Raw genomic sequence first — 227,226 nt, 5'->3', positions numbered from 1 at the left:
GCAGCTCGAGCGAGACGCGCATTTCGATGACTTCGCGTATTTCCGAAGGGTCCAATGCTGTCACCCGCATGCCACGCCGTGGAATCGACTGGGCAAGTCCGTGCGCCTCCAGTCGCAACAGGGCCTCGCGCACCGGAACGTGGCTGGCGTTGAACTCGCGTGCAATATGGTCCTGACGCAGCTTTTCGCCGGCAGGCAGCGCGCCGGTCACGATCCGTTCGCTCAGCGCGTGGTAAATACGGTCGGAGATCGTAGCGCTCATGCAGCGTCGCTCCGACGTCGGGGCTCGATCACAGATCCCGGCCCAGCGCTATGCAGGATCATGAGGTGCCTCCAACTGGATCATTGGCGATATTGCCACCGCAGAGCAGCACCGCAACCCGCTCACCTGCTGCCGGCTGGTAGATGCCGCTGGTCAGAGCCGCCAATGCGGTTGCCCCTGCCGGCTCCACCAGCAGGCGGCGTTCCTGCCAAAGCGCCGTCTGGGCCGCGGTGATTGCATCGTCCGGCACCGTCACCGAGGTCACCGCATGTGATTGAGCCTCAGCCAGCTCGTAGCAGATATTGCCGATCCGCCGCGCGCCGAGAGCATTTGCAGCCACGCCTGAAACCTCAACATCGACGGGCTTGCCGGCGGCAAGCGCGCTATTTAAGGCCGAACTGGTTTCCGGCTCAACCGCCACGATCTTCTTCGATCCGCCGTACCAGGCCATGGCGCCCGCTATCAGCCCGCCTCCCCCCACCGCAATCAATAGTGTGTCAGCCACGAGCCCCTGTGCGTCCCATTCCGCAAAGCAGGTGCCCTGCCCGATAACCGTTGCCGGTGCGTCATAGGCATGGACCTGCATTGCACCAGTCCGCTGCTCGTAGGCCTGCGCTTTCTCAAGGGCATTGGCATAGGCGCCCGGAACAACCTCGAGATCCGCGCCGCAGGCTCTGATCAATGCGATCTTTGCCGGGCCAGCCATTTCCGGAACATATACACGCGCGCGAAAGCCGAGCCTCTTGGCAGCGTAGGCGACCGCCGCGCCATGATTGCCGCCGGATGCAGCCACCAGCCCAGCCTCCGGCACCGATCCGCCCAAAAGCGTGTTGAAGGCACCACGCGCCTTGAAGCTGCCGGTGTGCTGCATATGCTCCAGCTTCATCATGATCGGATGGTCGAAGCCGAAGCCGACGGTTTCCAATATCGGTGTGCGCTGAATATAAGGGCGGATCCGCGTTTCAGCGGCGCCAATATCTTGTGTCCAATGCATGAGCAGTCCTCTTGTCCCGTCGGCGTGCTGACCGTAAGCCCTGTGCCAGCTTGTGCAAGCCCTCCTTGCATCTTCGATGGGGTTCACCCCGGATCACCTTCATACCAAGGCGATGGATCCGGGCTAGCGTCACGCCCGCCAAAGCGGTAGAAATAGAACTCCGTATTTTTTGAAATAACATAGCAGGTTTGCAATGAATGACGATCGCCATAGCCGATTCCGGGATGCACATTCTGACAGGGATCGCGCCGAGCATATGCCATCGACACCGCAGACCGAATCTCCGGCATACCGGCTGGCCTTTGCAGACGAAGATTTTCTCTGTCGCGAGGAGCTGCGCCCGGTTCGGTTGCAGCTTGAGCTGCTGAAACCGCAGTTGATGCTGGATGAGCATGGTATCGAAAGCACCATCGTCATGTTCGGTGGTGCACGTATCCCGGCGCCAAAAGACAAGGCGCAAGCGCGCACGCAGACGCTTCGGGACCTGTCCCATTTCTATGATGAAGCTCGCAAGTTCGCTAAACTCATGACCGAGAAATCAATGACCACAGGCGGCAGGAAAGATGTCATCGTGACCGGCGGCGGACCTGGGGTGATGGAAGCAGGCAATCGCGGCGCAGTTGATGCCGGCGGCGCCTCTGTCGGGCTGAATATCGTGCTGCCCCATGAGCAGGCACCAAATGAATTTGTCACGCCGGAACTCTGCTTTAACTTCCACTATTTTGCGATCCGGAAGATGCATTTCCTGATGCGCGCCCGGGCCATTACCGTGTTTCCCGGCGGCTTTGGCACGCTGGACGAGATGTTCGAAAGCCTGACGCTGATCCAGACCGGCCGCATGGAACGCGTACCGTTCCTGCTGTTTGGCCGTGAGTTCTGGGAAAAAATCATCAACTGGGACGCTCTGGCGGATGCCGGAACCATCTCGGAGGAAGATCTTGACCTGTTCCGGTTCGTGGAAACCGCCGAGGAGGCGATTCACATCATCGACAACTGGGAGCCGGCACCGCCCCGTGACAGCTTGCCCGGTCGTAACGGCTGATTACCCAGGAATCCCCGTCGCGCGGCCAAGCGCGCGTGGCGGGGCCTGCCGAAGGGAACCGACCCTAGAAAGGGATGACTCAGGCGAATTCAGGCGGCAGAACACCCAGTGGCTTGCCGTGGGGCAGACGTGTCAGAACTTGCGCGCCTTCGATATCCTTGATCGCATAACCATAGCCACGCAGGCGAAACTTCCATTCACGCGGACTCAACGCCTTGCCACGTTCCTCGCGAACCAGATCCAATACGGTGGGTTCAATCGGCGCAGCGGCCGCTGTATGACTTGCCATGATCTCTTTCCCTTCCATCGACTGTCTACAATTTGGAAACTGTTCCGTCGGAATGGCGGAAATGTACCCGGATTGTGGAAATTTCTGGGCAGCACCGCGATTCTTGGTATGCGCAGCAGTAAATACGCGCCGACAACGCAAGATCAGACCAACTGGTGACGACTCAATCGGTGACCGCTCCTGTTCCCCGGTCACGACAGTTCTCAATCATCAGAATCGGTCAAATTTAATGCTATTGTTCACAATGTGAGGCTTTGGCGCCGAAACGCCATTTTTCGCAACCCCGAGGAGCGACATCCGAGAGGGAGCCAGGGCGATCAGGTTAAGCCTCTGAATAAACAGAAATATCAAGCGCATCACAGAACTGAAACTTGGGATACCGACCGGCCCAGTTCGTGCCCTTTCTATCTGTAGCGGCGTCGAGCGCCCCAAAAATTCCCCAAGAATCGGCCCATCAGCGCCACATTCATTGACCAGATTGACGACAACCCAAGTGGAGTTGTCGCATGCCCCGAGTTTCGGATTATTCAGCCCTTCTATACTACCTCGACGGCGACCACTTCCGTTGGAATGCCCCGGCGGATCTGGGAACGCAGGCCATCATCACCTACAGCTTTACCGAAACAGGTAGCCTCGCGGATCCGGCTGAGAGCGACCCCTATGGCGCGACCGAATATTGGGCCTTTGATGACGATCAACGCGATCTGTTTCGCGAAAGCCTGTCTCAATACGAAGATATTTCGGGGGTGCGTTTCATCGAAGTCGAAGGCCGAGGCATGATCAATGCCTTTGGCTCAACCGGTAGCACGGCGGGCGGCTGGGCCAATATTGCGATGTCCGGGGATGGCTTCACCGGTCGCGGTGACCTGACCATCGACACAGCCATCATGACCAAGGGTACCTATGGTTATGTTACGCTTTTGCATGAGGTCGGCCATGCCCTTGGCCTGCAGCATTCGCATGATGGCGGGCTGACGCTGGACCACCACGCCGACACGCCTGAAAACACGGTAATGACATACAATCACAGCCCTACATATGTAACGGAGCTGGGTACGTTCGACATTCAGGCGATGCAGCACGTTTATGGAAGCAGCGACAGCTTCGCAGACTGGCAGATCCTCGGCGGTGGCAGTGATCCCATTATCATCCGAAGCACAAATGCGGCGGAAACGGTGATCGGCACCGACCAGAACACCACGATCAACGCCAGAGGTGGTAATGACCATGTTCAGGGGCGCGAGGCAGATGATACCCTGCGCGGTGCCGGTGGTAGCGATACTATAATCGGGGGCTTGGGCGAAGACCGGCTGTTCGGCGGCAGTGGTGCAGATCTCTTGATAGGCGGCACCACTGATGATGCCTATTCCGGCGGTAGCGATAGCGACATCCTCCACGGCAAGCGTGGGCACGACCTGCTCCATGGCGGATCCGGCGACGATCAACTGCTGGGCGGGGTCGGGCGTGACACGCTGGTCGGCGGCGATGGCAGCGATACGCTGACCGGCGGCTCCGGTGCGGATACTTTTGTCTTTGATCAGGCAGATGCCTATGACGTCAACCGGATCACCGACTTTGGCCGTGGCGCAGATGTGATTGACGTGTCTGGCCTCTGGATCGGCAGTCTCGACCAGCTCGACATCGTCGAAGACAACGGCAGCACCACCATCTCCTATTCCAATTGGTTCGAAGTGGAATTGACCAACTACACCGACACCCTCACGGGAGCGGATTTCATATTCAGTTGAGGCAGCCGGGGACCTGCCTGGAGGTCGAGGTCAGGGGTTTAGCCCCGCCTCGGCCTCAATCTGTTTACGGCTCTTGCGCGCACGCTCGGTAGCCGATTTCAACTGACCACAGGCCGCCAGAATGTCCTCGCCCCGTGGTGTACGGATCGGAGAGGCATAGCCGGCCTGATAAATAATGTTGGCAAAGGCGTGAATCCGGTTGTTTGACGAACGCGTATAGGGCGAACCTGGCCATTCATTGAATGGGATCAGATTGACCTTCGCCGGGATCCCATCAATCAGCTCAACCAGACGATGGGCGTCTTCGTCGCTGTCATTCACGCCGTTCAACATCACATATTCAAAAGTGATCCGCTCCGAATTGGTCAGGCGCGGATAGGCGCGGAGCGCGTCCAGTAGTGCTTCGATATTCCAGCGTTTGTTGATCGGTACCAGTTTGTCGCGCACCTCATCGGTGGTCGCATGAAAGGACACAGCCAGCAGGCAGCCGATTTCCTCGGCCGTGCGCGCGATTTCCGGCACCACACCGGAAGTTGACAGGGTAATGCGACGCCGCGACAGGCTGATCCCCTCGGGGTCCATCGCGATCTTCATCGCGTCGCGCACGTTGTCAAAGTTGTAGAGCGGCTCTCCCATCCCCATCAGCACGATATTCGACAGCAAGCGTGTCTCATCCTTGGGCGCACCGGGAACTGGCCATTCGTCCAGATCGTCACGCGCCATCATGATTTGGCCAACGATCTCGGCCGCCGTCAGGTTACGGACCAGTTTCTGCGTGCCGGTATGGCAAAACGAACAGGTCAGGGTGCAGCCCACCTGCGAGGAAATACACAGTGTACCGCGCCCTTCCTCAGGGATGTAGACCACCTCGACCTCATGGCCGCCAGCGATACGCACCAGATACTTGCGCGTGCCATCGGTAGAGACCTGTTTGCTCACCACCTCAGGAATCGCGATTTCAAAATGCTCGTCCAGCTGCGCGCGATAAGCCTTTGCGAGATTCGTCATCTCCACAAAGTCGCGCTTGCCCCATTGATAGATCCACTGCCAGATCTGCCCGACCCGCATTTTGGCCTGCTTTTCCGGCGTACCATGTGCGATCAGTGTTTCCCGCAACTGGTCGCGGGTCAGACCTACTAGATTGATCTTGCCGCCCTCAGGCATCTTGCGAGGCAGGGTCAGGACGTCCTGGGTGATCGGCGCATTGGCGGTCATAGCAAAAAGACTCGGTCTGTTTGGGTGGATGCGGCTCTATATAGGATTCTTGCCAAAGATCAAAAGGAATCCTCCCGATTTTGCTTCGGCACTCTCTTACCGGGCGTAATCCATCAGCGCGTCGACCCGATCCCGTGTCAGGCCAATACGACAGGATAGAACCGCGATACCGGTTCCCGAACCGCCGGCAAAGGTCTCCCCGACAAACGCGCAATGATCGCCACGGAATGTCTCCCAGGATGCCTGCCCCGCCTCCAGTGCAGGGATTGCGGCAGGTCGTCCGGTGGTATCATCAAGTTCGGCCATCGTATTGCGGGCATAATCAAACGCCTGTGAAAGAGCCATATTGGCGCGGTTTTCATCCGCCTCAAGGCAGCTGCGCAGGTCAACCTGAGAAACAGCACCGCTGCATTCCATTGCAGGATCCGCCAGAACCGGCAACGGCAATGCCAGGGCGAGTGTGACGATGTGGCGCCGCATGATGTGGAACTCCTAGGGTGTCATGACAGATGTTATCGGGCCGGGCAAAACACCTCCGACCCGTTCGACAGCTCAAAACCCGGATGCAGGCCAGGTCTCCTCGCACGTGCGCGACGCTCTGGGAGCGACCGCCGAGCGCAATCAGTTACAGCGTTTTTCGGCGTCCTCGACCGCGGCGGTAAAGCCCAGGAGCGAGAACGTGTCCTTGGTCTGTGTCCCACGTGCTGACCGGGCTGTCAGAACAGCCTGCGCGCCACGTTTCATCGCGGTGATGATCTTGGCGTCATCCGCAGCCGTTGCAGGCCAGGCCCACTCACCCTCTGTGAACAGCTCAAATTCGGTATCGCCCACTGCGAGATTCACGGTTGAGCCCGGCGCAAAGGGATAGCCGCCGGTGAAAGTCACCTGCCCCTTGTCGCCGGTTTCTGGCCGATAGAAAACGAACAGTTGGATCTTGCCACGACGCACGGCTTTCACGCGGCCGTCACGGGTGTTTACGGTCTCTTTCGGAGCGGAGACACCCCAGCATTCCTTGGGACTTTCGCCTTGAAACACGCTCCAGTCGACATTGCTCGCGACGCGATTGTCAGATTCTGCCTGCTGTGCGGATGCGCTGGTGGCCATTGCGGCCAGACACAGGCCCGCGACGCAGCGGACGAGTTTTGATGCCATTTGTCCCAACTCCAAAGACTGTCGTTACCTCAAATAAGCCAGGGTACATGCGGCGTTACCTTCGCCGTCTGGTCCCGATCCCCTCGCTTGTGTACTCATACACACTATCGTAACTATCGCCACGTGTGAAAGCCCGTTTTGGCGGGAAATTGCCAACAGGAAAGGCGTTTTGTGATGACCAAACCCGTACCGATGACTGAAGTGTGGCGCGGTCCGCTCTTGGAAAGCCTGCATCTGGGCCATGCCGTTGTCTGTAACGCCAAGGGAGAGATCGTGCGCAGCTGGGGCGATCCCGACGCGATTATTTACCCGCGCAGTTCCGCCAAGATGATCCAGGCGCTGCCTCTGATCACATCGGGCGCAGCGGCAAAATACGGGCTGACCTCTGAGCAGCTCGCCCTCGCCTGTGCTTCGCACAATGGTGCCGAGATTCACACCAGCCGCGTCAACGCCTGGCTGGATCAGCTGTCCATGACCGATCATGATTTCCGCTGCGGCCCGCAGCTGCCAGACGATATTCCGGCGCGAAACGCGCTGATCAAAACCGATACAAGCCCGTGTCAGGTTCACAATAACTGCTCCGGCAAGCATGCAGGCTTTCTGACGCTGTCCCAGCACCTGGGGGCCGGACCCGAATATGTAGAGATCGACCATCCGGTACAACAGGCCTGCCGCAGCGCCTTTGAGCAGGTGACCGACGAATCCAGCCCTGGCTATGGCATTGACGGGTGTTCAGCGCCGAATTTCGCAACCTCCGTGAAGGGTCTGGCACGGGCGATGGCCTGGTTTGCCTCCGCCTCTGACCGTTCGGACCGCGATGCCAATGCCGCGCAGCAGCTGGTGGCCGCGATGACAGCGCATCCCGAACTGGTCGCTGGCGAAACCCGCGCCTGCACCAACCTTATGCGTGCGATGGGTGGCAAGGTCGCGATCAAAACCGGCGCTGAAGCCGTCTTCATCGCCATCCTGCCCGAACAGAAACTGGGTGTGGCGCTGAAGATCACCGACGGTGCCACCCGCGCCAGCGAATGCGCAATTGCAAGTATTCTGGTGGGGCTGGGCGTTCTGGATGCCGACCATCCGGCAACACTGAAATATCGCAACGCCCCCCTGATCAATCGCCGAGGCATCGACTGTGGTTCGATCCGGCCCTCAGCTGAAATGCAGTTCTGACCAAAGATTGCCCCGGCACGCAGAACGCGGACCGGGGCAATCAAAGGCGTGTTCCAAGACAGCTATATGTGGTCACATTTCAATGATTTCGGCGACCTCAACAGAACCATCACCGCTGGTCACCATCGGGCAGCCATTGGCCATTTTACAGGCGGCATCTATGTCGACCGCTTCGACCACGGAATAGCCGGAGAGCGGATTGGCACCACCGTTGTCCGCGACGCCCGACTTCTGAACCGTCTTTGACATGCCGACAGGATTCCCCGGCACGACAAGCGCGTCGCCCATCCCGCCCATCCAGGTTTTCCAGGCATCCATGACCTTGGCGCCCTCTTCCGGTGTCTCCGGTGTCTTGCCGCCGTGATATGCAAAAATGAACTGTGGCATTGGGTACTCCTCCCCTGTTTAGGTCTTCGTTAAAACAGCTTCTCATTGTCGCAAGCCCGCAATCACGGGAGCTTGGACACCAGTTTTCGCAGAGACGATTCCCATCCGACCCGGTGGTTTTCGGCCATCTCCGAGCTGTCCAGATCCCGATGATCAACAATCAGCCGAGCACCCGTCTCAATAGCTTCAACGGTGAGGGTAACATGGCTTTCGTGCCCGCGCGCGCCTACTTCGTCGTGCCACGCCCAGGTAAATCCGATCGACTGCGGCGGACGCACATGGGTGACCACACCTGAGACATGATAGCGGTCTCCATCGGCATTCATCATGACCGTGGACCACGGCCCCTCCTGATGGAAATTCAGCGTATATTCAGGCACGGTCAGCCCCTCTGGTCCCCACCATTGCAGGAGCTTCTCGGTATCGCTGATCCAGGCAAACAGCCGGTCCGGCGACACCTGGAATTCGCGTTCCAAGCGCAAATCTGTCATTCCATTTCCTCCCTTAGTGCTGCTTCCAGCCGATCGAGGCTGCTTTGCCAGAACGATTGCCGCGACAGGGTCCAGTCTGCGATCAGCTTCAGTCCCTCTGGCCGCGCTGAATACAATCGGCGTGTCCCATCGGCGCGCTGCGCCACCAATCCAGCCTCACGCAATACCTTGAGATGGCGCGAGATCGCCGGCGCAGTGATGCCCGATCCCCGCACCAGATCGCCGGCTGGCAGTTCTCCGTGTTCCATCAGCTGTTCGATGATGGCCATACGCGTGCCGTCAGAGAGGGCGGAGAATGATTTGAGTAATGGAGTCATACCCAATATTAACACATGAGTTAATTAATGGATAGGTTAAATTTTATCTCAGCAGTTTCGTGGTCCCGTCTTACCTCGTTGACGCCGACGTTCAGAAGATCACAGCATGTCCCACAGCAGCCGCAGCGCCAGAACAACTGAGGTCAGAACCAGCAATGGCTTGATCATGCGAGCGCCCTGCTTCTGCGCCAACCCGGCACCGACCCGGGCACCGGCGATCTGCGCGATACCCATCGCCAAGCCAACGCCCCACCATGGCGTCGCAACAAAAGCAAAGGCCAGCAGTGCTCCGGCATTGGACGCGAAATTCAATAGTTTCGTATGTGCCGTCGCACGCAGGATGCCAAGCCCGGCCAGAGACACAAAACCAAGCATGTAGAAGCTGCCAGCACCCGGCCCCAGCAACCCGTCGTAGAAACCGCAGAGCGGCACGATGGTGGCAGCAAATATCGCTGGTGACAGGCGCCGCGCCCGATCGCTGTCATCAAGCCCCTTCTTGGTGGCAAAGAACACGGCAATTCCGATCAGCAACAGCGGTAGGATCCATCGGATCCACGTCGTCGGCAGCACCGAAATCAACAGCGCGCCGCAGATTGACGCAATACCTGCAATCAGCGCAGATCCAGCCTGCCCGCGCAAATCGACGTGACCGCCGCGCGCATAGCTGAGGGCAGCGGTGGCCGCCCCGAACAATCCCTGAATCTTGTTGGTGGCAAGGGCGGTGATTGGGTTGGCCCCAGCCAAGAGCAAAACTGGCACCGTGATCAACCCGCCGCCACCGGCAATGGCATCAATGAACCCAGCCGCGAACCCTGCTGCCAGCAACAGCAGCAGGACTTCAAACCCTACCTCGAACATAATGTCAGCCTTTGAAATCGCTCAGGGCATAGCCCTGAATATAAAGAAGCGCCGTCAGGTCACCGTGGTTGATACGAATGTCGCATTCTGCGGCAACCGATGGTTTGGCATGGAGTGCTACACCCGCCCCGGCACGCCCCAACATGCCAAGATCATTCGCACCATCGCCAACCGCCATGACATCCGCCTCGGTCAATCCCAGACGCGCAGTGATCTGCTCTAGCGCGTCGACCTTGGCGGCCCGCCCTAGGATCGGCATACCGACCTCACCGCTGAGGACGCCATCCGCCACAAGCAGCGTGTTTGCCCGGTTCTCATCAAACCCCAACCGATCCGAAACGCATTCGGTAAAGGCGGTAAAACCACCAGACACCAGGGCGGCATAGGCTCCATCGGCTTTCATCGTTGCCAGCAGCGTGGGGCCGCCCGGCATCAGCGTGATACGGCGATCCAGAACCTGATCAATCACCGCGACGGGCAAACCTTTCAGCAGCGCGACACGCTCCCGCAGGGCACCGTCGAAATCCAGCTCACCGTTCATGGCCCGCGCCGTGATCTCCTTCACCTGCGCACCCACGCCGGCCTCTTCGGCCAGTTCGTCAATGCACTCCTGCTGGATCATGGTGGAGTCCATATCCGCCAGCAGCATCTTCTTCCGGCGCCCCGCTGTCGGCTGGATCACCAGATCCACGCCGAGATCCTGCAGATCCGCCCAAACGTCCCAGTGATTATCCGGCCGCACCTGCAGAGAGAATTCAGCCGCAATATCCGGTGCCAGCCACTGCACATCACCTCCCCCCCAGGCATTGCGCAGCGATTCGGTTAGCGCGGGTGCAAGGCAGGGGGTTTGCGGATTGCAAAGCAGGGTGGCGACAAACATGGCAAGCTCCATCGGGCAAGGATGCGCCCGTCATACGCCCGCAAGCCATCCATCGCCAAGCCCCCGATTCCACCCTGCCCTCACAACTGTGCCGCAGGTGTCTCACATTGCCATCGCCCGCCGCCCAGCGTGCCATCTGTTTCCGAAAGGCGTCAGAATGCGTCGCTATTGATTCCGATATAGCCGCTATTTGTCATTTTCCCTGTTGCCCAGCCGGATTTCAGCCAGTAGCCCTATCAGCGGGACACCTCTCCCCAACGAGAGGCGCTTATCTGGAAGGATAGCATTATGGCTATTGAAGAACCGGCGTTGCACGCAACCGTGCACGAACCTACCGCGCGACCTGCCAATCCGCGTTTCTCCTCCGGCCCCTGTGCCAAACCCCCCGCATTTGATCTGACCAAGCTTGCTGGCGCTCCTCTGGGACGCAGCCACCGTGCCGCTGTCGGCAAGGACAAGCTGCTGGCCGCGATCGAAGGCACGCGCGAAATTCTCGGCGTACCGGCGGACTATAAGATCGGGATCGTTCCTGCCTCTGACACCGGTGCGGTCGAGATGGCAATGTGGAACCTGCTGGGTGCCCGCGGAACCGAAATGCTGGCCTGGGAGAGCTTTGGCGCAGGATGGGTGACCGATGTGGTGAAACAGCTGAAGCTCGACGCCACCGTCAAGACCGCTGACTATGGTGAGCTGGTTGATCTGGCCACAGTCGATTTCACCAAGGACGTCGTTTTCACCTGGAATGGCACCACCTCCGGTGTGCGCGTCCCAAACGGCGACTGGATCCCCGCTGATCGCGAGGGCCTCACAATCTGTGACGCCACCTCCGCCGCCTTCGCGCAGGATCTGCCTTGGGACAAACTGGATGTGACAACCTTCTCCTGGCAGAAGGTGCTGGGCGGCGAAGCGGCGCACGGCATGATCATCCTCAGCCCCCGCGCGGTTGAACGACTGGAAAGCTACACTCCCGCCTGGCCTCTGCCGAAGATTTTCCGCCTGACCAAGGGCGGCAAGCTGATTGACGGTATTTTCAAAGGCGCGACCATCAATACTCCCTCGATGCTCGCCGTTGAGGATTATCTTCTCGCGCTGGACTGGGCGCGGTCCGTCGGCGGCCTTGACGGGCTAAAGGCCCGCGCCAACGCCAATGCACAGGCAATCTTCAATTTCTGCGCCGCCAAGCCATGGCTTGCGAATCTGGCAGCCGACCCTGCCACCCGCTCCAATACATCGGTTTGCCTGAAGTTCACCGATGCGCGCATTGCAGATGGTGCTGCCTTCGCCAAGGCTGTTGCCAAACGTCTCGAAGCCGAAGATGTCGCCTTGGACATAGGCGCCTATCGGGATGCCCCTGCTGGTCTGCGCATCTGGTGCGGCGGCACCGTCGAAACCTCTGATATCGAGGCCATGCTGCCCTGGCTTGAATGGGCGTTTGAGGCTGAAATCGCAGCTCAATCCGCCGCAGCCTGACCCCCAAGCGCCTGCCCTGCACCAGCTGGGCAGGCATCAGACGACTTGCCGCCGACACAGGCGTTTCACCCAGACATTCGGCCCGACCGGCCCCCGCATGAAGGACCCCACACATGGCTCCCAAAGTTCTCATCTCCGACAAACTCTCAGAAGCTGCTGTTCAGATCTTTCGTGATCGCGGCATCGATGTTGATTTTCAGCCGGACCTTGGCAAAGACAAGGACAAGCTGGCCGCGATCATCGGCGATTACGACGGTCTCGCGATCCGCTCCGCGACGAAAGTTACCCAGAAAATCCTCGACAATGCCACCAATCTCAAGGTGATCGCACGCGCTGGCATCGGGACGGACAATATTGACAAGGATGCCGCCTCTCAGAAGGGCGTGATCGTGATGAACACGCCCTTTGGCAACATGATCACCACCGCGGAGCACGCCATCGCCATGATGTTCGCCGTCGCCCGACAGATCCCCGAGGCCTCGGCCTCCACCCATGCCGGCAAATGGGAAAAATCCAAATTCATGGGCGTTGAGCTGACCAACAAAACGCTCGGCGTGATCGGGGCCGGCAACATTGGCGGTATCGTCTGCGACCGCGCCCGCGGCCTGAAGATGAAAGTGGTCGCCTATGATCCGTTTCTCAGCCAGGAGAAAGCTGACAAGATGGGTGTTGAGAAGGTTGACCTGGACGAGCTGCTCGCCCGCGCCGATTTCATCACCCTGCACGTGCCGCTGACCGACCAGACCCGGAATATCCTGTCCAAGGAGAACCTGGCCAAAACCAAGAAAGGCGTGCGTATCATCAACTGCGCCCGTGGCGGTTTGGTGGATGAAGCGGCGCTGGCGGAGCTGCTGACCTCAGGCCATGTCGCCGGTGCTGCTTTTGATGTCTTCTCCGAAGAACCGGCCATGACCAACCCGTTGTTTGGCCTGCCAAATGTGGTCTGCACCCCCCATCTCGGTGCAGCCACCAGCGAAGCCCAGGAAAACGTTGCCCTTCAGGTTGCCGAGCAGATGTCGAATTACCTGCTCGACGGCGCGGTTGAGAACGCATTGAACATGCCTTCGATGACCGCCAAGGAGGCGCGCGTGATGGGCCCATGGGTCGCGCTTTCCGGGCATCTCGGTGGCTTCATCGGTCAGATGACGGATGAACCCATTCAGGCCATCAACATCCTCTATGATGGCGTGGCCGCCGAGATGAACCTAGCGGCACTGAACTGCTCGGTGGTCGCGGGCATCATGAAGAAGCTCAATCCCGATGTGAACATGGTCTCCGCGCCCGTGGTGGCGCGCGAACGTGGCATTCAGATTTCCACCACCAATCAGGACAAATCCGGCGCCTTCGACGGCTATATCAAGGTCACAGTTGTGACCAGCAAGCGTGAGCGTTCGGTGGCCGGGACGGTGTTCTCGGATGGCAAACCTCGTTTCATCCAGATCAAGGGCATCAATATCGACGCAGAGGTGGGCGCGCACATGCTCTATACCACCAACGAGGATGTGCCGGGGATCATCGGTACCCTCGGTCGCATTCTGGGCGATATGGGCGTGAATATCGCCAACTTCACGCTTGGCCGTTCGCAGGCCGGCGGTGAGGCGATCGCACTGCTCTACGTTGATGAACCGGTACCGGCTGCGGCTCGCGCGGCCTTGGCGGAAACCGAGTTTTTCAATCAGATCAAGCCGCTGCAGTTTGATGTCAGCTGATCCCTAGCCTATCAGAGATTTCAATGAATGCGCCGCCGAGCTATGAAGGCGGCGCATTTCTCGTTTGGCACCATGAATATCCCGCAGGAGAGTCCCATGACCGCCCCAATATATGCAATCGGCGATATCCACGGCCAGCTTGGGATGCTGGAAGAGGCTCTGGGCCTGATCGAGGCAGATGGCGGGCGCGATGCGTCGGTGGTCTTCCTGGGCGACTTCATTGATCGCGGCCCCGACAGCCGGGGGGTGATCGATCACCTGATCACCGGGCAAAAGGACGGTCGCAACTGGATAACCCTATTGGGCAATCACGACCGCATGTTCGCCTGGTTCATGGAGGATACGCCGCGCCACGACCCGCATATGCTGGTGGGCTATCACTGGTTGCACGACCGTATCGGTGGTCTCGAAACGCTCGAAAGCTACGGAGTGACCTTCCCAGAGCGAACCCGTCTTGCCGACGTCCATGCCGAGGCGAGAGCCGCGGTCCCCGACAGCCATGTCGCCTTTCTGAAACGTTTGACGACCATGCATCAAACCAGCGATCTCGCTTTCGTCCACGCAGGAATCCGGCCTGGCGTTGCGCTGGAAAACCAGATCGAAAATGATCTGGTCTGGATACGCCAGTCCTTTCATCAGGAACGCGCCCCCCACCCCAAGCTTATCGTTCACGGTCACACTCCGGTGGAGCGCGCTACGCATTATGGCAATCGTGTGAACCTCGACAGCGGCGCCGGTTTCGGCAAACCGCTCAGCACAGCCGTTTTCGAATCCGGCCTGGTCTGGTTGCTCACCAGCAAAGGCCGACAGGCCCTCACCCCATAAGCCCATCTTCTGGCTTCAAATATCCTGGGGGTGAGCGCCAGGGGCGCGAGGGGGCAAAGCCCCCTCTTCCCGACATCACGTCCAGTCCAGCACCACCTTGCCGCTGGAGCCGGATTTCATCGCCGCAAAGCCTTCGGCGAAATCATTGACGCTGAACCGGTGGGTGATGACCCGGCTCACATCCAGCCCGTTCTGTAGCATTGCGATCATCTTGTACCAGGTCTCGAACATCTCGCGCCCGTAGACGCCTTTGATGGTGATCGCCTTGAACACGATCCGTGACCAGTCGACCGGCGATTTGCCCGGCGGAATGCCCAGGAGTGCAATCTTGCCGCCCATTACCAGCGCCTCCACCATTTGGTCGAGTGCCGCCTGGCTGCCGGACATCTCCAGCCCAACGTCGAACCCCTGTTTCAGCCCCAGCTCCCGCACCACGTCCTGCAGGTCTTCCTGTGCCACGTTCACCGCACGCACCGCCGGCACCACATGTTCAGCCAGCGCAAGCCGGTCCGGGTTGATATCGGTGATCACCACATGCCGCGCGCCGGCATGTTTCGCCACCGCCGCCGCCATGATGCCGATGGGGCCCGCGCCGGTGATCAGCACATCCTCCCCCAAGAGGTCAAAGCTCAGCGCGGTATGCACCGCATTCCCAAGCGGGTCGAGGATGGCGCCGATCTCATCCGGGATGTCCTCCGGCAGCGGCACCACGTTAAAGGCCGGCAGTTTCAGATACTGCGCAAAGGCCCCCTGCTCGTTCACCCCGATGCCGCGGGTGCCCGGGTCCAGGTGGAACTTGCCGGCCCGGCTCTGGCGCGAGTCGGTCTTGATCAGATGCCCCTCGCCGGAGCAGCGCTGCCCCACCGTCAGATCGGTGACATTGCGGCCGATCTCGACAATCTCGCCCGCGAACTCATGGCCGGTGATCATTGGCACCGGCACGGTGTGCGCGGCCCATTCGTCCCAGTTCCAGATGTGGATGTCGGTGCCGCAGATGCCGGTCTTCTTCACCTTGATCAGCACCTCGTCGGGGCCGATCTCCGGCACCGGCGCCTGCACCATCCACAGGCCCTCCTGCGGATGGCTCTTTTCCAGCGCCTTCATCGTGTTCGGACGGCTCATGACAGGATCCCCAATTCCTTGCCCACCTTGCCAAAGGCGGCCAATGCACGGTCCAGCTCATCCCGTGTCAGCGCCGCATTCATCTGAGTGCGGATCCGCGCCTGGCCGCGCGGCACCACAGGGAAGAAGAAGCCGGAGACATAGACGCCCTCGTCGAACAGACGCGCCGCCATGTCCTGCGCCAGCTGCGCCTCGCCCAGCATCACCGGGATGATCGGATGCTCACCCGGCAGCAGATCAAAGCCCAGTTTCTCCAGCCCCGCGCGCCAGTATTTCGCATTCTCGAACAGCTGCGCCCGCAGCCCGTCACCTTCCTCCACCAGCCGGATCGCTTCCAGCCCGGCAGCAACAATTGATGGCGGCAGCGAATTGGAGAACAGATAGGGCCGCGCCCGCTGCCGCAGCAGGTCGATCACTGGCTGCGGCCCAGCGATGTAACCGCCGATGGCCCCCCCAAGTGCTTTGCCCAATGTCCCGGTGACGATATCCACGTCCACTCCGAAATGCTCCGGCGTGCCGGCGCCTGTTGCGCCCATGAAGCCGGTCGCATGGCAGTCATCGACCATCACGATGGCATCGTATTTGTCCGCCAGCGCCCGGATCTCCGGCAGCTTCGCCAGATAACCGTCCATTGAGAACACGCCGTCGGTGGCGATCATGATATGCCGCGCGCCGTCCTCCCGGGCCTGTTTCAGCCAGGCCTCCAGATCGTTCATATCGCTGTTCAGGTAGCGGTAGCGCTTGGCCTTGCACAGCCGGATACCGTCGATGATCGAGGCATGGTTCAGGCTGTCGGAAATGATCGCATCCTCCGGCCCCAAGAGCGGCTCGAACAGCCCGCCATTGGCGTCGAAACAGGCAGCAAACAGGATTGCATCATCTTTCCCGAGGAACTTCGCCAGCCGCTGCTCCAGCTCCCGGTGAATGTCCTGAGTGCCGCAGATGAAGCGGACAGAAGCCATCCCGAACCCTTTGTCATCCATTACGCCGCGCGCAGCAGCGATGAGGTCGGGGTGATCTGCAAGGCCAAGGTAATTGTTGGCACACAGGTTGATGACCGCCGCATCCCCAACCCTGATCTCGCCCCCCTGAGGGGAGGTGATCATTCGTTCCCGCTTGTAAAGACCATCAGCTTTGATCTCTTCCAGGGTCTTGGAGATGTCGGTCAGAAAATCAGTAGACATGCGGAAACTCCTTCTCGTTCGAGTCGGAGTTCTAGCATAGCGGAAAAATTTCCGGAATAGGGGATTTCAAGATAGTGGACAAAAATCCGTCAAAATGGAAGGCACGCCTATTCTGGCCAATCACGCATTCTTCACGATCAGAAACAGACGTGCCGGACCGTCCTGTGCAGCGATGGAATGCGTCACATCTGCAGCATAGCGGGCGGTATCCCCTGCGTGCAGCCGTTCGGTCGCACTGCCCGAACAGAGCGCAACAGTCCCGGCGAGAACCGTCAGGTGTTCGACCGTTCCGCGCCCATGAGGCTGGCTGTTCAATGCGCCCCCTTCTTTGAGCCGGATATCGTAGACCTCGTGGCCGCCGGCGTCTTCAGGTGGAGAAAGAATGCGGATCAGACAGCCCTCCCCCATGTTTTCAATTGAGGGGACATCGCCATCGCGCAGGACTTCGATCCGGTCCTGTGCCTCTTGACTGTCCAGCAGCCCCGCAAAATCCACCTGTAACGCACGCGTCAGGTTCCACAGGGTCGCAATCGTTGGTGAGCTCTCGCCGCGTTCAATCTGGCTCACCATGGAGCGGCTGACACCGGAGAGATTGGCCACAGCCTCCAGGCTGAGGCCCTGGGCACGACGCGCCTCTTTCAGGCGGGCGGGCAGAAGCGTCAGGATATCGTCTACATTTTCCGTCATGGCGGAATCTCTGCGCCTTTGAAATCCATTTGTCAAACAGGAGCGGCATCATGGCTAAACTGTTATGACGGCACGTTTCGCAGGACAGGCCATGCTGCATCTGCATAATCAGCGCGAAACTCATGAGGAGAGAGACCATGACCGATATCGTGATCCTGGATGGCGCCCGTACCGCCATCGGCACCTTTGGTGGATCGCTGGCGGGCACCACCCCAATTGATCTGGCAACCGTGGCATCCAAAGCCGCTATGGAACGTTCCGGCGTTGAGCCGGGGCAGATCGGCAATGTGGTCTTTGGCCATGTGATCAATACCGAACCGCGCGACATGTACCTGAGTCGTGTCGCTGCGATGCAGGCCGGCATTCCGAACGGTACGCCTGCGATGAACGTGAACCGCCTCTGCGGCTCAGGTGCACAGGCGATTGTCTCCGGCATCCAGTCGCTGATGCTGGGCGACGCGGAATTTGCCCTCACCGGTGGCGCCGAAAACATGTCGCGCAGCCCCTTCATCGTACCTAGCGCCCGCTGGGGGCAGAAAATGGGCGATGCCCGCGCGCTCGACATGATGCTGGGCGCCTTGAACTGCCCCTTTGGGACCGGTCACATGGGGGTGACCGCAGAAAACGTCGCGGATGAGCATGACATCACGCGCGCCCAGATGGATGAATTTGCGCTGACCAGCCAGACCCGCGCCGCTGCGGCAATCGAGGCCGGGCATTTTGCCAGCCAGATCACGCCGGTCGAGGTCAAGGTGAAGCGTGACATGGTGGCCTTTGAGGTGGATGAACACCCCAAGGCCAGCACAATGGAAACACTTGGCGGCCTGAAACCGGTGTTCAAGAAGGACGGCCGTGTCACTGCTGGCAACGCAAGCGGCATCAACGATGGTGCCGCCGCAATCGTCATGGCCACAGCTGAGGCTGCCCAGAAAGCTGGCCTGAAGCCCAAGGCCCGTATTCTGGGCTACGCCCATGCAGGTGTCCGCCCTGAAGTGATGGGAATCGGTCCGGTGCCTGCTGTGCAGAACCTGCTGAAGAAAACCGGGCTCTCCGCCAGCGACTTTGACGTGATCGAGTCGAACGAAGCCTTTGCCGCGCAGGCGCTGGCCGTGAACAAGGAATTGGGACTGGATCCGGCCAAGGTAAACCCGAATGGCGGCGCGATTGCGCTTGGCCATCCGGTGGGCGCAACTGGCGCGATCATCACGCTGAAGACACTTTACGAGCTGGAGCGGATCGGCGGCTCCAAGGGGCTCATCACCATGTGCATTGGTGGCGGCCAAGGTATCGCCCTCGCAATCGAACGCCTCTGATCCCCGCATCCGCTGAAACGCAAAAAGGCCCCGGTTCTCACCGGGGCCTTTTTGTTGGATGACGCGGATATTAGCTCGGGCTCATACCGCGCAGACGCTCCGACCGGCGACGCAGCATCTCGACCACCGTCAGCAGGCAGATCGACACCACGACCAGAATGGTCGCAACCGCCAGAATGGTCGGCGAAATCTGTTCGCGCAGGCCGGTGAACATCTGCCAGGGCAGGGTTTTCTGCCCGGCAGACCCGACAAAGAGCACAACGACAACTTCATCAAAGGAGGTGATGAAGGCAAACAAACCACCAGAAATCACGCCGGGCAGGATCAGCGGCATCTGCACGCGGAAGAAGGTGGTGACCGGACCGGCCCCCATATTTGCAGCCGCACGCGTCAGAGACCGGTCGAAACCAACCAGAGTGGCGGTCACGGTAATGATCACAAACGGAATGCCAAGGGCTGCATGCGCCAGGACCACACCGAAGTATGTCCCCTGCAGACCAATCCGGCTGTAGAAAAAATACATCCCGGCAGCCGAGATGATCAGCGGCACGATCATCGGCGAAATCAGGATCGCCATAATGGCCCGACGGAAGGGCACATGCGGCTGGCTGAGGCCAATGGCGGCCAGCGTACCGAAACCCACCGACAGAATGGTCGCCATCGGCGCGATCTTGATGGAGTTCCACATCGCCTGCTGCCAGTCGGCATTGGTGAAGAAGTCACGATAGTGCTTCAGCGAATAGCCTTCGGGATCGAATTGCAGCATCTCCGGCGTGAAGGTGAAGAAATCCTGAGCGTTGAACGACAGTGGCATCACCACAAGGATCGGCGTGATCAGAAAAACGAAGACCGCCCCGCAGATCACCCGAAACGTATAATGCCAAAGCACCTGGCCAGGTGTGAGATATGGCGCCAGATGCACACGGTAGCGTGACGTCGAGAGCCAGAAGATGAACCAGCCGACAAAGGCACCGAACAGTATACCAATGACGGCCGAGGGCAGCCCGCCCATCACAAAGCCTGCGATGGCAAAGGCTGCGATCAGGATCCATCGGATCAGCCGCTCCTGATCGCGAAGCCCCGCCAAGACAAAGCCCAGCCCGCCAACAAGAGCAGCGCCGATCAGTACCCCCAGAAGGCCAGAGCCCTGCGCAGTGCCGACAAACAGGCCGAAGAAGGCGCCGGCCGCCGCAGCGACCATCGCCACGAAACCAGGAGTTTGGTTTTCAACAGGTGTCAAAGCCATGTGTCTTATCCCAGTTTCACGTTGTCGATACCGACAATCTTGTCATAGGCCCAGTAGAGCGCGAGCACGACGACCAGCAGAATAGTGCCAAGCGCGGCCGCAAGGCCCCAGTTGAGCGACTGCGAGATGTGGAAGGCGATCCGGTTCGAGATGAAGACACCTTTGGTGCCGCCGACCAGCTCCGGCGTGATGTAGTAGCCAATCGCCAGAATGAAGACGAGGATCGAACCCGCACCGATACCCGGCACAGACTGCGGGAAGTAGACCCGCCAGAACGCCGTCCAGTTGGTGGCGCCGAGAGACTTGGCAGCGCGCAGATAGGACGGATTGATAGTCTGCATCACCGAATACATCGGCAGGATCATGAACGGCAACAGAATGTGGGTCATCGCCACGATCGTGCCGAACTGGTTATTGATCATCACAAGGCGCGCATCATCTGCGACCAGTCCCAGCCAGACCAGCGTGTCATTGATGACGCCCTGCTGCTGCAGCATGACCTTCCAGGCCGATGTTCGTACCAGAAGCGACGTCCAGAACGGCAGCAACACCAGGATCATCAGCAGGTTTGCGGATCTGGACGGCAAATTCGCCAGGATCCAGGCCACCGGATATCCAAGTATGATGCAGCTCACCGTAATCGCCAACGACATGATCAGTGTCCGCAGGAACAATGTCCCATAGATCCGCTCGTTCTCGGGTCGCAGCTCTGCCCCTTCTGCGCCTTTCTGGAAATCGGCCGCATTCAGAAAATAACCGTTGGTGTAGGCCCCAGAGTAAGTCTGGATAGTGCGCCAGACCTCCGGGTCGGTCCAGTCCTTGTCAATCTTGAAGAACTGCTCCTTGAACGGACCATCCTGAGCCAGATCCCAACGCTTGACCTTGCGCCCGGCCTTGCGGAACAGCGAAGAAATGCCGGGGTTTTCGTAGTTCAGGCGCGAGCCGACGCGCGTATGGGTCTTCTCTTCGGCGGCGACCTGAAGGTCGGCAGCCAATGCGGCAAACACGGCCTCATCCGGGGCCTGCCCGGAGTTTGCATCCCAATCCTGAAGCGCGACAACGGTCTTGGGCAGGGTGTCAGAGACGATCCTATTCTCAACCGAGCGGAACAGCATGTCGGCAATCGGGAGAATGAAGGTCAGAAGAACAAACAGCAGAAGCGGCGCGATCAGCATCAGGGCGCGAATTTTCTGCATCCGGAGAGCTCGGGCCAGGCTACGCTTCAGCGGCGTGCCATCGGCGGCCAAGACCGGTCCGGTGTGGGTGGTATCGCTCATGGGTAGGAGCCCCCGTCGGAATTTTTTGTTGGTGGAGAAAGGGCTGCGCGCCAGGCACACAGCCCCTTCCCGATAATGTCAGTATCTGTTCGCGGACAGATTACTTGGCGAGCCACGCCTGGAATTTAGCGTCCAGATCGTCGCGGTTGTCTGCCCACCATTCGTAGTCATAGACATGAACGTTGCCGGAGTTCGCCGGATCGGTCGGCATATGCGGTGCCATGTCGATACCCAGAATGGCGTGTTTGCCAACCAGCGGCGCAGAGGAAGCGCGCGCCGGACCGTAGGAGATGAACTTGGCCTGATCTGCCAGACGCTGAGTGTCGGTTGCGAACTTCAGGAAGTCCATCACGCGAGCCTTGCGGTCTTCGGGCAGATCAGCCGGAACGATCCAGCCATCCAGGTCGAAAGACTGCATATCCCAGAGCATTTCGATCGGCTGGTTCTGCTCAGCAATTGCCGAGAACAGACGACCGTTAAAGGTCGAGCCCATCACCACTTCGCCATCTGCCAGCAGCTGCGGCGTTTCCGCACCAGCAGTCCACCAGACGACCTGATCCTTGATTGTGTCGAGCTTGGCCAGGGCACGCTCCACACCTTCGTCGGTGCTCAGCACGTCGTAGATCTCATCCTTGGCAACGCCGTCGCAGTAGAGGGCCCACTCGACGTTGTCGATCGGACGCTTCTGAAGGGCGCGCTTGCCCGGATATTTCGCAGTGTCGAAGACATCGCAGATGGAGCTCGGCGGCGTGTCACCAACCTTGTCCATGCGGTACCCGAAGGTGGTCGAATACACGATCTGCGGCACGAAGCAGTCGCTGACGATCAGATCGCCGAAGTCTTCGGTTGCGGGTGTGCCATCGGGCGCCGCAGCCAAATCTTCGTCGTGGTTCAGCTCGGCGGCGAGACCTTCGTCACACATACGCATCGCATCAGAAGCAACAACGTCGACCAGATCCCAGGTGACATTGCCCGCTTCGGTCATGGCGCGCATTTTTGCGGTCGCCTCGGCCGAGCTTTCATCCCAGATCACTTTCAGATCGGGGTGCATTTCCTGATAAGGAACCACATAGGCCTTCAGCTGGCTTTCCTGATAGGCGCCGCCCCAGGACACGATGGTCATCTCGTTGGCCATATCAGCAGCCATCGCCATCGGCGCACACAGTGCCGTGGTGGCTGCCAGGGCAGTCAGTTTGGTGAGTTTCATAGACACTCTACTCCTTGTTGAAATCGTTATTTATCTGGATTGTCCGCCGGTCGTTCGCTGCCGGAGGTTCGGGCGCGCGCGGACGTCAGGCGTCCAGCGCGCGGCAATCTTCAGGCAACCAGCCGATTTCGATCTGCTGGCCGGGCTTCAACCGTACCTGATCGGGTGCGTTGCGGGTCTTGATGATGAACTCATCATTTCCGGCGACGCGCAGACGGGTGCGGAAGATGTCGCCCATGTAGATAAACTCAAGCACTTCAGCCTTGAGCGTATGGGCGCCTTCCTGCATCCGGTCCTTGTTGTACTCAACACGTTCGGGCCGGATCGACACGCGGGTCCGCTCACCGGGTTTGGAGACGTTGATCGGCTTGCAGTCAATCAATTCGCCATCGTCCAATTGTACCAGCGCGATGCCATTGTTGACCTCTTTGACCGTGCCTTCCAGCGTGTTGTTCTCACCAATGAACTGGGCAACGAAACTGTTGGACGGCTCTTCGTACAGTTCATCCGGCGGCGCCAGCTGCTGAATACGACCATCGTTGAACACTGCCACGCGATCCGACATGGTCAGCGCTTCGGTCTGGTCGTGGGTCACGTAAACAGTGGTGATGCCCAGCTGATGTGCAAGATGGGTGATCTCGAACTGCATCTTCTCGCGCAGCTGCTTGTCCAGCGCGCCCAGAGGTTCGTCCATCAGCACCAGTTCGGGTTCAAACACCAGCGCACGCGCCAAGGCAACACGCTGCTGCTGACCACCAGACAACTGGGCCGGACGGCGACCGCCAAAGGCGCCCATCTCGACCATGTCAAGCGCGCGCTTCACCTTCTGCTCACGCTCGGACTTGCCCATGTTGCGGACTTCCAGCGGGAAGCTCAGATTTTCGGCAATGGTCATGTGAGGGAAAAGCGCGTAGTTCTGGAACACCATTCCGATGCCGCGTTTATGAGGCGGAATATTGTTGATCGAGACGCCGCCAAGCCGAATATCACCATGGGTCGCTGTCTCAAAACCCGCCAACATCATCAAGCAGGTCGTTTTGCCCGAACCGGACGGGCCCAACATGGTCAGAAATTCGCCTTTCGGCATGGTGAGGTTCAGATCTTTGACAACGAGGTTCTCGCCGTCATAACTCTTCTGCACGCGTTCGAATTCAACGAACGCGCTCGTGTTTGACGCATCAGCCAAGTGAGGCTCCCTGGTTTGGTTCGGCAGATTAGCTCTGCACTTCTGTCGTGATGTAAGCACACACGAGTGTTGGTGTGCAACCGGATCGTCCGGATCATCTCTGTAGTTTACCTTAGGGCCGATAACGCCGGAAACGGTACGTATTGCGACGAACAAGGATCGAAAAGCGACAGGATTTAGATTGCCAATCAGATAAAAACTCTATGTGTACACGCCTTGATTGATCGCAAACGTCCGTTACCGGAAACACTCAAATAACCGAATTTGACCGAGCAGCTTTGACCGAGCCACAAAGATTCGCGGAAATAGCAAAGGCGCCGGCTCCCGACCGGAACCGACGCCTTGGTCAAACAGCTTCAGCCCGCGTCACGCGCTGTGCAGCAAGTCTCGCTCTTTCAGCGCTGCATAACATTCATCGAGCGACTGGCGCGCCCGCGCGATGAGCGTATCAATCTCTTCGGGTGTGATGATCAGCGGCGGCGAGATGATCATCCGATCACCAACGTGGCGCATCACCAGATTATTGGCAAAGCACCGCTCCCGGCAGATGTAGCCGACAGTTCCGGTTTCAGCGGCAAAGGCCGCGCGCGTCGCCTTGTTCGGGGTCAGTGCAATCGATCCCATCATGCCGACAATCTTGGCTTCGCCCACCAGCGGATGATCGACGAGCGCCTCCCATTGCTCCTTGAGATAAGGCGCCACAACATCACGCACATTGTCGATGATGTTCTCCTCCTCGAGAATGCGCAGGTTCTCCAGCGCCACCGCGGCGGCAACCGGATGGCCCGAATAGGTGTAGCCGTGATTAAATTCACCGGATCCAATCACCGCTGCAATCTCGTCGCTGACAATAGATCCGCCAATCGGCGCATAGCCGGACGATAGCCCCTTGGCGATGGTCATGATATCGGGGCGAATGCCCATGGTCTGGCTTCCGAACCAATTGCCGGTACGCCCGAAGCCGCAGATCACCTCATCAGCGATCAGCAGGATTTCATATTTGTCGCAGATCCGCTGGATCTCGGGCCAGTAGGTTGCAGGCGGAACAATGACACCGCCGGCGCCCTGAACCGGTTCGGCGATAAAGGCCGCGACCCGGTCTTCGCCCAACTCAAGAATCGCCTGTTCCAGCTCCTGAGCGCGCGCGAGACCAAACTCCTCTACCGCCATATCGCCGCCTTCGGCCCACCAGTTGGGCTGATTGATATGATGGATATCCGGGATCGGCAGGCCGCCCTGTTCGTGCATCGCAGTCATACCGCCCAGGCTGCCGCTGCCAACGGAGGAGCCATGATATCCGTTCTTGCGGCTGATGATCACTGATTTTGTCGGCTTGCCCTTCATCGCCCAATAATGGCGGACCATGCGAATATTGGTGTCATTGGCTTCTGAACCAGACCCGGCGAAGAACACATGGTTCAGCCCCTCGGGCGCCAGTTCGGCGATTTTCGCCGCCAGCGCGATCGCGGGCGTGTGTGTGGTCTGAAAGAATGTGTTGTAGTACGGCAGCTCGCGCATCTGGCGGGCGGCGACATCTGCCAACTCGTCCCGCCCATAGCCAATATTGACACACCACAGGCCGGCCATGGCATCCAGTATCTGGTTGCCCTCGCTGTCTGTCAGCGTGACGCCAGTGGCGCGCGTGATAATCCGCGCGCCTTTTTCCGCCAGCTCACCGTTTGCGGTGAAGGGGTGCATGTGATGGGCCGCATCCAGAGCCTGAAGCTCGGCCGTGGGCAGGTGATTTGTAATCGCAGTCATGGGGCAGACTCCTGAAGGAAGAGATTGCGCCCAGAATATGATCAAATTCTAGCGTGTCAATCGAATCAGCTCGACTGATTCAGCCCCTGACTTACCTGATCCATCCCCTGAGCGACGTCCCGCTCCATGGCCAGCGCCGCCAGATCTGCGTCCTGGCGATGCAGGGCCTCGAGGATATCCTTGTGCCGGTCGGGAAAGCTCTGCGTGCCGAGCCGTCCACAGACCACGCGCAACGATGGACCGAAGCGCAGCCAAAGCCGATCCGCCAGATCTGTCAGGATAGGCGCATCGGCATACGCATAAAGCCGCGTGTGGAACCGGTAGTTCTGCACCAGATAGCCAGTGACGTCTCCTGCCGAAATAGCCTGATCCAGAGCTGTGTCGATGGCCTCCAGCGCGGTGATATCATCCGCCGATACACGCGTGGTTGCCAACCGAGCAAGTTGACACTCTATTGTTTTTCTTGCATAAATCAGCTCGTTCAGGTCACTTTCACGTAACATCGGCACAGACACACGGCGATTTCCCTGAAACACGAGCGCGCCATCAGAGATCAGTCGGCGGATTGCTTCGCGTACCGGGGTCATCCCGGCCCCCAACGACTCGACCAGACCCTGGATGGTGACCGCCTGCCCCGGCGCCAGATCGCCAAACAGAATTTGCCCGCGCAAGGTCTGGTAGACGGTTTCATGGGCGGGCAGTTTGGCAGTGGGCTGACTGCCGGATGATGCGGCTGGTTGGCTCAGGTTCACCTTCTGAATTCCTCCTAAATTTTGGGCAGCTTGCACCAAGTTTCCCCAAGTGAAAACATAAACAGTATTGCCGAATGAGGCAAAACTTGATCAAATCCTTATCAGCCGGGCACGGAAACCGGCACGCACAGGGAGATACTCATGACACTCAAGACGATGACATTGACAGCCATCGTGGCGCTGAGCAGTGCGGCCGCCGTCGCCGAAGAAGTTCGCGTTTACAACTGGTCCGACTATATTGACGAAGCCTTGCTGGAGAAATTCGAAGCCGAGACCGGCATCGAACTTATCTACGACGTCTTCGACAGCAACGAGTTGCTGGAAACCAAGATGCTGGCCGGCGGCTCCGGTTACGATGTAGTCGTTCCGACCGGCTCGTTCCTGGCGCGTCAGATTCAGGCTGGCGCGTTCCAGAAACTGGATACCGACAAGCTGTCGAACGCAGGCAACATGTGGGACGTGATCAAGGAGCGTACAGCACGCTATGATCCGGACAACCTCTATTCCATCAACTACATGTGGGGCACGACTGGGATCGGTGCAAACACCGCAAAGGTCGAAGAGGCTCTGGGCGCGGATGCACCGATCGACTCGCTCGATCTGGTGTTCAACCCTGCCAACATGGAAAAGCTGGCCGAATGTGGCGTCTACATTCTGGATGCCCCGGACGAGATGATCCCGGCCGCCCTGCAATATATCGGTGAAGATCCCAATAGTATGGACCCCGATGTGGTTGCCAAGGCCGAACCCGTGCTGATGGCGATCCGCCCCTATGTGAAGAAATTTCACAGCTCAGAGTACATCAACGCACTGGCAAATGGTGACATCTGCGTGGCCTTTGGCTGGTCCGGCGATATCCTGCAGGCGCGCGATCGTGCCGACGAGGCCGAAAACGGTGTCGAAATCGTCTTCAACGCGCCCAAGGAAGGCGCACTGATGTGGTTCGACCAGATGGCGATCCCGGTGGACGCCCCTAACCCCGACGGGGCTCACAAGTTCCTGAACTTCATTATGGAAGCCGAGAACATGGCTGCGGCATCCAACTACGTCTATTATGCCAATGGCAACAAGGCGAGCCAGGAGTTCCTCGAAGAGGATGTGATCAACGACCCCGCGATCTATCCGAACGATGACACCCTGAAAAACCTCTACATCAAAGAAGCCTATCCGCCCAAATTGCAGCGTACGGCGACGCGTATGTGGACCAAGATCAAATCTGGGACCTGACCCGAGATTGATTGACGCGCGGGGCATCGGATATGCCCCGCGCTTTTTCCTGCGGGAACGTCGGCAGCTGTTCCATGCCCGTTCCGCCACTTGTGTCATACATTGGGGGCCAGCGTGACTATTCCTGTTTTTGAACCCTGGAACGATCCAGAGGCTAAGCCCCTGATCCAATTCCAAAATGTTACCAAGCGCTTTGGTGAGTTCACCGCGATCGACGATCTGACGCTTGGGATCTACGAGAAAGAGTTCTTTGCCTTGCTTGGCCCCTCGGGCTGCGGCAAGACCACGATGATGCGGATGCTGGCGGGGTTTGAAACGCCAACCGAAGGCAAAATTTTCCTGTCGGGTCAGGATATTGCACCGGTCCCGCCGAACAAGCGTCTGGTCAACATGATGTTCCAGTCCTATGCGCTATTCCCGCATCTGAGCGTCTGGGACAATATCGCCTTTGGACTGAAGCGCGAGAACAAGCCCAAACATGATATCGCCGAGCGGGTACAGGAAATGCTGCGCCTGACCCGGCTGGAGAAATTCGCGCGGCGCAAGCCGCACCAGATCTCCGGCGGTCAACGGCAGCGGGTGGCCTTGGCAAGATCGCTGGCCAAAGCACCCAAACTTCTGTTGCTGGATGAACCTCTCGGCGCGCTCGACAAGAAGCTGCGCCAGGACACCCAGTTCGAACTGATGGACATTCAGGAAAAGACTGGCACCACCTTTGTTATTGTCACCCACGATCAGGAAGAGGCGATGACGGTCGCCTCCCGCGTGGCGGTGATGGACAATGGCCAGATCGTCCAGGTTGCCACTCCTGATCGTATCTACGAAACGCCAAATTCGCTTTACGTGGCTGATTTCATTGGCGATGTGAACATCATCGACGGCACCGCTTCGCCCACGGGCCCCGATGAATATGCGGTCAGCTGGAAAGATGGCGCCGCCCCGCTGACGGTGAAAAGCCAGGCGACATTCTCTGATGGCCAAGCCTGCCATCTGGCGATCCGCCCGGAGAAGGTCACGATCAGTGCGGATCGTCCCGCCGAGGCCGACAATAGCGTGCAGGGCCGTATTCTCGATATAGCATATCTCGGCAATATCTCGACCTACCATGTCGAACTGCCATCTGGTGCGGTGATCAAAGCTCAGACCGCAAATACCCGCCGTATCGCCCGGCGCGCCTTTACCTGGGAAGACCCGGTCTGGCTGTCCTGGACAGCCACTGCCGGTGTCCTACTGGCAAACTGATGCGCCGCTTTATCCTGATTGCCATCCCTTACGCCTGGCTTCTGGCGCTGTTCCTTGTGCCCTTTGCCATCGTGTTCAAGATCGCCCTGTCGGACGCCGCCGTCGCGCGCCCGCCTTATATGCCGCAGTTCGACTGGGTCACTGGTATCGGCGCCTTTATTGCGGATCTGGATTTTGAGAATTTCGTCTGGCTGACAGAAGACGACCTCTATTGGAAAGCCTATCTCAGCTCGCTTCGGATCGCTGTAATCTCAACTGTGCTGACCCTGCTGGTCGGCTACCCCATGGCCTATGGCATGGCCCGCGCCCCGTCTGAATGGCGTCCCACGCTGATGATGTTGGTGATCCTGCCCTTCTGGACCAGCTTCCTGATCCGCGTTTATGCTTGGATGGGCATCCTGTCGAATGAGGGGCTGTTGAACCAGTTTCTGATCTGGCTTGGGATCATCGACACGCCGCTCACCATTTTGAATACCAATACCGCGGTCTATATCGGCATCGTCTACACCTACCTGCCGTTCATGATTTTGCCGATATACTCGGCACTGGAGCGGCTGGACGGATCGCTCATCGAGGCTGCCGAGGATCTGGGCTGCTCACGTACGCAGGCCTTCTGGTTGGTCACCATCCCGCTGTCGCGCGCCGGCATCATTGCGGGCTGCTTCCTCGTCTTTATTCCGACGCTGGGCGAATTCGTGATCCCGTCACTGCTGGGGGGGTCGGACACGCTGATGATCGGCAAAGTTCTGTGGGAAGAGTTCTTCTCCAACCGTGACTGGCCAGTGGCCTCTGCGGTGGCAGTTGTGCTGCTATTGATCCTGATCGTGCCGATCGTGCTGTTCCAGCGCAACCAGCAGAAACAACAGGAGGCGGAACAATGACCCGACTGAGCTGGTTCAACACCGTTTCGCTGACGCTGGGATTTGCGTTTCTGTATATCCCGATGGTCATCCTGATCGCCTATAGCTTCAACGAAAGCAAGCTGGTTACCGTCTGGGCCGGGTTCTCCGTCAAATGGTATGGTGAACTGCTGCACAACGAGGCATTCCTCAGTGCGGCATTGGTCACGCTGAAGGTAGCCGTTATCTCCTCCAGCATCGCGACGGTCCTTGGCACCATGGCCGCCTACGTGCTGGTGCGCGGCGGGCGGTTCCTGGGGCGTACGCTGTTTTCCGGCATGATCTACGCGCCATTGGTGATGCCAGAGGTAATCACAGGCCTTTCGCTGCTGCTCCTGTTCATCGGGATCGGGCTGGATCGCGGGATTATGACCATCGTGCTCGCGCATACGACCTTTGCCATGTGCTATGTCTCGGTCGTGGTCTCTTCGCGGTTGGTAACCTTTGATCGATCGCTGGAGGAAGCCGCGCTGGATCTGGGCTGTTCGCAGGCAGAGGCGTTCCGCCTAGTGACGCTACCGATCATCGCGCCCGCAGTGATTTCAGGCTGGCTTCTGGCCTTTACCCTGTCGCTGGACGACCTGGTGATTGCCTCCTTCACCGCAGGCCCTGCGGCGACAACCTTGCCCATCAAGATCTTCTCTGCGGTGCGGCTCGGTGTCAGCCCGGAGATCAACGCGCTCTCGACGATCATGATCGGCATTGTCACCGTCGGCGTTGTCACAGCCTCGCTGGTCACCAAACATCAGTTGGTCCGCCAGCGTCGTGACGAGCAGAACGCCGAACGCAGCTAAGCAGCGGCTCAGTCCGCGTCCCAATCAGGGGCGCGGGCCAGCCCCAATGCCTCCAACTGATCCGGTCCCTGATATCGGATCGCATCGCTGTGCCAGAGATCCGGTGCCGCAGCCAATTGGTTGTAATAGCCGTCGAACAATTCCGGCGCGCTGAAATGCTGGCCACGCCGCTTTTCGATCTCTGCCTTCTTGGTGATTTCGGGCAAGAATTTGCTGTGCAGCAGAACCCCGGACGGACCTGCCCCACCTGGCCCATCGTATAGTGCATTCAACCGCCTGGGCAGCATTGCATGGGTAGAATTCGTATAGGCGAAGCTGCGGTGCCATTTGACCAGCGGCACCTTGTTCAGCGTAGGTCCCCGTTGCGGCTCATCAGGAAAAAACATCCGCTCCCTGAGGCCGCCCTGTACCCACAGGTTGCCGCGCGGCGCCTGTCGAACCCGGCGATATGGCCCGGTATCAAACCACGGCAATACTCGGCGGGGATCATCACCTGGGACGTAACTCACCTCTCCCACTGACCCCTTGGGAAAAAGATCCAGCATCAAGGCACCGAAGCCAGCCCTGCCATGACGGTCCAGCCAATCTGTCAATCCGCGCAAACCGTGCCGGGCATCACCGCCAAACACCAGCAATTCATCTGCATCAACACTGAGACACCAGCGCCGGTGACCATAACGGATCTGAAGCCATGTCGCCCAGTCGAGACCAAACCGAGCATCGCGATAGCTGGCGCCTGTATGCCAGAGCGAGACATCAGGCTGACCGGCAAGATAGGCGGCGCTGCCATCATCGCTGCCATTGTCGACGATCAGAAAATGGTCGACACCCAGATCGCGATAAAAGGCCAGGAAAAACGGAAGCCGGGTCGCTTCATTGCGCAGCACTGTGATGGCAAGAATTGCATCCCGTTGCAAAATGCGAGTGCGGTCCGTCAGCGTCGTCAGCTGATGCCGGGACCGGAAAGAGCGCCAAAGCAGCCGACGTCGCTGCCACCTCAGCCGATAGGCCGCCGCCAGGGAGATTTCCGGCAGCGGTACAGTACCTGGAGCCCGCTCTGGCCCCGTCACCCTAGCGCTCGTAAGCGCCGGCTTTGTGCCAGCCCCAGGCATCCGCGATCATAGTTTCAAGATCCGATCGCTTCGGCTCCCACCCAAGCAGGGTAGCCGCCCGCACCGAACCCGACACCAGCTTGGTGCAATCGCCGGCACGACGAGGACCAATTGAGTGAGGCACCGATTGACCGGTTGTCGCCTCCGCCTTGTCCATGACTTCCCGTACGGAGAACCCGGTGCCGGTCCCCAGGTTGAAGACCTGGCTCCCTTTGCCGTCTTTCAGCCATTGCAGGCCCAGCACATGGGCGTCGACCAGATCGCAGACGTGAACATAGTCACGCACGCAGGTGCCATCCGGGGTGTCATAGTCGGTTCCAAAAATGGTCAGCGCGTCACGTTTGCCCTCAATCGCATCCAGCACCAGCGGCACCAGATGAGTCTCGGGGCGGTGGAACTCGCCCACCTCGGCCTCGGGGTCGGCACCCGCCACGTTGAAGTAACGGAATATCACCGACCGCAGCCCATGCGAGGCGCCAAAATCGCGCAGGATGTCTTCTACCGCGCGTTTGGACGCGCCATAGGCATTAAGGGGAAGCTGCGGCGTGCTTTCGTCCAGCACCACATTGTCATGCTCCCCATAGGTGGCGCAGGTTGATGAGAAAACGAAATCGAGGCAGCCGGCTGCCACCGCGGCTTCAATCAGCGTGAGAGACCCGCCGACATTGTTGGCCCAGTAGCGCCCGGGTTCGCTCATGGCTTCACCAACCTGGCTCAACGCCGCGAAGTGCATCACGGCGGCTGGTTGATATTTGGCAAAAACCTCGTCCAGTCGCAGACGATCAGCCAGATCCCCCTTTTCAAAGGGTCCGAACTTCACGGCGTCCTGCCAGCCAGTCACCAGATTATCGTAGGTTACGGGGGTAAAACCGGCAGCCTTTAGTGCCTTGCAGGCATGAGAGCCAATATAACCCGCTCCACCAGTCACCAGAATATATGTCAAAGCAGCGTCTTCCTGATCAAAAGGCCGGACAGTGCTGTCCGGCCACCCAATTTCCAGATGTTCACAATCTCCGCCACTCTCGGCGAAGTGATCGGCTTACTGCGCCGCCTTGTCGACCTGCGCAATCTCATTGATGTAGCACATCAGATCATCGCGCAGCTCGTCACGTGCCAGCGCAAAGGCGACGGTTGCCTGCAGGAAACCAGCCTTGGATCCGCAATCAAAGCGCTGACCACGGAAACGATAGCCGTAGACCGGTACATCGTCGGCGATATCTTCGGCAATGGCATCGGTCAGCTGGATCTCACCACCGGCGCCCTGTTTCTTCTTATTGAGATTGCGCAAGACCGATGGCGCCAGGATATAGCGACCAATAACCGCCAGATTAGACGGGGCATCTTCGGCTTTGGGCTTTTCAACCATGCCATTTACCGACACCACCGAGCCCATGTCGTCGCGCACATCCAGCACACCGTAGGACGATGTCTGTTCTGGCGGAACCTCCATGGCCGCGACCATATTGCCGCCGGTTTCCTCGTAGGCTTCCACCATCTGCTTCAGGCAGGGAGTTTCCGCCGCGATGACATCATCAGGCAGGATCACCGCAAAGGGTTCATTGGCGATCAGGCGACGCGCGCACCAGACCGCGTGACCAAGGCCCAGCGCCTGATGCTGGCGAATATAGGCAATCGCACCCGATTCCATATTGGTCGCTTTCAGGATTTCCAGCAGATCATCCTTACCCTTCTTGCGCAGCTCCTGCTCAAGCATGGGCGAATGGTCGAAATAATCCTCTAGCGCTCCTTTGCCGCGCGAGGTGACAAAGATGAACTCCTTGATGCCGGCCTCTCGGGCCTCATCAATGGCATATTGGACCAGCGGGCGGTCAACCAGCGTCATGATTTCTTTGGGAACCGATTTGGTTGCCGGCAGGAATCTGGTTCCAAGCCCGGCCACCGGAAAAATTGCCTTCGTTACTTTTCTACGCATCTCGCACTCTCGTTTCTATTTCTCAAACCGTTCTGATGCGGTTCGTCAGTGGGGCCGTTTAGGTGGCAAAACCTGCCTCGAAAGGCCGGTCAGAGTATTCCGTAGGCAATTCAGAAAATATACCCCCAGTCACATTTCGCTCACGGCATCCCGTATCATGTTTCATATTATCGACAATTCAGGCCTATTTGTGACCCATTTTTTTCATCATCGCCTCAATCCGGGGAACATCCTCGGGGTTGTTCAGCTCCCAGAACTCGCGTCCACGTGCTTCAACCTCCACGCAGAGAATCTTGCGCCCGTTCTCAAGAAAGCGCAGCTGCTCCAGCCCTTCGAGGGTTTCCAATGGCCCGACAGGCCAGCCAGGATAGGCGCTCAGCGCGTCCGGGCGATAGGCATAGACACCGACGTGGTGAAACATCGGCGTCTCCTGATCTGAACCATAGGTTTCGGACGTAAAGGGCACCACCTCCTTGGAGAAGTAGAGCGCATTATGGTCGCTACCGAACACTGCCGTGGTGCCGCCAACACGACCGGCCTTACGGTCTGCCAGCAGACTGTTCAGCGTCGCGCCGTCGCAGCGCAGCACCGGCGTTGCCAACCCTTTGTCAGGCGCGCCGCGCAGGCCGACAATCAGATCCTCGATAAACCAATGCGGCGTCAGCGGCGCGTCCCCTTGCAGGTTCACCACGATATCATAACCGCCGCCAAGTTTATCCAGCGCTTCGGCGCAACGCTCCGTCCCGTTGGCGCAGCTTTCGGAGGTCATAACAACCTCGGCACCAAACCCGGTGGCAGCATCGCGAATTCGGTCGTCGTCGGTTGCGACAACCACACGATCTACGCCATTGACGGCCATGGCCGCACGCCAGGAGCGTTCGATCAGCGTTTGGCTCTCGCCGCTGGACCCGGTCAAAGCAACAAGCGGCTTACCAGGATAGCGAGTCGAAGCATAGCGGGCGGGAATGACGATAAGGACGGACATCAGGCTTTCTTAAGCTCCACACCCGGCGCATAGGCTATAAAGAAAGGATTCGCATAGCCTTCCTTGCCGTAGGTCAGTGGCGAATGATCATCAAAACGTACCACTTGACCACCGGCACCGCAAAGGACCGCATGACCAGCGGCGGTATCCCATTCCATGGTCCGCCCCACCCGCGGATATAGATCGGCTTCGCCTGTTGCGACCAGACAGAACTTCAGCGAAGACCCCGCGCTCTTGCTGTCCTTCACGGCGTATTTGTTGATGTAATCATCGGTGGCCTGATCTCGGTGCGATTTCGACGCAACCACCATCAGCGCATCATTATCACTGTCTGCAACACGAATGGGTTTGATCTCTCCCATGGCTGACGGATCAAAAGCGCCGGTTTCCTCAACCGCTGATCCGTCCGCCAAGGTGAAGAACATCCGAGACCGCGCCGGCGCATAGACAACGCCGCGCGTCGGCACACCGTTTTCGACAAATGCGATATTGACGGTAAAATCACCGCGGCGGTGGATGAACTCCTTGGTTCCGTCCAGCGGATCCACAATCAGAAAGGTGTGCCCGCTCTTGCTGTGCGATTCCGCCTGTTCCTCGGTCACCAGCATCACGTCGGGAAAGGCTGCGCGCAACCCGGCAGAAATCAACGCATCGGCGGCCTCGTCAGCGGCGGTTACCGGGCTTTCATCCGATTTTACCTTCACCTCGAATTCATCCGAATTATAGATCTCCATGATCTTCTCTCCGGCTTCGATCGCCAATCGGCGGATTACCGGAATAAGCTCATCATATGTCACAAACACTCTCCCTGACCGGGTTTGGTTGATTACAGCAGTTGTCCCCCTTATGGTCGGGGTGAAACGGAACAGCAAGATTTCCGTGGTAACGATAAGCAGAGTTTCACCTAAAGCAGGTCCGGCTAAGCGACATCATGTTCGAGCAACGCCACAAACGGTCACGTCTCAGCAGCCTCATCGCCATGGGTGAGGTTGTCTTTCATTCCGTGGCCCGCAGCGTTCGCTCCAAACATAATAATGCGTTCATGGCTCTGGCGACCAATCTCACGCAGGCGGTGATGTTTGTCATCGTGTTCTACGTGATGTTTTCCCTGCTCGGCCTGCGCGGTTCGGCCATTCGCGGCGATTTCCTGCTCTATGTGATGTCGGGTGTGTTTTTGTTCCTGACCCACACCAAGGCCGTTTCCGCTGTCGCCGGAGCAGAGGGGCCAAGCAGCCCTATGATGCAGCACGCCCCGATGAACACGATCGTCGCCATTCTGTCGGCGGCACTGGGATCACTGTATATTCAGGTGCTGTCGATGCTGATCATCCTGTTCGTCTATCACGTGGCGTTCACCCCGATTGAAATAGAGGAACCGATTGCGGCCTTTGGCATGGTGCTGCTCTCCTGGATAACCGGTGCTGCGGTAGGTTTGATCCTGCTGGTCATGAAACCTTGGTCGCCCGGGACTGTTGGCATCATCTCCACGATCTACCAAAGGGCCAATATGATCGCCTCGGGCAAGATGTTCCTGGCGAACACTCTGCCCAGCTTCATGCTGTCGATGTTCGACTGGAACCCGCTGTTTCATTGCATAGATCAGGCGCGTGGGTTTGTGTTCATCAACTACAACCCCCATTTCAGCAACTGGCAATACGCAGGTTGGGTGGCGCTCGTCCTGATCATGATCGGACTAATGGGGGAGTTTTACACCCGTCGCCGTGCCTCGATCAGTTGGGGTGCCAAACGCTGATCGACGGATTGACGCAATGGCTCAGGTCACCACGCGAAGTGTCAGGTTTATGCGACCACCCTTTGGCAGCAAACGCGAGGATTTGAAGCGGATGCGGTCAACCCCATGATAGGTCAGCCGCGCCTCGCCCCCCATCACGACGACATCGCCTGAGTTCAGCCAGACGGTCTCCGTCTTACCGCCACGGAATTGATTGCCGATCCGCAGAAGGCCGTCATCGCCCAGAGAGACGGACACCACCGGGTAAGAGAAATCCGCCTCATCCTTGTCCTGATGCAGACCCATGCGGGCGCCCTCGCCATAGTAGTTGATCAAACAACAGTCCGGTTGTCGCTCCAGCCCTGTGCTGGCCCGCCAGATATCCAGGATTTCTGCCGGGATTTTCGGCCAGCCCTGGCCGGAGGGATGCCGATCCTGATAACGATACCCGCCCCTGTCACTCACCCAGCCGCATACCCCGGCCGAGGTCATTCGCACCGACATCTTGCCGCCACCGGGCACCTCGGGCGAGAACAGAGGAGCGGCGCGCAGAACGGGACGCAGACAGTCAATCAGCTGTCGCTGCCGTTCCGTATCCAACAGGGGTTTTGTCAGCTCAAATCCCCGCAACCGCAACTTCATCATCACCGTTAGCCTGTTCTTAACCGCTCCCCTGTCAAAAACCGCAGTAATTCGCGAAACAGGACACGATCTGGCGGTTGCAGGGGGCATTTGCGCTCCCTATATACGCCGGGAAGCGGGGAGGTGCAGACCAAACCGCAACTGAATCGGGGCCGGAATGCCAAAATGGGTTCAGACCTCGGGTAATCGCCTTAGAAAGTGAAAAGGGATCGAAAATGAGCAAAGTTATCGGAATCGACCTCGGGACCACCAACTCCTGTGTGGCCATCATGGACGGATCGCAGCCTCGCGTTATCGAAAACGCTGAGGGCGCCCGTACCACGCCGTCGATCGTAGCCTTCACCGACGATGAGCGTCTGGTGGGCCAGCCTGCCAAACGTCAGGCCGTCACCAACCCGGACAACACCGTATTCGGCGTAAAGCGCCTGATTGGTCGCCGGTTCGATGACAGCGATCTGGCCAAAGACAAGAAAAACCTGCCTTTCGCCGTAATCAACGGCGGCAATGGTGACGCATGGGTCGAAGCCAAGGGTGAGAAATACTCCCCGTCGCAGATCTCTGCTTTCATCCTGGGCAAGATGAAAGAAACCGCCGAGTCCTACCTCGGTGAAGAAGTGACCCAGGCCGTCATCACCGTGCCTGCGTATTTCAACGACGCCCAGCGTCAGGCCACCAAAGACGCCGGCAAGATTGCCGGTCTCGAAGTGCTGCGCATCATCAACGAACCAACAGCAGCGGCCCTGGCCTATGGTCTGGACAAGGAAGAAACCCAAACCATCGCGGTCTATGACCTTGGTGGCGGTACCTTCGACGTGACCATTCTTGAAATCGACGACGGCCTGTTTGAGGTGAAATCCACCAATGGCGACACGTTCCTTGGTGGTGAAGACTTTGACATGCGCATCGTCAACTACCTGGCAGACCAATTCAAGAAAGAGCACGGCGTCGACCTGACCAAGGACAAAATGGCTCTGCAGCGTCTGAAAGAAGCCGCTGAAAAAGCCAAGATTGAGCTGTCCTCCTCCAGCCAGACCGAAATCAACCAGCCGTTCATCTCGATGGATCCGTCCTCGGGCCAGCCGCTGCACCTGGTCATGAAACTGACCCGTGCCAAGCTGGAGAGCCTGGTTGGCGATCTGATCAAGGCGTCGATGAAGCCCTGCGCCGCTGCGCTGAAAGATGCCGGTCTCTCGGCATCTGACGTCGACGAAGTTGTTCTGGTCGGCGGTATGACCCGCATGCCCAAGGTGATCGAGGAAGTCAGCAAATTCTTCGGCAAAGACCCCCACAAGGGTGTGAACCCGGATGAGGTTGTTGCGATGGGCGCCGCCATTCAGGCCGGTGTTCTGCAAGGCGACGTGAAAGACGTTGTTCTGCTCGACGTGACACCGCTGTCCCTGGGTATCGAAACCCTCGGTGGCGTCTTCACCCGACTGATCGACCGCAACACCACCATCCCGACCAAGAAGAGCCAGGTGTTCTCTACCGCCGAAGACAACCAGAACGCCGTGACCATTCGTGTGTTCCAGGGTGAGCGCGAGATGGCGGCCGACAACAAGATGCTCGGCCAGTTCAACCTTGAGGACATCCCGCCCGCACCGCGCGGCATGCCGCAGATCGAAGTGACCTTCGACATCGACGCAAACGGCATCGTGTCCGTTGGCGCCAAGGATAAGGCGACTGGTAAAGAGCAGAATATCACCATCCAGGCCTCCGGTGGTCTGTCCGATGAGGATATCGAAAAAATGGTCAAGGATGCCGAGGACAATGCCGAGGCAGACAAGGAACGTCGCGAGCTGATCGAAGCGAAGAACCAGGCCGAAAGCCTGATTCACTCCACCGAGAAATCGATGGAAGAGCATGCGGACAAGGTGGACCCGACCACCATCGAAGCGATCGAACTGGCCATTGCCGCGCTGAAGGATGACCTCGAAAACGAGAAATCCACCGCCGACAAGATCAAGTCTGGCGTTCAGAACGTCACCGAAGCGGCCATGAAGCTGGGCGAAGCGATCTACAAGTCGAGCCAGGAAGAGGCAGCGGATGAACCCGCCGCCGCGGATGAGGCTTCAGGCCCCGGTGATGATGACATTGTCGATGCCGAATTCGAAGATCTGGACGACAACAAGCGTTAAGGTCTGATTTTGGCCAAAGCGGGCCGGTCCGAACCCCGGGCCGGCCCGCTTTCGTTGCGGCAAGAAGGGTATTCCGATGTCCAAACGAGATTACTATGACGTTCTCGGGGTGTCCAAAGGGGCCACCGCCGATGAAATCAAGAAAGGCTTTCGCAAGAAGGCCAAAGAGCTGCACCCCGACCGGAACAAGGACAATCCCGAAGCCGAGGGGAAGTTCAAGGAGGCCAATGAGGCCTACGATGTCCTGAAGGACCCTGAGAAGAAGGCCGCTTATGATCGTTACGGTCACGCCGCCTTTGAAAACGGCATGGGCGGCGGCCAACGCGGCGGTCAAGGCGGCCAGGGCTTTGGCGGCGGCGACTTTTCGTCTGCCTTCTCAGATGTCTTCGACGATCTGTTCGGCGACTTCATGGGTGGACGCGGCGGCCAGGGTGGCGGGCGGCAACGAGCCGCGCGCGGCTCGGATCTGCGCTACAACCTGCGCATCTCGCTTGAGGATGCTTTTGCGGGGATGCACAAAACGATCAACGTACCGACCGCTGTCGCCTGTGGATCCTGCGAAGGCACTGGCGCTGAGGGCGGAGTGGAACCAACGACATGCCCGACCTGTTCCGGTATGGGCAAGGTTCGCGCGCAGCAGGGTTTCTTCACGGTGGAGCGCACCTGCCCCACCTGCTCCGGCCTTGGCCAGATCATCAAGAACCCCTGCAAATCCTGCCAGGGCCATGGTCGTGTAGAGAAAGATCGCTCCCTGTCGGTGAACATCCCGGCAGGCGTGGAAACCGGCACCCGCATTCGCCTTGCCGGCGAGGGTGAGGCCGGTATGCGCGGTGGTCCTCCCGGTGATCTCTATATTTTTGTTGAAGTCTCCGCACATGACCTGTTTGAGCGGGATGGAAACAACCTATACTGCCGGGTACCGGTATCCATGGCAAAGGCCGCATTGGGCGGCGCCATAGAAGTTCCGACCATTGATGGTGGCCGTGGCCGTGTGCAGATCCCGGAAGGTAGCCAGTCCGGCCGCCAGATGCGCCTGCGTGGCAAGGGCATGCCTGCCCTGCGCGGCGGTGCAACCGGTGACATGTTCATAGAACTGGCGGTGGAAACCCCGGTGAACCTCACCGCCCGGCAGAAGGAACTGCTGCGTGAATTCGAGGATCTCTCCGAGGACAACACCAACCCGGAAAGCCGGAGTTTCTTCTCCTCCGTGAAAAGCTTCTGGGACGGGATGAAGGGCTGATCCCCTCCCCATTCTAAACCAATATTAAGCGCTCCAATGGGGCGCTTTTTTCGTTGGTTTTGCGGCTGGCCGCATGGTGATCCATTTGCATTAACCCTTCCTCAACCACGATGGCCACAGCATAGCCTATGGCCAAGGATCCCGCGTTTCAGGATGTCTCTCTCCCGCTGTTCCCCAACAGCGCAGAGATGGGGCCTGCCTCCCCGCCAGAGCGGCGCCTGCCCTCCTATATCAGGGATCACCGCGCGCGGTTGCGCGAGCGTTTTATGGACGGGGGCGCGGCTGCGATGCCGGACTATGAGTTGCTGGAACTTCTGCTCTTTCGATCCATTCCGCGCCGCGATGTCAAACCTCTGGCCCGGCTCCTGCTTGAGACCTTCGGAGATTTCAACCGGGTTATCACCGCGCCCCCTGAACGTCTCTCGAAGGTGAATGGCATCGGCGAGGCTGTCGTCGCGGATCTTAAGATCCTGGAGGCTGCCGCCCATCGAATGGCCCGCGCCAAAATCATGCAGCGACCGGTCTTGTCCTCTTGGGACGCGCTTCTGGACTATTGCCATACCGTCATGGCCCATCGTGAGACCGAACAGTTCCGTGTCCTCTACCTAGATCGCAAGAACGCTCTGGTCGCGGATGAGGAACAGGCCAGGGGCACCGTCGATCATGTGCCGGTCTACCCGCGAGAGATCGCCAAGCGGGCCCTTGAAATAAGCGCCAGCGCCCTGATCCTGGTACATAATCACCCGTCGGGCGACCCGACCCCATCGCAGAGCGACATCGAGATGACCGACCGGGTTGCGCGGGCACTCGCCACTCTGGATATCGTTCTGCATGATCATCTGATCATCGGAAAATCTCGCGAACTGAGCTTTCGCTCCGAAGGATATCTCTAGCGGTCTGAAGCTATTTTAGCGAACCCAGACTTCGACCCGTCGATTGACCTGTCGGCCCCATCGCTGGTCTTCACAGGCCATCGGCAGCGCCTCACCAAAGGCCGCCACCGCTATTTCGGTTCGCTCGAGATTCGCGGTTTCAGCTGCCGCGATGACCGCATCTCGCACCGCCTCCGCTCGTTTCAACGCAATGGATTTATTACCGCTCGCCGGGCCATCGCCATCTGAGAAGCCGACAAAAACCAGCTCCCGCGCATCATAGGCCCCAGCCTCCAGGGACCGGGCGAGCTGACTGATATTGCTTCGCGATTGCGCATCGGGGCGGGTCGATCCCGGTTCAAAGCGAAACGACGTGGTCAACCGCTGCAGACCGTCCAGGCGACTGACCAATCTCTGCAACTCCGCAAGGGAGACCTCCGGCCCGGCTGCGCTGATGGCATTGGCCAGACGGTCGCCCTGAACATTCATCGAAATTCTCTCTGGTGCCTGATCAACGAACCCGGCTCTGCGGATCACAATCTGCGCTGCGGGACCGCGAACATAACTCAGAAAATCCCGCGCAAGCTTGGGCAACCGTCGTGACGGGAGATATAGAAACATCGGCGCGGTCAGCGGATAGTCTTCTGTCTTGATTGACCGGCGATTGGCCCGCAGCGAGAAGCCACACGCGCCGCGCAGGGTCAGGACGCGTGCGGTCGATGTTTCGGCAAAGCTCGCCAGCCCAAGGGCAAAGGGATCTGTCGCAACGACTCGCACCAAGGTGCTGCCACGGTCGTGGCGCCGCAGACGACTGCCGAGCGCCGCAATATTTGGCGGCTCAAGCCGGTCAGAAATCGCCTGAGCCAAGCCAGAGCCCGCGACGGGCAGATGAAGAGAGATCGGCGCGTCAGCCCCACCCAGCTCAGACCAGTTTTTCAGATCCCCGGATAGAACGCGCGCGAGATTCGACACCGAAATCGAGCGCACAGGGTTCCCCGGTGCCACCACCGGAACCATGGCGTCCAGCGCCAGAACGCGACTGCGTTGTGACCCTGTCATATCCCCCATTCCGGCCTCACGCGCGCGCTCACGCTCCGCGCTGCGGATTTCGCGCAGGGCCATCACGATATCGGCTTCATTGGCCAGAAGATCGGCAAACCCTTCGTCGGTATTGCTGACAAAAAAGCTGAACCTGGCGGCGACTCGACCTGTGTCCCGCAGTAACACATAGTCAAAATTATTGTCGGGCATCGGATCTCGCCGGGTCTGGAAACCGTTTCTGAGTGCGAACCCTTCGATCAGCGCCGGTAACAGAACCTCTGCCATGGTGGAAGAACCCGACAGGGTAATCTCCGCAACATAATCAGACAGGCTCGGGCAACCGGGCCCCTCACAGCTGACGCCGGACCCATCAACCGTCAGCTCACCGAACTTCGTATCAACGCGATAGAATTCACCATCAAAACCCAGAATATTCCCGGTGATCTCAACGGCGCCGTCAGGTGAGGAAAGGGTCACATCCTGCGCATTGAGCGGCAGGATTCCAGCGACAAGAAAGAGTGCGGCGCCTACCGCCGCACGAAGCAAAGCCATGAGAAATCCTGAATAAACCGCTAGTTAATTTGCGGCGATTTTCAGTGTTTCTAGCAAATTATTCAACACAAGAAAATCACCCGTAGCGGCACAATCAGGCATCGCCAGTGTCAGATCACGGGTGCGCAGCTTTCCATCGCGCAGTTCAAGCGTCTGCGCCGAAACGTCACGACCGCAATTGATCGCGGTCACCTCGGCCTCGACGGTCAGGTCGATCACACCACTACGGTCGCCGCCAAGCCGTGGAACGCTGTAGATCTCTGCCAAACGCGGCGCCAGCTGCGAGGCATCGCCAAGCTGCACGACCGACCCCCGGCCAGCTGTAAGATCAGCACCGCGCCAGACATGACCAGCGCTGCCATACCCCGCGCCAAACTCGCGCGCGTGCAGTTCAAAGCCGCTATTGCCAGCCCATTGCAGGACCACCCGGCTGACCAGATTTAGATCAGGCACCGAAGTTGTCGCCACTGCACCACGGCCTGTTTTCGGCTCGACGATAAAAACTGCGGTAGAAGAAAGTGCCGGCACCTGAACGGTCAGCGCGCCGGTATCGTCCAGGCGGCTGGAGAACATCATTCCATTGTGATGAATGGTCAACCGCTCTCCGGGACGGCAAAGGGACAAGATCGTCAAACGCACCTCTGCCATCGGGCTGGCGACGGCTTCTGCTGTCATATCGCAGGTGGTCTCTGGGTAATGACGCCCGGCCTGACGGGCTTCGCCCTCGCCGCCGGAAGCAGGTGTGGCCGCAGTGAGGCTGATCGCCTCAATCTGAAGTGCACCACCGGTCGAGAGGTCTGGCAGGTTGTCTACGGCCGCAACCGCAAGCCCCTTCGCAGGAACCGCGGCTTCTGCAGTCGCCTGCGGACCGCCATCGGCATGTTGCATAACAAGACCGATCGCGAGTGCGCTACAGAGGGTGGCCGCGCTCATCAAGGCTGTACGTTTGCTGATCATTACCGACTCCTTACCCAAAAAGGTTAAGGAACCGTGACGCAGAAAGGCGACCAATTGATGGCCGCCCCTTGCTGAGAATCTGGCGAAAGCATGCAATTTTCACTGTTTTCGCCAGACTATGTCACCTGTCCGGCGCCTCAGCTGAGGCTGCCATGGCAGTGTTTGAACTTCTTGCCAGACCCACAAGGGCATTTGTCATTGCGAGATGGATTGCCCCATGTCGAGGGATCGTCTTCAACAAACCCATCGGCTGGTGCCTCTGGCGACGCAGCGCCAGCAGCGGCCCTTTGCAGTTCCGCCTGCTGGGCGGCCAGCTGCATCATCATCTGGCGCTGCTCTTCTTCGCTGATGGGGCGCACATGTGCGAGCTGCTGAGTGACGGTTTCACGCAGCGTATCGAGCATGGTTTCAAACAGCTGGAAACTCTCATTCTTATATTCATTGAGCGGATCACGCTGCGCATAGCCCCGGAAGCCCACCACAGAACGCAGATGTTCCAGCGTCAGAAGATGTTCGCGCCATTTTGCGTCGATGGTCTGAAGCAGAACCTGCTTTTCGATATTGCGCATGGTTTCAGCACCAAACGCTTCGGTCTTTTCTGCCATCTTGGCATCGCTGGCGGCGACCAGACGTTCGCGGATCTGCTCGTCATCGACGCCTTCTTCGGCAGCCCAGTCGACCACGGGGACATCAAGCCCGAGTTTCTCGCGGACCTGCGCCTGCAGGCCCTCGCTGTCCCATTGGTCGGCATAGGTCTTGGCCGGCATATGCACATCGAGAAGATCGTCGATCACCTCATGACGCATATCACCGACAATTTCGGACAGATCTTCAGCAGCCATGATTTCGCGACGCTGGTTAAAGATTACCTTGCGCTGATCATTCATCACGTCGTCGAATTTCAGAACGTTCTTACGCATGTCAAAGTTGCGGCCTTCGACCTTTGCCTGGGCGCGTTCCAGCGACTTGTTCACCCAAGGGTGAATGATCGCCTCGCCCTCTTTCATGCCAAGGGTCGACAACAGCTTGTCCAGCCGCTCTGACCCGAAGATGCGCATCAGATCATCTTCAAGGCTGAGGTAGAACACGGTGCGACCCGGATCGCCCTGGCGACCGGAGCGACCGCGCAGCTGGTTGTCGATCCGGCGGCTCTCGTGGCGTTCGGAAGCCATCACGAACAGGCCACCTGCGTCCAGAACACTCTGCTTTTCCGCGGCATGTTTGGCCTCTTCCTCGGTGCGCAGGGCAACCGGGTCGGCATCGGGCTGGGCGTCCAGCGCATCCAGCACCTTCAGCTCCACATTACCGCCCAACTGAATGTCAGTCCCGCGGCCGGCCATGTTGGTAGCGATGGTCACAGCGCCCAGACGACCGGCCTCCGCCACGATCTTGGCTTCCTGTTCGTGGTGACGGGCGTTCAGCACGTTGTGCTTGATGCCCTCTTTCTCCAGCATCTGGCTGAGCAGCTCGGATTTTTCGATCGAGGTCGTGCCCAAAAGAACAGGCTGGCCCTTTTCATGGGCCTTCTTGGTCTCTTCAATCATCGCACGGTATTTCTCGACAGCCGTGCGGTAGACCTGATCGTCCTCATCCTTACGAGCGATTGGTCGGTTGGTTGGAACCTCGACCACACCCAGACCGTAGATCTCGGCAAATTCCTCGGCCTCGGTCATCGCTGTGCCGGTCATCCCGGACAGCTTGCTGTAGAGGCGGAAGTAGTTCTGAAAGGTCACGGAGGCCAGCGTTGTGTTCTCGGGCTGAATCTTAACCTCTTCCTTGGCTTCGATGGCCTGATGCAGACCCTCGGAAAGGCGGCGACCGGCCATCATCCGACCGGTGAATTCATCGATCAGCACCACCTCGCCATCGCGCACGATGTAGTCCTTGTCGCGCTGGAACAGCTTATGCGCCCGCAGCGCCTGGTTGACGTGATGTACTACCGTAGTGCTCTCAGGATCATACAGTGACGCTCCCTCTTCCAGCAGGCCATGGGCGATCAACTGCTGCTCGAGGTATTCGTTGCCATCCTCGGTGAAGGTCACGCCGCGGGTTTTTTCGTCCAGCTCATAGTGATCATCACTCAGGAGCGGGATCATCTTGTCGATGGTCGAGTAGAGTTCCGAGCGATCTTCCGCCGGACCTGAGATGATCAGCGGCGTACGCGCCTCGTCGATCAGGATCGAGTCGACCTCATCCACAATCGCGAAATTATGGTGTTTCTGGAAAACCTGATCGAGGCTCGGCTTCATGTTGTCGCGCAGGTAGTCAAAGCCCAGCTCGTTGTTGGTCGCATAAGTGACATCGCTCTGATAGGCAGCCATCTTCTCTGCATCAGGCTGGCCGGACCAGATCACGCCGGTGGTCATGCCGAGTTGCGCAAAGACCTTGCCCATCCACTCGCTGTCGCGCTTGGCGAGGTATTCGTTCACCGTCACCACATGCACGCCCTTGCCGGTCAGCGCATTGAGATAGGCCGGGAAGGTCGCAACGAGGGTTTTACCCTCACCGGTCTTCATCTCGGAAATATTGCCCTGGTGCAGAAAGATGCCACCCATGAGCTGCGTATCAAAGGCCCGCAGCCCCAGCGCACGCCGCGCCGCCTCGCGTACATTGGCAAAAGCCTCGGGCAGAAGGTCATCCAGGCTCTCGCCGTCACCGGCGCGCTTGCGCAGCTCGGCGGTTTTGTCCTGCAACTCCTGATCGCTGAGTTTCTCGAACTCGGGCTCCAGCGCGTTGATCTTGGCAATCAGCGGCCGTGTCGCCTTGATTTTGCGGTCATTCGGCGTGCCGAAAACCTTTTTGGCGAGTGTTCCGATACCCAGCATGTGTTCTCCAACCGTCCTGTCATTGGCCCCTGGCGTTGGCAGGCTTGCCCGCCCCGCTTGCAACTCATAAACAATGATGGAACAGCGGTCCTGTCAAAGGCCTCATGGCGATGTAAGGTCCCGCAAATACGGTGTCAACGCTACGCCCAGCCGTGGCCAGAGAATAGGAAGAATTCAATGCGCAAAGGTCTCACTTATTTGTCGGGGCTGGCCCTGACGGCCGCCTTGACACTGCCCATACCCGCTGTGGCCGAACCACATGCCAATACAGTGGTTGCAAAGGTGAATGGCGAAGAGATCACGATTGGTCACATGATCATCGCCCGCGCGACGCTGCCGCAGCAGTATCAGCAGCTGCCGGATGATGTTCTCTATGACGCAATTCTGGACCAGCTGATTCAGCAAACCAGCCTGAAACAGGAACTGAATGGCGAGGTTCCGAAATACGTCGAACTCTCCCTCGAGAACGAAGCCCGTTCGCTGCTGGCCGCTGATGTCATCGAAAAGGTGATGGAGGGTGCCGCCTCCGAACAGGACCTTCGCGCCGCCTACGACGAGAAATACACCGACGGAACCGGCGGTGATGAATTCAACGCCTCGCATATTCTGGTCGAGACCAAGGAGGATGCAGCCGAAATTCGCGCCGAGCTGGAGGCTGGTGCTGATTTTGCCACTCTAGCGCGCGAACGGTCGACCGGTCCCTCCGGCCCGAACGGTGGGGAGCTCGGCTGGTTTGGCAAGGGGCGCATGGTCCCGGAATTTGAAGAAGCCGTCCTCGCGATGCGTACCGGTGACGTCTCCGAACCGGTTCAAACCCAGTTCGGCTGGCATGTGATCAAGCTCAACGAACGGCGCACCTCTGCTGCGCCTACCTTTGACGAGGTCCGCGAAGAGCTTGCAGCGCAGATGCGCCAGGACGCGGTAGAAGAGCGCGTACTCTCCCTGACCACCTCGGCAACGATTGAACGCCCTGAAATCGAAGATCTAGACCCCGCAATCCTGAAAAACCTTGACCTGGTTAGGAACTGAAAATGGCACTGCCCCGCTCTCCGCTTGCACCAGACCATTTCCCCGAGCTGCCGGAAATCACCGGTGTTAGATTCGCATCGGCAGCCGCCGGCGTGAGATACAAGGATCGTACGGACGTTATGCTCGCGGTGATGACACCCGGAACGGCCGTCGCCGGCGTCTTTACCCGCTCCGCGACCCGCTCCGCCCCCGTTCTGGACTGTCAGGCAAAACTCGCTTCGGCAGAAAACGACACCGCGCATGGCGCGGCGATCCTCGTGAACTCCGGCAATTCTAACGCCTTTACCGGGCACTATGGTCAAACCTCGGTTGCCGAGATCACCCGCAGTGTAGCAGAATGCACGGGAGTTCCGGCCGCACGGGTGTTCACCGCATCAACCGGAGTCATCGGCGAACCACTACCGCACGACCGCATCGTCGCCCAGATCGCGGCGCTGAAGGATGGGTTGGACGCCACCGCCATCGAAGCTGCTGCCGGCGCGATCATGACAACGGACACCTTTGCCAAAGGGGCCAGTGCGAAAATCGAGATCGACGGAAAAACCGTCTCTATCGCGGGGATTGCCAAGGGGTCAGGTATGATCGCCCCCGACATGGCGACCATGCTTGTCTATATCTTCACAGATGCGAAGATGCCGCAGACGGCGTTGCAGGAGCTTCTGTCGCAAACCTGTGACCGGACCTTCAACTGCATCACGGTGGACAGCGACACATCGACCTCGGACAGTCTGATGCTCTGTGCCACTGGCGCCTCTGGCGTTGATGTAACCGGACATGCTGAATTCGCCGAGGCGCTGGAATCAGTCATGCTGGACCTGTCGCATCAAGTGGTGCGCGATGGTGAGGGCGCGACCAAATTCGTCGAGATCCAGGTGACCGGCGCGATGAATGACCACGACGCCAAGGTTCATGGCCTGTCGATTGCCAATTCGCCGCTGGTCAAAACGGCCATTGCCGGGGAGGATCCGAACTGGGGCCGCGTCGTGATGGCAATCGGCAAATCCGGGGCAGCCGCCGACCGGGACAAGCTGTCCATCTCCTTTGGCGATGTACTGGTCGCCGAAAAAGGCTGGGTGTCGCCAAACTATCGCGAAGCAGCCGGCGCCGCCGAAATGAAGAAGTCGGAGATCGTCATCAAGGTTGATCTGGGATTGGCAGAGGGGCAGAGCACTGTTTGGACCTGTGACCTTACGCACCAATATATCACCATCAACGCGGACTACCGGTCATGAAGACCGTACTGGTATCTGCGGTTGCACTGATTGATATCGAGGGGCGCGTGCTGCTTGCTCAGCGCCCCGAGGGCAAGTCGATGGCGGGTCTGTGGGAATTTCCCGGCGGCAAGGTCGAGCCCGGTGAAACGCCCGAGGCGGCGCTGATCCGCGAACTGGAAGAGGAGCTCGGCATCAACACCTGGGCGTCCTGTCTGGCACCGCTGACCTTTGCAAGCCACAACTATGAAGATTTTCACCTGCTGATGCCGCTATTTGCCTGTCGTAAATGGGAGGGTATCCCGCAGGCGAAAGAAGGGCAGACACTGAAATGGGTCCGCGCGCAGAACCTGCGTGATTACCCCATGCCGGCGGCCGATGTGCCGCTGATCCCGATCCTGCGGGACTGGCTCTAGTTCCGGCCTGCCCGGTTTCCCACACAGAACGGCTTAGCCGCCGCCGCGTCCTGCGGCGGTATCCTTCACGTGCATCAATCAATCATTAACTTTTTTCGTTAACCCTGAGAGCCAACAGGCAGCGTAATGTCGGTATTTCTGACGGCAAGAGGCGGTAGCGATCATGATCAGAACGATTAAGCAGGGTGCATTTATCTTCATCCAAGGCACATTTGTGCGCAGCTTGCCCGATGGCAAGATTTCGGTGCGCGTCGGTAGCAAAACCTACGAAGGTGAACCGGTCGGCCGCGCCGCCTGATCCCCCACACTCTCCTTAGCAGACTGGTTTCTCCTCCCTGAACCAGCCACGAAAAAACCCCGACCTGGTTTGGCCGGGGTTTTTTTATTCATGCTATGATCGTGGATCAGTCGAGTGTGCGGGTCACTTCTTCACGTTCGAAGATCTCGATCACATCACCCTTGCGGACATCATCGTAATTCTCAAACGCCATGCCGCATTCCTGACCGGACTGAACCTCTGCCACTTCATCCTTGAAGCGTTTGAGAGTTTTCAGCGTACCTTCGTGGATCACAACGTTGTCACGCAGCAGGCGGACGCCAGCGGAGCGGCGCGCCACACCTTCGGTCACGAGACAGCCCGCAACCTTGCCAACGTTGGATACCTTGAAGACATCCTTGATCTCTGCATAGCCGATGAAGTTCTCGCGGATCTCAGCTGACAGCAGGCCGGACGCCGCCGCCTTCACATCGTCGACGAGGTCATAGATGACCGAGTAGTAGCGGATCTCGACGCCCTTCTGGTTGGCCGAGTTCCGTGCCGATGTGTTGGCACGCACGTTGAAGCCCATGACAGGAGCACCAGAGGCCTCTGCCAGACCGATATCGCTCTCGGTGATGGCGCCAACGCCGGAGTGCAGCACGCGAACACGCACTTCGTCGTTGCCGATCTTCTCCATCGCCTGAACGATGGCTTCGGCAGAGCCTTGCACGTCAGCTTTAACCAGGATCGGCAGCTCGGAGACATTTTCATCCTCCTTGGCCTTCTGCATCAGCTGTTCCAGCGTGGTCGCGGCACCGGCCGCTGCGCGCTTGTCCTTGGCGGCCTGGGCGCGGTACTCGGCGATCTCGCGGGCCTGCGCTTCGGTTTCGGTGACGTTCAGAACGTCGCCTGCTTCAGGTGTACCATTGAGACCCAGCACTTCGACCGGAACCGAGGGGCCAGCTTCCTGAACCCGCTCACCCTTGTCATTGATCAGCGCACGGACCTTACCGTACTGCTCACCGACAACAAAGATATCACCCTGACGCAGGGTGCCATTCTGAACCAGCACCGTGGCCACAGGTCCGCGACCCACGTCCAGCTGTGCCTCGATCACGGCACCTTGAGCCGCGCGATCCGGATTGGCCTTCAGTTCGAGGATTTCCGCCTGCAGCGCAATGGCTTCCAGCAGCTCGTCCAGACCCTGACCAGTTACGGCAGAGACTTCCACATCCTGTACTTCACCAGACATCGCTTCCACGACAACTTCATGCTGCAGCAGATCGGTGCGGACTTTCATCGGGTCTGCGGCCGGCTTGTCGATCTTGTTGATCGCCACGATCATGGGAACACCCGCCGCCTTGGCGTGGTTGATTGCTTCGACGGTCTGCGGCATCACAGCGTCATCTGCAGCCACAACAAGGACCACGATATCCGTGACCTGCGCACCGCGCGAACGCATAGAGGTAAAGGCCGCGTGGCCCGGCGTGTCGAGGAAGCTCAACACAGCCCCGCCTTCGGTTTTCACCTGATAGGCACCGATGTGCTGGGTAATGCCACCCGCCTCGCCTGCAACAACCCGCGCGTCGCGGATCGCATCCAGCAGAGACGTCTTACCGTGGTCAACGTGACCCATGATGGTGATCACAGGAGGACGCGGCTGAAGGTCATCTTCCTTGTCCTTGACCTCTTTGATGACGTCTTCAACATCCGAATCAGAAACACGCACCACGTTGTGGCCGAATTCTTCGATGATCAGCTCGGCGGTATCCGCGTCGATGGTCTGGTTCTGAGTGACCATCATGCCCATGTTCATCAGCGATTTGACAACCTCGCCGACGCGCTCGGCCATCCGGTTTGCCAGCTCCGAGACGACAATCGCCTCGGGCAGCTGGACGTCACGAATAACCTTTTCACGCTCGACCGAGCCCATGGCCTTCTGGCGTGCGCGCTCTTGCTTACGCTTCATCGACGCCATGGAGCGCTGACGACCACCTTCACCACCGGTCGCCTGACCAAGTGTCAGCTTACCGGAGCGACGGCCACCGCCTTCGTTGCGGCCTTTGGCATTGCGGTTCTGCCGGTCATCACGTTCGCGATCCCCCTTACGAGGCTGCGAAGATGGGCCCGGCTCGGGACGGGCCGCAGCCGGTTCCGACTTTTTCTTTTCGGCATCAGTAGCCGCACGCTGCGCAGCAGCCTCAGCTTCGACACGCTTGCGCTCTTCTTCTTCAGCCTTCTGGCGGGCACGCTCTTCAGCTTCGCGCTGTTCACGTTCCTTGGCTTCCTGTTCAGCCCGGCGGCGCTCACGCTCTTCGGCACGGGCCTTTTCCTCGGCTTCGCGCTGCTGCGCTTCTTCTACTTCGCGGGCCTTGGCGGCCTGCAACGCCTTCAGGCGGCGCGCCATCTCTGCATCGCTGATGCCAGCCGGACGCCGCGATGCGTCACCGGACGGCGTCGCACCTGAGCCCCCCTTGGCCGCGGTCGGCTTGGGGACCACAACGCGTTTGCGCTTGGTTTCCACCACGACATTCTTGGTCCGACCGTGGCTGAAGCTCTGTTTCACATTCCCGGGCCGGGACCCACCACGAAGACCCAACGTCTTTTTGCCGTCACTATCGCTCATAAAGCTCTTTATCCTTCCGTGCGGCCCTTGCCGCCCACCGTTTCGCGCAAACCTTGTAGTCGTTGCGCTTCCTCTACAACACGTTTGCCGAGTCCACCAGAGGCCAGCGCCGCATGTATCACAGTTTGGCGCCCAAAGGCCATGCCCAGCTCATCCGCAGTGAGGCATCCGATGAATTTCCCACGGTGCGGCGTGCTCAATTTTGATTTGCCCCGTCCTGATCCATCCGAAGCCTGGATCAATACGCGGGCGTGTTCCTTGGCCAGCCAGTCTTTGACCTTCTCATAGCCAGAGACCGCATCACCCGACTTGCGCGCCAGGCTGATCAGCTCGATCAGGCGCCGCAGCACCTGACCTTTGATTTCATCCACCAGCCCGTCAGGCACCGTCACCGGCGCCTTGAAACCGCGGGCAAAGAGTTTCTTCTTTACCGCAGTTTGGAGCGCTGCCTCGGTCGAGGTCACATAGACCCCGCGCCCCGGCAGCTTTCCCATCACATCAGGAACAACCTGACCTTCGGGGCCAACAACAAAGCGGATCAGCCCTTCTTTGGGCTGGATCTCGCCTGTTGCCAGACATTTTCGCTCCGGTCCGTCGGACCGGTCTTTGTCACTGCCACCGCGTGTCATTGCTATCCTCGCTGCGAGGCCTGAGTTCAGGCCTCGCCCTCTTCTGCTTCGCCGTCTTCGATGTCGGCATCGTCTTCAGCATCCGCTTCCAGTTCGGTGGGATCCACCCAACCCAGCAGAACGCGGGCGGTCATGACAAGAGTCTGAGCATCTTCCAGCGACACATCAAATGGTTCCAGAATGCCGTCATCCTTGACGCGCTCACCCTTGTTGGTGGTCCAACCGCCGGCCAGCTCCCAGTCAGCGCAGGTAGCAAAATCTTCAAGCGTCTTGATGCCATCCTTGGCCAGTGCCTCAATCATTTGGGGCGTCAGACCATCAAAGTCAATCAGGCTGTCCTCGGCACCCAATGCGCGGGCTGCATCAATCGCCGCTTTCGCCTGCGCTTCCAGGTAGTCAGCCGCACGCGCCTGAAGCTCCTGAGCGGTGCCCTCGTCGACACCGTCAATAACCAGCAGCTCATCCAGCTCGACATAGGCAACTTCTTCGAGGTTGGTAAAGCCTTCGGAGACCAGCAGCTGAGCAAAGAATTCGTCCAGATCCAGGGTTTCCATGAACAGCTTGGTACGCGCCTCGAATTCCTTCTGGCGGCGGGCCGATTCCTCTTCCTCGGTCATGATGTCGATATCAAGCGCGGTCAGCTGCGATGCCAGACGCACGTTCTGACCACGACGGCCGATTGCCAGCGACAGCTGCTCTTCGGGGACCACAACCTCGATCTTGCCCGCTTCTTCGTCCAGAACAACCTTAGACACTTCCGCAGGCTGCAGCGCGTTCACGAGGAAGGTCGGCTGATCTTCGTTCCACGGGATGATGTCGATCTTTTCACCCTGCAGTTCGTTGACCACGGCCTGAACGCGCGAACCGCGCATACCGACACAGGCGCCAACCGGATCGATGGAGCCATCATAGCTGATCACAGCAATCTTTGCGCGCGAACCCGGATCACGGGCAACCGCCTTGATCTCAATAACGCCATCATAGATTTCAGGCACTTCCATCTTGAACAGCTCAGCCATGAACTCCGGCGCGGTCCGCGACAGGAAGATTTGAGGGCCACGCGGCTCGCGGCGCACATCCTTGATATAGCAGCGAATCCGGTCATTCGGGCGGTAGCTCTCGCGGCCGATTTTCTCGTTCCGGCGCAGGATCGCCTCACCCGCACCCACGTCAACGATGACGTTGCCGTATTCTTCACGTTTGACCAGGCCGTTGATGATGGTGCCGGCACGATCCTTGAACTCTTCGTACTGACGATCTCGCTCAGCTTCGCGCACCTTCTGCAGGATCACCTGCTTGGCGGACTGGGCAGCGATCCGGCCCATCTCGACAGGGGGCACTTCCTCGACGAAGACATCGCCAACCGAAGGATCGGCCATATACTGCTTGGCCTGTTCAACAGTCATTTCCGCCTGGTAGTTTTCCAGCGCGTCATCTTCGACCACGGTCCGCACGCGGGTAAAGGTCGCACGGCCAGTCTTGCGGTCAATGGACACACGAATGTCCATCTCACTGCCGTAGCGGCTCTTGGCGGCCCGCGCCAGGCTCTCTTCCATCGCATCGACAACCAAACCGGGGTCGATCATCTTTTCGCGCGCCACGGCTTCTGCGGTCTGCAGAAGCTCCAACTGGTTTGCTGATGTGATAGCCATTACTTTTTCTCCTCTTCGGACCCATCGGCCTCGATTTCGTCGAATGCGTCTTCTTTCAGGGTGCCGGCAGCCTTGCGCTGACGCAGCATTTCTTTGATCAGATCATCGGTAAGAACCAGTTTGGCATCGCTCAACCAGTCGAATTTCAAGCCGATGGTAACAGTCTCGCCATGTTCTTCGATATTGATCAGAACCTCGTCATCCTCAACACCGGCCAGCTCGCCCTTGAAACGGCGGCGGCCGTCGATCAGCTCGCTGGTCTCGATCTTGGCCTCATAGCCCTCGAACATATCGAAGTCTTTGAGACGGGTCAGCGGCCGGTCGATACCGGGGCTGGAGACCTCAAGCGCGTAGCTGTCAAGGATCGGATCCTCCACGTCCAGCGTCGCACTGACCGCGTTGGAGATCTCAGCGCAGCCATCCACCTCGATGCCGCCTTCAGGCTTGTCGGCCATGATCTGCAGGGTGGTCGTCTTGCCAGACATCAGCCGAATACGCACCAGCTCAAAACCGAGATCTTCAATCACCGGGGTGATGATCTCGGCAAGCCGACGGTCGATGGCTGCCTTGGCTATCAGGTCATTGGTCATACGAATTCCAGATCTGTGATTCGGGCACAAAAAAACGGGCGCGCGGCCCGTTGAACTTTCCGGTGGAGCTGAGGGTCAAACCCGACGCGCCGCTGTTACGAAAGGCATATACGCCGGATCAGGCCAAACTGCAAGAGGCAGTTCCCCTGACCCATGTTCTGTGCGGACCCAGGCTTGCAAATCGTGCAGATCAGAGGCGCCACCAGCGTTCCGCAATTCGACCATCGTCCAAAGCCGACCGAGTGCCTATCGTCCGAGGCATACCAACATCCCGCCGGGCTGCCAGCGCCATGTCATCAACGGATGGATGGTAGTGAAAACTGCCGCGCGAGACGAGACCTTCGGGTGCTGGCAGGGCTGCGACATCGACATATCCATCCCGCAGCGCCTCAGCCCGCACGGCGGCATCGGGAATCACGATCAACTCAACCGTATCGACCCAACCGGCCTGACCGGATTTGTAGTGCCCCCGCACCCGCGCCGCGCGGAAGTCGCGCCCAGAGCGCGCGCGCTCCACCCTGTAGCACCCGGTCCCGTTTGCCGCTGAGAGGTCGCCTGAGGTTTCCCCGCCGGCGGCAATCGCAAACCGGCCATCGGCCAATAAATAAGGGAGATGCGGATTGGATGCGCCCAGCACAATCTGGATGCTACCGGGCGAGAGTATGTCGATTTGAGCAGCGCCATCGCCGATATCGCTGCCCAGCAGGCTTGCCGCCACATCCGCCGCCCGCACCGGTGTTCCATCGTGAAACGTCACATCAGCGCGAATATCGAACTGCCAGACCCGCGCATCGGGGCTGCTGCTCCAGCGACTGGCCAGCTCAGGCCGCAAGGAGCCGTCAGGGCCAATTTCCATCAAGGTGTCAAACACGGCCCCACGAGCAACCTGATCCATCAGCCCACCGTCTCGCGGTACCGCGAGACGAAGGATCCCGCCCTGCCGCGGCGTATCAGCCAGCGCGGCCCCGGTTGCAGCCAGCAGGGCAGCCGCGGCGCCAGATGTGAACAGCGCACGCCTGTCGATCCGTGTCATGGCTCCTGCTCCTCTGCAATCTGGTCCATTGCGCGCACCAGCTCGGCGCTGATTCCCGGTTCGGACAGAGCATGGCCCGCATTGCGCACCATCTTCAACTCGGCATTTGGCCACAGCTCTTTCAATCTCCAGGCGGAGGTCGGCGGACAAATCATATCATACCGCCCCTGCACGATGATGCCGGGAATATGCGATATGCGCCCCATATTGGCAAAGATCTGACCATCGTAGTCGAGAAACCCGCCATTGATGAAATAGTGATTCTCCAGTCGTGCAAAGGCGCGCGCGTAGTCGCCCGGGCTTTCGCCCGATGTGCCGTTGGAATGGATCGAGGCCAACGCGTTCTCCCATGCCGACCAAGCCCGGCCGAACAGGATCTCCTCAGCCATATCGCCGGAAAACAGCCGTCTGTTATAGGCGGCGATCAGATCGCCCCGCTCACCATCGGGGATCATCGAGACAAAACGCGACCAGGTCTCCGGCCAGAAACGGCCAGCACCACCACCGTAGAACCAGTCCAGCTCTGACTTGGTCATCAGGAAGACGCCGCGCAGGATCAGATGGCGCACCCGCTCGGGATGGGTCTGGGCATAGATCAGCGACAAAGTTGCCCCCCAGCTCCCGCCGAACACCATCCACCGCGACAGCCCCAGAAGTCGGCGGATGATTTCCATATCCGCGACCAGATGCCAGGTAGTATTGTCAGCGCAGGAGGCGTGCGGCCGCGACCGTCCGCAACCGCGCTGATCGAATAATACAATCCGGTAGTGGTCAGGGTCGAAATACCGCCGCATGGCCGGGCTGCTCCCGCCACCCGGGCCTCCGTGACAGACCACCACAGGGATACCGTCCGGATTACCGCTCTGCTCCATATAGATATGGTGGCCCTGCCCCACATCGACCATCCGCTGATCAAAGGGTTCAATGGGCGGGTACAAATACTGCACTGCGCGCTTTTGATACGGGTATTTGTCCATTACTGACCTAACTTAGTCCTGAATGATAAAAGAACACACGGAGACAGGAATGCAAGCGCCTCAATCCACGGTAGACCCGTCCGAGATCGCAAAATTTGAGGCCATGGCCGCCGAATGGTGGGATCCCACTGGAAAATTCAAACCATTGCACATGCTGAACCCCTGTCGGCTGGACTACATCACCCGGCAAATCGCTGGTGAATTTAATCGCAACCTATCCGATCAGGCGCCCTTTTCCGGACTGCGTATTCTGGACATCGGCTGCGGTGGCGGGCTTCTCAGCGAACCAATGGCCCGTCTGGGTGCCGATGTCGTCGGCGCCGACGCCGCAGCGGGCAATATTCCAGTTGCTCAGGTTCACGCCCAGCAATCCGGTCTGGACATCGACTATCGCCACACCACGGCCGAGGCGCTGGCAGAGGCGGGCGAGCAGTTCGACGTGGTTCTCAACATGGAGGTGGTCGAACATGTTGCCGATCCGCTCAGCTATCTGACTGCCACGCAGCAGCTGCTCAGGCCCGGTGGTCTGCAAATCTGTTCAACCATCAACCGCAATCCCAAAAGCTACGCGATGGCCATTTTAGGCGCCGAGGTTGTCATGCGATGGCTGCCGCGCGGGACACATGAATGGTCGAAGTTCATTACACCAGACGAGCTGTTCGAGCTGCTCTCAAAGGCGGGGCTGACGCCTGTCGATCGGAAGGGTTTTGTTTTCAATCCGATCTTCTGGAGCTGGTCGCTGTCGGACCGTGATTTAAGCGTAAACTACGTGACAGCCAGCACAAAGCCTCGCTAAGCGCGGAGGCAAAAGCCCTGCCCCTATACTTTAGGATAGGCAATCATCCTTCTGCGTCGTTGGGCCGCTACCTTCTACGTGGTAGACCATAGATAGGGTCAGATGTTGCTGACCTGTCACCGAGTGAATGCACAGAGGCCCTTGTTCCGGGCCGCCCTGTCGTTAAGCCTACCACTCACGGACCAGCCTGACGGGGGGCACCAAGGACGTCTGTTCGCAGACGTCCTTTTCCGTTTTACAGGATTGGGGCCCTGCGCCCGTAGTCGCCAATCAGTCGCGACTTCCCAGCTTAATGCGGAACTCTCGCAGGATCGGCAGCGCGGATTTGACCCGGTCACCCCCCAGTTCCTCAACCACTTCGCGGATCATCGGAACAATGCTGGCCAATGCGGCGTCGCGCGCCTGTCGTCCCGCCGGGCTGATGGCGACCATTTTGCGTCGCGCATCATCCCAGTCTGGGCGGATATGAACGTAGCCCGCCGCTTCCAGCTTGCTCAATGTATTGGTCATCGCCCCACGGGTCACGTGAAACGCCTTGGCCAGCTGAGCGGGCGACCGCTCAACTCCGGTACGTGCGAGATGGTTCAATACCGAGAAATGCGACAGTTCCATTCCCTTAGGCAGCACTTGTCCCAGCCGGGTCCGCGCCAGCTGATCTGCCATCAGAATTTCGCTGAACAGCGAAACCGCAAGGGAATTGGTATCGTCCATCAGGGGCCGTCGAATTCTCGGTCATGAAACAGGGAAGGAACCTGTCGACGCGCTTGTGCCACTTTTTCAAGGTCAAGATCAATGTAGGTGACCCCTGGCTCAACGCCGCCATCGGCCAGAATTTCCCCCCAGGGTGACACCACCAGAGAATGGCCATAGGTGCGTCGCGACTTTCCCTTGGTTGCCGGATGGGTGCCCGTCTGAGCAGCCGCAAGCACATAGCAGCCCGTCTCGATTGCACGCGCCTGAAGCAATGCGTGCCAATGGGCCGAACCGGTAACAGGCGAAAAGGCTGCGGGCGCCAGCAGCACCTGAGCCCCTGCTTTGGCCAGACGCCGATGCAGATAGGGGAAGCGTACGTCGTAACAGATGGTCATTCCCAGGGCTGCAAATGGAGTCTGTGCAACCACAGCCTGACGGCCCGGGCGGTATCCATCCGACTCGCGGTAAGTTTCTTCAGGCGTGACATCCACATCGAACATGTGGATCTTGTCATAGCGCGCAACAATCTCACCGGCTGGATCGATCAGAAACTGGCGATTGGCAAACCGTCCATCGGCATCCGTCGTCTTCAACGCGAGGGATCCGAGAGACAGCCAGAGACCGCGCTCCTCGGCAGTTCTGCGCAGGGCCGCCAACGTCGGATCATCCCCTTCATGATGGAGGACCGACGTCTGGTGGCTGCGACTTCCAGAAAGGCAGTTTGTCACTTCTGGTGTCAGTACAAAACCGGCGCCAGCGGCAGCGGCCTCGGCAATCATCTCCTGCGCCATCACCAGATTCTCAGCTGGCTGGTCGCTTGACGTCAGTTGAAGCAAGGCCGCACGCATCTGTTATATCCTCCGATGGTCACCGATCTTAATCACCGCGCCTCAGGTTGCCAGCAGCGGATCCAGCTTGCCGGACCGATCCAGTGCATAAAGATCATCGCATCCACCGACATGGGTCTCGCCGACAAAAATCTGCGGAACGGTACGCCCACCATTGGCACGCTCGATCATTTCGGCCTTGCGATCAGGATTAGCCAAGACGTCGATTTCGTCGAAGCTTACGCCTTTCTGGGTCAGCAGGCGTTTTGCGGCATGGCAAAACCCGCAGAGCGGGGAAGTGTAGATTTCGACCGGTTTCATTCGGGTCTCCGTTTGAAAATATTCAGTGGCTTGGCCCTGAACTTGGGCAGTCCATGATAGAATTGCCAGCCCCAGCGCGTTCAGATCACGACTGCGTGACCCTTGCAAGCACGGCGATACGGACCGCGCTTGCGCCTGCATCAAGGCAAGCCTCGCTACAGGCCGCAAGCGTGGCACCACTGGTCATCACATCATCGACCAGCAGGACGATACGCCCGTCAATCTGTGCGGCATGTTTCGGATGCGCCGAAATCGACCGCGCCAACGTTGCGTAGCGCTCGCAGCGGCCCTGCCCTTCAAGCGAAGGCGTACGGCGAACGCGCCGCAACAGGTCCGGGCAGTAGTCCAAGCCAGCGTCTCGGGACATTTGTCGGGCTAGCAGATCAGATTGATTATAGCGGCGGCGCAGAAACCGCGACCAGTGTAGCGGCACTGGCGCCACCAAGGGATCATCCACAAGCAAACTGGCAGCCGCCCGCCCCAACCAGCGCCCTGCAGGCCGGGCGATTTCAGTTCGATCCCCGTGTTTCAGGGCCAGTACCAGCCGCCGGGCCGTGCCCTCATAGGTCAGCGCGGCGCGTCCTTCCTGCCAGGGCCGTGGGTGATCCATACACTCATCACATTCGAGGCGAAATCCGTCCTCCTCCCCAATCAAAGGGACTCCACATCCATGGCAACAGGTTCCATGTATGAACGGTGTCTCGCGCCAGCAGGGGCCACAAAGTCCGAAATCGCTGTCGACCCACTCACCGCAGGCCAGACAGCGCGGCGGGTAGATCAGCGAAACAGCCGTTTGTATCCGCGCCTTCAACATCCTAAATAGCCCTCATGACCAAAGCCACGACGCCCCGCCCGCAGCTCTTTGACCGCAGCGCACTCGCCGCCCATCGCAGCCGCCTGACCCCAGAAGCCCTGTTCCTGCACGACATCGCACGCGATGAGATTGAGGATCGGCTCTCCATGGTTAACAGGAGCTTTACGCGCCCAGCGCTGGTGGCGCCTTTTGCGCAAGGCTGGGACAGCTGTCTGCCCGATGCCAAACATGTCGCGGATGACGAGACATTGGATCTGGCGGTTGGCGCCCATGATCTTGTGGTCCATGCCATGTCACTGCACTGGGCCAATGATCCGGTCGGACAATTGATCCAATGTCACCGGGCCCTGACCGAAGACGGCTTGCTGCTGGTCGTGATGCTGGGCGGCCAGACCCTGCATGAATTGCGCAGCGCCCTGGCCACCGCCGAAACCCGCCTTTCCGGCGGGCTGTCGCCCCGCGTGGCCCCGATGGGCGAAGTGCGCGATCTGGGTGCGCTGTTGCAACGGGCCGGATTTGCGCTTCCGGTGGCGGATGTTGTGCCGCTGACTGCAAAGTACCGCGACCTGTGGCACCTGATGCACGAACTGCGCGGCATGGGCGAAACCAATGCCATGACACAGAGGCAAAAGACCGCAACCACGCGCAAATTGTTCGCTGACACTGCGGATATCTACCGGTCCACCTACGCAACGGAGGACGGTCTTTTGCCTGCAACCTTTGAACTGATTTGCCTGACCGGCTGGTCCCCGTCCGACACCCAGCAAAAACCGCTGCGCCCCGGATCGGCAAAGGCGCGACTGGCGGATGCGCTGAAGGTGCCGGAAACACCGCTGCCAAAGTAGACAGAACCAGCCATAGGTCTATCCTATGGCTCTGGTGGAATGATCCAATTGGTCATTTCCGCCGTATCTTCATATAGCTAGGGCGGACCAACGATCCGCTGACCGTTTACCGCACAGGACCCTGATAGATGCTGGACGCCACTGCCCCCGCCACCTGCCCCGCTCATGCGCCGGCAGACCACCCCAAGATCGCCCCGGCGAAGGTCGGCGTACTGTTGGCCAATCTGGGCACCCCCGATGACTATAGCTACTGGCCGATGCGCCGGTATCTGAGCGAGTTTCTCTCGGACAAGCGTGTGATCGACTATCCTGCCTGGAAATGGCAGCCGCTGTTGCAACTGATCATTTTGGCCAAACGGCCGTTTTCATCGGGAGCGGCGTATAAGTCCATCTGGAACCATGACAAGGGCGAAAGCCCCCTGATGACCATCACCAAGGAGCAGACCGCCGCTATGTCGGAAGCGCTGCAGGAGCGGTATGGCAAAGAGGTCATGGTGGATTTCTGTATGCGCTACGGCAATCCCTCAACCAAATCCAAAGTGCGGGCAATGGTTGAGGCCGGCTGTCAGAAAATCCTCTTCGTCCCGCTTTATCCGCAATATGCCGGGGCCACCTCGGCCACCGCCAACGACCAATTTTTCCGCGCCCTGATGGAAGAAACCTGGCAGCCCGCCGCACGCACCGTCGCACCCTATTTTGACGATCCGGCATATATCGACGCCCTCGCGCGTTCGGTGGAGAAAGCTTATGCCACCGCCGAGAAAAAACCCGAAATTCTGGTTGTATCCTATCACGGGATGCCCAAGCGCTATCTGATGCAGGGCGATCCCTACCATTGTCAGTGCCAGAAAACGACGCGCCTCCTGAAAGAACGTCTGGGGTGGACCGATACCGAAATCACCACCACGTTTCAGTCGGTGTTTGGCCCCGAAGAATGGCTGAAGCCCTATACCGTGGATCACGTCGCCACTCTCGCCAAAGAAGGCAAGAAAAACATCGCGGTGATCGCCCCCGCCTTCTCGGCAGACTGCATTGAGACGCTTGAGGAAATCAACGAGGAAATTCGCGAAAGCTTTGAGCACGCGGGCGGAGAAGATTTTCTCTATATCCCTTGCCTGAACGATGACGCCGAGCACATTGACGCGCTGTCCGGCGTTATCCAACGCAATCTGAAAGGGTGGCTGGACTAATCGCCACTCCCCGGTCCAAATAGCCAAAACGCCCCGGCCAACGGGGCTGAGGATATTTGAACAGGGACCTCTCATGACCGCATTGAACCTGGCCGAATTGCATTGGGCCGATGCCCTGAATAATCACTGGGGCATCACCGCTGACCTGGCACGGTTGGACGGGGAATATGACCTGAACTTTCGTGCAATCGCCGAGGATGGGCAGGGCTATATTTTAAAGGTCATGCGCCCCGGTTGCGCCCCTGATCTCGTCGAGATGCAAATCGCTGCGCTGGCGCATCTCCATCAAACTGACCCGGATCTGCCATGTCCACGCGCCGTGGCAACCGCCGATGGTGCGCTCTGCCTCGATCTTGCAGACGAAACCGGGGTTGAGCGCCTGGTCTGGCTGCAAACTCAGCTGCCGGGCCGCTGCTATGCCAAAAGCGCGCCGAAATCATCCGTTCTCATCAGGGAAATCGGTGCCGCGCTTGGAAGCATCACCCGCGCGCTCAAAACCTTTGACCATCCCGCGCTGCTACGCAATTTCAAATGGGATCTGATGTCTGCCGACTGGGTGGCAAGCGATCTCGACTGCATCGCAGACAGCAAACGCCGGAGCCTGATTGCTGCGATCTGCGCCGATTTTATAGAGCTGAAGCCGGTGCTTGGCTCCCTGCCAAAACAGGCGATTCATAATGACGCCAATGACTACAACATTCTCATTACTGGCACGCTATGCCAACCACGCCATGTCGGCGGTCTGATCGACCTTGGCGACATGTGTGCTGCGCCGCGAATCTGTGATCTGGCCATTGCAGCTGCGTATATCGTGCTGGATAATCCCCGACCGCAGGCTGCCCTGTCCGCGCTGATAGAAGGCTACCACGCCGTCAATCCGTTGACCGAGACCGAACTAGATCTTCTCTGGCCTCTGCTGCGGATGCGTCTGGCCGTCAGCGTCGTCAATTCCACACTGGTGGCCAAAGACAATCCCGATGACCCCTATGTGACCATATCGCAGGGTCCTGCATGGCGTTTTCTGGAGAAACCAAGTGAGCATCCGGCCCTGATTTCGTCCCGGCTGAGAGCGACCTGCGGCCTTTCGGTGGTCGATGGTGCCGACCGGGTTATTGCCTATCTAGAGAAATATTCCGGTGAGTTCGCTCCTCTGATGGGACGCGATTTGACGGGTCTGCCGATGGGGTCTCTCTCGGTCGAGACATCAACCTGGCCGCAGAACCCTTTTGATATGCCGCTGGCCGAGGCTGCCGAAGTCGGGCGAGAGTTTTCCGGCGAAAACGGTGCCGACTGGTGGCTTGGATATTACAACGAACCACGGCTGATCTATACTGCCCCAGCCTTCCGCAAAGGCGCGTATAAAGCCAGCGACCGGCGTACCGTCCATCTCGCAGTGGATGTTTTTGCCCCCGCCGGTCAGACGCTCTACGCCCCCCTGGAGGGTGAGGTCGTGGCGGTGGAGAACCGCGATGCTCATCTGGACTACGGCGGTGTTGTCATCCTGAAACACCATACCGACACCGGAGAAGAATTTTATACGCTCTACGGTCATCTTGACCCTGACTGCTGTACTCAGCTTTCGGTTGGCGACCCGGTCGCCAAGGGCGCGCCGTTCTGCCAGCTCGGCGATGCAACTGAGAACGGCGGCTGGGCTCCACATGTGCATTTCCAACTGGCGCTATCGACCAAGGGAATTGAGGCAGACTGGCCCGGAGTGGCGGATCCTGACGACCTCTTGCTGTGGAACGCACTTTGCCCAAACCCTGCACCGTTACTGAACCTGCCTGCGGAGAAAACCGGATATGAACCGACTGACAAGCGCCGGGTTTTGGCGGATCGAAAAGCACATTTCGGCAGCAATCTCAGCCTGACCTACAGCGATCCGGTCATGCTGCTGCGTGGGTGGAAACATCATCTGTTTGACGAAATGGGCCGCCCCTATCTCGATGCCTATAACAACGTGCCGCATGTAGGCCACGCGCATCCCCGCGTTCAGGCGGTTGCTGCCGATCAGTTGAAACGCATGAACTCCAACACCCGGTATCTGCACCCGGCACAAACCACCTTTGCGGAAAAGGTGCTGTCAAAGATGCCCAACCATCTGGAGGTCTGCTTCTTCGTCAATTCCGGCACCGAAGCGAATGAGCTGGCCCTGCGCCTCGCACGGGCGCACACAGGTGCCAAGGGGATGGTAACGCCCGATCATGGCTATCACGGCAACACCACTGGCGTGATTGACGTTTCCGCCTATAAGTTCAATGCAAAGGGTGGCGTGGGCCCGTCTGACTGGGTGCAGTTGGTCGAAGTTGCCGATGAATATCGCGGATCTTATCGGCGTGATGACGCAGACCGCGCGCAGAAATACGCGGACCTAGTGGATCCGGCCATCGAAAAACTGCGTGCAACCGGTCATGGGGTGGCTGGCTTCATTGCCGAGACCTTCCCGTCTGTCGGCGGTCAGATCATTCCGCCAAAGGGCTATCTGCCCGCCGTCTATGACAAGATCCGCGCCGCAGGTGGTATCTGTATCGCCGATGAGGTTCAAACCGGTCTAGGACGCCTTGGTGACTACTACTTTGGCTTTGAACACCAAGGGGCCAGCCCCGATATCGTGGTACTCGGTAAACCAATCGGCAACGGCCATCCCCTGGGTGTGCTGGTAACAACCCGCGCCATCGCGGACAGCTTTGCACAGGGGCCTGAGTTCTTCTCGACCTTTGGCGGTTCCACCCTGTCGTGCCGCATCGGTACCGAAGTGCTGAATATCGTCGATGAGGAAGGGTTACAGGAGAATGCGCGGGTGCGTGGGGCCGAACTGATCGAAGGCCTGCGCGAACTGCAATCCCGTTATCAGTCGATCGGGGATGTGCGCGGCATGGGATTATTTATCGGTGTCGAACTGATCCGCAACGACGGATCAGAAGCGACGGATATCTGCGCCTATGTGAAGAACCGCATGCGCGATCATCGCATCCTGATCGGTAGCGAAGGGCCAAAGGACAACATTCTGAAAATTCGCCCCCCGCTGACGATTGATGCAGAGGGAATCGAGGTGATTCTCGCATCGATGAACAGCATTCTGTCCGAAGTTCACGACGGTTGAGCCACCCTGAACCAAAATTGCATTCCCCGGCCCATGTCAGGTCGGGAGACATGAAAAAAGGCGGTGGAAAATCCACCGCCTTTCTTACCGTTCTGAGACAAGCAATTAGTTGCTTGCAACAGCTGCGCCAACCAGAACCAGCAGCAGCAGCGGCAGAAGGATGCCGCTGGAGGAGCTTTCGGTCTGCTCAACAATAACCGTCGGCTCAACAATCGGCTCAGCCAGGTTGCCCGCGGAAGCGGTCGAAGCAGCAGCAGTCAGAGCAGCAGCGATAACGAGTTTTTTCATGTTAACCTCCAAAAATATGCGCAGTTCAGTCCACCCGAACCACGCGCCCAAGACTTACCTCGTGATATTTTTCTAATCAGCAAAATCGCGACATTGCAATTGCTTGTTGCATGATTCGGCCTCTGGAATGGGCCGATGTCGTCAAATTAGCAACACTTGAGTGCCCACTTTCGTTAGCGCAAACAGCTGCGAAATATGCTCGTTATAAAGGCCGATACAGCCGTTTGAAGACCTGCGCCCGATCTTGCGCGTGTCATGCGTGCCGTGGATTCGGTAATACTTCCAGCTGAGATACAAAGCATGGGTTCCAAGCGGATTGTCCGGCCCCGGCGGGATATAGGCAGGCCACTCCGGGTTGCGCTTGCGCATGTTCGGAGTCGGCGCCCAGCCAGGCCCATCGACCTTGCGGATAATCTGGGTCCGGCCGCGGCGCGTCAGATCATCAGAGAGCGGCACGGACGAGGGATATAGCTTGTAGGTGCTCTGGTCTTCCGACCAGAAATGCAGGGCGCGGCTGTCGATATCCACCAGCACGGCTCCATTGCGCAGATTGTCGAAATAGGGCCGCCAGTCCTTGGACCGGAACGCCGAGATGTTACGCTGAACCGGCGCCTCGGGCTCCGGCGGCGGGCGCAGCGGGTCAAAACCCTCCGCGGTCGTGTCCGTGGCATCCTGTGCCCAGACGTCGCTGGCAAGACCGCCGCCAACCAGCGATGCGCCGACAGAAACGGAACCGGCGAGAAATTGCCGTCTAGAGAAGGATTCGAAGGGGCTGCGGGTCATGACTTTTCCAAACTGCGGAGATATGCATTCGTTATGCCGTATCTTATGGCGCGAATGCCTCAGTCGCAAATCAAACAATCCCGCGACGGTCAATTCACCGCTGACATGTTTGCGCCTATGTCACAGCCGGGCTATTGCAGCCCCAGTCAACGAAGCAAGGTGTAGTATGACACGTGTATTTCTGATCCTTATCGCCGGGCTGATGACCCTTGTCGCAGCCTGTGCCCCTGCACCTGATGGCAGCACAGGCGGCAGCGTTTACCGGATCCGTAACGCCGACAAAGTACAGCTGCGGATGCTCGACTCGGTCAACGCCCTTCGCGAAGCGGCAGGCAAGCCGATTGTCCAGCTGAACCCCCAGCTGACCGCTGCGGCCGCAACCCATTCGCGCGACATGTCGGTCCAGAACCGTCCGTGGCATTTTGGCTCCGACGGCTCTTCCCCGCTCGACCGCGTTGCCCGCACTGGTTTCACCGGCACAATGATCGGCGAGACGATTTCGGAAACATATGAGACCGAGTTGCAGACGCTTACAGCCTGGATGGAACAACCGGCCACCCGTGCGGTCATCATGGACGCCAAAGCGCGCACCATGGGCTTCTCCTGGTTCCAGGAATCCAATGGCAAGATCTGGTGGACCCTGGTCATGGGTAGCTAAGCGCGCCGATCTAATCTTTACCTGAACGAAGAAGGCCCGATCGCTGCATGGCAATCGGGCCTTTTCTATCACGAGACGATCAGCGCTGGCACGGTTACAGTGCAGACGATCAGGGACGCAGGGTAATCAACGTACCGTCGCGCACCATCGCATAGATCTCTTCGATCTCATCGTTGCTGACCGCAATGCAGCCCGCAGTCCAGTCATCCACCCGCGCAGCGCGTTTGCGTTCCTTGGGGTTGTTTGGCTCACCGTGAATGAAAATCTCGCCACCCGGTTTCTTGCCCATTGCCGCCGCCTTTGCCCGGTCCTGTGCGTTGGGGTAAGAGATCCCGATGGAGAGGTGATAACGACTGTTGGGATTGCGCCGGTCGATCAGATAGGTGCCTTCGGGAGTTTTGCCATCGCCCTCGATCTGCTTGTGGCCCTGCGGTGCGAAACCCAGCTCCATTTCATATTCGCGCAGAATATCCTCATTGTGCAGAAGATAGACCTTGCGGGCGCCCTTATTGACAACAACCGAGGTTACCTCGGGGCCATAATAACTGCGGAATTTGCTGGGGCCGGAGCTACAGCCCGCCAGCCCAAGGGTCGCCGCGGCGCCCAATCCGAATGTACGTCTATCCATTATTCTAGGTCTCTGCCTGATTTGCCTCATTTTCCAACTACTATCTTCGGTGGAAAATTCAAAATCACTTCTTCTCGTGCGGCGGTTGCAGCGTCGCGATTTGCTGCTCGATTGCCTCCAGCCGAGCCAGAACCAGATCCCGATAAGCGTCCGTGCGTTCGCCCTCTTCCTCGTGATGGGCATCCTGCATCGAATTCACGATCAGGCCGACCAAGAGGTTCACAACCGCAAAGGTGGTGACCATGATAAACGGCACGAAGAACGCCCAGGCATAGGGGTAGATCTCCATGACAGGGCGTACGATGCCCATGGACCAGCTTTCCAAAGTCATGATCTGGAACAGGGAATATGCGCTCAGCGCGAGATTACCGAACCATTCCGGGAAACTGTCCGCGAAGAGTTTCGTCGCGATGACGGAGCCGATGTAGAAGATGATAGCCATCAGCAGGAAGACTGAGCCCATGCCCGGTAGCGCAGTAATGAAACCCTCAACCACCCGGCGCAGCCGCGGCGCAACGGAGATGACGCGCAACACCCGCAATATGCGCAGCGCCCGCAGGACGGACATCCCCTGCGCCCCAGGAAGAAAGGCGATGCTGACGATCACAAAGTCAAAGATGTTCCAGCCGCGCAGGAAAAACCGCAGCCGCTGTACCCAGAGTTTTGCCAGCAGTTCAACGACAAAAATCCCCAGGCACAGCTGATCGACAAACAGAACGATCGTCCCGAACCGGGACATGATCGTATCAGATGTCTCCATTCCCAGCGTCACGGCATTGATCAGAATCACCACAGTGATGAAGTTGCCAAAACGATCACTGGCGATAAGATCGCCAAGCCGCTTGTTCAGGGTTTGTTTTGCACTGATGCTCACCGGTTCTACCCCACGTACGAAAAGCTGGCCGCGAGTTCCGTATGCGAGGACCAGCGGAATTGATCGACCACCTGTACCCAATCCAGCCGATAGCCGCCATCGGTCAAAATCTTCGCATCACGGGCAAAGGTGACAGGATTGCAGGAAACATAGGCAACCCGTTTCGTACGTGCTGCAACCAGCTGAGTGGCCTGGGCCTCAGCACCAGCGCGCGGCGGGTCAATCACTGCAGCGTCAAACTCCGTTCCAAACGGATTCAGATCCTCCGGCAGCAACGGGTTGCGAAACAGATCGCGGGTCTCGGTGGTGACTTTCTTCAAGCCTTTGGCCTGCCGCCAACCGGCATCCAATGCGCGCAACATGGCGCTTTCACCCTCGACAGCGTGGACCTCAGCGTTTTTCGCCAGTGGCAGCGAAAAAGTCCCGCAGCCGGCAAATAGGTCGACGAGACGTTTTGCCCCCGCGACAACCTCCTCGACCGCCGCGAGCAAGGCCGCCTCGCCATCACGGGTAGCCTGTAGAAAGGCACCCGGCGGCGGGCAGACATGTGCCGGACCAAAGGGTTGAGTTGGCGGCTGTTCCATACCGATCAGCTCATCCTCCCAGGTCAGCCTTGCAATACGATGCGCGTCGACCACCTGCGCCAACGCGATCCGAAGCGCGCCATCCAGCGGCTTGCCGTTGGTCACCAGTACATCAACGCCAACCTCCGAGAGGGTCACCGTCACCGAAAGCGGTGCCTTGCGGCTAGCGCCAGCCATGGCCAGTGCCTCCGCCATCGGCACAGCAGCCAGAAGCTGTGGTGCCAGCAACTGGCAATCGGGTATCTCGGTAATCACCCCGGACGCGCGGCCATGGAATCCAGCCATCGCCCCTTTCTTGGTTCGGCGCACTGACAGCGTGGCGCGACGGCGCGATTGTGGCGGTGAGGTGTGGATCGGGCGAAACGCCGTCTCAATCCCCTGGGCAGCCAGCGCATTGCGCACAATATCGACCTTCCAGCCCGCGACAAAATCATCTGTCGCATGTTGCAGCTGACAGCCACCACAGGATTTATAATGCCGACAAGGCGCCTGGACGCGTGCCTCTGACGGGTTCTCGATGCGGATATCCGTGAGCTGGTGCCCGTCGCGAATACCGCTGACGGTCTCTCCCGGCAGGGTGCGCGGCGCAAAAAGCGGGCCCTCGGCGACTCCGTCCCCCTGATGGCCAAGACGAATGATTGTGGCTGTGGTTCTAGCTGCATGTGTCATGGCCGCTGCATACCCTGCGACTGGCCCGCGCAAAAGAAAAATGCGCAGTCTGCGTGTGAACGACCTTTGTACGGGCGCTCAGCACTTCCTATTCCGCCGCATCCCACGATCGTCGAGTGATCGGATCGACCTCATCATCATCGCCTTCGGTCCGAATGAAGCCGCCGGATTGCCGCGACCAGAACTTCGCGTAAAGACCGCCTTGCTTCAGCAGTGCATCATGGGTGCCCACCTCCGCAATCCGACCTTGATCCATGACGATGATCCGATCCATTTCACTCAGCGTCGACAGGCGGTGTGCGATGGCCAGAACCGTCTTGCCCTGCATGACCCGCTCCAGCGCCGACTGAATCGCCGCCTCCACCTCGGAGTCGAGCGCCGAGGTCGCCTCATCCAGAACCAGAATGGGTGCATCCTTCAGAATGGCTCGGGCCAGCGCGATCCGCTGACGCTGGCCGCCGGACAGTTTCACACCCCGTTCGCCGAGATGGGCATCAAAGCCGCTGCGGCCCTGTGCATCCTCCAGGTCAAGAATGAATTCATGAGCCTCCGCCTTTTTAGCGGCGGCAATAAGCTCCAGTTCGCTGGCGTCCGGCCGACCGTAAAGGATATTGTCGCGCGCCGAGCGATTGAACATTGCGGTTTCCTGCGTGACCATGCCGATCTGGCTGCGCAGCGAGTTCTGCGTCACCTCTGAAACGTTTGTCCCATCGATCAGGATTTGGCCGTTTTCCCCGTCGTAGAGGCGCAACAGAAGCGACACGAGCGTGGATTTCCCCGCGCCGGAAGCCCCGACAATCCCCAGTTTTTCACCCGGTTCAATTGTCAGGGAAACATCCTGAATACCGCCGACATCGCGCCCATAGGCAAAGCCGACATTTCGGAATTCAATGCGTCCACCTTTGGTCCGCAGCGTCTTGGCGGTGTCTTGATCCTCAACCCGGTCAGGACGCGTTAGCGTCTTCATGCCGTTTTCGATTTCGCCAATGTTGGAGTAGATCGCCATCAGAGTAAAGCTGACCCAACCCGTCATCTGCGCGATCCTCACCGACACCGCGCCCGCCGCAACGATATCACCTTCGGTCGCCATCCCGTCCCGCCACAACACAAGCGTAGCACCAATCAGCAGGACAGGCAGCACTCCTGCCAGAGTCATCAGACAGAACCGGAAGGTCGCCGACAGATAGCCGAAATGAAGCGCCTTGTTACGGAAATCGGCCATCGAATCCTGTGCCGTCCGTTCTTCAAAATCGGCATGGGCGAACAGCTTCACCGTCTTGATGTTGGTGATCGTATCGACCACCTGCCCGGTAACCATAGCCCGCGCGCCAGCCCGGGCCGCAGACCGCTTTCTGATGCGCGGCAGAAACCAACGGATTGTGGCAAAATACCCGACCAGCCAAACCACGAACAATCCAGTGATCCGCCAGTCAATCGCCCCTAGCAATGCCAGCGCGCCAAGCAGTGATGCCAGCGCGAAGGCGACGACATTGATCACCTCAACCGCGACCGACGTCACCGCATTGGCAGTCTGCATCTGCTTCTGTGCGATGCGACCTGCAAAATCATCATCGAAGAAACGCACCGATTGCCCCATTGTCCAACGATTGAGACGGGACAGCACCAGCGGATTGACGTTCGGCTGCACAATAATTGCGTTGGACGCCGCAGAGAGGCCAAAAAGGATCGGCCGCAACAACAGGAAGAAACCCAACGCACCGGCAAGTATCACCAGATTACCTGCCGAGAAGAACCGGTCCGGCCCGCTGGCTATCGCCGTATCTATCACCAGACCCAGAATATAAGCCGTGACCGCCTCCATTCCCCCGGCGAGCGCCGAAAAGACCGCAGCCACCGTGAGCATTGGCCAGGCGCCGGACAGACACCATCGCAAAAAGCGCCCCAACTGATCTGGTGGGGCGCCGTCGGCCGGTTGAAATGCGTCGATCAGATTGCCCAGTTTCATTCTGCTGCCTCAATGTTCAGGAAGCCGCCGGATTGCCGCGCCCAGAACTGGGCATATAGGCCCTCTGACCGCAAAAGCACGTCATGGGCGCCCTCCTCGACAATACGACCGTCATCCAGAACCAGAATACGGTCCATCTGGGCGATGGTGGACAGACGGTGGGCAATCGCTATCACCGTCTTGCCTTGCATCATCCCGTATAGCGTTTGCTGGATTTCGGCCTCAACCTCTGAGTCCAGCGCCGATGTCGCCTCATCCAGAATCAAGATAGGTGCATCCTTCAGGATTACCCGAGCCAGTGTCACTCGCTGACGTTGCCCGCCTGAGAGCTTCACGCCCCGTTCACCGACATGCGCATCGTAGCCCCTGCGGCCTTCGGGATCCTCTAGGTCAAGGATGAACTCATGCGCCCGCGCTTGCTTTGCGGCCTCGATCATCTCGGCCTCGCTGGCGTCAGGCCGACCATAGAGCAGGTTGTCTCGCACCGATCGGTGCAATAGGGCACTGTCCTGCTGCACCATCCCAATCTGGGCGCGCAGACTGTCCTGTGTGACGGTACGGATATCTTGCCCGTCGATCAGGATCTGCCCGCCCTCGGGATCGTAGAACCGCAACAGCAGTTTCACCAAGGTCGATTTCCCGGCACCAGACCGCCCGATCAGGCCGATTTTCTCTCCCGGACGAATGGTCAGACTGACCTGATCCAGACCGCCAGAGCCGCGCCCGTAATGATGGGACAGCTGCCGGAGCTCCATCTCCCCATCGCGTAAATCAAGCGGCTTGGCATCAGCTGCATCCACCAGATCAATCGGCTGGGCAATGGTTTCCATCCCCTCGGCCACGACACCAAGCTGCCGGAAAAACGTGGTCAGCGCCCACATGATCCACCCGGTCATAGCATTGAGACGCAGGGTCAGCGCCGTAGCAGAGGCAACAACCCCGACCGAAGCCTGCCCCTGCATCCACAGCAGGATCGCCCAACCGACCACCCCAACGATCAGCAGGCCATTCAGCGTCACCAATGCGGCATCCATGATTGTATAGAGCCGCATCTCCGCCTGGAACGTCTTGCGCGTACGCTCAATCGCCTCTTTGGCATAGGTCAGTTCGGTATCGTGATGGGCGAACATCTTGACCGAATGAATGTTGGAATAGCTGTCAACAACCCGACCGGTCACCGTGGATCGGGCGTCGGAGGCGGCCTGGCTGGCTGGCCCGACGCGGCGCACTGTCCAGCGGATCAGCATCGCATAAAGCGCAAACCATACCAGCAGGGGCATCATCAGCCGCATGTCCGCCAACCACAGCAACAGAGCCGCGCCAGCCAGATAGGCCAATGCGAATGTGATCGCATCAAAGACCTGAAACACCACCTCACCAGCGGCAGGCGGTGTCTGCATTATCCGGTTTGCGATCCGCCCGGCAAAATCATTCTCAAACCAGCCAACCGATTGCCGCAATACATGCTTATGTGAACGCCAGCGGATCAAAGTCCCGAAGTTTGGAAGGATAGCGTTATTCAGCAACAGCACATCCAGTAGCTGCAGCAGCGGCCGAATGGTCAGGATAAATACAGCCAGCAGGATCAACTCTGTCCCGTGAGCCTGCCAGACATCGGCCGGTTCACCGGACAACAGGTCCACAACCCGTCCCATGTAATGGATCAGACCGATTTCAACGGCTGCGACGATGACCGACATAAACGCGGTGGCCGCAAAGACCTTTTTGAAGGGCTGCGAATAATCTTTCAGGAACGGCCACAGTCGCCGTGGCGGAGTGTCGGTTTCCGGGTAATCACAATAGGGGTCGATAAGGTTTTCGAAGAAACGAAACATGCGGGTGCTCCAATAATTGAGCATATGGAATAGTCATGCGAACAAAGGCCATCGCCGTGGCCCCTCCGACAGACGTCGGACAGGTCAGGCGTTAATTGCGCCAGATCCCGTGATACATGCGTATTCCTCCCGTCATAAGATGGTCCCATATGGGTAGGAAAAAAATTCCACTCTGTCACCCCTTTTGACGCGGTGGGCGACGCACGACAATCAGCACGTGCGCTTCAGGCCAGTCCCAGCAGCTCTTTCCGCGTCAGGGCAAACCCGGATCTGATCCATTTATCACGCAAGGAGTTGAGCTCCGCGCCAAGAGCAGGCCCCTGGAGTTCAGGCATCAGATCCTGCGCCGACACGGGGAATACGGCGGACGCGCCAAGATTGATTTCAGTCTCTAAATCAGGCGAAATCGGCATCTCAAGCAGGGCAGATCGCAACAGGATCACGCTGCGGGCGATGGCCGCCCCATGATAATAGGCAAGGGCAGCCGGACTTTGGGTTCCTTCAACTTCTTTGCGAAGCAAGCGTATCTCGGCGGCCTGAGATTTGCTCAACCTCAGAACCTCGCCCGGAGCGCTACCGCCGAGCGCTGCAAGACGGCGAATGGGATCGGGGGCGGACCCCTCTTCCAGATGGATCAACGGTGCCAGGGCGCGATCATCGCTGCCCGGCAGAATCAATGCGAGCAATCCGATTTGCCGCATAATCGCAATCGCCGGCGCCGGATCGGGGGCTGCAAGAAGCTTCAGGATCTCACTTCCGACACGCTCACGCGATAGGGTTGCGATGCCATTCAGGTTGCTCGCGATCGCCGACAGGGCGTCCGGATCAAACCCAGCATCCAAATCTCCGTACCAGGCGTGGAATCTGAAATACCGAAGCGAGCGCAGATAGTCCTCGCGAATGCGGTGTTCGGCAATGCCGATGAACCGAACAATCCCCGCGCGCAGATCCGGAAGACCGTTCAGGGGATCAACCAGTTCCCCATCCGGGCGAGCGTAAAGCGCATTCATGGTAAAGTCGCGTCGCGCCGCATCCTCCTCGATACGATCCGCAAATGCGACGACAGCGCGACGACCGTCGGTAGCAACGTCACGACGAAAGGTGGTGATCTCATAGGGCGTACCGCGATGCACCAGTGTTACAGTGCCGTGATCGATACCTGTTGGTATGGCTTTGATGCCGGCCTTGTCGGCCAGTTCGATAACCTGTTGCGGCAGCGCGTTAGTGGACAGGTCGAGATCTGAAACCGGCGCGCCCAATAGCGCATTTCGCACACATCCGCCGACGAAATAGACCTCCGCACCGCCCTCGGTCAGCACCTCGCAGACGCGCTGGACAGCCGGATCATCAAGCCAGGGCGCGGTCAGATATCTCATGACTGCATCCGGTCGGCGAGGCCGCGCAGCATTCGCGCGGTTGCGCCCCAAATGTAATAGGGACCGTATGGAACAGCGAAGTAGTTCCGCCGCACCCCACGCCAGCGACGCGACTGGATCTGATAGCGAGACGGATCGCAGAGATGTGAGAGTGGGACACTGAAAACCTCGGCAACCTCGCCAGCTTCGGCCTTGATATCAAAGGTCTGATCAATCAGGGCCACCACCGGCGTCACCATGAACCCGGTGACAGTTTCATGCGCAGGTAGCTGACCGACAATCTGCGGAAGATCACTCGGCAGCCCGATCTCTTCCCATGCTTCACGCAGGGCGGCATCGGTCACGCTTGCATCACTTGCGTCCTGCTTCCCACCGGCAAAAGCGATCTGGCCGGGATGATGTTTCAACGCCGATGAGCGTTTTGTCAGGATGACCTGCGGCACGCCCTCAGCGATGCTGATCGCCACCAGAACGCCTGCCGGTCGCAATTTACGATCAACAGGCAGAACGACGTCCGGGTTCAGATCAAAATCGGATGACCCTCCCCCCTCAGCGCCCAGCGCAGCGGTCAGCTTTTCTCGCAGATCAGGCACTATCGCCCTCTGCCTCATCCGTTTTATCGGCCTCAAACCCCAGCGTCGCCGGATCAAGATCATAATGGGCGCCACAGAACTGGCAATCGGCTGTCACGCGGCCTTGGTCAGTGGTCATCGTTGCGATGTCCTTGGCGGAGTAGATCGACAGGCTTGCGCGTACCCGCTCGGTGGAACATGTACATCCGAATTTGACTTGTTGGGCATCGAAAACCCGCGGTTGTTCCTCGTGAAACAATCGCAGGAGCAGATCTGTCGGCGTTACCGATGGGCCGATCAGCTCCATGTCTTCGACGGTCGCAAGCAGGTGCATCACACGGTTCCAGTTCTCGCCCTCTTCGCCGTTCACCAGATCTTCAGCCACCAGCGTATCGCCAGAGCCGGTACCATCGGCAACAAACGGAGACGCCTTTGGCATCTGCTGCAGCATAATCCCCCCGGCCCGCCAGTGCTCCGGCACACCCGGCTCGGCGGAACGGCCAAAGCTGAGCGAGAACCGCGTTGGCAGCTGCTCGGACTGGGCGAAATAGGCTTCGGCACAGGCGGCCAGCGACCCGCCCGCCAGAGGGGTGATCCCCTGATAGGGTTTCATCCCTTCACCCTGATCGACAAGAATCGCAAAATACCCTTCACCCACCTGATCAAAGGGGGCGCCATCCGTCAGCCGTGTTTCATCATAGCTGGCATAGGCGCGGATCCGGGCCGGCTCGCCTTCTGCCTGGGGGGCATAGTAGTCGGTCGCGATCATCCTCACCGCACCTTTGGACTGCACCTGCAAGGACAGTTTCCATTGCAATTTGACTGTCTGACCAATCAAAGCCGTCAGCAATGCCATCTCGGCCACCAGCGCCTCGACGACAGGTGGGTAATTATGCTGCTTCAGAATACCATCCAACACACCGTCCAGCCGCGCAACGCGGCCGCGCATGTCCGATACGTCAAGCTGGAAGGGCAGGACGGTATCGTCCCACGCGATTTTCGATACAAGTGTCATGGGGTTTCCTTACGCGCCGTGGATTGGCATATCGGGCCTATATAGGGTTTACACCATCAGAGTGAAGAGGTCAGCGCCGTGATCAGACGTTTTGGCGATACGCCGGATAAATCGAAAAGATACCGGCGCAGGCCCGGCGTCTACGCTCTCTTGCCGCGAAATGGCAAGCTTCTGGTGACCTGTCAGCCGGATCCAAGCCCGGATATTCAGCTGCCCGGAGGCGGCATAGATCCGGGCGAATCACCTATTCCTGCATTGCACCGCGAGGTGATGGAGGAGACCGGCTGGACCATTTCCTCCCCCCGCAAGCTGGGGGCATTCCGCCGGTTTGCCTATATGCCGGAGTATGATCTATGGGCTGAGAAACTCTGCCATATCTATATTGCGCGCCCGGCCCGGCAGATCTCAGACCCGAGCGAACCACTGCATGAAGCGCTCTGGATGCGAGCGGATGTCGCGCAGGAGATGCTCGGCAATGCCGGTGATCGCCACTTTGCCGGATATATCGCGCGATGGATGGGACAAAGCTAGAAATCGGCCGAAGATTGGCGAGCGACCCGGTGAAGGCTCAGCTTACGGGCCTTCATATTCGAATAGGGTGGCGGATACATCATCCTCCAAACCGTATTGCGACGACATCACCTGTGTCAGGTTCCAGTAGAGATCGTCGAGGAATTCCTGGCCGGTCTGATCCGAGTTGCACTTGCCGATCAGATCCACCAATCCCTCGGCCTCGAGCATCTCGCCATTCTCCAAACGCGCCTCAGTAAAACCGTCCGAATACAGCAGCAGCCTGTCGCCCTTCTCCATCACCACATCTTCTTGGGAATAGGTGATATCTGGCACCAGCCCCACAGGAACGCCGCCCTTCCCGATGAACTCTGTGCTGCCATCCTTGCGGATCAGCAATGGGTGCGGATGGCCGGCCTGCACCATCTTCAACACGCCGCTGCGCAGATCGACGATGCAATAGGCCATAGTAAAATACTCTTCGATCCCGGTGTCGGCGATCAGCCGGGCATTCAGCAGGCTTGCAACTTCTTCAGGTTGGCGAAGAGCGTAGAAGCGGTTGAATCGCTTCTCCATGCCGACGTTCTGATCGAAATAGGTCGACGACAAATAGCCGCCAAGTCGCGCCGTCATCATTGCGGACGTAATGCCATGACCGGAGACATCGACCGAGTAAAAGCCAATCCGGTTCACCCCGGGTGAAAACATGCCAACCAGATCACCACCGATATGACCGCAGGGTTTCAAGAGCAGGCTGACAGTGGATGACCCGAATTTTCGCGACAGTTCTGGAACCAGCGATTCCTGAATTTTGCGCGCCTGAATCAGATCCTTGTCGATAGCATCATAGACCCGCTGCAATTCATCCAGCGTATCCGAGACGATCCGGTTCTTCTCTGAGAGTTCTCGCTGCATCCGCAGGATACGCTCACCCGCAGAGATTCTGGCGCGCAGCTCGTCCGAACTGACAGGTTTGGTCAGAAAATCATCCGCGCCGGCATCCAGCCCCTGCGCCACCTCGTTCTTTTCACTCTTGGAGGTCAGCAGGATGAAATAGCTGTAGTTATCCTGCGATTTGGCCCGGAACGCCCGGCAGAACTCCAGCCCATTCATTCCCGGCATCATCCAGTCGCTGAGGATCAGATCTGGCGGATCGCTCTCGCAGATCTCCATCGCGACCTCGCCGCTTTCAGCTTCGACGACGTCGAATCCCCATTTCTTCAGTGATGCCACCAGGATTCGTCGCTGCAGACGGCTGTCATCGACCACCAGGACACGGCGGATCGAATTGGTCGTAACCTCTTGGTTTATTTCGATCGAACTGTCTGGCAACACCGAGTGAACCCCACAAAAAACGGCGCAAGATACCTTAAACGCAAGTCACTATCGCGCTCTTCGCTTAACAGGAAGTGAAGTTTGCGAAATATGGATCTAGCCTCGCGTTAAACGGTGATTTACGAGTTTATAAGTAAAGCAATCGTAAAATGCGATATCAAAACAAGGATTGCAAAGATGATTGATTGGTCACGCGCGAAGGAGCTGCACGAGGAAGTCGGCGCTGAGGACTTCTCTGAAGTTGTCGAGATCTTCCTCGAAGAGGTCGAAGGCGTCATCGAAAAGCTGAGATCCCCGGATCTGACCACCTTGGAACAGGACCTGCACTTCCTGAAAGGCAGCGCCCTTAATTTGGGCTTCTCTCAATTCTCCCGCCTCTGTCAGGAAGGCGAGCGCCGTTCGGCACAGGGCGAGGCAAAGGATGTGGACACAGCCACGATCATCGCCAGCTATGAGGCATCAAAAGAAGAGTTCCTGCGCGACATGAGCAGCAAGCTCTGAGCCAGCACCTCCTCAGATCACGAATTGCGCCAGGGTTTCATCGCTGGTGATGTCGGTATAGGCAAAGCCGGCAGCATCCAACCGGACGTAGAGATCAGCGAAATTCTCAGGTCGCTTGGTTTCTATACCAATCAAAACCGAACCGAAGTTGCGCGCTGATTTCTTCATATATTCGAACCGGGCGATATCATCCTCTGGCCCCAGAATACCCAGGAACTCCTTCAGTGCCCCGGGTCGCTGCGGCAAGCGCAGAAGGAAATACTTTTTCAACCCCATATAGCGCTGTGCTCGTTCCTTCACTTCTGGCAACCGCTCGAAGTCAAAGTTGCCGCCCGACGTGAGACAGACCACCGTCTTGCCACGGATCCAGGAGCGTACATCGCGCAAGGCCTCGATCGCCAGCGCCCCAGCCGGTTCCAGAACCACACCTTCGACGTTCAACATCTCAAGGATGGTCGTGCAGATCCGATCTTCGGCAATCGACAGGACGTCCGGCAGGGGCACATGTTTCAGCACCTCGAACGGCCGCTCACCGATGCGGCCAACTGCGGCGCCATCGACGAATGTGTCGACATGGTCCAGTGCTACGGGGTGTCCAGCAGTTAGCGCCGCCCTCAGACATGCGCCGCCAGAGGGTTCTGCAAAAAGACAATGCACCTTGTCGCCGAACCAGCGGGCCACGCCCGACGACATGCCACCACCGCCCACCGGCAGGATCACATGATCGGGAACGGCGCCCAGCTGAGCCTCGATTTCGACCGCGATGGAGCTCTGGCCTTCGATGACATCATCATCATCAAATGGTGACAGAAAATGCCCGCCTTCCGTTGCACACCAAGTCTGAGCTGCCGACAGTGTGTCGTCAAAATAGTCGCCAACCAGATGGATTTCGACGTTGTCGCCGCCAAACATGCGGGTCTTCTGGATCTTCTGCTGAGGGGTGGTCACCGGCATAAAGATCACCCCGCGCTTGTCCAGCTCGCGGCACATAAAGGCAACGCCCTGCGCATGATTTCCAGCTGACGCACAGACAAACAGCGACTGGTCCAGCTGCTTACGCATTGCATTAAACGCACCGCGGATCTTGTAGGACCGCACCGGGCTCAGATCTTCTCGTTTCAGGTAGATATCCGCATCGAACCGTTCCGACAGCAGCGTGCTGCGCTGCAGCGGCGTGGCAGGGAAAATCGCGCGCATGGCCTGTTCGGCGGCCCGGGCCTGGGTCTGAAAATCACTCATGCCACTTGAGTGACCCAACCCCGCCCCCAAGACAAGGGGGCAGGATCAAAGCATACTGAAGAATACCGCAGATCAGATCGCACGTTTCTCGACGTAGTAGCCGTAAAGCGTCGTGAGAGCACTGATATTCAAGATCGCAAGCACGACAGAGAACGCTATCTCAAGAACCATCGCGATCAGTACAGCATCGGCCACAAGGAACAGGATCAGTTCAGCCACGAGCTGCAGACCAAAAAGACAGAGGCCAAGAACAAACAACGTACCAAATGCACCGGTGGTCAGTGCCAATGACTCGCTCACACCAATAGGCTTACCAAGCGCCGCCGCCGGCAGGACCAATGCAAACCTGAACATGAATATCGCAATCAGCGCGCCAGCGGCCAATAACAGGTATAGGCCAAGCATCCCGAGACTCTGGATCAAGGCCGGCCCAATTAATGCCAGGACAGAGAAGAACAGCATTCCGATAAAAAACAGCTTGATCAGACCCAAGATATAGTTGCCCATCTCCGCCTTATGCAAAGCTGGAAGCCAGCCGCGAGGATGCTCTTCCAGCAGAATGTAGCGATGCCAGGCCACCACGGTCCACGTGCCAATCAAGCCAATCACAAGCCATAGTCCAACGATGCGCCAGAGAACTGAAAGGAACATGTTGCGGTCAAACCCGCGCGCCTGAAGCCCAATATCGCCTAGCAAGCCACCGATGGCCAAATAGGCAATCCCCATGGCAATCAGCGAGGGAACAAGGAAGATCCGCATCAGCTGCGGGACGTTCCGCTGCACCATGCTTACCGAGTGTAGAAATAGCGTCCAGCCAATCATTTATTCAAACTCCAATACTGCTCAATCGTTGCACGCGACTACTATGCGGACACTCCGGTTCCGATATGGGGAAAACCTTGCTCTTCTGTCAAAAACCGGATAGGCCGCTGGCGTTCTGATCAAGAGGAAATCCCATGTCCGCGCCCAAGAAAGTTGTCCTCGCCTACTCCGGCGGCCTTGATACGTCAATCATTCTGAAATGGCTGCAGACCGAATACGGTTGTGAGGTTGTGACCTTCACCGCCGATCTCGGCCAGGGTGAGGAACTGGAACCTGCCCGCCAGAAGGCAGAGCTGCTGGGCATCAAACCAGAGAACATCTACATCGAAGACGTACGGGAAGAATTCGTGCGGGACTTCGTCTTCCCGATGTTCCGCGCCAATGCCGTCTATGAAGGCCTCTACCTGCTGGGCACCTCCATCGCGCGTCCGCTGATCTCCAAGCGTCTGGTCGAGATTGCCGAGGCAACCGGCGCCGATGCGGTTGCTCATGGCGCCACCGGCAAGGGCAACGATCAGGTCCGGTTCGAACTGGCGGCCTATGCGCTGAACCCCGATATCAAGGTGATCGCCCCCTGGCGCGAATGGGATCTGACCTCGCGCACCCGTCTGCTAGAATTCGCAGAGGCGCACCAGATCCCTGTGGCCAAGGACAAACGTGGCGAAGCCCCCTTCTCCGTGGATGCGAACCTTCTGCACACCTCCTCCGAAGGCAAGGTGCTGGAAGACCCCGCCGTTGCAGCGCCTGACTATGTCTATCAGCGCACCGTCCACCCGGAGGATGCTCCGAATGAAGCTGAATTCATCGAGATCGGCTTTGAAAAAGGTGACGCCGTCAGCATCAACGGCGAGGCAATGTCACCCGCGACCATTCTCACCAAACTGAACGAATACGGCGGCAAGCACGGCATCGGTCGTCTCGATCTGGTCGAAGGCCGGTTTGTTGGCATGAAATCCCGCGGCATCTATGAGACACCGGGTGGCACCATCCTCCTCGAAGCCCACCGCGGCATTGAATCCATCACGATGGACCGGGGCGCAATGCACCTGAAAGACCAGCTGATGCCGCAATATGCCGAGCTGATCTATAATGGTTTCTGGTACTCGCCCGAGCGCGAAATGCTGCAAGCCGCCATCGACCGCAGCCAGGAACATGTCACCGGCACCGTACGTGTTAAACTGTACAAAGGTTCCGTATCCACCGTAGGCCGCTGGTCAGATCACTCGCTCTACTCCGAAGCACATGTCACCTTCGAGGAAGACGCAGGTGCCTATGATCAGAAGGACGCAGCGGGCTTCATCCAGCTCAACGCGCTGCGGCTGAAACTTCTCGCCTCTCGCGAGCGCCGGTTGAAGAAATGAGCGACCGCGTCGATATCGAAGATGATATAGACGACGATCTGACCGAAGAGATGGAGATGTTCGTCGAGGCGCAGGACACCGTTTGGAACGATGTCCGCGCCGAACTCTCCGCCGGTAAAAAGACGAGCCACTGGATGTGGTTCGTCTTTCCCCAGCTTGCTGACCTTGGCCAGTCCCATATGGCGCAACTCTACGGGATCGAGGATCTGACGGAGGCCACCGCGTATCTGGCCCATCCGGTCCTGAACGCACGGTTGACCGAGGCGAGCGAGCTGCTGCTCACCCACAAAGACCGCAGCGCCGCGTCCATCCTCGGCGAAACTGACGCCAGGAAACTCTGCTCATCAATGACGCTCTTTGCTGCCGTTCCTGGCGCACCAGATGTGTTTTCACAAGTATTAGAGACGTTTTTCGACGGAACCCCCTGCCCGGTCACCCGTAGCAGCCTGTCTTGAAAGCTGACGTAACCTCCCCTTTGGTCACCCTTGCCTGCTGACAGACGGATGCCTAACCCTTGGCGCAAAGATACCGAGGGGGAGACGATGGCACTTCAACCGCTGGCGGATGGTATCCGCGCCGGGCTGACCGGGAAAAACTTTGACGGTTCGTTGAAATTCGATTGCGGCGACGATGGCGTCATCGTTCTCGCAGATGGCGATGCCACGACAGAAAACCGTGACACCGACTGCACCATCCGCATCAGTACCGAAAACCTGAAGAAGCTGCTCACCGGAAAACTGAACCCGATGACCGGCGTGATGATGGGCAAACTGAAAATTTCAGGTGATATGGGGGTGGCAATGAAACTGGGCAAGCTGATCGGCTGATCACGACGCAGCCCTGCGGCCTGTCATCTTTCCAAAAAATACTCCGGGGGTGAAGCGCCGCAGGCGCGAGGGGGCAGCGCCCCCCTGGTTCCCTTCCGTCAGATCTTTGTCGTTTGCAGCTGCTCGTAATAGGGCAATGCCGCTTGCAGAACCGGTTGCAGTTCATCCGGAACCTCGGGCAACGGTCCTTCTGGTCCTGCGAATTTCGTCGACTGCCAGACAGATCCATACCAATGTGCTGCCCAGATGCCGTCATCCTTGTGTCCGCCCATGGGCCATGACAGCATCTTCGGGGAAAACGGCATCTCGATCCTGTCACAGAGCCGTTCCAGCATCTGCGCGGGATCTCTGCGAATATCGTTGCTGTCCAGAACCACCGGACTCTGACCCCAACTCTGGACCAGATCGAGCAATTCCGCCTGCTGGCGAAACCCTATGTCATCCAACGTCGGATTTTCCCGTTTCTCCGCGTAGGAGGCAATGACCCGCGCCGGATGGCGGATCAGAAACACATTTGTGACCTCACGCATCCAGTCACGGGGTATGCCCTCGATCATATGCTGCGTCATGTGCTTCTGATAGAAAAACGGTTTTGCAGCCGGGACCGGCCCCAGCAACAAATCCACGACCGCCGCCGGCTCCTGTGGCTGGCTCTCCAGGATCTCGGCGCGCATTGGGTGCTCCAGTCCCGTTTTCGCCAGATACGCCGCATAAAAAGGTTCATCCACCACAGCGCAATCGCCGCGATTGCCAAAGGCATACATCATTGCCGTCGACAGATTGCGCGGCCCTGACCACATCGCGATCCGCATCAGGCGCACTCCCGCGCGATGAGATCCTTGTAGAGCGAGCGGATCCGCTCGGTCACAGGCCCCATGGCACCCTCACCGATCTGGCGACCATCGATCTCGCCCACGGGCGTCTGCGCACCAAAGGTTCCGGTCAGGAAAGCCTCATCCGCGCCGTAGGTATCCACCAGTGAATAGTTGCGCTCAAAGACAGGGATGTCGTTGGCGCGGCACAGGTCGATCACTTTCTGTCGGGTGATCCCGTTCATGCAGTAGTCACCGGTCGAGGTCCAAACTTCACCTTTGCGAACGATAAAGAAATTGCAGGCGTTCGTCGTGTTCACAAAGCCGTTCGCGTCCAGCATCAGCCCTTCGTCGGCGCCCGCCTTCTCGGCTGCGATACAGGCCAAGATGCAGTTGAGCTTGGAATGCGAATTCAGCTTCGGATCCTGCGTCATCGGCAGTCCGCGCAGATGTGGCACGGTTGCCAGCCGGATCGGGCGCGGCAGGTGAGGGCGCGAATGCTCCATGATGATGGTGAAGGTCGGTCCCTGCTGCGACAGCGAGGGATGTTGAAAAGGCCGAGTTTTCACGCCGCGTGTCACCATCAGCCGCGCATGGGCATCTGTGGTCATACCATTGGCTTTCTGCGTGTCCAGCACGACCTGTTTGACCTGATCAGGGGACATGCCGATATCCAGATCAATCGCCTTTGCGGCCTCGAACAGGCGGTCCAGATGCTCATCTATGAAGGCCCAGGTCCCATCATAGAGGCGCAGCCCCTCCCAAACGCCGTCACCCAGCATGAAACCGCTGTCATAGACGCTGACCTTAGCGTCAGCTTTCGGAACAATCTCGCCGTTCAGATAGATCAGGATCTCTTCGTTGCGCTGATCTTCTTCCGCTTGGTGCGTACTCATTTTCTTGGTCATCTGCTCCTCCTGCGAGGCGCACGCTAGAAGCATTGGATCCCATTTCCAAGCGGTAACTTCCCGTCACCAAGCTGTGACAAACCATGTCATGTGATTGAGCCCGAAAGAGCCCTGAGCCACAGTAGAGCAACGATGGAGGCCATGATGCGTTCGACCAAATCCCTTAGACCAATCGTACTGACCTTGTTCATGGTGCTGGCCGTGGCCTTGAAAGGTCATCAGGCCCATGCCCAGAACGTCGAAACCCTGACCGTGGCGGGTGGCTGCTTCTGGTGCGTGGAAAGCGATTTTGAAAGCGTTCCAGGGGTTCTCTCGGCAGTATCCGGCTTCACGGGCGGCAGCGTGCCATCACCTACGTACAAACAGGTCACCGCCGGCGGCACCGGTCACTACGAAGCGGTTCAAATCCGGTTTGACCCCAAAAATGTAACGCGCCAGCAGCTGCTGTCCATGTTCCTGAGGTCAGTTGATCCGACAGATGCCGGTGGTCAGTTCTGCGACCGCGGCGACAGCTACAGAACGGCCATATTCGTCTCTGGATCGGATCAGAAATCTGCCGCAGAGGCTGCCAAGGCCAAGGCGCAAGCAGAACTCGGTCACGCCATCGTCACACCGATCCTTCCCACAACGGCATTCTATCCCGCCGATGCCTACCATCAGGATTATTACAAAGGGAACCGGCTGGTGCTCACGCGATTTGGTCCCAAACGTCAATCGGAGGCGTATAAGCGATATCGGCAGGCCTGTGGTCGCGATGCAAGGGTATTGCAGCTATGGGGGGCCGCAGCGCCTTTTGCCAAGCAGCACTAGGTGCGGCACCATGGATAACTGCACGAAAAAGGCGCGGTGGAACCCGCGCCTTTTTCATATTGACTGATTACTGTGGTCAGAAACTTGCGTCTTGCACCTCTTTCAGGTCGGGGATCACATCGGCGGTGCCTTTGCGGGTGACCATCAATGCAGCTGCGCGACTGGCCTGCGCCAAGGCCTGCGCCATCGGCATGCCACGGTCCAATCCCGAGAGCACATACCCCGTGAAAGTATCTCCGGCACCCGTTGTGTCGACCGGAACAACCGAATGCGCTGCAACATCGTGGGTTTCACCACTCTCGCACGCATAATGGCGCGCGCCCTTGGACCCCAGAGTCACGATAACATCTGACACGCCCAGCGCTTCGGGCGTCTTGCCGGTCGCTTCACGCAGCTGTTCAGCTTCGACCTCGTTCAGGAACAGATAGTCGAGATACGGCAGGACCGCCTGGACTGCCTCTGCATCAAAAGGCGCGGCGGCATAGGCAACCTTCAGGCCAAGATCGCGACCCATTCGTGCAGCCTCGGCCTGCATGTTGGTCTCGTTCTGCATCACCAAAATGTCGCCCGCACTCGCCTCTGACAACGCAGAGCCGACCTGATCTTCGCCGATCTGACGGTTGGCCCCGGGAAACAGGATAATCTGGTTCTCGCCCGACGGATCAACCGCGATGATTGCATGACCGGTCGGCACCTCCAGCTGCGCAATATGGCGCGTGTCGACGCCATATTCCAACAACCGCGTGGCGGCCCAGGCCCCGTCCGGTCCGACCGCGCCAAGATGGCAGACATGACTGCCTGCGCGCGCGGCGGCCACAGACATATTTGCTCCCTTTCCGCCCAGGAACTGCTCCAGCCCCTCCGCCGCAAGAGTTTCCCCCGCAGCTGGCATGTGAGGCAGCGCATAGATCATGTCGGCGTTGATTGAGCCCAAATTCCAGATAGCCATGAAATCACCCGATGTTGCAGGCAGCCAGAACCGCCATGTTCAGAATGTCGTTTGCAGTCGACGTGGTGGAGCAGATCTGGATCGGTTTATCAACACCGGACAGGATTGGACCAACAACCGTCGCGCCCCCCATTTCCTGCATCAACTTGACCGAGATCGACGCAGAGTGCCGCGCAGGCACGATCAAGATATTGGCCGGACCAGTGAGACGCTGGAACGGATATGCCTCCTGTGCCTTGGCGTTCAGCGCCACGTCGACCGTCATTTCGCCTTCGTACTCAAAATCAACGCCGCGCTTGTCCAGAACTGCCGGCGCGATGTGCATTTTCTCGGCCCGTTCGGAGACCGGATAGCCAAAGGTCGAGAAGCTCACAAACGCAACCCGTGGCTCCAGGCCCATATGACGGGCCACCCCGGCCGCATGTTCGGCGATATTGGCGAGATCATTCTCATCCGGCCATTCATGCACCAATGTATCACCGATCAGAACGATACGACCCTTGTGCAGCAGTGCGGTCACACCAGCCGATCCATTTGTCGCATCCGCATCAAACACATGGTTGATCTGGTCCAGCACATGCGCCGACTTCCGCGTCGCACCGGTGACCAAGCCGTCACCATGCCCGTGCGCAAGCATCAGGGCCGAGAACACATGGCGATCACGGCCAACCAGCCGGTGAACATCCTTACGGTCAAACCCCTTGCGATTCAGCCGCTCATAAAGAAAGTCCTTATAGGTTTCGAAATGCTGAGTATTGGCCGCGTTCACGATTTCCAACTCACGAACCGCATCCCCCAGCCCGGCTGTTTCCAGCTTGCTACGCACATCATCGGGGCGTCCAACAACCAGCGCCTTACCAAAGCCGGAGCGTTGATACATCACCGCCGCACGCAAGACGCGGGGATCGTCACCTTCGGCAAAGATCATCCGCGATTGCGCTGCGCGTGCACGCGCGTTCAATCCGCGAAGGATCGACTGAGTCGGATCCATCCGACCACGCAGGCCGTGCTCATAGGCATCCATATCTATGATCGGCCGACGCGCGACACCAGTGTCCATACCAGCCTTGGCAACTGCTGGCGGAATGCGATGGATCAAACGCGGATCAAAGGGAGTCGGGATGATGTAGTCACGGCCAAAGGACAGCGATTTCCCATAGGCCAGCGCCACCTCATCCGGCACATCCTCACGCGCAAGACCTGCCAGAGCATGGGCGCAGGCAATTTTCATCTCGTCGTTGATGGCGCGCGCATGAATATCCAGTGCGCCGCGGAACAGATATGGGAACCCCAGCACGTTGTTCACCTGATTGGGGTAGTCTGATCGGCCTGTGGCGACGATAGCATCAACGCGCACTTCATGGGCTTCTTCCGGTGTAATCTCCGGATCCGGGTTTGCCATCGCAAAAATCACCGGATTGTCGGCCATGGATTTTACCATGTCCTGTGTGACCGCCCCTTTGACAGAAACGCCAAGGAACACATCCGCGTCCTTCATGGCCTCTTCCAGGGAGCGCAGTTCCGTCTTGACGGCGTGGGCTGACTTCCACTGGTTCATACCCTCGGTACGCCCCTGATAAATCACGCCCTTGGTATCACAGACGATACAGTTCTCATGCCGCGCGCCCATAGCTTTCAGGAGCTCGATACAGGCAATGCCGGCAGCTCCGGCACCATTGAGGACGATCTTCACATCCTCGATTTTCTTGCCAGAGATATGCAGTGCATTGATCAGGCCGGCCGCGCAGATCACAGCGGTACCGTGCTGATCATCATGGAAGACCGGGATATCCATCTCTTCCTTGAGCTTCTGCTCGATAATGAAACACTCCGGCGCCTTGATATCCTCAAGATTGATCCCGCCAAACGTCGGCCCCATCAGGCGCACCGCCTTGATGAACTCATCCGGATCCTCGGTGTCCAACTCGATGTCGATGGAATTCACATCCGCAAATCGTTTGAACAGGACCGACTTGCCCTCCATTACCGGTTTGGATCCAAGCGCACCCAGATTTCCCAAACCCAGCACCGCGGTCCCGTTGGAGATCACGGCCACAAGGTTGCCCTTGTTCGTATAATCATAAGCCGTCTCCGGGTTCGCGGCGATCGCCTCGCAGGGCACAGCTACACCGGGCGAGTAAGCCAGCGACAAATCGCGCTGCGTGGTCATCGGGACCGTTGCGTTGATCTCCCATTTTCCGGGTGTCGGTTCCAGATGGAAGGCAAGCGCCTCTTCGTTGGTAATCTTGGCTTTGGGCATTGGCTTTGGGTGTCCTCTCACTGTCCCAAGCGTCATAGCTCAGCACGCGCATCATCTCAACGAAGTTGCGTTTTCACCTTTCGTCGCAGTCGCCTGATTTGTAAGGTCGCGCCAACCAAATCCCCCATTTTACGGAGCCGAACTTTGTCCACAGTCACGCCGATGATGGCCCAATACCTCGACATCAAGGCGCAGTACCCGGATGCCCTCCTGTTCTACCGCATGGGTGATTTCTACGAGATGTTCTTCGACGATGCCGTAAACGCTGCCGAAGCGCTCGACATTGCGCTGACCAAACGCGGTAAACACGAAGGCGAGGATATCCCGATGTGCGGCGTGCCCGTCCATGCGGCGGAGGGATACCTGTTGACGCTGATCCGCAAAGGCTTTCGTGTGGCGGTCGGTGAACAGCTCGAAAGCCCCGCAGAGGCCAAGAAACGCGGGTCCAAATCCGTAGTGAAACGCGATGTGGTGCGACTGGTCACACCCGGCACCATCACCGAGGATTCCCTGCTGGAGGCGCGTCGTCATAACTTTCTGACCGCCTATTGCGAATTGCGCGACCAGGCGGCGCTTGCCTGGGCCGATATCTCGACGGGTGCATTTCACGTGATGCCCGTCGCGGCCGTGCGACTATCGCCCGAACTGGCGCGTCTGGCCCCTTCCGAACTGATTGTGGCTGATGGCCCAGCGCTGGATCATCTGCGTCCCATAGCTGACGACCACCAGATCCCCGTGACCCCATTGGCCAAGTCCAGCTTCGACAGCAGCGCCGCTGAGAAACGTATCTGTGATCTGTTCAAGGTCTCTACGCTTGAGTCATACGGCACCTTCAACCGCGCCGAGATTTCGGCGATGGGCGCGGTGATCGACTATCTTGATATCACCCAGAAGGGCAAATTGCCCCTCCTCCAGCCACCGGTACAGGAAGCCGAAGACCGCGTCGTGCAGATTGACGCCGCAACCCGCCGCAGCCTGGAACTCACCCGCTCGATGACCGGGGGGCGAAGAGGCTCATTGCTTTCAGTGGTTGATCGCACGGTGACGCCCGCCGGTGGGCGTCTGCTCGAACAACGGCTGTCCAGCCCCTCCCGCAATCTCGACGTGATCAGAGCGCGGTTGGCGTCTCTGGACTTCATCGTCGAGCAAACGCAGCTGGGCCAATCTCTGCGGGCCACCCTGCGCAAGACACCTGATCTTGACCGGGCACTCTCCCGCCTTGCGCTTGAGCGAGGCGGCCCCCGAGACCTCGCCGCCGTACGCAATACGCTGATCCAGGCGGAGGCGATTTCCAATCTCTGCGCGACGATGGAGATGCCTGAGCTGTTGCAGCAGGCACTCGCTGGCCTGACCGGGTTTGATGATCTCCTCCCCCTCCTTGACGCAGCGCTGATCGCAGAACCGCCACTTTTGGCGCGCGACGGCGGTTTCATTGCCGAAGGCTACGACAGCGATCTGGACGAAGCCCGCACCCTGCGCGACGAAGGGCGGTCCGTCATTGCGGCCCTGCAAAAGAAATACTCGGACCACACCGGTATCACCTCGTTGAAGATCAAGCACAATAATGTGCTGGGCTACTTCATTGAAACCACGGCAACCCATGCCGAGAAAATGCTCTCTGCCCCATTGTCAGAGACATATATTCATCGCCAGACCACCGCCAATCAGGTGCGTTTCACCACTGTCGAACTCAGTGAGATCGAAACACGCATCCTGAACGCGGGCAACCTCGCCTTGGAAATAGAGAAACGGCTCTATACAAGGCTTTCCTGCGCTATTCTCGACCATGCCGCGAGATTGAATGCTGCCGCGCGCGGGTTGGCGGAACTGGATCTTGTTACAGCGCTTGCCGATCTGGCCCTAGGTGAGAACTGGCAACGACCATCGGTTGATAACTCCCGAGCCTTTGACATCACCGGTGGACGGCACCCAGTTGTGGAGCAGGCCCTGCGCCAGCAGGGTGGAACTTCATTTGTGGCAAATGACTGTGCACTCACGGCCAACGGTGGTGCCGCGATCTGGTTGCTGACCGGCCCGAATATGGCCGGCAAATCAACCTTTCTGCGCCAGAATGCCTTGATCGCCATACTCGCGCAAATCGGCAGCTATGTACCCGCCGACAGCGCTCATATCGGGCTGATCAGCCAATTGTTCAGCCGTGTCGGTGCCTCTGACGATCTCGCACGGGGCCGGTCAACCTTTATGGTGGAAATGGTCGAAACCGCAGCAATCCTCAATCAGGCGGATGACCGGGCGCTGGTGATCCTCGATGAAATCGGACGCGGCACCGCAACCTATGACGGCCTCTCGATTGCCTGGGCAACACTGGAACACCTGCATGAGGTCAACCGAGCCCGGGCGCTGTTTGCCACCCATTATCACGAGCTGACCCAGCTCGCCGGCAAATTGCCTGGCGTCGAGAATGCCACGGTTTCAGTCAAGGAATGGGAAGGCGATGTGATCTTCCTTCACGAAGTGAAGAAAGGCGCAGCAGATCGCTCCTACGGGGTACAGGTGGCCCAGCTCGCAGGGCTCCCGGCAAGCGTTGTCACCCGGGCCCGCGATGTGCTCGACATGCTGGAGGAAGGCAGCCGCAGTGGCGCCGGCAAAATTCAGATCGACGATTTGCCGCTGTTTGCAGCCGCCCCGCCTCCGCAACCGAAAGCTCCGGCAGGCCCGTCACAATTGGAACAGCTCCTGGGCGACATCCACCCTGACGATCTCTCACCAAGAGAGGCGCTGGAGGCACTCTACCGCCTGAAGGAGGCCGCGAGCTGACATAGAAAAGCGGCCAGCTTGGATCACCAAGGGCCGCTTGTCATCTTTCCAAAAATACTCGCGCCGCAGGCACGGGCCATAGGCCCGCCTACGACCGCCGGTATCAACCTGCCGGTGTCGAAGACACGCCAACCTGCGCGGGGCGCAGAAGACGGTCGTGCAGCATGAACCCCTCGGCAGATACCTGAATGATATCGCCGGCTTTGGTTCCCGGAACCGGAGCTTCGAACATGGCTTCATGCACCTGCGGGTCGAATCTATCGCCCACTTCCGGCGCGATCACCTGCATACCATGTTTTTCAAACACGCCGAGCAGCGCCCGCATGGTGAGCTCGACGCCTTCGATCAGCGCTGCAGAAACTTCACGCTGCTCATCGGTCGCCGCTTCAATCGCGCGTTTCATGTTATCGTATACCGGCAGCATGTCACGTGCCAGTTTGGACCCACCGTATTGCTCAGCTTCGCGACGCGCCTTGTCGCCGCGCTTGCGGGCGTTTTCCGCATCCGCCAGCGCGCGCATGAAACGGTCTTTCAGTTCATCCCGTTCGGCACGCAGACTGTCCAATTCCAGTGCAGCATCATCATATTCTTCAGTCTGCGCAGAGAGCTCTTCCGCTTCGGCTTCTGTGATGTCGTCCAAAAAATCGTCGTTCTTGGGCTCTGCCATATTTCACCTCTAAGTCCGGTCGGAAAGAAGCTTCCCGACCAGTTGCGCCGTATAGTCCACAATCGGCACGATCCGGCCGTAATTCAGGCGGGTCGGGCCAATGACACCCACCGCACCAATGATCTTTCGATCCGCGTTCATATAGGGAGACACCACCAAAGAGGAACCCGAAAGTGAAAAAAGTTTGTTCTCCGAACCGATAAAAATGCGCACACCTTCGCCATCCTCGGTCAGCTGGAGAAACTCCTCGATATCGCGCTTCCGTTCGAGGTCATCAAACAGGTTTCGGATCCGGTCCAGCTCCTCAGCCGCCCCCCCTTCCGACAGCAGATTCGCCCGGCCGCGCACAATCAGTCGCGCCGTATCGCTGCCCTCATCCTCCCAGGCCGCCAGACCGCTTTCGATCATTTCACGGGCCAGAACGTCGATCTGCTGCTGACGGGCCTTGATCTCTTCCTGTATCGCACCGCGCACATCGCCCAATGTGCGCCCTTCGATCAAAGCGTTCAGAAAATTTGCCGCCTCCCGCATCGAACTTGGCGTTTGCCCCGGCGGTGGCGTGAACAGACGATTTTCCACGTGGCCGTCTGAGAACACCAGCACGACCAGAGCGCGATCATGGGCCAGGGTGACGAATTCGATGTGCCGGATCTCTGCCTCGTGCTTGGGCGTCAGCACCAGAGATGCTCCCCGTGTCACGCCTGATAGCGCGGAGCCGACACGATCCAACATACCTGCAAGACCTGCGGACCCGGTCCCGGAATTCGTGCCCATGGTTTCATCAATTTTTTGACGATCCTGATTATTGAGATCACCGACCTCCAACAGACCATCAACAAACATCCGCAAACCGACCTGTGTTGGCACCCGCCCGGCACTGGTGTGCGGACTGTTCAGCAACCCCAGATGCTCCAGATCCTGCATCACGTTACGCACCGTGGCGGCGCTTACCTTCTCGTTCAGGGAGCGCGTCAGGGTACGGCTGCCAACCGGATCTCCCGTCTCAAGATAGGATTCCACAACAGCGCGGAACACGTCCCGCGACCGGTCGTTCATATCCTTCAGAATGTCACTACTGCTGTTCATCGCACTCTATGTGTGGTCGCTGCCGTTTCTGCGCAAGGCTTCGCCCGCCCCTACCCTTGTCATTAAAGAGCGCAGCATCAAAAGGTCAATCATGCTTGCATCGTCAACCCTGCGGGCGCTATCCCGATTGGTAAGCAAACAAAGGATGACCCATGCGACCCTCTGGACGAGACTTGAACCAAATGCGCGCCGTTTCCATCGAAACAGGCTTCACCAAACACGCCGAAGGGTCCTGCCTTATCAAAATGGGCGACACCCATGTGCTGTGTACCGCAACCATCGAGGACCGCGTTCCGCCCTTTATCAAAGGCACCGGGTTGGGCTGGGTCACCGCAGAATATGGGATGCTGCCCCGCGCCACGAACACCCGTATGCGCCGTGAAGCCGCAATGGGCAAACAGGGTGGCCGCACTGTCGAAATCCAGCGCCTCATCGGTCGTGCCCTGCGCGCAGGTGTTGACCGCGTCGCGCTTGGCGAACGGCAGATCAGCATCGACTGCGATGTCCTCCAGGCAGACGGCGGCACGCGCTGTGCGTCGATCACCGGTGGTTGGGTGGCATTGCGGCTTGCAGTGAACAAACTGATGAAGACAGGTGAGGTCAAGATAGACCCGCTTGTTGATCCCGTCGCGGCCGTTTCCTGCGGTATCTATGCAGGCCAGCCTGTCCTGGATCTCGACTACCCGGAGGATTCCGAAGCCGGCGTCGATGGCAATTTCATCATGACTGGATCGGGCCAGTTGATCGAAGTCCAGATGTCCGCCGAAGGATCCATGTTCAGCCGTGAGCAATTGAACACCCTGATGGATTTGGCGACCAAAGGCACCGCTGAACTGGCCGAGATGCAAAAGGCAGCCTGCGCATGACACGTAAGTTTGCCGGCGACCGCCTGCTTGTCGCCACACACAACAAAGGCAAGCTGGAGGAGATGAAGCATCTCCTCCAGCCGTTTGGCGTCACGGTAATTGGAGCCGGCGAAATGGACCTGCCCGAGCCGGCCGAGACAGAAGATACCTTTGTCGGAAATGCGCGGATCAAGGCCCATGCCGCCGCAAAGGCGACCGGCCTACCCGCCCTGTCCGATGACTCGGGTATCACCATTGATGCGCTCGACGGCGCCCCCGGAGTGTATACTGCCGACTGGGCAGAAACCGGTGACGGACGCGATTTCATGATGGCAATGACGCGTGCCCATAACGAACTGGAAGCGAAACAAGCCCCCCACCCGCGGCTCGCCCAATTCCGCTGCACTTTGGTTCTGGCCTGGCCAGATGGTCATGATGAGGTCTTTGAAGGTGTGATGCCCGGACAACTCGTCTGGCCCATTCGGGGCAAGGACGGCTTTGGCTACGACCCAATGTTCCAACCTGATGGTCATGATCAGACCTGCGCCGAAATGGATCGCTGGGCAAAGAACAAGATCAGCCACCGCGGCCAGGCCGTTGCTAAATTCGTCGAGGCTTGTTTCGGTGGATGATTGGCGCAACGGGGGTTTTGGGCTTTATATCCACTGGCCGTTCTGCCAGGCCAAATGCCCCTACTGCGATTTCAACAGCCATGTCACGGCGCAGATTGATCAAACCAGATGGGCCGCCGCCTATCGCGCAGAGATGCTGCGCGCTGCTCCAGAGCTTTCTGGTCGTGTATTGAACACTATCTTCTTCGGAGGCGGTACGCCGTCGCTGATGCATCCGGATACTGTCGCCTCCATGATCGAAACGGCGCGTGAAATATGGCCTTTTTCCAATGACATAGAGATATCGCTTGAAGCAAATCCGACCTCGGTCGAAGCCGGTCGCTTTGCTGGCTACCGAGATGCCGGCGTCAATCGGATTTCTATGGGTATTCAGTCACTTAACGACGATGACCTACGCCGCTTGGGGCGTTTGCACAACGTCGCCGAGGCGCAGAAGGCGTTTGATGTGGCTCGAAACTGCTTTGACCGAGTCAGTTTCGATCTGATCTATGCCCGACAGGGCCAAACACTCATCGACTGGCGACAGGAGCTTGATCAGGCACTGTCGATGGCCATTGATCATCTTTCCCTGTACCAGCTGACAATTGAGGAAGGTACCGCCTTTGGGGATCGCTATGCCAAGGGCAAGCTGCGGGACCTTCCCAGTGATGACAACGCAGCAGACATGTATCTAGCGACACAAGATATCTGCGACAGTCATGGCTTGCCCGCTTATGAAATCTCCAATCATGCACGCCCCGGTGCGGAGTCCCGACACAATCTGATCTATTGGCGGTATGGTGATTACCTTGGTATTGGTCCGGGCGCCCATGGACGCCTCACCATTGGAGGTCAGCGATATGCTACTGAAACCTATCTTCAACCCGGTGCCTGGCTCAATGCCGCCGAACGCACAACTGGTGAGACCAGCCGCACGCAATTGACATCAGAAGAGTCTAGCGCCGAATACATGATGATGGGCATGCGGCTTGTCGAGGGGCTAGATAGTGATCGTTTTCAGGAAATCTCCGGCCGATCACTTCCTGCTGAACGTATCTCAGACTTGGCAGATATCGGTATGATCGAGATTTCGGGCAACCGTCTGCGGGCAACCGATTCCGGTCGTGCAGTCTTGAATGCGGTCCTCCGCGAACTGTTGGTGGAGTGATCGAATGAGGGTTCTATACGCCACGCTCGGAATGCTCTGTGTTGGCCTGGCGCTACTGGGTGTTGCCCTCCCACTTCTGCCCACAGTCCCCTTCCTTCTTCTTGCAAGCTTCTTCTTTGCCAACTCTTCCGAGCGCCTGCATGACTGGATCATCAGTCACCGCTTATTCGGCCCCATGATTCAGGACTGGCACGAAAGAGGAGCGATTCGCCCGGCCGCAAAAAAAGCGGCAACCCTATCGGTTGCCGCCGTTTTCAGCCTATCCATTCTGCTGTCTGCCCCTTCACATGTCCTGATCATCCAGGCCATTGTCCTAAGCGCAGTGATGGTCTATATTTGGACGCGCCCTAACGGCTGAGACGTCCGCAAAGATCATCCAACTCATCCAGAGACGCGTAGCTGATAGACACAACCCCGCTCTCGCCACCAGTACGATGGTCAATCGACACCTTCATACGCAAGGCAGCTGATAGATCAGCTTCCAACGCACGGGTATCGGCATCCTTCTCTGCAGACTTCTTCGCCGAGCGAGAGGTCGCAGCCTGAAGACCCGCTGCATCCTTCTTCACCAGAGCCTCAGTTGCGCGAACCGACAGACCGCCCTTGACGATTTTCTTGGCGAGCTCTGACGCGTTGTCTGAGGTGATCAGAGCACGAGCATGACCGGCCGACAGGCGGCGCTCCTGAACCAAGGTCTGAACATCATCCGGCAAATGCAACAGCCGGACGAGATTTGCAATGTGACTACGGCTCTTCCCTAATGCCTCGGCCATTTTCTCCTGGGTATGGCCAAATTTATCCATAAGCTGTTTATAGCTCTGCGCCTCTTCCATCGCATTCAGGTCGGACCGCTGAATGTTTTCGATAATGGCGACTTCCATCATCTCGACATCCGAGTAATCCCGAATAATAACTGGGACCTCGTGCAGCTGAGCGCCTTGCGCGGCGCGCCAACGACGTTCGCCGGCAACAATCTCGTATTGACCGCCTGGGCGCGGGCGCACGATCAGCGGCTGCAATACGCCCTTTTCCCTGATTGACGCCGTCAGATCGTCCAAATCCTCCTGTAGGAACTGGCGACGCGGCTGATCCGGGTTCGCGATTACTTTTTCAATCGGCACCATGACTTCGGTGCTTCTGACTGCCTGTTTTTCTGTGCTAACAGGTTCCGGGTTCACATCCGCCATTAGAGCTGACAAGCCTCTTCCCAATCCTCTGGGTTTGTTTTTCTTTTCTGACATTACTGCGCCTCCAGCTGTGGTCAGGCTGCGAGTTTCTGATGTCTCGCAATCAGTTCTTCTGCAAGGGCGCGATACGCATTCGCCCCAAGCGAGTTTGTGTCGTAGTTCAGCACCGGCAGCGCATAAGACGGCGCCTCACTGACACGTACGTTACGAGGGATCTTCGTTTCGAATACCAACTCCCCCAAATGACCGCGAGCGTCCTGCTCAACCTGCTGAGACAGATTATTCCGGCGATCAAACATGGTAAGGACAATCCCCTCAATACGAAGATTGGGATTGGCGGTTTGACGCACCTCACGGATGGTCAACATCAGCTGAGACACCCCTTCCAGAGCAAAGAACTCACTCTGCAAAGGAACGAGAACCGAATCCGAAGCCACCATAGCATTAACCGTCAATAGGTTCAGCGATGGTGGGCAGTCGATCAGGATATAATCCCAGTCGTATTCATCCATTGCCGGCTGACGAAGTGCATCGTGCAGAAGGAAGCTGCGCTTTTCATTGGTGAAAAGCTCGATATCAGCCGAACTCAGATCGACGGTAGCAGGAATAATGCAAAGATCTTCGATCTCAGTCTCTCGAATGACATCGCTCAATGCGACATCATCAACGAGAAGATCATATGTCGTATGGGTTCGGTCAGCTGCTTCGATACCTAAACCTGTAGACGCGTTTCCTTGCGGATCAAGATCGACCACCAAAACCCTGTAGCCGGTTTCTACCAAGGCCGCCGCCAAATTGATTGCTGTCGTGGTTTTGCCAACTCCGCCCTTTTGGTTGGCGACTGCAATAATACGAGGCCCAGCCGGCCGGGACAAATCAGACACGCGTCACTCCCCTGATTTCTAGTATAACCGCCTCGGGTTCAGTCCAACTACTAGTAGATTTCAGGTCGAATTGCCATTGGCTCCTCGCGTTATCCACTTCTTTTTTCCATTGCACTCCTTTGGAAAGCAAAGCAATTCCACCGGGATGAAGATGATGTTCGGCAAAACCAAGAAGAGTCGTCAGATCAGCCAGAGCGCGGGCAGACATGACATCGGCGCCGATTGATGGAACCTTTTCAATTCTCTCAGAAACCACTTTTGCCGTCGCTCCGCATTCCCTAATAGCCGTGCGCAGAAAGGCGCATTTCCTTTGATCGCTTTCAATCAGCGTGATCGAACAATCAGGCGCCCGCTCAGCGGCAATGATCGCTACAACCACCCCAGGAAAGCCGCCGCCGCTGCCGATATCGACCCAAGTCTTCGGAAATTCAGTCAGCTCACAAATCTGGATAGAGTCGACGATATGCCGGTCCCAAACACTGTCCAGAGTGGATTTTGCTACGAGATTAATCTTGGGAGACCACTTCTTTACCAAACTTTCATAATGCTTAAGGCGATCATATGTTTCACGTGAAACATATGACTTTCCAATTTGCATTTCAGTCATCTCAGGCGGTCCTACCCTGGGTCACAGTACTGCCACGCCGGAGCCTGGCAAGGATCAAAGCAAGCGCAGCTGGTGTCATGCCATCCACACGACCAGCCTGCGCGAGGGTTTCAGGCCTTGATCGCTCCAACTTTCCGCGCAACTCGTTCGAAAGCCCTTCGAAATCATAGGTAAAATCAGCGGGAATAAGATATCCTTCGTCGCGCTTCATCGCCTCGATCTCGCGCTTCTGACGGAGGATATAATTCGCATAGAGAGCGTCCCGCTCGATCTGTCGGCGAATAGGCTCCTCGCACTGCTCCAACTCGGGAAGCAAGCGCAGGATATCTTCAAAAACGACATTCGGGAACGCCAGCACATCCGTGGCAGTTCGCCGGTTCCCGTCCTGGTTCACAGTTACGCCGGCCTCGTTGATCTCCTTTGGCGTGAATTGACGGCTATCCATCACGTCCCGCGCAGCTTCAAGCTTCTCCATTTTTTTGGAGAAGGCAGCGTGGCGGCGTTCTCCCACGCAACCCAACTTGATGCCAATACCTGTCAGCCGTTGATCAGCATTATCGGCGCGAAGTGAAAGACGAAACTCAGCCCGCGATGTGAACATGCGATAGGGCTCAGTTACGCCATTGGTTGTCAGATCATCGACCATCACGCCTATATAGCTTTCAGAGCGACTGAATGTGACCGGATCGTTTCCTTTTGCATAGCGCGCCGCGTTCAGACCAGCCACTAGCCCTTGAGCTGCAGCTTCCTCATAACCCGTCGTGCCATTGATCTGGCCGGCTAGATACAAGCCTTGATGCGATTTCAGCGCCAGATCCAACCCAAGCGCGCGAGGATCGACATAGTCATACTCAATTGCATATCCTGGCTGCAGTATTTCGGTTTCTTCCAATCCGACTATCGAGCGCACGTAGCGCTCTTGGACATCCACCGGCAGGCTCGTTGAGATGCCGTTTGGATAAACGGTATGATCATCCGCACCTTCCGGCTCAAGAAAGATCTGATGGCTTGTCTTATCGGCAAAGCGCACAATTTTATCTTCGATGGATGGGCAATATCTGGGCCCTACCCCTTCAATATGGCCACCATACATCGCAGATCTGGCAAGATTATCCCGGATGATATCATGTGTGCTTTCATTGGTGTGCGTGATCCCACACACCACTTGAGGCGCTGAAATTGACTTACTCAGGAAGCTGAACAGAGTGGGATCTTCATCTCCAGGCTGGCCTTCAAGTCTATCCCAAGCGATTGTCCGACCATCCAGTCGCGGCGGAGTGCCGGTTTTCAATCTTCCCAGGCGAAGATCAAAACTGTCCAGCCGCTCTGCAAGCCGCACTGAGGGCTTATCACCCATTCGGCCGCCGGGCCTGGAGACGTCCCCGATATGAATGACGCCTCTTAAAAACGTGCCTGAAGTCAGGATCACGGCCTGGCTGAAGATTTCACTATCATCGGCGAGACGCACACCCTGAATGCGGTCACCGGTCATAAGAAAGTCGATAACTTCACCGATGACGATATCCAGATTGGACTGATCCTGAGTTTCGGCGAGCATTTGCAGGCGGTAGATTTTACGATCGGATTGCGCTCTCGGCCCCTGAACCGCAGGGCCTTTACGTCTATTCAGCAGTCGAAACTGGATACCGGCCTTATCTGCAACACGCCCCATGACGCCATCAAGGGCGTCTATCTCTCGGACAAGATGCCCCTTCCCCAATCCGCCAATGGCGGGATTACAGGACATCACACCGATGCCCTCCTTCGTCAGGGTCACGAGTGCGGTCCTCACACCCATGCGGGCTGCTGCATGTGCAGCCTCCGTGCCGGCATGACCACCGCCAACAACAATCACATCATAATCTGGATGTTTCACGTGAAACACTCCTCATTTCCCCAAGCAGAAACTTGAGAATATTTCGTCCAGTAGATTCTCAACACCGACCCGTCCCACAAGCATCTCCAAAGCACGGATAGCAGACCGGATATCCTCCGCTGCGACATCATAGTATTCAGGTCCATCGGCTAAGATCATCTGTGCCGAGTTTAGACGATCAGATGCGGTTCGCATCGCTTCCTTGTGACGCGCACGCGTTGCAATACCAGCTTTTCCGGCCCTGTTCTGTAGGATATCGGTGATAGCCACTATCAAAGCCTCGACGCCCTGCCCGGTTTTTCCAGATATCGCCAGCACATCCTGATGTTCTTCGGCCAGGTCGACTTTTGGAACCACCACAATATCGTCAGGCTCGATGTCGATATCAATAGCAGCAGGATCGTCGGTCAGAAACACGCGAAGGTCTGCTTCTTGAGCGCGCTTCTTTGCAAGTTTGATGCCGATCCCTTCAACATGGTCGTCAGTCTCCCGCAAGCCGGCGGTGTCGAGTAGCGTCACAGGGAGACCCGCCAGATCCATCCGGACCTCGATCACATCACGCGTCGTACCCGCATATTCAGAAGTAATGGCCGCCTCACGGCCGGCGAGCGCATTGAGCAAAGTCGATTTTCCGACATTTGGCGCGCCGACAATAGCAACTTCGAATCCATTCCGAATACGTTCAGCAATTTGAACACCTGAAATCTGCGGCTGCAAATCAGCAGCTACGCCGGCGAGCAGCCCCGCAACCTCGGCGGTTACATCGACAGGGACATCTTCATCAGCGAAATCAATGGTCACTTCAATAAGTGAGGCTGCGCGAATGAGATCCTTGCGCCACCGCTCGGCCAGGTCTGCCAAGCCGCCGGCGAGAACGGCTTGCGCCTGGACACGCTGAGCATCCGTCTCAGCCTCGATAAGATCCGCCAGCGCTTCAACTTGAGAAAGGTCGAGCTTACCGTTTTCGAGCGCACGCCGAGTGAATTCGCCCGGATCCGCAAGGCGCACATCATCGAACCTACCCAGAAGCTCAAGCATCGCGGTTACAACAGCTGTACTTCCATGAACCTGGAATTCAACCGTATCCTCACCGGTAAAGCTGTTGGGGCCGGCAAATGTCAGGATCAATGCCTCATCAATCCGAGCGCCAGCCTGATCGGAAATCACCCGCAGACTACGCCCAGGACACGGCAAAGCACCGCCACTGATAACAGAAGCGGTGTTGATCGCCTGAGGACCTGACAATCGAATAACCGAAACGCCGGCCTTCCCCTGAGCGGAGGCCAGCGCAAAGATCGTGTCCATCGGAACCTTCCTTTCGTGCCGGCCCGGGTATTAGGTGTTCATTGAGTCGAAGAATTCAGAATTTGTCTTTGTTTGCTTCAACTTAGACAACAGAAACTCGATTGCGTCAGTGGTCCCCATCGGGTTGAGGATACGGCGAAGGACAAATGTCTTGGCCAGGTCACCCTTATCAACGAGGAGGTCTTCTTTCCGAGTACCCGACTTGAGAATATCAATTGCCGGGAAGACGCGTTTGTCCGCAATCTTACGATCAAGGACGATTTCCGAGTTACCGGTACCTTTGAATTCTTCAAAGATCACCTCGTCCATACGGCTGCCGGTGTCAATCAATGCGGTGGCGATGATGGTAAGCGAACCGCCTTCTTCGATATTCCGCGCCGCACCAAAGAATCGTTTCGGGCGCTGCAGGGCGTTTGCATCGACACCACCGGTCAGAACCTTACCAGACGATGGTACCACAGTGTTAAAGGCCCTACCAAGTCTTGTGATGGAGTCCAGAAGAATAACTACATCTCGTTTATGCTCCACAAGACGCTTCGCTTTTTCAATCACCATCTCGGATACGGCAACATGCCGGGTCGCTGGTTCGTCGAAGGTTGAGGAGACAACCTCACCTTTCACCGACCGCTGCATATCTGTGACTTCTTCCGGACGTTCGTCGATCAGCAGAACGATCAGGTAACACTCAGGATGATTTTTCGCGATGGAATGCGCGATGTTCTGCAGGATCACCGTTTTACCGGTCCGCGGCGGTGCCACGATAAGAGAACGCTGACCTTTACCGATCGGCGAAACCAGATCGATCACACGGGCAGACCGGTCCTTGATGGTTGGGTCTTCGATCTCCATCTTCAGCCGTTCATCAGGATAGAGCGGCGTCAGGTTGTCAAAGGCGATCTTGTGGCGCGCTTTTTCGGGATCTTCAAAGTTGATCTTGGTAACATTTGTCAGCGCAAAATAGCGCTCGTTTTCCAGCGGCGACTTAATCTGACCCTCAACGGTATCGCCCGTCCGCAACGCATACTGACGGATCATGTCAGGCGAGACATAAATGTCATCAGGACCCGGCAGGTAATTCGCTTCAGGAGAGCGCAGGAAACCAAAGCCGTCTTGCAGTACCTCAAGCACGCCATCGCCGGCGATTTCCCAGCCTTCATCTGCGCGTTCACGCAGGATCTGGAACATCATCTCGCCCTTGCGCATCGTGGAGGCGTTTTCGATCTCAAGCTCTTCAGCCATCGACAGAAGATCCTTGGGGCTTTTTGCCTTCAGATCGGAAAGGTTCAGGGATTGAACGGTCATATATATACGGCCTTTATTCTCCCCCTGTAAACTGGGGAGCGGTGTCATAGGTATAAGGAAGACACGAGTGCCCGGACGGGCCCGTTAGGGCGCATACATAAGGGGTGTTCCCGTTTGAGTCAAACCCCCGCTCAGAACTTGAAAATGACTGATATGACGATGACCACCATCAGCAGCGTCGGGACCTCATTCATCATTCTATAGCTGCGACCGGTTCGGGTGTTCTGCCCGTTTGCGAAGTCCCGGTGACGGAACAACAGCCAGTGATGGAACCAGGTCATCCCCAGAACGCTCAGGCCCTTGCTCCAGGGCCAGATAACGCTCCAGTCCACCAACCCCGGCGTAAACACCATTACGAGGCCTGCTGCCCAGCTGACGTACATGGCGGGCCGCATGATGATACGAAGCAGCTTCTCCTCCATCATGACAAAGATCGGAAGGCTCTCTGGCACCTTCTCTGCCTGTTCCACGTGATAGACAAAAAGACGCGGTAGATAGAAGAGACCAGCCATCCAGCTGATCACGGCCATGATGTGCAGCGATTTGGCGTAGGGATAAATTTCAAACAGTAGATCGCTCAGATCCATGGTCGGCCTCTCGGTTCCCTCTCTTCCCTTAAAATATAAGTATTTTAAAAGGATGATGTTTTAGTAGTGCACCTGAAATACGGTGGATAACTGACTCATCCACTGGCTTATCCCTGCTCTGGATAACTTACCAGCTTTACCCCCAGCGACATGATGACTCTTGCCGGCAGGCCATAAAAACAACAGGAATACTGTGCCGGTAAGCTAAGTTTGATTTGGGGATAAGCTTGGGGTGAAACCGGAGCAACTGAGATATCCACGATTTGGAAGTTATCCCTATCCTCTCAGGGCGAATCTGCCGGCAAGCAAATGGGGATTTTGAGGTTCTCCACGGCTTGCGAAATGGCCGAAATTTCATACAAACCGTCCAAGGCCCATCACACTCTTGCCCACGGGGTTTTCCACATGTCTACCCACATCGTTCTGGCCTCTGGGTCACAAATTCGCGCCCAGCTCCTGCGACAGGCCGGCGTTCCTTTCGAGGTTGCCGCCGCCCGCATCGACGAGGAGGCCATCAAATCCGCGCTCCTGGCCGAGGAGGCCAAGCCGCGGGACATCGCCGATACGCTGGCAGAAGCGAAGGCGCGCAAAGTCAGTGCCAAGTATCCCGGGGCCCTTGTATTGGGCTGTGATCAGGTGCTCGAGTTTGATGGAAAATTGTTATCAAAACCAAAAGATTCGGATGAAGCTTTTGCGCAGCTGAAAATAATGCGGGGTCAGCGACATATGTTATTGTCCGCTGCGGTCATCTACCGCGATGGTCAACCGATGTGGCGGCATGTTGGGCAGGTGCGATTGCGGATGCGGTCCAGCTCGGATGCCTATCTTCGCGGTTATGTGGCGCGTAACTGGGACAGTATCCGCCATGCTGTTGGCGGATATAAACTTGAGGAAGAAGGGGTGCGGTTGTTCAGCACGATCGAAGGGGACTACTTCAATGTTCTTGGGTTACCCCTCCTCGAGCTGCTCAACTATTTGGCCCTGCAGGGAGTGATAGAACAATGAGCGACGCACGCATCCCTCTGGCTGGTGTGATTGGCAATCCAGTGGCGCATTCGCGGTCGCCACTGGTCCATGGCCATTGGCTTAGAACGCATGGCATTGCCGGTCACTATGTTCCGCTGCATGTTGAAGCCGATCAGCTGGAAACTGTTGTGCGCAGCCTGCCAATGATGGGATTTGTTGGGGCCAACGTCACAATTCCTCATAAAGAGAAGATCATGGATATCGCCGATCAGGTGACGGATCGTGCGACATTGATCGGCGCGGCCAATACGTTGATCTTCCGACCTGATGGGTCAATCCTGGCAGATAATACAGACGGATATGGCTTCATTACCAATCTGCATCAATCCGCTCCTGACTGGGATCCAGCATCAGGTCCGGCGGTCGTCTTTGGCGCTGGCGGCGCCAGCCGTGCCGTGATTGCCTCCCTGTTGGAAGCTGGCGTCCCCGAGATCCTGCTCAGCAATCGAACGCGGGAGCGGGCAGACCAGTTTCGCAGTGAGTTCGGATCGCGGATCCAGGTGGTGGATTGGGTGCAGGTTGGCAACGTCGTCGAACAGGCCGCGCTGCTCGTGAATACGACCTCACTGGGAATGATTGGAAAGCCGCGCCTGCGGGTGCCGCTGGATGGCCTGCGCCCCGGCACGGTTGTGACCGATCTGGTCTATACTCCGCTGAAGACGGAAATGCTGAAATGGGCTGAGGATATCGGCTGTACCACGGTAGATGGTTTGGGGATGCTGTTGCATCAGGCTGTACCAGGGTTCGAACGGTGGTTTGGCAAACGACCGGAGGTCGATGAAGCCACACGTGAGGCCGCGTTGGCATGAGCTTTGCACTGGGGCTAACCGGATCCATCGGAATGGGAAAGAGCGCAACCGCGCAGATCTTTGCCGATGAAGGATGTGCGGTCTGGGATGCCGACGCAGCCGTTCATCGCCTATACGATGCAGATGGAGCTGCGGTTGCGCCGATAGGCGCGCTGTTCCCGATGGCCATCGCCGGCGGGCGGGTGGACCGGGCACGTCTGCGTGAGATCATCGCCGGCGATGCAAGCGCCCTGCCCCGCATCGAAGCAATCGTGCATCCGCTTGTCGCCGCTGACCGCGAGGCTTTCAGAGCATCGTCGTCGCATGATGTTCTGGTCTTCGATATTCCCCTGCTGTTTGAAACCGGGGGTGACGCAGGCATGGATGCGGTGGCCTGCGTGTGGATCGACGCTGAGACGCAGCGCAGCCGGGTCATGGAGCGCGGCACAATGTCGGTTGAGCAATTTGAACAGATCCTTCAGAAACAAATGCCGATAGAGGAAAAGAAAGCGCGGTCGGATTTTCTGATCCAGACCGATACGCCCGACCATGCGCGCGATCAGGTGCGCGCCATCCTTGCCCAGATCAGAAAGCAGGTTGCAGATGCGTGAAATCGTCCTTGATACCGAGACAACAGGATTTGATCCGTTTTCTGGCGACCGCATCGTCGAGATCGGTGCGGTTGAGTTGCTCAATCACATGCCAACGGGCGAAACCTTTCATGTCTATATCAACCCCGAACGTTCCATGCCGCAGGACGCGTTCAAGGTGCACGGCATCGGGCCGGATCTTCTTGAACCGCCACAACAACCCGGCCCCGGTGCGGTGACATTGCGCGACAAACCGGTATTTTCGAAAGTCGGGCAGAAATTTCTGGATTTCGTGCGGGATTCCAAAATGGTCATCCACAACGCCGCATTCGACATGAAATTCCTGAATGCCGAGCTGGACTGGATGGGCCTGCCAAAACTGCCGATGGATCAGGCAATTGACACGCTTGCCATAGCGCGCAAGCGTTTTCCTGGGTCGCCGGCGACACTGGATGCGCTCTGCCGTCGGTTCAATATCGACAACAGCAATCGTATGTTGCATGGCGCGCTGCTCGACTCCGAGATTCTGGCAGATGTCTATCTTGAACTGATTGGTGGTCGGCAGCCCGATTTCGGCCTTTCAGCGTCAAGCGATAAGGCGCGCAGCGGGACTGTGATAACAGAGGACTGGCGCCCTACGGCAAGGCCGACACCCCTGCCCGCACGACTTACCGCAGAAGAACAGGAGGCGCATGACGCGTTTGTTGCGAAGATGGGTGACGGAGCACTGTGGATCAGCTCCGGCAGCTGACCCCCCGCGCCCGCGCGACTGCCAGCCAAAAAACGCCGCGGTTTCCCAGCGGCGTTTTTTGTCAGCGGGCCAAGGGCGCCGCTGTATGATGCTTACTGCGGTTTGTCGGCGGCAGCTGCGTCGGCCTGACGACGTGCCAACTCGTTGCGATAGATCGCGACGAAGTCGATATTGTCGAGGTTCAGCGGCGGGAAACCACCGTCGCGGGTCACGTCAGAGACGATGCGGCGCAGAAACGGGAACAACATGCGGGGGCATTCGATCAGCAGGAACGGATGCAGCTGGTCTTCCGGCACGCCGACAATGTTGAAGATGCCGACATATTCCAGTTCCAGAACGAACAGGACAGCATTGCCCTCCTTGTCCTTGGATTCGATGTTCAGCTTGGTCATGACTTCATACTGATTTTCGGCCTGACGCTTCTTTGCATCAAGCGCAACCTGTACGCTCACATCGGGCTTAGCGTCGGCGCCGACGCCTTTTTGCGCCATGACGTTTTCAAACGACATATCGCGGATGAATTGACCCAGGATATTCATCTGGACTTGCGGCTGCTGCACGCCTTCTGTTGCGCCGTTTTCGGCCATGAAGCTACTCCTAAACTATGTTTCGCCTGTGCTTAGCAGCTTGGCGCACGTATCTCAACGGGGTGTCACGCGAGCCGCTTACCTCTTGTCATCGACCCAACCGGATGGGCCATTGCGCGGTCTATCCCGAGTGACGTCCTCGTAGTCGCCGTCAATGATATCGCCGGGCCTACCGGAGGAGTGACCGCCGGGGTAATTGCGCCCCTGCATGCTCCCAGGACCCATTTGGAACCGTGCAACCGTCACTTTTGAACGCAGGTACCGGTAGACGGCCATACGGATCTGCGGGACAAGCAATGCAAAGCCGACTGCATCAGTGAAAAATCCAGGTGTCAGCAACAGCGCGCCGGCAACGAGGATCATCGCACCATGCGCGAGAGGTTCCGTGGGGTCATTCAACCGTTCAAAAGACGTGCGCAATTGGCCCAATGCCAGCCTACCCTGCGTTCGCACCAGCCAGGTTCCCAAAACCGCTGTCAGGACCACAATGGCCAGCGTGGGCCACAGGCCAATCGCGCCACCGACCTGAATAAAAAGTGCGATTTCGATGATCGGAACCATCAGGAAGGCCAGAAAAAGATACATGCGGGGTTTCCTCAGAACTTGCGCGGGACGGTGGACTTGCGCCGACCCGTCACCTACATAAGGTTGGAACGCTTTAGTTTCAAACGAAGCATGAACATCTACCGTAGAGGTTGTTATGGAGTCGCCCGTGATTCAGCTGTTGGTTTTGGCCGGTATTGCCGTGTTTTTGATCCTGCGCCTGAAGAGCGTTCTTGGCACCCGTGAAGGGTTCGAAAAGCCGGCCCTGCCTCAATCAGATCGCCAGAGCCGCCGTCCTGAGCTCGAGGTAATCGAAGGTGGGCCGGACCATGACATCATTGACTATGTCCCTGAGGATAGTTCGCAGGCCAAAGACCTTGCCGCAATGAAGAAAGCCGAACCCTCCTTTGAGGTACGGGATTTTGTGCAGGGCGCTCGCGGTGCCTACGAGATGATCCTGATGGCGTTTGAACGAGGGGATCTGGACGAAATCGAACCGTTCCTCGCGCCCGATGTCTTTGAGAGCTTTGTCACCGCTGTTTCGCACCGCGAAGATCAGGGGCTGACCATCGAGGCGGAATTTGTCGGCGTGCGTGAAACGACCTTGACCGATACCAGCTTTGATCCGGCTACAGGCAATGCAGAAATCACCATGAGGTTTGTCGCGGAACTGACCTCCGTCGTGCGGGACCGTGGCGGTGATATCGTCGAGGGCGATCCCAAGGCCCTGAAACGCCAGAAGGACACCTGGGTCTTTGGCCGCACCATGGGCAGTGCGGATCCGAACTGGCATCTGGTCGCCACGGACGCATGATGCACGGGCTCCGGCGGGCACTCTGTGCGCTGGCCCTTGGGGCTGGCGCATATTTGTTCCCGCAGGGCGGGCAGGCAGAAACGACCTATACAATGTTGTCCTTTGCTCAGCTTGAAGGCTGGGCGGAGGACGATCATGAGGAGGCGCTCGGCGCCTTCCTGCAGACCTGCCGGGATCTGGACGATCCGGATTGGCGCGCGCTTTGTGCGCTTGCGCGTGAACAGGATCCGCAATCTGCGCGCGGGTTCTTTCAGCTGCTTTTTCGCCCTGTCCTGATCGAGGATGGCACGCCGGCGTTGTTTACCGGTTACTTCGAACCTGAGCTGTCAGGCGCGCGCAGGCCCAGCTCCCGGTATCGGTATCCGGTCTACCGGCAGCCGCCGGAGGCGCGCAACTCCAGCCAATGGCTGACACGGCGCGAACTTCTGACAAGCGGCATCATGGAAGGGCGCGGGCTGGAGATCGCCTGGGTCGATGATCCGGTCGAGCTGTTTTTTCTTCAAATCCAAGGATCCGGCCGAATTCGCCTGTCGGATGGCTCCTCGATCCGGGTTGGCTATGGCGGCGCCAATGGTCATGAATATCGATCCATTGGCACCGAATTGGTTCGCCGTGGGATTTATAATATCCATCAGGTCAGCGCTGCGGTGATCAAACGCTGGGTGCGGCGCAATCCGCTCGCCGGCGAGGATTTGCTGATGCACAACCCCTCCTATGTGTTCTTCCGTGAGGTGAGCCGTATTCCAGCCTCTGCCGGCCCGCTGGGCGCGATGAACCGGTCGGTGACCACATTGCGCAGCCTGGCTGTTGATCCGAAATATACGCCACTGGGGGCACCGGTCTGGCTGGAAAAGGATGGTGCTAAACCTATGCGGCGCTTGATGATTGCGCAGGACACCGGCTCCGCCATAAAGGGCGCGCAGCGGGCCGATGTGTTCTTTGGCAGCGGGGATGAGGCGGGGATCGAAGCTGGCAAGCTACGCGATCCCGGTCGCATGGTGGTGCTGCTTCCGATCCAGCGAGCCTATGCGCTATTGCCGGGGGATTTCTGATGAGCCGCCGCAAACTGACCTCCGAAGAAATAGACCTCTGGCACCGGGTGGCGCGTCAGGCCGAGCGGCTGCACCCTAAAACACGTACTGCGCCAGCCACCGCTCCCCTGCCCAAGCCCAGGCCGAGCAAATCGCCTCTGCCACCGCAGGAGAGGTTCACGCCAGAGCCGTTCGAACTGGGTTCCAAAGCCATATCCCAGCCGACCAGACATGATCTTAAGCCCAGTGTGACAAGGGGGCTGATTTCTGCGCCGATGCAGATGGATGGCAAAGCCTACCGCAAGATGAAACGTGGCAAGCTGAAACCGGAGGGGAAGCTGGACTTGCATGGAATGCGGGTCGATGCAGCCCACCCTGCGCTGGTTCGGTTTGTCCTGTCAGCCCATTCTGCGGGCAAGCGGCTGGTTCTGGTGATCACCGGAAAAGGCAAAGATCGAGATGAACCCGGACCGATGCCTGTTCCGCGTGGCGTCCTGCGTCATCAGGTACCGCAGTGGCTGTCACTGCCGCCACTGTCGCAGGTCGTACTTCAGGTGACCCCGGCCCATGTCAGCCATGGTGGCGGCGGTGCCTATTACATCTATCTTCGGCGACATCGCTGATTGGTGGACTAACTCAGCGATCTTCACCGCGATACACATTGGCCTGATAGTTTTCCGAAAGCGTGATTTCGACCGCGTTGTCTTCCTTTTCGACAACCAAACGACCGGGGAACAGCCGCTGAATCGACACGGCGTCACGGTCAAAGGCTGCTGCGGTCTGGCGGGCTGAATTCAAGATCGACAGCACTGCCGGCGAGGTCGCGGCTACGAAATGCCCGGATTCCGCCGTATCGGCATAGGCGGTGGTGTCGACCACTTCGATCGGCAACTCAGAGACATCGTCCAGTGATTTCAGATTGCCAAGCCGACCGCGGTTATGTGTTCCGCGCAGTCGCTGCGACAGGTTCAATACGTTATCCTTGCGCGAAACCATGACGACGAAGGGCTGTGGAACCGGGTCAATGCGGCGCATCTGACTGCGGAAAACCTCAACGTCGAGATCCGGGGACATCAGGATCACCGCGCCGAGGTTCTTGCTGCTCCAGCCTGGTGTTTTGATTTCCATCTGGCGCATGGTTTCCATCACCAGCTGCGATCCCATGGAATGGGCGACCAGAACGACGCGGTTTGACGCACCGGGCTTCAGATTGCGCAGGAGCTGCTCCAACCCGTCACGTGCAAACAATACGCTATCGCCATCATAGGCGTAGCCCAGCGGGTTTCCTTGGCTGGGCCAGGAATAGATGATCGTGGCGCCGGGGATATTGATATCGTTGCTCAGCTGAGCAGCCCGGAACGCCGTTTCAGCCTGGGTGGAGTTGAACCCATGCACAAATACGGTGATATCACGCTCCCCAACCGGGTAGTTATCCAGCTCCCGCGCGACGCGATTGTTCAGTTCCGCCATATCGGCAACCTCTTCCCGGCCCGCCATGGTGAATTGCGTTTCGGGATCGGGTTCAGCATAGGCAAAATCCAGCTGTCCCGGTGAATGGTTCGGCGGGATTGAGACCGTCAGTTCCAGTAGGCGCAGCGTATCGGATCGCTCCGCGCCATAGGTTCCATTTGGAAGGGGCCGGCGTGTCGTTGCGCCAAAAATGGTCTTGGCTTTGCCGATTTCCAAGGCTTCCGGCACAGTTGGGGTAAAGGATCTGTCGGTGCAGCCTGCTGCCACGATCAGAACCATGCTGATGCTGAACAGGACTCGTGAAAAATTCATGCGAGGGGCCATCTATTAACAATAGCGGCAGGCTACTGGCGGCCTGCCGCTATGTCCACAGATCGGGCAGATGCCCTGACGACCGTTAAAGCACATAGCGGCTGACATCAGCCGATTTGGTCAATTCACCGAGGTTCTTGCGGACAAAAGCAGCATCTACAACGACCGTTTCACCCGACCGATCCGGCGCGCTGAAAGACAGCTCCTCGAAGACACGTTCGATCACGGTATAGAGTCGCCGCGCCCCGATGTTCTCGACCGTCTGATTCACCTCGGCCGCGATCTTGGCGAGTGATGCGATGCCATCGTCGGTGAAGCTCACGTTGACATCCTCTGTCCCCAGAAGCGCCGTATATTGCAGAGTGAGCGCATTGTCGGTTTCGGTCAGAATGCGGACGAAGTCTTTCTCGCTCAGGGCACGCAGGTTCACGCGGATTGGCAGTCGCCCCTGCAATTCTGGCAGCAGGTCGGAGGGTTTCGCGATGTGAAACGCACCGGAGGCAATGAACAGGATATGGTCGGTCTTCACCGGGCCATGTTTGGTCGAAACGGTCGTTCCTTCGATCAGCGGCAGCAGGTCACGTTGCACACCTTCTCGGCTGACATCGCCGCCCCTCGCATCCTGACGTGCGCAGACCTTGTCGATCTCATCCAGGAAGACGATCCCGTTCTGTTCAACGGACTCCAGCGCCGCCTTGGTGAGGGTTTCGTCGTCAAGCAGCTTGTCCGCTTCCTCACCAATCAGGATGTCGTAGCTGTCTGCGACGGTCATTTTCTTGCGGGCCGTCCGACCACCCATAGCTTTGCCGAACAGATCGCCAAGGTTCATCATCCCCATGTTGCCACCGGGCTGACCGGGGATTTCGAACATGGAACCCATCGGGTTCGAGCTGTCGGCGACATCCAGTTCGATGACAGTATCATCCAGCTCGCCTGCTTTAAGTTTTTTACGGAACATCTCGCGGGTGGCGTCGCGGGCATCCTCGCCGGCGATGGCCTGGATGACTCGCTCCTCCGCCGCTTGGCGGGCCTTGGCCTTGACGTCCTCACGCATGTGTTCGCGGGTCTGAACAATGGCGATATCCACCAGATCACGGATGATCTGCTCTACGTCGCGGCCGACGTAACCGACCTCGGTGAACTTTGTCGCCTCGACCTTGATAAACGGCGCGCGGGCCAGTTTGGCCAGACGACGGGAAATCTCCGTTTTGCCGACGCCGGTGGGCCCGATCATCAGGATGTTCTTGGGATAGACTTCATCCCGAAGATCATCGCCCAGCTGCTTGCGACGCCAGCGATTGCGCAGCGCGACGGCTACGGCACGCTTTGCATCGGTCTGGCCGATGATAAAGCGATCAAGTTCGGAAACGATTTCGCGAGGGGTGAGATCAGTCATGAGGGGTCCGTTTCAGTGGGCGGGCGGCAGCCGGTCAAGCGGCAGCACCCGTGAGAGGGGGGAAATCAGCAGGGCCCGGATCCGCGCCCAGAACGCGCCGAGGATCACCAGGAACAGGCCCAGCACGAGAATGGTGGTCGCAGCGCCATCGCCGTCAAACACTGTCGCCGCGAGGGTGACGCTATAGCCGATGGCCGCAATCAGAAATGAGCGCCGGTCAATGATGATCGCGACCACGGCAAATGCAAACAGCACTGCCATCAGCGCCAGATTGGCCTCGGAGGTGCCGCTGTTAAGCAGGCTGAGCGCGATCGTATTAACCAGCGCCGGCGCCGCAACAACATGCAGCCAGAAGCCCTGCGCAGAGCGTCGTGTGACCCGATGCGGGTCGCTCAGGTCAAACATCATTGCGACGGCAAACACAGCGAGACCAACCAGCAATGTCACCCAGGCAAACGGGCCCGACGCAGAAAGCAGGAAGAGATCGCCAATGCCCGTCAGGCTGCCCGACTGATTTGCGGCCAGCATTAGGGCCAGCGCAAAGACACCAAGAGCGATCAGAGCCATGGCAAAAGGGACCCGAAAGCGCAGCCAGTAGACCGCGATGGCAACCGTTGTCAGCCCGAGGGGCAAGGGCAGGCTGCCATAGTCACCTTGCATGACCATGAACACCTGCGAAAATTCAGCCGTAAGTCCGACGCCTGCATTCAGCGTCCAGAGGATCGACAGTGCAATCGCCGGCGCCACCATGCGACGACGACGGATGAAATATTCGCTCAGCAGCCAAAGCACGACCGCGCCGATGATGGAGGACATGGTGGCTTTCTCAACCAGCCCGCCCAACCCTTCGGCCATGGAGATACCGGTAACAGCGGCCCAGCCCGTCGACAGAATGATCAAACCGATCACGATGAAGATCTCATTGAACCCTTTGAACAGCTCAAACGGCTCATCGCCCGGTGCCAGATTTTCACGCGCACCGCGTCTGCTGTGGGCCAGCGCCATAAGCGAGGCGGCCTGCGCCTCGCTGAGAAGGCCGGCACCAACCGCAGCCCGAATGTCGTTTTGATCGATATGGCTCATATCAGTCCTTCTGGCTGATCCGTTCGACTGTCAGACGTCCATTGGTGTAAACGCAGATATCAGCCGCGATGGCCATTGCGTCACGGGCCACGGCTTCGGCGTTGCGGTCACTGTCCATCATGCCGCGGGCAGCGGCCAGCGCGAAATTTCCACCCGATCCGATGGCGGCAACATCATGTTCTGGCTCCAGCACATCCCCGGCGCCGGTGATCACAAACATATCTGCCCCGTCGGTCACGATCAGCATCGCTTCCAATTTCTGGAGATATTTGTCGGTGCGCCAGTCCTTGGCCAATTCCACGCTGGCACGTGCGAGTTGACCGGGGGTGGCCTCAAGCTTGGCTTCAAGCCGCTCAAGCAAGGTGAAGGCATCGGCAGTGGAGCCGGCAAAACCCGCGACGACATCGAAACCTCCGGGCGACAGGCGGCGGACCTTGCGCGCCGTTCCCTTGATCACGGTCTGCCCAAGGGAAACTTGCCCGTCGCCGGCAATGACGACCTCGCCATCCTTCTTCACGCCGATGATTGTCGTACCGTGCCAGCCCGGGAATTGATCGTCTGCCATCGTGTTCTCCTTGTTTCCAGGCCTATATGGGCACTGGTCTTTTGTACCTCAACCGGGTGCTATCCGCTGCGGGTGCCGGGGATCAAGCGAATAGGCGCCCTGGCCGCGCCCTGGCTATGATCTTCTTGCAACGACCGACCGGACGGTTTTCACAAGTGGTCATCTGATGATCATCGCAGAGCCGACAATTTGTGCCCTGATGCGGGTATTTTGTTCAGGTGAAATGGAACAGGTGTTCGTCACGACTGGAACGCGCTGGGAGAGTTGCCTTTATCTGGGCAAAGCGCTCGAAATTCATGCTATGCAAAAACTGCAATTCGGAGCTGTCGAACCGGCAATTGTGGGACTCGGCAGGCCACCCTACATGAGGCTCACAACCGACATGGTGTCGGCTGGTTCTCATAAGGAATGCGCAAATGGCTACCACCGCAAACATCCATGCGCCGCTCGGAGCAGTCACCGTACTCCGCCTGGTGGACGCAGTCTACAACGCCAAGTCTTCGATCGTGGCTTGGAAAGAAGCACGTGACACCCGCAAGGCTCTGTCCGCGCTGACCGATACGCAGCTGGAAGACATCGGTCTGACCCGCGCGGATATCGCAAAGATCTGAGGACGCCCATCCTCAGTCACAAAGATGATTTGGCCGCTCCTTCCAGGGCGGCTTTTTCTTTTGCGTAGGATCACTAGGCCATCAGGAGCGTAGCCGGTAGCGCCCTGCCTGATCCGGGAGCCAAGCCTCAATAGCGGCGGTTGCAATAACATGTTTGCCGCCATCGGCATCATCAACCACATCCAGCCCTCCGTGTACGGCGCGCACTGTCGCACGCCCGCGGGGCAGATCGCCTGCCACCAGATCGCAATCTACCTTATCCGGTTCCTGAACGCCGATGGTAACCTCGACACGCATTTCGGCATGATCAATGCCCAATTTGGCAAATAGCGTGATTGATGAGTGGTGCAGCGCGTCCTGCACGGCGCGCCGGGCGGCTTTGGTGTAGTCCTGCCCGTAGAGATCGTTGCCGGTTCCCATCTCCAGAATAATGCGTTTCTCAGTCATGCAATCGGCTCCATATCAAATGAAACGATGATGGCGGCGTTGGCGATGACGGTCTGGCCGCCGCCCGGCTTGTCAATATCAAGCCCTCCCTCGCTCACGTGGATGTCTGGTGTACCATAAGGAAAGATCTCACAAAGCGCCGCCCGATCTACGGCCTCAGGGTTCTGCACGCCGATTTCAGCGCGGATTCGCATTGCTTCCTTGGGGAAATCGAACAGCTCCGCAACATTGACGGAGTTATGCCAGAGCGCGTCTCTGATTGCTCGTTTGGCGGCCTCGGTATAGTCATTTCGCCGCAGCGACGTGCCCATGCCAAATTCGACCAGTACCCGTGTTTCAGCCATGATGCGGCTCCTGTCCATTGGGTTGAAACCTAACCATAAAAAAGGCGCCCCGATGGGACGCCTCTGATCTCTTCGGCCTACCGGCGGTCTTAGATCGACTCGTCGATCCAGCTCTGCAAAGCAGCCTTGGGGGCCGCACCTGAGCGGTTGGACACGACCTGACCGTCCTTGAAGATGAACAGCGCAGGAATACCGCGCACGCCCATGGCCGCTGCGGAGTTCGGGTTGCTGTCTACATCGACCTTGGCGATCTTCACCTTGTCGCCATACTCAGCGGCCAGCTCTTCCAGAGCGGGGCCGATTTGTTTGCAGGGACCGCACCATTCGGCCCAGAAATCCACCACAACGGGGACTTCGGAATTTTTCACTTCGGCGTCAAAAGTGGCATCGGTTACGGCGACGGTGGACATGGGCATGTCTCCCTAAGAGTGTGGCAGTTCGGCTGTGAACCTATGAACGGCTTAACGGATCGTCAAGGTATCTCGCGGCGCTTAAGAGCGGATGACACAATATCGTGTGGCAAGGCCATCAGCGACGCAGTGCGGGTCCAGAGCAAAGCCGTCTCGATCTGCCGATCCGGATAGAGCGTGGCCAGAGCATGGGCGTAGGCCCCCATCTGCCGCAACAGCCCCTCCGGGCAGGTCTCAGGACGGCTCGGCACAGTGGCATTCGATTTGAAATCAATTGCCAGCACACGTTTTGGGGTGACAATCAGCCGATCAATCACACCGTGGATCCGGCGACCATCCAGATCCGCTGATACGGCGACCTCTGCCAGGGTATCCGGGGCAAAGATCTCCTGCAATTCCGGTGTGGTCAGGACCCGCGTCGCCTCAGCCAATAGTTCAGCGGTGTCTTCGTGACCTGCCAGCAGCGTCTCAGCCAGTTGCGGCCAGATCTCCTTGCTGGTGCCGGGCAGATGTTCCAGCAATCTGTGGAGTCGGCTGCCGCGCGCCTTGGCGGCTTCTTCATCCTGACCCAGATCGCCCGGTAAGGCCTTCGCTCCGCCGAGATCCGATGGGCTTAGCGTTGGCACGGGCGGCGTGTAGGGGGGGGGTGCATGTCGGAACACATCCGGCAGCTGCGGCTGGAGAGGGACGACCGGCGCTGCAGAATGAAACGGCAGCCCGTCCCAATCGCCGTGTTGCAGGCGCAGCCCCTCACCATAGCTGGTCTGATAAGGGCTGGCACCTGCCTCTCTCAACGCGCGCTCAACCATCTGGTACCAGCTGTCACCGTCTTTGGACAGCTCGCCGGCAGCGGCGACGATCAGCCATTTTTCCGCCCGTGTCAGCGCCACATAGAGCAGTCGCAGCCGTTCGTTTCTGGCCTTGTCCTGCGCCGTTTCACGGGCGCGGTGCATCACTTGCGGCATCAGGGCGCTGGGCAGTTTCCACATCGGCCCGGCCTCAGCGCGCATGATTTCATCGTCGCGTGGCGGCTTGCGTTTGGCTGTGTCGGGCAGGATCACGATCGGCGCTTCCAGCCCCTTGGATCCATGCACTGACATCACCCGGATCATATTGCCCGCCGCCCCCATCTGGCGTTTGATTTCCAGATCATCGGCCTGCATCCAAACCAGAAACCCGGTGAGGCTCGGGATATCGGTGCGCTCGTAGGCGAGCGCCTGGCTGAGCAGGGCGTTGATGCCATCCTCCGCCTCGGGCCCCAAGCGGCCGAGCAGGCGCTGGCGACCACCGTGGCGCGTCAGGATACGTTCGATCAGGTCATAAGGGCGCAGAAAATCGGTCTGGCCGCGCAGGTCGTCCAAAATTGCCATCGTGTCTGGATATTCCGCCGCCCGGTCGCGCAGAGCGGTCCAGAGGTAGCTGCCGCCCTCACGACGGTGAGCCAGATCGAACAGGGCCTGTTCGTTCCAACCAAACAAAGGTGATTTGAGGGCGGCGGCCAGTGACAGCGAATCCTCTGGCGTGGCGAGAAATGACAGCAAAGCGGCCAGATCCTTTACCGCCAGCTCGGCCCCGATTTTCAGTCGGTCCGCACCGGCAATAGGCAGTTCAGCCTTTTTGCAGGCACGGATGATCTCCGAAAATAATTCGGACCGGCGCTGCACCAGAATGAGAAAGTCACCTGCTTGTACAGGGCGGCGCTGAAAGCTGCCGCGCTCAGGGCCATCCTCGGGTAGCGTGACCTTGTTGTCGATCATCTCCTTGATGGTATTGGCGATCTGCTCGGCCAGAATGACCGTGTGGTGGCGGGCGCCGGGGCGATCTACCGGATCGGTCCAGTCACGCTCTTCCTCTGTGTCGATCTTGTCGACGACGGGCCAGAGGTCGACCCGTCCTGGCAGTTCTGATTTGAACGCGCGGTGCAGCGCGTCACGGTGAAAACCTGCGCCAGGGCTGTCCTTGAACACCAGATCGACCAGCCCCAGGATCGCTGCGGAGGAGCGAAAGGAGAACTCCAGCGCTGCATTCTGCAATGCACTGCCGGTTTCCGCTAGCCGGTCGGCAAACTCAGCCTGCATTCGGTCAAAGGCGTCAGGATCGGCCCCCTGGAATGAGTAGATTGATTGTTTCTTGTCACCGACAACAAAAATGGTTCGCTCGACGTCGGATCGTGCGCCCTCGCCGGCGGTGAACTCTTGGGCCAGTTTTTCGATGACATCCCATTGCACCGGGCTGGTGTCCTGAGCCTCATCGACGAGGATGTGGTCAATCCCGCCGTCCAATCGGTAAAGAACCCACGCCGCAACAGCCGGATCATTCAACAGCTGCCGGGCCTTCAGGATCAGATCGTCGAAATCCAGCCAGCCGCGCAGCTGTTTGCGGCGATCATATTCAGGCAGGAATACCGCAGCAAAATCGTGCAAAACCAGCGATTTCTCGACCGCAGCCAAGGCAAGACGCTGGGCGCGTGCCGCCTCGACACGTCGCATCAGCGGTTCCAGCTGATCCATCAGCGCAACGTTGTTTTCGCGCAGCTTCTTGGTGGGAAAGGCGTCGATCTTGGCACTGAAGGGCGCTTTGGCTGCCGCCCCCGTCAGGAAAACTGACTCAAGGATCGGCAGGTCTGCACAGGTTGGCTCCGTTATCTTGCGCAGCTTGGCTGCTGCCTTGATATCCGTGCTGCTGCCTTGCTCCAGCATGGTGCAGGTTCGCGCCAGAAGATCCCCTTCACCCCCGAGAAACACGCCGTCTTCCAACGCACCAGTGTCAAATCCTTCAGGCAGATCAAACAGCGTCAAAAGCCCTGCTCGATCGAGCGGCGCATCAAAATCAGACCGGCGTTGGCATATGGCAGCGGTCAGAGTCTCGAAATCGCTGTCTGTCACTTGCCGGGCCAGCTTACCAATCAGATCAGCCTCAAACCGATCGGCGCTTTCTGCGATCGCCTCCACAACCTCGGCCCGCAGCAGCACTGCCGCGCGGTCGTCCATCTCTGAAAACTGCGGACTGACGCCTGCCTCCAGCGGAAAACGCCGCAGCAATGAGGCGCAGAAGGAGTGGATTGTCTGGATCTTCAGTCCACCGGGTGTCTCGATTGCGCGCGCGAACAGGGTGCGGGCCTGCGCCATTCCCTCCGCAGAGATTACATCCTGCGCACCCAGCTCCGTAAGCGCCGTGGTCAACGCCTCATCGCCGAGCATGGCCCATTCACCAAGCCGCTTGAACAGCCGGTTCTGCATCTCGCTGGCGGCGGCTTTGGTATAGGTCAGACAGAGGATATGCTGGGGTTGCACGCCGCGCAGCAACAGGCGCGCCACCCGGTCGGTCAGCACCTTGGTCTTGCCTGATCCGGCGTTTGCAGCCAGCCAGGTTGAGGCGTCCGGGCGGGCGGCCCGGAACTGCGCTTCGGAGGCGGCATCGCGGGCGGTCATGTCAGAATCTCCGGTTCCGGCGTTGCGCTTCGGTCCCATTCGCCGTAGCGCGCCAGATGGTCATAATCGCCGGTCTGAGTGTCCTGAAACACCATGCGACGGCTGCTATATCCTTGATCAGGCTTAAAATATGCACCGATCAACTTGCTCAGTTCCTCCCAAACCTTGCCGGGAGGTTCGTCCAGAAGCGGGGCTGCGACCTCTTTCAGAGGGCTTTTGAGACCAAGGAATATGGCGCGCTCCACCCTGCCCTCACCATAGCGATCAAAGGCGCCGCGTTCCGCCATCGCAGCTTCAATCAGCAGCTGTTTCTCGAACGCTTTCTGTTGGTTCTCGGATGGTGGATCGCCGGTCTTATAGTCAAAAAGATGCAGGCCTCCACGTTCATCCACATCAATCCGATCTGCTGTGCCAGCAATTTCAAAATCAAACGGTGCCACCCGTACCGCACCAGAGACCTCGAACCCGGAGGGGCGTGCGTTGGCCTGCCGCTGGCGCTCACCATTAATGAAATCGTCAGCGATACGTTCCAGCCGGGCCAGCCAGAGGCTGCGCGCGATGGCCCAGGGCACCTTGGCTTCCAGATGAGAGGCGGCGATTGCGAGAAAATTTGGCACCGTCAGCTGGCTTGGGTCGGCAACAGTGGCCTTGATGAAATCTTCCAGGATCTTGTGCAGAACGATGCCGCGCAGCAGGGCGTCGGGTTCCTGTACCAATGGATCGAGTGGGCGCAGCTTCAGCACATGCTTGGCATATATCGCGTATGGATCGCGGATCAGCCGAGGGATTTCAGTGATGGTCAGGCGCCGCGGGCGGGCAGCAACGGGTGGGCGCGGTGCTGGACGTTTTGCGGGATCTGTCGGTACCGGTGCCTCAAGCGCGTCGGCCCAGCCGAGCCATTCCTGCCCGCGTGCCCGCATCTCCGCCAGTGCCGCCGGGCCGCCCTGCCCCGGCAGCCCGGACAGCAGATTGGTCATTCGGTTGAGCCAGCGCGACGGCACCGTATCCGCCTCATCCGACCGTTCGGAGCGGGTCATCCAGACCTGAGGGGCGGCGACCGCCTGTTGAAAATCATGGGCTGACAGTCCGATACGCCGCTCAGGAAGCAGCAGGCCCGCCTGATGGCGAAGCTGGCGGTTGAGCCAAGGATCGGGGGTGGCTGCCTCTGGCCAGCTGCCTTCATTGAGGCCACCGAGGATCACCAGATCGGCGCCCTGCACCCGTGCCTCCAGCGTGCCCCAGATCAGGATGGAGCCATAGGGTGCATCCCGGTCGCGGACCTCACCTTGCGACAGCAGCGCCCGCAGGAGATCGGCAAAGTCCCGAGCTGTCATTTCGCCGCCATATCCAGCCTCGGCGCGCAGGTTGTCCATGATTTCCAGCGCCTTGCGGCCGGCTTTCTTGTCCCACAGGCCACCGCTTGCAGCGTCCTGACTGCCCAGACTTACCGCCTCTGCCAGCTGCCGCAGGGTATCGACCCACCGGGACAGTGGCTGCGTTCCGCTGATGGGTTTGTCGGCAAAGCACTGGGACAGCCAACCGGTCCATCCCGGCATCAGGTCGCGCCCGACTTCAAATGCGGCAAAGCTGTCGGCATCCGGGAAGGGAGGTCCGTAGCGGCGCAAGCGCAGTTCCAACTCGCGGGTGTGGCGCAGGTGATCGCCGCGCCCTGCCCCATCGTGGCAGAGAGGATGCTTCAGCAGGGTCAGCAGCGCATCGCAGGTAAGCGGTTTACAGAACAGCTCGGCAATATGGCGCAGAAAACGGCCCGGCGGCGACAGTTGCAAGGGCTGACCGGCGGAATCATCCGGCAGAATATCCCAGCGATCCAGCGCTGCGGCCACCTGTCTGGTCAACATACGATCCGGTGTGATGAGGGCGGCGGTCTGACCATCCTCGGCGGCTTGGCGCAGGCGCAGCGCGATTGCCAGTGCCTCCGCACGCGGGTTGGGCGCTTCGACCAGGGTCATCTCGGCGGTGGCCCGGTCGATGTCGCGCAGTTCCGGTCCTTCGCGCATCCAGGCATCGGTGACCGGCGCTGGGCGCAACGCCAAGGATACCAATCTGTTACGGGCAACGGAGGCTGGTGATGTTGCGACCCATGGGAGAACATCATCCGCAGTCATGTCCAGATCGCGCATGATCTTGAAGAACCGATATTGCGGATGATCCTCGGACATCAGCGGGTCATCAAGATGCTCCCAGACATGCCGGGGCTGCTGGTCATCAAATCCTGGCAGGATCACGGCGCCCTGCGGCAGCCGCGCAATGGCCTCCATCAGCATCAGTGTGGTGCCGCGCGATCCGGTGGAACCTGCGAGGATGACAGGGTGTTCGGGCGGCTGCTGCTGCCAGTCTTCGATCAGATCCAGCACAACCTGCCGCTGGCGGGCCTGCGCGTCCATCGCGTTTGCATGGGTTTCTGCGAATTCATCTGCGATGGCGATGAACTGCTGCGCACGCGCCCAATGGCCCGACATATCGGAGACATCGAGTGATCGAATGGTGTCAGGGCTGACCCCTTCGCCCTGCATTTCGTCGAACAGTGCTGCCAGACTGTCGGAGAGATCGTAAAGCGAGGATCGCGCAGCCAGATCCGGCTGGGCATCCAGCAATTTGGCGATGAGCTGCGACAGCTCAAGTCGCCGCCGCAGCGGCGGCAATGCTGGCGGCAGACCACGCAGCGTCGCGCGCATATCAAGATCCGTGAGCAGAGAAATCTTGGGCAGCAACAGCGCTGGCCCTTGGTCAAACAGATCCCGCACCCGGCGCGCCATACGGGAGGTGTTGACGATCAGCTCCACCTTCGCCAGCGCTTCCGGTGGTGCGGCTCGGCTGCGTGTGATTAGCCCCTCAACAAGGGCGCGCGGGAAATCGACGCCGCAGGGAACGGCAAAGAGGCGTGGCGTGTCTTGCGGCTCAAATCTCATCTTGGGCTATCAGTTCCTCGGCCAGGGGGATCCCCTCGGGGGTGCCGACATCGCACCAATGACCGGGATATTCCAGCGCAAACAGGCGGTCCTCCTGTGCCATCAGATCCCAAAGTGTGTTCAGTGAGAAGACGGTTTCTTCGATCTCTGCCAATCGGTTGGTGCGCAGAAGTTGTACGCCGCCATAGACCAGATCGCCGCCCCGCTGCAGGCGCCCGTCACCATCGGTATGAAAGTCGCCACCACCGCTGCGCCCTATGGTACGAGCAATGGGAATACAGGCCAGCAGCGCGTCCATGCGTTCCGGATCCCAGGCAGCTCTTAGCAGGCGCAACGGGTTTGGCCCGCGCCAGACCACATCGGGATTCACGGTATAGACCGGCCCGTCTGGTGCGCCGAGCAGCGGCAAGGCCTGTCGCAGTCCACCCCCGGTATCAAGGATTTGTGGCTGTTCGGGGCTGATCACCACTTCACTGTCGGCAAGGTGGCGGGCCAGAATGTCGCCCTTATAGTGGCTGTTGGCCACTATCACAGTCGGTGCAACCTCTCGTGCCATGTCCAGAGCGCGATCGATCAAAGGACGGCCAGCGACCGGGATCATCGGTTTTGGCTGATCTGCGGTCAGATGGCGCATCCGGGTGCCAAAGCCCGCGGCGAAGATCATGACGGGATATCTGGGGTCTGCCATCAGCCGCGCAACCGGTCGAGGACCTCAGGGGTGGGCACCGGCATTTCACGATGCAGGAACTCCGCAAGCGGTGCCATTGCCGGGTGGTCGAGGCCCCGATGAAAATGATCCCACACACGCGGGATCAGATCGACGTATTGCGGTTTGCCATAATCCCTGCCCAAACGCGCAAAAACACCCAGAATGCGCATATTTCGCTGCACACCCAGCACGGTATATGCCGCGCGAAAGCTGCCTTCGTCGACACCGGTCGCGGTGACGTAGCGATCCATCATCTGCATCTCGATGGCGGCAGGCACATCCCTGCGGGCGTCCTGTAACAGAGACACGAGATCATAGGCCCGATGACCCGCACGGGCGGCCTGGAAATCCAGCAATCCGACTTTTGCGACGCCGGTGCGCTCGGGCAGCCAGATCAGGTTTTCCGCGTGATAGTCCCGCTGAACCAAAACAACGTCACCTTTGATCGTGCGGCGCAGGATATCCTCGAACTGGTCGGTGAAGCGGGCAAGATGCTCAGCCGACGTCTCCTCACGGATCACATCCCGGTATTTTTCAAACGCGAGGCCGGATAGTTCTGCCATCAGTCTGGGTCCCAGCGGCTCCAGCTCTGGCATCGGGGCGTCATGCAGGGCGATCAGAACATTGGTAGCGGCCTCATATAGCGCGCGTTCCTGTGCCGGATCATCGCGCATCACACGCGCAAAGAGAGCATCGCCCAGATCTTCGATGATCAGGAACCCGTTTGTGCGGTCTTCGGCCAGAATCTCCGGTGCGCTCAGTCCCTGGTCGCGCAGGTAGGTCGCAATCTCCACAAATGGAGCAACATCCTCGCCCTGATCAGGCGGGGCATCCATCAGCACAACAGAGGTGCCATCGTGATGGCGCAGCCGTTCATAGCGCCGGTTGGACGCGTCGCCGGCCAGCGGCTCGCGCGTCCAGTCCTGCCAGGGGGTATCACTCAGAAAGGTTGAGATGAGATGGTTTCGGTCGGTCATGTGGAAATCTGCTTCATCAGGGTGTCCCAGCGCGGATCGCTCCATCGCAGGGTGGCGGTGCGGGCATCGTCATGGTCTGGGTCCAGCGCCAACGAAACATGCAGCGCGTCGCTTGGCGTGAGTTCCTCTAGGCGGTCCGGCCATTCAATAAGGCAAATAGCTGTTTCAAAAGCCGCAATCAGACCCAGCTCTTCGATTTCATCGAGGGCTGACAGACGGTAAAGATCGGCATGCCACAGCTCTCCGCCGGGCAGCTCATAGGTCTGAACCAGAGTGAATGTGGGCGAGGGGACATCCTCGGGCACGATCATCTGAGATTGGATCAGGCTGCGGGCAAAATGGGTTTTACCGGCGCCGATGACGCCTTCCAGCAGCAGGCAATCGCCACCATGCAGCTGGGCACCAATACGGGCGGCAAGCACGGCGGTGTGGTCGGGTGAGGGGAGAGGGATTACGAGCGTCTGGGTTGTCATGGGGCGACAATGCCGCCACGCGCGCAAGGCTGCAAGCTGGATCGAAAAAGCCCGGTATCGAACCGGGCTTTCCTGCTGATCGAAGGGCCGCCTACAGCGCTATTTTTCCTGCTTGGTAATCGCAAACCGCTGTTGGTCCACCGGCGCCGGCGCCGGGTCGGGGGAGCGGAAGCTGACCATGGTTGCCCCGTTCTGGATGGCGGTCACCTTGCAGATCAGCGGGGTGCCGTTGCGCAGCTGCACGTTTGCCCACCAGGGGGTGCGGCTGTCGCTACCTGCAACGAAATCGCGAACTTCTCCCCAGGCCGGTGTTGCGGCGCACATGTCCTGCCATACCCGACTGGAGTCCATGATGGTGATTTTGGCAAAGCTGCCGTCGGGATCCATCTGCCACAGATCGTGATAGGCGGCGTTGGAGAAGGTCATGGTACCGTCATTTGCAAAAACGGCGATGGCTTCGTCCATCTGGTCCATGATCGACTGACCCATTTCAAGCTCGGAACGGAACTGGCGGGTCAGGGTGATCTCGGCGGTGATATCCTCAAACAGGAAGGCAATCGCCCCATCCGGATGCGGGCGGCCAGAGACGGAGTAGACTGACCCCGATGGCAGCGACCATGTTTCCTGATAGCGGCCCTCGGCCGCAGCTTCCAGAAGGTCGGCCATCTGATGGCGCCAGCTGGAGTAATTCTTGGGTTCCGGCATCATGCGTTGATCGCGCAGCCGGTCAAAGAAGGTCAGCAGGTTCGGCCGCGAGCTGAGGAAATTGGCGGGCAGGGCGGTCAGGTCGATCAGCACCGGATTGAACAGTACCAGCTGACGATTCCGGTCAAAAATCGCAAGACCGATAGAAAGCTGGGCAAATGTCTTTGCCAATGTCTGGACGAAGTTGCGCTGAGCGATTTCGGCGTCAACAACCGCATTCACATCCACCGCGTGGCACAACCAGCCGGCTTCGGTTTCGGTGGTCGAGATATTGTACCAGAGCTTCTTCTTGCTCTCGGGCATGGGGATCGAAATCCGTTCAGGTTTGCCGCTGGCCATCGGGTCATCAAGATTGGTGAACAGCGGTTCCGAGAAATCGACGTTGCGGCCACGGAGCTTCTGGCTGAGATCGTCATAGGCAAGATTGGACCAGGTAACCGCACCGTCATCGGATTGCAGCCAGACAGGGTAGGGCGCCTGATGCACCGCTGAACGCAGGGTCGTAAGCTCCTGGTCGATGCTGTGATTATGCTCCTCGGATGTCGTGCTGCGAAGCTGTACCCGGGTGACACCATCAATCCATTCGCAGAGCGCCTCGCGGCTTTCGGCATTTGCCGTACCCGAGAGCACCAGCGGTCCGACATCCTTCAGAAAGCCGGGAGACTGCGGCAGGCCCGGATAGCTGCGGGCCAATTGTTCTCGCAGGTTGGCCCAGCTGAAGCTCTCCGCCTGTTCGCCCACGAACCGGCGCGCGCCGGAGGACCAGCCGATCAGCGTCGTGTCATCAAAGAGAAACACCGCATCAGAGCGCCCATCGCCCTGCAGCAGATCCTGCTCAAAGCCCTTGGGTTTGGGGTTCGGAGACAGCCACCAGACAGCTGCTGCGGCCGTAGCCGCACAAAGCGTTGCCAATACAAGCCAGTCGGTCGATAGGATCTGCTGCATGATGTCCGTTACCCACAAGTGTTTTACTCTCCCGACCGATGTTTCCCGATAATGGTTAAATGAAGTTTAATTGGTTGCCTAAAAGTGAATAGTTAAATTTCTATACGTTTATTTTCCCCGATGGGAACGGCATTTTCGCCCGTCAGAGCGTCAATCTTGCTTCGGGGCCAGCTGACCTGCACCAATGCGCCACAACGTTCCGGATCACGGGGCAAGGTCTGATTGGGATCGGATCCATTTGCGAAAATCAGCTGAGCGCCGCTGCGTTCCAGCAATGTCTTGGCGATGAACAGTCCCAGACCCATGCCCTCATACTCGGGACGCTGGCGCCGGTCGCTGTCGCTACGACGCCGCCGCACGAAGGGGTCGCCGATCCGGCCCAGCAGATGTGACGGGTAGCCCCGACCATCGTCGCTGATGCGCAGGGTAATCGTCTCATCGTTCCAGCTGGCATCGATCCAGACTGTTGTTCGGGCAAAATCCACCGCGTTCTGCACGAGATTGCGCAGGCCGTGAATGATTTCCGGCTGGCGCAGGATGGTCGGATGCTGGGGATCGCCATCGCTTTCCGGGGCTTCCTCGAAGATCACGGTTTTGCCCCGGTACATATGCGGTTCTGCCGCCTCGTTTATCACGGTGGAAAGCGGGGCCTGGCGCAGATGCAGATCATCCTTGCCGGCGCGCCCCATGCCTCTGAGAATATCGCGACACCGGTCCGCCTGTTCACGGATCAGGGCGGCATCTTCGCGCAGGTCGGGCCGGTCATCCAATTCGTCGATCAACTCTGCGCTGGCCAGTTTGATCGTGGCCAGCGGTGTGCCCAACTCATGGGCCGCAGCGGCCACAACGCCGCCCAGATCGGTAAGCTTCTGTTCGCGCGACAGAGCCATCTGGGTCGCGGCCAGCGCATCCGACATCGAGCGGATCTCGGCGCTAATCCGGTAGGAATAGGCGCCAATGAACAAGACCGCGATCACGATGGCAGTCCAGTTGCCAAAGACAAAGATATCCGGCACCCGCAGCACAAACCCCTGCGGCGTGCGCAGCGGCAGATGAAATTCCGCAAGCAGTGTTACCAGGATGATCGCGGTGGCACCGATAATCAGGGTCGAGCGCAGCCGCATCATCGAGGCGGAAATCGTCACCGGCCCCAGCACCAGCAGCGCGAAGGGGTTGTTCAATCCACCGGTCAGATAGAGCAGGAAGTTCAGCTGCAGGAGGTCAAAGAGAACCATCAGGAAGTTCTCGAATTCCGAGAGGCGTTTGTTCTGCGGGAACAGAATGATCGCAATGAGGTTGCCCAGAACCGAAACACCAATCGCGATATAGCAAAGCACGAGCTCCAGCTGCAGATTATAGAGCTGCTGTGCCACGGTGATGGCAGAGACCTGACCAGCTATCGCCACCCAGCGCAGCAGGATCAACGTGCGCAGGCGAATCCAGTGGCTCCGTTCCTGCCCGCTCAGCAGGTCAATATTTGTCGCGCTCATACCGCACTCCGTGCCGAGGGGATGGAGCCATTTTGTTTGGCCCCGGTCGGGATCTGGCTGACATATGGCCTGCTCTGGAACAAGACGAAACCAGACTGTCGCAGTATCCTCGCATTCCTGGCGCAGACAGACAATTGATCTGCTTTGGCGATGGCCTCCTTATACGGTGACTGTCGCCGGGATCGCCCGAGGCTGCGCTGATTTGTCCGTCTGGTCATTGGGGTAAGGCCTGCGATAGGTCGACTCCCGTGCAGGATCGCTGGACCACTTCTGGCCGATGCGCGGCGGCTGCTTCGCTCCGCCCGTTGCATCGCCTGAGATTCTTGGTAGGTCTGGCGCAGCCTGATGACCCATCTAATTCTTGCGCAAAGTGTGATCTCATGACCCGTCTCTATGCCATCCTTGCTGCCGTTGTTGTCGCTGCCCTGGTAGGGGGAGCCTGGTTTGCCACACGCGGAGGAGGCGCGGGTGATGACTTCGCCGAATGCCGCGCCAGTCAGATCGCAGGAGGGTCCGATACAATCGGCGGACCGTTTGAGCTACTGAACGCCAAGGGTGAGACGGTGACGGATAAGGATGTGATCACCAAGCCTTCGCTGGTCTATTTCGGCTATACGTTCTGCCCTGATGTCTGCCCTCTGGATGTTGCCCGCAATGCCGAGGTCATCGATCTGCTGGATGAGCGTGGACAGGATGTGACACCGGTGTTCATCTCCATCGACCCGGATCGCGACACACCTGAGGTGGTGGGTGATTTTGCCGCCAATCTGCATGAACGGATGATTGGTCTGACGGGATCACACGAACAGGTTAAGGCCGCCAGCCGCGCCTACAAGACCTACTACAAGAAACATGACGGCGACGAAGACTACTATCTTGTTGATCACTCGACCTTTTCCTATCTGGTTTTGCCCGAGCAGGGATTTGTGGAGTTCTTTCGCCGTGACGAGACACCGGAACAGGTTGCTGACAAGGTCGGCTGCTTTCTGGAAAACCTGTAATCCTGATGAAGGTTTGACGTTTCGGAGGCGAGACGTAATATCAAGCCTCACGACCTGATAACATTGCGGGGGAGACCGACAGCATGGGCGAAGCTGCTATGCAGGAAATAGGACCGGACAAGACGCTCTTGCTGGTCGATGATGACGAACCCTTTCTGCGGCGCTTGGCCAAGGCCATGGAAAAACGTGGCTTTGAGGTGGAGACAGCAGGATCTGTCGCAGCAGGCAGCGCCATAGCCACAGCCCGCCCTCCAGCCTTTGCGGTGGTCGATCTGCGGCTAGAGGACGGCAACGGGCTTGATGTGGTGGAGATCCTGCGAGAGCGCCGCCCCGACAGCCGAGTGGTTGTTCTGACTGGATATGGTGCCATTGCGACAGCCGTTGCAGCGGTGAAGATTGGTGCGACGGATTACCTGTCAAAACCTGCTGATGCGTCGGACATCATGAACGCGCTGCTCGCCAATGAAGAAGAGCTGCCGCCGCCGCCGGAAAATCCAATGAGTGCGGATCGTGTGCGGTGGGAGCATATTCAGCGGGTCTATGAACTATGCGACCGGAATGTATCGGAAACCGCGCGACGGCTGAACATGCACCGGCGCACGCTGCAGCGCATTCTCGCCAAACGCAGCCCCAAGTGAAGCGAAAGCCTCTCCAGATCGGGAGAGGCTTTTTTCTTGGGATCAGAGCAGTGCCAAGAGATCGGCGTGCCGGGTGATGTAATCTTTGCGGACCTCGACCGGTGGTCGCAGGCGGATGGAAAGCCCTTCCATAAGCGTTTGATCCGGCTTTCCAAACAGACGGTCGGCTTCGCTGCGGGAAAACCCGGCGATCTCGATTGCTTCCATCCAGGCGCTGATCCGATCTGCTTTCTTGATCTGGGCCTTGACCGTTTTAGGTAATACGGCAGGCAGACCAAAGCGGATATGAATCGCAGTCGTCAACCGCTGGTCCAATTCGCCGTAACTTGGGCCAACGGCATTCTTTACCGGCGAAATCATGTCTCCGATGACATATTCCGGCGCGTCGTGCAGCAGGGCCGCCAGCTTCCATCGCACCGGCGCCTTCGTGTTCAGGCGACCGTAGATCGTCTCCACCAGAAGCGAATGCTCTGCCACGGAATAGGCAAAATCACCAATGGTCTGGCCATTCCAGCGCGCCACAAAGGCCAGCCCATGGGCAATATCCTCGATTTCGACATCGACCGGAGTCGGATCAAGCAGGTCAAGGCGGCGACCGGAGAGCATCCTTTGCCAGGCGCGCGGAGGTTTGGGGGGCATGGTCAGTCTCTTCCTTTGGCGGTGGGTTCTGACTAGCCGGTGAGTGCGTGCAGCGCAATTGCCGGCACGGCGCCTAAGGCAGGCCGCCAACGGTGTTCCCGAGCCTATGTGGCGGCAGGATCACCTGCTGAGCACACATGGACACCACGAACAGTTGACCGGCCGGGATTTGATACCGGCCGGTTCTGGCCCCATATTTATAGGTACGACAGGGGCTCTTGCCTCCTTGGCAAGCCTCTTTCGTCGCTTAGGCACATGCGAAAGGAGATTGTCATGTTTAAACGTCTTGCCTGCACCTCGCTTATCTTTGGGATGCTTGCGACTGCGCCGCCGGTGCTTGCCGCTGGCTGCAGTCCCCGCGATCACCTGGTGGATCGTTTGCAATCCTCATACGCCGAGCGGTTGACTGCTGGCGGGCTGCAAGCCAGCCAGCCCGTTTCCACCGTGATCGAATTCTGGGCTTCAGCAACAACCGGCACTTTCACCGTGCTGGTTTCCCATCCCAACGGGTTGAGCTGTGTGGTGGCCTCCGGCACCGGGTTTTTTCAATTGACGGAAGACCCCAGGCCGCAAGGAACCCCCAGCTGACCTGTCCCCCCGGACCGTTGGGAAGGTCGGGGCGCACGACCTCCGGTCGCTGCGCCCCGGCGCTTTCGGGCATCTTCGTTGCTTATAAACCATTGCGGTGTTACCTGCTGCGGTAGACAAAATGTAACCGGAATGGAGCACGCAATGGCCGGGGATTATATCGTCAAGGACATCGCGCTGGCCGAGTTTGGCCGCAAGGAACTCGACATCGCTGAGACCGAAATGCCGGGGCTGATGGCCCTGCGTGACGAATATGGCGACAGCAAGCCGCTGAAAGGGGCCCGGATTGTCGGGTCGCTTCACATGACCATCCAGACTGCGGTTCTGATCGAAACGCTGGTGGCGCTGGGCGCGGATGTGCGCTGGGCCTCCTGCAACATCTTCTCGACCCAGGACCACGCTGCGGCCGCAATCGCGGCAGGCGGCACGCCTGTCTTTGCGATCAAGGGCCAGACCCTTGTAGAACATTGGGATTATCTGGATCGCTCGTTCCAGTTCCCTGAAGGCGCAAACCTCATTCTGGATGATGGTGGCGATGCAACGCTTTACGTGCTGCTTGGCGCGCGCGTAGAGGCTGGCGAAACCAATCTGATCGAAGTTCCGACCTCCGAAGAGGAAGAAGCGATCTTCAACCAGATCAAAAAGCGTATGGCCGAAAGCCCGGGCTGGTTCACCAAAACCCGTGAGGCGATCAAAGGTGTTTCCGAGGAAACCACCACCGGCGTTCACCGTCTTTATGAGCTGGTGAAAGAAGGGCAGCTGCCCTTCCCGGCGATCAACGTGAACGATTCGGTCACCAAGTCGAAGTTCGACAACAAATACGGCTGCAAGGAATCGCTGGTCGATGGTATCCGTCGCGCCACCGATACGATGATGGCAGGCAAGGTCGCCGTAGTTTGCGGTTACGGCGATGTGGGCAAGGGCTCAGCTGCCTCCCTGCGCGGCGCCGGCGCCCGGGTCAAGGTCACCGAAGTGGACCCGATCTGCGCCCTGCAGGCCGCGATGGACGGTTTCGAAGTGGTCCTGCTGGAAGATGTAGTGGACAGCGCCGACATCTTCATCACCACCACCGGCAACAAGGATGTCATCCGCATCGAGCATATGCGCGAGATGAAGGATATGGCGATTGTTGGCAATATTGGCCACTTCGACAACGAGATCCAGGTCGCCAACCTCAAAAACCACAAGTGGACCAACATCAAGGAACAGGTCGACATGATCGAGATGCCCTCGGGCAACCGTCTGATCCTGCTCTCCGAAGGCCGCCTCTTGAACCTTGGCAACGCGACGGGCCACCCGTCTTTCGTGATGTCGGCCTCTTTCACCAACCAGGTGCTGGCGCAGATCGAACTGTGGACCCGTGGTGAGGCCTACAAGAACGATGTCTACATCCTGCCCAAGCACCTGGACGAAAAAGTTGCTCGTCTGCACCTGGACCGGATCGGTGTGAAACTGTCGAAACTGGCCCCCGAACAAGCGGCCTATATCGGCGTCAAACCCGAGGGCCCGTTCAAGCCTGAGCACTATCGCTACTGATCCTATCTTCCTTCTGATTTTCGGAATGAAGTAAACGTACAGAACACCCCGCCATCGGTGGGGTGTTTTCTTTTATGTGACTGATTTTTATTTGCCTTTTAATAGGTCTGACCTAGCACGCACCGCGCGCGAAAACGTTGTTTCGCGCTCAAAAGTTCCAATAATTTAATGTCGAGATTCCGGAAAAATCCGGGAACGTATTCGAGCGGCATGACGTTTGATTTCCGTACTTCAAACGAAGGAGAAAACGACATGACCGAACTGAAAACCAAAACCCGTATTCTTGCTGGTGTGACTGCTGCTGCCCTGATGGCTGGCGCTGGTATTGCGCAGGCTGGCACCTCGGTGCCGCGTGGCGAAAGCAAGGCTGACACCCAGATCGAAACCGTTGGTGGCCAGGAAACAACCGGCAGCGTGTCGCTCGACACCACCGAAGGCACCACCGTTCCGCGTGGTGAATACAAGGTAGATAGTGGCGTTGAGACCGTGAACGGCCAAACTCCGGCGGATGGCGATGAAAACGTCAATGTAAGCTCTGACGCTTCCACCACCATCCCGCGCGGCGAATATGATGCCTCGGATGCCGCTGGTGAACCTCTGCCGCCACTGGATGAGATGACCGTCGCTGATCTGGTCGGCAAAAACGTCTTCTCCGCGACCGGCGAGAATGTCGGTGAGATCGACTATGTGATCGAACAGGACGGTAAGATCGCAGGTGTGATCGGCGTCGGCGGTTTCCTTGGCCTGAATGAATACACCGTTGCCGTGCCGTTGTCCGACATGGATTTCACCCGCAACGGTCAGCTGAAGCTGAGCACACGTACCGAGGCGGCTCTGCGCTCGATGCCGGAAATCGACGAAAACATGATCAAGCCGCTGCAGGATGATCGTCTCATCGGTGACCGCGTATAACGCGACTCTGCCACTTTGAATCGGCACCTGATTGAGGTGTTGTGAGATGGCTTTGGCGCCCCTCATCCGAGGGGCGCCATTTCTGTCGTGTTCGGCGATTGTTCGTCGTTTCGCACAGAAATGAGAGTTTACCGCCGAAATTCCCGGTTGCCCTGTACCGTTCTGCGACTAAGCTGCTGGAATAAGAACTGATCAGGCGCAGTGCCTGGCGATACCAGTAGTTCCGCTGAGTAACATGGGAGAGAGAGTTTTGGGAAAACGCGACGATCTGATCGAGCAATATGCAAGTGATCTGAAAACCAAATGTGGCATGGATCCGGATATGGACCTGCTCACCAAGGTCACCATCGGCTGTGGTCCGGCCATCTATGACGCCGACGCATCCACCGTAGCCTCCAGCCAGCCGGCAGAGCTGGAGACCGTCAAAAATAACTTCCTGATCAAGAAATTGGGCCTGTCCGATGGGCCCGAGCTGATGTCTGCAATCGATGGCGTGATCGAGACCTACGGGAAGTCTGAGCGGAACAAATACCGCGCAGTCGTCTACTATATGCTGACCAAGCACTTCGGGAAAGAATCCGTCTACGGCTGATCAGATTGCCTGAAGACCGCTGAGGATCGCCCGTCGGAAACCCCCGGCGGGCGCTTTTGGTATGTCATGATGTACGGTGGGGCGGCTTCTTCTAAGTCGTTGTGTCATTGGTTCGTGGAGACACCGGGATTAACCGACATCACGGCGACACGGAACATGCCCCGGTTGTACATGTATTGCATTTTACCTGTATTGCCTTTGCGGAATCACCGCTGGTCGGCCTATCTTCTAGATACCGGTCAGGATGGCTAGGATCACAGATTTACGAACACGTGTGGTGGAATTGGAGCACGTGGGGTGAAAGGGAAGATCCTGTCATATGATCGGATCTTCCCTTTTTTGTGCATAGCGTTTCGCCAGCGAAGGGCGTCAGAACAACGTCAGCACGATACCAATCGCACCGCAGGCCAGCGTAGCGTAGCCGCCATCAATCATTGACAGGCGCAGCGGTCTGACAGCGTAGAGGTTATTGATCATGATCCATGGGGTGATGAAAAACAGCCCTACGCCCAGCCCACCGACGAGGCCACCGCCCACGGTATCAATCCCCGAAAGGGCAAAGACATGGCGCATCATGCCCGCAACAATGAGCTGAAGCACAAAGGTAGCAACAAAAACCGCCGGTGTTTGCCCACCTGTCGGTTTGCCGTTTTCATCGCGAGGCACCTTTGCCGCCTGCATCCAAGGCTCAGCCAGCACGCCATACCAGACCGCGCCCAGAACAAAGCCGGCAATCGCGGCTGCGATAACATTCAGTATTTCCATTGCACTCTCCCTGATACCAGCGCCAGCCTGAGAATTCTGTCAGATCAACCGGGATCTGTCTCCCCCAACGCGCAGATATGGGCCCATTCTTCAGCGGTGACAGGTTGTACCGAGAGGCGGGAGTTCTTGACCAGAACCATGTTTTCAAGCCGCGGATCGGCTTTTATCTTATCAAGTGTCACCGGTTTGGAAAAGCTGCGAACCGCTTTGATATTGACGCATTCCCAGCGCGGGTCATCCGTGGTGCTGTCTGGGTGGGCCTCGGCACAGATTTCGACGATCCCGACCACAGATTTCTCCTTCATCGAGTGATAAAAGAACCCGAGGTCGCCGATTTCCATGTCGCGCATGAAGTTGCGCGCCTGGTAGTTGCGGACGCCGTCCCACTCCTCACCCGCGCCACCTTTGGCTAGCTGATCAGCCCAGCCCCAGGTGGAGGGTTCGGATTTGAACAGCCAATAGGCCATCAGCCGACGACCTTTTTCCAGGTGATCAGCTCAACCGCTTCAAACAGTCCGGCCTTTGCATAGGGGTCGCTATCCGCCCAAGCCTGGCCCGCAGCCATGTCTTCGACATCAAGGATGATCAGCGAGCCGACCATGCCGCCGTCTTGATCCAGTAGCGGTCCCGCCTGCGCAACAACGCCGGTCTCCTCGATATAGGCCAGATGCGCGGCACGGTTGTCCATCCGGGTCTGCAAATGATCAGGTTTATCGCGCGCGATCAGGGCAATCAGCATGTCATTCCTCTTTTAGTGGTCTTGAAAGCAGTTGAGCGGTGGCATCGGCAATCGTCAAGCGCTGATCGAGCAGGGCGACGACGATAGCGGTGATAGGCATGTCCAGTTGCCGCGCCGTGGCCGCGGCATGAACCGCGCGTGCCGTGGCGGCGCCTTCGACTGTGATATTTGGATCGAAAGCCTCGCCGCGGCCGATGGCAAGCCCCAGGCGGTAGTTTCGCGACAGATCAGAGCTGCATGTGAGCGTCAGATCGCCAAAACCGGAGAGACCGGCCAGTGTCTCGGGGCGGGCCCCTGTGGCCAGCGCCATACGCTGCATCTCGGCATATCCCCGGGTCATCAGCGCGGCGCGGGCGCTATCGCCCAGACCGGCACCAATCACGGCGCCGCAGGCAATTGCGATAACATTTTTCAGCGCACCGCCAATCTCTGCGCCAATCGTATCTGTGGTGCGATAGAGCCGTAGGGTCTTGGTGGTCAGCTGTTGTTGTAATTCCCTGCCGGTCTCTGCGTTGCCACAGGCCAGCGTAAGGGCCGTTGGCAGGCCCCGTGCGATGTCAGCGGCGAAACTGGGGCCGGTCAGCAGCGCCGTTCGGGCCTCGGGCAGGCAGTCACGGATCACCGCCAATGGACCAAGCCCGGTTTTGAGCTCCATCCCTTTGCAGCAGGCCACAAGCCCGCGGTCGCGCAGTAAAGCGGCGTGAGCGGTTATGAACCCGCGCAGCGTCTGCATTGGCACCGCAAGCAGCACCGTTTCGGCCTGTGCGGCGCGTTCCAGATCGTTTGTCACCGTCAGCTTGTCCGGCAGCGCAGCATCTGGCAGGCGCCGACTGTTGCGGCGGGTTTCCTGCATCTGCAGCGCCTGGTCGGCGTCGCGCGCCCAGAGGGTGACCGGCCCGTTGGCTGCCAGCGATATCGCCAGAGCAGTGCCAAAGGCACCGGATCCGAGCACGGAAACACTCATGCCTTTGCTCCTTTCTTGCCGCTGCCCAACATGGCAGGGCTGCTTTGGTCCAGTGGCCAGCGTGGTCGCGCGGCAAGGTCCATGCCGTCGCGCTCGCCATTGCGAAACCGTTCCAGTCCGGCATAGGCAATCATCGCGGCATTGTCGGTACAAAGTGCCAGCGGCGGGGCTACGAACCGGGCGTCGAACTCGGCACAAACTGTCTCTAACGCGGCTCTAATGGAGGTATTGGCCGCGACACCTCCGGCAACGGCAACCGTGCGCGTGTCGGGGATCTCCTCGAGGTAGAGCCGGATCGCCCGGCGCGTCTTCTCGGCCAGAACATCGGTGACAGCTGCCTGAAATCCGGCGCAGAGATCGGCCCGATCCTGACGTGTCAGACCGCCTTTTTCGGCCACAACCTGATCGCGCATCCGCATCAGCGCAGTCTTGAGGCCGGAGAAGGACAGGTTACAATCTGGACGATCCAGCAAAGGGCGGGGGAAGCGGAAACGACGAGGATCACCGGTCTCCGCCTCAGCCTGTACGGATGGTCCACCCGGTTGCGGCAGACCCAGAAGGCGGGCGGTTTTATCGAAAGCCTCACCCGGAGCGTCGTCAATGGTGCCGCCAAGCCGTCTGAAATCGGCAGGCCCACGAACGATCAGGTACTGACAATGGCCGCCGGACACCAGAAGCATCAGATAGGGGTAAGGGACCGCATCGGTCAGCCGTGGAGTCAGCGCATGACCGGCAAGATGGTTCACGCCAATCAGGGGCAGCCCGCTCGCGGCGGCCAACCCCTTTGCGCACATGACCCCGGAGATGACGCCGCCAATCAGCCCGGGACCTGCGGTGACCGCGATGGCATCCATATCCGACAATCTCAGGTCGGCGGCAGCCAGCGCATCCCGAACGCAATGATCAAGTTTTTCAGCATGAGCGCGGGCCGCGATCTCCGGCACGACGCCTCCAAAGGCACTGTGAAGCTCGGTCTGGCCGAAAACGATGGAAGACAGCACCTCCGCCGGGCCGTGTCCCGGATGGCGCACTACCGCTGCCGCCGTATCATCGCAGCTGCTTTCCAATCCCAGCAGGGTGAGGTCTCGTGTCATGGCGTTACCGTTGCATCATATCCCCGCTGGGGCTACCACCTATGGCAGTGGCGAACAATCCCGAGGGGCGTGTGATGGTCGGCCTATTGATGACACGCCCCCGCGCGGCGGCGGAACGGTTCGTTGCGGATCTTCCGGCATCCACCCGCTCGACGATGCAGGTGATCTACGCACCATTGCTTGATGCGCAGCCCGTTGATGTGCAACTGACTTCGCCCGTAACCGATCTCTATACTAGGGATGTGGTTTTTTCTTCCGCCAATGCAGTCCGGTTTGCCCCTAAGCCTCAGTCAGGTCAGCGGGCCTATTGTATCGGAGACCGCACGACCGACGTCGCCAGAGCAAAAGGGTGGCAGGCGAAATGCTGTGGGCAGGATGCCGATCAGCTGGTCCGGACGGTGACAGAGTTATCACCTGAAACCCCACTCGTTCATCTTCGCGGTGTCCACAGCCGCGGTGATATCGCAAAGCGGCTTTGTCAGGCCGGTATCAACTGCCAGGAACATGTAATCTACGATCAGGTTCTGCTGCGCTACGACGATCAGTCCCGTGCGGCGCTGGATGCGCAAGCCTCGCTGATCGTGCCGCTTTTTTCGCCGCGCACTGCGGTGCAATTCGTCAAATTGGCACCATATCGCGCAGAGCTCCATCTGATCGCCTTCAGCAAAGCAGTGGCCGAGCCTTTGAACGTATTGAAATGCAAAGACTTACAGATATGTAACTCTCCAACGGCGAAGGATATGTGCGCATTGGTGCGTGATGCCGCAGCTGGTCTGGCGCGGGTTGAGGGTGGACCATCGGCACAGTAAGTTTATTGCCGAGTTGATGTTATGAGATTTTTAGAATCGAGGGGGATGTCGGCGTGGCTGACAAGAAAACATCCGATGAGATGCGGGCCGAGAGGGGCCAGTCGTCTGTCTCCAAGCTGGACATCGACGAAACCGCAGCTGGCGACGATCCGTCCGAGCTGGTCGAAGCGACGCAAGCTGAGGACACCAAATCCGAGGTGGATTCAGAGGCCGAAGACGTGCAGCCAAGCGAGCCGGTAAATGCTGAAACCGGCGCTGTCTCTGATGATCAGCGCGATCAACTTGACCCGCAGCAGGCAGAAACTGCCGAACTGGCCGAAGCCTCGACTGCGGAGACCGCTGCTACGGAGCGCAGTGCAGATGATCTGCCCCCCTTCACCCCACCGGCGCCCGAGGTTGAGCGTATCGTAGAGAGACGCGGCGGTTTTGGCGCAGCGGTTCTGGGAGGGGTCGTGGCGGCTGGGCTTGGGTTTGTGGCCGGGCAGTCGAATGTGCTGGACGGCTTCCTGCCCCCGTCGTGGCGCAGCGCCCCTTCGGTTGATGCCACGGCTCTGGAGGAGCTTCAGGAGCGCCTGAACACAAGGATTTCCGAGCTGGAAGACCGGATTGCCGCCACCGCTGACGATCTGAATCTAGCACCGCTGGCGGAACAGCTGGATACGCTGAAGCAGGAGGTGGCCGCGCTGCAATCCGGAGCGACCGCCGCAGGTGATACCGGTCTCGCGGACGCGCTGGATAGTCTGGCGATCCGCGTTGATGCGCTGGAAAGCCGTCCGATCACGGACGCGGCTAGCCCAGAGGCTGTTGCTGCCTTTGAGGCGGAACTGAACAAGCTTCAGGACAGCTTGGCTGCACAGCGGGCCGAGGTCGAAAAAATGGTCGATGAGGCGCGTGCAATGGATGCAGCCAGCGCCGAGGCCGCCCGAATCGCCAGTGCGCAAACAATTGTCGCGCGGCTGCGCTCGGCGCTTGATGCGGGGACAAGCTTCAGCGGTCTGCTGGATGAGCTGCGGGCGGTTGGTGTGACGCCGCCAGAGGCGCTGGCAGGCTCTGCAGAGGCTGGCGTCAGTACCCGCTCCAGCCTGCGCGATGGGTTTGCCCCGGCTGCACGTGAGGCGCTGGCTGCGGCACGTCAGGAAGCCAAGGGAACCGGCGGTATCGCCGCCTATATGCGGCGTCAGCTTGGGGCACGTTCGGTCGCACCGCGCGAAGGGGATGATCCTGATGCCGTTCTGTCCCGTGCCGAGGCGGCCGTCCAGAATGGCAATCTGCAAGACGCACTGATGGAACTTGAGGCCCTGCCCGAAACCGCGCTTGCGCCGCTCGCTGATTGGCAGGCTGCTGCACGCGCGCGCCTCTCGGCGGTTGCTGCCGTGAATGAACTGGCCCAAAGCCTGAACGCCAAATAAGGAAGCTGCCATGCTCTGGTCATTGTTGAAGATTCTCGTTTTCGTCGCCATCGTGGCGGTGCTCGCCTTTGGTGCCACATTGCTGACGGAAACCGCTGGTGGCGTTCAGATCACGGTCGCCGGCACCGAATACACCCTGAGCGCATTGCAGTCGGTCATTGCGCTTGCAGTTCTGGTTTTTGCCGTTTGGGTTGCATTCAAACTTCTCTCACTTCTTCTGGCGACGCTACGGTTCCTTAATGGCGATGAAACCGCGATTTCGCGCTATTTCGACAAGGGGCGCGAGCGCAAGGGCTATCAGGCGCTATCCGACGGGTTGATGGCGCTGGCTTCTGGCGAAGGGCGGTTGGCAATGGCCAAGGCTGCGCGCGCGGAGAAATATCTTGAAAAGCCGGAGCTGACGGATCTGCTGACAGCGCAGGCTGCGGAACTGGCAGGCGACACCAAGAAGGCAGCGGAGGCCTATAAGCGGCTGGTGAGCAACCAGTCCACCCGCTTTGTCGGGGTGCGCGGCATCATGAAACAGAAGCTCTCCGAAGGGGATACCGATACGGCGCGTCAACTGGCCGAGAAGGCGCTTGCTCTGCGGCCCAAACACGAAGAGGTGCAGGATACGCTGCTGACACTTCAGGCGCGGGCGCAGGATTGGGCTGGTGCGCGCAAGACGCTAACGACGAAGTTGAAGACCGGCACCCTGCCGCGTGACGTCTACAAGCGCCGCGATGCGGTGCTGGCCCTGTCCGCCTCTCGCGCGATTGTCGAAGACGGGGCGACCGTCGAACAGCAGGAACAGGCGATCGAGGCCAACCGGCTTTCGCCGGATCTGGTCCCCGCGGCGGCCATGGCGGCCCGTGCCTATCTGGCGCGCGACAAGAAGCGCTACGCCATCCGGGTTCTCAAAAAAGCCTGGGAAGCGCAGCCGCACCCGGATCTGGCACATGCCTTTGCCGAGGTCGAGCCGAATGAAACCGCCGCGGAGCGGGTGAAACGCTTTGCTCAACTGTCGCGGCTGGCGCCGCAGCATGATGAAACCCGGCTGGTGATGGCCGAGCTGCATATCGTCGCCGAGGATTTTCCAGAGGCCCGTCGTGCGCTGGGCGATTTGGTCGAACGAAATCCCGATGCACGGGCGCTGACCTTGATGGCGGCCATCGAGAAGGGCGAGGGTGCCTCGGACGCGGTAATCCAGGGCTGGCTGGCACGGGCGTTGAATGCGCCACGCGGACCACAGTGGGTCTGTGATACCTGCAATCATATCCACGCGGAATGGGCGCCGGTCTGTGAAAACTGTTCTAGCTTCGACACACTCAGCTGGCGCCGCCCTGAGGCCCCCGAGATTGTCGGCGCCACTGGTGCGCAGGTGCTGCCCTTGATCACAGGCACGCCGGAAGGGGCCGCCGGACCTGATACAAGTGACATCCCCGAGGTCGAATTGCTGGAAAGTGACGATCCGGCGGCGGTACCGGATCCAGACAGCCCAGCATCCGACGCTTCCGAAGAGCCCAAGGGGAAATTCCAAGGCGCGAAATAGATCTTTTCCAAGCGGCGCGCCAATGCTAAAGCGCGCCGCACAGACCGCTGCGGGCCCTGACCCGCGCTGGTCGCCGCTGTAGCTCAGATGGTAGAGCACGTCATTCGTAATGATGGGGTCGGGGGTTCGAGTCCCTTCAGCGGCACCATACCACCACCGGCAAAAGATCATCGCGGCAGGATCGTCCGACTTAATATCGGTGGCCGATCTATAGCCGCGATCAATCAAAAGACCGCAGATATCTGCCAGACCCCCTGTTGCATTGGACCTGCTCCACGCCAAAGCGGAGCCAATTGCCGGTGCCAGAGTTGAGTTTGCCTGCCGAAACCCCTATCTCGGGGCCAAACCCGTTGTACCTGCCAGACAAAGGATCGCGTCTCTTGGCCAATCACCTTTACCAGAACGACCTGCCCGACGGGCTTGATCTCGGGCCAGTCGTTGCGATCGACTGCGAGACGATGGGTCTCAACCCGCATCGGGACCGGCTTTGCGTTATTCAGATGTCAGGCGGTGACGGCAATGCGCATATCGTGCAGGTCTCCAAGGGGCAGTCCGAAGCCCCCAATCTCTGCCGGATGCTCAAGGATCCCAACGTGCTGAAACTGTTCCATTTCGGCCGCTTTGATATTGCGGCCATGTATCACGCGTTTGGAGTGCTGGCGGCACCGGTGTATTGCACCAAGATTGCCAGCCGCCTGGTCCGCACTTACACGGATCGCCACGGGTTGAAGAACCTGACTCAGGACCTGATCGGTGTCGATATTTCCAAGCAACAGCAGATGAGCGACTGGGGGGCGCCGCAACTGACCGATGCGCAGCTCGACTATGCCGCGTCCGATGTCCTGTATCTGCACCGGCTGCGCGCGGCGCTGGACAAGCGTCTGGATCGGGAAGGTCGCAGCGAAATGGCGCAGGCCTGTTTCGATTTTCTGCCGATGCGTGCCAAGCTGGATCTCGCCGGCTGGCCCGAAACCGATATCTTTGCACACTCATGAGCAGCGCAGAGACATTCCTCGCCACCGCGCGACAGGTGATCACCGACGAAGCCCGTGCTCTGGATGCGCTGGCGGACAGTCTGGATGCACGCTTTGCCGAGGCCGTAGACCTCGTGCTTCAGGCCGAAGGGCGGATCATCGTCAGCGGTATCGGTAAATCCGGTCATATCGGGCACAAGATCGCCGCGACCCTGGCGTCTACCGGGACGCCCGCTTATTTCGTCCACCCCGCCGAAGCCAGCCACGGCGACCTCGGCATGCTGTCCAAAGGTGATGTGGTGCTGGCGATTTCCAACTCTGGTGAAGCGCCTGAGCTGGCAAATCTGCTTTCGTTCACGCGTCGCTTTGGCATCCCGCTGATCGGACTGTCCAGCCGGATGGACAGCACCCTGATGAAAGAGGCCGATGTGCATCTGCAAATCCCCGCCATGGGCGAGGCCTGCGGTTTTGGCATGGTGCCCTCGATTTCGACGACGCTCACTCTGGCGATGGGCGATGCGCTGGCCATCGCCTTGATGAAGCACAGGGATTTCCGACCCGAAAATTTCCGCGCCTTCCACCCCGGTGGCAAGCTGGGCGCACGACTGTCGAAGGTTGACGACCTGATGCACGACGGGGCGGCCTTGCCGCTGGTCAGCACCGAAACCCCAATGCCCGATGCGCTGATCGAAATCAGCCAGAAAGGATTTGGCGTTGCTGGTGTCACTGATGCGGGCGGTGTGCTGCAGGGCATCATAACCGATGGCGATTTGCGGCGGCATATGGACGGGCTGCTGGAAAAATCCGCCGCCGATGTCATGACTCACAACCCGACCACCATTGCTCCCGGCTCGCTTGCGGAAGAAGCCGTCGCAATCATGAATGACCGCAAGATTACCTGCCTGTTTGTCGTCGATCCCGATGCAGAGACGGCAAAGGCCGTCGGACTGCTGCATATCCACGATTGCCTGCGCGTCGGGCTTGGCTGAGGGGGGACGCGGCGAACCATGGATGGCTATTCCCGCCTTGTGGCCTATCTGAAGGTCTTGCTGCCGCTGATGGCCCTGGCGCTGATGTCGACCATGTTCCTGATTTCACGCGGCGTCGAAACAGATGCGGTGATCCCCTTCGCCCAAGAAGATCTGAAGGATCGCACCCGCGGACAGCAGATCACCGCGCCGTTCTTTTCGGGAACCACCGCGCAGGGTGATGAAATCATGGTAACCGCCGCCCTGGCTCGCCCGGGTGGCCCAGACGCGCCAGCAACCGCAGTGAACCTCGAAGCCGAGATCAGGATGACCAGTGGCGGCCGCTTCCTGCTGAGTTCGGACACAGGCGCCTTGCGCCCGGATAAGAATATGGCAAACTTTCGCGGCGATGTTGAAATCCTGTCGAGCGACGGTTTGCGGGTCATCACGCAGGAATTAAACGCCGCTCTCAATGGCGTGCAGGCGGACAGCCCAGGACCCGTTCAGGCCAGTGGCGCGATGGGCGATCTGACCGCAGGCGCCATGCAGATAGATACAAAAACCGAGGGCGGGCCGGTACATATGGTTTTCAACAAAGGGGTCAAGCTGCTATATGACCCGCAACAATCAGAAAGATAACCTGTGTTGTATCTGCGTGTATTGATGTTCTGCCTGCCGGTCGCCCTGTTCTCAACGGGGGTGTCGGCGCAGTCCGCGTCCATCGCATTCGGCTCGATCAAGGCTGATCCGTCGCAACCGGTGGAAGTCACCGCAGAGACATTGGACGTGAATCAGGCTGACGGGTCAGCTCGGTTTGTTGGCGACGTTGTGATCGTGCAGGGTGTTATGCGATTGTCGGCCGACAACGTTCTGGTGATCTACAAGCAGGACGAAACTGGCAAAACCGGCGTCGAACGGCTGGAAGCCACCGGCAATGTCATCCTTGTAAACGGTCCCGACGCGGCAGAGGCGGAGAGAGCCGAATACACCATCGACTCCGGAACCGTGGTGATGACGGGCAATGTATTGCTCAGTCAGTCCACCGGGACGCTGACGTCCAATCGCCTTGTTGTGAATCTGACTACTGGCACCGCCAGCCTGTCTGGCCGGGTGAAAACCATTCTGAACGGCGGCGGCGACTGATGGCCGCGCCCGCATTGACAGTCACCGACGGCAGCTCAGGTCTGCGCATCGAAAAGCTGCGTAAATCCTACAGCAAGAAGGTCGTCATCCGCGATGTCTCCATGTCATTGGACCGGGGTGAGGTCGTTGCACTGCTTGGGCCGAACGGCTCAGGTAAAACCACCAGCTTCTACGCGATTGCTGGTCTGGTATTCCCTGAGGCTGGCTCGGTTACCATCGATGGGCAGAATGCAACCACGCTGCCGATGTACCGTCGCGCGCGCATGGGCATTGGCTACCTGCCGCAGGAAATGTCGATCTTTCGCGGCCTGTCGGTGGAAGATAATATCTCCTCCGTGCTCGATATTGCGGTGAAACACGCCCACAAACGCCGCGAGCGTCTGGAAGAACTGCTGTCTGACTTCTCGATTGAGCATCTGCGCCGGGCGCCGGCGCTGGCGCTGTCTGGTGGTGAGCGTCGCCGCGTCGAAATCGCCCGCTGTCTGGCTGCGGATCCGAAATATCTGCTTCTTGATGAACCTTTTGCCGGGGTCGACCCGATCTCGGTCGGGGATATTCGCCATCTGGTTGGTGATCTGAAAAAACGCGGTATCGGCGTGCTGATCACCGACCACAATGTCCGCGAAACACTGGAGATTGTGGACCGCGCCTATATCCTGCATGATGGCAAGGTGCTGATGTCCGGCACACCGTCCGAAGTGGTCGAAAACGAAAATGTGCGCCGCGTCTATCTCGGGGACAATTTTCGGATCTCTTGATCCCTACGGACACGGTCCAGCTGCGCAGTGACATGCCGGGTCTGCGCCTTGCCGCCCACCTTTGACAGCAGCGCGTCGTCAACCATTCGAGAACAGGTGGAAACCCGCCGCCTGCTCATAAATGGGTAACCGTTTGACGCCGATTTGCATTGACTCTCTCGCCTGGTTGTCATCGAATTGACTCATGGCAAACCCGCAGTCCGATGCTGTCCTCGCTCCAGCCTTGTTAACAAGGCCCAGACGAATGCAATCGACTGTCTTGCCTAAATCCCACTTTCAGAACTGAAGCGAGAGCAGCCGGGCTTGGCCCGAGTTGGGTTTTGAGGGTCTATTTGTGAAGGAGATCACATGCGTTACCAAATCAGCGGAAAACAGATCGACATTGGCGAAGCGTTGCAGTCCCATGTGCAATCGGAGCTTGGCGTGGCGGTCGCGAAATATGCTGAACGCCCGACGGACGCTAATGTCGTCTTCTCGCGGTCTGCGCATGAATATGTTTGTGAAACGACCGTGCACCTGTCCACTGGTCTGACCGCGCAAGCAAAAGCGCATGCCACTGAAATCTATGCCGCATTTGAGGATTGCTGCGAAAAGATGGAGAAGCAGCTGCGTCGCTACAAGCGTCGGCTGAAGGACCATCACCGTGATCGGAGCGAGCCGGTTGAACTCTTCGGCGCAAGCTCTTATATCCTCGCCTCTGAAGACGCCGGCACCGAGTCTGAACCAGAATCATTGCAGCCTATCATCGTCGCCGAGATGGAAACGCAAATTCCATCCCTTTCGGTTGGTGAGGCCGTGATGCAAATGGAACTAGCAGGCGCCCCGGTTCTGGTGTTTCGCAAAGAAGGCAAGGACGGCCTGAACGTCGTCTATCGTCGTGAAGACGGGAATATCGGGTGGATCGATCCGTAACCTGTCACGGCGTTTTACGTGAGTTGAGCGGAGCTATTGAAGTATGCAGATCTCTAACATCCTGAAGCCTGAGGCCGTACGTGTCTTTGGCGCTGCATCCAGCAAGAAGCGTCTGTTTCAAGAAATTGCAGATGTTGCTCAACTCGCCTACGGGCTCCCCGCGCAACCAACGGTCGAGGCTTTGCTGGATCGCGAAAGCCTTGGCCCCACCGGTGTGGGGCACGGTGTTGCCCTGCCACACGCGCGCCTTGATGGTCTGGACAAGGTTGTCAGTGTATTCCTGCTGCTGGAGACACCGCTGGAATTTGGTGCGGTGGATCGCCAGCCGATTGATATCGCCTTCGCGCTCTTTGCACCGGAGGATGCCGGCGTTGAACATCTCAAAGCGCTGGCACTGGTATCGCGCACGCTTCGTGAACAGAGCTTTTGCACCAAGCTGCGGGCCAACCCTGACCCGGCGACGCTTCATACCATCCTGACCGAGGATCAGTCGGTTCAGGCGGCCTGACGTAGCACACGGGCGGGCGGGCATGTCAGCGCGCCCAGGCGTCAAATCCGAACAATATGTAATCGCGCTGGTAGACAGTTGCGATCTGCGCCTCCAGCGTGTCGTCATAAATATCCTGAAGACTATACGGCTGGTCGACCCCGGGTGGGTCCGGGGAGCTGGCTTTGGATTGGCCAAGCCACCGGGCAAGATCAGGCAAAGTCGTGGCCAGATCCTCTTCGCGTAGGATCAGATCTGGCGATTGAACAGCTGAAAACCCCGCAATTGTCTGCGCCTGAGTGGCCCAGCAGGCATCGGTGCGAAACCCGGTCTGCCCTGAAAGATTGGCACCAATCACCTCGACAAAACTTGCAAAAGCCGTTCGATGCTGTTCGCGGGTATAGGACCCATGTGCAGGGTCCTTGGGCAGCGGAACCTTAAACTGTTTGCGCAGCAGATTACGGATCTGGCGCAATGTTCCTGTCTCTGACCCGAGAATACGCGTGCAAAAGACATGATGCAGCCGGGCCGCCGGATGACGCAGAACGGTGAGGCTGCGGAACCCGGGATGGCCGCGCTTCCATTGCCGCAGCTGCTTTTGGTTCATCCCCTCAATCAAGGCGCCATCGCCGTCTGGTTCCTGCCCGGCCATCCAGCTGCGTATGACATCCGTCGGACCACCGCTGATCGGCAGATACAATAGCGGCAGCTGCTGCCCCGCGATGTAATCAGGCACTGCCGGGCCGCGCCGCGGTTCGAAATTCGGGGTCCGAGAGAGGTTGAAACGATCCAGCCGCGCCATCGCGCGGTCAAGCTCCGAAGGATTGGCGACCTTCTCTTCCAGCGCAGCGGGGTTTTGCGGTTTGAGACTATCGTCAAGCTGCGCCAGCCGGGCATCGACACCCAGCCACTTTGCCAGACCGTTGATCACCTCCAGATCCTGAAGATCCTCATAGGCCAGATAAAAGGCTGTCTGGCCAGACCTTTGCAGCCGGTTCAGCAATGTAAGCTGAAAACCCTGCAGCTCGGCAACGTGATGGGCAAATTCCTCCGCATCGACCGTCGCCAGCCCGTCCTTGCGGCGTTTCACGTTTGTCAATTTCCACTGGCCGGTGCTGCGCGCGATCTTATGCGAGACATAGCTGTCTGCCGGGTTCCGAGTCAGGATGATTTTGGCACAACGTGGATCGTCAAGCAGCGCGTCCAGAATGCGCGGGTCATGGTCGTGGAAGTAGCGAAAACCGTTCAACGCGCCCTCGGCGTCGCGGATCTGCGACAGAAATCCCAGAACGTCACTGTCGCGCTGTGCTTGTGTCCAGCCCAGCGTCGTCTCGCGGTTGGGATAGCTGATAAAATAGGGGTTAAAGGCCTCGCCGTGACAGGTGACGCCCTCAAGAGCGTTCAGATTGGCTTCGAGAAAATTGGACCCGGTCCGCATCTCCGCAAACACAACAAAGTAGTCAAAGTCTTGGGTCATGGTTCGCTATTGCACCAAATAGGGTTTGCGCGGCGTCTTCGGCATGTTCAACGGCCCCTGTTCCGCCGGGAAATCGCCCATCAGATAAGGGTGCATCCCCTGGTTCTTCAGATTTTGCAGAAACTGACCAAATCCCGCCAGATCCACCATCCTTGGCGCCGTCGTCAGATGGCGCTGCGCCTGTGCACCGAATTCATCCAGAATGGTTTGTAGGGGCTCCATCGGAGATTCGACAAATTCGGCCATCGACCAGATCCGCACACGCGCCTTTACGTATTTGGAGCGGAGAATTTCGATATGTTTCGCCTCGATCTGCTGCAATCGTGCCGCTTCACGTCGCAGGTCGGAGAAATTCCTGTTGGACCGGAACAGGGGCACCGCCCAGGCACCGGAAATCACCGAAACCTGTGCATTGGGGTCGCGCGCTACCAGCCAATTGATACTCTGATTGTCCTGCGGTCCAAACTGGAAACATTGCCGTTCACCACGGGTGTTCCAGATCAGATTGGTCAGAAACCCCTTGGGATGATAATCCCGTAGCTTGGCACTGTCGCTCAGACCGCCGTTCATCAGCGTCTGGCGGTCAGCAAATTCCACCCGCTCGGGGGCAAAAAGATGCCCATGAACCTTTGCGCCGGTGACCTGGGTCAACCACTCCTCAAAATTTTCGAACAGCTCTGCAAAACCCTGAAACATCGAGTAGGGGTTGCAGGTGATGCCATTCTCCAGCCCATTGGCCGGAAGGCGGCTTTGCATATAAAGGCCGGGACGACCGCGGGTGCGCCGCTCAACCGCCTTGGAGAAAATCCGGTCTATCTTGCCCGGATTGGGTTCCGAGGTTTTCATCAGATCCGGCTGATCGCCCAGAAACGTCGAATAGAGCCGATCCGCATGAGGCCAGATTTTCCGCGCGACAAAGCAGTCGGACCGACGCAGCAGTTGCAGATGGTCGTCGTAGAAATTATGCGGCTTGCCCTGAAAATCGAACTTGGACAGGGTCAGTGACCGGCTTTCGATATTGCTGGAATAGAGTCGAACGAGGGTTTGGTAATAACTCTCATCCGGGATCCAGACCTTGCGAAAATACCGGTCGTAGCGCGGCCGGTCTGGGTCTTCCAGAATCGCCGAGAGTGTCTGCCGCGTCAGGCACCACCACTGACTGCCCATATGAGGCACCAGCCCGTCGGGGATCCTGCGCTTGATGCCCAGCTTGCGCTGAAGCGAGACATATTTGTCAAAAAGGTAACGGCGTTTCTTCCACGAGAAGGGAAAGCGCAGCGTGAACCGTTCCACATCTAGCCCGCCGACAATCCATGGCACATCGGCAGTGGTCGCGCTTTCGATGAAGTCGGTGCGGGGCCGGGCGGCAAGATAGTCCACCAGGTCAGACACCGGGCGCAGCGGCAGGCAGGACCCCGAAGCAAGAAACACATGCCGCACCGAGGGATATTTTGCCAGCATCAGCCCGGATGCGGATTGAGAGGCTGCGACGATGCCCCAGGTCCCCCATTCGCAGCGATGCCGCCGCGAAAACCGCACCATTGGATCACCTGCAAATGCGGCCTTGAAGGCAGAATATGTTGCCTGAGGGACCTTCTTATCAACGTGCAGAACAACGGGGCACCCGCCTGCGACCCAATGGCGCGCGACCTGTTCGGCCCGGTCCAGTGCCGTATGGACCAGCAAGACGATGCCAACCGTGCTCATGCCCAGTTGCCCTTGGACATCAGGCCAAGAATCTCCAGCTGGCGCCAGTTGATGTATTTCTCGCTCCACTTGCACCAGAGTTCTGGCTGATCCTCTACGGCCTTGGCGTAGGCTTTGTATTCGGCCGATCCCGCATAATGCTGTTCACGCAGCATCTCTTCCTCGGCCTTGGTCACAAACGTGTGGAGGAATTTTGTGTGCAGCAAGGCGCCGCTGGCCTTTTCACCACCATCCGTTTCATAGACCTGATTGAGGCCGCGTGGCAGCAAGGCATGGGTCGAGCTGACATAGGTATAGCGGCGATCCCATTTCACCAGCGGGATCTTGTTCAGCGCCGGTGCTTTCTTTGGTTGATCGGCAAAAAACACACGCGCCCGCGGCCCTCCCTGGATCCACAGGTTGCCATAGATCGGATTGCGCTTGATCGAGTAGTTGCCGCTGTCGAACCAATTGGCGATTTCGAGCGGATCCTGTCCGGCGCGATAGGGAACGGCATCCAGTTTCCCTTTTGGATAGACGTCAATCAGCATGGCCGAGAAACTACGGATCGCAGAATTGTCGAGCCAGTCGGTCAGTGCCCGTAGCGGACGACTGTCGCAGAACGGGTAGATGAACAGCTCATCCGGGTCGACGACCAGCACCCAGTGACCATGGGCGTAGCGACGTTTCAGATGGTTCATCCAATCAATGCCGAAACCGGCACGCTTGTAACTGGCCACTGTGTGCCAGACCGAGACATCGGGCTGGCCTTGCAGATATTCGCGCGTGCCGTCGACCGATCCATTGTCTACGACGAGGAAATGATTGACGCCCAGTTTGCGATAGTAATCGAGGAAATATGGCAGCCGGATCTGTTCATTGCGCAGGGTTGTCACCAGCAGTATGTCACCGGGCCGGATCTGATCGGTCTGATCCTGAACCGCTGACAATTCGCGGGACTTGCGCATGGCACGCAGGATCCGGCGTTTCCGCCGCAGCCGCATGCGATAAGACTCCCAAAGGCTCAAGACTGCTTCCATCCCCGGTTGCAAAGGTGCCGTGTCGGACTGTCGTCAACCCGACCGCATCACCGCCAGCGACATTCCGCACAATATGCCATGTAAGCTATTTGGAAACAATGAATTTGGGATTGACGGTGTTGTTGCGAAATGGCTCCCGCAAAGCCCCTCAGGCGGCTGCGAGGCACGCGTCCAGAGCTGCCCGTTCCAGCCGATAGGCGCGGCTGTCCGCCTCACCGTCGCGTTCGTCGCGCCACCGGCAATAGGCCACCATGCGCCAGTGGAACCAGGGTTTCAGCTCCAGGTAGCGCGCCACGACCTGCGGATCAGGGTAGGCCGCCAGGAATGCCGCCTCCTCAACTGCAGATAACGGTGCACCGCGATAGACTTGCTGCATTGCCGGAGACAGGAATAGCGCGACGTCCTCTGCCGGATCCCCGATCTGTGGGCATTGCCAGTCGATCAATGTCAGCTGCCCATCGCAGGTCACTATGTTGCCAGGAACCGGATCCCCGTGGATGAGTCTAGGGACGCCAAGCGGTGCGACAGGTCTCGTGGGTTCAATCCGCAACAGGTCATTGCCCATGCGACAATGGCCCAGAATGGTGCGGGTCTGGGCGGCAATCTCTGCGCTGCCAGATATGCCGTTTGGAAGATCTGGAATGACAGGCTGTGTGTGCAGACGTCCCAGCAGTTCTGCCACATGGGTGGTACCGGAGGACCAGGTCACCCCGGGCGAGTGTTGATAGGCCAGCCAGTCGCGCCCTTCGAACTGACCCGCGGCCAGCGGAGTCGGCACCATGCCAGTGCGGTAAAGCGCGCTGAGTGCCGCCTGCTCGCGTGAGGGATCATTGGCAAACAGCGGGTTGGCATTGCCTCTGCCATAGAGCTTCACAACAATACCGCCCAACCGCCAGACCCGGTTGGAGCGACCGCCCAGCAGCGGACATGGCGCAGCGTCGCTCAGGCCGAGGCCAGCGAGATGCGCAAGAAAACGTGTTTCGAACTGTGTCCGATGGTGTTGCAGGTCAGGCTCCGTCGCTATGGTCTGTGTTACCACACAGTCCAGGTCTTCGGTGCCATTATGCGTCAGACTGCAGGTGCCGTAGGTTCACGCAATGCTGTCACCGATGACGCCAAAATCGCCGAGCCGCCCTCAAGGATCAAGGCCACTTCGTTGCCCCGCATCTGAGTTTCTTTCACCCTAGTATAGGTCTCAGCAGTATCGGAGAGAACGATTTCACCGTTTTTCTGGCTTTCCAGCGTGAAACTATAGCTGCCAGCATCAAACGCGTACCCGTCATCGTCAATACCCTGCCACTGATACGGCTCGGCAGTGACCGGTAGGCTGATCCGCTGAACTTCCTTGCCGCTATCATCCTTGACCACCAGGTGAACAGTGTCCGCGATCTGGGCTGGATTGGGCGACACGGTGACAGGATTGGTCCCGTCAAAATAGGCAGGCGCCGCAGACCGTGTTTCCATACCGACCCAGCCCGACATAGCTGCCATATTGGCGAGACCCAATTGGGCCTGGATACCTTCCAGAACCTCATTGCCCTGAACCTGCTGCTCGACCATGGAAAACTGTGCCAGCTGCGCAGAGTACTCTGTCGAATCAATGGGTTCCAAAGGGTCCTGATATCGCGCCTGCGCCGTGAGCATCTTCAGAAACGTCTCAAAGTCAGAGGCAATTCCGGTGGCTTTTTTCGGTTCCGGCGCGGCGGTCGCTGCCTGTTGCTGTTGCGGTGCCGCAGCACCCGATACAGTTGTCATCGTCTTACATCCTCATATCAAGCCCAACCTCACCGAGGTTGAGTGATTGTGTCATCGGTTCTACGGGGAGATCGGCCATCTCTTCCTCGCCACGCCCTGCGGATCGACCCGCTGGGGTATGGGAGGCGTCATGGCCACCGCCCTGATTGGAGGTCTCACCGCCTGAGAACTGGAACGAGATATCCTCAAATCCCATGCGCCGGAATTCATCCGCCAGTTCGTTGATATGGCGGCGCATCAGATCGCCGGTTTCGGCGCGTTCGGTCTGGATCATGACGCTGACGCCGGTATCCGTGACTGAAACACGCATATTCACATGCCCCAGCTCCTTGGGATTTAGAGCAACGTCAACGTTGCGATCCCCTTTCATCGCGAGGGCTTCGGCCATCTGATTCGCAATCAGACGAGGGGTTTCCGGCTTGTGAACGGTTCCCGGGCTCACGGTTGCCTCGGTCAGCAATTGCGCCAGGCCTGGTAGTTCCATTCCTGTGCTGCCGCCTGTGACCTTGGCCCCTCCGGCCTCTGCTGAGGTCAGCGAATCAAGCGCTAGCGCCGAAGTGGCGTTGGCGCTAGGCATCGCGGCAGTCAGGGCCCCGGCACCAAGGCCGAAGCGGGCCGTCGAATAGGTGCCCTGCGGGATATGTCCAGCGGTCTGAGCGGCTGTGTTCTGCTGTATCTGCTCAGACGCGGCGCGCCGGGCTTCAAATTTCTCTCGTACGGGCGGCGGTGCTGCCTCTACCGGTATCGGTGTTGCCGTCCGCTGTTGCTCGACGGGCTGGGTCTGCTGCGCCGAAGGGGGTTTAACCGCCTCCTTTGCCGCTTCAGACTGCGGTGCCGTTGCAGCCAGCGACTGCGCGGTTTTTTGCTCCGCCTGAGTACGTGCTGTGGACTGCGCAAGGGCATCAGTGCCTGCAGGCTGGCGGTTCAACCCTGCACCGGTGCCAGGCACCTCGGGCGTCGCTGTGCGGTGATCACCGGTCAATTGTCGATCCGCCTTGGCTTCGGCGCTCGTCGGATCGCCCTTCAGCGCAAGCTTTTGATTCGCCTCTGCCGCGGCGCGTTCCGGCATGCTGGCTGTCTCAGACTGCGCCCCTTGAAGCCCTCCGTTGCGGGGATCACCCACCGCCTGTGCCCCAGCTTCAGATTGTTGGATCATCGCAGCGGATCCGGCAGTTTTTGCAGCATCCGAGGCTGCTTTAAGGTTAGCAGCCTTATCATCCGACGCGCCGTCAACCGTTCTTTCGGATTGCATCGCCTGCTTGCCGCTTTCGGCATCGGGATCAGATGATCCATCGGTCTGATTGCCGCTCTGGCCGATCGCCATTGGCGCAGGATGCGCGCTGGGCACCTCATGCTGTTCAGCTGTCGTTTCCGGCTGAACCATCACGATTTTGGGGTCTTCAGAAATCTGTTCTTCGCTCGACGTATCTTGCCGGGCTTCGTCGATGGGCGCCTCTGCGTCACCATCTTGTACGATTTGATTCGCTTTTTCCGAAGCGCCGGACGCTGAGGTCTGCTGTTCTGCGAGTTCCTCAACCTCGGTCACCGCGGTTTCTGCGCTATCCGAAGATTTTGCAGTCTCTGCCATAACCGCGTCAAAGCTTGCGCCTTTACGCGATTTTGCCGATTCGCCTTGCTGGATCTTCTCCGATCCCTGCGCTCCACCAGAGGTGGGAGTCGTAAGTGCGTTGATAAACATTGGCTTCCAGACATTCTATCTCGATCCATGCACCTTAACGCCAATCGGTTACGGCAATTTTAACCGATCATCCGCCAAAATAGAAAAAATCGAAGCAATTTCGACGTCTCAGAATGAGGTACATCATGGAACAGATTGCTCAACTACCGGCGCTACAGCGCCCCCAAGCGATCAAACCGCCACAAGACCCGCTGCGCAAAGCAGCTCAGGAACTTGAGGCGACCTTTCTTACAGAAATGTTGAAATCCGCAGGCCTTGGCGAAAGCCGCGAAACCATGGGCGGCGGCGCGGGCGAAGATCAGTTTTCCAGTTTTCTTGTGCGCGCACAGGCGGAGCAGATCTCCAAAGCAGGCGGTATCGGCCTGGCAGAATCACTTTATCACGCATTGAAAGAGGCACAGACCAATGACTGATCAGACACCGCAACAACTGATTGAGGAACTCGATTCCCTGCTTGATGCCGAACGCGCGGCATTGGTCAGTGGCAATCTGCAGGCGCTGGAGCCGCTGCTTGCAAAAAAAGAGGCAATCATCACGACGCTGAATATGACAGCCGATCTGGAGCGCGAGGCTCTGGAGCATGTCCAGGGCAAGGTTTCGCGCAATCAGGTACTGCTCGATAGCGCGATGGAAGGTATTCGGGCGGTGGCTGCCCGGATGGCCGAACTCCGTCGTGTGCGCAAGGGGCTGGATGTCTACGATCAGTCGGGGCGGAAAACCCGCTTTGCGACCGGGGGCACACCCAGCTTGGAAAAACGGGCATAACCAGCCCAATTTAGGGAAAATTCTAGCAATGGAATTTCCGGCATTAGCACTCCTTTAGCACATAGTAGGCCAATGTCACTTTGCACCTTCCAAAGAGGGTGGCGCGGAAGCCGGACGGCGGAACGCATAGTCAGAAAGACGTCAGAGAGCGCCCTTCGGGGCAGGGAAACCAGAGGTCAAAACGCCTCTAATCAAAGGAATACATGCTATGTCCAGCATTCTGACTAACAACGGCGCAATGGTTGCACTGCAGACCCTGCAGTCCGTGAACAACAGCCTTGACGAAACGCAGAGCCAGATTTCGACCGGTAAGCGTATCGGTTCGGCCAAAGACAACGCGGCCGTTTGGGCGATCTCCAAGACCATGGACTCCGACATCGCCGGCTACAAGTCGGTACAGGAATCCCTGGGCGTTGGTGAGGCAACTGTTGCTGTTGCTCTGTCCGGTGCCGAGCAGATCGTTGAAACTCTGACCGAGATGAAGCAGCTGGCGATTTCCGCGAACTCGGAAAACGTTGACCATGCTAAGATTCAGGACAGCATTGCCAAGAAGGCGGCGCAGATCGAATCGATCATCGACTCTGCTGAATTCAACGGGGCCAACCTGCTCGATGATACGGTCACCACTGCACTGACTGTTCTGGGTGGACTGGATCCGACCGCAGATACAATCACTGTGACCTCGATCGACTCGGCAGCAAACATCAGCACAGCCGGTATCACCACCATTACCGACGTTGCCACCGCGGCTACTGCTCTGACCGATATCGAAACTATGTTGGGCAACGCGATTGATGCGGCAGCTCAGCTGGGTGCGGACTCCAACCGTCTGTCCGACCAGGGCATGTTTGTGTCGAAACTGTCCGACTCCCTGACAATGGGCGTCAGCACCATGACCGACACGAATATGGAGGAATCCTCTGCAAGGCTGAAGGCGCTGCAAACCCAGCAGCAGCTGGCGGTGCAATCATTGTCGATTGCAAACCAGGCGCCACAGACCCTGATGCAGCTGTTCCGTTAATGACGGCTTGATCTGGGGCGCTGTTGCGCGCCCCAGATCCCCTATCGCAGAGAATCTGTAGATTACATGTTAGGATAACACGTGAATGCCCTTCTAAAGGCGAAGAGCGCCTATTCGGCGGCGAAGGCCCCGACCCGAACTGCAAAGAACCTCGAATATGAAGTCATTGCCCGAGTAACACGTCGCATGGTTGCGGCCGCACAGAAAGGTAAGCCTGGGTTTACCGAACTTGCCGCAGCGCTCACCGATAACCGTAAACTCTGGTCGATCTTTTCAATCGAGGTTGCAAGTCCAGGGAACCCACTCCCGGATGAACTAAAAGCTCAGTTGCTCTCGCTTGGGGAATTTACCCATCAACACACCAGTAAAGTCTTGGCCCGCAAAGCGGACGTGCGGCTGCTGGTCGAAATCAACACGGCCATTATGCGTGGCCTTCGCAGCGGAGCGTCCTGAATATGAGCGGATTGGTCCTGAAACTTGCCCCGAAAGAGCGGGTATTGGTGAATGGTGCAGTAATTGAAAACGGGGATCGGCGCAGCCGGTTGTCGATCGTAACTCCGGATGCAAATATCCTGCGCCTGCGCGATGCCATCCATCCCGAAGAAGCCAACACGCCGGTACGTCGCGTCTGCTACGCCGCGCAGCTGGTCCTGTCTGGCGATGTTAACGGCGAGGAAGATCGCTTGCAGATGTTGCGCCGGATTGAAGAGCTGAGCCAGGTCTTCACCGATCCGGACAGTCGCGCCTCGCTGGCAGAGGCCACTGATGCGGTTCTCTCCGACAACCATTACCGGTGCTTGAAAGCGTTGCGCACCCTCTTGCCACGCGAAGACCGGTTGATGGCAGTGCGCCCATCATGAGTTCTCAGCCGATTATGCCGGAAACGGCATCGTCGGCTGGAATTGTCATCACAGAGAATGATCAGGCCGCCTTGGGCCTGTGAAGCACAATCCAGGTGTGGGCGTGAAAGCAGGCGTCTCACACAGAATTTGAGTTCGAATATTCTGCCTCGCCTCATGTACATATGGTGATAACGGCAGACACCCCAGTCAAACGGCGGACATCCCGATCAGATCCGCTGGCTCAGAGCGAATTGCTCGTCCCTCGGATCGATTGGCAGACGCAGCATCTAACGGCATCAGCATCAATTAGATCACTTGCGTGGTGCAGCGGCCCGCCCAGACCACCTCAATGTCGCTATTCTTATCTGTAGCGGCGGGGCGCATTTTACCAAATGCTTGATCGATATGGCAGATGTCGGCGGCCTTTCATCTGCGACAGATTGCTGTGATGCTGATCACTTCGCCTTGGATAGATTTCTGGTTGGAGCGCGTGCACACAGGATAGCTATGCGCCCTGTTCTGGACCGTGCGCGGCGTCTGAAGCAGGTTCGATATCCCTGACATGAGGCATTGGCGCAGTTTTCAACCAGCTGGAGAAGCTGCTGCTCCGTCCCGTCAGAACCCGGCGCGGCCTGTGCGGATCACAAACCTCTCCATACGTCAGTCTGCTCACAATCTGCATCTGCTCGCAGGACGTCGTCTTGACTATGCGGTCGTACTGCTGGCGTCCGTCGATAGAAACCGGGGTACAAGATTGCCCTATCGGATCGCCACGGCGCGTCGCATCATCAGCATCAGGCGGTTGAAACTGCTCTGTATCCCTTCCGGGTCTGCTCTACCGAAAAAGGAATCCAACTCAGGCCAGAGCTTTACGGCCTGATCAAGTGTGACGTCGTTGCCCTCGGAGTAAAGGCCTGCGCGAATCATAACTTCGGATTGCTCATAGGCGCCCAGGTATTTGCGAACATCCAGAATCGCTGCATTCTCGTCAGGCGATGCAGCGGCCGGCAGGCTACGGGAGACGGAACGCGAAACGTCGACAGCCGGAAACCGCCCCCGCTCCGCGATTTCGCGGTTGAGCACGATGTGACCATCAAGGACGCCTCGCAGAATATCGGCAATCGGCTCATCCATATCGGAGCCTGCAACCAGAACACTGAAAATAGCTGTGATATCCCCCTGATTCTCGTTCCCGGGACCGGCTCGTTCGCAGAGGCCGGTGATCAGCGGAGTGACCGAAGGCGGGTATCCACGCAGTGCCGGAGCCTCGCCGGATGAAACGGCAATTTCTCTATGTGCCTCGGCAAACCGGGTCACCGAATCTGCCAGGAACAAGACATTTTTCCCCTGGTCGCGAAAGTGTTCAGCAACCGCCATAGCCGACCAGGCGCAGCGACGGCGAACCAGCGCCGACTGATCCGATGTGGCCGCGACGACCACCGCACGCTTCATCCCCTCGGCACCCAGCACGTCCTTTACGAAGTGGTTGACCTCGCGTCCGCGTTCGCCAATGAGCGCAATGACAACCACATCAGCTTCCATATTCTGCGCCAATGTTGACAGCAGCGTGGATTTCCCCACACCGGATCCGGCAAAAAGTCCGACACGCTGACCTTTGACAATCGGCAGAATCGTATTGAACACCGCCAGCCCAGTGGCGAGTCGTTCTCCCATCGGGCGACGTGAGGCGGCTTTGGGCGGAGAAGCCATCAGATCCCGCGTGGCTTCGCCGCGCATGAGAGGACGTCCGTCCAATGCTGCACCAAAGGGATCAATCACCCGGCCGATCCAGCTGTCAGAGGGCGCAAAATCCGGCGTCGGATGCAGAAGTACAGCATCGCCAATCGCCACGCGATCTGGCGCTGTATCAGGTAACATGCTGACTTCACTGCCAGAAATTCTCATGACCTCGCCCTGCAACGGGTCGCTTCCGGCTCTGCGCAGAATCAGGCGGTCACCGATACGTGCCTGGCCGTTCAACCCCGATACCGTGATTGCACCACCTGATATTTCCGACACCCGACCCACCGCCGAAGACAGTCTTTTGTTCGCCAAATCCTGAGTCAATGCGTTGATGGCTGAGATCATGTTCTGGTGTCTCCAACTGTTCCTGAAAACAATTTCTAAAGGAATTGGGGTTAAGCCTTGATTGAAATTGATCGAGGGAGAAGCCCCGGTGTTTAAAGAACTGAACGTCTTTAAGATTGCCTACTCAATGGCGACCCATGCAGGGAAGCGCCAGGCATTGGTGTCACAGAACATCGCCAATGCCGACACGCCAGGCTACCATGCCAAGGATATCAAGCCTTTCAAAGAGGTATACGCTCAGGGTTCGCGCCCCGGCGACATGATCGCCAGCCGCTCCAACCATCTGAACGGTGCCTCAGGCAATGGGATGGACTGGGCTGTGACCCAGACCAACAACAGCACTGACCCCAACGATAATTCCGTCTCGATCGAAACCGAAATCCTGAAAGGGGTCGAGGTGAAGCGGCAGCATGATCGTGCTTTGGCGATATACAAATCGTCGATGAACGTTTTGCGCAGCAGCCTTGGCCGGAACTGAGGAGGTTAGATCATGAGCGAATTTTCCAAGTCCCTTTCCGTTTCCGCAAGCGCACTGAAGGCACAGGCAAGCCGTCTGCGCCACGTGTCGGAGAATATTTCCAATGCGGACACGCCCGGTTATCGCCGGAAGACCGTCCCGTTCGAAGCGGTGCGCGATCTGCGCACGGATGTCGAGAAGGTCGAAGTTGGTCCGGTGCGTCTGGACCGGTCAGACCTGGAGCAGATCTTCGATCCCTCGCATCCGCTGGCTGACGACAGCGGTCATTACGAAGGGTCCAACGTCGATCTGATGATCGAGATTGCCGACGCCCGTGAAGCTCAGCGCAGCTACGAGGCCAACCTCAAGATGTTCGAACAGGGGCGGCAGATGTCGTCCTCGCTGATGGAACTGCTGCGCAGATAACATCGAAATTTTCTGAAACACACTGACATACTTGGAGATCCAGAATGGATATTCGCAGTCTTTCCGCCACAAACGGCTATGCCGCAGCGCGTCCCGCAACCAAAGTTGACCCCGAGCACGCGCCAACAAGCGCCGAAGCCCGGATCAAGGCCAGCTTTGAGGAATTTGCCGGCACGCTCCAACAAAGCGAGCAGGTCTCGGTCACCGCCATGACCGGCAACGGCGATCCGCATGCCCTGGTACAGGCACTGGCACAGACGGAGCTTGCCGTGGAAACCGCAGTGACCGTGCGCAACAAGGTCGTCGAAGCCTATCAGGAAATCCTGCGGATGCCGGTGTAAGCCGATGATGAGCGAAGGGCTTTTCTACGACACTCTGCGCCAGGCTCTCTGGGCTGCGGTCATGATGTCGACGCCGGTTCTGCTGGTCGCGCTGGTCGTCGGCCTCGCGATCGGCCTGTTTCAGGCTCTGACATCGGTGCAGGAAATGACCCTGACCTTTGTCCCGAAGCTTACCGCCATTCTTGTCGTTTTCTGGATGACCATGGGGTTCATGACGCAAACCCTGGTCGCCTTTTTTGATGGGCACGTTGTGCCGCTGATTTCAGGAGGTCTGTAATGGGAGACACCGGTTACACCACCTTGTCCCGCCAATCCGGTCTGATGCGCGAAATGCGTGTTGTGGCAAACAATATCGCCAATTCCGCCACCACCGGCTACCGGGCTGAAGGCTTGATCTTCTCGGAGTTCATCCAGTCTGCCCCCGGCCAGGAATCCCTGTCGATGGGGCGGGCCAACATCCGTAACACCTCCATGGCACAGGGGGCGCTGACCCAATCCGGCGGTGACCTCGATCTCGCTATTGAAGGCGACGGTTACTTCATGGTCGAAACTCCGATGGGTGAGCGCCTGACCCGGTCGGGGGCGTTTTCAACCAACGCCGAAGGCGATCTCGTCACTATGGATGGCCATCGGGTTCTGGATGCGGGCCGGGCGCCGGTCTTCATTCCGGGGGATGCCAAGTCGATCAAATTCGGCGCCGATGGCACGCTGAGCGCGGACGGTCGCGCCCTTGGACAGATCGGCATTTTCAAGCCGGAAGAGAATTACCAGATGGTCCGTGAAGACGGGGTTATGTTCCGTGTTGATGGAGAAATCGAAGTGGCCGGAGAAGCGCGCGTGCTTCAGGGCTTTCTCGAAGGCTCCAACGTCAATGCCATCTCTCAGCTGGCCCGCATGGTCGAGATTCAGCGTGCCTATGAAATGGGCCAGAGCTTTCTTGAGACCGAACACGAACGTGTCCGCAACGCCATCAAAAACCTGACTAAGTCGTAGGAGTACCCCCATGCGCGCCCTCAAGATCGCCGCAACCGGAATGACCGCGCAGCAACTGCGTGTAGAGACGATTTCGAACAACCTCGCCAATATGAATACCACTGGTTACAACGCACGGCGTGCGGAGTTTGCGGACCTGCACTATCAGCAGGTGACGCGGGCCGGCACGGTAAATGCCTCTGATGGAACCGTGCTGCCAACCGGTGTGCAGGTCGGTCTTGGTGTGCGTGCCTCGGCGATTTCCATTCACCTGGCCCAGGGTGCCCTGACCCAGACCGGCAACGATCTGGACGTCGCAATTGACGGGAAGGGCTATCTGGAGGTTACCCTGCCGTCCGGCCAATCCGCCTACACCCGTGATGGCGCGCTCAAACGGTCGGCCGAAGGGTTGATTGTCACCTCCGACGGGTTCACCGTGTCGCCGGATATCACCATCCCGACCGATGCACGCAATGTGTCGATCAATGCCGAGGGCGAGGTCTATGCCTATTTCGACGAGGCCGCCGAAGGTCAGTTGATGGGACAGCTGACACTTGCCGGCTTCTCCAATCCCAAGGGTCTCGAAGCGCTGGGCAGCAACCTCTTTGTCGAAACCGAAGCCTCCGGCGCAGCCAGCGTGGCGACGCCCGGCGAGAATGGTCTTGGTACTCTGCGCCAGGGCTACCTGGAGGCCAGTTCCGTCGATGCCGTGCGCGAGGTCACCGAGCTGATCGAAGCGCAGCGCGGCTATGAAATGAATGCCAAGGTCATCTCTGCCGTCGATCAGATGATGGGCGCAACCACACAGGTCCGCTGATGAAACCGATCCTCGCCATTATGATGCTGCTCTGCGCCCAACCTGTCTGGGCCGATATACTGGTCCCCGTGCGCACCATCCGCGCCAAGGAAATCGTGACGGCCGAGGATCTGGTTCTGAAACAGGCCGAGGTGCTGGGCGCGATCTCAGATCCTGCTCTCGTGATCGGGCAGGAGGCGCGCGTGGCACTCTATGCGGGGCGGCCGATGCGTCCCGGTGATGTCGGCCCTCCGGCCATCGTCGATCGCAATGATCTGGTCACCATTCGTTTCAAACGTGGTGGACTTACCATCCTCGCCGAGGGCCGCTCGCTTGGCCGTGGCGCAGATGGAGAGGCCATACGTGTCATGAATTTGTCGTCACGCACAACCATCAGCGGACGGATCGCCGCAGATGGAACAGTTGAGGTAAACTGATGAAAAATAGAATTTATTTGGCAAAATCCGCCCTTGCTGGTGTGATCATGCTCAGCGCCTGCGGACGGCTCGACCATGTTGGCAAGCCTCCCACGTTCAGCCCGGCAAATGAATCGCCCGAGCATGTCGCCATGCTGTTTCAGGGGCTGCCGGTCGATACCCAGACACAGCGTCCGGTCGACCAGGCCTCGCTCTGGAGCGGCTCGCGTCAGTCGCTGCTTGGGGATCGGCGGGCAACCAAACGGGGCGATATCCTGACGGTCGTCATCGAGATTGACGAAGAGGCCGAAATTTCAAACGACACCAAACGGTCCCGCTCCGGGTCCGAGAGCTTGGCGCTGCCGCAGCTGCTGGGCCTGCCGCAGCGGATTGACCGGAAATTGCCGGACGGTGCCACGATGGCTGATGCCGTCGATATCGGCAGCAGCAGCAGCTCGGGTGGCAAAGGGTCCGTGAAACGGAGCGAGAAACTGGAACTGCGGGTTGCCGCGACTGTGGTCGATGTCCTGCCGAACGGTGTTCTCTCCATCAACGGTACGCAGGAGCTGCGCGTCAACTTTGAGATGCGCGAATTGCTGGTGACCGGTTATGTCCGCCCCGACGATATCAGCCGTCAAAATGAGATCACCTACGACAAGATCGCGTCCGCGCGGGTCTCATATGGTGGCCGCGGCCAGATCACTGATGTCCAACAACCGCGTTACGGCCAGCAGGTGCTGGACGTGATCCTGCCATTCTGAGGCCTGCACATGCTGTCAAAACTACTGCCTGTCATTCTACTGCTGGTCGGAACTGCCGGAGGTATCGGCGCCGGGATCATGATGGCTCCGGCACCGGCCCCAGAAGACCACGCTGAGGATAGCGGCGAACATGCCGAGGAGATCACTCCGGAGCTGCCGGGTGATGAGGAAGAGCAGCGCGAATACATCAAGATGGCGAACCAGTTCGTGGTTCCCGTTGTCGAGCGCGAACAGCTGTCCTCGCTGGTGGTGGTGTCGCTCAGCCTGGAAACCAAGGCTGGCATGAACGAGAAGATCCACGCTTATGAACCCAAGTTGCGGGATATCTTTCTGCAGGTTCTGTTCGATCATGCCAATATGGGTGGCTTTCGCGGGGCCTTCACCCGATCCGACATGTTGACACCGCTGCGGACCGCGCTGCGTGAGGCCGCGCAGAAACAACTGGGCAAAGATATCTATGACGTCCTGATTGTAGAGATGTCGCGACAAGACGTCTGACCAATGCACTACCGAAAAGAGAAAGGCCGGTTCATTCGAACCGGCCTTTCTCTTAGATGCCATCCTGTGTCAGGTGGCTCAGTCCATATTCATCAGGCGATTGTGCAGTTTCTGCGCCTTGTCTTTCTTGACCCTCAGGCGCTCTTCGATCGCCATTGTCTCCACCGCGTGTTTGCGACCGAATGCCTTGCGCAGATTGTCCATTGCCCGCAGTTTCTGTGCCGTGATCTGCGCCAGTTCCATATTCAACTCTCGACGGGCGCGGGTATGCCAGCCCTGCCACAGAAGATCGGCACCAAGCGCTTTCATTGCATGGTCGGAGCTGGCCAGATCGCGGCTGTCTTTGATCTGCTGGTCCAGCTTAGTCAGCTGGCCGCGCACGCGGGCTTCCGCATCCAGAACCGGCTTTACCTTGGCATGTTCCTGCAGATACAGGGCTTCGGTCACATCGGCCATCTGATCGAGCATTTTCTGCTTCATCACACCATCCCCTTGGCCCGTTGGCGCATGTTCTCCGCAAAGCGGATCGCGGCGGCAACCGGCGCATAATGCTCTTCGTGAATTTCCTCGCCGATCTGAACCGCGGCATGCAGGGCGCGCGCGGTCGGCGGATCGCTATGGATCGGGACACCATTCTCATTGGCAACTTCGCGAATGATAGCAGCGACTTCATCCACCCCCTTGGCCACACAGACAGGCGCCTGTCCTGGTGCACGGTCCCATTTCAATGCGACGGCGTAATGAGTCGGGTTGACGATAACGACATCTGCCTTTGCCACATCTGCGACGCCTTGGCCCATGGCAATCTGATGGGCCTTTTGTCGGCGGGCGCCCTTTAGATGCGGGTCGCCTTCGGACTCTTTGCTTTCGTCCATGATTTCCTGGCGGGACATCATGTTTTTCCGATTGTGCTCTGCCTGCTGAAACGCGGCATCGATGACACCAATACCCAGCGCGATGATCAGCGCGAGGATGAGAAACTCCAGTGCCAGCTGCGCCATCATCATCACGACGACAAAAGCACCGGTGGCAGAAGACGCGATCATATCCGGCAGCCGATAGTTCAGGTAGACACCCATGCAGACCGAGTAGAGGATCAGCTTTACGGTGCTCTTGAAGAACTCAAAAAGGCCCGAACGCCCGAATTTATTCTTGGCGTTGGAAATGATCGAGATCTTTGAGAGTTTTGGCTCCAGCTTGCTGGGAGCAAAAACCAGGGCCCGCTGGGCGACAATGGACAGGAAAACAGCGGCCATAGGGACGATAAAGATCGGCAGACTTGAGGTCCCGACAGCCATCATGATCCCGCCAACCGGCACGGTACCGGCGCCGTTGAAGAATAATTCTGCCAGCCGGTCGGGTTGATCGAGAAATGACATCAATATCGTGCCGATTTCGGCGACAACGTCTGCCCCCGACACGTAAATCGCGATGATCAGCCCGAGATAGGACGCCGCCACCGACAGGTCGGTAGATTTTGGAACTTCACCTTTTTTCCGAGCTTTCTCAAGCTTCTGCGGTGTTGGTTCATATGACTTGTCTGAGTCGTCGTCGCTCATGGCATCCCCTCACCCGGATTGGCAAAGAAGCTCATAAGCGCGGTGCTCCAGATATCCAAGATCATTGGGCTGGCAACCATCAGGATTGCGAGACCTCCGAAGGTAACCACCGGCGCACCGACAAAGGCCACCATCAGCGCGGGCATGGCGCGGTTGATGACACCCAGTGTCAGATTGTAGACCATCGAGCCGATCAGGAACGGTGCAGCGAGAGAGAACCCCATCGCAAAGGCGCGCGAAACACGGTGTACACCCCAATCCGACAGGCCGGATGCCGCCGGGAATTCACCCACCGGGAACATCATGTAGCTGTAGATTATGAATTCAGCCACACGGATATGAAGACCCAACATGACCGCCAGCGCCAATCCCGAGATCAACAGGACGGCGCCAATAGCGGGCATTGGCTCGGCACCGATACCGCCCAGAACCTGTGCGAGAGACGTCGACTGCGCGGCAATTGTTCCGGCGATCTGGATTGCATGAACAAACATGCGGATCGCGACCCCGAGGGCCAGACCAACAACGGCTTCACTCAGCGCGAGACTGGCGTAATGCAGCGGGCTGGCCGGTTCCGGCAGCAACGGCAAGGCCGGCGCCACGATAAATGTGAACGCCAGCGAAATGGCCAGTTTGATCCGCACCGGGACATATTTTTCGCCAAAGGCGGGTAGTACGGACACCATGGCCGCAACCCGCAGAAAGACGATGGCCCCATGCCAAAAGCCGGCGCCCAGAAGGGCGACCAGCTCAGGCGGCAGAAAGCCAATGCTCATGCCGGAACCATGCCTACCAGGGCAGGTCTGGCCTCAAGTCCGATTTCCTCGAAAGACAAAACCGGATTGAGGATGCCGCGTGATTTCAGGATTGTCCGCAGGTATCGACGACGCCGGGTCGAGGTAACAACCGCTGCAAAAACACCCTGTTCGGTCGTACTGTTCAGTCGGTCGCTCAGCCCCTCGGCCAGTCGGTTGAACTGATCCGGCGGCAGCGCGATATCGACGGCGCCACCCTGAGCGTCGATCTGGTAGGTAGAGAAGGTCTCTTCCCATTCCGGGGCCAGCTGGATCAGCGGAATGGTCCCATCCTCGCGCTTCATCTCACCAACCAGCTGGAAACCCAAACGTTGGCGCACATGCTCACAGATGATCTCGGGCTGGTTGGTATGGAGGCGTGCCTCGGCAATCGATTCGAGAATGAGAGGCATGTTGCGGATGGACACCCGCTCCTCCAGAAGCAGACGCAAGACGCTGTGCAACGTGTCCATCGGCACCTTGTCCGGCACCAGTTCGTCCAGCAGTTTGCGATTTGCCTCGGCGCGGAAATCATCTGTCAGCTCGGTCATTTCGTTCAGCAGGCGGCGCAGGGATTTCAGCGTCAGCAGACGCGGGAAGTTCTGCTTGATCACTTCCAGCAAATGGGTGGCCAGAATTTCCGGTGCGGTGACGATTGTGGCGCCTGAGAGCGCTGCATCTTCCTGGCTCTTCGAAGATATCCAACGCGCAGGTGCACCATAGACAGGTTCTGTCACATCGGTGCCGGGCGGCAGGGCTGCGTGATTGTCGGGCATCAACGCGAGCACCATTTCGGGATGCAGAATGCCGCGCACCTGTTCCACCCCTTGCACTTTGATCACATAGGTGCCGGTCATCAGCTCAGGCTCATCCGTCAGGCGGATCTCCGGCAGGATAAGCCCAAAGGTGGTTGCCACATGCGTCCGCATATTGGCAATGCGGGCATCCAGCCCGGTCCCGGCATCCAGAACCATGCTCACCAGATCCGGTGCGAATTCCAGGTGCAGGTCGTCCAGATCGAGGATGTCACCCAGCGCCCGGTTTTCCTTCGGCTCCATGACTTCTTCGATCCGCTCGTCCATATCCGCTTCTTCGCGGTCCTTCATGTTCTTGCTCATCTTATATGCGGTGTATCCCAGTACAGCGCCCCCCACCATGAAGGGGATAAACGGCAGACCCGGAACCAGCGCAAACAGCGACATGAGCACGGCAACGGTTGCCAGAGCGGCCGGATGTTTGCCCAGCTGATCGGCCAGCGCGATATCGGTCGAGCCCGTCGCACCGCCGCGGGCCAGCAAGAGAGCTGCCGCAATCGAGATGATGACCGAGGGGATCTGAGATACCAGACCATCGCCAACCGTCAGGATCGCATAGGTTTCAAATGCGGAAACAACCGGCATGTCGTGAACAAGCACGCCCATGATCAGGCCCATGATCAGGTTCAACAGGGTGATCAGCAGGCCGGCGATTGCGTCGCCTTTTACAAATTTGGACGCACCGTCCAGGGAGCCGAAGAATGTTGTTTCGCGTTGTTCCACCTCGCGACGCTCGCGCGCTGTGGCGTGGTCAATGGCGCCGGCCGACATGTCGCTGTCGATTGCCAGCTGCTTGCCTGGCATCCCGTCCAGTGCAAAGCGGGCGCCGACCTCGGCCATCCGCGCTGCACCTTTGGTAATGACCATGAAGTTCACGATCAACAGCACCCCAAAGACAACGAGGCCAAGGAATACACTGCCCCCCATGACGAACTGAGCGAATCCCTCGATCACCCCGCCTGCGGCATCGGTGCCGGTATGGCCCTGACCGATAATCAGTTTTGTCGAAGACACATTCAGCGACAACCGCAGCATCAGAGAGGCCAGCAGGATCGTCGGGAATGATGAGAAATCCAGAGGCCGCTCGATAAACAAGGTGATTGTGAAGATCAGGATCGCAAGCCCGAAGGAAGCCGCGAGACCGATATCCAGAACCCAGGCTGGCATCGGCAGAATCATCATCACGATAATCGCCATCAGCGCGAGTGCGAGCAGCACGGTGGGGCTGAACAGTTTTTGTATATCAATATTTGGCACGGAAATTCAGCCCTTATTTCAGTACGATGAGAGCCTGCGCGGATGCGCCGCTGCCCGTTAATGGGACCAGTGAGCCCAATCGAGCTGCGCCGGAGGGCGCTGCGCCTTGGGTGATCAGCGGTGAGGGATTGTGAAGCATGGCGAGCGGTTGCGGGGCAGAGAAGGTGGCCCGTTTGCGCTCCACCGGCAGCGCGGCAACGGTCTCGACTGGCTTCAGATCAGCCCGAACCCGATCGAAACGTGCTGTATAGCGATTTGCATAGGTCGGCGTGCGCGAGTGATAGGCGCCGGCCGCCTGGGACCAATCGCCGAATTCATCATGCAGTTCGCGCAGGAAGCGCGCCGCATATTGCGCATTGGCAAGTGGATCGAACATTTGGTCAATCGAGTCGAACGCCTGACCATGCCATTTGAAGTTGATCTGGAAACACCCGACATCAAAGCTGCGCGCGCCGCGCTTGAAGTGCGAGAAGACATAGGCTCTCGCCTCATCTTCGGTCTGAAACCACTTACCGGCGCCTTCCATATTGACCGTCCACGGCCATGGCTGAAGCCCTTGTTTGCCGCCACGACCGGTTTCCGTTCTGGTAATCGCGCGCAGAACGTCCAGTGGCACGCCCTGATCACGTGCCGCGCGCCGTGCGGCGAGATCACATAACGCCGAAACCTGCGGTGAGGACGCATGTCCGGTCTGCGGTTTCAAAAACACCAATAGCCCCAGCGCCGCACAAAAAAGCGCAGGCCATACTGGCAAACTGACTGTGCAGCGGGCACATCGCCGCTGTTGTCTGAAAAGAAAGCTCAATTTCGGCATTCTGCCTGTCCAAATGAGGATTCACCCTAAGTCCGAGCCTAAGACCAGAGCATTGACAAACCGTTATCATCAGATGCGCCAAGACCGCCGGTGAGGCGGTCCTGGTATCTGTCAGCGTGGCAGAAAAGATCGTTGTCAGCTATGATCCGTCTTCGGAAAGCTCTGGCTGCCGCGTCACCTTCTGCAGCAGATCGGCAATACCGCCGCGTGTTCCCTCGCTGCTTTCGACCAGGGCCCTCGCATGAGCTAGGGGCGGCAAACCACTTGGTTCTTTTGCAGTTTCTTCGATCTGTGTCGTCACCCTCGCGACTCCGCCAAACTGCTGCGCAACATCAGCATCAATGGTTGCAAGATTCTCGCGATCTTCCGAGTGCCAGAAACCGCGCGCCGCCGCATCCTCTTCGTCTTCTTCAAGAAGATATTCGCCAGCTCTTGCATATTCACCGTTTCGCCACAGCGCTTCGGCGCGCAGCTTATTTGCTTCAGACCCGGACAGCCCCATCAGCTCCACCAGCGCGGAGTGCGGTTTGTCCATCGCGAGTGCTGCCTTGGCCAGAAGCAGGCGTCGTTTGGCGTTGCCGGGTTCCATGGCGAGCTTCTTCAGGATCGACTGTGCCTGCTGCGCAAACCCGAGATCAAGCAGCCGCTGAGCCACGATATCGGCAATCGGAGCTACCTCGGCCGGGGTACCATTGGCCGCAATGACCAGCGCATACTGCAGGAATGTCACATCATCTGCGCGTTCCGTCAGCAATGTCAGAAGCGGTTCCAGCGCGGCAGTGCGCGCTGCAGGACCATCACGTCTGCTCAAGGCATCCAATTCGTTGAAGCTGTCATGGAACTGGCCGGTCAGGGCCAATGCCGAGACCACGGCGCGGCGCAAGTCCATGCCCAGTGGGCTATCGCGATTCTCGACCTCATAGGACGCGGCAAGATCCGGGACATCCGGCGACAGCGCAGAGCGCTCGGCAAAGCTGAGATCAATCAGCTCAATCAAGGCACGGGGGGCGTTTTCCGTCCGCTCCGCGACCTCCTCCGTCAGCTCCTGAGCCACGGTTTCGACGTCACCTTCCAATTTGGCGATTTCGGCTTCGGCCAGATTGATTTCGGGCACGTGGTCGACGCCGGTACGATCAACCGAACGCAGCGTGGCGCCCGCCAGATGAGGGTCACCGGCCTTTGCAAAAAGCGTGCTGACCCGCGGGCCGACCTGGACCCGCAAATGTGGTGGCAGCTTGGCAAAGGCCTGCTGGATTGCATCCGTCTTTGCGTTTTTCTTGATCGTGCCATCGGCCAGCGCTGCCCAAAGCGCCACTTCGCTGTCGCAGACCTGTTGCCCGGCGAAGGCGTGGTTTACGCCAAGGTCCTGACCGTCCAGCACAGCCCCCATCGCGGTCAGCGCCACGGCATCATCATGTTCCGCTGCGCCAGACGGCATCATACGCAAGATCGCCTGTGCCTCAGCACCGAACCCAAAAAAGAGATAGGCCCGCGCCAGGGTTAGGACGGCAGCCGGATCGACATCGTCGAATTCACGCACCAGTTCAGCCCGAAGCGGTGATATCTGGTCAGAGAATGGCTCATCAGTGCCCCATTCATGGATGGCAAGCTGTGTGCTCGACAAGCAGTGTGTCGGCTGATTGGAATCGCCCGAGCGGCGCGCAACCAGGCCGGTTTCGCGATCCACGGAGGACGTGACAGAGATCTGGTCCAGCGGATTAAGAGGGCGATCACGGCTGCTCAGCGGGTCAAGGATATGTCCGGCGGGACCATCGTGAACTTCTACACCAACAAGCTCCAGAAGGCCCTGATTGGTTGCCCGGCTGATCTGTTGCAACAGCCGCTGTTCAGATTCGTTGACTGTGGCTGCGCGCTCCGTTTCTGACAGGTCGAGCAGCATATCGGTATCAACCTCTACCGGGACCGGTGTTGGTTCCGGGGCTGGCGCGGCGGCAACACTTGTGCCCCCGGCAGGATTTGCTTCAATGTTTGTGTGGGGTGTCCGGTTCAGATTGAGGGGCAGCACCACGGCTGATGGGGCGTCCGCCACAGCTACGGGGAGGCGCTGTACCGGATTGGGCCGGTCGGAGCTGTCGGACGTGACGCCGGCTAGATCGAGTGCGGCGCGTGCATCAGCAGCCGCGCGCGCGGCTAGATTGAAGCGATAGCCTGCGCTGTTGAACGTGCCGGGCAACAGAGGCAAGGGCGAGCCTGCGATGACACGCCGCTCGGCCCCGGCGGGGCCATCGGCGATATCGATCACCAGATACCCGTCCTTCTGCACGAAGGAGGTCACCTCACATGCGCAACCAAGCTGTAGGTTTAGCGGTTGTCCGGGGCCGGCCTGCGACACAGATTGCAGGCGCGTCCGCGGAATAAGATCGAAGATTCGGGATGTATCAAACACCACTGTTGGCGTTTCAATGACCACCTGCGCCGATTGGCCTGACTGACGCAGCGACCATGGCGCGCCATTTGGAAGCCGCATGACCAGCCGGGAAAACCCGTCATGCTCTCCCGAACGGGCGACCACCGTCTGGGCATCCACAGATGCCGCAGCCAGGGTAAATGCTGCAAGGGTCAGCGCGCGCCACATCATGCTGCGTCCTGTTTCACCGACTTCAACGCGTCTTCCAGCTCAGAGAAGCCGGGGCGAATATGCGACGGGGTGTTCTGACGTCCGACTTCGATGCAGATCGCTGCGGCATGATTGTGCAGATTTGCCACCAGAACTTCTCGGATGAGGGAGTAGAAATGCGCATCTTCCTCGGTTACCGACTTCACCTTGCCGGCGAAGGGGCCAACCAGACCGTAGGCCAGGAAAACGCCAAGGAATGTCCCGACAAGCGCGCCACCAATCAGCTTACCCAGGACTTCCGGGGGCTGGTCGATCGAGCCCATCGTCTTGATGATCCCGAGAACCGCCGCAACAATCCCAAGCGCGGGCAGCCCGTCTGCAAGTGTCTGAAGCGCATGGCTGGAATGCAGCGCGTGATGAAGATTTGCCTCGATGCGCTTTTCCAGAACCTCTTCCACCTGATGGGGGTCGTCATAGTTCATCGAGGCGGACCGCATGGTATCACTGATCAGGTTCACCGCCTCTTTGTCGGCGAGAATCTTGGGATACCGGTTGAAGACCGATGAGTTCTCGGGATCCTCGATATGTTGTTCGACCTCAACGGGATTGGCCCGCGCGATCCGGATCAGAGAGAACAAGAGACACAGAAGATCGCGATAGTCGTCGGCCTTCCACTTGGGACCCTTGAACACTTTGCCCATGTCCTTCAGCGTGTGTTTCACGCCGCCGATGTCATTGCTGATCAGAAAGGCCCCGATACCGGCGCCGCCGATCATCATGAATTCAAACGGCAGGGCCTTGATGATGATTGTCATCTTACCACCGGCCAGGAGATATCCCCCGAACACCATGACAAAGATAACCACGATGCCTACAATACCGAGCATTAGGTCCACTCCGAATTTCGTTTGTTTCTACAAGTTTAGGCGATTCACGTTAAAAAAGCCTGAGGAGCAGCGCTTGCTTACTCCTTTGGAACAGACCCGTTGCGACCCGCCAGGACCACGCTGATTGTATAGGCTGCCTGCGGGCTGAGCCCGGCCATGATGCCTGCGGCTGCCTCAGGGCGCATGCGCGCGAGGAAACCAGCTGCAAATGCCGGATCCATCTCCTCAAACAGCGCTGCTGATTCCTTGGGTTTCATCTGCTCGTAGACCGCAGTCAGACGCGTCAGATCCCCTTCTGTTGCACCATCGGCGAGAGCCAGTGTCGATTTCAGCTCTTCCTCCGCCTGTTCCAGCGCAACAAGCTTCTGTTCGATTGCATCATCTGCGATCTCGAGCGCCTTCATGCGATCTTCAATCTCGGCCTCGCGCGCAGACAGTGCAGCTTCGCGCTCCTGAAAGGCCGCCAGCATGTTCTGGAGCTCTGCCGATGACGGCATCGACTTACCGTTCAAGGTGCCTTTCGGCTCATCCTTCAGAGTCGATTCGTCCTGTAGGTTTGCAACTTCCCGGGCGATCGCCGGTCCTGCCTCCAGCCCGAGGCGCACAATAGCGGATCCCATCAGCAAGAAGGCCAGCATCATGAGCGCACCGCTGCGTGTCCGCTTCATGCGCGTTGCTTTTTTTGGTTTTGCCTTCGGGGCTTTGGTCTGTGCTGTCTTGGCCATTATGCTACCCGGCCCTGCGAACGGTTGTGGCGGACAAACATCAGCCCTGCAGGTTTTGCAGGCTCAGGTTCCGGTGCCGCTTCTGGCTCGGCATCGGCTTGATAAGCGGCGGCGAGCGCGTCGTTTTCTTCGGCAGCTGCGGGTTCGGGTGCCTGTGCCTTAGGCTCAGGCGCCGCAACTTCGGGCATGTCGTGCATGGATGCCATCATCAGCTCCAGGCGTTGTGCAACCGATTCGGCCCGGCCGGTCAGCTGGTCCAGAGCCTTGCTCGATCCATCCGATACATGGCGTGCTGCCAGCAGTGATTTATTCAGGTCATCGACCTGGGCGGAGAGCACGGCAACCGCTCCTCCCACACCTTTCTCCAGGTCGTTGAAACGCTTCAGCCGTCGCGAGAGCACCAGGCAATAAAAGCCTGCCCCCATGGCCCCGGCCGCAAGCAGGATATCTGCAATCAGTTCCATCCCGTTCTCCTAGTTCAATACGAAGTCCATAATCAGCAGATCACGCACCCGGCCCTGGCCGGTTGCGATATTGATCCGCCGCAGCATCTGTGCGCGCAGTTTCGGCAAGGCCATCGGATCGGTCAGATCCTCCAGTTCCAGTGCCCTGAGATAGCTGTTGAGAACATCGACAACACGCGGGAGGATTTTTTCGACCTCGGCCCGATGGGCGAGATCAACCTCCAGCTGAGAGCGGAATCGAAGGTGTTTTAGCCCACTTGCCTTGCGCAAGGTGATCACAATCGGTTCCATTTCGATAAAGGCGAGATTGGCGATATCCTCCGCCGTCTCACCGTTGTCCACGCCTTCTGGCGCCACTTCGGTCGCATCCACCCCTTCTGGGGCTGCGCTCTGACCAAAGGGAAGAAGGCCTGACTGGACAGCGAAGAATCCCCCACCGGCACCAGCAAGCGCAAGAACAACCCCAATGATAAGGGGCAGCTTGCTCTTCTTGGCCGGGGCGTCCTGTTCTGTGTCTACTACAGCGTCTGTCATGACTATCCCTAATACGTCGTGCCTCATCTTCTTAGCTTGCGGACACTAACCGAATGTTAAGGGCAATCCGGCAAAAGGGTTGCACATCGGACAGAATGCCGGTGCTACGGAGGTTAATGTGCAGCAGATCAAGAATGTCTGGGCAGGTTTGGACACGCGAAAGCGCCTGATTGCCGTGGGGGCCACGGTGATCGTGATTCTCAGCGTCCTGGCGATGTCCCGTGTGGCGAATACGCCCACGATGCAATTATTGTACGCCGGGCTGGAAAGCGGCTCGGCTGGGGATGTGGTGCGCGCGCTTGAACAGCGCGGCACAGAATATGAAGTTCGCGGGGGGTCAATTTACGTTGCGGCCTCAGCGCGCGACGAACTTCGCATGACATTGGCAAGCGAAGGCCTGCCGGCAAACGGCGGACGCGGATATGAGCTGCTCGATTCGCTCAGCGGCTTCGGAACAACATCACAGATGTTTGACGCCGCCTATTGGCGCGCAAAAGAAGGGGAATTGGCCCGTACTATTGTGGCCAGCCCGCATGTGACCCAGGCAAGGGTGCATATTGCCAATACGGGCTCGAACCCTTTCCAGCGCACGGCCGAACCGACTGCCTCTGTGTCGGTTGTCCCGATGGGCTCGCCCATCACGCCGGCCCAGGCCAATGCGATTCGGTTTCTGATTTCCTCTGCCGTGACAGGTCTCGCGGTGGAGAATGTTGCGGTGATCGATGCCAATGGCGCCCTGATCGGCTCGCCCGAGGCCGCCGCAGCTGTTGGCGCGGGTACGGATGATCGCTCGCAGTCGATTCGCGAACGGGTCATGCGCCTGGTCGAAGCGCGCGTTGGTCATGGTAATGCTGTGGTCGAAGTCAGCGTCGAAACGGTAACAGATACCGAATCCATCCGGGAAAAGCGCATTGATCCCGAAAGCCGTGTCGCAATCAGCACCGACGTGGAAGAACGCGCGGATTCGTCTCAGAACCAATCGGGCGAAGTGACGGTTGCGTCAAATATCCCGGACGGAGACGGGGCCTCTGGCGACGGGTCGAAAGCCAGCACCAGTGCCACTCGTGAACGGGTCAACTATGAAATCTCTGAGACAGAAAAAGAGATTCTGCGTGGACCGGGTGCGATTAAACGACTGACGGTTGCTGTATTGCTGAATGGCGTCCAGACAACCACGGCAACCGGCGAAACAGTGATGGAACCCCGCCCGGAAGAAGAGCTTGGCGCGCTGCGCGAGCTGATCTCTGCCGCGGTTGGCTTCAGCGAGGAGCGCGGGGATGTCATCACGCTGAAATCGATGGAAATGCCTACGGTAGAGCCGCAAGGCACCGTTGTCAGCGCCTCCATCTTTGACAACATCTATCTGGATGCAATGTCGCTTATCCAGATGGCTGCCTTGGCACTGGTGACGCTGATCCTTGGTCTCTTTGTCATTCGTCCGATCCTTTCGAACCAGGCCAGCGTTCCGGCCCTGGGGGCACCGACAGGCGACGCCATGGACGAATTGCCGGCACTTGGCGGAGGCGGTTTCATGTCCAATCCGAACCTCGGCGCCGATCTCGCGCTGGATGGTGAGATCGAGAACAATGAAACCGGCCAGTTCGAACCCATGGGTGGCATGGGCATGGGCAGCGGCATGGGCATGGGTGACATGAGCGGATTGGGCGATATGGGTGGCCTGCCTGCCCTTGGCGGTGGCAGCGACAACCCCGTTGATCGCCTGCGCTCGATGATTGGCGAACGCCAGGAGGAAACTGTTCAGATTCTGCGCGGCTGGCTGGAAGAAAATGAGGAGAGAGCCTGATGACCATTGCCCATCTTCTTGAAGATTTTGCCATGGATACACCGGCGGTGCCGGTTGTCGAAGTCAACGAGGAATTGTTGGAAGAACAGCGTCTGGAATCCTACGAAAAGGGCTACAGCGCCGGTTGGGATGATGCGGTGACAGCGAAGGACAAGGAGAGCAAGCATGTCTCCTCGGAACTGGCCAGTTCGCTCGAAGATCTCAGCTTCACCTTCCACGAGGCGCAGACGCAACTGCTCGAATCGCTGGATCCGATGTTCAAGGTTCTGACGAGCGCTGTCCTGCCCGACGCAATGGCTGCGAGCTTTGGACATCACATAGTTGATCAGCTCACCGACATGGCCAAGAGCCAGGCGGATCAAGCGATCAATATTGTCGTCTCCCCCGGCGAGGGGGCGACGGTGCGTGCGCTTCTGACCAAGAGTTTCGCTGTACCGGTTCAGGTGCGCGAGGATGTCATCCTGAGCCCGGGTCAAGCCTATCTTAAGGTCGGCGGCATTGAGCGGGAAATCAACAGCTCGGCCCTGATCGACTCTATCCAGGATTCGATCGAGGCCTTCTCCTTTCACATAACAGAGGACAGCAAATATGGATAAGTCTGCTGAAATGAACCGGAAATCTGGCGATGCAGGCAATCCGTTTGTGTCGGTACCCGTTGAGGTCGTCGTATCGGTCGGCAAGGCGCGGCCGTTGATCCGTGATCTTGTCAACCTGGGCGAGAACGCGATTCTGACGCTCGACAAACGGGTGGAGGATCCCGTGGATCTCTATGTCGGCGACCGCCTGGTCGCCAGAGGCCAATTGGAAGAGCTGGAAGGCGAGCAAGCAGGTCAACTGGCTGTGCGCCTGACGGAAATCGCGGATTTGCAAAGCGGCCTGGGATGACACGCACTGCCCTTTTTGCCGTCGCGCTGGCCGCTATTCTGGCCCTCGGTCTGCCGGACCCTGCAAGCGCGCAGGATCTCAGCCTGTCATTGGGCGATGGTCAGTCAATCTCCGCCCGTTCGATCCAGCTGATCCTGCTGATCACCGTCCTCAGCCTCGCGCCGGGGCTGCTGATCATGATCACATGCTTTCCGTTTCTTGTGACGGTCTTGTCGATCCTGCGGCAGGCCATCGGTTTGCAGCAGGCGCCGCCGAATATGTTGATGATCAGCCTCGCGCTGTTTCTCACCTATTTCGTCATGGAGCCTGTCTTTACCGAGGCCTGGACCACCGGGATCAATCCGCTGATCGAGGAACGGCTGGATGTTGAAACCGCGCTTGAACGTGCTTTGCAGCCGTTCCGTGTCTTCATGGCGGCGCGCCTTGATCCCGATACATTCTACGCGATAGCGGATCTACGCCCGGCCACTGCGGGTATTGACCCAACCGCCGATGCGCCGCTGTCAACCTTGGTGTCCAGCTTCATGCTGTCAGAAATCGCCCGCGCGTTTCAGGTCGGCTTTCTTGTCTTTCTGCCATTTCTCGTGATCGACCTGGTGGTCGCGGCGGTTCTGATGTCGATGGGTATGATGATGGTCCCACCGGCCGTTGTGTCCATGCCGTTCAAACTCGCGTTCTTTGTCGTTGCCGACGGCTGGAGCCTTATCGCGAGTGCTTTGGTGCGCAGCTACTTCCCGTAGTTGGATATCGCCTTCCTAATCCTCCGGTCGCCATTGCGGCCGGGGGTTTTTCTGTGCCATCACCCTGAGCGCTGCCATATACTGCGGTCGCCCTCATCCTTCAGCACATCCTTGAGGGTTGATGACCGGGCTTTCCTCTCCCTCTCCCTCAGATTTAGTGATCTGGACCTCGGGCCCCGCTGATGTAACGCGCGGAGAGCGAGCCGTGCTGTCATCTCGGGCAATGTGCTGAAATGTCCAGGACCGCATCTCCCAGACCTCCAGGTTGTGACAATCACGAAGGTAGAGTTCAGTGACAGCGCATCTGCAAATCGCGGATCCGCAACAGCTCCATTACGACGAAGCACCCCCCGAAGCCACGTGGCTTCAGGGGGTGCTGGTCTTGTCTATCTTGGGGCCTCGCTGCTACCGAACTACAAATTCGGCATGCAGGGCACCGGCCGCCTTCAGGCTCTTGAGGATATCGATCATGTCCCGCGGCGATACGCCCAGGGCGTTTAGCCCGGCGACCACTTCGGACAAGGAGGTTGTTTCCGGAACTTCCGCCAGCTGTATGCCCTCCTCCTCTTCAATGGCGGCACCGGTGCGTGGGACGACAACCGTTTCGCCATCTGCAAATGGATTGGGCTGAACCACGAGGGGTGTTTCCTCGATCCGCAGGGTCAGATTGCCTTGCGCAACCGCGACACGTGAAATACGGACATCGCTGCCCATTACAATGGTGCCGGAGCGTTGATCCACAACCACACGCGCCTTGCGCTGCGGTTCGACCAGGATATTCTCGATCCGACCAACTGCATGGGCCGTTGACCGGCTATTGGTGCGCTGCACGTCAATTTCGACGGTCCCGGAATCCCGCATCAGAGCGACGTTTCGACCAAATTCCGCATTGATCGCCCGCTCGATACGGCCAGCGGTGGTGAAATCTGGCTCCCGCAGGGCAAGGCGCATGGACGTCAGTGACGAGAGATCAAAGTCGATCTCGCGCTCGACCCTGGCCCCCGATGGAATAACACCGGCGGTCGGCACCCCCTGGGTGACAGAGGCACCTTCACCCTCCGCGACCGCGCCACTGGCCAGAATGGTCCCTTGGGCAACGGCATAGATCTGACCATCGGCGGCATTCAGCGGCGTCATGACCAGCGTCCCGCCCAGTAGGCTTTTCGAATCGCCAATTGCGGACACCGTCACATCGACGGTGCCGCCAACACGGGCAAAAGGCGGTAAAGTCGCGGTGACAAACACCGCCGCAACATTCTTGGGCCGAAACTGCTCACCGGTGACATTGACGCCCAGCCTTTCGAGGATGTTCGACATGATCTCTTCGGTAAACGGTGAGTTGCGCAGACCGTCGCCGGTCCCGTTCAGACCAACCACAAGACCGTAGCCGACCAGATCATTGCCACGAACGCCGTCAAACTCGACCAGGTCCTTCAGCCGGATGGCATTGGCCTGTGCCATCGCAGGCAACATCAGCACCGTCAGCAGAAGTCGAATGAGCTGCATCATGACAGGAACCTCATCAGAGACAGCTGTGATGTTCGCGCGGTGACAGTAAACAGGCTTTCCAGTTGGAACTGCGCCTCGTCGAGACGGGTTGCGGTCTCATATGGGTCGGCTTGGACGAGTTCATTGAACACCAGGCTCAGGCTGGTCTGCGCCGCGCCATTGCGTGTTGCCGTCTGCTCGATGCGCCCTTCAACAAAACCAAGATCCGATTGCATCTGCGTCAGTTGAACCTGGCTTTCACGCAGCTCTACCCCGGTGCTACGCAACAGTTCGAATTTCACGTTCGAACTGAGGCTCAGGCCGGGTTCATTTACCAGTGTCGCAATCGCGAGGCTCTGCAATGTCTGTTTGAACGCAGCATCATTGGCCTTCAGAGAGACCGTGACCTCTTCATTGGGCCCGATTCTCACCGGGTCCATCAAATCCGAAGAGCCCTGGTACATCACTGCATCAAACCCCAGCGGATCGGCAAACCAGTCCTTGACGGCCTGGACAATATCCGGGGCGGTGCTCAGCAGGGATACCTCGGTCACCAGTGCGGACATCAAGGTGTTGAGATCGGCGAGAGGCTTGGCTTCGGTATCATTGCCGGCGAACAGGCTGCGGCCGGCCGCTTCTCCGTTCAGCGACCGGATGGCTTCCGTCAGGAACACCTCTGCCTGGTTGGACAATTGCTTCGACGTTTCGTCATTCGGCGAGGTGGTGACGGAGAAGATGTCACCGGTCAGCGTGATGACGTTATCGGAGATCAGCTCAATATTGTTCTGCATCGAGGATGCGAACAGCGCGGCCTCGGTATTTGCCACCTGAAAGGACTTGAGCCGGTCAAGGCTTCGTTCGACGTCGGACAGATAGGTGAGATCGCCACCTAGTTTCTGTGTCAGCTGCGAGGTTTTACCCGAACTCAATTCCTGCGTCAGGGTCGAGATGTCGTTCTTCAGACCCACCGACCGATTGCGCAGGAACAGATGTTGAGCCATGTCCCCATATGAGTTCATAATCATTCGTTAAATCCTCAGAAGCGTTTCCATCAGCTCATCAACGACGGAGATCATTCTGGCGTTGGCCTGATAGACTTTTTCAATCACGATAAGGTTTTGCAGTTCAGCATCACTGTCGACGCCCTGCGCCAATTCGCGCTGATACATTTCGGTATAGGTTGCCGCCGCGAAGGCGACATTCTGTTCTGCGGAATTTTCACTCTGTGCAAAACGCGACAGCAGATTCGCGCTCAGCGTGCTGGCATCCAGATTTGCGGTGCCGAGGCCGACGGACGATACCAAGCGCTTGGCGTCGAGCGCATCGGCATATCCGCGCAGAAGCGTTGCATCGCCGGCATTCCCGGGCGCCGCTGCATTGAGACCATCCCGCAACCGCCAAGTTTCAGCCTGTCCCTGCATCGCGATCTTGTCGTTCAATTCAATACGGTTGGCGATGCCAACAGTATTGGCAGGGTCAAAGAACGCACCTTGATCGGTGAAAATCCCGGGATCGGTGGCGCCTAAAGTCGGATCCAAGGTTGGATCCTGGAAGCGTTCGACGAGATCTTTTGCCATCGCATCGAGATCTTCCTGAGCTTCCACGGTCAGAACGTCGCGCACCTCGAAATGGGCCGCCAGAGTCCCGCCGCGAATTGGCCCGCCGGGGCCGGTTGCAACGTCGATACCGTTGATTTGCAGACCGGAGAGCAACCCGTTGCCGAGGGTCATGTAAGGCAGGGTATCGGCCTTGCCATCGAAACTCAGCTCAGCGGCCTGACCATCCAGAAGCACGGCGCCGCCTTCTGAGAACAGGGCGACCTGCCCACGGTCACGGTTCACAACCTTGACCGGGATAATCTGGTTCACCTCGTCGATCAACAGATCACGCTGATCGAGAAGCGATGCGGAATCGGATCCGGTGGACTGACTGACTGCAATTTTTGCGTTCAGTCTTTGCAGCTTTTCCAGCGATTGATTGACGGTATCAACTTGCACGTCGATGGCCCTGTCGGCGGCTGTGCGCCGATTGCGCAGCCCTTCGGCCGCATCGGAAATCGACCGCACCAATTCTTCAGCCTGGATCGCAAGATCGTTCAAGCGCGGCCCTGAATCCGGACGGGAAATCACCTCGATCAGACCGGAGTCAAAGTCGGTCAGCCGCTGTGTGATGGAATAGGGGTCGTCGGCGCTGCCCACCAGCTCGGTCATACGACCAAAGAAGGCGGATTTCACCTCGGCAACGCCGACCTCTGAATTGGCGGATCGCACGCTGGACTGCAACGCCGGATCGTTGATCCGCTGGACGTTGCCGACCTTCACCCCGCTGAAACCGTCGCCGGCGCTGGTAAGCGCCAGACTCCGGCGCGAATATCCTGGTGTCAGGACATTCGACAGGTTTTCGGAAACAACCGAGGTTGAGCGGCCAGCCGCCGTCAGCCCGGTCATTGCGGAATTGAGAGCACTTGTAATGGACATGGATCATCCAGCCTTTGCGCGAATGTGGATCAAAGGAGAAGGCGCTTATCAGCGCTTGATGTTGGTGGTTTCCTGCAACATCTCATCCACGGTCTGAATGACCTTTGCGTTCGACGAATAGGCGCGCTGGGTCTGGATCATGTTGGTCAGTTCCCCCGCAACATCGGTTGCGGACTCTTCACGCGCATAGCCCAGGATATCGCCTGTCGGACCCTCACCAGCATTCCAAAGGAAATAGGAGCCGCTTTCGCTGGATGGCATATAGGTCTGGCGATCCATCGCGATCATACCGTTGGGATTGGGCAGATCGACAAGAGGTACCTGATAGACCACTCGGCTGACGCCGGTGTCATAATTGGCATGCACATATCCGGCTTCGTCGATTTCCACGCCGGTGAAGTTACCTACCGGGGCGCCGTCCTTTGAAATGGAGGCGGGTGCGAAGGTATCCGACAATTGGGTAAGCCCGTTGTCATCCCCCAAGGTGCCGATATTGATCTCCATCGGGCCGCCTGCAACAGACACGATGATCGAGCCGGTTGCCGGGTCATAGGCCCCACCTGTCGTGGCCGTGACAGCATTGAGAGCGCCGCCGGAGGTCCGGTTGTCATCAAAGGTCAGCGTATATTCACCAATCGCAGTGGCGCCGGTGGCCGTATCGGTAATGATCATCGTCCACTCGTTCGACTCGCCTGTTGCGGGAACGGTGGGAACAAATTCGATCTGCAGACTCTCCGACTTGCCGAGGTTGTCATAATACTCGATCGACAGGTTTTCGCTGGTACCAGCCGACGTGGATTCGGTTGCGGTCGCAGGCAGGTTGACACCCAGAGACATCTCGGTTGTCGGCTCACCAGACAGTTTGTTTACATTGAAACGAACCGGTTCCAGCGCATCGGAGGTATCGCGCGGGTAGGGTGGGATCGTACCATCGGACTGTGCGGGCCAGCCCATCAGGACGAGACCGGATTCAGTGGCCAGCAGGCCATCGGCGTTGGTCCGGAACGATGCAGTGGTGGTCAGCATCATCTGCGGATTCGCAGCGCCTGTCTCGACCTCGTTCATGGATGTCACCGGCAGCATACCGCGGCCTCGGACCGCGAGGTCAGTCGCATTGCTGGTCGACACCAGCGGGCCCCGCTCATCAATCAGGCGGACGTTGGTTGTCCGCACGCCCCCGGCAGAATAGGTGCCGCCAGACGAGCTCATGACCATCGAGTGGAAATCGGTCTGGACCCGCTTGTAGCCGGCGGTTGAGGAGTTTGCGATGTTGTCGGAAATGGAGGCCAGTCGGCTGGCATTCGCGGTAAGCCCGGCAACACCGGCATTAAGCGAGGAAGAAATCGTCATGGATACGCCTTTCTGCTGCATCGAATCTTTCTTGATGCAACAGCTAGCCGATTGCCCATTAACGGGCGGCTAACAGATAAAATTGTCTGATCTGTTCGCCGCCCGTTTTTGGGGATCCATGGGTTATTTGCGCAGAAGGATGATTTCGACCCGATTGTTTCGCGCTGCCATCGGATTGCTATCCGCCAGTTTGCGATCGGCATGTCCCGTCACCCGGTGCATCCGCTTGGACTTCGTTCCACCTGATTCGAGCATCACCCGGGTCGCGTCAGCTCGTGCATGGGACAGTTCCCAGACCGGATTATTGGCGACAACGACCGCATGTGATCTGATGTGGCCGCCGATTGCGATGTTGTTTTCAACAACGCCGGTGACGCGTGAAACCATCTTCACGATGTCGCGGAACAGGAGGGTCGGTTCGGCTGTACCATCTTTGAACAGCGGCGAATCCTCGGTGTCGAAGAGTTCGACTACAAGGCCTTCGTCGGTGACGCGGGTAATGATGTGCTGCGCCATCTCGATCGAGACCATGCTTTCGCCGCCACGCCCCTTCAGCTGCTCTTCCAGGGCTCGGAACTGCTCATCGGCAGCCTCGCGGTCCTTGTCCTGTTCGACGCCGGAGTCACCCTTGGCCTGCTGGGCGTCTGCGGGGTTCACATCGGTCGCACCGGTACCGTTCTGGGGCTGGATTTCCTCGGTGAACATGCTGTCCCCGCTGAAAGCCCCGTTGCCGCCGCCGGAGACCCGGCTCAGCGGAATGGATGGCGAGAAATAATCCGCCAACCCTTTGCGTTGTTTCTCAGTCGTTGCATTGAGCAGCCACATCAACATGAAGAACGCCATCATAGCCGTCACGAAGTCCGCATAGGCGACCTTCCAGGCTCCACCGTGGTGACCATGGGCACCACCTGACTTTTTCTTCTTGATGATAATGGGCGCCACATTTCCTTGTGCGCTCATAATCCACCACCTATTTTCACCCACTACCGGGATATCAGGCGGTGTCTTAAGTGAGGCTTAACAGATAAATTTGCCGGCAGTTATGGCCGCCAAAGCCCCTCTTTTACCCGTAATTCGGACGGATTCTGTGCCCATTTCGTGAAATGGGCACCGCCACCAGATGCCATATTGGCGGCGGTGTAGTGCATCAGGCCTCCAGCAGAATCGCGTCGTAAGAGTCGCGGAGCTTGTTTTTCAGCACCTTTCCGGTGCCACCTAGCGGCAGCGCATCGACAAAGATGACACGGTCAGGGATCTGCCAGCTTGCTACCTTGCCCTGGTAATACTCGCGCAGATCGTCCTCGGTCACGTCAGGGGAGCGTTTTACAGCGATCACCACCGGACGTTCGTCCCATTTGGGGTGTCTGGCTGCGATTGCCGCTGCCTGAGCGATACCGGGATGGGACATCGCGATATCCTCCAGCTCGACGGTCGAGATCCATTCGCCGCCAGACTTGATGATGTCCTTGGAGCGATCACGAATGATCATATAGCCATCGGCATCAATTGTGGCGACGTCACCGGTATCGAACCATCCATCTGCCGTCAGCGCTGTATCCTCGGCGCGGAAATAGCTGTCGATCACCCAATGACCGCAGATCTGCAAATTGCCCTGCGTCTGTCCGTCATGAGGCAGAACAGCGCCGCTGTCGTCTACGATGCGCAGATCGACACCATACATGGGGCGGCCCTGTCCTTCGCGCAGCTTCGCCTGCTGCTCGGCGTCCAGCTCATTGTGTTTCTGAAGCAGCTGGTTCAGCGTCCCGATTGGGCTTGTTTCCGTCATGCCCCAGGCATGCACCAGATCAACGCCGTATTTGTCACGAAATGTGGGGATCATGACCGTTGGCAGGGCAGAGCCGCCGACAATGGTGCGTTCCAGGCTCTCGGCGGTGCATCCGGTCTCCTCCAGCCCTTTCAGCAAACCCATCCAGATTGTGGGAACACCCAGCGCCACGGTGACCTTTTCCGCATCAATCAGCTTGGCCAGGCTCGCCCCATCCAGATGCGGCCCGGGCAGTACCAGCTTTGCCCCAACCGCCGCGGTCATGTAGGGCGTCCCCCAGGCATTCACGTGGAACATCGGAACAACTGCCAGAACGGTGTCCCGCGCCCGCAGGGCGATACCGTCGGGCTGGTTGCCGCCAAGCGTATGCAGAACGCTGGTGCGATGGGTGTATTCAACCCCCTTGGGATTGCCGGTCGTGCCGGAGGTGTAACACAGGCTCGATGGCAGGTTTTCATCCAGATCAGGCCAGGAATACGGGGTTGTTTCCATGTCCAGGAGCGCATCGTAGAACAGCACGTCTTCGATCTGGGCTGCGATCTCGGCGTCCGGAGGCCCCATCACCACGATATTCTGCACGGTGGTCAGATGCGCGCGCAGCTGTGCCACCGCCGGAACAAAGGTGGTGTCGATGAACAGGACCTGATCTTCTGCGTGGTTTATGATGTAGATCAGCTGCTCCGGTGTCAGCCGCGGGTTGATCGTGTGGCAGACAAACCCACCCCCGGAGACGCCGAAATAGATTTCGAGGTGGCGACGATTGTTCCAGGCGATGGTGCCGCAACGGGCGCCCTGCGCGATGCCCAGCCGTCCCAGGGCGGCCGCCAGCTTGCGGGCGTTGGTGTCGATGTCTCCCCAGGTGACATGCACGGTTTCGCCCGAAGTCTCGACAGATGTGACCGTGGTCCCGCTATGGAACCGCCCTGCATGTTCTATCAGCGAGCCTATAGTCAGCTGTTTGTGCATCATCTTGCCAAGCATCTTCGTCTTCTCCGAATTGAAATGTCAGGCGCGGGCCAGGGCACCGCGTATAATATCTGCCGCTTTCTCCGCGATCATGATGGTTGGCGCATTGGTGTTGCCGCCAATCAGGCGCGGCATGATCGACGCATCAACCACCCGCAGCCCGTCCAAACCATGGACCCGGAGCGCGGGATCCACCACCGCAAGCGGGTCGGTTCCCATTTTGCAGGTGCCAACCGGATGATAAATCGTATCTGCCCGCGCGCGTATGTGCTGTTCCAATGCGGCGTCATCGACCTCGCCGTCGATAAACAGCTCCTTGTGAATATAGCCCGCCAGCGGTTCTGCCGCCATGATTTGCCGGGTTTTGCGCACCCCCCTGATAAGCACGGCCATATCATCGGGATCAGCGAGAAATTGCGGATCAATCCGTGGCGGTGATGTGGGATCGGCACTGGTCAGGCCGACCGTGCCGCGCGATTTTGGCCTCAGCACGCAGATATGGCAGCTGAACCCATGCCCCATGTGCAGCTTCCGGGCGTGATCATCCACGATGGAAATCACAAAATGCAGCTGCACATCGGCACGCTCTTCGGATGGGTCCGTTTTCAGGAACGCGGCCCCTTCCGCAAAGGGAGTCGCAATCATACCACGCCCGGTTTTCCGCCAGTTCCATATGTGGCGCAACAGTGAGATACTGCCGGGCAGGGAAATGCCGAAATTGTCGCGATCCTTGGATTTATAAGCCAGTGTAAAGTCCAGATGATCCTGCAGATTTTGCCCCACCCCGGGCAGTTCATGGACCATGTCGATCCCGTGCGGGCGGATATCCTCGGGTCGACCAACGCCGGAGAGTTGCAGCAGCTGCGGCGAGTTGAACGCTCCACCGCAGAGCATCACCTCGCGGCGGGCGCGGACACTATGCTCAGTGCCGCGCAGCCGGTAGCTGACGCCAACCGCACGTTTGCCGTCGAATATGATCCGGGATGCCTGCGCCCGCGTGATCACCTTCAGATTCGCGCGGTCCATCACCGGGTGTAGATAGGCCGCCGCCGCCGAGCAGCGCTCCCCGTTGCGGTCAGCTCTGTGGAATTGCGTCACCTGATAAAGGCCGATGCCCTCGTTGTCGCCTGTGTTGAAATCCTCGCAGTGTCGGATCTGCAGGGATTGGCCGGCCTTGATAAAGGCATCGGTGATCGGGCGGGGCGATTTCTGGTTGCTGACCTGCAAGGGGCCGGCTGCACCATGCAGATCATCGCCGCCGCGTTCGTTGTTTTCGGCTTTTCGGAAATAGGGCAGCACCGAGTTCCAATCCCAACCGGGACATCCCAATGCGGCCCATTCATCGTAATCGCTGGCATGGCCGCGAATATAAAGCATGGCATTGATCGCACTGGAGCCGCCCAGGCCTTTACCGCGCGGCTGATATCCGCGTCGCCCGTTCAACCCCTGTTGCGGCACGGTTTCATAGGCCCAATTGTTGATTTTGGGGCGTCCCGGTAGCATCGCGACCACAGCGGCAGGAGCGCGAACCAAAAGCCCGTCACCGCGCCCGCCGGCTTCCAGCAGGCAGACCGTGACGGTTGGATCTTCGCTTAGTCGGGCAGCCAGCGTCGATCCCGCAGAGCCTCCGCCGACGATCACATAATCCGCCTCCATCACGCTCTCCCCCATGTCCAGCACGAACAGCTCTCCCCAGCTGCCAGAGGATGAGCGCTGTTTTTACGGGGGCTGTCTACTCTGACGGTACGTCATCGCGCAGGCGCCATAACACGCCAAAGGCGTGATCAAGCATCGAGAAAAATAGGGGATATGGTGCCCAGGAGAGGACTCGAACCTCCACGTCCATACGGACACTAGCACCTGAAGCTAGCGCGTCTACCAATTCCGCCACCTGGGCAGGTGTCGTGAGGGGCGTATAAGCAGAAGCGACGGGGCCGTCAAACGGAAAATTCACCTGCTTACAGCTGGCGGTTTTTCGGGTCTGGCGCGTGGTGTATGAAACCGGTCGGCAGCCGACAATCGACATATCGCGCCTGGAGTGTGGCTCCCTATGGGGGCCTTGTTCTATTCACTGTCGGGGATATGGTGCCCAGGAGAGGACTCGAACCTCCACGTCCATACGGACACTAGCACCTGAAGCTAGCGCGTCTACCAATTCCGCCACCTGGGCAGGTGTCGTGAGAGGCGTATAAGCAGAAGCGACGGGGCCGTCAAACGGAAAATTCACCGCTGCGATATGTTCTGTTCTGACGATGGTATTCACAGAAAACAGCTACCTGTGCAGAGCTGCTGAGTCGTCATGATCTGCGCTCTCCGATCTGATTTGAAATCACCGATACGATCCGCTGGCGTCGCCAAAGCATCATAGCAAGGGAGATCAAATCGGGCGTTAAGCAGCCATATCTTGCAGCGTTGCACCTATTGCCTCGACTTTGGTCGATTTGCGCCTTGTTCCAAAGGGCGCGGGGCGGTAAATCGAAGCAGCAGCTAAGGTAGGAGCCAAAAGATGTCCAAACTGGTCACGATCTATGGCGGGTCCGGTTTTGTCGGCCGTTACATTGCGCGCCGCATGGCCAAGGAAGGTTGGCGTGTGCGGGTGGCCGTGCGTCGGCCGAACGAAGCCATGTATGTCAAACCCTACGGTGTCCCGGGGCAGGTTGAGCCTGTGTTGTGCAATATTCGCGACGATGCGTCTGTTGCGGCGGTGATGCAGGGGGCAGATGCAGTGGTGAACTGCGTTGGCATCCTGAACGAACTGGGCAAGAACACCTTTGATGCGGTTCAGGCCGATGGCGCTGGTCGAATTGCGCGAATCGCTGCTGCACAGGGCGTCGGAGCCATGGTGCATGTCTCGGCCATCGGTGCCGATGAAGACAGCGACAGCGATTATGCCCAGTCCAAAGCGGCCGGGGAGCGGGCTGTTCTGGAGCATATGCCCGAGGCCGTGATATTGCGGCCGTCGATCATCTTCGGGGCTGAGGATCAGTTCTTCAACCGTTTTGCCGCGATGGCGCGCCTGTCGCCGGTGCTGCCGATTGCCCATGCCGACACAGAATTCCAGCCGGTGTACGTCGACGACGTTGCCAAGGCTGCCGTAGCCGCGGTTGTCGGGAAGGCAAAGCCTGGCGTGTATGAGCTTGGCGGCCCCGAGGTGAAGAGCTTCGGCGCACTGATGCAGCAGATGCTCGATGTGATTGACCGTCGGCGCCTTGTGCTGTCGCTGCCGGGCCCGATTGCGAAGCTGGTCGCGCTTGGCTTTGATATTCTGCAGTTCGTCAGCTTTCAGCTGTTCGAGAACAAGATGCTGACCCGTGACCAGCTGAAGAACCTCGAGAACGACAATGTGGTTGCCGAGGGCGCAAACGGGTTCGAGGCGCTGGGCATCCACCCGGTTTCATTGGCGTCTGTGCTGCCGGACTACCTGTGGAAGTTCCGCCCGGCTGGTCAGTACAGTGAGTTGATGGATTCAGCCCGCAACCTGCGCAACGACCTCTGAATTCGCTTAGAGGTCAAGGTCGGCTAAGATTTGAAAGGCGCGGGTTTGACCCGCGCTTTTTTGGTTCTGATGGCCGGATCCGGTCGATCAGGCCTGATAGGCGATCATCAGGAGAATCGCGCCCAGAACGACGCGATAGATCACATAGGGTGTGAAGCTGACCGAGCGCAGCATGCGCATCATCAGCGACAGGGCAGCAAGGGCGGCCAGCATTGAGAGCGCCGCAGCGATAGCTGCATCGCGAATGAGTGCCGGATTTGCCTCGACGGCGACTTCGGCACCCAGCAAAACACCAGAGGCCACGATTGTTGGGATCGACATTAGCATTGACAGCCGTGCTGCGTCGATCCGGGCGTAGCCCAGCTGGCGGGCGCCCGTAATAGTGATGCCCGAACGGGAAGTGCCGGGGATTAGCGCCAGCATTTGCCACAGCCCCATGATCAGCGCATCTCGTGGCCCCCAGTCCGCGCTTTCCTTGTCGGTTGGGCCGAACCGATCTGCCACATAGAGTACCACGCCAAAACCAAGCATCGTCCAGCCGATGACTTTCATCGACCTGAGTGCGTCGCTCCATCCGCTGAAATGCAGAAGGGCGCCAAACAGGACTGTAGGGATGGTCGCGATGATCAGCCCCATCGCCAGCCGTGCCCCGGGTGTATCGAGGTGTCCTATGAGGGCGCGCGGCAGACCGATCAGCCCCACCCGCACCTCTTTCCAGAAGAACAGGACCACGGCGACCAGTGTTCCGACGTGAACGGCGACGTCGATAACCTGCCCCTGATCGTCGAGCCCGGTCAGCCCTGGCAAAAGGATCAGGTGCCCGGATGAAGAGACGGGCAGGAATTCCGTGATGCCCTGAATCAGGGCGATAAGGATCAGCTGAAAAAGCGGCATGATATAGGTCCGATTGGGGTTCCGCAGGGATGGCAAAGAACGGTCTGGGTGTAAATCCGTTGATTTCATTGGCGGGATAGCGTTAATGGTCCGTATCGGACCTAAAATGTCTGTACATTTCTGCTGGAGAAGGTATCAGGACATAACTGCTGACATATTAGGTCAGCAAAGTTGACTTTTAATTCGCTCCGCTCCGATGGATCATTTATCGCAGCCAGCCCAACATGGAGTCCGCCCCGTGGCCAAGCAACCGATGCTCAAATTCGTGCAGATCGACCGCGACATGCCCAGCAAACGGGCCGCAGAAGATCGCCGGGAAGATTTCGACGAAATCTACGCAGAATTCGCGGCCGCCAAGGCCGAGGAACAGGCCAGCCGTTGCAGTCAATGCGGTGTACCTTATTGCCAGTCGCATTGCCCCCTGCACAACAACATTCCCGATTGGCTCCGCCTGACTGCCACGGGCCGCTTGCACGAGGCCTATGAGATCAGCCAGGCGACCAATACCTTCCCCGAAATCTGTGGTCGTATCTGTCCGCAGGATCGCCTCTGCGAAGGCAATTGCGTCATTGAGCAGTCCGGCCACGGTACTGTCACCATCGGTGCCGTCGAGAAATACATTACCGATACCGCCTGGGACAAAGGTTGGGTGCAGCCCATCGCCCCGGCGCAGGAACGTGGCGAATCCGTGGGGATCATCGGGGCGGGTCCGGGCGGCCTGGCCGCAGCAGACATGCTGCGTCGCGCAGGCGTGAAGGTCACCATCTACGACCGCTATGATCGTGCCGGTGGCCTGCTGACCTATGGTATCCCGGGTTTCAAGCTGGAAAAGGACGTCGTGATGCGCCGCAACCAACTGCTTGCGGATGGCGGTGTTGAATTCGTGATGAATTGCAACGTGGGTCAGGACATCTCCTTTGACGATATCCGCGCCAAACATGATGCGGTGATTATCGCCACCGGCGTTTACAAATCCCGTGATCTGGAAATGCCGGGGTCAGGTTCTGGTGGCATCGTAAAGGCGATCGACTTCCTGACCGTGTCCAACAAAGCGTCGAATTTCGGCGACAGCATCGAGGAATTCGACAACGGCACCCTGAACGCCAAAGGCAAGCGTGTCGTTGTCATCGGCGGGGGTGATACGGCTATGGACTGCGTGCGGACCTCGATTCGTCAGGGTGCGACGTCGGTCAAATGTCTCTATCGCCGTGACCGTGCCAATATGCCCGGTTCGCAGCGCGAAACCCAGAACGCCGAGGAAGAAGGCGTGGTCTTTGAATGGCTGTCCGCGCCCAAGGGTTTCACCGATGAGGGCGGCAAGGTCGCTGGCGTGATGGTACAGAAGATGCGTCTCGGCCAGCCTGACGCCTCGGGCCGCCAGGCTCCCGAGATCATCGAGGGCGCCGATTACATCGAGCCTGCCGAGCTGGTGATCAAGGCGCTTGGCTTTGAGCCGGAAGATCTGCCGACGCTCTGGGATCAGCCGGAACTGCCGGTCACCCGCTGGGGCACCGTAAAGGCTGCATTCCAGACCGGCGCGACCGATCTAGATGGCGTCTATGCCGTTGGTGACATCGTGCGCGGCGCGTCTCTGGTGGTCTGGGCCATCAAGGACGGGCGCGATTGCGCTGAGGCGATCCTCGACCGTTTCAACACCGCCGCCAGCAGCCTGGCCGCCGAGTAAACAGATTTCTACCGGGCAGGTGCCGCCCTTAGGGGGCCGCCCACCGGAACGGGAGCATGACATGACAAAATATGATGCAGAATGGGTTCGCGCCGAAGAGGCAAAGCGTCAATGGATGGCCGAGAACGGTCTTTATGCCGAGGAGGAAGAGCATTCCTCCTGCGGTGTTGGCCTTGTTGTCTCGGTCAACGGCAAGCGCAGCCGCAAGGTGGTTGAGGCCGGCATCAACGCGCTGAAAGCGATCTGGCACCGAGGTGCAGTTGATGCGGACGGCATGACCGGCGATGGCGCCGGTATCCACGTTCAGATCCCGGCACCGTTCTTCTATGATCAGGTGCGCCGCACCGGCCACGAGCCGCGCGAAGATCAACTGATGGCGGTAGGCCAGGTCTTCCTGCCACGCACGGACTTTGGCGCTCAGGAACGCTGCCGGACCATCGTGGAAAGCGAAGTTCTGCGGATGGGCTACTACATCTACGGCTGGCGCCATGTGCCGGTGGATGTCACCTGCCTCGGCGAGAAGGCCAACGCCACCCGCCCTGAGATTGAGCAGATCCTGATCTCCAACTCAAAGGGTGTGGACGAGGAAACATTCGAGCGCGAGCTCTATGTTATTCGCCGCCGCATCGAAAAAGCCGCTGCCGCTGCGCAGGTCGGCCAGCTCTATATCGCGTCGCTGTCCTGCCGCTCGATCATCTACAAGGGCATGATGCTGGCCGAGCAGGTTGCCGTGTTCTACCCCGACCTGATGGACGAACGGTTTGAAAGCGCCTTTGCAATCTATCATCAGCGCTATTCCACCAACACGTTCCCGCAGTGGTGGCTGGCCCAGCCCTTCCGCATGCTCGCCCATAACGGCGAGATCAACACGCTGAAAGGCAACATGAACTGGATGAAGAGCCACGAGATCCGTATGGCCTCTTCGACCTTTGGTGACTATGCCGAGGATATCAAACCCATCGTCGCCAGCGGGTCCTCCGACTCCGCGGCACTGGACTCGGTGTTTGAAGTTCTGGTCCGCGCCGGTCGCTCGGCGCCGATGGCAAAGACCATGCTGGTTCCCGAAAGCTGGTCCAAGCAGGCGGTGGAGCTGCCGCAGGCCTGGCGCGATATGTATTCCTATTGCAACTCCGTGATGGAGCCTTGGGATGGCCCGGCCGCGCTAGCGATGACCGATGGCCGCTGGGTTTGCGCCGGTCTGGACCGCAACGGCCTGCGCCCGATGCGCTACGTGGTCACCGGCGATGGTCTGGTGATCGCAGGCTCCGAGGCGGGCATGGTTCCGATTGACGAGGCCACCGTGGTTGAAAAGGGTGCGCTTGGTCCGGGTCAGATGCTGGCTGTCGACATGAAGAAGGGCAAGCTATTCCACGACACCGCGATCAAGAACAAACTGGCCTCCGCGCTGCCGTTTGGCGATTGGGTGAAGAAGATCAACGATCTGGACAGCACCCTGGCCACCGTTACCGAAAAGCCGTTGTTCAGCGGGGACGCACTGCGCCGCCGCCAGATTGCCGCTGGCTATACCATTGAGGAACTGGAACAGATTCTTGCGCCGATGGCCGAGGACGGCAAGGAAACTCTTGCCTCAATGGGGGATGATACGCCGTCGGCAGTGCTGTCTAAAATGTACCGCCCGCTGAGCCATTTCTTCCGCCAGAACTTCTCTCAGGTGACCAACCCGCCGATCGACAGCCTGCGCGAATACCGTGTGATGTCGTTGAAGACCCGGTTTGGTAACCTCAAGAACGTGCTGGATGAAGACAGCTCCCAGACCGAGATCATCGTGCTGGAAAGCCCCTTTATCGGCAATTCCCAATGGGATGAGCTAGTCAAGAACCTGAACGCGCCGCTGGCTGAAATCGACTGTACCTTCGCCCCCGGCCAGGGGTCTCTCAATGCGGCGCTGGCCCGTGTCCGCGCCGAAGCGGAGGAGGCTGTCAGCTCCGGGGCCGGTCACATTGTCCTGACCGATCAGCATTCGGGCGAGGGCCGCGTGGCGATGCCGATGATCCTGGCGACCTCCGCGGTGCATTCGCATCTGACCCGCAAGGGCCTGCGGACCTTCTGTTCGCTGAATGTGCGCTCTGCCGAATGTATCGACCCGCATTACTTTGCGGTGCTGATCGGCTGTGGTGCCACCGTTGTAAACGCCTATCTGGCCGAGGATTCGCTGGCTGACCGTATTGAGCGGGGCCTGCTGGATGGCAGTCTGACCGAGAATGTCGCCCGTTACCGTGAAGCCATCGACCAGGGTCTTTTGAAGATCATGGCGAAAATGGGTATCTCGGTGATCTCCTCCTATCGTGGTGGTCTCAACTTCGAGGCGGTGGGCCTCAGCCGTGCGATGTGTGCGGAATATTTCCCCGGCATGGTTTCCCGGATTTCTGGTATCGGTGTCACCGGCATTCAGACCAAGCTGGAAGAAATCCACGCCAAGGCATGGTCGGGCGGTCAGGATGTCCTGCCCATCGGTGGCTTCTACAAGGCGCGCAAATCCGGCGAAACCCACGCCTGGGAAGCGACCTCGATGCATATGATGCAGATGGCCTGCAACCGGGCCTCGTTTGAGCTGTGGAAGCAATATTCGGCAAAGATGCAGTCGAACCCGCCGATTCACCTCCGCGATCTGCTGGACATCAAGCCTCTGGGCAAGCCGGTGCCGATTGAAGAGGTCGAGAGCATCACTTCGATCCGCAAGCGCTTTGTCACGCCGGGGATGAGCTTGGGCGCGCTGTCGCCTGAGGCGCATAAGACTCTGAACGTCGCAATGAACCGCATCGGTGCCAAGTCCGACTCCGGCGAGGGCGGCGAAGATCCCGCACATTTCGTGCCGGAGCCGAACGGCGACAACCCGTCGGCAAAGATCAAGCAGGTGGCGTCGGGCCGCTTTGGTGTGACCGCTGAATATCTGAACCAGTGCGAAGAGCTGGAAATCAAGGTGGCCCAGGGCGCCAAGCCCGGCGAGGGCGGCCAGCTGCCGGGGATGAAGGTCACCGACCTGATTGCCCGCCTGCGCCACTCGACCAAAGGTGTGACCCTGATTTCGCCGCCGCCGCACCACGATATCTACTCGATCGAGGATCTGGCGCAGCTGATCTACGACCTGAAGCAGATCAACCCGCGCTGCAAGGTGACCGTGAAACTGGTGGCGTCCTCGGGCGTTGGCACCATCGCGGCCGGCGTGGCCAAGGCAAAGGCAGACATCATCCTGATCTCCGGCCATAACGGTGGCACCGGGGCCTCGCCTGCGACCTCGATCAAATATGCTGGCCTCCCGTGGGAGATGGGCCTGACCGAGGCGCATCAGGTGCTGAGCATGAACAACCTGCGTGACCGGGTGACGCTGCGCACCGATGGCGGTCTGCGCACCGGCCGCGACATCGTCATGGCGGCCATGCTGGGCGCCGAGGAATATGGTATCGGCACCGCTGCGCTGATCGCCATGGGCTGCATCATGGTGCGCCAGTGCCAGTCCAACACCTGCCCCGTGGGCGTGTGTACTCAGGATGAGGCCCTGCGCGGCAAGTTCACCGGCAATGCCGACAAGGTGGTAAACCTCATCACCTTCTATGCGCAGGAAGTACGGGAAATTCTGGCTTCCATTGGCGCGCGGTCGCTGGAGGATGTTATTGGCCGGGCCGATCTTCTGGCGCAGGTGTCGCGTGGCTCTGCCCATCTGGACGACCTCGACCTGAACCCGCTTCTGATCACGGTCGATGGCTCTGCCAATATCGTCTACAACCGCGATAAGGAGCGCAACCCGGTGCCGGATACGCTGGATGCGGAGATCGTACGCGATGCCGCCCGCTTCCTGCAGGACGGTGAGAAGATGCAGCTGTCCTATGCGGTGCAGAACACCCACCGGACCGTGGGCACCCGCACCTCCAGCCATATCGTCCGCAACTTCGGTATGCGCAACACGCTGCAGTCAGACCACCTGACGGTAAAGCTGCAAGGCTCCGCCGGGCAGTCGCTCGGTGCCTTTGCGGCCCCCGGTCTGAAGCTTGAGGTCTCCGGGGATGCCAATGACTATGTGGGCAAGGGTCTCTCCGGCGGAACCATTGTGGTGCGCCCGCCGATGGCATCGCCGTTGAACGCCAGCGAAAACACCATCGTCGGCAATACCGTTCTCTATGGTGCGACGGCTGGCTATCTCTTCGCAGCCGGTCGTGCCGGCGAGCGGTTCGCGGTTCGTAACTCAGGGGCGAGCGTGGTTGTCGAGGGCTGCGGTGCCTGTGGCTGTGAATACATGACCGGCGGGATCGCGGTGATCCTGGGCAAGATCGGCGCCAACTTCGGCGCGGGTATGACCGGTGGTATGGCCTACATCTACGATCCCGAAGGCAAGGCAGAAACCCTGATGAACATGGAGTCACTGGTGACCTGTCCGGTGACCGTGGCCCATTGGGAAGATCAGCTGAAAGGTCTGATCGAGCGCCATCTGGAGGAAACCGGCAGCCGCAAGGCCGCTGAGATCCTGCAGCATTGGGAAAATGAGAAGGGCAATTTCCTGCAGATCTGCCCGAAGGAAATGCTGAACAAACTGCCCCAGCCTTTGGCGATCGAGGCAGCAGCCGTTCCGGCGGAATAGGCCCCGCCACTTCCTCTGCATGTGCCTTGGATGGGCTCCGGTCGCTGCTGCGGTCGGGGCCTTTTCACCTCCGGGCGCTTGCTCTGGGCAATCTCTTGCGGGCCAAGGGATTTCGCGGTTGGAGCAGGCCCGTTCTGTGCCGTATAGAGACCCTATGGCGAAGGCAGGAAAATCAACCGGGGCATCCAAGGCTCCCCCCAAGGGCAAAGCCCGCAGCAAGGCAGCAGCCAAGGGTACACCCCGCGCAAAGCTGTCACCGCGTCGTCTCCTGCGTCGCTGGCTGGGACGGGCTGCGCTGGTCTTTGTTGCGCTGACCCTGCTGCCGATTCTGCTGTTTTCCGTGATCAACCCGCCGATCACCCATACCATCTGGTCTGAATATCGCCGTCTTGGTGATATTGACCGCGAATGGGTTCCCATCGAACATATCGCTCCGGCCTTGGGGCGTTCGGTTGTCGCCGCCGAAGATGCCCGGTTCTGCCAGCATTGGGGCCTTGATGCCGAGGCCATCCGCGCGGCAATCGCCGAAGGCGGCCAGCGTGGAGGGTCGACCATCTCTCAGCAGGTGGTGAAGAATGTCTTTCTGTGGCAGGGGCGCAGCTGGTTCCGCAAGGCGCTGGAAACACTGATGACGCCGATGGTTGAGGCGGTCTGGAGCAAACGGCGCATTCTGGAAGTCTACCTGAATGTCGCTGAAATGGGCGAAGGTGTGTTTGGCGCCGAGGCGGCCGCGCGGCATTATTTCGGTGTCGGTCCGGATGAGCTGAGCCGCAGGCAGGCTGCCCTTCTGGCCACCGTTTTGCCCAACCCCAAAGAGCGTTCGGCAGCAAAACCCACCGCGTTCATGCGCAAGCGGGCGGCGCAGATCATGGATGGGGCGGCCACCATTCGCGCAGATGGCAGGGCGGCCTGTTTCGAGGATTGAAACTTCTGGCGCTTTTAGGCATTGCTGTCTGATCCCAGCCACCCGCAACAGGAGATCCGCTGTCCCATGGCCCGCCTCTATCATGTGCCCCTCTCCCCCTTCTGCCGCAAAGTGCGCCTGTCCCTGGCCGAAAAGCGGATCGAGGTCGAGCTGGTCGAGGAACGCTACTGGGAGCAGGAGGCCGATTTCCTGCGCCGCAATCCGGCGGCGAAGGTTCCGGTGATCCGCCTGGATGGCAAGCTGATGGCCGAAAGTGCCGCGATCTGCGAATACCTTGAGGAAACCCGCCCGGAACCCTCGTTGATGCCCAGCGATCCCGATGGTCGCTACGAGGTGCGCCGCCTGGTCAGCTGGTTCGATGATAAATTTCACCATGAGGTCACCTCAAAGCTGCTCTATGAGCGGGTGAACAAGAAGGTGACCGGGCAGGGCTACCCCGACAGTGGCAACGTCAAGGCGGGTGCGCGGGCGATCAAATATCACCTCGACTATCTGGCCTGGCTGCTGGACCATCGCCGCTGGCTGGCTGGCGATCAAATGACCCTGGCAGATTTCGCCGCCGCCGCGCATCTGTCGTCGTTGGACTATATCTCCGATGTTGATTGGAACCGGTCCGCCGTGGTGAAGGACTGGTACGCAAAGATCAAGTCACGCCCGGCGTTCCGGTCGATCCTTGCCGATCAGATCCCCGGTTTCAGCCCACCGGCCCATTACGCCGATCTGGATTTCTGATAGACACGGGCAGAAGGGGGCTGTCTGCCCCCTCTTGAGTCCCTTGGACTCAATTCACCCCCGAGGATATTTCTAGCCAGATGATAGCAACACACGGCATCAAGGACAGGTTGGTGAAACAGGCCCTTGCCGAGGGGTTTGTGGCCTGTCGGATCTGTCGTCCCTGGGATGTGCCGCAGGTGCCCGCTCGGCTTCAGGCGTTTCTTGAAGCGGGATATCACGGTCAGATGGGCTGGATGGAGGAACGCAGCCACTGGCGCGGCGATCCAGCCCAGCTCTGGCCTGAGGCGCGCTCTGTGATCATGCTGGCTGAAAGCTACACGCCAGAGGTGGATCCGATGGCCGTTGTGGGGCAGGCAGAGCGCGGCGCGATTTCCGTCTATGCGCGCAACAAGGATTATCATGATCTTGTGAAGAAGCGCCTGAAACGGCTGGCACGCTGGCTGATCGCGGAAGCCGCGCGGGCGGATGAGCCTGCCGAGGTCAAGGTATTTGTCGACACCGCGCCGGTTCCGGAGAAGCCGCTGGGCCAGGCGGCGGGCCTTGGGTGGCAGGGCAAACACACCAATCTGGTCAGCCGGGACTGGGGCAACTGGGCCTTCATAGGCTCTGTTTTCACAACATTGGACCTGCCTGCCGACGCGGCAGAGCGCGACCATTGCGGATCGTGCCGGTCCTGTCTGGCGGCCTGCCCGACAGATGCGTTCCCCGCCCCGTATCAGCTGGATGCGCGGCGTTGCATTTCTTACCTCACCATCGAGCACAAGGGCCCGGTCGATGAGGAGCTGCGCGCCAAGCTGGGCAACCGGATCTACGGCTGTGATGATTGCCTGGCGGCCTGCCCCTGGAACAAATTTGCAGTCGCCGCCAGCGATATGCGCTATGCGGCGCGACCCGAGTTCGAGGCTCCGCAGCTGGCGGAGCTGGCTCGGCTGGACGATCCCGGGTTCCGGGCGTTGTTTTCCGGTTCCCCCATCAAGCGGATCGGGCGAGATCGCTTTGTGCGCAATGTGCTTTATGCCGTCGGTAACTCCGGCCTGTCGGCCCTGCGGCCCGTGGCCGAGGCTCTGGTCGCGGATCCTGACCCGACTGTGGCGGATGCGGCCCGCTGGGCGGTTCAGCGACTGAGGTGACGCAAACAGGATGGATCGTCGCGGCAGCTTCGCTAAACCGATGACCAGGATCAAGATTAAGGCGAACGGAGGACGGGCATGGCGCTTTTGCTTGGGGTGGACACGGGCGGAACCTATACCGACGCGGTATTGATCCGGGATGATCGCGATGTGCTGGCAAAGGCCAAAGCACTGACGACGCGGCAGGATCTGGCCATCGGAGTTGGAGAAGCCGTCGCTGCCGTACTTGCGCAGGCGCAGGTAGCACCGTCAGAGATCGCGCTTGCAGCTTTGTCCACGACGCTTGCGACCAATGCGCTGGTCGAAGGGCAGGGGGGCCGCGTTGCGCTGATCTATATCGGGTTCGGCGAGGCGGATCTGGATCGTCACGGCCTGCGCGAGGCGTTGAAGGGCGACCCGGCGCTGGTGCTGGAGGGGGGGCACAGCCATTCCGGTAGCGAGGCGGCGCCCTTGGACAGGGAGACACTGCGCGCGTTTCTCCAGCGCGAGGCCGTATCGGTCAGCGGTTTTGCCATTGCCGGCCAGTTTGCGACGCGCAATCCAGCGCACGAGCTGGAAGTTGCCCGGATCATCGCAGAAGAAACCGGCGTTCCGGTGACCTGTTCGCACCAGCTGTCGGCGCGGCTCAACGGGCCGAAGCGGGCGTTGACAGCTGTGCTGAACGCGCGGCTCATCGGAATGATCGACCGGTTGATCGGGCGCGCCGAATCCCGCCTGAGCGAGCTCGGCGTGACTGCTCAGATGATGGTTGTGAGGGGTGATGGCGCCTTGATGTCGTCACAGCAGGCCCGTGCCCGTCCAATTGAAACCATCCTGAGCGGCCCGGCTGCATCGCTGGTCGGTGCCCGCTGGCTGACCGGCGTCGAGACTGCGCTTGTCAGTGATATCGGCGGCACCACCACCGATGTCGCATTGATCGAGAACGGCAAGCCCAAGATTGATCCGGCCGGCGCCGAGGTTGGCGGCTATCGCACCATGGTTGAGGCCGTGGCCATGCGCACCAGCGGCCTGGGCGGTGACAGTCAGGTGCATCCGATCGCTGCCGGTATGAGTGGCGGTGTGACCCTTGGCCCGCGTCGCGTGCTGCCGATTTCCCTGATCGCCGATATGTCCCCTGAGGTGGTTCATGCAACGCTCGACAGTCAGCTGCGCGCAGTGACTGTCGGCGAATATGACGGGCAGTTTGTTCGCGCGATTCCGGGACAGACACCAGTGGGGTTGAGCGACCGGGAGGCCCGGGTTCTGGACCGGATCGGGACGCAGACACATCCGCTGGGCGCCGTGCTGCACACCCGGATCGAGCAGGGCGCGCTGATGCGGCTGGTGGATCGCGGCCTGGTGCAGATCGCCGGGGTCACCCCGTCCGATGCCAGCCATGTCCTTGGACGGCTTAGCAGCTGGGATGGCCATGCAGCGCAGAAGGCGCTGACGCTTTTTGCCCGCCGCCGCGTGGGGTCGGGGGACCGGCTGGCACCGGATGCCGTGACATTGGCACGGATGATCGTAGATCAGATGACGGAACAGACGTCGCTCACCCTGTTAGAGACTGCTATTGCCGAAGACGCTCCGGCCTTTGGAACCTCGCCGGATCAGCTTGCCCGCCATGTTCTGATGCAGCGCGGGCTGTCCCGACATCAGGGGCTGGTCGCTCTCAGCGCTGGCCTCAATGTCGATGTCGTCGGGCTTGGAGCCTCGGCGCCCAGCTACTATCCGGCGGTCGGGACCCGGCTTCATTGCCGTATGATCCTGCCGGAACACGCAGGCGTGGCAAATGCCATTGGCGCGGTGGTGGGCCGTATCACCATGCGGCGCAGCGGCACGGTTACCGCACCTGAGGAAGGCCGGTTTCGCGTCCATCTGGAGAATGGCCCGGAGGATTTCACCGGTTCGCAGGAGGCTCTTGAGCGGTTGGAAGCCGAGCTGCGGGCCGAAGCCCGTGCCGCCGCAGAGGCCGCAGGCGCGCAGGATATTTCCATCCAGGTGGACAGGGATATCCGCATCGCCGAAGTCGAGGCGCGGGAGGTTTTTGTCGAGGCCTTTCTGACGGTGGAGGCGAGCGGTCGTCCGCGCATTGCCCACGGCTGACCGGCAGAACATGCGCAAGGCAGCAAAAGGCCCCGCCGATTGGCGGGGCCTTTTATCTAGAATGCCGGATATCGCATGGTCAACCGATTACTCGGCGGCGGTCTCGTTCCTGCGGGGCAGAACCCAATCCGGGCGCGCAAAGTGGCAGGTGTAGCCGTTTGGCTGCCGTTCCAGGTAATCCTGATGCTCCGGTTCGGCCTCCCAGAAATCGCCAACGGGTTCGACCTCGGTCATCACCTTGCCGGGCCAGAGACCTGACGCATCGACATCCGCAATGGTGTCTTCGGCAATTTCTTTCTGGCGGTCGTCAACATAGTAGATCGCAGAGCGGTAGCTCATGCCCAGATCATTGCCCTGCTGATTGACCGTGGTTGGATCATGGATCTGAAAGAAGAACTCCAGCAGCGTGCGATAGCTGGTCTGGCTCGGGTCAAAAATCACCTCGATCGCCTCGGCATGGGTGCCGTGGTTCTTATAGGTCGCATTGGGCACATCGCCGCCGGAATATCCAACCCGGGTGCTGATGATACCGGGGCGCTTGCGGATCAGGTCCTGCATGCCCCAGAAACACCCACCGGCCAGGACGGCGCGTTCTGTTGTGCTGCTCATCTAATATCCTCCACTTGATCGATATAGTCGCCGTAGCCTTCTGCCTGCATATCGTCCAGATGGACGAACCGAAGGGAGGCCGAATTGATGCAATAGCGCAGACCGCCGCGATCTGCCGGGCCGTCCGGGAACACATGGCCCAGATGGCTGTCTCCATGGGTCGAGCGGACTTCGGTGCGGATCATCCCCAGGCTCCGGTCTTCCAGCTCCTGAACATGGGCGGTTTCGATGGGTTTGGTAAAGCTGGGCCAGCCGCAGCCGGACTCATATTTGTCTGACGAGGCAAACAATGGCTCACCGGAGACGATATCCACATAGATACCCGGCTCCTTGTTGCCCAGCAGCTTGCCGGTGCCGGGGCGTTCGGTGCCGGATTGCTGGGTGACGTAATATTCTTCTTCCGAGAGGGCCGCAATGGCGTCCGGGTCTTTGGAATAACTGCGCATCATGTCCTCCGATCTTGGCTGTTCAGCTGTAAATGGTGTCCTTCGGGGCAAAAGCAAAGCTGTATTTCATCCGCTCGCGTTTGTGTGTGACGAAAGAGGCAGGGCACATGTCATCCTCAGGGGCGCTGCTGCGCCGATTGCCGCGCCAGCTGGACCGCCAGAATGCCAAAGGTGACGATACCGACGCCGATCAGGTCCAGCAGCCCCAACTTTTCGCCCAGCAGCAGACTGGCAACAGCCACACCGAAGACTGGGTTGAGAAAATGGAAGGTGGCGGCCCGCACGGCACCGATCCTGTTCAGCAGCAGAACCCAGATGAAGGTCGCCGTCAGCCCCGGCACCAGGGTGGTGTAGAGAAAGGCCAGCGCCAGCGGCCAGCTGGGGGTGAGCCGGAAGGTTTCCACCATCGGTGCAACTGCGAACAGCACGGCAGAGCCGACCAGCATCTGCAACCCCACCACCATCATGAAGTTGCCACCCGAGGTTGCCCCCCGCAGCGCCAGGGTGGCCAGCGTCAGGGCCAGAACACCGATCCCGCAGAGCGTGACGCCAAAGAGGTCGACACCCGCGCTGATGCGGGTTCCCATGATCAGGGCAACCCCCACCACCCCGGCCAGCAGCCCGGCAACACCCAGCCGGGGCAGCCGCTCACCATAGGCCAGCCAGAGCGCGATGGCGACCAGCATCGGCATGGTCGATGCGATGATCGCGGCCAGCGAGGCTTCGATGGTTTCCATGGCGACGAAGTTGAGGCCCAGATAGAGCGCGTTCTGGCAGATGCCAAAGACGATGGTGGCGCGCAGCTGGCCGCGTGTCAGACGCCAGCTCTGGCCCATGTAGCGGGCAACAGCGACACCGATCAGGCCGGAAATAAGAAAGCGGAAGGCAAGCGAGTATAGCGGCGAAGCATCGGCGACGATGATCCGAGCCGAAGTAAAGGCAGACGACCACATGAAGGCAAAGGCCAGCCCCATCGCCAAAGCGCGCAGATCCATCGACATATCCCCCTGCCGGTCCGGTGCCGCAGCCCGTTCGGGTGTGGTCGCGATATGTTTAGCAAGGCAAGCATTCGCTGGGAACCGAATTCGGCTGGCCGGTCGGGGATCTTGATTTTTCTGGAGCTGCGCTGTTCAGGCACAAAAAAAGGGCCGCCCGAAAGGCGACCCGAAACACGGTCAACCGTGCCTTGACCCTTAGCCGTTCACGCTGTCTTTCAGCGCTTTGGCGATGGTCATCTTGACCACTTTATCGGCCTCTTTGGTGAATTTCTCACCAGTGGCCGGGTTGCGCACTTCGCGCTCGGGGCGCTCGCGGCAGTAGATCTTGCCAACGCCGGGCAGAGTCACGGCACCACCGCCGGAAACTTCGCGGGTGATCAGCGCGCAAACGGCGTCAAGCGCAGCGCCTGCCGCTTTTTTGTCGCTGTCCATCTCTTCAGCCAGTGCGGCAACAAGCTGGGTCTTGGTCATCGGTTTGGACATTCTTAGGTCTCCTTGTCACTGCCCGAGTTATGGGGCCTCATCGCGTAACTCTAGCGTTATGTTGTGGCCGAACACAACGAGTAGTGTTGTCAAAAACCCCATAAAATAGGGGTTTTTGAAGAATTAGCGGGAAAATCACCCTCAGAGAAAGGCTGTTTCGTCAAAGGAACGCAGTTTTCGGCTGTGCAAACGTTCCAATGGCATGCCACGCAACTGCTCCATCGCCTTTATCCCGATCTGCAAATGGCGGGCAACCTGGGTGTGATAAAACTCAGATGCCATCCCCGGTAGCTTCAGTTCGCCATGCAGCGGCTTGTCCGACACACAGAGCAGCGTTCCATAGGGCACCCGGAAACGATAGCCATTGGCGGCGATGGTGGCGCTTTCCATATCCAGCGCGATGGCACGGGATTGCGACAGTCTCTGCACGGGGCCGGATTGATCGCGCAGTTCCCAATTGCGGTTGTCGATGGTGGCAACGGTGCCGGTCCGCATGATCCGCTTCAGGTCGTAGCCTTCCAGCTCCGTCACCTCGGCCACCGCATCCTCAAGCGCGACCTGGATTTCCGCCAGTGCCGGAATCGGGGTCCAGATCGGTAGATCGTCGTCCAGAACGTGATCCTCGCGCAGATAGCCGTGCCCCAGCACAAAATCGCCCAGCGTCTGAGTGTTGCGCAGCCCGGCACAGTGACCGACCATCAGCCAGGCGTGCGGGCGCAATACCGCGATATGGTCGGTGGCGGTCTTGGCGTTCGACGGGCCGACGCCGATATTGACCAGCGTGATGCCCGAGCCGTCCTGCCGTTTCAGGTGATAGGTCGGCATCTGCGGCAGCTTCGCAATCGGCGGGATCTCCGCGTCCGCGCTGGTGATTTCATGATCGCCGGTGCTGACAAAGCTGCTGTAGCCAGAGTCCGGATCCGCCAGCTGCGCACGGGCGTAGGCTTCGAATTCGGCGACATAGAACTGGTAGTTGGTGAACAGCACGTGATTTTGAAAATGCTGCGGGTCGGTCGCCGTGTAATGCGACAGCCGGGCCAGCGAATAATCAATGCGCTGCGCGGTAAAGAGCGACAGCGGACCAATATTGTCGGGCGACTGATAGGTGCCGTTTACAATGTCGTCATTGGTGGTGGCCAGGTCCGGCACGTCGAAGACATCGCGCAGCGTGAAACCGGCAGCGCCTTCCTGTGGGACCGTCAGGCTGGGATCGGCCGCCACGGCAAAATGCACCGGGATTGGCGTATCTGAGACAGCGATGGTCACCGGCTGTCCGTGGTTGCGGATCAGCAGGCCGATTTGCTGGGTCAGGTAATGCCGGAACAGATCCGGGCGGGTCACCGTGGTTGCATAGGTGCCGGGGGCCGAGACATGCCCATAGCTCAGTCGGCTGTCGACCTGTGCAAAAGACGACGTGGTAAAGCGGATCTCAGGGTAGAATGCGCGGATACGCGGGGTGGTCCCGGTGCTGCCGACGGAGGGACCATCGGTCAGGATGCGCGAAAACTCGGCGCATAGAAACTGCGTCGCCTCACGGTACAGCTGCTCCAACCGGGCAACGGCCGCCGCGGCATCTGTAAACTCTTCTGCTGCCGGAAGCTGCGGGATCTTAACTGTTGTCATGATTATGCTCGATCACTGAAAAACGGGGCACTCTGCCATCGGATGACGGGGTGGCTCTGGAATGGACACGGGGGCCGGCCGACACGCGCCGGGGGTCAGGACGGCCCGGCGCTTGCGATGACCGGTATCTTCTCGAAGCTGCGCACATCCACCAGCCCCAGATCGGAAATTCGCAATTCGGGGATCACCACCAGCGCCAGTAGGGAATGCTGCATATAGGCGTTGTTGAGCTTGCAGCCGCAGGTCTCCATCGCCTCAACCATCTTCTGCGCCTTGGCGGCAACCTCCGTCGCGGGGCTGTCGGACATCAGCCCGGCGATGGGCAGCTCAACCAGAGCCAGCTCCTGTCCTTCGCGGAAGATGGTGATGCCGCCGCCCACCTCGGCCAGACGATTGGCCGCCAGCGCCATCTGCGCGCGGTCAGTGCCGACCACGATCATATGGTGGCTGTCATGCGCCACGGTGGAGGCCATCGCCATCTTGCCGCTGTAGCCAAAGCCGGAGACAAAGGCGTTGGTGACGCCACCCGTCGCCCGGTGGCGTTCCACCAGCGCAATCTGGCAGATGTCGCCCGCCTCGGCCAATGTGGCCTCGACCAGCCCGTCCTGCACCGGCAGCTCTGCCTGTAGCGCTTTGGTCGGGGCCTGGTTCTCAACCACACCGATGACATTGGCGGTGATCACATTTGCGCCCTCAGGCGCGGCGATCTCAAAATCCTGAGCACCCAGCTGATGGCCCAGATGCACCGTGCCACGCGCGGTTTCGGGCCAGTCCAGATGCGGGCAATCCACGGTGATCTCGCCATCCTTGGCTACGATCTCGCCACGGGCAATCACCAGCTCGATCGGCAGGGTCTTCAGATCGGAGGTCAGGATCACATCCGCGCGCCGACCCGGGGTGATAGAGCCGATGTCACGCTCCAGCCCGAAATGCGTCGCGGTGTTGATCGTAGCCATCTGCAAGGCAATCAAAGGGTCACAGCCGCAGTCAATCGCGTGGCGCACCACCCGGTTCATATGGCCGTCATTGACCAGCGTGCCGGAGTGGCAATCGTCGGTGCAGAGAATGAAATTGCGCGGATCCAGTCCCTTTTCGGTGATCGCGGTGATCTGCGCCTCAACGTCATACCAGGCCGAGCCGAGCCGCACCATCGCGCGCATCCCCTGTCGCATCCGGGCAATCGCGTCCGCCTCGCAGGTGCCTTCGTGATCATCCGCCGGACCGCCGGCCACATAGGCTGCGAAATCCGGCCCCAGATCGGGCGAGGCATAATGCCCGCCAACGGTCTTGCCCGCGCGCTGGGTTGCGGCGATCTCTGCCAGCATCTTGGGATCGCCCGCTGCCACACCGGGAAAATTCATCATCTCGCCCAGCCCGATGATGCCCGGCCAGCTCATCGCCTCGGCCACATCCTCGGGCGAAATCTCATATCCGGTGGTTTCCAGCCCGGGCGCTGAGGGCGCGCAGCTCGGCATCTGGGTAAAGATATTGACCGGCTGCATCAGCGCCTCGTCATGCATCAGGCGCACGCCTTCCAGACCCAGCACATTGGCGATCTCATGCGGGTCGGTGAACATCGAGGTGGTACCATGTGGGATCACCGCGCGGGCGAATTCTGCGGGGGTCAGCATCCCGCTTTCGATATGCATATGTGCATCACAGAGGCCGGGGATCATATAGCGCCCATTGGCCTCGATCACCTCGGTGTCGGGGCCGGTGCAATAGCTGGCATCGGGGCCGACATAGGCGATGCGCCCGGCCACGATGGCGATGTCATGATCGGGCAGTTGTTCGCGGGTGTGAACATTGACCCAGACCCCCTGGCGGATCACCGTGTCCGCAGGGCGGCGACCTGCCGCAACTTCAATCAATTGGGGGGCTACATCGGGCCAGCTTGGGAATGCGATATCTGTCATGGCCCAATTGTTCTGATAACCCGCGCAAGCGCAAGACCCCTTGCGCGCTAGCGCAAACAATAGCTGCTTTTTGCAAATCAAGAAAACCACCAGCCTGCGTTGCGGCTGCTATCTCCGGGTGCGGCGCAGGTCTCTTGGCGTTGTGGCAAAGACGCTGCGAAAGGCGCGGGTCAACGCGCTGGGGTTCTCATAGCCGCAGCGCAGGGCGATCTCCGAGATGCTGAAATCCGTCTCTAACACAAGCCGTCTTGCCTGTTTCAATCGCAGATGCCGATATAGCGTCTGCGGCGTTGTGCCCAATTCGCCCTGCGTGCGACGTGCCAGATCCCGCAGGCTCCGCCCAACCCGTCGCGCGACTTCGCCCAGCGGGAGCGGGGTTTCCAGATTGGCCTCCATCACCGCAATTGCACGCCCGACAGAGGCGCTGCGCACGGGTCTGGATGTCCCGGTCCCCCCTGGCTCGCCGCTCAGGAACAGGGTGGCAACATCCAGTCGCAGGGCCTGCCCGTGCTGTCGCGCGATCATGTCGAGGATCCCGTCAAAGGCCGCCATCGCGCCTGAGCATGTCAGCCGGTCCCGGTCCCACAGAAACCGGTGCATCTCGGCCTGAACGGTCGGAAACGCCTCGGCAAAGGCGTCGATCTCCGCGCTGTGGATGGTGGCGCGGTAGCCATCCAGAAGCCCGGCCTCAGCCAGCAGCCAGGCACCGGTATCGAATCCCGCCAATACGCCATAGCGCCGCTGCGCCGCCCGCAACCCGCGCGATGTGGCTTCGGTTGCATGGCGGAGATAGCGGTAGCTCGGCATGGCGATCAGCATATCGCCCTCAGCTTTGCTCAGCGGCGCCTGCGCGCTGACCTCCATCGCCGCCGATGACATCGCGGTATTGCCATCAAGCGTCACGAACCGCCAGGAGTACAGCGGTCGGCCTGCAAACGTGTTGGCGGCCCGCAGCGGCTCCACCGTATTGGCAAGGCAATGGCCAGAGAACTGATCGAACAGCAATAGGTCGATCTGCTGCGTTGCAGCGTGTGGTTTCTTCCAGTTTGGCACGAAAATGTCCGATGCTGCACGATACTGACCGTATCCAGCCCTAGGCTCAGGTCAACGTCAACAGGGATCCCATCACGGGGGAGCAAGACATGCAATTTGGTCTGTCTGAAGAGCAGGCGATGATCGTGGAAACCACGCGCGCCTTTGTCACCAGGGAGCTCTATCCTCACGAGCTGGAGGTCGAACGCAGTGGCCATCTGCCGATGGAACGGGTCCGCGACATCCAGGCCAAGGCGATAGAGGCCGGGCTATACGCCGCCAACATGCCCGAAGAGGTGGGGGGTGCCGGCCTCGATACGCTGACCTGGCTGCTCTATGAAAAGGAGCTGGGCCGCGCCAATTACGCCCTGCACTGGACCTGCGTCGCACGCCCCTCGAATATCCTTCTGGCCGGCACGCCGGAGCAGAAAGAGAGATACCTCTACCCCTGCATTCGCGGTGAAAAATGGGACTGTCTTGCGATGACCGAACCGGGGGCTGGCTCTGACCTGCGCGGTATGACCGCGACAGCGCGCCCGGACGGCGATGACTTCATTCTGAACGGGACCAAGCATTTCATTAGCCACGCGGATATCGCGGATTTTGCCATCGTTTTCATGGCCACGGGAGAAGACGACACAGCGCGCGGCCCGAAAAAGCGGATCACCGCCTTTTTCGTCGACAAGGGCACGCCGGGGTTCACTGTCCGTGCCGGCTATCGCAACGTAAGCCACCGCGGCTATACCAATGCAGTGCTGGAGTTTGACGACTGTCGCCTGCCAAAAACCGCAGTGCTGGGCGAGGTCGACAAGGGTTTTGATCTCGCCAACACCTGGCTTGGCGCCACCCGTCTTCAGGTGGCTGCGACCTGTCTGGGCCGGGCCGAGCGCGCCTTTGATCACGCGGTGTCCTACGCCGCAGAGCGTCGCCAGTTCGGCCAGCAGATTGGCAAGTTTCAGGGCATTTCCTTCAAACTTGCGGATATGGCAACAGAGCTGAAGGCCGCCAACCTGCTGACCTGGGAAGCCGCTTGGAAATTCGACCAGGGCAGCGTGACCGAGGCCGACATGTCGATGGCCAAGCTGAAAGCAACTGAAATGCTGGCGATGGTCGCGGATGAGGCGATCCAGATCCATGGCGGTATGGGGCTGATGGATGAACTGCCGCTGGAGCGCATCTGGCGGGATGCTCGGGTGGAGCGCATCTGGGAAGGCACCAGCGAAATCCAGCGTCACATTATCAGCCGGGAGCTGTTGCGTCCGCATGGTGGTTGAAAGCATGGCGGCGAACGGTCTCAGGCTCTACCCGGACGCGTCGGGCGGGCGGGTCAGTTTTCGCCTTCGGCGAGGATATTTAAGGCCAGAAGATGCAGAAAGGGTCAAGCCCCCGGAAGGGCGCTGCCGCAACCGGGGGCCATCTCCTGGCGCGGTCATCGGCGTCCCCGCCTGTACCGCCTGTCGAGGCTCGTCGATTCTGGTTAATGAAACCCTACCTATCTTCTGGCTCCAAATATCCTCGCCGAAGGCATCGGGGCCTCTGTTCAGGCGGGAGCCGTGGCAATGATACGTGACTTCAGCACTTTGTTTCGGCCCTCTTCCATCGCGGTGATCGGTGGCGGTGCCTGGTGTCGTCAGGTGATCGAACAATTGCAGAAGATCGGGTTTTCCGGCCAGATCTGGCCGGTGCATCCGAAGGCTGCGGAGGTCTGCGGCTTGACTGCGTTTGCATCGGTGGATGATCTGCCCGCCGCGCCCGATGCCAGCTTTATCGGCGTCAACAGACACGCCACCGTCGAAGCGGTGGCGGCGCTCTCTCGCCGGGGGGCTGGGGGGGCGGTCTGTTTTGCCTCCGGTTTTCGCGAGGCCCAGAGGGAGGCCGGTGATGGGGCCGACCTGCAGAACCATCTTTTGCAAGCGGCGGGAGAGATGCCCATCCTCGGCCCTAACTGCTATGGGTTCATCAACTATCTGGATCAGGTATTGCTATGGCCGGATCAGCACGGTGGCGTGCCGGTGGAGCGCGGCGTGGCAATCCTCACCCAGAGCTCCAATATCGCGATCAATCTAACCATGCAGGCGCGTGGGCTGCCGATTGCTTATGTGGTTACCGTTGGCAATCAGGCGCAAAGCGATATCGCACAGATCGCGCGCGGCCTGCTGGAGGATCCGCGCGTAACCGCCATTGGCCTGCATATCGAAGGTGTCCGCGACCTGCGTGCCTTTGAAACGCTGGCGCATCAGGCGGCCGCCTGTGGAAAACCGATCGTGGCGCTGAAGGTCGGACGCTCGGATCAGGCGCAGGCGGCGACGCTGTCCCATACGGCGTCGCTTGCCGGTCAGGAGGCCGGCGCCGATGCGCTGTTGCGTCGCTGTGGTGTGGCACGGGTGGATGATTTGCCGGTATTTCTGGAAGCGCTGAAGGTTCTGCATGTGCTTGGCCCGCGCGCCGGATGCCGGGTTGCGACGATCAGCTGCTCCGGGGGTGAAGCGAGCCTTGCTGCCGATCTCGGGCAGGCGCAGTCTGTGGTCTTTCCGCCGTTGTCCGACGGCCAGCATCAGGCGCTGCGCGCAGCCCTGGGCCCGATGGTCGCGCTGGCCAATCCTCTAGACTACCATACCTATATCTGGCGGGATGTGCCTGCGATGACCCGGGCGTTCAGCGCCATGGTGCATCCTGATCTGGATATGGTGATGCTCATCGTGGATTTCCCACGAGCAGACCGGTGTTCGGCCGAAGACTGGGCCTGCACGGTTGAGGCCGCAATAGCAACGCGGGCGCAAACCGGTGCGCCAATGGCCATGGTCGCCAGTTTGCCAGAACTGATGCCCGAAGAGACCGCGCAGCGGCTTCTGGCGGCGGGCGTGGTGCCACTCTGCGGCCTGCGAGAGGCCATGGGCGCGGCGGCGGCGGCCAGTCGTATCGCGGTGCCATCTGATTTGCCCCTGGCCCTTCCAGGTCCGGACTCAGGGGATGGCGACGCCAGTTTGATCCCCGAAGGCCTCGCGAAACAGCGTCTTGCGGCGGCCGGTCTGCGGGTTCCCCGAAGCCACAGGCTAAGCCGTGATGCGCTGGCAGAGAGCCTGCATGACATCGCGTCTGGGGTGGGGTTTCCGCTGGTGCTGAAGGGCGAAGGTTTCGCGCATAAGAGCGAGGCCGGGGCAGTGCGGTTGAACCTCCACTCGCCTGAGGCGGTCATGGAGGCGGCGCAGGAGATTGGCGCGGAACAATTGCTGCTGGAGGAGATGATCACCGGGACCGTGGCCGAGCTGCTGGTGGGGGTCATCAGGGATCCCGCCCATGGGTTCGTGCTGACGCTGGGTGCCGGTGGGGTGCTGAGCGAAGTGTTGCAGGACAGCCTGTCGCTGTTGCTGCCGGTGCATGAGGACATGCTGGAAGAGGCGCTGGATCAGCTGCGCATTGCCCCGCTGCTTAACGGGTATCGCGGCGGCCCTGCGGCGGATCGTGCCGCAATTCTGCGCGCGATCCGCGCGGTTGAAGGCTATGTGCTTGCCCATCTGGACAGGCTGGAAGAACTTGAAATCAATCCGCTGATCTGTACGACCAGCGATGCCATAGCAGCGGATGCACTGCTGCGAGAGAGGGAAACCACCGATGACTGACACCCCCATTCGGACCCGCCGCGATGGCGCCATTCTGGAGATCACCCTGGACCGTCCAAAGGCCAACGCCATTGATCTGAAAACCAGCGTGGCCATGGGCGAGGTGTTTCGGGATTTTCGCGATGACCCCGACTTGCGCGTGGCAATTGTGACCGGGGGAGGCGAGAAATTCTTCTGCCCCGGCTGGGATCTGAAGGCCGCCGCCGACGGAGATGCGGTGGATGGCGACTATGGTGTCGGCGGCTTTGGGGGCCTGCAGGAGCTGCGCGATATGAACAAGCCGGTGATTGCGGCGGTGAATGGCATCGCCTGTGGCGGTGGTCTGGAATTGGCGCTGTCGGCGGATATGATTCTGGCCGCAGATCACGCGACATTTGCCCTGCCAGAGATCCGGTCGGGCACGGTGGCCGATGCCGCATCAATCAAATTGCCCAAGCGCATTCCCTATCACATTGCCATGGAACTCCTGCTGACCGGACGCTGGTTTGACGCCGAGGAGGCGCACCGCTGGGGGCTGGTGAACGAAATCCTGACTTCAGATCAGCTGATGGATCGGGCCTGGGAGCTGGCGCGGCTGCTCGCCTCCGGCCCGCCATTGGTCTATGCCGCGATCAAGGAGATTGTCCGCGACGCCGAGGATGCGAAGTTTCAGGATGCGATGAACCGGATCACCAAACGCCAGCTGCGCAGCGTTGATATTCTCTATGACAGCGAGGACCAGATGGAGGGCGCGCGCGCCTTTGCTGAGAAACGCGATCCGGTGTGGAAGGGCAGATAAGGCGCCGATGCGGCAGATGACCCCGCTGTTGTCCTGCGATCAACCTCAGCGCAGCCTAGACCCGGTGGGCGCTATTAAGTGTGGGCCCCGGCCCACAGCGAACGTCAGCATAGCTGTGTCGCATCGGATCCTGCATAGCCTCAGCGCTGCGCTTTGAGAGAGATGCGCTGCACAATGCAGGCTGCTCCTAGACCTTGGTAAACACCGCAATCAGCGCCTTGTCCGTGCTGTGGGCGCCGGTGGCTTTGGGACCGTAGATGGCCACCTCCGGCAGGGTCAGCCCACGGATCCAGCCGCCCTTCTCAAGACGTTTGAGAGCCGCAGCAAAGCCGCAGCGGGCGGAAAAACGGGCATTGATGGCAAGCGCAAACACCGACCTCGGTCGGGCAAGGCGCAGGATACCCGGCAGAACCTCTGGTCCGACATGGCCGTGGGTGAAGGTTCCAGAGGAGACGACACCGGCATATGTGTCGCGTGGCACCGGGACGCCGGTGGTCAGATCCGCTTCGATGATATCGCGGTAGACATCCTTGCGCAGTGCCTGTGCCAGCATTTCAGGGCTGATATCGGTCGCATCTATCGGAGCAATGCCCTGCCGCTCCAGCGCGACGCCGCAGAGCCCGGTTCCTGCGCCGACATCCAGAACAGGGCCGCGCCCGTCGGCGGCAGCGAACAGGCGGGCCACCTGATCCGGCAGGATGTAATCCGATCCTGCGGCAAAGCTGCTGTCGTAGCTCTCGGCCCAATCGGCATAGAGCTGCCGGGAGTGCTGCGGCGTCTCCAGCCCGTAGGCGGCGGCCAGCGTGATCTGTTTTTGCGCCATGGCCACAGGAAATGCGGTTTTGACGCTTGAATCAAGTCTTGCACCCGCACAGGCTCGCGCGCATCTATGGCACATGACAAAAACGCTTCTCTGTCTTGGCCTTGGCTATTCCGCCCGCGCATTGGTCCCGCAGCTGCTTCGGGCCGGTTGGCGGGTCATAGGCACCACCCGATCCGCCGAGGATGCGGAGCCTCTTGCAGGCGTTGAACTGATCACCTGGCCCGGTGCCCCCCTCTCGCTGGATGGGGTGACGCATATCCTGTCGTCGGTGGGACCGACCGAGGCAGGAGACCCGGTTCTGGCGGAACTGGCGGATGCGCTGGCAGCCGCCGCCCGTGGCGACACTTTGGAGTGGGTCGGCTACCTCTCCACCACGGCTGTCTACGGTGATCATGATGGCGCCTGGGTGGATGAGGACACAGCCGTCACCCCTTCCAGCCAGCGTGGCCGCTGGCGTGCCGCGGCTGAGACAGGCTGGCAGGCCATCCCCGATCTGCCGCTTCATATCTTTCGCCTCGCTGGGATCTACGGCCCCGGACGCGGCCCCTTTGCCAAGCTGATGGCCGGAAAGGCACGCCGTATCGTGAAACCCGGTCAGGTGTTCTCGCGCATCCATGTGGACGATATCGCACAGGTTATCGCCGCTTCCATCGCACAGCCTGATCCCGGTGCGATCTACAACCTCTGTGATGATGATCCGGCCCCGCCACAGGATGTGCTGGGCTTTGCCGCCGAGCTGCTGGGCCTGCCGATCCCTGCCGAAGTCCCCTTCGATGAGGCCGGTATGACCCCGATGGCGCGCAGTTTCTATGGCGAGAACAAGCGCGTCAGAAACCAGCGTATCAAGGACGATCTGGGGGTGGAGCTGCTTTACCCAACCTATCGAGAGGGCCTGCGCGCGGTCCGCGCCGCCGAGGACCTCGAGACCTTCGTCCCGCCGCAGGAAACGACGGGGGTGTAGCGATCAGTCCCGATCCCTCGGAGCTTTTCCTATGAGTTGAGACAATGAATCGATCACTCTGTAGAAACCGAAGGTTCCACCTTGAGTAATAGCGTATACGACGCCGAGCGCTATGATTGTCCAGAAGCCTTGCCCGTTCCACACGGCTATGCCGAGAAGAAGTAGTAGTACAATCGCAGCAAGGACCATTACGCTGAGGGTTGCATATGCCTGATGCTTGCCAAAGAAGAAGCGACCTGCTTCATTCCTTTCCGAACGCTGCCTTGCGTCCTCGTTCATCCTTTTGATGAAGCCAGGATCGTGCTTTTCGACTTCGGCCAGAAACAAATCTGGACGTTCGGTGTAATTACTTATCAGTGCCAGCCAGTTGGCGTTGTCCGTAGGAAGTTCTGGCGATTCTTCTGGAAGAATCTCACCGTCCTTGGGCCGTTCTGAACCATCTTCGTTGTCAGCCAAACAGTTTCTCCAGCGTACGCTTGTGGTTTAGCGCGCGAACGAAGTTTCGATGCAACTTTGATGGCAGTTCATGGTACTCAACCGCCCGAGTGTTTGTGCACAGGATATCCCAAGCATCTTGGGCGAGGTGAGGATCAAGTGTTACAATGTTCTTGAAAGGGGCATTGTTCCCCCACTCACGTTGAATGACACTATGAACATGCCGAGAGCTGTGAGAAAATATTTTCTCATTTATCTTCAGCTTAGTCATGTTTATCTCCCGTGCACTATTGAATATATATGGGGATGATTTGCAAGATTGACAAATCCATTTTTGCTCGCCGGAGGCAGGTAAGCTATCAAGAAAAAGGTAACATACTCTTAATAGGTGCGGTGACAATACTTGGTTGTGTTGTTCGCATCTAGCTAAATCAGGGTTTAGGCCCGCTTCTCTCCAATCGTCGCCACGCCCAACACGTCCAGAACCTTGGCTTCGATCTGTGGTGCGTTCATCGCCGCCACCTCATACATATCCGCGGGGCTGGCCTGGTCGATGAAGGTGTCGGGCAACACCATGGAGCGGAATTTCAATCCGCTGTCAAAGACGCCTTCCTCGGCCAGAAGCTGCGCCACATGGGAGCCGAAACCGCCCACTGCGCCTTCTTCGATGGTGATCAGCGCCTCGTGATCAGCGGCCAGCTGCAGGATCATGTCGCGGTCCAGCGGCTTGGCAAAACGTGCATCCGCAATTGTCGGGGTGATGCCTCTGGCGGCAAGCGCCTCGGCGGCCTTTTTCACCTCACCCAGCCGGGTGCCAAAGGACAGGATCGCCACGCGTTTGCCCGCTTGGATCATCCGGCCCTTGCCGATCTCCAGCACCTCCGGCACCTCGGGCATATCAACACCTTCGCCCTCACCGCGGGGGTAGCGGAAGGCAATCGGGCCGTCATCATAGGCGGCAGCGGTGGCTGTCATATGGGCCAGATCGGCCTCATCAGCGGCGGCCATCACCACCATGCCCGGCAGGTTGGCCATATAGGCAATGTCGAAACTGCCAGCATGGGTCGCCCCGTCCGCACCGACCAGACCGGCGCGGTCGATGGCAAAGCGTACGGGCAGGCGCTGGATCGCCACGTCATGCACCACCTGATCATAACCGCGCTGCAAAAACGTGGAATACATCGCACAGAAGGGCTTCATCCCGCCGGCGGCCAGCGCGGCGGCAAAGGTCACGCCGTGCTGCTCGGCTATGCCGACGTCAAAGCAGCGCGAAGGGTAGCGTTCGGCCATCAGGCTCAATCCGGTGCCATCGGGCATCGCCGCCGTGACGGCGCAGATCTTGTCATCCTCAGCCGCCAGCCGCACCAGCTCCTTGCCAAAGACCGAGGTATAGGAGGGCGCGTTGGAGGGCGCTTTCTTCTGTTCGCCGGTCACCATGTCGAATTTTGCGGTGGCGTGGCCCTTGTCGCGGGCGCGTTCCGCCGGGGCATAACCTTTGCCCTTCTTCGTCAGCACATGGATCAGGATCGGACCGGTGGCGCGCGCCTTCACGGTGCGCAGGACCGGCAACAGCTGGTCCATATCGTGACCATCAATCGGCCCAAGGTAAGAAAAGCCCAGGCTTTCAAACAAGGTGCCGCCCACCGCCATGCCTTTCAGCATATCCTTGGCGCGCTTGGCGCCCTCGCGGAACGGTTCGGGCAGCAGGGATGCGGCCCCCTTGGCCACCGCTTTCAGTTCCTGAAAGGGTTCTTCGGCATATAGGCGCGACAGATAGGACGACAGCGCGCCAACCGGCGGCGCAATCGACATTTCATTGTCGTTCAGAATGACAATCAGCCGCTTGCCCAGATGGCCTGCGTTGTTCATCGCCTCAAACGCCATGCCGGCCGACATCGACCCATCGCCGATGACGGCAATTGCATCGCCGCTGCCTTCGGGAATGACACCGCCCAGATCCCGTGCCACGGCAAAACCAAGCGCAGCGCTGATCGAGGTGGAGCTATGGGCCGCGCCAAAGGGATCAAAGGGTGATTCCGAACGTTTGGTGAAACCGCTCAGCCCGTCCTTCATCCGCAATGTGCGAATGCGGTCGCGGCGACCAGTCAGGATTTTATGCGGATAGCACTGGTGCGAGACGTCCCAGATGATCTTGTCGCGGGGCGTGTCAAACACCGCATGAAGCGCGGTGGTCAGCTCGACAACACCCAGACCTGCGCCCAGATGGCCGCCGGTGACGGAAACGGCGGAAATGGTTTCCTGCCGCAGTTCCTGTGCGACCTGCGTCAGCTGTGCATCGCTCAAGGATTTCAGATCCGCCGGGCGGGTGATCTGATCCAGAAGAGGGGTCTGGGGCCGGTCTGACATGGCAGCTCCTTGAGCGTTTGGCGGGCGTTTGGCTCTGACGAGGCGCGGTCTCTTGCGGCTCAGCTATCGCGCGAGATAACGAAGCGCGCGGTTTCCTTCAAGGTTTCGGCGGCATGACCATAGGGGGTCAGCGCCTCACAGGCCTGTTCCATCAGGGTTCTGGCGCGATCCTTCGCCGCGTCCAGCCCCAGAAGAGACACAAACGTGGCCTTGCCCGCTTCCGCATCCTTGCGCACGGCCTTGCCGACCTTGGCAGCATCGCCTTCCACATCCAAAATGTCATCGGCAATCTGAAAAGCAAGGCCAAGCGCATCGGCATAGCGTCGCAGCGGGCTGTCATCCGCCCCGGCCATGACCGCGCCAGCGGTCGCGGACCAGGCAATCAGGCAGCCGGTCTTGCGGTTCTGCAACTGGGTGATCTGATCCAGATCCAGCGGCCGCGCAGCGGTTTCAGCGGCGATATCCAGCATCTGACCGGAGACCATACCATCCTTGCCGGAGGATTGCGCCAGCCCGCGGATCAGGGTCAGCGCATGGGGTCCGATCTTGGGATCGGCAAGCAGCTCAAACGCAAATGTCTGCAGACTGTCGCCCGCCAGAACCGCCATCGCCTCATCCCATTTCCTGTGAACGGTGGGCTGGCCCCGGCGCAGATCATCGTCATCCATGCAGGGCAGATCGTCATGCACCAGCGAATAGGCGTGAATACATTCGATCGCCAGCGCCGCTTCAAGCGCGGCCTGTTCGGCAACCCCATGCAGGCGCGCGCTTTCCAGAACCAGAAACCCGCGCAGCATCTTGCCGCCGGTGATGGCATAGCGCATGGCCGCATGCAGCGGATCATTGCCGCCCAGCCGGGCCTCCATATGGGTGGTGATCCGGGTCTGGGCTTCTTTCAGCGCCTGGGCAAAGGGCCGGCTCTGCGTGTCTGCGGCGGCGCTCATGACTCAGCCGGCATCCAGCGGCTGGGTCCCGGTCGGCGTGCCTGCGGCATCTAGCGTGATTGCCGCCACCTTTTCCTCGGCCCGCTTCAGCTCGTCCTCGCAGCGCTTCTTCAGCGCGGCACCGCGCTCATAAAGCGCAATGGACGCATCCAGCGCCACATCGCCGCGCTCCAGCTGATCCACCACGGTTTCAAGCGCGCGCATCGCCTGCTCAAAACTCAGCTCGTCAACGGGTGTTTCTGGACTGGTGGTGTCGGTCATCTGCCTGCCTCTATCAATTCTTCCACATGGGCTTTGGCCGCTGCGGCCAGCGCGTTCAGATCATATCCACCTTCCAAAGTCGAGACGATACGCCCCGCGCAGGTCTCCGCCGCCAGCGTGCAGAGTTCGCGGCTGAGCCAGCGGAAATCCTCGGTGCTCCAATTGAGTTCGGCCAGCGGATCATCCTGATGCGCGTCAAAGCCGGCGGAGATGACGATCAGCTCCGGCTTGAAGGTCCGCAGCCGCGGAAACACCTGATCGACATAGGTCGACCTCATGTGCACGCCCCCTGATCCGGGTGGCAGCGGCAGGTTCAGGATCTGGCCGTGTGCGCCGTCCTCCTCGGGGCGACCGGATCCCGGCCAGAGCGGCATCTGCTGGCTTGAGATGAACAGCGCCCGCGACTCATCCCACAATAGATCCTGCGTGCCATTGCCGTGATGCACGTCGAAATCCACCACCGCCACACGCGCCAGCCCATGGTGATCCAGCGCATGTTTGGCCGCCAGTGCGGCATTGCCAAAGAAGCAGAACCCCATCGCGGTCTCCGTCTCGGCATGGTGGCCGGGCGGGCGTACCGCGGCAAAGGCGTTCTGAACCTCGCCCGTCAGGACCATATCGACTGCGCGTACAGCTGCCCCCGCCGCGCGAAAGGCGGCATCCAACGATCCGGGCGACAGGAATGTATCGCCATCAATGCGACCAAACCCCTCCTGCGGCAGGCTGCGGCGCAGCTCCTCCAGATAGCTCTTTGGGTGAATGCGCAGGATATCGTCTTCCGCCGCCATCGGCGCGGTGACCCTGTGCAGGTCCAGCCCCGCCAGCGCATGCAGCACATGCTCCAGCCTCGCCACCCTCTCGGGATGGCCCTCGGGCGTCACATGCAGCAGGCAATCTGCGTGGGTTAACAAAGCGGTCGCCATGGCGCGTCCTTTTCTTCTGGCCGGAAATATCCCCGCCGGAGGCATGAAATCGCCGCGCAGCGGCTCCGGAACTCTGGGCCTAATCCGGTGCCAGCATATATCCTGCGCCGCGCACCGTCTGCAGATATTGCGGCTGCTTCGGGTTGGGCTCGATCTTGCGCCGCAGCCGGGTGATCTGCACATCCACGGCGCGTTCCTGCGCCTGACCACGGTCGCGGCCCAGATCCTCGACCAGTTTGGTGCGGCTCACCGGCTCGCCCGGACAGGCGGAGAAGATCTTCATCAGCTGGTTTTCGGTGCCGGTCAGTCGGATCAACTCCTCACCCTGCCACATCTCGCCGCGCTCAATATCATAGCGGATCGGTCCCAGATGCAGCACTTTGGGCGCGGCATCCTGGGCCGTGGGCTCAGGCATCCGCCGCAGGATTGCATTGATCCGCAACAACAGTTCTTTTGGCTCGAACGGTTTGGACAGATAGTCATCCGCGCCAGCTTCCAGCCCCTCGATCCGGTCATCCGTTTCGCCCTTGGCGGTCAGCAGCAGGATCGGGGTGCTCAGGGTTTCGCGCAGCGACCGGGTGAGCGAGACCCCATCCTCGCCCGGCATCATCACATCCAGGACGATCAGGTCGAAATCCAGCCCTGACAATACCCGCCGCGCATGAGCGGCATCGCGGGCGGCGGTGACCAGAAACCCGGCGCGCATCAGGAACTTCTTCAGCAGGCCGCGAATGCGCTCATCATCATCGACAATCAGCAGATGGGAATCGAACCGGGTCATGTGCCACTCTCCCGCAGCTTGGCATAGGCGCGCCGCATGTCGGCGTCCATCATCGCTTCCAGCACGCGCTTGAAGCCCTGCACCGCTTCCGGGCCGGCATCCTTGTAGGCGGTGCGCATCCGGGCGCGCTGCGCATCCGAAAGCTTGGCCTCCAGCGCACGCCCCTTGTCGGTCAGAAACAGATGCCGCTCGCGCTTGTCGGTGACCCCGACCCGGCTTTCCACCAGACCATCACCGATCAGGGCCCGCAGCACCCGGTTCAGCGACTGTTTGGTCACCCCCAGAATGCTCAGCAGATTATTGACCGTCGTGCCCGGTGCTCGATTGATAAAATGGATCGCCCGGTGATGTGCCCGACCATAGGCCATCTCAGCCAGAATACGATCCGGGTCTGCGGTAAATCCGCGATAGGCAAAGAACATCGCCTCAATGCCCTGCCGCAACTGCTCATCCGTCAGAAACAGCAGGCTTTCGCCGCCAAATCCCTGCCCCGGTCGCCCTTCTGCCATGGGTCTCTCCCCTGTTGTGTTGAGGCCATTTTAAGTCAGCGTTGTTGACATTCCAAGTCTGAAGATGTATCGAATCGCAGGTTTAGCGCAACATTATGTCCGAACCGGTCATATAATGCGCAACTTCTGGAAATTGGGCGAGGCATTAGGAGGTGCGCCATGGCGGGTTATGATGATCGGGACGGTTTGATCTGGATGGACGGGGAAATGGTCGACTGGCGCGATGCCAAGGTCCATATCCTCAGCCACGCGATGCATTATGCCTCCTCCGTCTTCGAGGGTGAGCGCGCCTATAATGGCAAGATCTTCAAGAGCCGCGAGCATTCGGAGCGTCTGGTCGCCAGCGCAGAAGCGCTGGATATGCCGATGCCCTATACCGTGGATCAGATCGAAGCCGCGAAGCAGGAAACCCTGAAAGCCAGCGGATTGCAGGATGCCTATGTGCGGGCCGTCGTCTGGCGCGGCTCGGGCGAAGACATGGGTGTCGCTTCGGCGAAGAACCCGGTGCGCATGGCCATCGCGGTCTGGGGCTGGGGCGCCTATTATGGCGATGCCAAGATGCAGGGCGCCAAACTGGATATCGCGGAATGGAAACGACCAAGCCCGGAAACCATCCCGGTCCACGCCAAGGCGGCAGGTCTCTACATGATCTGCACCATCTCCAAGCACAAGGCCGAGGCCAAGGGCTGCTCGGATGCGTTGTTCATGGATTACCGTGGCTATGTGGCGGAGGCGACCGGCGCCAATATTTTCTTCGTGAAGGATGGCGAAGTGCATACGCCGAAACCTGACTGTTTCCTGAACGGCATCACCCGACAGACCGTAATCGGTATGCTGAAGGATCGCGGTATCACCGTGCACGAGCGCCACATCATGCCGGAGGAACTGGACGGGTTCGAACAGTGCTGGCTGACCGGCACCGCCGCCGAAGTCACCCCGGTTGGCCAGATCGGTCCGCACAGCTTCGAGGTGGGCGAGATGACGCGTGAGATCGCCAAAGCCTATGAGGAGCTGGTGCGCAGCTGACCCTGCGCCCGGAACGCCAGATCGCTGTTAAAATGCAAAAGCGCGGGGAAAACCCCGCGCTTTTTCCGTATCAGCCCCTTTGGGGGCCGTGGGCATGGTGCCGGGATCAGACCAGCTCGGTGGTGACGGTCACATTGCCGCGCACCGCGTTGGAGTAGGGGCAGATCTTGTGGCCTGCCTCGGTCACCGCCTTTGCCTCCTCGGGGGAGAGGCCGGGCAGGGCCACCTTCAGTGCAACGGTGAGACCAAAGCCGCCTTCGTCGCGCGGGCCAATGCCGACCTCGGCGTGGACCGACACGTCATTCGGTACCTTGGCGAGGCTGTCGTCCTGAGTGGTCGCGAATTTCATCGCGCCGATGTAGCAGGCCGCATAGCCGGCAGCGAACAGCTGCTCGGGGTTGCTGCCCTTGCCGCCGCCACCCATTTCCTTGGGCGGATCCAGATCAAAGCTGAGGTCGCTGTCGTGGATGCTGGCTTTGCCATCGCGGCCACCGGTTGCGGTTGCTGCGGCTGTGTAGACGGGAGAAACACTCATGATGGGATCCTTTCCTGTGTCACTGTCGAAGTAAATTACATCGTGTGCGATATAAATGGATCCTCCGGCGCAAAGGTCAAGTCCTTGAAGAAGGATCGTGCACGATTTAAATTGCACCCATGACCAATACGCCAACATCCCCCATACCAGATACGCCGGATCTCCTGTGCTTTGCGATTTATTCGGCAAACCACGCGCTGACTCGGCTCTATCGCCCGTTGCTGGCGCCGCTGGGGCTGACCTATCCTCAGTATCTGGTGTTGATCTCGCTTTATCACACCGATGGACAGACCGTCGGCGCGTTGGGCCAGCAGCTGGACCTGGAAACCAATACGCTGACACCACTGTTGAAGCGGATGGAGGCTGCGGGGCTGCTGGCACGTGTGGCCAACCCCGAGGATGATCGCAGCCGTCTGGTGCAGCTTACAGCGCGGGGGCGGGATCTGGCGGATAACGCAGGCGAGATCACCTCCTGTATCCTGAAGGAACTGGGGGGCGACCTGCAGGATCTGCTGGACCTGCGGGACCGCATCAACGGGTTGCGCGCCCGTCTGGAGGCGGACTAGCCGCCAGCCTCAACCCTTGGGATCGGTAACCGACCGCGCCTTGCCGCGTTCCAAGCCCAGACGGCTCTCGCGCCAAATCACCAGCACATTGCCCGCGATCACCAGCCCGGCACCGATCAGCATCACCAGCGTCGGCAGCTCATTGAACCAGATATAGCCCAGCAGAATGGCAAACAGCATGGAGGAATAATCGTAGGGCGCCAGCATAGACGCCGGGGCAAACCGATACGAGGAGGTGACCAGAATCTGCGCCACCCCGCCAACCAGCCCGGCGCCGATCAGCAGCGCCAGCGTAACGGGGTCAGGCCAGACCCAGCCAAAGGGCAGCGTGCATAGCGACAGGATCGAGGCGGTCAGCGAGAAGTAGAACACGATGGCGGCCGTGTGTTCCGTCATCACCATACGGCGGATATGGATCTGTACCAGCCCGCGCGCCACCGTCGCGATCAGGATCAGGATGGCCCCCAGGGTCGCGGTATCGCCCAGATCTCCGCCCCCCAGTCGCGGCCAGAGCATCACCAGAACACCGATCAGACCGATGATCACCGCGCTGATCCGGATCAGCCGGATCCGCTCCCCAAGCAGAAGTGCGGCCAGAATCAGCGTGAAGATCGGCGTTGCATAACCAATCGCGGTGACTTCGGGCAGTGGCAGCATCCCCAGCCCCATGAAGGTCATCCCCATCGCCGTCGTTCCCAGGATGCCACGCAGGAAATGCCCTCCGGGCCGCGATGTTTTCAAACCACGCGGCAGCTGGCCGCGCAGGGTCAGCCAGATCAGGATCACCGGAATGGCAAAAAACGATCGGAAGAACACCGCCTCACCCGCGGGCACCACATCCGATGTCGCCTTGATGATCGCCGACAGCCCGGTGAACAGGGCAATGGCCGCCAGTTTCAGCGCAATGGCACGGCCCGGTTGATGCGATGTTAAGGATGTCACCATGCGCAGACCCTGCGCCTGCGGATCAAAAAGTGCAACGGGTTGATTTTGCCACCCGGCTTTGTCCAAGGTCGCGCAGGGTCATGAAACCCAACCGCACCGCCGCAAGGAGCCCCTGAATGTATGACGCAAATCCCCTGATCCACCATCTGCGCGCGGCCTCTCTTGGTCGCGAGGATGCCGTATTCGCCACCCGTCCCGGTGCCGATCCGCTGCGCTATGGGGATCTCTTCGCCGGGGCTGAGCGTATGGCGGCGGCGCTTGTTTCACGTGGAGTCCAGCCGGGGGATCGTGTCGCGGCGCAGGTGGAGAAATCCCTTGCCGCGATTGAGCTGTATCTGGGTACGGTGATGGCCGGGGCGGTGTTTCTGCCGCTTAACCCTGCCTATACCGATGCGGAGGTGGCCTATTTCATCGGTGACGCAACGCCGCGCGTCTTTGTCTGCGATCCGGCGCGGCGTGAGAGTTTGCGCGCGGTCGCGGGCGAGGCAGCCGTGCTGACGCTGGATGGCGAGGGGCAGGGCAGCCTTGTGGAGCTGGCAGCGGGGCAGGCCGGGTTCGATCCGGTGGCGCGGACCCCATCGGATCTGGCGGCGATCCTCTACACATCCGGCACCACGGGCCGGTCAAAGGGGGCGATGCTCAGCCATGAAAACCTCTATTCCAATTCACTGACCCTGCGGGATCACTGGCGCTTCACCGCTAAGGATGTGCTGATTCATGCGCTGCCGATATTCCACACGCACGGGCTGTTCGTGGCGACCAATGTGGCGCTTCTGGCGGGGGCGCAGGTGGTGTTTCTGCCCCGGTTCGATGCCGAGGCCATTCTTGCAGCTCTGCCGACATCGACCGCGCTGATGGGGGTGCCGACCTTCTATACGCGGCTGTTGGCGCAGGCGCAGCTGACCCCGGATCTGACGGCCAATATGCGCCTGTTCATTTCCGGCTCGGCGCCGCTCCTGGTGGAGACCCACGAACAGTGGGAGGCGCGCACAGGTCATCGCATTCTGGAACGCTATGGGATGACGGAAACCAATATGAGCACCTCAAACCCCTATGATGGCGCACGCATCGCAGGCACTGTCGGCCAACCGCTGCCGGGGGTGGAGGCGCGGGTGATGCTGGAGGGAAAGGAGCTGCCGCAGGGCGAAATCGGCGTGCTGGAAGTGCGCGGTCCGAATGTGTTCCAGGGTTACTGGCAGATGCCGGAGAAAACCGCCGAGGAACTGCGCCCGGATGGCTGGTTCATCACCGGCGATCTCGCGAAGATTGACGACAGCGGCTATGTCACCATCGTCGGCCGGGAAAAGGATCTGGTGATCTCCGGTGGCTTCAACGTCTACCCAAAGGAGGTTGAGACCCTGATCGACGATCTGCCGGGGGTGTTGGAAAGTGCGGTGATCGGCGTGCCGCATCCCGATTTCGGCGAGGCCGTGGTGGCGGTGGTGGTCCCGACAGAGGAAGGCACCGATGCTGCGGCCCTTCAGGCGGCTTTGTCCGGGCAGCTGGCAAAGTTCAAACAGCCCAAACATGTCGCGCTGATGCAGGAGCTGCCGCGCAACACGATGGGCAAGGTACAGAAGAAAGCGCTGCGCGAGCGCTTTGCCGGGCTTTTCACCTGATTTGGCCGTCACCCCCGTCTCGCGTCTGATCTTGGCGGCGAGACGGAGACAGGATCAGCCGCCGATGTGGCCCTGGTTTTCCCCCACCTGACCGCGATGCAGCAGCAGGTGATCGAGGATCACACAGGCCATCATCGCCTCCGCCACCGGCACCGCACGGATGCCGACGCAGGGATCGTGACGGCCCTTGGTGATGACTTCGGCGGCGCTGCCATCCTTGCGGATCGACTGGCGCGGCGTCAGGATTGATGACGTGGGTTTCACCGCAAACCGGACGACAACATCCTGCCCGGTGGAAATCCCGCCCAGAATGCCGCCGGAATGGTTCGACGAATAGATCGGCTGACCATCATTGCCGAGAAAGATCTCATCGGCGTTTTCCGAGCCCTTCAGACGCGCGGCGTTCATGCCTTCGCCGATCTCGACGGCTTTGACAGCGTTGATCGACATCATTGCGGCGGCCAGATCGGTGTCCAGCTTGCCATAGATCGGCGCGCCAATGCCTGCGGGTACGCCACGGGCGACAACCTCAATCACCGCGCCAACTGAATCGTGTTCCTTGCGCAGCCCCTGAAGGTAGTCTTCCCAGTCCTGCACTGCGCCCGCATCTGGGATCCAGAAGTCATTCTGGTCGATGGCGTCCCAGTCGAACCGGCTGCGGTCGATCTCCATCTCGCCCATGCGGGTCATGTAGCCTTTGATCTCCAGCCCTGGCACCAGCGATTTGATCGCCTCCCGAGCAACACCGCCAGCGGCCACGCGGGCCGCCGTTTCGCGGGCTGAAGACCGGCCACCGCCGCGATAGTCGCGGTTGCCGTATTTCTGAAAATAGGTGATGTCGGCGTGGCCCGGGCGGAAGGTCTGGGCGATATCGCCATAGTCCTTGGAGCGCTGATCGGTGTTTTCGATCATCAGCTGGATCGGTGTGCCTGTCGATTTGCCCTCGAACACACCGGAGAGGATTTTCACCGCATCGGGTTCGTTGCGCTGGGTCATGTTCTTGTTCTGACCGGGGCGGCGTTTGTCGAGCCACTGCTGCAGCATCCCGGCGTCAACCGGGACATTGGGGGGGCAGCCGTCAACCGTCGCACCCAGAGCGGGTCCGTGGCTTTCGCCCCAGGTGGTGACGCGGAACAGATGGCCAAAGCTGTTGATCGACATGGGCGCGGTCTCCTTTGCGAAAGTGCTTAGCGGGGGTGGGCGGCACCCTCAAGGGGTTTCCTGTTTCGCAGCGCAGGGCGGGGGCGCTGCCCCCGCCGCCCATAGGGCGGCTCCCCCGGGATATTTCCAGCCAGAAGATGGGGTGGGTTAACCTTGCAGAAAGGACAGCCAGACTCCCCCAATGTTTCGCGTGCGAAACAATTGGTCAGCCTTGCTGTCATTCTAGTGAGGGGTGCGGGCC

221 protein-coding genes and 3 tRNA genes (1 of these 224 cut by a window edge) are annotated in these 227,226 nt (G+C 59.1%); 92 read left to right on the top strand and 132 right to left on the bottom strand.

Features of this window, described 5'->3' with window-relative positions; all coding sequences use genetic code 11:
- Nucleotides 1-262, bottom strand: the 5' end (the start) of a protein-coding gene (locus VWZ81_RS11325) for a GntR family transcriptional regulator (RefSeq protein WP_340547211.1). The gene continues 338 nt to the left of window position 1, outside the view; the window shows 262 of its 600 coding nt (coding positions 1-262); the start codon lies at nt 260-262; the stop codon falls past the left edge of the window.
- Between the two features lie 58 nt (nt 263-320).
- Entirely contained in the window at nt 321-1,256 is a 936-nt protein-coding gene (locus VWZ81_RS11320) for a threonine/serine dehydratase (protein WP_340547210.1), read from the bottom strand.
- 193 nt (nt 1,257-1,449) lie between these two features.
- On the opposite strand from VWZ81_RS11320, the gene VWZ81_RS11315 reads away from it, so the two are divergent.
- Nucleotides 1,450-2,298 carry an LOG family protein gene (locus VWZ81_RS11315; RefSeq protein ID WP_340547209.1) on the top strand — a complete coding sequence of 283 codons (849 nt, stop codon included), beginning with the start codon at nt 1,450-1,452 and terminating at the stop codon, nt 2,296-2,298.
- A gap of 79 nt (nt 2,299-2,377) precedes the next feature.
- On the opposite strand, the gene VWZ81_RS11310 is transcribed toward VWZ81_RS11315, so the two are convergent.
- Entirely contained in the window at nt 2,378-2,587 is a 210-nt protein-coding gene (locus tag VWZ81_RS11310) for a hypothetical protein (protein ID WP_340547208.1), read from the bottom strand.
- A 506-nt stretch (nt 2,588-3,093) separates the two neighbouring features.
- Here VWZ81_RS11310 and VWZ81_RS11305 point away from each other — a divergent pair.
- A complete protein-coding gene (locus VWZ81_RS11305; RefSeq protein WP_416542737.1) occupies nt 3,094-4,335 on the top strand; it encodes a metallopeptidase in 1,242 nt (413 codons plus the stop codon).
- 30 nt (nt 4,336-4,365) lie between these two features.
- Here the strand turns inward: VWZ81_RS11305 and rlmN are convergent, their stop codons facing one another.
- From rlmN to VWZ81_RS11290, 3 genes are all read right to left on the bottom strand, one after another.
- The gene (gene rlmN, locus VWZ81_RS11300; protein WP_416542736.1) at nt 4,366-5,550 is read right to left on the bottom strand and encodes a 23S rRNA (adenine(2503)-C(2))-methyltransferase RlmN; all 1,185 of its coding nucleotides are present in this window, start codon (nt 5,548-5,550) and stop codon (nt 4,366-4,368) included.
- A gap of 96 nt (nt 5,551-5,646) precedes the next feature.
- The gene (locus VWZ81_RS11295; RefSeq protein WP_416542734.1) at nt 5,647-6,030 is read right to left on the bottom strand and encodes a lysozyme inhibitor LprI family protein; all 384 of its coding nucleotides are present in this window, start codon (nt 6,028-6,030) and stop codon (nt 5,647-5,649) included.
- A gap of 141 nt (nt 6,031-6,171) precedes the next feature.
- Complete coding sequence (locus VWZ81_RS11290) at nt 6,172-6,702, bottom strand: invasion associated locus B family protein (RefSeq protein WP_340547204.1); 531 nt, start codon at nt 6,700-6,702, stop codon at nt 6,172-6,174.
- Between the two features lie 174 nt (nt 6,703-6,876).
- On the opposite strand from VWZ81_RS11290, the gene VWZ81_RS11285 reads away from it, so the two are divergent.
- Nucleotides 6,877-7,875, top strand: coding sequence for an asparaginase (locus tag VWZ81_RS11285; RefSeq protein ID WP_416539848.1), 999 nt, complete (start codon nt 6,877-6,879; stop codon nt 7,873-7,875).
- A 72-nt stretch (nt 7,876-7,947) separates the two neighbouring features.
- Here VWZ81_RS11285 and VWZ81_RS11280 read toward each other — a convergent pair whose 3' ends face one another.
- From VWZ81_RS11280 to serB, 5 genes are all read right to left on the bottom strand, one after another.
- A complete protein-coding gene (locus tag VWZ81_RS11280; protein WP_340547202.1) occupies nt 7,948-8,262 on the bottom strand; it encodes a hypothetical protein in 315 nt (104 codons plus the stop codon).
- Nucleotides 8,263-8,324: 62 nt separating this feature from the next.
- Nucleotides 8,325-8,753, bottom strand: a complete 429-nt coding sequence (locus VWZ81_RS11275) for an SRPBCC family protein (RefSeq protein WP_416542733.1) — start codon at nt 8,751-8,753, stop codon at nt 8,325-8,327.
- Nucleotides 8,750-9,070 carry an ArsR/SmtB family transcription factor gene (locus VWZ81_RS11270; protein ID WP_340547200.1) on the bottom strand — a complete coding sequence of 107 codons (321 nt, stop codon included), beginning with the start codon at nt 9,068-9,070 and terminating at the stop codon, nt 8,750-8,752. Before VWZ81_RS11270 ends, VWZ81_RS11275 begins: the two co-directional genes overlap by 4 nt.
- Nucleotides 9,071-9,169: 99 nt before the next feature.
- Complete coding sequence (locus tag VWZ81_RS11265; protein WP_416538108.1) at nt 9,170-9,928, bottom strand: TSUP family transporter; 759 nt, start codon at nt 9,926-9,928, stop codon at nt 9,170-9,172.
- A gap of 4 nt (nt 9,929-9,932) precedes the next feature.
- The gene (serB, locus tag VWZ81_RS11260; RefSeq protein WP_340547198.1) at nt 9,933-10,808 is read right to left on the bottom strand and encodes a phosphoserine phosphatase SerB; all 876 of its coding nucleotides are present in this window, start codon (nt 10,806-10,808) and stop codon (nt 9,933-9,935) included.
- Between the two features lie 288 nt (nt 10,809-11,096).
- Here serB and VWZ81_RS11255 point away from each other — a divergent pair, with 288 nt between their 5' ends.
- The 3 genes from VWZ81_RS11255 to VWZ81_RS11245 all read left to right on the top strand — a co-directional run bounded on the left by VWZ81_RS11255 (nt 11,097) and on the right by VWZ81_RS11245 (nt 14,812).
- Nucleotides 11,097-12,278, top strand: a complete 1,182-nt coding sequence (locus tag VWZ81_RS11255; RefSeq protein WP_416534304.1) for a phosphoserine transaminase — start codon at nt 11,097-11,099, stop codon at nt 12,276-12,278.
- A 113-nt stretch (nt 12,279-12,391) separates the two neighbouring features.
- Nucleotides 12,392-13,987: a phosphoglycerate dehydrogenase gene (serA, locus tag VWZ81_RS11250; RefSeq protein ID WP_416534305.1), complete on the top strand. Its 1,596-nt coding sequence runs from the start codon at nt 12,392-12,394 to the stop codon at nt 13,985-13,987.
- Between the two features lie 96 nt (nt 13,988-14,083).
- Complete coding sequence (locus VWZ81_RS11245; RefSeq protein WP_416542732.1) at nt 14,084-14,812, top strand: metallophosphoesterase family protein; 729 nt, start codon at nt 14,084-14,086, stop codon at nt 14,810-14,812.
- 75 nt (nt 14,813-14,887) lie between these two features.
- On the opposite strand, the gene tdh is transcribed toward VWZ81_RS11245, so the two are convergent.
- The 3 genes from tdh to VWZ81_RS11230 all read right to left on the bottom strand — a co-directional run bounded on the left by tdh (nt 14,888) and on the right by VWZ81_RS11230 (nt 17,805).
- A complete protein-coding gene (tdh, locus tag VWZ81_RS11240; RefSeq protein WP_416542761.1) occupies nt 14,888-15,916 on the bottom strand; it encodes an L-threonine 3-dehydrogenase in 1,029 nt (342 codons plus the stop codon).
- A gap of 14 nt (nt 15,917-15,930) precedes the next feature.
- On the bottom strand, nt 15,931-17,118 hold the full coding sequence (locus VWZ81_RS11235) for a glycine C-acetyltransferase (protein WP_416537713.1): 1,188 nt from the start codon (nt 17,116-17,118) through the stop codon (nt 15,931-15,933).
- A 120-nt stretch (nt 17,119-17,238) separates the two neighbouring features.
- A complete protein-coding gene (locus tag VWZ81_RS11230) occupies nt 17,239-17,805 on the bottom strand; it encodes a helix-turn-helix domain-containing protein (protein WP_416537714.1) in 567 nt (188 codons plus the stop codon).
- A gap of 137 nt (nt 17,806-17,942) precedes the next feature.
- Between VWZ81_RS11230 and VWZ81_RS11225 the strand changes: the two genes are divergently transcribed.
- The gene (locus VWZ81_RS11225; protein ID WP_416539855.1) at nt 17,943-19,118 is read left to right on the top strand and encodes an acetyl-CoA C-acyltransferase family protein; all 1,176 of its coding nucleotides are present in this window, start codon (nt 17,943-17,945) and stop codon (nt 19,116-19,118) included.
- Nucleotides 19,119-19,188: 70 nt separating this feature from the next.
- Here the strand turns inward: VWZ81_RS11225 and VWZ81_RS11220 are convergent, their stop codons facing one another.
- The 6 genes from VWZ81_RS11220 to VWZ81_RS11195 all read right to left on the bottom strand — a co-directional run bounded on the left by VWZ81_RS11220 (nt 19,189) and on the right by VWZ81_RS11195 (nt 26,547).
- Complete coding sequence (locus tag VWZ81_RS11220) at nt 19,189-20,364, bottom strand: ABC transporter permease (RefSeq protein WP_340547191.1); 1,176 nt, start codon at nt 20,362-20,364, stop codon at nt 19,189-19,191.
- 5 nt (nt 20,365-20,369) lie between these two features.
- Nucleotides 20,370-21,641 (bottom strand): ABC transporter permease, encoded by a 1,272-nt coding sequence (locus VWZ81_RS11215; protein WP_340547190.1) that lies wholly within the window; start codon nt 21,639-21,641, stop codon nt 20,370-20,372.
- Between the two features lie 100 nt (nt 21,642-21,741).
- Nucleotides 21,742-22,848 (bottom strand): extracellular solute-binding protein, encoded by a 1,107-nt coding sequence (locus VWZ81_RS11210; protein WP_340547189.1) that lies wholly within the window; start codon nt 22,846-22,848, stop codon nt 21,742-21,744.
- Between the two features lie 85 nt (nt 22,849-22,933).
- The gene (locus VWZ81_RS11205) at nt 22,934-24,034 is read right to left on the bottom strand and encodes an ABC transporter ATP-binding protein (protein ID WP_340547188.1); all 1,101 of its coding nucleotides are present in this window, start codon (nt 24,032-24,034) and stop codon (nt 22,934-22,936) included.
- 366 nt (nt 24,035-24,400) lie between these two features.
- Complete coding sequence (locus VWZ81_RS11200) at nt 24,401-25,795, bottom strand: aspartate aminotransferase family protein (RefSeq protein ID WP_340547187.1); 1,395 nt, start codon at nt 25,793-25,795, stop codon at nt 24,401-24,403.
- A 65-nt stretch (nt 25,796-25,860) separates the two neighbouring features.
- Nucleotides 25,861-26,547, bottom strand: coding sequence for a GntR family transcriptional regulator (locus VWZ81_RS11195; protein WP_416537716.1), 687 nt, complete (start codon nt 26,545-26,547; stop codon nt 25,861-25,863).
- A 141-nt stretch (nt 26,548-26,688) separates the two neighbouring features.
- On the opposite strand from VWZ81_RS11195, the gene VWZ81_RS11190 reads away from it, so the two are divergent.
- The 4 genes from VWZ81_RS11190 (at nt 26,689) to VWZ81_RS11175 (ending at nt 30,709) form a co-directional block, all read left to right on the top strand.
- Nucleotides 26,689-27,774 (top strand): polyamine ABC transporter substrate-binding protein, encoded by a 1,086-nt coding sequence (locus VWZ81_RS11190; protein WP_340547185.1) that lies wholly within the window; start codon nt 26,689-26,691, stop codon nt 27,772-27,774.
- 114 nt (nt 27,775-27,888) lie between these two features.
- A complete protein-coding gene (locus VWZ81_RS11185; protein ID WP_340547184.1) occupies nt 27,889-29,016 on the top strand; it encodes an ABC transporter ATP-binding protein in 1,128 nt (375 codons plus the stop codon).
- The gene (locus VWZ81_RS11180) at nt 29,016-29,897 is read left to right on the top strand and encodes an ABC transporter permease subunit (protein WP_416539857.1); all 882 of its coding nucleotides are present in this window, start codon (nt 29,016-29,018) and stop codon (nt 29,895-29,897) included. The genes VWZ81_RS11185 and VWZ81_RS11180 overlap by 1 nt, the downstream gene beginning before the upstream one ends.
- A complete protein-coding gene (locus VWZ81_RS11175; RefSeq protein WP_416537719.1) occupies nt 29,894-30,709 on the top strand; it encodes an ABC transporter permease in 816 nt (271 codons plus the stop codon). Before VWZ81_RS11180 ends, VWZ81_RS11175 begins: the two co-directional genes overlap by 4 nt.
- An 8-nt stretch (nt 30,710-30,717) precedes the next feature.
- Here VWZ81_RS11175 and VWZ81_RS11170 read toward each other — a convergent pair whose 3' ends face one another.
- From VWZ81_RS11170 to cysQ, 5 genes are all read right to left on the bottom strand, one after another.
- Entirely contained in the window at nt 30,718-31,779 is a 1,062-nt protein-coding gene (locus VWZ81_RS11170; RefSeq protein WP_416542731.1) for a glycosyltransferase family 2 protein, read from the bottom strand.
- Nucleotide 31,780: 1 nt separating this feature from the next.
- Nucleotides 31,781-32,764: a UDP-glucose 4-epimerase GalE gene (gene galE / locus VWZ81_RS11165; RefSeq protein ID WP_416539859.1), complete on the bottom strand. Its 984-nt coding sequence runs from the start codon at nt 32,762-32,764 to the stop codon at nt 31,781-31,783.
- A 96-nt stretch (nt 32,765-32,860) separates the two neighbouring features.
- Nucleotides 32,861-33,754, bottom strand: coding sequence for a UTP--glucose-1-phosphate uridylyltransferase GalU (galU, locus tag VWZ81_RS11160; RefSeq protein WP_416542730.1), 894 nt, complete (start codon nt 33,752-33,754; stop codon nt 32,861-32,863).
- 184 nt (nt 33,755-33,938) lie between these two features.
- Nucleotides 33,939-34,739, bottom strand: coding sequence for a 3-deoxy-manno-octulosonate cytidylyltransferase (locus VWZ81_RS11155; protein ID WP_416542729.1), 801 nt, complete (start codon nt 34,737-34,739; stop codon nt 33,939-33,941).
- Nucleotides 34,739-35,536, bottom strand: a complete 798-nt coding sequence (gene cysQ / locus VWZ81_RS11150; protein WP_416542728.1) for a 3'(2'),5'-bisphosphate nucleotidase CysQ — start codon at nt 35,534-35,536, stop codon at nt 34,739-34,741. The genes VWZ81_RS11155 and cysQ overlap by 1 nt, the downstream gene beginning before the upstream one ends.
- Before the next feature lie 134 nt (nt 35,537-35,670).
- Here cysQ and VWZ81_RS11145 point away from each other — a divergent pair, with 134 nt between their 5' ends.
- The gene (locus VWZ81_RS11145) at nt 35,671-36,492 is read left to right on the top strand and encodes an ABC transporter permease (protein ID WP_340547176.1); all 822 of its coding nucleotides are present in this window, start codon (nt 35,671-35,673) and stop codon (nt 36,490-36,492) included.
- Between the two features lie 21 nt (nt 36,493-36,513).
- Here VWZ81_RS11145 and VWZ81_RS11140 read toward each other — a convergent pair whose 3' ends face one another.
- A complete protein-coding gene (locus VWZ81_RS11140; protein ID WP_416534313.1) occupies nt 36,514-37,116 on the bottom strand; it encodes an alpha-ketoglutarate-dependent dioxygenase AlkB family protein in 603 nt (200 codons plus the stop codon).
- A 212-nt stretch (nt 37,117-37,328) separates the two neighbouring features.
- Between VWZ81_RS11140 and dnaK the strand changes: the two genes are divergently transcribed.
- From dnaK to radC, 3 genes are all read left to right on the top strand, one after another.
- Nucleotides 37,329-39,248: a molecular chaperone DnaK gene (dnaK, locus tag VWZ81_RS11135; RefSeq protein ID WP_340547174.1), complete on the top strand. Its 1,920-nt coding sequence runs from the start codon at nt 37,329-37,331 to the stop codon at nt 39,246-39,248.
- A 76-nt stretch (nt 39,249-39,324) separates the two neighbouring features.
- Nucleotides 39,325-40,488 (top strand): molecular chaperone DnaJ, encoded by a 1,164-nt coding sequence (gene dnaJ / locus VWZ81_RS11130; protein WP_340547173.1) that lies wholly within the window; start codon nt 39,325-39,327, stop codon nt 40,486-40,488.
- Nucleotides 40,489-40,616: 128 nt separating this feature from the next.
- Nucleotides 40,617-41,381 (top strand): RadC family protein, encoded by a 765-nt coding sequence (gene radC, locus VWZ81_RS11125; RefSeq protein WP_416542727.1) that lies wholly within the window; start codon nt 40,617-40,619, stop codon nt 41,379-41,381.
- Between the two features lie 15 nt (nt 41,382-41,396).
- Here the strand turns inward: radC and VWZ81_RS11120 are convergent, their stop codons facing one another.
- The 3 genes from VWZ81_RS11120 to secA all read right to left on the bottom strand — a co-directional run bounded on the left by VWZ81_RS11120 (nt 41,397) and on the right by secA (nt 46,735).
- Nucleotides 41,397-42,953: a substrate-binding domain-containing protein gene (locus VWZ81_RS11120; RefSeq protein WP_416542726.1), complete on the bottom strand. Its 1,557-nt coding sequence runs from the start codon at nt 42,951-42,953 to the stop codon at nt 41,397-41,399.
- Between the two features lie 24 nt (nt 42,954-42,977).
- The gene (locus VWZ81_RS11115; protein WP_416542725.1) at nt 42,978-43,910 is read right to left on the bottom strand and encodes a hypothetical protein; all 933 of its coding nucleotides are present in this window, start codon (nt 43,908-43,910) and stop codon (nt 42,978-42,980) included.
- A 137-nt stretch (nt 43,911-44,047) separates the two neighbouring features.
- Nucleotides 44,048-46,735: a preprotein translocase subunit SecA gene (gene secA / locus VWZ81_RS11110; RefSeq protein ID WP_416542724.1), complete on the bottom strand. Its 2,688-nt coding sequence runs from the start codon at nt 46,733-46,735 to the stop codon at nt 44,048-44,050.
- 177 nt (nt 46,736-46,912) lie between these two features.
- On the opposite strand from secA, the gene VWZ81_RS11105 reads away from it, so the two are divergent.
- From VWZ81_RS11105 to VWZ81_RS11090, 4 genes are all read left to right on the top strand, one after another.
- Nucleotides 46,913-47,764 carry a peptidylprolyl isomerase gene (locus VWZ81_RS11105; RefSeq protein ID WP_416537728.1) on the top strand — a complete coding sequence of 284 codons (852 nt, stop codon included), beginning with the start codon at nt 46,913-46,915 and terminating at the stop codon, nt 47,762-47,764.
- 2 nt (nt 47,765-47,766) lie between these two features.
- A complete protein-coding gene (argJ, locus tag VWZ81_RS11100) occupies nt 47,767-48,996 on the top strand; it encodes a bifunctional glutamate N-acetyltransferase/amino-acid acetyltransferase ArgJ (protein WP_416542723.1) in 1,230 nt (409 codons plus the stop codon).
- Nucleotides 48,993-49,391, top strand: a complete 399-nt coding sequence (mutT, locus tag VWZ81_RS11095) for an 8-oxo-dGTP diphosphatase MutT (RefSeq protein ID WP_416542722.1) — start codon at nt 48,993-48,995, stop codon at nt 49,389-49,391. The genes argJ and mutT overlap by 4 nt, the downstream gene beginning before the upstream one ends.
- Nucleotides 49,392-49,554: 163 nt before the next feature.
- Nucleotides 49,555-49,689, top strand: coding sequence for a hypothetical protein (locus VWZ81_RS11090; protein ID WP_340547165.1), 135 nt, complete (start codon nt 49,555-49,557; stop codon nt 49,687-49,689).
- Nucleotides 49,690-49,795: 106 nt separating this feature from the next.
- Here VWZ81_RS11090 and infB read toward each other — a convergent pair whose 3' ends face one another.
- The 6 genes from infB to pip form a co-directional block, all read right to left on the bottom strand.
- On the bottom strand, nt 49,796-52,276 hold the full coding sequence (infB, locus tag VWZ81_RS11085; protein ID WP_416534319.1) for a translation initiation factor IF-2: 2,481 nt from the start codon (nt 52,274-52,276) through the stop codon (nt 49,796-49,798).
- 8 nt (nt 52,277-52,284) lie between these two features.
- Entirely contained in the window at nt 52,285-52,905 is a 621-nt protein-coding gene (locus tag VWZ81_RS11080; protein WP_340547163.1) for an RNA-binding protein, read from the bottom strand.
- 26 nt (nt 52,906-52,931) lie between these two features.
- Entirely contained in the window at nt 52,932-54,557 is a 1,626-nt protein-coding gene (gene nusA / locus VWZ81_RS11075) for a transcription termination factor NusA (protein ID WP_340547162.1), read from the bottom strand.
- On the bottom strand, nt 54,557-55,147 hold the full coding sequence (rimP, locus tag VWZ81_RS11070) for a ribosome maturation factor RimP (RefSeq protein ID WP_416542721.1): 591 nt from the start codon (nt 55,145-55,147) through the stop codon (nt 54,557-54,559). Before rimP ends, nusA begins: the two co-directional genes overlap by 1 nt.
- 190 nt (nt 55,148-55,337) lie before the next feature.
- Nucleotides 55,338-56,180 (bottom strand): ABC transporter substrate-binding protein, encoded by an 843-nt coding sequence (locus VWZ81_RS11065; protein WP_416542720.1) that lies wholly within the window; start codon nt 56,178-56,180, stop codon nt 55,338-55,340.
- Nucleotides 56,177-57,157 (bottom strand): prolyl aminopeptidase, encoded by a 981-nt coding sequence (gene pip, locus VWZ81_RS11060; RefSeq protein WP_340547159.1) that lies wholly within the window; start codon nt 57,155-57,157, stop codon nt 56,177-56,179. Before pip ends, VWZ81_RS11065 begins: the two co-directional genes overlap by 4 nt.
- 49 nt (nt 57,158-57,206) lie before the next feature.
- Between pip and ubiG the strand changes: the two genes are divergently transcribed.
- Entirely contained in the window at nt 57,207-57,953 is a 747-nt protein-coding gene (ubiG, locus tag VWZ81_RS11055; protein WP_416542719.1) for a bifunctional 2-polyprenyl-6-hydroxyphenol methylase/3-demethylubiquinol 3-O-methyltransferase UbiG, read from the top strand.
- A gap of 270 nt (nt 57,954-58,223) precedes the next feature.
- On the opposite strand, the gene VWZ81_RS11050 is transcribed toward ubiG, so the two are convergent.
- The 4 genes from VWZ81_RS11050 to VWZ81_RS11035 form a co-directional block, all read right to left on the bottom strand.
- Nucleotides 58,224-58,664, bottom strand: a complete 441-nt coding sequence (locus VWZ81_RS11050; RefSeq protein ID WP_340547157.1) for a MarR family winged helix-turn-helix transcriptional regulator — start codon at nt 58,662-58,664, stop codon at nt 58,224-58,226.
- Nucleotides 58,664-59,494 carry a carbon-nitrogen hydrolase family protein gene (locus VWZ81_RS11045; protein WP_416542718.1) on the bottom strand — a complete coding sequence of 277 codons (831 nt, stop codon included), beginning with the start codon at nt 59,492-59,494 and terminating at the stop codon, nt 58,664-58,666. Before VWZ81_RS11045 ends, VWZ81_RS11050 begins: the two co-directional genes overlap by 1 nt.
- A gap of 42 nt (nt 59,495-59,536) precedes the next feature.
- The gene (grxC, locus tag VWZ81_RS11040; protein ID WP_340547155.1) at nt 59,537-59,794 is read right to left on the bottom strand and encodes a glutaredoxin 3; all 258 of its coding nucleotides are present in this window, start codon (nt 59,792-59,794) and stop codon (nt 59,537-59,539) included.
- A gap of 85 nt (nt 59,795-59,879) precedes the next feature.
- Nucleotides 59,880-60,608: a double zinc ribbon domain-containing protein gene (locus VWZ81_RS11035; protein WP_416542717.1), complete on the bottom strand. Its 729-nt coding sequence runs from the start codon at nt 60,606-60,608 to the stop codon at nt 59,880-59,882.
- A gap of 14 nt (nt 60,609-60,622) precedes the next feature.
- Here VWZ81_RS11035 and VWZ81_RS11030 point away from each other — a divergent pair, with 14 nt between their 5' ends.
- The 3 genes from VWZ81_RS11030 to VWZ81_RS11020 all read left to right on the top strand — a co-directional run bounded on the left by VWZ81_RS11030 (nt 60,623) and on the right by VWZ81_RS11020 (nt 65,746).
- Nucleotides 60,623-61,453, top strand: coding sequence for a methyltransferase domain-containing protein (locus tag VWZ81_RS11030; RefSeq protein WP_340547153.1), 831 nt, complete (start codon nt 60,623-60,625; stop codon nt 61,451-61,453).
- Between the two features lie 128 nt (nt 61,454-61,581).
- The gene (hemH, locus tag VWZ81_RS11025; RefSeq protein ID WP_416534325.1) at nt 61,582-62,643 is read left to right on the top strand and encodes a ferrochelatase; all 1,062 of its coding nucleotides are present in this window, start codon (nt 61,582-61,584) and stop codon (nt 62,641-62,643) included.
- 73 nt (nt 62,644-62,716) lie between these two features.
- On the top strand, nt 62,717-65,746 hold the full coding sequence (locus tag VWZ81_RS11020) for an aminotransferase class III-fold pyridoxal phosphate-dependent enzyme (RefSeq protein WP_416542716.1): 3,030 nt from the start codon (nt 62,717-62,719) through the stop codon (nt 65,744-65,746).
- 105 nt (nt 65,747-65,851) lie between these two features.
- On the opposite strand, the gene VWZ81_RS11015 is transcribed toward VWZ81_RS11020, so the two are convergent.
- Both VWZ81_RS11015 and VWZ81_RS11010 read right to left on the bottom strand, forming a co-directional pair.
- On the bottom strand, nt 65,852-66,034 hold the full coding sequence (locus VWZ81_RS11015; protein WP_416542715.1) for a hypothetical protein: 183 nt from the start codon (nt 66,032-66,034) through the stop codon (nt 65,852-65,854).
- 141 nt (nt 66,035-66,175) lie between these two features.
- Nucleotides 66,176-66,817: a L,D-transpeptidase gene (locus tag VWZ81_RS11010; RefSeq protein ID WP_340547149.1), complete on the bottom strand. Its 642-nt coding sequence runs from the start codon at nt 66,815-66,817 to the stop codon at nt 66,176-66,178.
- A 166-nt stretch (nt 66,818-66,983) separates the two neighbouring features.
- Between VWZ81_RS11010 and VWZ81_RS11005 the strand changes: the two genes are divergently transcribed.
- The gene (locus tag VWZ81_RS11005; protein ID WP_416542714.1) at nt 66,984-67,475 is read left to right on the top strand and encodes a CAP domain-containing protein; all 492 of its coding nucleotides are present in this window, start codon (nt 66,984-66,986) and stop codon (nt 67,473-67,475) included.
- Nucleotides 67,476-67,584: 109 nt separating this feature from the next.
- Here the strand turns inward: VWZ81_RS11005 and VWZ81_RS11000 are convergent, their stop codons facing one another.
- The 8 genes from VWZ81_RS11000 to VWZ81_RS10965 form a co-directional block, all read right to left on the bottom strand.
- Nucleotides 67,585-68,103, bottom strand: coding sequence for a L,D-transpeptidase family protein (locus VWZ81_RS11000; RefSeq protein ID WP_416537738.1), 519 nt, complete (start codon nt 68,101-68,103; stop codon nt 67,585-67,587).
- Between the two features lie 64 nt (nt 68,104-68,167).
- Nucleotides 68,168-68,977: an ion transporter gene (locus VWZ81_RS10995; protein WP_416542713.1), complete on the bottom strand. Its 810-nt coding sequence runs from the start codon at nt 68,975-68,977 to the stop codon at nt 68,168-68,170.
- A gap of 5 nt (nt 68,978-68,982) precedes the next feature.
- Entirely contained in the window at nt 68,983-70,230 is a 1,248-nt protein-coding gene (locus VWZ81_RS10990) for a class I SAM-dependent RNA methyltransferase (protein ID WP_416534327.1), read from the bottom strand.
- Nucleotides 70,231-70,318: 88 nt separating this feature from the next.
- Nucleotides 70,319-72,196 (bottom strand): ABC transporter ATP-binding protein, encoded by a 1,878-nt coding sequence (locus VWZ81_RS10985; protein WP_416542712.1) that lies wholly within the window; start codon nt 72,194-72,196, stop codon nt 70,319-70,321.
- A complete protein-coding gene (locus VWZ81_RS10980) occupies nt 72,193-74,031 on the bottom strand; it encodes an ABC transporter ATP-binding protein (RefSeq protein ID WP_416542711.1) in 1,839 nt (612 codons plus the stop codon). The genes VWZ81_RS10985 and VWZ81_RS10980 overlap by 4 nt, the downstream gene beginning before the upstream one ends.
- Nucleotides 74,032-74,255: 224 nt before the next feature.
- Complete coding sequence (locus VWZ81_RS10975; protein WP_416539875.1) at nt 74,256-75,407, bottom strand: CCA tRNA nucleotidyltransferase; 1,152 nt, start codon at nt 75,405-75,407, stop codon at nt 74,256-74,258.
- Entirely contained in the window at nt 75,404-76,000 is a 597-nt protein-coding gene (locus VWZ81_RS10970) for a CoA pyrophosphatase (protein ID WP_416542710.1), read from the bottom strand. The genes VWZ81_RS10975 and VWZ81_RS10970 overlap by 4 nt, the downstream gene beginning before the upstream one ends.
- Complete coding sequence (locus VWZ81_RS10965; RefSeq protein ID WP_416542709.1) at nt 75,993-76,994, bottom strand: Hsp33 family molecular chaperone HslO; 1,002 nt, start codon at nt 76,992-76,994, stop codon at nt 75,993-75,995. Before VWZ81_RS10965 ends, VWZ81_RS10970 begins: the two co-directional genes overlap by 8 nt.
- A gap of 78 nt (nt 76,995-77,072) precedes the next feature.
- Between VWZ81_RS10965 and VWZ81_RS10960 the strand changes: the two genes are divergently transcribed.
- Nucleotides 77,073-77,525 (top strand): NUDIX hydrolase, encoded by a 453-nt coding sequence (locus tag VWZ81_RS10960; RefSeq protein WP_416542708.1) that lies wholly within the window; start codon nt 77,073-77,075, stop codon nt 77,523-77,525.
- Nucleotides 77,526-77,567: 42 nt separating this feature from the next.
- On the opposite strand, the gene VWZ81_RS10955 is transcribed toward VWZ81_RS10960, so the two are convergent.
- On the bottom strand, nt 77,568-78,839 hold the full coding sequence (locus VWZ81_RS10955) for a fused response regulator/phosphatase (RefSeq protein ID WP_340547138.1): 1,272 nt from the start codon (nt 78,837-78,839) through the stop codon (nt 77,568-77,570).
- Between the two features lie 177 nt (nt 78,840-79,016).
- Here VWZ81_RS10955 and VWZ81_RS10950 point away from each other — a divergent pair, with 177 nt between their 5' ends.
- Nucleotides 79,017-79,340 carry an Hpt domain-containing protein gene (locus tag VWZ81_RS10950; protein ID WP_340547137.1) on the top strand — a complete coding sequence of 108 codons (324 nt, stop codon included), beginning with the start codon at nt 79,017-79,019 and terminating at the stop codon, nt 79,338-79,340.
- A 12-nt stretch (nt 79,341-79,352) separates the two neighbouring features.
- On the opposite strand, the gene ilvA is transcribed toward VWZ81_RS10950, so the two are convergent.
- Both ilvA and VWZ81_RS10940 read right to left on the bottom strand, forming a co-directional pair.
- Nucleotides 79,353-80,579 (bottom strand): threonine ammonia-lyase IlvA, encoded by a 1,227-nt coding sequence (ilvA, locus tag VWZ81_RS10945; RefSeq protein ID WP_340547136.1) that lies wholly within the window; start codon nt 80,577-80,579, stop codon nt 79,353-79,355.
- Nucleotides 80,580-80,651: 72 nt separating this feature from the next.
- Nucleotides 80,652-81,401: a hypothetical protein gene (locus VWZ81_RS10940; RefSeq protein WP_416542707.1), complete on the bottom strand. Its 750-nt coding sequence runs from the start codon at nt 81,399-81,401 to the stop codon at nt 80,652-80,654.
- A gap of 134 nt (nt 81,402-81,535) precedes the next feature.
- Between VWZ81_RS10940 and VWZ81_RS10935 the strand changes: the two genes are divergently transcribed.
- The 3 genes from VWZ81_RS10935 (at nt 81,536) to VWZ81_RS10925 (ending at nt 83,589) form a co-directional block, all read left to right on the top strand.
- Nucleotides 81,536-82,762: an argininosuccinate synthase gene (locus VWZ81_RS10935; protein WP_416542706.1), complete on the top strand. Its 1,227-nt coding sequence runs from the start codon at nt 81,536-81,538 to the stop codon at nt 82,760-82,762.
- On the top strand, nt 82,759-83,217 hold the full coding sequence (locus VWZ81_RS10930; protein ID WP_340547133.1) for a DUF1810 domain-containing protein: 459 nt from the start codon (nt 82,759-82,761) through the stop codon (nt 83,215-83,217). The genes VWZ81_RS10935 and VWZ81_RS10930 overlap by 4 nt, the downstream gene beginning before the upstream one ends.
- Before the next feature lie 87 nt (nt 83,218-83,304).
- Nucleotides 83,305-83,589, top strand: a complete 285-nt coding sequence (locus VWZ81_RS10925; RefSeq protein ID WP_416534335.1) for an SCP2 sterol-binding domain-containing protein — start codon at nt 83,305-83,307, stop codon at nt 83,587-83,589.
- A gap of 98 nt (nt 83,590-83,687) precedes the next feature.
- Here the strand turns inward: VWZ81_RS10925 and VWZ81_RS10920 are convergent, their stop codons facing one another.
- Nucleotides 83,688-84,401 (bottom strand): HAD family hydrolase, encoded by a 714-nt coding sequence (locus VWZ81_RS10920; protein WP_340547131.1) that lies wholly within the window; start codon nt 84,399-84,401, stop codon nt 83,688-83,690.
- The gene (locus tag VWZ81_RS10915) at nt 84,401-85,309 is read right to left on the bottom strand and encodes a D-amino acid aminotransferase (protein WP_416542705.1); all 909 of its coding nucleotides are present in this window, start codon (nt 85,307-85,309) and stop codon (nt 84,401-84,403) included. The genes VWZ81_RS10920 and VWZ81_RS10915 overlap by 1 nt, the downstream gene beginning before the upstream one ends.
- A gap of 144 nt (nt 85,310-85,453) precedes the next feature.
- On the opposite strand from VWZ81_RS10915, the gene msrA (VWZ81_RS10910) reads away from it, so the two are divergent.
- Nucleotides 85,454-86,119 (top strand): peptide-methionine (S)-S-oxide reductase MsrA, encoded by a 666-nt coding sequence (msrA, locus tag VWZ81_RS10910; protein ID WP_416542760.1) that lies wholly within the window; start codon nt 85,454-85,456, stop codon nt 86,117-86,119.
- 76 nt (nt 86,120-86,195) lie between these two features.
- Here msrA (VWZ81_RS10910) and VWZ81_RS10905 read toward each other — a convergent pair whose 3' ends face one another.
- Both VWZ81_RS10905 and VWZ81_RS10900 read right to left on the bottom strand, forming a co-directional pair.
- The gene (locus tag VWZ81_RS10905) at nt 86,196-87,068 is read right to left on the bottom strand and encodes a ribokinase (RefSeq protein WP_416542704.1); all 873 of its coding nucleotides are present in this window, start codon (nt 87,066-87,068) and stop codon (nt 86,196-86,198) included.
- A gap of 4 nt (nt 87,069-87,072) precedes the next feature.
- Nucleotides 87,073-89,328 (bottom strand): NADP-dependent malic enzyme, encoded by a 2,256-nt coding sequence (locus tag VWZ81_RS10900; RefSeq protein WP_340547128.1) that lies wholly within the window; start codon nt 89,326-89,328, stop codon nt 87,073-87,075.
- A 162-nt stretch (nt 89,329-89,490) separates the two neighbouring features.
- On the opposite strand from VWZ81_RS10900, the gene mutS reads away from it, so the two are divergent.
- The gene (gene mutS / locus VWZ81_RS10895) at nt 89,491-92,106 is read left to right on the top strand and encodes a DNA mismatch repair protein MutS (RefSeq protein WP_416542759.1); all 2,616 of its coding nucleotides are present in this window, start codon (nt 89,491-89,493) and stop codon (nt 92,104-92,106) included.
- 103 nt (nt 92,107-92,209) lie between these two features.
- Here mutS and VWZ81_RS10890 read toward each other — a convergent pair whose 3' ends face one another.
- Nucleotides 92,210-92,773 (bottom strand): nucleotide exchange factor GrpE, encoded by a 564-nt coding sequence (locus VWZ81_RS10890; protein WP_340547127.1) that lies wholly within the window; start codon nt 92,771-92,773, stop codon nt 92,210-92,212.
- Nucleotides 92,774-92,782: 9 nt separating this feature from the next.
- The gene (gene hrcA / locus VWZ81_RS10885) at nt 92,783-93,859 is read right to left on the bottom strand and encodes a heat-inducible transcriptional repressor HrcA (RefSeq protein ID WP_340547126.1); all 1,077 of its coding nucleotides are present in this window, start codon (nt 93,857-93,859) and stop codon (nt 92,783-92,785) included.
- 152 nt (nt 93,860-94,011) lie between these two features.
- Between hrcA and rph the strand changes: the two genes are divergently transcribed.
- The 4 genes from rph to VWZ81_RS10865 are packed head-to-tail and all read left to right on the top strand — an operon-like array spanning nt 94,012 to nt 96,841.
- On the top strand, nt 94,012-94,725 hold the full coding sequence (gene rph / locus VWZ81_RS10880) for a ribonuclease PH (protein WP_102855693.1): 714 nt from the start codon (nt 94,012-94,014) through the stop codon (nt 94,723-94,725).
- On the top strand, nt 94,722-95,336 hold the full coding sequence (gene rdgB, locus VWZ81_RS10875; protein ID WP_102855694.1) for an RdgB/HAM1 family non-canonical purine NTP pyrophosphatase: 615 nt from the start codon (nt 94,722-94,724) through the stop codon (nt 95,334-95,336). Before rph ends, rdgB begins: the two co-directional genes overlap by 4 nt.
- Nucleotides 95,329-96,483: a radical SAM family heme chaperone HemW gene (hemW, locus tag VWZ81_RS10870; RefSeq protein ID WP_416542703.1), complete on the top strand. Its 1,155-nt coding sequence runs from the start codon at nt 95,329-95,331 to the stop codon at nt 96,481-96,483. Before rdgB ends, hemW begins: the two co-directional genes overlap by 8 nt.
- A 4-nt stretch (nt 96,484-96,487) precedes the next feature.
- Complete coding sequence (locus VWZ81_RS10865) at nt 96,488-96,841, top strand: YbaN family protein (protein WP_416542702.1); 354 nt, start codon at nt 96,488-96,490, stop codon at nt 96,839-96,841.
- On the opposite strand, the gene VWZ81_RS10860 is transcribed toward VWZ81_RS10865, so the two are convergent.
- From VWZ81_RS10860 to VWZ81_RS10830, 7 genes are all read right to left on the bottom strand, one after another.
- Nucleotides 96,831-97,724, bottom strand: coding sequence for a ParB/RepB/Spo0J family partition protein (locus VWZ81_RS10860; RefSeq protein WP_416542701.1), 894 nt, complete (start codon nt 97,722-97,724; stop codon nt 96,831-96,833). The two genes, VWZ81_RS10865 and VWZ81_RS10860, sit on opposite strands and share 11 nt — an antisense overlap.
- A gap of 20 nt (nt 97,725-97,744) precedes the next feature.
- Nucleotides 97,745-98,554, bottom strand: a complete 810-nt coding sequence (locus VWZ81_RS10855; protein ID WP_340547121.1) for a ParA family protein — start codon at nt 98,552-98,554, stop codon at nt 97,745-97,747.
- The gene (gene rsmG, locus VWZ81_RS10850; RefSeq protein WP_416534342.1) at nt 98,547-99,161 is read right to left on the bottom strand and encodes a 16S rRNA (guanine(527)-N(7))-methyltransferase RsmG; all 615 of its coding nucleotides are present in this window, start codon (nt 99,159-99,161) and stop codon (nt 98,547-98,549) included. Before rsmG ends, VWZ81_RS10855 begins: the two co-directional genes overlap by 8 nt.
- Before the next feature lies 1 nt (nt 99,162).
- Nucleotides 99,163-101,037, bottom strand: a complete 1,875-nt coding sequence (mnmG, locus tag VWZ81_RS10845) for a tRNA uridine-5-carboxymethylaminomethyl(34) synthesis enzyme MnmG (RefSeq protein ID WP_416542700.1) — start codon at nt 101,035-101,037, stop codon at nt 99,163-99,165.
- 12 nt (nt 101,038-101,049) lie between these two features.
- Nucleotides 101,050-102,342, bottom strand: a complete 1,293-nt coding sequence (gene mnmE, locus VWZ81_RS10840) for a tRNA uridine-5-carboxymethylaminomethyl(34) synthesis GTPase MnmE (RefSeq protein WP_416542699.1) — start codon at nt 102,340-102,342, stop codon at nt 101,050-101,052.
- A gap of 30 nt (nt 102,343-102,372) precedes the next feature.
- Nucleotides 102,373-103,644, bottom strand: a complete 1,272-nt coding sequence (rho, locus tag VWZ81_RS10835; RefSeq protein WP_416534345.1) for a transcription termination factor Rho — start codon at nt 103,642-103,644, stop codon at nt 102,373-102,375.
- 131 nt (nt 103,645-103,775) lie between these two features.
- On the bottom strand, nt 103,776-104,231 hold the full coding sequence (locus VWZ81_RS10830) for a CopD family protein (protein WP_416542698.1): 456 nt from the start codon (nt 104,229-104,231) through the stop codon (nt 103,776-103,778).
- Between the two features lie 405 nt (nt 104,232-104,636).
- Between VWZ81_RS10830 and VWZ81_RS10825 the strand changes: the two genes are divergently transcribed.
- Genes VWZ81_RS10825 through dnaQ form a run of 4 tightly spaced genes read left to right on the top strand, consistent with a single transcriptional unit; the run spans nt 104,637 to nt 107,386 of the window.
- Nucleotides 104,637-105,236, top strand: a complete 600-nt coding sequence (locus VWZ81_RS10825; protein ID WP_340547115.1) for a Maf family protein — start codon at nt 104,637-104,639, stop codon at nt 105,234-105,236.
- Nucleotides 105,233-106,066: a shikimate dehydrogenase gene (locus VWZ81_RS10820; protein ID WP_416534347.1), complete on the top strand. Its 834-nt coding sequence runs from the start codon at nt 105,233-105,235 to the stop codon at nt 106,064-106,066. Before VWZ81_RS10825 ends, VWZ81_RS10820 begins: the two co-directional genes overlap by 4 nt.
- Entirely contained in the window at nt 106,063-106,656 is a 594-nt protein-coding gene (gene coaE, locus VWZ81_RS10815; protein WP_416542697.1) for a dephospho-CoA kinase, read from the top strand. The genes VWZ81_RS10820 and coaE overlap by 4 nt, the downstream gene beginning before the upstream one ends.
- On the top strand, nt 106,649-107,386 hold the full coding sequence (gene dnaQ / locus VWZ81_RS10810) for a DNA polymerase III subunit epsilon (RefSeq protein WP_416542696.1): 738 nt from the start codon (nt 106,649-106,651) through the stop codon (nt 107,384-107,386). The genes coaE and dnaQ overlap by 8 nt, the downstream gene beginning before the upstream one ends.
- A 92-nt stretch (nt 107,387-107,478) precedes the next feature.
- On the opposite strand, the gene secB is transcribed toward dnaQ, so the two are convergent.
- Together secB and VWZ81_RS10800 are read right to left on the bottom strand one after the other, a co-directional pair.
- Nucleotides 107,479-107,973, bottom strand: a complete 495-nt coding sequence (secB, locus tag VWZ81_RS10805; protein ID WP_340547111.1) for a protein-export chaperone SecB — start codon at nt 107,971-107,973, stop codon at nt 107,479-107,481.
- A gap of 78 nt (nt 107,974-108,051) precedes the next feature.
- Nucleotides 108,052-108,558: an FxsA family protein gene (locus VWZ81_RS10800; RefSeq protein ID WP_416539888.1), complete on the bottom strand. Its 507-nt coding sequence runs from the start codon at nt 108,556-108,558 to the stop codon at nt 108,052-108,054.
- 115 nt (nt 108,559-108,673) lie between these two features.
- Between VWZ81_RS10800 and VWZ81_RS10795 the strand changes: the two genes are divergently transcribed.
- Genes VWZ81_RS10795 through VWZ81_RS10785 form a run of 3 tightly spaced genes read left to right on the top strand, consistent with a single transcriptional unit; the run spans nt 108,674 to nt 110,984 of the window.
- Nucleotides 108,674-109,330: a Tim44/TimA family putative adaptor protein gene (locus VWZ81_RS10795; protein WP_416534350.1), complete on the top strand. Its 657-nt coding sequence runs from the start codon at nt 108,674-108,676 to the stop codon at nt 109,328-109,330.
- On the top strand, nt 109,327-110,382 hold the full coding sequence (locus VWZ81_RS10790; protein ID WP_416534351.1) for a murein transglycosylase A: 1,056 nt from the start codon (nt 109,327-109,329) through the stop codon (nt 110,380-110,382). Before VWZ81_RS10795 ends, VWZ81_RS10790 begins: the two co-directional genes overlap by 4 nt.
- Complete coding sequence (locus VWZ81_RS10785) at nt 110,382-110,984, top strand: Smr/MutS family protein (protein WP_416542695.1); 603 nt, start codon at nt 110,382-110,384, stop codon at nt 110,982-110,984. Before VWZ81_RS10790 ends, VWZ81_RS10785 begins: the two co-directional genes overlap by 1 nt.
- A 13-nt stretch (nt 110,985-110,997) precedes the next feature.
- Here the strand turns inward: VWZ81_RS10785 and VWZ81_RS10780 are convergent, their stop codons facing one another.
- From VWZ81_RS10780 to hslV, 4 genes are all read right to left on the bottom strand, one after another.
- Complete coding sequence (locus tag VWZ81_RS10780) at nt 110,998-112,143, bottom strand: alpha/beta hydrolase (RefSeq protein ID WP_340547106.1); 1,146 nt, start codon at nt 112,141-112,143, stop codon at nt 110,998-111,000.
- A gap of 85 nt (nt 112,144-112,228) precedes the next feature.
- Entirely contained in the window at nt 112,229-113,539 is a 1,311-nt protein-coding gene (gene hslU, locus VWZ81_RS10775) for an ATP-dependent protease ATPase subunit HslU (RefSeq protein ID WP_416542694.1), read from the bottom strand.
- A 12-nt stretch (nt 113,540-113,551) separates the two neighbouring features.
- Nucleotides 113,552-114,622, bottom strand: a complete 1,071-nt coding sequence (locus tag VWZ81_RS10770) for a hypothetical protein (protein WP_340547104.1) — start codon at nt 114,620-114,622, stop codon at nt 113,552-113,554.
- A 1-nt stretch (nt 114,623) separates the two neighbouring features.
- Nucleotides 114,624-115,187, bottom strand: a complete 564-nt coding sequence (hslV, locus tag VWZ81_RS10765) for an ATP-dependent protease subunit HslV (protein WP_340547103.1) — start codon at nt 115,185-115,187, stop codon at nt 114,624-114,626.
- A gap of 416 nt (nt 115,188-115,603) precedes the next feature.
- Here hslV and VWZ81_RS10760 point away from each other — a divergent pair, with 416 nt between their 5' ends.
- Nucleotides 115,604-115,798 carry a DUF1127 domain-containing protein gene (locus tag VWZ81_RS10760; RefSeq protein WP_340547102.1) on the top strand — a complete coding sequence of 65 codons (195 nt, stop codon included), beginning with the start codon at nt 115,604-115,606 and terminating at the stop codon, nt 115,796-115,798.
- 81 nt (nt 115,799-115,879) lie between these two features.
- Here VWZ81_RS10760 and VWZ81_RS10755 read toward each other — a convergent pair whose 3' ends face one another.
- From VWZ81_RS10755 to regB, 10 genes are all read right to left on the bottom strand, one after another.
- Nucleotides 115,880-116,245, bottom strand: a complete 366-nt coding sequence (locus VWZ81_RS10755) for a Lin0512 family protein (RefSeq protein ID WP_340547101.1) — start codon at nt 116,243-116,245, stop codon at nt 115,880-115,882.
- Nucleotides 116,242-116,589, bottom strand: coding sequence for a Lin0512 family protein (locus VWZ81_RS10750; protein ID WP_340547100.1), 348 nt, complete (start codon nt 116,587-116,589; stop codon nt 116,242-116,244). Before VWZ81_RS10750 ends, VWZ81_RS10755 begins: the two co-directional genes overlap by 4 nt.
- An 89-nt stretch (nt 116,590-116,678) precedes the next feature.
- Nucleotides 116,679-116,999 (bottom strand): thioredoxin, encoded by a 321-nt coding sequence (gene trxA / locus VWZ81_RS10745; protein ID WP_340547099.1) that lies wholly within the window; start codon nt 116,997-116,999, stop codon nt 116,679-116,681.
- 62 nt (nt 117,000-117,061) lie between these two features.
- Entirely contained in the window at nt 117,062-120,430 is a 3,369-nt protein-coding gene (addA, locus tag VWZ81_RS10740) for a double-strand break repair helicase AddA (RefSeq protein ID WP_416542693.1), read from the bottom strand.
- Entirely contained in the window at nt 120,427-123,360 is a 2,934-nt protein-coding gene (gene addB, locus VWZ81_RS10735) for a double-strand break repair protein AddB (RefSeq protein ID WP_416542692.1), read from the bottom strand. Before addB ends, addA begins: the two co-directional genes overlap by 4 nt.
- Nucleotides 123,350-124,024 (bottom strand): nucleotidyltransferase family protein, encoded by a 675-nt coding sequence (locus VWZ81_RS10730; RefSeq protein ID WP_416534360.1) that lies wholly within the window; start codon nt 124,022-124,024, stop codon nt 123,350-123,352. The genes addB and VWZ81_RS10730 overlap by 11 nt, the downstream gene beginning before the upstream one ends.
- Nucleotides 124,025-124,047: 23 nt before the next feature.
- A complete protein-coding gene (locus VWZ81_RS10725; protein WP_416542691.1) occupies nt 124,048-125,046 on the bottom strand; it encodes an aminoglycoside phosphotransferase family protein in 999 nt (332 codons plus the stop codon).
- Nucleotides 125,043-125,519 (bottom strand): tRNA (adenosine(37)-N6)-threonylcarbamoyltransferase complex ATPase subunit type 1 TsaE, encoded by a 477-nt coding sequence (gene tsaE, locus VWZ81_RS10720; RefSeq protein WP_416542690.1) that lies wholly within the window; start codon nt 125,517-125,519, stop codon nt 125,043-125,045. The genes VWZ81_RS10725 and tsaE overlap by 4 nt, the downstream gene beginning before the upstream one ends.
- A 99-nt stretch (nt 125,520-125,618) precedes the next feature.
- The gene (locus VWZ81_RS10715) at nt 125,619-127,169 is read right to left on the bottom strand and encodes a PAS-domain containing protein (RefSeq protein WP_340547094.1); all 1,551 of its coding nucleotides are present in this window, start codon (nt 127,167-127,169) and stop codon (nt 125,619-125,621) included.
- 92 nt (nt 127,170-127,261) lie between these two features.
- Nucleotides 127,262-128,659 carry a sensor histidine kinase RegB gene (gene regB, locus VWZ81_RS10710; protein ID WP_416542689.1) on the bottom strand — a complete coding sequence of 466 codons (1,398 nt, stop codon included), beginning with the start codon at nt 128,657-128,659 and terminating at the stop codon, nt 127,262-127,264.
- Nucleotides 128,660-129,039: 380 nt separating this feature from the next.
- Here regB and VWZ81_RS10705 point away from each other — a divergent pair, with 380 nt between their 5' ends.
- Together VWZ81_RS10705 and VWZ81_RS10700 are read left to right on the top strand one after the other, a co-directional pair.
- Nucleotides 129,040-129,660, top strand: coding sequence for an SCO family protein (locus VWZ81_RS10705; protein ID WP_340547092.1), 621 nt, complete (start codon nt 129,040-129,042; stop codon nt 129,658-129,660).
- An 83-nt stretch (nt 129,661-129,743) separates the two neighbouring features.
- Complete coding sequence (locus VWZ81_RS10700; RefSeq protein ID WP_014876423.1) at nt 129,744-130,298, top strand: ActR/PrrA/RegA family redox response regulator transcription factor; 555 nt, start codon at nt 129,744-129,746, stop codon at nt 130,296-130,298.
- Nucleotides 130,299-130,340: 42 nt separating this feature from the next.
- On the opposite strand, the gene VWZ81_RS10695 is transcribed toward VWZ81_RS10700, so the two are convergent.
- Complete coding sequence (locus VWZ81_RS10695) at nt 130,341-130,937, bottom strand: hypothetical protein (RefSeq protein ID WP_416539900.1); 597 nt, start codon at nt 130,935-130,937, stop codon at nt 130,341-130,343.
- A 273-nt stretch (nt 130,938-131,210) separates the two neighbouring features.
- On the opposite strand from VWZ81_RS10695, the gene VWZ81_RS10690 reads away from it, so the two are divergent.
- The 4 genes from VWZ81_RS10690 (at nt 131,211) to VWZ81_RS10675 (ending at nt 134,565) form a co-directional block, all read left to right on the top strand.
- Nucleotides 131,211-131,525, top strand: coding sequence for a hypothetical protein (locus tag VWZ81_RS10690; protein ID WP_340547090.1), 315 nt, complete (start codon nt 131,211-131,213; stop codon nt 131,523-131,525).
- Nucleotides 131,526-131,669: 144 nt separating this feature from the next.
- Nucleotides 131,670-133,061, top strand: a complete 1,392-nt coding sequence (gene ahcY / locus VWZ81_RS10685) for an adenosylhomocysteinase (protein ID WP_340547089.1) — start codon at nt 131,670-131,672, stop codon at nt 133,059-133,061.
- A gap of 252 nt (nt 133,062-133,313) precedes the next feature.
- Nucleotides 133,314-133,973, top strand: a complete 660-nt coding sequence (locus VWZ81_RS10680; protein WP_416534366.1) for a PRC-barrel domain-containing protein — start codon at nt 133,314-133,316, stop codon at nt 133,971-133,973.
- A gap of 250 nt (nt 133,974-134,223) precedes the next feature.
- The gene (locus tag VWZ81_RS10675; RefSeq protein WP_416542688.1) at nt 134,224-134,565 is read left to right on the top strand and encodes a DUF2853 family protein; all 342 of its coding nucleotides are present in this window, start codon (nt 134,224-134,226) and stop codon (nt 134,563-134,565) included.
- Nucleotides 134,566-134,934: 369 nt separating this feature from the next.
- On the opposite strand, the gene VWZ81_RS10670 is transcribed toward VWZ81_RS10675, so the two are convergent.
- The 5 genes from VWZ81_RS10670 to tsaD are packed head-to-tail and all read right to left on the bottom strand — an operon-like array spanning nt 134,935 to nt 138,127.
- A complete protein-coding gene (locus VWZ81_RS10670; protein WP_416539901.1) occupies nt 134,935-135,330 on the bottom strand; it encodes a DUF1761 domain-containing protein in 396 nt (131 codons plus the stop codon).
- A gap of 44 nt (nt 135,331-135,374) precedes the next feature.
- The gene (locus VWZ81_RS10665; protein ID WP_416542687.1) at nt 135,375-135,797 is read right to left on the bottom strand and encodes an EVE domain-containing protein; all 423 of its coding nucleotides are present in this window, start codon (nt 135,795-135,797) and stop codon (nt 135,375-135,377) included.
- The gene (locus VWZ81_RS10660; RefSeq protein ID WP_340547084.1) at nt 135,797-136,069 is read right to left on the bottom strand and encodes a YciI family protein; all 273 of its coding nucleotides are present in this window, start codon (nt 136,067-136,069) and stop codon (nt 135,797-135,799) included. The genes VWZ81_RS10665 and VWZ81_RS10660 overlap by 1 nt, the downstream gene beginning before the upstream one ends.
- 1 nt (nt 136,070) lies before the next feature.
- Nucleotides 136,071-137,033: an NAD(P)H-dependent glycerol-3-phosphate dehydrogenase gene (locus VWZ81_RS10655; protein ID WP_416539903.1), complete on the bottom strand. Its 963-nt coding sequence runs from the start codon at nt 137,031-137,033 to the stop codon at nt 136,071-136,073.
- Complete coding sequence (tsaD, locus tag VWZ81_RS10650; protein ID WP_416539904.1) at nt 137,030-138,127, bottom strand: tRNA (adenosine(37)-N6)-threonylcarbamoyltransferase complex transferase subunit TsaD; 1,098 nt, start codon at nt 138,125-138,127, stop codon at nt 137,030-137,032. Before tsaD ends, VWZ81_RS10655 begins: the two co-directional genes overlap by 4 nt.
- Before the next feature lie 74 nt (nt 138,128-138,201).
- Here tsaD and VWZ81_RS10645 point away from each other — a divergent pair, with 74 nt between their 5' ends.
- From VWZ81_RS10645 to VWZ81_RS10595, 11 genes are all read left to right on the top strand, one after another.
- Complete coding sequence (locus VWZ81_RS10645; RefSeq protein ID WP_416585404.1) at nt 138,202-138,936, top strand: uroporphyrinogen-III synthase; 735 nt, start codon at nt 138,202-138,204, stop codon at nt 138,934-138,936.
- Between the two features lie 53 nt (nt 138,937-138,989).
- Complete coding sequence (locus VWZ81_RS10640) at nt 138,990-140,345, top strand: COG4223 family protein (RefSeq protein WP_416542685.1); 1,356 nt, start codon at nt 138,990-138,992, stop codon at nt 140,343-140,345.
- Between the two features lie 10 nt (nt 140,346-140,355).
- Nucleotides 140,356-141,876: a heme biosynthesis protein HemY gene (locus tag VWZ81_RS10635; protein WP_340547079.1), complete on the top strand. Its 1,521-nt coding sequence runs from the start codon at nt 140,356-140,358 to the stop codon at nt 141,874-141,876.
- A 72-nt stretch (nt 141,877-141,948) separates the two neighbouring features.
- Nucleotides 141,949-142,024, top strand: a tRNA-Thr gene (locus VWZ81_RS10630).
- Nucleotides 142,025-142,256: 232 nt separating this feature from the next.
- Nucleotides 142,257-142,871, top strand: a complete 615-nt coding sequence (locus tag VWZ81_RS10625; protein WP_416538485.1) for a ribonuclease D — start codon at nt 142,257-142,259, stop codon at nt 142,869-142,871.
- On the top strand, nt 142,868-143,839 hold the full coding sequence (locus VWZ81_RS10620) for a KpsF/GutQ family sugar-phosphate isomerase (RefSeq protein WP_416538486.1): 972 nt from the start codon (nt 142,868-142,870) through the stop codon (nt 143,837-143,839). Before VWZ81_RS10625 ends, VWZ81_RS10620 begins: the two co-directional genes overlap by 4 nt.
- Nucleotides 143,840-143,857: 18 nt before the next feature.
- The gene (gene lptC / locus VWZ81_RS10615; RefSeq protein ID WP_340547076.1) at nt 143,858-144,457 is read left to right on the top strand and encodes an LPS export ABC transporter periplasmic protein LptC; all 600 of its coding nucleotides are present in this window, start codon (nt 143,858-143,860) and stop codon (nt 144,455-144,457) included.
- A 24-nt stretch (nt 144,458-144,481) separates the two neighbouring features.
- On the top strand, nt 144,482-144,961 hold the full coding sequence (locus VWZ81_RS10610; RefSeq protein WP_416538503.1) for an LptA/OstA family protein: 480 nt from the start codon (nt 144,482-144,484) through the stop codon (nt 144,959-144,961).
- Nucleotides 144,961-145,719: an LPS export ABC transporter ATP-binding protein gene (lptB, locus tag VWZ81_RS10605; RefSeq protein WP_340547075.1), complete on the top strand. Its 759-nt coding sequence runs from the start codon at nt 144,961-144,963 to the stop codon at nt 145,717-145,719. Before VWZ81_RS10610 ends, lptB begins: the two co-directional genes overlap by 1 nt.
- Nucleotides 145,720-146,067: 348 nt before the next feature.
- Nucleotides 146,068-146,631, top strand: coding sequence for a ribosome hibernation-promoting factor, HPF/YfiA family (gene hpf / locus VWZ81_RS10600; RefSeq protein ID WP_340547074.1), 564 nt, complete (start codon nt 146,068-146,070; stop codon nt 146,629-146,631).
- Between the two features lie 43 nt (nt 146,632-146,674).
- A complete protein-coding gene (locus VWZ81_RS10595; protein ID WP_340547073.1) occupies nt 146,675-147,139 on the top strand; it encodes a PTS sugar transporter subunit IIA in 465 nt (154 codons plus the stop codon).
- 25 nt (nt 147,140-147,164) lie between these two features.
- Here the strand turns inward: VWZ81_RS10595 and VWZ81_RS10590 are convergent, their stop codons facing one another.
- From VWZ81_RS10590 to VWZ81_RS10565, 6 genes are all read right to left on the bottom strand, one after another.
- On the bottom strand, nt 147,165-148,595 hold the full coding sequence (locus VWZ81_RS10590; protein ID WP_416542684.1) for a nodulation protein NodH: 1,431 nt from the start codon (nt 148,593-148,595) through the stop codon (nt 147,165-147,167).
- Nucleotides 148,596-148,601: 6 nt separating this feature from the next.
- Complete coding sequence (locus VWZ81_RS10585) at nt 148,602-150,302, bottom strand: beta-1,6-N-acetylglucosaminyltransferase (RefSeq protein WP_416542683.1); 1,701 nt, start codon at nt 150,300-150,302, stop codon at nt 148,602-148,604.
- Nucleotides 150,299-151,285 (bottom strand): glycosyltransferase family 2 protein, encoded by a 987-nt coding sequence (locus VWZ81_RS10580; protein WP_416534503.1) that lies wholly within the window; start codon nt 151,283-151,285, stop codon nt 150,299-150,301. Before VWZ81_RS10580 ends, VWZ81_RS10585 begins: the two co-directional genes overlap by 4 nt.
- A 184-nt stretch (nt 151,286-151,469) precedes the next feature.
- Nucleotides 151,470-152,360 (bottom strand): phosphotransferase, encoded by an 891-nt coding sequence (locus VWZ81_RS10575; RefSeq protein WP_416538490.1) that lies wholly within the window; start codon nt 152,358-152,360, stop codon nt 151,470-151,472.
- A gap of 29 nt (nt 152,361-152,389) precedes the next feature.
- Nucleotides 152,390-153,076 carry a flagellar hook capping FlgD N-terminal domain-containing protein gene (locus VWZ81_RS10570; protein WP_340547069.1) on the bottom strand — a complete coding sequence of 229 codons (687 nt, stop codon included), beginning with the start codon at nt 153,074-153,076 and terminating at the stop codon, nt 152,390-152,392.
- Nucleotides 153,077-153,080: 4 nt separating this feature from the next.
- Nucleotides 153,081-154,664, bottom strand: a complete 1,584-nt coding sequence (locus VWZ81_RS10565; RefSeq protein WP_416542682.1) for a flagellar hook-length control protein FliK — start codon at nt 154,662-154,664, stop codon at nt 153,081-153,083.
- A gap of 236 nt (nt 154,665-154,900) precedes the next feature.
- Here VWZ81_RS10565 and VWZ81_RS10560 point away from each other — a divergent pair, with 236 nt between their 5' ends.
- From VWZ81_RS10560 to flbT, 5 genes are all read left to right on the top strand, one after another.
- Nucleotides 154,901-155,188, top strand: a complete 288-nt coding sequence (locus VWZ81_RS10560) for a rod-binding protein (RefSeq protein ID WP_416538492.1) — start codon at nt 154,901-154,903, stop codon at nt 155,186-155,188.
- Nucleotides 155,181-155,540, top strand: coding sequence for a flagellar export chaperone FlgN (gene flgN / locus VWZ81_RS10555; RefSeq protein WP_340547066.1), 360 nt, complete (start codon nt 155,181-155,183; stop codon nt 155,538-155,540). Before VWZ81_RS10560 ends, flgN begins: the two co-directional genes overlap by 8 nt.
- Nucleotides 155,541-155,748: 208 nt before the next feature.
- Nucleotides 155,749-156,561 (top strand): flagellin, encoded by an 813-nt coding sequence (locus VWZ81_RS10550; protein WP_416539911.1) that lies wholly within the window; start codon nt 155,749-155,751, stop codon nt 156,559-156,561.
- A gap of 81 nt (nt 156,562-156,642) precedes the next feature.
- Nucleotides 156,643-157,014 carry a flagellar biosynthesis regulator FlaF gene (gene flaF, locus VWZ81_RS10545; protein WP_340547064.1) on the top strand — a complete coding sequence of 124 codons (372 nt, stop codon included), beginning with the start codon at nt 156,643-156,645 and terminating at the stop codon, nt 157,012-157,014.
- A gap of 2 nt (nt 157,015-157,016) precedes the next feature.
- Nucleotides 157,017-157,421, top strand: a complete 405-nt coding sequence (gene flbT / locus VWZ81_RS10540; RefSeq protein ID WP_416534381.1) for a flagellar biosynthesis repressor FlbT — start codon at nt 157,017-157,019, stop codon at nt 157,419-157,421.
- Between the two features lie 741 nt (nt 157,422-158,162).
- Here flbT and VWZ81_RS10535 read toward each other — a convergent pair.
- Complete coding sequence (locus VWZ81_RS10535; protein WP_340547063.1) at nt 158,163-159,491, bottom strand: FliI/YscN family ATPase; 1,329 nt, start codon at nt 159,489-159,491, stop codon at nt 158,163-158,165.
- An 88-nt stretch (nt 159,492-159,579) separates the two neighbouring features.
- On the opposite strand from VWZ81_RS10535, the gene VWZ81_RS10530 reads away from it, so the two are divergent.
- The 9 genes from VWZ81_RS10530 to VWZ81_RS10490 are packed head-to-tail and all read left to right on the top strand — an operon-like array spanning nt 159,580 to nt 164,158.
- On the top strand, nt 159,580-159,969 hold the full coding sequence (locus tag VWZ81_RS10530; RefSeq protein WP_340547062.1) for a FlgB family protein: 390 nt from the start codon (nt 159,580-159,582) through the stop codon (nt 159,967-159,969).
- Nucleotides 159,970-159,981: 12 nt separating this feature from the next.
- Nucleotides 159,982-160,374, top strand: a complete 393-nt coding sequence (gene flgC / locus VWZ81_RS10525) for a flagellar basal body rod protein FlgC (RefSeq protein WP_340547061.1) — start codon at nt 159,982-159,984, stop codon at nt 160,372-160,374.
- A 44-nt stretch (nt 160,375-160,418) separates the two neighbouring features.
- Nucleotides 160,419-160,715: a flagellar hook-basal body complex protein FliE gene (gene fliE, locus VWZ81_RS10520; protein WP_340547060.1), complete on the top strand. Its 297-nt coding sequence runs from the start codon at nt 160,419-160,421 to the stop codon at nt 160,713-160,715.
- A gap of 4 nt (nt 160,716-160,719) precedes the next feature.
- Complete coding sequence (locus VWZ81_RS10515) at nt 160,720-160,992, top strand: flagellar biosynthetic protein FliQ (RefSeq protein WP_340547059.1); 273 nt, start codon at nt 160,720-160,722, stop codon at nt 160,990-160,992.
- Complete coding sequence (locus VWZ81_RS10510) at nt 160,992-161,708, top strand: flagellar hook-basal body complex protein (RefSeq protein WP_340547058.1); 717 nt, start codon at nt 160,992-160,994, stop codon at nt 161,706-161,708. The genes VWZ81_RS10515 and VWZ81_RS10510 overlap by 1 nt, the downstream gene beginning before the upstream one ends.
- A 10-nt stretch (nt 161,709-161,718) precedes the next feature.
- Complete coding sequence (flgG, locus tag VWZ81_RS10505; RefSeq protein WP_340547057.1) at nt 161,719-162,504, top strand: flagellar basal-body rod protein FlgG; 786 nt, start codon at nt 161,719-161,721, stop codon at nt 162,502-162,504.
- Nucleotides 162,504-162,920, top strand: coding sequence for a flagellar basal body P-ring formation chaperone FlgA (flgA, locus tag VWZ81_RS10500; protein WP_340547056.1), 417 nt, complete (start codon nt 162,504-162,506; stop codon nt 162,918-162,920). Before flgG ends, flgA begins: the two co-directional genes overlap by 1 nt.
- Nucleotides 162,920-163,660 carry a flagellar basal body L-ring protein FlgH gene (gene flgH, locus VWZ81_RS10495; protein WP_340547055.1) on the top strand — a complete coding sequence of 247 codons (741 nt, stop codon included), beginning with the start codon at nt 162,920-162,922 and terminating at the stop codon, nt 163,658-163,660. The genes flgA and flgH overlap by 1 nt, the downstream gene beginning before the upstream one ends.
- Before the next feature lie 9 nt (nt 163,661-163,669).
- The gene (locus tag VWZ81_RS10490; protein ID WP_340547054.1) at nt 163,670-164,158 is read left to right on the top strand and encodes a flagellar basal body-associated FliL family protein; all 489 of its coding nucleotides are present in this window, start codon (nt 163,670-163,672) and stop codon (nt 164,156-164,158) included.
- A gap of 78 nt (nt 164,159-164,236) precedes the next feature.
- Here VWZ81_RS10490 and VWZ81_RS10485 read toward each other — a convergent pair whose 3' ends face one another.
- From VWZ81_RS10485 to VWZ81_RS10440, 10 genes are all read right to left on the bottom strand, one after another.
- On the bottom strand, nt 164,237-164,638 hold the full coding sequence (locus tag VWZ81_RS10485) for a hypothetical protein (RefSeq protein WP_340547053.1): 402 nt from the start codon (nt 164,636-164,638) through the stop codon (nt 164,237-164,239).
- The gene (gene flhB / locus VWZ81_RS10480; RefSeq protein ID WP_416534385.1) at nt 164,638-165,717 is read right to left on the bottom strand and encodes a flagellar type III secretion system protein FlhB; all 1,080 of its coding nucleotides are present in this window, start codon (nt 165,715-165,717) and stop codon (nt 164,638-164,640) included. Before flhB ends, VWZ81_RS10485 begins: the two co-directional genes overlap by 1 nt.
- Nucleotides 165,714-166,493 carry a flagellar biosynthetic protein FliR gene (locus tag VWZ81_RS10475; protein WP_416534386.1) on the bottom strand — a complete coding sequence of 260 codons (780 nt, stop codon included), beginning with the start codon at nt 166,491-166,493 and terminating at the stop codon, nt 165,714-165,716. The genes flhB and VWZ81_RS10475 overlap by 4 nt, the downstream gene beginning before the upstream one ends.
- A complete protein-coding gene (flhA, locus tag VWZ81_RS10470; RefSeq protein WP_416534387.1) occupies nt 166,490-168,583 on the bottom strand; it encodes a flagellar biosynthesis protein FlhA in 2,094 nt (697 codons plus the stop codon). The genes VWZ81_RS10475 and flhA overlap by 4 nt, the downstream gene beginning before the upstream one ends.
- Nucleotides 168,584-168,596: 13 nt before the next feature.
- The gene (locus VWZ81_RS10465) at nt 168,597-169,397 is read right to left on the bottom strand and encodes a transglycosylase SLT domain-containing protein (RefSeq protein WP_416542681.1); all 801 of its coding nucleotides are present in this window, start codon (nt 169,395-169,397) and stop codon (nt 168,597-168,599) included.
- Nucleotides 169,398-169,536: 139 nt separating this feature from the next.
- A complete protein-coding gene (locus VWZ81_RS10460) occupies nt 169,537-171,993 on the bottom strand; it encodes a hypothetical protein (RefSeq protein ID WP_416542758.1) in 2,457 nt (818 codons plus the stop codon).
- Complete coding sequence (gene motA / locus VWZ81_RS10455; RefSeq protein WP_340547048.1) at nt 171,993-172,862, bottom strand: flagellar motor stator protein MotA; 870 nt, start codon at nt 172,860-172,862, stop codon at nt 171,993-171,995. The genes VWZ81_RS10460 and motA overlap by 1 nt, the downstream gene beginning before the upstream one ends.
- A 77-nt stretch (nt 172,863-172,939) precedes the next feature.
- Nucleotides 172,940-173,587, bottom strand: a complete 648-nt coding sequence (locus VWZ81_RS10450; RefSeq protein ID WP_340547047.1) for a hypothetical protein — start codon at nt 173,585-173,587, stop codon at nt 172,940-172,942.
- Nucleotides 173,587-174,051 carry a hypothetical protein gene (locus tag VWZ81_RS10445; RefSeq protein ID WP_416534389.1) on the bottom strand — a complete coding sequence of 155 codons (465 nt, stop codon included), beginning with the start codon at nt 174,049-174,051 and terminating at the stop codon, nt 173,587-173,589. The genes VWZ81_RS10450 and VWZ81_RS10445 overlap by 1 nt, the downstream gene beginning before the upstream one ends.
- A 9-nt stretch (nt 174,052-174,060) precedes the next feature.
- Nucleotides 174,061-174,585, bottom strand: coding sequence for a flagellar basal body-associated FliL family protein (locus tag VWZ81_RS10440; RefSeq protein ID WP_340547045.1), 525 nt, complete (start codon nt 174,583-174,585; stop codon nt 174,061-174,063).
- Between the two features lie 118 nt (nt 174,586-174,703).
- Between VWZ81_RS10440 and fliF the strand changes: the two genes are divergently transcribed.
- From fliF to fliP, 4 genes are read left to right on the top strand one after another with little or no spacing between them, the layout of a single operon-like run.
- A complete protein-coding gene (fliF, locus tag VWZ81_RS10435; RefSeq protein WP_416534390.1) occupies nt 174,704-176,389 on the top strand; it encodes a flagellar basal-body MS-ring/collar protein FliF in 1,686 nt (561 codons plus the stop codon).
- Nucleotides 176,389-176,985 (top strand): ABC transporter ATP-binding protein, encoded by a 597-nt coding sequence (locus tag VWZ81_RS10430; RefSeq protein ID WP_340547043.1) that lies wholly within the window; start codon nt 176,389-176,391, stop codon nt 176,983-176,985. Before fliF ends, VWZ81_RS10430 begins: the two co-directional genes overlap by 1 nt.
- On the top strand, nt 176,978-177,274 hold the full coding sequence (locus tag VWZ81_RS10425; RefSeq protein WP_040175044.1) for a FliM/FliN family flagellar motor switch protein: 297 nt from the start codon (nt 176,978-176,980) through the stop codon (nt 177,272-177,274). The genes VWZ81_RS10430 and VWZ81_RS10425 overlap by 8 nt, the downstream gene beginning before the upstream one ends.
- Complete coding sequence (fliP, locus tag VWZ81_RS10420; RefSeq protein ID WP_416538497.1) at nt 177,271-178,014, top strand: flagellar type III secretion system pore protein FliP; 744 nt, start codon at nt 177,271-177,273, stop codon at nt 178,012-178,014. The genes VWZ81_RS10425 and fliP overlap by 4 nt, the downstream gene beginning before the upstream one ends.
- A 405-nt stretch (nt 178,015-178,419) precedes the next feature.
- Here fliP and VWZ81_RS10415 read toward each other — a convergent pair whose 3' ends face one another.
- The 9 genes from VWZ81_RS10415 to VWZ81_RS10375 form a co-directional block, all read right to left on the bottom strand.
- On the bottom strand, nt 178,420-179,523 hold the full coding sequence (locus VWZ81_RS10415; RefSeq protein ID WP_416542680.1) for a flagellar basal body P-ring protein FlgI: 1,104 nt from the start codon (nt 179,521-179,523) through the stop codon (nt 178,420-178,422).
- Nucleotides 179,520-180,527, bottom strand: coding sequence for a flagellin (locus VWZ81_RS10410; protein WP_416542679.1), 1,008 nt, complete (start codon nt 180,525-180,527; stop codon nt 179,520-179,522). Before VWZ81_RS10410 ends, VWZ81_RS10415 begins: the two co-directional genes overlap by 4 nt.
- Nucleotides 180,528-180,530: 3 nt before the next feature.
- A complete protein-coding gene (flgK, locus tag VWZ81_RS10405; protein WP_340547039.1) occupies nt 180,531-181,979 on the bottom strand; it encodes a flagellar hook-associated protein FlgK in 1,449 nt (482 codons plus the stop codon).
- Between the two features lie 48 nt (nt 181,980-182,027).
- A complete protein-coding gene (locus VWZ81_RS10400; protein ID WP_416542678.1) occupies nt 182,028-183,350 on the bottom strand; it encodes a flagellar hook protein FlgE in 1,323 nt (440 codons plus the stop codon).
- Between the two features lie 102 nt (nt 183,351-183,452).
- Nucleotides 183,453-184,289 (bottom strand): flagellar motor protein MotB, encoded by an 837-nt coding sequence (locus tag VWZ81_RS10395; RefSeq protein WP_416534391.1) that lies wholly within the window; start codon nt 184,287-184,289, stop codon nt 183,453-183,455.
- 187 nt (nt 184,290-184,476) lie between these two features.
- Nucleotides 184,477-186,096 (bottom strand): long-chain-fatty-acid--CoA ligase, encoded by a 1,620-nt coding sequence (locus tag VWZ81_RS10390; RefSeq protein ID WP_416538499.1) that lies wholly within the window; start codon nt 186,094-186,096, stop codon nt 184,477-184,479.
- Between the two features lie 24 nt (nt 186,097-186,120).
- A complete protein-coding gene (locus VWZ81_RS10385) occupies nt 186,121-187,737 on the bottom strand; it encodes a GMC family oxidoreductase (protein WP_416542757.1) in 1,617 nt (538 codons plus the stop codon).
- A gap of 154 nt (nt 187,738-187,891) precedes the next feature.
- Nucleotides 187,892-187,978, bottom strand: a tRNA-Leu gene (locus VWZ81_RS10380).
- 186 nt (nt 187,979-188,164) lie between these two features.
- Nucleotides 188,165-188,251, bottom strand: a tRNA-Leu gene (locus tag VWZ81_RS10375).
- A 336-nt stretch (nt 188,252-188,587) separates the two neighbouring features.
- Between VWZ81_RS10375 and VWZ81_RS10370 the strand changes: the two genes are divergently transcribed.
- Nucleotides 188,588-189,577 carry a complex I NDUFA9 subunit family protein gene (locus VWZ81_RS10370; protein ID WP_340547035.1) on the top strand — a complete coding sequence of 330 codons (990 nt, stop codon included), beginning with the start codon at nt 188,588-188,590 and terminating at the stop codon, nt 189,575-189,577.
- Between the two features lie 87 nt (nt 189,578-189,664).
- Here VWZ81_RS10370 and VWZ81_RS10365 read toward each other — a convergent pair whose 3' ends face one another.
- Complete coding sequence (locus tag VWZ81_RS10365) at nt 189,665-190,471, bottom strand: undecaprenyl-diphosphate phosphatase (protein ID WP_416542677.1); 807 nt, start codon at nt 190,469-190,471, stop codon at nt 189,665-189,667.
- Nucleotides 190,472-190,709: 238 nt separating this feature from the next.
- Here VWZ81_RS10365 and VWZ81_RS10360 point away from each other — a divergent pair, with 238 nt between their 5' ends.
- The 6 genes from VWZ81_RS10360 (at nt 190,710) to VWZ81_RS10335 (ending at nt 201,624) form a co-directional block, all read left to right on the top strand.
- Nucleotides 190,710-192,155, top strand: a complete 1,446-nt coding sequence (locus VWZ81_RS10360; protein ID WP_416537803.1) for an NAD(P)-dependent oxidoreductase — start codon at nt 190,710-190,712, stop codon at nt 192,153-192,155.
- A gap of 61 nt (nt 192,156-192,216) precedes the next feature.
- A complete protein-coding gene (gltB, locus tag VWZ81_RS10355; RefSeq protein WP_416542676.1) occupies nt 192,217-196,749 on the top strand; it encodes a glutamate synthase large subunit in 4,533 nt (1,510 codons plus the stop codon).
- Between the two features lie 154 nt (nt 196,750-196,903).
- Nucleotides 196,904-197,674: a monofunctional biosynthetic peptidoglycan transglycosylase gene (mtgA, locus tag VWZ81_RS10350; protein ID WP_416542675.1), complete on the top strand. Its 771-nt coding sequence runs from the start codon at nt 196,904-196,906 to the stop codon at nt 197,672-197,674.
- A gap of 66 nt (nt 197,675-197,740) precedes the next feature.
- Nucleotides 197,741-198,406, top strand: coding sequence for a glutathione S-transferase family protein (locus VWZ81_RS10345; protein ID WP_340547030.1), 666 nt, complete (start codon nt 197,741-197,743; stop codon nt 198,404-198,406).
- A gap of 80 nt (nt 198,407-198,486) precedes the next feature.
- Nucleotides 198,487-199,539, top strand: coding sequence for a tRNA epoxyqueuosine(34) reductase QueG (gene queG / locus VWZ81_RS10340; protein WP_416542674.1), 1,053 nt, complete (start codon nt 198,487-198,489; stop codon nt 199,537-199,539).
- Between the two features lie 78 nt (nt 199,540-199,617).
- Nucleotides 199,618-201,624 (top strand): hydantoinase/oxoprolinase N-terminal domain-containing protein, encoded by a 2,007-nt coding sequence (locus VWZ81_RS10335; protein WP_416542673.1) that lies wholly within the window; start codon nt 199,618-199,620, stop codon nt 201,622-201,624.
- Between the two features lie 87 nt (nt 201,625-201,711).
- Here VWZ81_RS10335 and msrA (VWZ81_RS10330) read toward each other — a convergent pair whose 3' ends face one another.
- From msrA (VWZ81_RS10330) to VWZ81_RS10300, 7 genes are all read right to left on the bottom strand, one after another.
- A complete protein-coding gene (gene msrA / locus VWZ81_RS10330) occupies nt 201,712-202,233 on the bottom strand; it encodes a peptide-methionine (S)-S-oxide reductase MsrA (protein WP_416534398.1) in 522 nt (173 codons plus the stop codon).
- A complete protein-coding gene (gene msrB, locus VWZ81_RS10325) occupies nt 202,230-202,679 on the bottom strand; it encodes a peptide-methionine (R)-S-oxide reductase MsrB (protein ID WP_340547249.1) in 450 nt (149 codons plus the stop codon). Before msrB ends, msrA (VWZ81_RS10330) begins: the two co-directional genes overlap by 4 nt.
- Nucleotides 202,680-202,795: 116 nt before the next feature.
- Nucleotides 202,796-203,674 carry a DMT family transporter gene (locus VWZ81_RS10320; RefSeq protein WP_416542672.1) on the bottom strand — a complete coding sequence of 293 codons (879 nt, stop codon included), beginning with the start codon at nt 203,672-203,674 and terminating at the stop codon, nt 202,796-202,798.
- Nucleotides 203,675-203,872: 198 nt separating this feature from the next.
- On the bottom strand, nt 203,873-204,160 hold the full coding sequence (locus VWZ81_RS10315; RefSeq protein ID WP_014876311.1) for an HU family DNA-binding protein: 288 nt from the start codon (nt 204,158-204,160) through the stop codon (nt 203,873-203,875).
- Between the two features lie 141 nt (nt 204,161-204,301).
- Complete coding sequence (locus VWZ81_RS10310; protein ID WP_416542671.1) at nt 204,302-205,783, bottom strand: AMP nucleosidase; 1,482 nt, start codon at nt 205,781-205,783, stop codon at nt 204,302-204,304.
- Nucleotides 205,784-205,878: 95 nt separating this feature from the next.
- A complete protein-coding gene (ade, locus tag VWZ81_RS10305; protein ID WP_416542670.1) occupies nt 205,879-207,699 on the bottom strand; it encodes an adenine deaminase in 1,821 nt (606 codons plus the stop codon).
- A gap of 108 nt (nt 207,700-207,807) precedes the next feature.
- Complete coding sequence (locus tag VWZ81_RS10300) at nt 207,808-208,752, bottom strand: GlxA family transcriptional regulator (protein ID WP_416542669.1); 945 nt, start codon at nt 208,750-208,752, stop codon at nt 207,808-207,810.
- An 89-nt stretch (nt 208,753-208,841) separates the two neighbouring features.
- On the opposite strand from VWZ81_RS10300, the gene VWZ81_RS10295 reads away from it, so the two are divergent.
- The 3 genes from VWZ81_RS10295 to VWZ81_RS10285 all read left to right on the top strand — a co-directional run bounded on the left by VWZ81_RS10295 (nt 208,842) and on the right by VWZ81_RS10285 (nt 213,129).
- Nucleotides 208,842-210,005, top strand: a complete 1,164-nt coding sequence (locus VWZ81_RS10295) for an acyl-CoA dehydrogenase family protein (RefSeq protein WP_416542668.1) — start codon at nt 208,842-208,844, stop codon at nt 210,003-210,005.
- A gap of 285 nt (nt 210,006-210,290) precedes the next feature.
- Entirely contained in the window at nt 210,291-212,351 is a 2,061-nt protein-coding gene (locus VWZ81_RS10290) for an acetate--CoA ligase family protein (RefSeq protein ID WP_416542667.1), read from the top strand.
- Nucleotides 212,344-213,129, top strand: a complete 786-nt coding sequence (locus VWZ81_RS10285; protein WP_416541445.1) for a carnitinyl-CoA dehydratase — start codon at nt 212,344-212,346, stop codon at nt 213,127-213,129. The genes VWZ81_RS10290 and VWZ81_RS10285 overlap by 8 nt, the downstream gene beginning before the upstream one ends.
- 187 nt (nt 213,130-213,316) lie before the next feature.
- Here VWZ81_RS10285 and VWZ81_RS10280 read toward each other — a convergent pair whose 3' ends face one another.
- Complete coding sequence (locus tag VWZ81_RS10280) at nt 213,317-213,952, bottom strand: class I SAM-dependent DNA methyltransferase (protein ID WP_340547018.1); 636 nt, start codon at nt 213,950-213,952, stop codon at nt 213,317-213,319.
- Nucleotides 213,953-214,025: 73 nt separating this feature from the next.
- On the opposite strand from VWZ81_RS10280, the gene VWZ81_RS10275 reads away from it, so the two are divergent.
- Nucleotides 214,026-214,913 (top strand): SDR family oxidoreductase, encoded by an 888-nt coding sequence (locus VWZ81_RS10275; RefSeq protein WP_340547017.1) that lies wholly within the window; start codon nt 214,026-214,028, stop codon nt 214,911-214,913.
- A gap of 3 nt (nt 214,914-214,916) precedes the next feature.
- Here the strand turns inward: VWZ81_RS10275 and VWZ81_RS10270 are convergent, their stop codons facing one another.
- From VWZ81_RS10270 to VWZ81_RS10240, 7 genes are all read right to left on the bottom strand, one after another.
- Nucleotides 214,917-215,369, bottom strand: coding sequence for a hypothetical protein (locus VWZ81_RS10270; RefSeq protein ID WP_416542666.1), 453 nt, complete (start codon nt 215,367-215,369; stop codon nt 214,917-214,919).
- Between the two features lie 417 nt (nt 215,370-215,786).
- Nucleotides 215,787-217,715 carry a 1-deoxy-D-xylulose-5-phosphate synthase gene (gene dxs, locus VWZ81_RS10265; protein ID WP_416542665.1) on the bottom strand — a complete coding sequence of 643 codons (1,929 nt, stop codon included), beginning with the start codon at nt 217,713-217,715 and terminating at the stop codon, nt 215,787-215,789.
- A 59-nt stretch (nt 217,716-217,774) separates the two neighbouring features.
- Nucleotides 217,775-218,659, bottom strand: a complete 885-nt coding sequence (locus tag VWZ81_RS10260; protein WP_416542664.1) for a polyprenyl synthetase family protein — start codon at nt 218,657-218,659, stop codon at nt 217,775-217,777.
- 3 nt (nt 218,660-218,662) lie between these two features.
- Nucleotides 218,663-218,920, bottom strand: coding sequence for an exodeoxyribonuclease VII small subunit (locus tag VWZ81_RS10255; RefSeq protein WP_061050169.1), 258 nt, complete (start codon nt 218,918-218,920; stop codon nt 218,663-218,665).
- A complete protein-coding gene (locus tag VWZ81_RS10250; RefSeq protein WP_416542663.1) occupies nt 218,917-219,843 on the bottom strand; it encodes a histone deacetylase family protein in 927 nt (308 codons plus the stop codon). The genes VWZ81_RS10255 and VWZ81_RS10250 overlap by 4 nt, the downstream gene beginning before the upstream one ends.
- 79 nt (nt 219,844-219,922) lie before the next feature.
- The gene (locus VWZ81_RS10245; RefSeq protein ID WP_260102750.1) at nt 219,923-220,624 is read right to left on the bottom strand and encodes a response regulator; all 702 of its coding nucleotides are present in this window, start codon (nt 220,622-220,624) and stop codon (nt 219,923-219,925) included.
- Complete coding sequence (locus VWZ81_RS10240; protein WP_260102749.1) at nt 220,621-221,133, bottom strand: MarR family winged helix-turn-helix transcriptional regulator; 513 nt, start codon at nt 221,131-221,133, stop codon at nt 220,621-220,623. Before VWZ81_RS10240 ends, VWZ81_RS10245 begins: the two co-directional genes overlap by 4 nt.
- A gap of 159 nt (nt 221,134-221,292) precedes the next feature.
- On the opposite strand from VWZ81_RS10240, the gene VWZ81_RS10235 reads away from it, so the two are divergent.
- On the top strand, nt 221,293-222,159 hold the full coding sequence (locus VWZ81_RS10235; RefSeq protein ID WP_260102748.1) for a branched-chain amino acid aminotransferase: 867 nt from the start codon (nt 221,293-221,295) through the stop codon (nt 222,157-222,159).
- Between the two features lie 106 nt (nt 222,160-222,265).
- Here VWZ81_RS10235 and VWZ81_RS10230 read toward each other — a convergent pair whose 3' ends face one another.
- Nucleotides 222,266-222,694, bottom strand: coding sequence for an organic hydroperoxide resistance protein (locus VWZ81_RS10230; protein ID WP_340547013.1), 429 nt, complete (start codon nt 222,692-222,694; stop codon nt 222,266-222,268).
- 119 nt (nt 222,695-222,813) lie between these two features.
- On the opposite strand from VWZ81_RS10230, the gene VWZ81_RS10225 reads away from it, so the two are divergent.
- Nucleotides 222,814-223,260 carry a MarR family winged helix-turn-helix transcriptional regulator gene (locus VWZ81_RS10225; RefSeq protein WP_340547012.1) on the top strand — a complete coding sequence of 149 codons (447 nt, stop codon included), beginning with the start codon at nt 222,814-222,816 and terminating at the stop codon, nt 223,258-223,260.
- 9 nt (nt 223,261-223,269) lie between these two features.
- On the opposite strand, the gene VWZ81_RS10220 is transcribed toward VWZ81_RS10225, so the two are convergent.
- Nucleotides 223,270-224,205 carry a DMT family transporter gene (locus VWZ81_RS10220; RefSeq protein ID WP_340547011.1) on the bottom strand — a complete coding sequence of 312 codons (936 nt, stop codon included), beginning with the start codon at nt 224,203-224,205 and terminating at the stop codon, nt 223,270-223,272.
- A 116-nt stretch (nt 224,206-224,321) separates the two neighbouring features.
- Here VWZ81_RS10220 and VWZ81_RS10215 point away from each other — a divergent pair, with 116 nt between their 5' ends.
- Nucleotides 224,322-225,824, top strand: a complete 1,503-nt coding sequence (locus VWZ81_RS10215; RefSeq protein ID WP_416542662.1) for a malonate--CoA ligase — start codon at nt 224,322-224,324, stop codon at nt 225,822-225,824.
- Nucleotides 225,825-225,878: 54 nt separating this feature from the next.
- Here the strand turns inward: VWZ81_RS10215 and aroC are convergent, their stop codons facing one another.
- A complete protein-coding gene (gene aroC / locus VWZ81_RS10210) occupies nt 225,879-226,985 on the bottom strand; it encodes a chorismate synthase (RefSeq protein WP_416542661.1) in 1,107 nt (368 codons plus the stop codon).
- Between the last annotated feature and the right edge of the window lie 241 nt (nt 226,986-227,226).

Source organism: Phaeobacter sp. JH20_34 (assembly GCF_048056095.1).
Taxonomy (GTDB): domain Bacteria; phylum Pseudomonadota; class Alphaproteobacteria; order Rhodobacterales; family Rhodobacteraceae; genus Phaeobacter; species Phaeobacter bryozoorum.
Note: the sequence above shows the minus strand (reverse complement) of the source record. Positions and strands in the feature narration are given on the sequence as shown.

Excerpts from the sequence above, each read along its gene's own strand:
- VWZ81_RS11320 (WP_340547210.1), bottom strand. The coding sequence starts at position 1,256 with ATGCATTGGACACAAGATATTGGCGCCGCTGAAACGCGGATCCGCCCT.
- VWZ81_RS11315 (WP_340547209.1), top strand. The coding sequence starts at position 1,450 with ATGAATGACGATCGCCATAGCCGATTCCGGGATGCACATTCTGACAGG.
- VWZ81_RS11310 (WP_340547208.1), bottom strand. The coding sequence starts at position 2,587 with ATGGCAAGTCATACAGCGGCCGCTGCGCCGATTGAACCCACCGTATTG.
- VWZ81_RS11305 (WP_416542737.1), top strand. The coding sequence starts at position 3,094 with ATGCCCCGAGTTTCGGATTATTCAGCCCTTCTATACTACCTCGACGGC.
- rlmN (WP_416542736.1), bottom strand. The coding sequence starts at position 5,550 with ATGACCGCCAATGCGCCGATCACCCAGGACGTCCTGACCCTGCCTCGC.
- VWZ81_RS11295 (WP_416542734.1), bottom strand. The coding sequence starts at position 6,030 with ATGCGGCGCCACATCGTCACACTCGCCCTGGCATTGCCGTTGCCGGTT.
- VWZ81_RS11290 (WP_340547204.1), bottom strand. The coding sequence starts at position 6,702 with ATGGCATCAAAACTCGTCCGCTGCGTCGCGGGCCTGTGTCTGGCCGCA.
- VWZ81_RS11285 (WP_416539848.1), top strand. The coding sequence starts at position 6,877 with ATGACCAAACCCGTACCGATGACTGAAGTGTGGCGCGGTCCGCTCTTG.
- VWZ81_RS11280 (WP_340547202.1), bottom strand. The coding sequence starts at position 8,262 with ATGCCACAGTTCATTTTTGCATATCACGGCGGCAAGACACCGGAGACA.
- VWZ81_RS11275 (WP_416542733.1), bottom strand. The coding sequence starts at position 8,753 with ATGACAGATTTGCGCTTGGAACGCGAATTCCAGGTGTCGCCGGACCGG.
- VWZ81_RS11270 (WP_340547200.1), bottom strand. The coding sequence starts at position 9,070 with ATGACTCCATTACTCAAATCATTCTCCGCCCTCTCTGACGGCACGCGT.
- VWZ81_RS11265 (WP_416538108.1), bottom strand. The coding sequence starts at position 9,928 with ATGTTCGAGGTAGGGTTTGAAGTCCTGCTGCTGTTGCTGGCAGCAGGG.
- serB (WP_340547198.1), bottom strand. The coding sequence starts at position 10,808 with ATGTTTGTCGCCACCCTGCTTTGCAATCCGCAAACCCCCTGCCTTGCA.
- VWZ81_RS11255 (WP_416534304.1), top strand. The coding sequence starts at position 11,097 with ATGGCTATTGAAGAACCGGCGTTGCACGCAACCGTGCACGAACCTACC.
- serA (WP_416534305.1), top strand. The coding sequence starts at position 12,392 with ATGGCTCCCAAAGTTCTCATCTCCGACAAACTCTCAGAAGCTGCTGTT.
- VWZ81_RS11245 (WP_416542732.1), top strand. The coding sequence starts at position 14,084 with ATGACCGCCCCAATATATGCAATCGGCGATATCCACGGCCAGCTTGGG.
- tdh (WP_416542761.1), bottom strand. The coding sequence starts at position 15,916 with ATGAAGGCGCTGGAAAAGAGCCATCCGCAGGAGGGCCTGTGGATGGTG.
- VWZ81_RS11235 (WP_416537713.1), bottom strand. The coding sequence starts at position 17,118 with ATGTCTACTGATTTTCTGACCGACATCTCCAAGACCCTGGAAGAGATC.
- VWZ81_RS11230 (WP_416537714.1), bottom strand. The coding sequence starts at position 17,805 with ATGACGGAAAATGTAGACGATATCCTGACGCTTCTGCCCGCCCGCCTG.
- VWZ81_RS11225 (WP_416539855.1), top strand. The coding sequence starts at position 17,943 with ATGACCGATATCGTGATCCTGGATGGCGCCCGTACCGCCATCGGCACC.
- VWZ81_RS11220 (WP_340547191.1), bottom strand. The coding sequence starts at position 20,364 with ATGGCTTTGACACCTGTTGAAAACCAAACTCCTGGTTTCGTGGCGATG.
- VWZ81_RS11215 (WP_340547190.1), bottom strand. The coding sequence starts at position 21,641 with ATGAGCGATACCACCCACACCGGACCGGTCTTGGCCGCCGATGGCACG.
- VWZ81_RS11210 (WP_340547189.1), bottom strand. The coding sequence starts at position 22,848 with ATGAAACTCACCAAACTGACTGCCCTGGCAGCCACCACGGCACTGTGT.
- VWZ81_RS11200 (WP_340547187.1), bottom strand. The coding sequence starts at position 25,795 with ATGACTGCGATTACAAATCACCTGCCCACGGCCGAGCTTCAGGCTCTG.
- VWZ81_RS11190 (WP_340547185.1), top strand. The coding sequence starts at position 26,689 with ATGACACTCAAGACGATGACATTGACAGCCATCGTGGCGCTGAGCAGT.
- VWZ81_RS11180 (WP_416539857.1), top strand. The coding sequence starts at position 29,016 with ATGCGCCGCTTTATCCTGATTGCCATCCCTTACGCCTGGCTTCTGGCG.
- VWZ81_RS11175 (WP_416537719.1), top strand. The coding sequence starts at position 29,894 with ATGACCCGACTGAGCTGGTTCAACACCGTTTCGCTGACGCTGGGATTT.
- galU (WP_416542730.1), bottom strand. The coding sequence starts at position 33,754 with ATGCGTAGAAAAGTAACGAAGGCAATTTTTCCGGTGGCCGGGCTTGGA.
- VWZ81_RS11155 (WP_416542729.1), bottom strand. The coding sequence starts at position 34,739 with ATGTCCGTCCTTATCGTCATTCCCGCCCGCTATGCTTCGACTCGCTAT.
- VWZ81_RS11145 (WP_340547176.1), top strand. The coding sequence starts at position 35,671 with ATGTTCGAGCAACGCCACAAACGGTCACGTCTCAGCAGCCTCATCGCC.
- VWZ81_RS11140 (WP_416534313.1), bottom strand. The coding sequence starts at position 37,116 with ATGATGAAGTTGCGGTTGCGGGGATTTGAGCTGACAAAACCCCTGTTG.
- dnaK (WP_340547174.1), top strand. The coding sequence starts at position 37,329 with ATGAGCAAAGTTATCGGAATCGACCTCGGGACCACCAACTCCTGTGTG.
- dnaJ (WP_340547173.1), top strand. The coding sequence starts at position 39,325 with ATGTCCAAACGAGATTACTATGACGTTCTCGGGGTGTCCAAAGGGGCC.
- radC (WP_416542727.1), top strand. The coding sequence starts at position 40,617 with ATGGCCAAGGATCCCGCGTTTCAGGATGTCTCTCTCCCGCTGTTCCCC.
- VWZ81_RS11120 (WP_416542726.1), bottom strand. The coding sequence starts at position 42,953 with ATGGCTTTGCTTCGTGCGGCGGTAGGCGCCGCACTCTTTCTTGTCGCT.
- VWZ81_RS11115 (WP_416542725.1), bottom strand. The coding sequence starts at position 43,910 with ATGATCAGCAAACGTACAGCCTTGATGAGCGCGGCCACCCTCTGTAGC.
- secA (WP_416542724.1), bottom strand. The coding sequence starts at position 46,735 with ATGCTGGGTATCGGAACACTCGCCAAAAAGGTTTTCGGCACGCCGAAT.
- VWZ81_RS11105 (WP_416537728.1), top strand. The coding sequence starts at position 46,913 with ATGCGCAAAGGTCTCACTTATTTGTCGGGGCTGGCCCTGACGGCCGCC.
- argJ (WP_416542723.1), top strand. The coding sequence starts at position 47,767 with ATGGCACTGCCCCGCTCTCCGCTTGCACCAGACCATTTCCCCGAGCTG.
- mutT (WP_416542722.1), top strand. The coding sequence starts at position 48,993 with ATGAAGACCGTACTGGTATCTGCGGTTGCACTGATTGATATCGAGGGG.
- VWZ81_RS11090 (WP_340547165.1), top strand. The coding sequence starts at position 49,555 with ATGATCAGAACGATTAAGCAGGGTGCATTTATCTTCATCCAAGGCACA.
- infB (WP_416534319.1), bottom strand. The coding sequence starts at position 52,276 with ATGAGCGATAGTGACGGCAAAAAGACGTTGGGTCTTCGTGGTGGGTCC.
- VWZ81_RS11080 (WP_340547163.1), bottom strand. The coding sequence starts at position 52,905 with ATGACACGCGGTGGCAGTGACAAAGACCGGTCCGACGGACCGGAGCGA.
- nusA (WP_340547162.1), bottom strand. The coding sequence starts at position 54,557 with ATGGCTATCACATCAGCAAACCAGTTGGAGCTTCTGCAGACCGCAGAA.
- rimP (WP_416542721.1), bottom strand. The coding sequence starts at position 55,147 with ATGACCAATGACCTGATAGCCAAGGCAGCCATCGACCGTCGGCTTGCC.
- VWZ81_RS11065 (WP_416542720.1), bottom strand. The coding sequence starts at position 56,180 with ATGACACGGATCGACAGGCGTGCGCTGTTCACATCTGGCGCCGCGGCT.
- pip (WP_340547159.1), bottom strand. The coding sequence starts at position 57,157 with ATGGACAAATACCCGTATCAAAAGCGCGCAGTGCAGTATTTGTACCCG.
- ubiG (WP_416542719.1), top strand. The coding sequence starts at position 57,207 with ATGCAAGCGCCTCAATCCACGGTAGACCCGTCCGAGATCGCAAAATTT.
- VWZ81_RS11050 (WP_340547157.1), bottom strand. The coding sequence starts at position 58,664 with ATGGACGATACCAATTCCCTTGCGGTTTCGCTGTTCAGCGAAATTCTG.
- VWZ81_RS11045 (WP_416542718.1), bottom strand. The coding sequence starts at position 59,494 with ATGCGTGCGGCCTTGCTTCAACTGACGTCAAGCGACCAGCCAGCTGAG.
- grxC (WP_340547155.1), bottom strand. The coding sequence starts at position 59,794 with ATGAAACCGGTCGAAATCTACACTTCCCCGCTCTGCGGGTTTTGCCAT.
- VWZ81_RS11035 (WP_416542717.1), bottom strand. The coding sequence starts at position 60,608 with ATGTTGAAGGCGCGGATACAAACGGCTGTTTCGCTGATCTACCCGCCG.
- VWZ81_RS11030 (WP_340547153.1), top strand. The coding sequence starts at position 60,623 with ATGACCAAAGCCACGACGCCCCGCCCGCAGCTCTTTGACCGCAGCGCA.
- hemH (WP_416534325.1), top strand. The coding sequence starts at position 61,582 with ATGCTGGACGCCACTGCCCCCGCCACCTGCCCCGCTCATGCGCCGGCA.
- VWZ81_RS11020 (WP_416542716.1), top strand. The coding sequence starts at position 62,717 with ATGACCGCATTGAACCTGGCCGAATTGCATTGGGCCGATGCCCTGAAT.
- VWZ81_RS11015 (WP_416542715.1), bottom strand. The coding sequence starts at position 66,034 with ATGAAAAAACTCGTTATCGCTGCTGCTCTGACTGCTGCTGCTTCGACC.
- VWZ81_RS11010 (WP_340547149.1), bottom strand. The coding sequence starts at position 66,817 with ATGACCCGCAGCCCCTTCGAATCCTTCTCTAGACGGCAATTTCTCGCC.
- VWZ81_RS11005 (WP_416542714.1), top strand. The coding sequence starts at position 66,984 with ATGACACGTGTATTTCTGATCCTTATCGCCGGGCTGATGACCCTTGTC.
- VWZ81_RS11000 (WP_416537738.1), bottom strand. The coding sequence starts at position 68,103 with ATGGATAGACGTACATTCGGATTGGGCGCCGCGGCGACCCTTGGGCTG.
- VWZ81_RS10990 (WP_416534327.1), bottom strand. The coding sequence starts at position 70,230 with ATGACACATGCAGCTAGAACCACAGCCACAATCATTCGTCTTGGCCAT.
- VWZ81_RS10985 (WP_416542712.1), bottom strand. The coding sequence starts at position 72,196 with ATGAAACTGGGCAATCTGATCGACGCATTTCAACCGGCCGACGGCGCC.
- VWZ81_RS10980 (WP_416542711.1), bottom strand. The coding sequence starts at position 74,031 with ATGTTTCGTTTCTTCGAAAACCTTATCGACCCCTATTGTGATTACCCG.
- VWZ81_RS10975 (WP_416539875.1), bottom strand. The coding sequence starts at position 75,407 with ATGAGATATCTGACCGCGCCCTGGCTTGATGATCCGGCTGTCCAGCGC.
- VWZ81_RS10965 (WP_416542709.1), bottom strand. The coding sequence starts at position 76,994 with ATGACACTTGTATCGAAAATCGCGTGGGACGATACCGTCCTGCCCTTC.
- VWZ81_RS10950 (WP_340547137.1), top strand. The coding sequence starts at position 79,017 with ATGATTGATTGGTCACGCGCGAAGGAGCTGCACGAGGAAGTCGGCGCT.
- ilvA (WP_340547136.1), bottom strand. The coding sequence starts at position 80,579 with ATGAGTGATTTTCAGACCCAGGCCCGGGCCGCCGAACAGGCCATGCGC.
- VWZ81_RS10940 (WP_416542707.1), bottom strand. The coding sequence starts at position 81,401 with ATGATTGGCTGGACGCTATTTCTACACTCGGTAAGCATGGTGCAGCGG.
- VWZ81_RS10935 (WP_416542706.1), top strand. The coding sequence starts at position 81,536 with ATGTCCGCGCCCAAGAAAGTTGTCCTCGCCTACTCCGGCGGCCTTGAT.
- VWZ81_RS10930 (WP_340547133.1), top strand. The coding sequence starts at position 82,759 with ATGAGCGACCGCGTCGATATCGAAGATGATATAGACGACGATCTGACC.
- VWZ81_RS10925 (WP_416534335.1), top strand. The coding sequence starts at position 83,305 with ATGGCACTTCAACCGCTGGCGGATGGTATCCGCGCCGGGCTGACCGGG.
- VWZ81_RS10920 (WP_340547131.1), bottom strand. The coding sequence starts at position 84,401 with ATGCGGATCGCGATGTGGTCAGGGCCGCGCAATCTGTCGACGGCAATG.
- VWZ81_RS10915 (WP_416542705.1), bottom strand. The coding sequence starts at position 85,309 with ATGACCAAGAAAATGAGTACGCACCAAGCGGAAGAAGATCAGCGCAAC.
- msrA (WP_416542760.1), top strand. The coding sequence starts at position 85,454 with ATGCGTTCGACCAAATCCCTTAGACCAATCGTACTGACCTTGTTCATG.
- VWZ81_RS10905 (WP_416542704.1), bottom strand. The coding sequence starts at position 87,068 with ATGGCTATCTGGAATTTGGGCTCAATCAACGCCGACATGATCTATGCG.
- VWZ81_RS10900 (WP_340547128.1), bottom strand. The coding sequence starts at position 89,328 with ATGCCCAAAGCCAAGATTACCAACGAAGAGGCGCTTGCCTTCCATCTG.
- mutS (WP_416542759.1), top strand. The coding sequence starts at position 89,491 with ATGATGGCCCAATACCTCGACATCAAGGCGCAGTACCCGGATGCCCTC.
- VWZ81_RS10890 (WP_340547127.1), bottom strand. The coding sequence starts at position 92,773 with ATGGCAGAGCCCAAGAACGACGATTTTTTGGACGACATCACAGAAGCC.
- hrcA (WP_340547126.1), bottom strand. The coding sequence starts at position 93,859 with ATGAACAGCAGTAGTGACATTCTGAAGGATATGAACGACCGGTCGCGG.
- rph (WP_102855693.1), top strand. The coding sequence starts at position 94,012 with ATGCGACCCTCTGGACGAGACTTGAACCAAATGCGCGCCGTTTCCATC.
- rdgB (WP_102855694.1), top strand. The coding sequence starts at position 94,722 with ATGACACGTAAGTTTGCCGGCGACCGCCTGCTTGTCGCCACACACAAC.
- VWZ81_RS10865 (WP_416542702.1), top strand. The coding sequence starts at position 96,488 with ATGAGGGTTCTATACGCCACGCTCGGAATGCTCTGTGTTGGCCTGGCG.
- VWZ81_RS10860 (WP_416542701.1), bottom strand. The coding sequence starts at position 97,724 with ATGTCAGAAAAGAAAAACAAACCCAGAGGATTGGGAAGAGGCTTGTCA.
- rsmG (WP_416534342.1), bottom strand. The coding sequence starts at position 99,161 with ATGACTGAAATGCAAATTGGAAAGTCATATGTTTCACGTGAAACATAT.
- mnmE (WP_416542699.1), bottom strand. The coding sequence starts at position 102,342 with ATGGACACGATCTTTGCGCTGGCCTCCGCTCAGGGGAAGGCCGGCGTT.
- rho (WP_416534345.1), bottom strand. The coding sequence starts at position 103,644 with ATGACCGTTCAATCCCTGAACCTTTCCGATCTGAAGGCAAAAAGCCCC.
- VWZ81_RS10830 (WP_416542698.1), bottom strand. The coding sequence starts at position 104,231 with ATGGATCTGAGCGATCTACTGTTTGAAATTTATCCCTACGCCAAATCG.
- VWZ81_RS10825 (WP_340547115.1), top strand. The coding sequence starts at position 104,637 with ATGTCTACCCACATCGTTCTGGCCTCTGGGTCACAAATTCGCGCCCAG.
- VWZ81_RS10820 (WP_416534347.1), top strand. The coding sequence starts at position 105,233 with ATGAGCGACGCACGCATCCCTCTGGCTGGTGTGATTGGCAATCCAGTG.
- coaE (WP_416542697.1), top strand. The coding sequence starts at position 106,063 with ATGAGCTTTGCACTGGGGCTAACCGGATCCATCGGAATGGGAAAGAGC.
- dnaQ (WP_416542696.1), top strand. The coding sequence starts at position 106,649 with ATGCGTGAAATCGTCCTTGATACCGAGACAACAGGATTTGATCCGTTT.
- secB (WP_340547111.1), bottom strand. The coding sequence starts at position 107,973 with ATGGCCGAAAACGGCGCAACAGAAGGCGTGCAGCAGCCGCAAGTCCAG.
- VWZ81_RS10800 (WP_416539888.1), bottom strand. The coding sequence starts at position 108,558 with ATGTATCTTTTTCTGGCCTTCCTGATGGTTCCGATCATCGAAATCGCA.
- VWZ81_RS10795 (WP_416534350.1), top strand. The coding sequence starts at position 108,674 with ATGGAGTCGCCCGTGATTCAGCTGTTGGTTTTGGCCGGTATTGCCGTG.
- VWZ81_RS10790 (WP_416534351.1), top strand. The coding sequence starts at position 109,327 with ATGATGCACGGGCTCCGGCGGGCACTCTGTGCGCTGGCCCTTGGGGCT.
- VWZ81_RS10785 (WP_416542695.1), top strand. The coding sequence starts at position 110,382 with ATGAGCCGCCGCAAACTGACCTCCGAAGAAATAGACCTCTGGCACCGG.
- VWZ81_RS10780 (WP_340547106.1), bottom strand. The coding sequence starts at position 112,143 with ATGAATTTTTCACGAGTCCTGTTCAGCATCAGCATGGTTCTGATCGTG.
- hslU (WP_416542694.1), bottom strand. The coding sequence starts at position 113,539 with ATGACTGATCTCACCCCTCGCGAAATCGTTTCCGAACTTGATCGCTTT.
- VWZ81_RS10770 (WP_340547104.1), bottom strand. The coding sequence starts at position 114,622 with ATGAGCCATATCGATCAAAACGACATTCGGGCTGCGGTTGGTGCCGGC.
- hslV (WP_340547103.1), bottom strand. The coding sequence starts at position 115,187 with ATGGCAGACGATCAATTCCCGGGCTGGCACGGTACGACAATCATCGGC.
- VWZ81_RS10760 (WP_340547102.1), top strand. The coding sequence starts at position 115,604 with ATGGCTACCACCGCAAACATCCATGCGCCGCTCGGAGCAGTCACCGTA.
- VWZ81_RS10755 (WP_340547101.1), bottom strand. The coding sequence starts at position 116,245 with ATGACTGAGAAACGCATTATTCTGGAGATGGGAACCGGCAACGATCTC.
- VWZ81_RS10750 (WP_340547100.1), bottom strand. The coding sequence starts at position 116,589 with ATGGCTGAAACACGGGTACTGGTCGAATTTGGCATGGGCACGTCGCTG.
- trxA (WP_340547099.1), bottom strand. The coding sequence starts at position 116,999 with ATGTCCACCGTCGCCGTAACCGATGCCACTTTTGACGCCGAAGTGAAA.
- addA (WP_416542693.1), bottom strand. The coding sequence starts at position 120,430 with ATGACCGCCCGCGATGCCGCCTCCGAAGCGCAGTTCCGGGCCGCCCGC.
- addB (WP_416542692.1), bottom strand. The coding sequence starts at position 123,360 with ATGAGATTTGAGCCGCAAGACACGCCACGCCTCTTTGCCGTTCCCTGC.
- VWZ81_RS10730 (WP_416534360.1), bottom strand. The coding sequence starts at position 124,024 with ATGATCTTCGCCGCGGGCTTTGGCACCCGGATGCGCCATCTGACCGCA.
- VWZ81_RS10725 (WP_416542691.1), bottom strand. The coding sequence starts at position 125,046 with ATGACCGACCGAAACCATCTCATCTCAACCTTTCTGAGTGATACCCCC.
- tsaE (WP_416542690.1), bottom strand. The coding sequence starts at position 125,519 with ATGACAACCCAGACGCTCGTAATCCCTCTCCCCTCACCCGACCACACC.
- VWZ81_RS10715 (WP_340547094.1), bottom strand. The coding sequence starts at position 127,169 with ATGCAGCAGATCCTATCGACCGACTGGCTTGTATTGGCAACGCTTTGT.
- regB (WP_416542689.1), bottom strand. The coding sequence starts at position 128,659 with ATGAGCGCGACAAATATTGACCTGCTGAGCGGGCAGGAACGGAGCCAC.
- VWZ81_RS10705 (WP_340547092.1), top strand. The coding sequence starts at position 129,040 with ATGACCCGTCTCTATGCCATCCTTGCTGCCGTTGTTGTCGCTGCCCTG.
- VWZ81_RS10700 (WP_014876423.1), top strand. The coding sequence starts at position 129,744 with ATGGGCGAAGCTGCTATGCAGGAAATAGGACCGGACAAGACGCTCTTG.
- VWZ81_RS10695 (WP_416539900.1), bottom strand. The coding sequence starts at position 130,937 with ATGCCCCCCAAACCTCCGCGCGCCTGGCAAAGGATGCTCTCCGGTCGC.
- VWZ81_RS10690 (WP_340547090.1), top strand. The coding sequence starts at position 131,211 with ATGTTTAAACGTCTTGCCTGCACCTCGCTTATCTTTGGGATGCTTGCG.
- ahcY (WP_340547089.1), top strand. The coding sequence starts at position 131,670 with ATGGCCGGGGATTATATCGTCAAGGACATCGCGCTGGCCGAGTTTGGC.
- VWZ81_RS10680 (WP_416534366.1), top strand. The coding sequence starts at position 133,314 with ATGACCGAACTGAAAACCAAAACCCGTATTCTTGCTGGTGTGACTGCT.
- VWZ81_RS10670 (WP_416539901.1), bottom strand. The coding sequence starts at position 135,330 with ATGGAAATACTGAATGTTATCGCAGCCGCGATTGCCGGCTTTGTTCTG.
- VWZ81_RS10665 (WP_416542687.1), bottom strand. The coding sequence starts at position 135,797 with ATGGCCTATTGGCTGTTCAAATCCGAACCCTCCACCTGGGGCTGGGCT.
- VWZ81_RS10660 (WP_340547084.1), bottom strand. The coding sequence starts at position 136,069 with ATGCTGATTGCCCTGATCGCGCGCGATAAACCTGATCATTTGCAGACC.
- VWZ81_RS10655 (WP_416539903.1), bottom strand. The coding sequence starts at position 137,033 with ATGAGTGTTTCCGTGCTCGGATCCGGTGCCTTTGGCACTGCTCTGGCG.
- tsaD (WP_416539904.1), bottom strand. The coding sequence starts at position 138,127 with ATGACACGAGACCTCACCCTGCTGGGATTGGAAAGCAGCTGCGATGAT.
- VWZ81_RS10645 (WP_416585404.1), top strand. The coding sequence starts at position 138,202 with ATGGTCGGCCTATTGATGACACGCCCCCGCGCGGCGGCGGAACGGTTC.
- VWZ81_RS10635 (WP_340547079.1), top strand. The coding sequence starts at position 140,356 with ATGCTCTGGTCATTGTTGAAGATTCTCGTTTTCGTCGCCATCGTGGCG.
- VWZ81_RS10620 (WP_416538486.1), top strand. The coding sequence starts at position 142,868 with ATGAGCAGCGCAGAGACATTCCTCGCCACCGCGCGACAGGTGATCACC.
- lptC (WP_340547076.1), top strand. The coding sequence starts at position 143,858 with ATGGATGGCTATTCCCGCCTTGTGGCCTATCTGAAGGTCTTGCTGCCG.
- VWZ81_RS10610 (WP_416538503.1), top strand. The coding sequence starts at position 144,482 with ATGTTCTGCCTGCCGGTCGCCCTGTTCTCAACGGGGGTGTCGGCGCAG.
- lptB (WP_340547075.1), top strand. The coding sequence starts at position 144,961 with ATGGCCGCGCCCGCATTGACAGTCACCGACGGCAGCTCAGGTCTGCGC.
- hpf (WP_340547074.1), top strand. The coding sequence starts at position 146,068 with ATGCGTTACCAAATCAGCGGAAAACAGATCGACATTGGCGAAGCGTTG.
- VWZ81_RS10595 (WP_340547073.1), top strand. The coding sequence starts at position 146,675 with ATGCAGATCTCTAACATCCTGAAGCCTGAGGCCGTACGTGTCTTTGGC.
- VWZ81_RS10590 (WP_416542684.1), bottom strand. The coding sequence starts at position 148,595 with ATGACCCAAGACTTTGACTACTTTGTTGTGTTTGCGGAGATGCGGACC.
- VWZ81_RS10585 (WP_416542683.1), bottom strand. The coding sequence starts at position 150,302 with ATGAGCACGGTTGGCATCGTCTTGCTGGTCCATACGGCACTGGACCGG.
- VWZ81_RS10580 (WP_416534503.1), bottom strand. The coding sequence starts at position 151,285 with ATGCGGCTGCGGCGGAAACGCCGGATCCTGCGTGCCATGCGCAAGTCC.
- VWZ81_RS10570 (WP_340547069.1), bottom strand. The coding sequence starts at position 153,076 with ATGACAACTGTATCGGGTGCTGCGGCACCGCAACAGCAACAGGCAGCG.
- VWZ81_RS10565 (WP_416542682.1), bottom strand. The coding sequence starts at position 154,664 with ATGGCAGAGACTGCAAAATCTTCGGATAGCGCAGAAACCGCGGTGACC.
- VWZ81_RS10560 (WP_416538492.1), top strand. The coding sequence starts at position 154,901 with ATGGAACAGATTGCTCAACTACCGGCGCTACAGCGCCCCCAAGCGATC.
- flgN (WP_340547066.1), top strand. The coding sequence starts at position 155,181 with ATGACTGATCAGACACCGCAACAACTGATTGAGGAACTCGATTCCCTG.
- VWZ81_RS10550 (WP_416539911.1), top strand. The coding sequence starts at position 155,749 with ATGTCCAGCATTCTGACTAACAACGGCGCAATGGTTGCACTGCAGACC.
- flbT (WP_416534381.1), top strand. The coding sequence starts at position 157,017 with ATGAGCGGATTGGTCCTGAAACTTGCCCCGAAAGAGCGGGTATTGGTG.
- VWZ81_RS10535 (WP_340547063.1), bottom strand. The coding sequence starts at position 159,491 with ATGATCTCAGCCATCAACGCATTGACTCAGGATTTGGCGAACAAAAGA.
- flgC (WP_340547061.1), top strand. The coding sequence starts at position 159,982 with ATGAGCGAATTTTCCAAGTCCCTTTCCGTTTCCGCAAGCGCACTGAAG.
- fliE (WP_340547060.1), top strand. The coding sequence starts at position 160,419 with ATGGATATTCGCAGTCTTTCCGCCACAAACGGCTATGCCGCAGCGCGT.
- VWZ81_RS10515 (WP_340547059.1), top strand. The coding sequence starts at position 160,720 with ATGATGAGCGAAGGGCTTTTCTACGACACTCTGCGCCAGGCTCTCTGG.
- VWZ81_RS10510 (WP_340547058.1), top strand. The coding sequence starts at position 160,992 with ATGGGAGACACCGGTTACACCACCTTGTCCCGCCAATCCGGTCTGATG.
- flgG (WP_340547057.1), top strand. The coding sequence starts at position 161,719 with ATGCGCGCCCTCAAGATCGCCGCAACCGGAATGACCGCGCAGCAACTG.
- flgA (WP_340547056.1), top strand. The coding sequence starts at position 162,504 with ATGAAACCGATCCTCGCCATTATGATGCTGCTCTGCGCCCAACCTGTC.
- flgH (WP_340547055.1), top strand. The coding sequence starts at position 162,920 with ATGAAAAATAGAATTTATTTGGCAAAATCCGCCCTTGCTGGTGTGATC.
- VWZ81_RS10490 (WP_340547054.1), top strand. The coding sequence starts at position 163,670 with ATGCTGTCAAAACTACTGCCTGTCATTCTACTGCTGGTCGGAACTGCC.
- VWZ81_RS10485 (WP_340547053.1), bottom strand. The coding sequence starts at position 164,638 with ATGAAGCAGAAAATGCTCGATCAGATGGCCGATGTGACCGAAGCCCTG.
- flhB (WP_416534385.1), bottom strand. The coding sequence starts at position 165,717 with ATGAGCGACGACGACTCAGACAAGTCATATGAACCAACACCGCAGAAG.
- VWZ81_RS10475 (WP_416534386.1), bottom strand. The coding sequence starts at position 166,493 with ATGAGCATTGGCTTTCTGCCGCCTGAGCTGGTCGCCCTTCTGGGCGCC.
- VWZ81_RS10465 (WP_416542681.1), bottom strand. The coding sequence starts at position 169,397 with ATGCCGAAATTGAGCTTTCTTTTCAGACAACAGCGGCGATGTGCCCGC.
- VWZ81_RS10460 (WP_416542758.1), bottom strand. The coding sequence starts at position 171,993 with ATGTGGCGCGCGCTGACCCTTGCAGCATTTACCCTGGCTGCGGCATCT.
- motA (WP_340547048.1), bottom strand. The coding sequence starts at position 172,862 with ATGCTCGGTATTGTAGGCATCGTGGTTATCTTTGTCATGGTGTTCGGG.
- VWZ81_RS10450 (WP_340547047.1), bottom strand. The coding sequence starts at position 173,587 with ATGGCCAAGACAGCACAGACCAAAGCCCCGAAGGCAAAACCAAAAAAA.
- VWZ81_RS10445 (WP_416534389.1), bottom strand. The coding sequence starts at position 174,051 with ATGGAACTGATTGCAGATATCCTGCTTGCGGCCGGGGCCATGGGGGCA.
- VWZ81_RS10440 (WP_340547045.1), bottom strand. The coding sequence starts at position 174,585 with ATGACAGACGCTGTAGTAGACACAGAACAGGACGCCCCGGCCAAGAAG.
- VWZ81_RS10430 (WP_340547043.1), top strand. The coding sequence starts at position 176,389 with ATGACCATTGCCCATCTTCTTGAAGATTTTGCCATGGATACACCGGCG.
- VWZ81_RS10425 (WP_040175044.1), top strand. The coding sequence starts at position 176,978 with ATGGATAAGTCTGCTGAAATGAACCGGAAATCTGGCGATGCAGGCAAT.
- fliP (WP_416538497.1), top strand. The coding sequence starts at position 177,271 with ATGACACGCACTGCCCTTTTTGCCGTCGCGCTGGCCGCTATTCTGGCC.
- VWZ81_RS10415 (WP_416542680.1), bottom strand. The coding sequence starts at position 179,523 with ATGATGCAGCTCATTCGACTTCTGCTGACGGTGCTGATGTTGCCTGCG.
- VWZ81_RS10410 (WP_416542679.1), bottom strand. The coding sequence starts at position 180,527 with ATGATTATGAACTCATATGGGGACATGGCTCAACATCTGTTCCTGCGC.
- flgK (WP_340547039.1), bottom strand. The coding sequence starts at position 181,979 with ATGTCCATTACAAGTGCTCTCAATTCCGCAATGACCGGGCTGACGGCG.
- VWZ81_RS10400 (WP_416542678.1), bottom strand. The coding sequence starts at position 183,350 with ATGCAGCAGAAAGGCGTATCCATGACGATTTCTTCCTCGCTTAATGCC.
- VWZ81_RS10395 (WP_416534391.1), bottom strand. The coding sequence starts at position 184,289 with ATGAGCGCACAAGGAAATGTGGCGCCCATTATCATCAAGAAGAAAAAG.
- VWZ81_RS10390 (WP_416538499.1), bottom strand. The coding sequence starts at position 186,096 with ATGCTTGGCAAGATGATGCACAAACAGCTGACTATAGGCTCGCTGATA.
- VWZ81_RS10385 (WP_416542757.1), bottom strand. The coding sequence starts at position 187,737 with ATGGAGGCGGATTATGTGATCGTCGGCGGAGGCTCTGCGGGATCGACG.
- VWZ81_RS10370 (WP_340547035.1), top strand. The coding sequence starts at position 188,588 with ATGTCCAAACTGGTCACGATCTATGGCGGGTCCGGTTTTGTCGGCCGT.
- VWZ81_RS10365 (WP_416542677.1), bottom strand. The coding sequence starts at position 190,471 with ATGCCGCTTTTTCAGCTGATCCTTATCGCCCTGATTCAGGGCATCACG.
- gltB (WP_416542676.1), top strand. The coding sequence starts at position 192,217 with ATGACAAAATATGATGCAGAATGGGTTCGCGCCGAAGAGGCAAAGCGT.
- mtgA (WP_416542675.1), top strand. The coding sequence starts at position 196,904 with ATGGCGAAGGCAGGAAAATCAACCGGGGCATCCAAGGCTCCCCCCAAG.
- VWZ81_RS10345 (WP_340547030.1), top strand. The coding sequence starts at position 197,741 with ATGGCCCGCCTCTATCATGTGCCCCTCTCCCCCTTCTGCCGCAAAGTG.
- queG (WP_416542674.1), top strand. The coding sequence starts at position 198,487 with ATGATAGCAACACACGGCATCAAGGACAGGTTGGTGAAACAGGCCCTT.
- VWZ81_RS10335 (WP_416542673.1), top strand. The coding sequence starts at position 199,618 with ATGGCGCTTTTGCTTGGGGTGGACACGGGCGGAACCTATACCGACGCG.
- msrA (WP_416534398.1), bottom strand. The coding sequence starts at position 202,233 with ATGAGCAGCACAACAGAACGCGCCGTCCTGGCCGGTGGGTGTTTCTGG.
- msrB (WP_340547249.1), bottom strand. The coding sequence starts at position 202,679 with ATGCGCAGTTATTCCAAAGACCCGGACGCCATTGCGGCCCTCTCGGAA.
- VWZ81_RS10320 (WP_416542672.1), bottom strand. The coding sequence starts at position 203,674 with ATGGATCTGCGCGCTTTGGCGATGGGGCTGGCCTTTGCCTTCATGTGG.
- VWZ81_RS10315 (WP_014876311.1), bottom strand. The coding sequence starts at position 204,160 with ATGTCCAAACCGATGACCAAGACCCAGCTTGTTGCCGCACTGGCTGAA.
- VWZ81_RS10310 (WP_416542671.1), bottom strand. The coding sequence starts at position 205,783 with ATGACAACAGTTAAGATCCCGCAGCTTCCGGCAGCAGAAGAGTTTACA.
- ade (WP_416542670.1), bottom strand. The coding sequence starts at position 207,699 with ATGACAGATATCGCATTCCCAAGCTGGCCCGATGTAGCCCCCCAATTG.
- VWZ81_RS10295 (WP_416542668.1), top strand. The coding sequence starts at position 208,842 with ATGCAATTTGGTCTGTCTGAAGAGCAGGCGATGATCGTGGAAACCACG.
- VWZ81_RS10290 (WP_416542667.1), top strand. The coding sequence starts at position 210,291 with ATGATACGTGACTTCAGCACTTTGTTTCGGCCCTCTTCCATCGCGGTG.
- VWZ81_RS10285 (WP_416541445.1), top strand. The coding sequence starts at position 212,344 with ATGACTGACACCCCCATTCGGACCCGCCGCGATGGCGCCATTCTGGAG.
- VWZ81_RS10280 (WP_340547018.1), bottom strand. The coding sequence starts at position 213,952 with ATGGCGCAAAAACAGATCACGCTGGCCGCCGCCTACGGGCTGGAGACG.
- VWZ81_RS10275 (WP_340547017.1), top strand. The coding sequence starts at position 214,026 with ATGACAAAAACGCTTCTCTGTCTTGGCCTTGGCTATTCCGCCCGCGCA.
- dxs (WP_416542665.1), bottom strand. The coding sequence starts at position 217,715 with ATGTCAGACCGGCCCCAGACCCCTCTTCTGGATCAGATCACCCGCCCG.
- VWZ81_RS10260 (WP_416542664.1), bottom strand. The coding sequence starts at position 218,659 with ATGAGCGCCGCCGCAGACACGCAGAGCCGGCCCTTTGCCCAGGCGCTG.
- VWZ81_RS10255 (WP_061050169.1), bottom strand. The coding sequence starts at position 218,920 with ATGACCGACACCACCAGTCCAGAAACACCCGTTGACGAGCTGAGTTTT.
- VWZ81_RS10250 (WP_416542663.1), bottom strand. The coding sequence starts at position 219,843 with ATGGCGACCGCTTTGTTAACCCACGCAGATTGCCTGCTGCATGTGACG.
- VWZ81_RS10245 (WP_260102750.1), bottom strand. The coding sequence starts at position 220,624 with ATGACCCGGTTCGATTCCCATCTGCTGATTGTCGATGATGATGAGCGC.
- VWZ81_RS10240 (WP_260102749.1), bottom strand. The coding sequence starts at position 221,133 with ATGGCAGAAGGGCGACCGGGGCAGGGATTTGGCGGCGAAAGCCTGCTG.
- VWZ81_RS10235 (WP_260102748.1), top strand. The coding sequence starts at position 221,293 with ATGGCGGGTTATGATGATCGGGACGGTTTGATCTGGATGGACGGGGAA.
- VWZ81_RS10230 (WP_340547013.1), bottom strand. The coding sequence starts at position 222,694 with ATGAGTGTTTCTCCCGTCTACACAGCCGCAGCAACCGCAACCGGTGGC.
- VWZ81_RS10225 (WP_340547012.1), top strand. The coding sequence starts at position 222,814 with ATGACCAATACGCCAACATCCCCCATACCAGATACGCCGGATCTCCTG.
- VWZ81_RS10220 (WP_340547011.1), bottom strand. The coding sequence starts at position 224,205 with ATGGTGACATCCTTAACATCGCATCAACCGGGCCGTGCCATTGCGCTG.
- VWZ81_RS10215 (WP_416542662.1), top strand. The coding sequence starts at position 224,322 with ATGTATGACGCAAATCCCCTGATCCACCATCTGCGCGCGGCCTCTCTT.
- aroC (WP_416542661.1), bottom strand. The coding sequence starts at position 226,985 with ATGTCGATCAACAGCTTTGGCCATCTGTTCCGCGTCACCACCTGGGGC.